The sequence below is a fragment of the Arthrobacter alpinus genome, assembly GCF_900105965.1.
Classification (GTDB): Bacteria; Actinomycetota; Actinomycetes; order Actinomycetales; family Micrococcaceae; genus Specibacter; species Specibacter alpinus.
Window position 1 is genome coordinate 1 of sequence record NZ_FNTV01000001.1, and the last position, 230,686, is coordinate 230,686.

At 60.8% G+C, this 230,686-nt stretch carries 196 protein-coding genes, 2 tRNA genes, 4 pseudogenes and 2 riboswitches (1 of these 204 cut by a window edge); of the genes and pseudogenes, 118 read left to right on the plus strand and 84 right to left on the minus strand.

The genetic code is table 11. The annotated features are described in order from the left end of the window. The coding region (locus BLV41_RS21920) for a hypothetical protein (protein ID WP_211481595.1) at positions 1–341 on the plus strand (341 nt) is incomplete at its 5' end. Further along, complete coding sequence (locus tag BLV41_RS00010; protein ID WP_074709437.1) at positions 338–649, plus strand: transcriptional regulator; 312 nt, start codon at positions 338–340, stop codon at positions 647–649. The genes BLV41_RS21920 and BLV41_RS00010, both read left to right, overlap by 4 nt. A 74-nt stretch (positions 650–723) precedes the next feature. Here the strand turns inward: BLV41_RS00010 and BLV41_RS00015 are convergent. Beyond that, positions 724–2,298, minus strand: a pseudogene (locus BLV41_RS00015) (aminopeptidase P family protein). A 74-nt stretch (positions 2,299–2,372) separates the two neighbouring features. Here BLV41_RS00015 and BLV41_RS00020 point away from each other — a divergent pair. From BLV41_RS00020 to BLV41_RS22260, 3 genes and pseudogenes are all read left to right on the plus strand, one after another. Continuing rightward, positions 2,373–3,245, plus strand: a pseudogene (locus BLV41_RS00020) (PHP domain-containing protein). A gap of 326 nt (positions 3,246–3,571) precedes the next feature. Further along, a pseudogene (locus BLV41_RS00025) lies at positions 3,572–5,262 on the plus strand (sodium:solute symporter family protein). 9 nt (positions 5,263–5,271) lie between these two features. After that, positions 5,272–5,403, plus strand: a complete 132-nt coding sequence (locus tag BLV41_RS22260) for a putative transporter small subunit (RefSeq protein WP_044578469.1) — start codon at positions 5,272–5,274, stop codon at positions 5,401–5,403. Positions 5,404–5,490: 87 nt separating this feature from the next. Here BLV41_RS22260 and BLV41_RS00030 read toward each other — a convergent pair whose 3' ends face one another. Next, positions 5,491–7,179, minus strand: a complete 1,689-nt coding sequence (locus BLV41_RS00030; protein WP_420836176.1) for a DEAD/DEAH box helicase — start codon at positions 7,177–7,179, stop codon at positions 5,491–5,493. A gap of 267 nt (positions 7,180–7,446) precedes the next feature. Beyond that, complete coding sequence (locus tag BLV41_RS00035; RefSeq protein WP_074709439.1) at positions 7,447–8,919, minus strand: RNB domain-containing ribonuclease; 1,473 nt, start codon at positions 8,917–8,919, stop codon at positions 7,447–7,449. Between the two features lie 64 nt (positions 8,920–8,983). Between BLV41_RS00035 and BLV41_RS00040 the strand changes: the two genes are divergently transcribed. After that, positions 8,984–9,688: a ferritin-like fold-containing protein gene (locus BLV41_RS00040; RefSeq protein WP_044578477.1), complete on the plus strand. Its 705-nt coding sequence runs from the start codon at positions 8,984–8,986 to the stop codon at positions 9,686–9,688. 103 nt (positions 9,689–9,791) lie between these two features. On the opposite strand, the gene BLV41_RS21345 is transcribed toward BLV41_RS00040, so the two are convergent. The 7 genes from BLV41_RS21345 to BLV41_RS00070 form a co-directional block, all read right to left on the minus strand. Beyond that, the gene (locus tag BLV41_RS21345) at positions 9,792–10,205 is read right to left on the minus strand and encodes a kinase (RefSeq protein WP_170835390.1); all 414 of its coding nucleotides are present in this window, start codon (positions 10,203–10,205) and stop codon (positions 9,792–9,794) included. Beyond that, on the minus strand, positions 10,142–10,291 hold the full coding sequence (locus BLV41_RS22970; RefSeq protein ID WP_139244161.1) for an AAA family ATPase: 150 nt from the start codon (positions 10,289–10,291) through the stop codon (positions 10,142–10,144). The genes BLV41_RS21345 and BLV41_RS22970 overlap by 64 nt, the downstream gene beginning before the upstream one ends. A gap of 86 nt (positions 10,292–10,377) precedes the next feature. Then, positions 10,378–10,761: a RidA family protein gene (locus BLV41_RS00050; RefSeq protein ID WP_074709441.1), complete on the minus strand. Its 384-nt coding sequence runs from the start codon at positions 10,759–10,761 to the stop codon at positions 10,378–10,380. A gap of 80 nt (positions 10,762–10,841) precedes the next feature. Then, entirely contained in the window at positions 10,842–11,606 is a 765-nt protein-coding gene (locus tag BLV41_RS00055; RefSeq protein ID WP_074709443.1) for an amino acid ABC transporter ATP-binding protein, read from the minus strand. Then, positions 11,603–12,535 (minus strand): amino acid ABC transporter permease, encoded by a 933-nt coding sequence (locus tag BLV41_RS00060; RefSeq protein WP_074709445.1) that lies wholly within the window; start codon positions 12,533–12,535, stop codon positions 11,603–11,605. Before BLV41_RS00060 ends, BLV41_RS00055 begins: the two co-directional genes overlap by 4 nt. A gap of 26 nt (positions 12,536–12,561) precedes the next feature. Next, entirely contained in the window at positions 12,562–13,473 is a 912-nt protein-coding gene (locus BLV41_RS00065; protein ID WP_074709447.1) for an ABC transporter substrate-binding protein, read from the minus strand. Then, positions 13,473–14,786: an alpha-hydroxy acid oxidase gene (locus BLV41_RS00070; protein WP_170835391.1), complete on the minus strand. Its 1,314-nt coding sequence runs from the start codon at positions 14,784–14,786 to the stop codon at positions 13,473–13,475. Before BLV41_RS00070 ends, BLV41_RS00065 begins: the two co-directional genes overlap by 1 nt. Positions 14,787–14,942: 156 nt before the next feature. On the opposite strand from BLV41_RS00070, the gene BLV41_RS00075 reads away from it, so the two are divergent. Then, complete coding sequence (locus BLV41_RS00075; RefSeq protein ID WP_074709449.1) at positions 14,943–16,589, plus strand: PucR family transcriptional regulator; 1,647 nt, start codon at positions 14,943–14,945, stop codon at positions 16,587–16,589. Between the two features lie 89 nt (positions 16,590–16,678). Next, complete coding sequence (locus BLV41_RS00080) at positions 16,679–18,097, plus strand: MFS transporter (RefSeq protein WP_074709451.1); 1,419 nt, start codon at positions 16,679–16,681, stop codon at positions 18,095–18,097. On the opposite strand, the gene BLV41_RS00085 is transcribed toward BLV41_RS00080, so the two are convergent. Continuing rightward, entirely contained in the window at positions 18,057–19,328 is a 1,272-nt protein-coding gene (locus BLV41_RS00085) for an MFS transporter (RefSeq protein ID WP_244516658.1), read from the minus strand. The genes BLV41_RS00080 and BLV41_RS00085 overlap by 41 nt on opposite strands. Positions 19,329–19,484: 156 nt before the next feature. Between BLV41_RS00085 and BLV41_RS00090 the strand changes: the two genes are divergently transcribed. Continuing rightward, the gene (locus BLV41_RS00090; RefSeq protein WP_074709453.1) at positions 19,485–20,468 is read left to right on the plus strand and encodes a LysR family transcriptional regulator; all 984 of its coding nucleotides are present in this window, start codon (positions 19,485–19,487) and stop codon (positions 20,466–20,468) included. Here BLV41_RS00090 and purU read toward each other — a convergent pair. Both purU and cycA read right to left on the minus strand, forming a co-directional pair. Beyond that, the gene (gene purU / locus BLV41_RS00095) at positions 20,465–21,370 is read right to left on the minus strand and encodes a formyltetrahydrofolate deformylase (protein WP_083360506.1); all 906 of its coding nucleotides are present in this window, start codon (positions 21,368–21,370) and stop codon (positions 20,465–20,467) included. The genes BLV41_RS00090 and purU overlap by 4 nt on opposite strands. After that, positions 21,367–22,845, minus strand: coding sequence for a D-serine/D-alanine/glycine transporter (gene cycA, locus BLV41_RS00100; RefSeq protein WP_074709455.1), 1,479 nt, complete (start codon positions 22,843–22,845; stop codon positions 21,367–21,369). The genes purU and cycA overlap by 4 nt, the downstream gene beginning before the upstream one ends. Before the next feature lie 155 nt (positions 22,846–23,000). Continuing rightward, positions 23,001–23,117, minus strand: a riboswitch (glycine riboswitch). A 200-nt stretch (positions 23,118–23,317) separates the two neighbouring features. Further along, positions 23,318–23,413: riboswitch (glycine riboswitch) on the plus strand. Positions 23,414–23,562: 149 nt separating this feature from the next. Between cycA and gcvP the strand changes: the two genes are divergently transcribed. From gcvP to BLV41_RS00140, 8 genes are all read left to right on the plus strand, one after another. After that, positions 23,563–26,442: an aminomethyl-transferring glycine dehydrogenase gene (gene gcvP / locus BLV41_RS00105; RefSeq protein ID WP_074709457.1), complete on the plus strand. Its 2,880-nt coding sequence runs from the start codon at positions 23,563–23,565 to the stop codon at positions 26,440–26,442. Positions 26,443–26,460: 18 nt separating this feature from the next. Next, the gene (gcvT, locus tag BLV41_RS00110) at positions 26,461–27,594 is read left to right on the plus strand and encodes a glycine cleavage system aminomethyltransferase GcvT (RefSeq protein ID WP_074709459.1); all 1,134 of its coding nucleotides are present in this window, start codon (positions 26,461–26,463) and stop codon (positions 27,592–27,594) included. Positions 27,595–27,827: 233 nt separating this feature from the next. Further along, complete coding sequence (gene gcvH, locus BLV41_RS00115) at positions 27,828–28,211, plus strand: glycine cleavage system protein GcvH (protein WP_074709461.1); 384 nt, start codon at positions 27,828–27,830, stop codon at positions 28,209–28,211. 29 nt (positions 28,212–28,240) lie between these two features. Continuing rightward, a complete protein-coding gene (gene glyA / locus BLV41_RS00120; protein WP_170835506.1) occupies positions 28,241–29,542 on the plus strand; it encodes a serine hydroxymethyltransferase in 1,302 nt (433 codons plus the stop codon). Between the two features lie 139 nt (positions 29,543–29,681). After that, complete coding sequence (locus BLV41_RS00125) at positions 29,682–31,079, plus strand: L-serine ammonia-lyase (RefSeq protein ID WP_074709463.1); 1,398 nt, start codon at positions 29,682–29,684, stop codon at positions 31,077–31,079. Positions 31,080–31,128: 49 nt separating this feature from the next. Continuing rightward, on the plus strand, positions 31,129–32,145 hold the full coding sequence (lipA, locus tag BLV41_RS00130) for a lipoyl synthase (RefSeq protein ID WP_074709465.1): 1,017 nt from the start codon (positions 31,129–31,131) through the stop codon (positions 32,143–32,145). A 2-nt stretch (positions 32,146–32,147) separates the two neighbouring features. After that, positions 32,148–32,981 (plus strand): methylenetetrahydrofolate reductase, encoded by an 834-nt coding sequence (locus BLV41_RS00135; protein WP_083360507.1) that lies wholly within the window; start codon positions 32,148–32,150, stop codon positions 32,979–32,981. 76 nt (positions 32,982–33,057) lie between these two features. Further along, on the plus strand, positions 33,058–33,453 hold the full coding sequence (locus BLV41_RS00140) for a LexA family protein (protein WP_074712992.1): 396 nt from the start codon (positions 33,058–33,060) through the stop codon (positions 33,451–33,453). A 30-nt stretch (positions 33,454–33,483) separates the two neighbouring features. On the opposite strand, the gene BLV41_RS00145 is transcribed toward BLV41_RS00140, so the two are convergent. Together BLV41_RS00145 and BLV41_RS00150 are read right to left on the minus strand one after the other, a co-directional pair. Further along, positions 33,484–33,924: a cytidine deaminase family protein gene (locus tag BLV41_RS00145; RefSeq protein WP_074709467.1), complete on the minus strand. Its 441-nt coding sequence runs from the start codon at positions 33,922–33,924 to the stop codon at positions 33,484–33,486. Positions 33,925–33,947: 23 nt separating this feature from the next. Then, positions 33,948–34,250: a helix-turn-helix domain-containing protein gene (locus tag BLV41_RS00150; protein WP_074709469.1), complete on the minus strand. Its 303-nt coding sequence runs from the start codon at positions 34,248–34,250 to the stop codon at positions 33,948–33,950. 67 nt (positions 34,251–34,317) lie between these two features. Between BLV41_RS00150 and map the strand changes: the two genes are divergently transcribed. Continuing rightward, positions 34,318–35,088 carry a type I methionyl aminopeptidase gene (map, locus tag BLV41_RS00155; protein WP_074709471.1) on the plus strand — a complete coding sequence of 257 codons (771 nt, stop codon included), beginning with the start codon at positions 34,318–34,320 and terminating at the stop codon, positions 35,086–35,088. A gap of 71 nt (positions 35,089–35,159) precedes the next feature. Here map and BLV41_RS00160 read toward each other — a convergent pair whose 3' ends face one another. After that, entirely contained in the window at positions 35,160–37,238 is a 2,079-nt protein-coding gene (locus BLV41_RS00160; protein WP_074709473.1) for an HNH endonuclease signature motif containing protein, read from the minus strand. Between the two features lie 186 nt (positions 37,239–37,424). After that, positions 37,425–38,006 (minus strand): nucleotidyltransferase family protein, encoded by a 582-nt coding sequence (locus BLV41_RS00165; RefSeq protein ID WP_083360508.1) that lies wholly within the window; start codon positions 38,004–38,006, stop codon positions 37,425–37,427. Between the two features lie 55 nt (positions 38,007–38,061). Here BLV41_RS00165 and BLV41_RS00170 point away from each other — a divergent pair, with 55 nt between their 5' ends. The 5 genes from BLV41_RS00170 to BLV41_RS00190 all read left to right on the plus strand — a co-directional run bounded on the left by BLV41_RS00170 (position 38,062) and on the right by BLV41_RS00190 (position 41,925). Further along, a complete protein-coding gene (locus BLV41_RS00170; RefSeq protein WP_074709475.1) occupies positions 38,062–38,508 on the plus strand; it encodes a GNAT family N-acetyltransferase in 447 nt (148 codons plus the stop codon). Between the two features lie 67 nt (positions 38,509–38,575). After that, positions 38,576–39,055 carry an NUDIX domain-containing protein gene (locus BLV41_RS00175; protein WP_074709477.1) on the plus strand — a complete coding sequence of 160 codons (480 nt, stop codon included), beginning with the start codon at positions 38,576–38,578 and terminating at the stop codon, positions 39,053–39,055. Next, positions 39,052–40,329 (plus strand): Y-family DNA polymerase, encoded by a 1,278-nt coding sequence (locus BLV41_RS00180; protein ID WP_074709479.1) that lies wholly within the window; start codon positions 39,052–39,054, stop codon positions 40,327–40,329. Before BLV41_RS00175 ends, BLV41_RS00180 begins: the two co-directional genes overlap by 4 nt. 35 nt (positions 40,330–40,364) lie before the next feature. After that, positions 40,365–40,781: a ribosomal maturation YjgA family protein gene (locus tag BLV41_RS00185; RefSeq protein WP_044574574.1), complete on the plus strand. Its 417-nt coding sequence runs from the start codon at positions 40,365–40,367 to the stop codon at positions 40,779–40,781. Positions 40,782–40,821: 40 nt separating this feature from the next. Then, positions 40,822–41,925, plus strand: a complete 1,104-nt coding sequence (locus BLV41_RS00190) for an FAD-dependent oxidoreductase (RefSeq protein ID WP_074709480.1) — start codon at positions 40,822–40,824, stop codon at positions 41,923–41,925. Here BLV41_RS00190 and BLV41_RS00195 read toward each other — a convergent pair. After that, positions 41,902–42,222, minus strand: a complete 321-nt coding sequence (locus tag BLV41_RS00195) for a hypothetical protein (RefSeq protein ID WP_074709482.1) — start codon at positions 42,220–42,222, stop codon at positions 41,902–41,904. The genes BLV41_RS00190 and BLV41_RS00195 overlap by 24 nt on opposite strands. Before the next feature lie 85 nt (positions 42,223–42,307). On the opposite strand from BLV41_RS00195, the gene BLV41_RS00200 reads away from it, so the two are divergent. Next, positions 42,308–43,297, plus strand: a complete 990-nt coding sequence (locus tag BLV41_RS00200; RefSeq protein WP_044574568.1) for an LLM class flavin-dependent oxidoreductase — start codon at positions 42,308–42,310, stop codon at positions 43,295–43,297. A gap of 9 nt (positions 43,298–43,306) precedes the next feature. Further along, positions 43,307–43,669 (plus strand): VOC family protein, encoded by a 363-nt coding sequence (locus tag BLV41_RS00205; protein ID WP_044574566.1) that lies wholly within the window; start codon positions 43,307–43,309, stop codon positions 43,667–43,669. Here BLV41_RS00205 and BLV41_RS00210 read toward each other — a convergent pair. Continuing rightward, a complete protein-coding gene (locus tag BLV41_RS00210; RefSeq protein ID WP_074709484.1) occupies positions 43,666–45,144 on the minus strand; it encodes an FUSC family protein in 1,479 nt (492 codons plus the stop codon). The genes BLV41_RS00205 and BLV41_RS00210 overlap by 4 nt on opposite strands. Positions 45,145–45,217: 73 nt before the next feature. On the opposite strand from BLV41_RS00210, the gene BLV41_RS00215 reads away from it, so the two are divergent. After that, positions 45,218–45,718, plus strand: a complete 501-nt coding sequence (locus tag BLV41_RS00215; protein WP_044574562.1) for a MarR family winged helix-turn-helix transcriptional regulator — start codon at positions 45,218–45,220, stop codon at positions 45,716–45,718. Here BLV41_RS00215 and BLV41_RS00220 read toward each other — a convergent pair. Further along, positions 45,715–46,644 (minus strand): NAD-dependent epimerase/dehydratase family protein, encoded by a 930-nt coding sequence (locus BLV41_RS00220; RefSeq protein WP_074709486.1) that lies wholly within the window; start codon positions 46,642–46,644, stop codon positions 45,715–45,717. The genes BLV41_RS00215 and BLV41_RS00220 overlap by 4 nt on opposite strands. A 133-nt stretch (positions 46,645–46,777) precedes the next feature. On the opposite strand from BLV41_RS00220, the gene BLV41_RS00225 reads away from it, so the two are divergent. Together BLV41_RS00225 and BLV41_RS00230 are read left to right on the plus strand one after the other, a co-directional pair. Beyond that, the gene (locus tag BLV41_RS00225) at positions 46,778–47,470 is read left to right on the plus strand and encodes a TetR/AcrR family transcriptional regulator (RefSeq protein ID WP_074709488.1); all 693 of its coding nucleotides are present in this window, start codon (positions 46,778–46,780) and stop codon (positions 47,468–47,470) included. A 72-nt stretch (positions 47,471–47,542) separates the two neighbouring features. After that, complete coding sequence (locus BLV41_RS00230; RefSeq protein ID WP_074712994.1) at positions 47,543–48,118, plus strand: DinB family protein; 576 nt, start codon at positions 47,543–47,545, stop codon at positions 48,116–48,118. Between the two features lie 16 nt (positions 48,119–48,134). Here the strand turns inward: BLV41_RS00230 and thiE are convergent, their stop codons facing one another. After that, positions 48,135–48,815 (minus strand): thiamine phosphate synthase, encoded by a 681-nt coding sequence (thiE, locus tag BLV41_RS00235; protein WP_074709490.1) that lies wholly within the window; start codon positions 48,813–48,815, stop codon positions 48,135–48,137. A gap of 135 nt (positions 48,816–48,950) precedes the next feature. Between thiE and thiO the strand changes: the two genes are divergently transcribed. The 4 genes from thiO (at position 48,951) to BLV41_RS00255 (ending at position 52,001) form a co-directional block, all read left to right on the plus strand. Further along, positions 48,951–50,219 (plus strand): glycine oxidase ThiO, encoded by a 1,269-nt coding sequence (gene thiO, locus BLV41_RS00240; protein ID WP_074712995.1) that lies wholly within the window; start codon positions 48,951–48,953, stop codon positions 50,217–50,219. Continuing rightward, positions 50,216–50,455 carry a sulfur carrier protein ThiS gene (thiS, locus tag BLV41_RS00245; RefSeq protein ID WP_044574553.1) on the plus strand — a complete coding sequence of 80 codons (240 nt, stop codon included), beginning with the start codon at positions 50,216–50,218 and terminating at the stop codon, positions 50,453–50,455. Before thiO ends, thiS begins: the two co-directional genes overlap by 4 nt. A 69-nt stretch (positions 50,456–50,524) precedes the next feature. Continuing rightward, the gene (locus tag BLV41_RS00250; RefSeq protein WP_074709492.1) at positions 50,525–51,325 is read left to right on the plus strand and encodes a thiazole synthase; all 801 of its coding nucleotides are present in this window, start codon (positions 50,525–50,527) and stop codon (positions 51,323–51,325) included. A 19-nt stretch (positions 51,326–51,344) separates the two neighbouring features. Beyond that, on the plus strand, positions 51,345–52,001 hold the full coding sequence (locus BLV41_RS00255; RefSeq protein ID WP_074709494.1) for a 4a-hydroxytetrahydrobiopterin dehydratase: 657 nt from the start codon (positions 51,345–51,347) through the stop codon (positions 51,999–52,001). A 67-nt stretch (positions 52,002–52,068) separates the two neighbouring features. Here the strand turns inward: BLV41_RS00255 and BLV41_RS00260 are convergent, their stop codons facing one another. The 6 genes from BLV41_RS00260 to BLV41_RS00285 all read right to left on the minus strand — a co-directional run bounded on the left by BLV41_RS00260 (position 52,069) and on the right by BLV41_RS00285 (position 56,031). Further along, positions 52,069–52,374: a hypothetical protein gene (locus BLV41_RS00260; protein ID WP_074709496.1), complete on the minus strand. Its 306-nt coding sequence runs from the start codon at positions 52,372–52,374 to the stop codon at positions 52,069–52,071. Positions 52,375–52,414: 40 nt separating this feature from the next. Then, positions 52,415–52,639 carry a DUF3107 domain-containing protein gene (locus BLV41_RS00265; RefSeq protein WP_044574544.1) on the minus strand — a complete coding sequence of 75 codons (225 nt, stop codon included), beginning with the start codon at positions 52,637–52,639 and terminating at the stop codon, positions 52,415–52,417. Positions 52,640–52,701: 62 nt separating this feature from the next. Further along, positions 52,702–53,340, minus strand: coding sequence for a TetR/AcrR family transcriptional regulator (locus BLV41_RS00270; protein ID WP_044574542.1), 639 nt, complete (start codon positions 53,338–53,340; stop codon positions 52,702–52,704). Between the two features lie 138 nt (positions 53,341–53,478). Next, on the minus strand, positions 53,479–54,282 hold the full coding sequence (locus BLV41_RS00275) for a MetQ/NlpA family ABC transporter substrate-binding protein (protein WP_074709498.1): 804 nt from the start codon (positions 54,280–54,282) through the stop codon (positions 53,479–53,481). A 70-nt stretch (positions 54,283–54,352) separates the two neighbouring features. Next, positions 54,353–55,054, minus strand: coding sequence for a methionine ABC transporter permease (locus BLV41_RS00280; RefSeq protein ID WP_074709500.1), 702 nt, complete (start codon positions 55,052–55,054; stop codon positions 54,353–54,355). Further along, positions 55,048–56,031: a methionine ABC transporter ATP-binding protein gene (locus BLV41_RS00285; RefSeq protein ID WP_074709502.1), complete on the minus strand. Its 984-nt coding sequence runs from the start codon at positions 56,029–56,031 to the stop codon at positions 55,048–55,050. The genes BLV41_RS00280 and BLV41_RS00285 overlap by 7 nt, the downstream gene beginning before the upstream one ends. 296 nt (positions 56,032–56,327) lie before the next feature. Between BLV41_RS00285 and moeB the strand changes: the two genes are divergently transcribed. Then, positions 56,328–57,515: a molybdopterin-synthase adenylyltransferase MoeB gene (moeB, locus tag BLV41_RS00290; RefSeq protein WP_074709504.1), complete on the plus strand. Its 1,188-nt coding sequence runs from the start codon at positions 56,328–56,330 to the stop codon at positions 57,513–57,515. 88 nt (positions 57,516–57,603) lie between these two features. Continuing rightward, positions 57,604–58,590 (plus strand): SDR family NAD(P)-dependent oxidoreductase, encoded by a 987-nt coding sequence (locus tag BLV41_RS00295; RefSeq protein ID WP_074709506.1) that lies wholly within the window; start codon positions 57,604–57,606, stop codon positions 58,588–58,590. A gap of 11 nt (positions 58,591–58,601) precedes the next feature. Here the strand turns inward: BLV41_RS00295 and BLV41_RS00300 are convergent, their stop codons facing one another. Continuing rightward, entirely contained in the window at positions 58,602–59,954 is a 1,353-nt protein-coding gene (locus BLV41_RS00300; protein WP_074709508.1) for a glutamyl-tRNA reductase, read from the minus strand. 163 nt (positions 59,955–60,117) lie between these two features. Here BLV41_RS00300 and hemE point away from each other — a divergent pair, with 163 nt between their 5' ends. From hemE to hemL, 8 genes are all read left to right on the plus strand, one after another. After that, entirely contained in the window at positions 60,118–61,173 is a 1,056-nt protein-coding gene (gene hemE, locus BLV41_RS00305) for a uroporphyrinogen decarboxylase (protein ID WP_074709510.1), read from the plus strand. Positions 61,174–61,224: 51 nt separating this feature from the next. Then, complete coding sequence (gene hemG, locus BLV41_RS00310; RefSeq protein WP_074709512.1) at positions 61,225–62,733, plus strand: protoporphyrinogen oxidase; 1,509 nt, start codon at positions 61,225–61,227, stop codon at positions 62,731–62,733. Positions 62,734–62,807: 74 nt separating this feature from the next. Then, positions 62,808–63,503: a hydrogen peroxide-dependent heme synthase gene (gene hemQ / locus BLV41_RS00315; RefSeq protein ID WP_074709514.1), complete on the plus strand. Its 696-nt coding sequence runs from the start codon at positions 62,808–62,810 to the stop codon at positions 63,501–63,503. After that, positions 63,500–64,669: a ferrochelatase gene (locus BLV41_RS00320; RefSeq protein ID WP_074709516.1), complete on the plus strand. Its 1,170-nt coding sequence runs from the start codon at positions 63,500–63,502 to the stop codon at positions 64,667–64,669. The genes hemQ and BLV41_RS00320 overlap by 4 nt, the downstream gene beginning before the upstream one ends. A 17-nt stretch (positions 64,670–64,686) precedes the next feature. Continuing rightward, a complete protein-coding gene (gene hemC, locus BLV41_RS00325; protein ID WP_074709518.1) occupies positions 64,687–65,670 on the plus strand; it encodes a hydroxymethylbilane synthase in 984 nt (327 codons plus the stop codon). Further along, the gene (locus BLV41_RS00330; RefSeq protein ID WP_074709520.1) at positions 65,667–66,635 is read left to right on the plus strand and encodes a uroporphyrinogen-III synthase; all 969 of its coding nucleotides are present in this window, start codon (positions 65,667–65,669) and stop codon (positions 66,633–66,635) included. Before hemC ends, BLV41_RS00330 begins: the two co-directional genes overlap by 4 nt. Positions 66,636–66,649: 14 nt before the next feature. Beyond that, complete coding sequence (gene hemB, locus BLV41_RS00335; RefSeq protein ID WP_074709522.1) at positions 66,650–67,630, plus strand: porphobilinogen synthase; 981 nt, start codon at positions 66,650–66,652, stop codon at positions 67,628–67,630. A 46-nt stretch (positions 67,631–67,676) separates the two neighbouring features. Beyond that, positions 67,677–68,978 (plus strand): glutamate-1-semialdehyde 2,1-aminomutase, encoded by a 1,302-nt coding sequence (hemL, locus tag BLV41_RS00340; protein WP_074709524.1) that lies wholly within the window; start codon positions 67,677–67,679, stop codon positions 68,976–68,978. 85 nt (positions 68,979–69,063) lie between these two features. Here the strand turns inward: hemL and BLV41_RS00345 are convergent, their stop codons facing one another. From BLV41_RS00345 to BLV41_RS00360, 4 genes are all read right to left on the minus strand, one after another. After that, positions 69,064–69,801 carry an amino acid ABC transporter ATP-binding protein gene (locus BLV41_RS00345; RefSeq protein ID WP_044574518.1) on the minus strand — a complete coding sequence of 246 codons (738 nt, stop codon included), beginning with the start codon at positions 69,799–69,801 and terminating at the stop codon, positions 69,064–69,066. Positions 69,802–69,803: 2 nt separating this feature from the next. Continuing rightward, positions 69,804–70,562: an amino acid ABC transporter permease gene (locus BLV41_RS00350; protein WP_425284249.1), complete on the minus strand. Its 759-nt coding sequence runs from the start codon at positions 70,560–70,562 to the stop codon at positions 69,804–69,806. 12 nt (positions 70,563–70,574) lie between these two features. After that, positions 70,575–71,507, minus strand: a complete 933-nt coding sequence (locus tag BLV41_RS00355) for an ABC transporter substrate-binding protein (RefSeq protein ID WP_044574516.1) — start codon at positions 71,505–71,507, stop codon at positions 70,575–70,577. A gap of 344 nt (positions 71,508–71,851) precedes the next feature. Continuing rightward, positions 71,852–72,538, minus strand: a complete 687-nt coding sequence (locus tag BLV41_RS00360) for a 3'-5' exonuclease (protein WP_074709526.1) — start codon at positions 72,536–72,538, stop codon at positions 71,852–71,854. A 77-nt stretch (positions 72,539–72,615) separates the two neighbouring features. On the opposite strand from BLV41_RS00360, the gene BLV41_RS00365 reads away from it, so the two are divergent. Genes BLV41_RS00365 through BLV41_RS00375 form a run of 3 tightly spaced genes read left to right on the plus strand, consistent with a single transcriptional unit; the run spans position 72,616 to position 79,840 of the window. Further along, positions 72,616–73,020, plus strand: coding sequence for an MGMT family protein (locus BLV41_RS00365; protein ID WP_074709528.1), 405 nt, complete (start codon positions 72,616–72,618; stop codon positions 73,018–73,020). Further along, positions 73,017–76,343 carry an ATP-dependent helicase gene (locus BLV41_RS00370; RefSeq protein ID WP_342028158.1) on the plus strand — a complete coding sequence of 1,109 codons (3,327 nt, stop codon included), beginning with the start codon at positions 73,017–73,019 and terminating at the stop codon, positions 76,341–76,343. Before BLV41_RS00365 ends, BLV41_RS00370 begins: the two co-directional genes overlap by 4 nt. Further along, positions 76,340–79,840, plus strand: a complete 3,501-nt coding sequence (locus BLV41_RS00375; protein WP_074709530.1) for an ATP-dependent helicase — start codon at positions 76,340–76,342, stop codon at positions 79,838–79,840. The genes BLV41_RS00370 and BLV41_RS00375 overlap by 4 nt, the downstream gene beginning before the upstream one ends. Before the next feature lie 70 nt (positions 79,841–79,910). On the opposite strand, the gene BLV41_RS00380 is transcribed toward BLV41_RS00375, so the two are convergent. Further along, a complete protein-coding gene (locus BLV41_RS00380; RefSeq protein ID WP_074709532.1) occupies positions 79,911–81,125 on the minus strand; it encodes a macrolide 2'-phosphotransferase in 1,215 nt (404 codons plus the stop codon). 186 nt (positions 81,126–81,311) lie between these two features. On the opposite strand from BLV41_RS00380, the gene nudC reads away from it, so the two are divergent. Together nudC and BLV41_RS00390 are read left to right on the plus strand one after the other, a co-directional pair. Further along, positions 81,312–82,289, plus strand: coding sequence for an NAD(+) diphosphatase (gene nudC, locus BLV41_RS00385; RefSeq protein ID WP_074709534.1), 978 nt, complete (start codon positions 81,312–81,314; stop codon positions 82,287–82,289). Beyond that, positions 82,286–84,433: an ATP-dependent DNA helicase UvrD2 gene (locus BLV41_RS00390; protein WP_244516661.1), complete on the plus strand. Its 2,148-nt coding sequence runs from the start codon at positions 82,286–82,288 to the stop codon at positions 84,431–84,433. The genes nudC and BLV41_RS00390 overlap by 4 nt, the downstream gene beginning before the upstream one ends. Here the strand turns inward: BLV41_RS00390 and BLV41_RS00395 are convergent. Then, positions 84,394–85,467 carry a TOMM precursor leader peptide-binding protein gene (locus BLV41_RS00395; RefSeq protein WP_170835392.1) on the minus strand — a complete coding sequence of 358 codons (1,074 nt, stop codon included), beginning with the start codon at positions 85,465–85,467 and terminating at the stop codon, positions 84,394–84,396. The genes BLV41_RS00390 and BLV41_RS00395 overlap by 40 nt on opposite strands. Before the next feature lie 142 nt (positions 85,468–85,609). Between BLV41_RS00395 and BLV41_RS00400 the strand changes: the two genes are divergently transcribed. Then, positions 85,610–86,257: a M48 metallopeptidase family protein gene (locus BLV41_RS00400; protein WP_083360510.1), complete on the plus strand. Its 648-nt coding sequence runs from the start codon at positions 85,610–85,612 to the stop codon at positions 86,255–86,257. Positions 86,258–86,380: 123 nt separating this feature from the next. Here the strand turns inward: BLV41_RS00400 and BLV41_RS00405 are convergent, their stop codons facing one another. Beyond that, positions 86,381–87,799, minus strand: a complete 1,419-nt coding sequence (locus BLV41_RS00405; RefSeq protein ID WP_074713000.1) for a zinc-dependent metalloprotease — start codon at positions 87,797–87,799, stop codon at positions 86,381–86,383. 273 nt (positions 87,800–88,072) lie between these two features. Here BLV41_RS00405 and BLV41_RS00410 point away from each other — a divergent pair, with 273 nt between their 5' ends. The 3 genes from BLV41_RS00410 to BLV41_RS00420 all read left to right on the plus strand — a co-directional run bounded on the left by BLV41_RS00410 (position 88,073) and on the right by BLV41_RS00420 (position 92,485). After that, positions 88,073–89,167 carry a YlbL family protein gene (locus BLV41_RS00410; RefSeq protein ID WP_074709538.1) on the plus strand — a complete coding sequence of 365 codons (1,095 nt, stop codon included), beginning with the start codon at positions 88,073–88,075 and terminating at the stop codon, positions 89,165–89,167. 166 nt (positions 89,168–89,333) lie between these two features. Then, positions 89,334–92,267: a UPF0182 family membrane protein gene (locus tag BLV41_RS00415; RefSeq protein WP_074709540.1), complete on the plus strand. Its 2,934-nt coding sequence runs from the start codon at positions 89,334–89,336 to the stop codon at positions 92,265–92,267. 144 nt (positions 92,268–92,411) lie between these two features. After that, a tRNA-Met gene (locus BLV41_RS00420) sits at positions 92,412–92,485 on the plus strand. A gap of 51 nt (positions 92,486–92,536) precedes the next feature. Here BLV41_RS00420 and BLV41_RS00425 read toward each other — a convergent pair. After that, positions 92,537–94,366: an SLC13 family permease gene (locus tag BLV41_RS00425; protein ID WP_074709542.1), complete on the minus strand. Its 1,830-nt coding sequence runs from the start codon at positions 94,364–94,366 to the stop codon at positions 92,537–92,539. Positions 94,367–94,561: 195 nt separating this feature from the next. Here BLV41_RS00425 and BLV41_RS00430 point away from each other — a divergent pair, with 195 nt between their 5' ends. The 4 genes from BLV41_RS00430 (at position 94,562) to cls (ending at position 99,685) form a co-directional block, all read left to right on the plus strand. Then, positions 94,562–94,939 carry an SHOCT domain-containing protein gene (locus tag BLV41_RS00430; RefSeq protein WP_074709543.1) on the plus strand — a complete coding sequence of 126 codons (378 nt, stop codon included), beginning with the start codon at positions 94,562–94,564 and terminating at the stop codon, positions 94,937–94,939. 89 nt (positions 94,940–95,028) lie between these two features. Beyond that, a complete protein-coding gene (locus BLV41_RS00435; RefSeq protein WP_074709545.1) occupies positions 95,029–96,582 on the plus strand; it encodes an AbgT family transporter in 1,554 nt (517 codons plus the stop codon). Positions 96,583–96,612: 30 nt separating this feature from the next. Next, a complete protein-coding gene (locus BLV41_RS00440) occupies positions 96,613–98,118 on the plus strand; it encodes a leucyl aminopeptidase (RefSeq protein ID WP_074709547.1) in 1,506 nt (501 codons plus the stop codon). A 100-nt stretch (positions 98,119–98,218) separates the two neighbouring features. Then, positions 98,219–99,685 (plus strand): cardiolipin synthase, encoded by a 1,467-nt coding sequence (cls, locus tag BLV41_RS00445; protein ID WP_074713001.1) that lies wholly within the window; start codon positions 98,219–98,221, stop codon positions 99,683–99,685. A 9-nt stretch (positions 99,686–99,694) separates the two neighbouring features. Here cls and BLV41_RS00450 read toward each other — a convergent pair whose 3' ends face one another. After that, positions 99,695–100,843 carry an AI-2E family transporter gene (locus BLV41_RS00450; protein ID WP_083360513.1) on the minus strand — a complete coding sequence of 383 codons (1,149 nt, stop codon included), beginning with the start codon at positions 100,841–100,843 and terminating at the stop codon, positions 99,695–99,697. A gap of 177 nt (positions 100,844–101,020) precedes the next feature. Here BLV41_RS00450 and BLV41_RS00455 point away from each other — a divergent pair, with 177 nt between their 5' ends. Genes BLV41_RS00455 through BLV41_RS00465 form a run of 3 tightly spaced genes read left to right on the plus strand, consistent with a single transcriptional unit; the run spans position 101,021 to position 105,271 of the window. Further along, positions 101,021–102,238 (plus strand): acetyl-CoA C-acetyltransferase, encoded by a 1,218-nt coding sequence (locus BLV41_RS00455; protein ID WP_074709549.1) that lies wholly within the window; start codon positions 101,021–101,023, stop codon positions 102,236–102,238. 4 nt (positions 102,239–102,242) lie between these two features. Beyond that, positions 102,243–104,408 carry a 3-hydroxyacyl-CoA dehydrogenase NAD-binding domain-containing protein gene (locus BLV41_RS00460; RefSeq protein ID WP_074709552.1) on the plus strand — a complete coding sequence of 722 codons (2,166 nt, stop codon included), beginning with the start codon at positions 102,243–102,245 and terminating at the stop codon, positions 104,406–104,408. Further along, the gene (locus tag BLV41_RS00465) at positions 104,408–105,271 is read left to right on the plus strand and encodes a crotonase/enoyl-CoA hydratase family protein (protein WP_074709554.1); all 864 of its coding nucleotides are present in this window, start codon (positions 104,408–104,410) and stop codon (positions 105,269–105,271) included. Before BLV41_RS00460 ends, BLV41_RS00465 begins: the two co-directional genes overlap by 1 nt. On the opposite strand, the gene BLV41_RS00470 is transcribed toward BLV41_RS00465, so the two are convergent. Further along, on the minus strand, positions 105,237–105,773 hold the full coding sequence (locus BLV41_RS00470) for a MarR family winged helix-turn-helix transcriptional regulator (RefSeq protein ID WP_074709556.1): 537 nt from the start codon (positions 105,771–105,773) through the stop codon (positions 105,237–105,239). The genes BLV41_RS00465 and BLV41_RS00470 overlap by 35 nt on opposite strands. Before the next feature lie 258 nt (positions 105,774–106,031). Here BLV41_RS00470 and BLV41_RS00475 point away from each other — a divergent pair, with 258 nt between their 5' ends. The 6 genes from BLV41_RS00475 (at position 106,032) to BLV41_RS00500 (ending at position 111,249) form a co-directional block, all read left to right on the plus strand. After that, positions 106,032–106,985 carry a cytochrome b/b6 domain-containing protein gene (locus BLV41_RS00475; RefSeq protein WP_074709558.1) on the plus strand — a complete coding sequence of 318 codons (954 nt, stop codon included), beginning with the start codon at positions 106,032–106,034 and terminating at the stop codon, positions 106,983–106,985. A gap of 115 nt (positions 106,986–107,100) precedes the next feature. Next, a complete protein-coding gene (locus BLV41_RS00480; RefSeq protein WP_074709561.1) occupies positions 107,101–108,237 on the plus strand; it encodes an acyl-CoA dehydrogenase family protein in 1,137 nt (378 codons plus the stop codon). 18 nt (positions 108,238–108,255) lie between these two features. Then, positions 108,256–109,305: an enoyl-CoA hydratase/isomerase family protein gene (locus tag BLV41_RS00485; RefSeq protein WP_074709564.1), complete on the plus strand. Its 1,050-nt coding sequence runs from the start codon at positions 108,256–108,258 to the stop codon at positions 109,303–109,305. Positions 109,306–109,353: 48 nt separating this feature from the next. Next, entirely contained in the window at positions 109,354–110,298 is a 945-nt protein-coding gene (gene mmsB, locus BLV41_RS00490; RefSeq protein ID WP_074709566.1) for a 3-hydroxyisobutyrate dehydrogenase, read from the plus strand. A gap of 18 nt (positions 110,299–110,316) precedes the next feature. Continuing rightward, positions 110,317–111,093: an enoyl-CoA hydratase gene (locus tag BLV41_RS00495; protein WP_074709569.1), complete on the plus strand. Its 777-nt coding sequence runs from the start codon at positions 110,317–110,319 to the stop codon at positions 111,091–111,093. An 82-nt stretch (positions 111,094–111,175) separates the two neighbouring features. Continuing rightward, positions 111,176–111,249 (plus strand) — tRNA-Met (locus BLV41_RS00500). Positions 111,250–111,310: 61 nt separating this feature from the next. Here BLV41_RS00500 and BLV41_RS00505 read toward each other — a convergent pair. The 8 genes from BLV41_RS00505 to BLV41_RS00540 form a co-directional block, all read right to left on the minus strand. Then, entirely contained in the window at positions 111,311–112,261 is a 951-nt protein-coding gene (locus BLV41_RS00505) for an alpha/beta hydrolase (protein ID WP_244516664.1), read from the minus strand. A 253-nt stretch (positions 112,262–112,514) separates the two neighbouring features. After that, positions 112,515–113,558, minus strand: a complete 1,044-nt coding sequence (locus tag BLV41_RS00510; RefSeq protein WP_074709574.1) for a sulfate/molybdate ABC transporter ATP-binding protein — start codon at positions 113,556–113,558, stop codon at positions 112,515–112,517. Beyond that, positions 113,555–114,418 carry an ABC transporter permease gene (locus tag BLV41_RS00515; protein ID WP_083360514.1) on the minus strand — a complete coding sequence of 288 codons (864 nt, stop codon included), beginning with the start codon at positions 114,416–114,418 and terminating at the stop codon, positions 113,555–113,557. The genes BLV41_RS00510 and BLV41_RS00515 overlap by 4 nt, the downstream gene beginning before the upstream one ends. Next, the gene (gene modA / locus BLV41_RS00520) at positions 114,396–115,205 is read right to left on the minus strand and encodes a molybdate ABC transporter substrate-binding protein (protein WP_074709577.1); all 810 of its coding nucleotides are present in this window, start codon (positions 115,203–115,205) and stop codon (positions 114,396–114,398) included. Before modA ends, BLV41_RS00515 begins: the two co-directional genes overlap by 23 nt. After that, entirely contained in the window at positions 115,202–115,612 is a 411-nt protein-coding gene (locus tag BLV41_RS00525) for a TOBE domain-containing protein (protein ID WP_074709580.1), read from the minus strand. The genes modA and BLV41_RS00525 overlap by 4 nt, the downstream gene beginning before the upstream one ends. 86 nt (positions 115,613–115,698) lie before the next feature. Then, positions 115,699–116,682: an NAD-dependent epimerase/dehydratase family protein gene (locus BLV41_RS00530; protein ID WP_074709583.1), complete on the minus strand. Its 984-nt coding sequence runs from the start codon at positions 116,680–116,682 to the stop codon at positions 115,699–115,701. Beyond that, positions 116,676–117,647, minus strand: coding sequence for an aldo/keto reductase (locus BLV41_RS00535; protein WP_074709585.1), 972 nt, complete (start codon positions 117,645–117,647; stop codon positions 116,676–116,678). Before BLV41_RS00535 ends, BLV41_RS00530 begins: the two co-directional genes overlap by 7 nt. Continuing rightward, on the minus strand, positions 117,644–118,519 hold the full coding sequence (locus BLV41_RS00540) for a helix-turn-helix transcriptional regulator (protein WP_074709588.1): 876 nt from the start codon (positions 118,517–118,519) through the stop codon (positions 117,644–117,646). The genes BLV41_RS00535 and BLV41_RS00540 overlap by 4 nt, the downstream gene beginning before the upstream one ends. Before the next feature lie 162 nt (positions 118,520–118,681). Between BLV41_RS00540 and BLV41_RS00545 the strand changes: the two genes are divergently transcribed. Next, positions 118,682–119,533: an aldo/keto reductase gene (locus BLV41_RS00545; RefSeq protein WP_074709590.1), complete on the plus strand. Its 852-nt coding sequence runs from the start codon at positions 118,682–118,684 to the stop codon at positions 119,531–119,533. A gap of 90 nt (positions 119,534–119,623) precedes the next feature. Here BLV41_RS00545 and BLV41_RS00550 read toward each other — a convergent pair whose 3' ends face one another. Next, positions 119,624–120,400, minus strand: coding sequence for a PspA/IM30 family protein (locus tag BLV41_RS00550; protein WP_044574456.1), 777 nt, complete (start codon positions 120,398–120,400; stop codon positions 119,624–119,626). Between the two features lie 140 nt (positions 120,401–120,540). Continuing rightward, a complete protein-coding gene (locus tag BLV41_RS00555; RefSeq protein ID WP_074709593.1) occupies positions 120,541–122,559 on the minus strand; it encodes a TPM domain-containing protein in 2,019 nt (672 codons plus the stop codon). Between the two features lie 256 nt (positions 122,560–122,815). Between BLV41_RS00555 and BLV41_RS00560 the strand changes: the two genes are divergently transcribed. Then, positions 122,816–124,486 carry a S1C family serine protease gene (locus BLV41_RS00560; protein ID WP_083360886.1) on the plus strand — a complete coding sequence of 557 codons (1,671 nt, stop codon included), beginning with the start codon at positions 122,816–122,818 and terminating at the stop codon, positions 124,484–124,486. A 126-nt stretch (positions 124,487–124,612) separates the two neighbouring features. Here the strand turns inward: BLV41_RS00560 and BLV41_RS00565 are convergent, their stop codons facing one another. Together BLV41_RS00565 and BLV41_RS00570 are read right to left on the minus strand one after the other, a co-directional pair. Next, the gene (locus BLV41_RS00565; RefSeq protein ID WP_244516666.1) at positions 124,613–125,953 is read right to left on the minus strand and encodes an ABC transporter permease family protein; all 1,341 of its coding nucleotides are present in this window, start codon (positions 125,951–125,953) and stop codon (positions 124,613–124,615) included. Continuing rightward, positions 125,950–126,756: an ABC transporter ATP-binding protein gene (locus BLV41_RS00570; protein WP_074709598.1), complete on the minus strand. Its 807-nt coding sequence runs from the start codon at positions 126,754–126,756 to the stop codon at positions 125,950–125,952. The genes BLV41_RS00565 and BLV41_RS00570 overlap by 4 nt, the downstream gene beginning before the upstream one ends. A 254-nt stretch (positions 126,757–127,010) precedes the next feature. On the opposite strand from BLV41_RS00570, the gene BLV41_RS00575 reads away from it, so the two are divergent. Continuing rightward, the gene (locus tag BLV41_RS00575) at positions 127,011–127,835 is read left to right on the plus strand and encodes an electron transfer flavoprotein subunit beta/FixA family protein (RefSeq protein ID WP_170835393.1); all 825 of its coding nucleotides are present in this window, start codon (positions 127,011–127,013) and stop codon (positions 127,833–127,835) included. Positions 127,836–127,845: 10 nt separating this feature from the next. After that, positions 127,846–128,814: an electron transfer flavoprotein subunit alpha/FixB family protein gene (locus tag BLV41_RS00580; protein WP_074709600.1), complete on the plus strand. Its 969-nt coding sequence runs from the start codon at positions 127,846–127,848 to the stop codon at positions 128,812–128,814. A 94-nt stretch (positions 128,815–128,908) separates the two neighbouring features. On the opposite strand, the gene BLV41_RS00585 is transcribed toward BLV41_RS00580, so the two are convergent. The 3 genes from BLV41_RS00585 to BLV41_RS00595 all read right to left on the minus strand — a co-directional run bounded on the left by BLV41_RS00585 (position 128,909) and on the right by BLV41_RS00595 (position 131,290). Beyond that, the gene (locus BLV41_RS00585; RefSeq protein ID WP_074709603.1) at positions 128,909–129,712 is read right to left on the minus strand and encodes a class I SAM-dependent methyltransferase; all 804 of its coding nucleotides are present in this window, start codon (positions 129,710–129,712) and stop codon (positions 128,909–128,911) included. A gap of 64 nt (positions 129,713–129,776) precedes the next feature. After that, entirely contained in the window at positions 129,777–130,250 is a 474-nt protein-coding gene (locus BLV41_RS00590) for a tRNA (cytidine(34)-2'-O)-methyltransferase (RefSeq protein WP_044575227.1), read from the minus strand. 77 nt (positions 130,251–130,327) lie between these two features. Beyond that, positions 130,328–131,290 (minus strand): J domain-containing protein, encoded by a 963-nt coding sequence (locus BLV41_RS00595; RefSeq protein ID WP_074709605.1) that lies wholly within the window; start codon positions 131,288–131,290, stop codon positions 130,328–130,330. A gap of 118 nt (positions 131,291–131,408) precedes the next feature. On the opposite strand from BLV41_RS00595, the gene BLV41_RS00600 reads away from it, so the two are divergent. After that, complete coding sequence (locus BLV41_RS00600; protein ID WP_074709608.1) at positions 131,409–132,362, plus strand: diacylglycerol kinase family protein; 954 nt, start codon at positions 131,409–131,411, stop codon at positions 132,360–132,362. 50 nt (positions 132,363–132,412) lie between these two features. Next, entirely contained in the window at positions 132,413–133,144 is a 732-nt protein-coding gene (locus tag BLV41_RS00605; RefSeq protein WP_139244162.1) for a hypothetical protein, read from the plus strand. On the opposite strand, the gene BLV41_RS00610 is transcribed toward BLV41_RS00605, so the two are convergent. The 4 genes from BLV41_RS00610 to folE form a co-directional block, all read right to left on the minus strand. Further along, complete coding sequence (locus BLV41_RS00610; RefSeq protein ID WP_083360515.1) at positions 133,141–133,914, minus strand: pyrimidine reductase family protein; 774 nt, start codon at positions 133,912–133,914, stop codon at positions 133,141–133,143. The two genes, BLV41_RS00605 and BLV41_RS00610, sit on opposite strands and share 4 nt — an antisense overlap. Positions 133,915–133,924: 10 nt before the next feature. Further along, positions 133,925–134,878 (minus strand): dihydropteroate synthase, encoded by a 954-nt coding sequence (folP, locus tag BLV41_RS00615; RefSeq protein ID WP_074709613.1) that lies wholly within the window; start codon positions 134,876–134,878, stop codon positions 133,925–133,927. 8 nt (positions 134,879–134,886) lie between these two features. Then, complete coding sequence (locus tag BLV41_RS00620) at positions 134,887–136,143, minus strand: NAD(P)/FAD-dependent oxidoreductase (RefSeq protein WP_244516669.1); 1,257 nt, start codon at positions 136,141–136,143, stop codon at positions 134,887–134,889. 98 nt (positions 136,144–136,241) lie between these two features. Next, positions 136,242–136,844 (minus strand): GTP cyclohydrolase I, encoded by a 603-nt coding sequence (gene folE, locus BLV41_RS00625; RefSeq protein ID WP_083360516.1) that lies wholly within the window; start codon positions 136,842–136,844, stop codon positions 136,242–136,244. A 211-nt stretch (positions 136,845–137,055) separates the two neighbouring features. On the opposite strand from folE, the gene BLV41_RS00630 reads away from it, so the two are divergent. Next, positions 137,056–137,667 carry a helix-turn-helix transcriptional regulator gene (locus BLV41_RS00630; RefSeq protein ID WP_244516671.1) on the plus strand — a complete coding sequence of 204 codons (612 nt, stop codon included), beginning with the start codon at positions 137,056–137,058 and terminating at the stop codon, positions 137,665–137,667. A 56-nt stretch (positions 137,668–137,723) separates the two neighbouring features. On the opposite strand, the gene BLV41_RS00635 is transcribed toward BLV41_RS00630, so the two are convergent. Further along, a complete protein-coding gene (locus BLV41_RS00635) occupies positions 137,724–139,223 on the minus strand; it encodes a S8 family serine peptidase (protein ID WP_044575210.1) in 1,500 nt (499 codons plus the stop codon). A 95-nt stretch (positions 139,224–139,318) separates the two neighbouring features. Here BLV41_RS00635 and BLV41_RS00640 point away from each other — a divergent pair, with 95 nt between their 5' ends. The 10 genes from BLV41_RS00640 to BLV41_RS00685 all read left to right on the plus strand — a co-directional run bounded on the left by BLV41_RS00640 (position 139,319) and on the right by BLV41_RS00685 (position 150,926). Further along, complete coding sequence (locus BLV41_RS00640; RefSeq protein ID WP_074709618.1) at positions 139,319–140,539, plus strand: cysteine desulfurase family protein; 1,221 nt, start codon at positions 139,319–139,321, stop codon at positions 140,537–140,539. Between the two features lie 125 nt (positions 140,540–140,664). Next, positions 140,665–141,804: a tRNA 2-thiouridine(34) synthase MnmA gene (gene mnmA, locus BLV41_RS00645; protein WP_074709621.1), complete on the plus strand. Its 1,140-nt coding sequence runs from the start codon at positions 140,665–140,667 to the stop codon at positions 141,802–141,804. 171 nt (positions 141,805–141,975) lie between these two features. Next, positions 141,976–142,593, plus strand: a complete 618-nt coding sequence (locus tag BLV41_RS00650; protein ID WP_074709623.1) for a TIGR03086 family metal-binding protein — start codon at positions 141,976–141,978, stop codon at positions 142,591–142,593. A gap of 165 nt (positions 142,594–142,758) precedes the next feature. Then, positions 142,759–144,393 (plus strand): ABC transporter substrate-binding protein, encoded by a 1,635-nt coding sequence (locus BLV41_RS00655; protein ID WP_074709626.1) that lies wholly within the window; start codon positions 142,759–142,761, stop codon positions 144,391–144,393. A gap of 132 nt (positions 144,394–144,525) precedes the next feature. Then, positions 144,526–145,617 (plus strand): ABC transporter permease, encoded by a 1,092-nt coding sequence (locus BLV41_RS00660; RefSeq protein WP_074709629.1) that lies wholly within the window; start codon positions 144,526–144,528, stop codon positions 145,615–145,617. 2 nt (positions 145,618–145,619) lie between these two features. Then, the gene (locus BLV41_RS00665) at positions 145,620–146,582 is read left to right on the plus strand and encodes an ABC transporter permease (RefSeq protein ID WP_074709630.1); all 963 of its coding nucleotides are present in this window, start codon (positions 145,620–145,622) and stop codon (positions 146,580–146,582) included. Continuing rightward, a complete protein-coding gene (locus BLV41_RS00670; RefSeq protein WP_074709632.1) occupies positions 146,579–148,297 on the plus strand; it encodes a dipeptide ABC transporter ATP-binding protein in 1,719 nt (572 codons plus the stop codon). Before BLV41_RS00665 ends, BLV41_RS00670 begins: the two co-directional genes overlap by 4 nt. A gap of 84 nt (positions 148,298–148,381) precedes the next feature. Then, positions 148,382–148,843: a chorismate mutase gene (locus BLV41_RS00675; RefSeq protein WP_083360517.1), complete on the plus strand. Its 462-nt coding sequence runs from the start codon at positions 148,382–148,384 to the stop codon at positions 148,841–148,843. Continuing rightward, on the plus strand, positions 148,840–149,958 hold the full coding sequence (locus BLV41_RS00680; protein WP_074709633.1) for a uroporphyrinogen decarboxylase/cobalamine-independent methonine synthase family protein: 1,119 nt from the start codon (positions 148,840–148,842) through the stop codon (positions 149,956–149,958). The genes BLV41_RS00675 and BLV41_RS00680 overlap by 4 nt, the downstream gene beginning before the upstream one ends. Positions 149,959–150,026: 68 nt before the next feature. Further along, positions 150,027–150,926, plus strand: a complete 900-nt coding sequence (locus BLV41_RS00685) for an SGNH/GDSL hydrolase family protein (protein WP_074709635.1) — start codon at positions 150,027–150,029, stop codon at positions 150,924–150,926. A 34-nt stretch (positions 150,927–150,960) separates the two neighbouring features. Here the strand turns inward: BLV41_RS00685 and BLV41_RS00690 are convergent, their stop codons facing one another. From BLV41_RS00690 to BLV41_RS00710, 5 genes are read right to left on the minus strand one after another with little or no spacing between them, the layout of a single operon-like run. Next, positions 150,961–152,253 carry a DUF58 domain-containing protein gene (locus tag BLV41_RS00690; protein WP_074709637.1) on the minus strand — a complete coding sequence of 431 codons (1,293 nt, stop codon included), beginning with the start codon at positions 152,251–152,253 and terminating at the stop codon, positions 150,961–150,963. Positions 152,254–152,287: 34 nt separating this feature from the next. Then, positions 152,288–153,286, minus strand: coding sequence for an AAA family ATPase (locus BLV41_RS00695; RefSeq protein WP_074713007.1), 999 nt, complete (start codon positions 153,284–153,286; stop codon positions 152,288–152,290). Between the two features lie 35 nt (positions 153,287–153,321). Next, the gene (locus tag BLV41_RS00700; RefSeq protein ID WP_074709638.1) at positions 153,322–154,578 is read right to left on the minus strand and encodes a DUF4350 domain-containing protein; all 1,257 of its coding nucleotides are present in this window, start codon (positions 154,576–154,578) and stop codon (positions 153,322–153,324) included. Beyond that, positions 154,575–155,285, minus strand: a complete 711-nt coding sequence (locus BLV41_RS00705) for a DUF4129 domain-containing protein (RefSeq protein ID WP_083360518.1) — start codon at positions 155,283–155,285, stop codon at positions 154,575–154,577. The genes BLV41_RS00700 and BLV41_RS00705 overlap by 4 nt, the downstream gene beginning before the upstream one ends. A gap of 11 nt (positions 155,286–155,296) precedes the next feature. Next, entirely contained in the window at positions 155,297–156,601 is a 1,305-nt protein-coding gene (locus tag BLV41_RS00710; RefSeq protein ID WP_139244163.1) for a DUF7847 domain-containing protein, read from the minus strand. Between the two features lie 285 nt (positions 156,602–156,886). Here BLV41_RS00710 and mtrA point away from each other — a divergent pair, with 285 nt between their 5' ends. From mtrA to secA, 7 genes are all read left to right on the plus strand, one after another. Continuing rightward, positions 156,887–157,561 carry an MtrAB system response regulator MtrA gene (mtrA, locus tag BLV41_RS00715; protein WP_044575184.1) on the plus strand — a complete coding sequence of 225 codons (675 nt, stop codon included), beginning with the start codon at positions 156,887–156,889 and terminating at the stop codon, positions 157,559–157,561. Between the two features lie 34 nt (positions 157,562–157,595). Next, positions 157,596–159,569, plus strand: a complete 1,974-nt coding sequence (gene mtrB, locus BLV41_RS00720) for an MtrAB system histidine kinase MtrB (RefSeq protein WP_074709641.1) — start codon at positions 157,596–157,598, stop codon at positions 159,567–159,569. Then, a complete protein-coding gene (locus tag BLV41_RS00725) occupies positions 159,566–161,326 on the plus strand; it encodes an LpqB family beta-propeller domain-containing protein (RefSeq protein WP_139244164.1) in 1,761 nt (586 codons plus the stop codon). The genes mtrB and BLV41_RS00725 overlap by 4 nt, the downstream gene beginning before the upstream one ends. Positions 161,327–161,415: 89 nt before the next feature. Beyond that, a complete protein-coding gene (locus BLV41_RS00730; protein WP_074709644.1) occupies positions 161,416–162,333 on the plus strand; it encodes a ComF family protein in 918 nt (305 codons plus the stop codon). A gap of 114 nt (positions 162,334–162,447) precedes the next feature. Next, a complete protein-coding gene (gene hpf, locus BLV41_RS00735) occupies positions 162,448–163,146 on the plus strand; it encodes a ribosome hibernation-promoting factor, HPF/YfiA family (protein WP_074709646.1) in 699 nt (232 codons plus the stop codon). Between the two features lie 87 nt (positions 163,147–163,233). After that, entirely contained in the window at positions 163,234–164,445 is a 1,212-nt protein-coding gene (locus BLV41_RS00740) for a winged helix-turn-helix domain-containing protein (RefSeq protein ID WP_074709649.1), read from the plus strand. A 121-nt stretch (positions 164,446–164,566) separates the two neighbouring features. Then, positions 164,567–167,347 (plus strand): preprotein translocase subunit SecA, encoded by a 2,781-nt coding sequence (gene secA, locus BLV41_RS00745; protein WP_074709651.1) that lies wholly within the window; start codon positions 164,567–164,569, stop codon positions 167,345–167,347. 116 nt (positions 167,348–167,463) lie between these two features. Here the strand turns inward: secA and BLV41_RS21350 are convergent, their stop codons facing one another. Both BLV41_RS21350 and BLV41_RS00755 read right to left on the minus strand, forming a co-directional pair. Beyond that, positions 167,464–168,033: an Rv3235 family protein gene (locus BLV41_RS21350; protein WP_083360519.1), complete on the minus strand. Its 570-nt coding sequence runs from the start codon at positions 168,031–168,033 to the stop codon at positions 167,464–167,466. Positions 168,034–168,116: 83 nt separating this feature from the next. Next, complete coding sequence (locus BLV41_RS00755) at positions 168,117–168,971, minus strand: LysM peptidoglycan-binding domain-containing protein (protein WP_074709654.1); 855 nt, start codon at positions 168,969–168,971, stop codon at positions 168,117–168,119. Positions 168,972–169,144: 173 nt separating this feature from the next. Between BLV41_RS00755 and BLV41_RS00760 the strand changes: the two genes are divergently transcribed. Then, positions 169,145–169,705 carry a hypothetical protein gene (locus BLV41_RS00760; protein WP_074709656.1) on the plus strand — a complete coding sequence of 187 codons (561 nt, stop codon included), beginning with the start codon at positions 169,145–169,147 and terminating at the stop codon, positions 169,703–169,705. A gap of 74 nt (positions 169,706–169,779) precedes the next feature. On the opposite strand, the gene BLV41_RS00765 is transcribed toward BLV41_RS00760, so the two are convergent. Further along, positions 169,780–170,001 (minus strand): helix-turn-helix domain-containing protein, encoded by a 222-nt coding sequence (locus BLV41_RS00765; protein WP_074709659.1) that lies wholly within the window; start codon positions 169,999–170,001, stop codon positions 169,780–169,782. Between the two features lie 196 nt (positions 170,002–170,197). Here BLV41_RS00765 and BLV41_RS00770 point away from each other — a divergent pair, with 196 nt between their 5' ends. From BLV41_RS00770 to BLV41_RS00785, 4 genes are all read left to right on the plus strand, one after another. After that, positions 170,198–170,839: an SAF domain-containing protein gene (locus BLV41_RS00770; protein WP_074709662.1), complete on the plus strand. Its 642-nt coding sequence runs from the start codon at positions 170,198–170,200 to the stop codon at positions 170,837–170,839. Continuing rightward, a complete protein-coding gene (locus tag BLV41_RS00775) occupies positions 170,815–172,461 on the plus strand; it encodes a nucleotide-binding protein (RefSeq protein ID WP_083360520.1) in 1,647 nt (548 codons plus the stop codon). The genes BLV41_RS00770 and BLV41_RS00775 overlap by 25 nt, the downstream gene beginning before the upstream one ends. Before the next feature lie 59 nt (positions 172,462–172,520). After that, entirely contained in the window at positions 172,521–177,395 is a 4,875-nt protein-coding gene (locus tag BLV41_RS00780) for an NAD-glutamate dehydrogenase (protein ID WP_074709667.1), read from the plus strand. 103 nt (positions 177,396–177,498) lie between these two features. Continuing rightward, on the plus strand, positions 177,499–178,977 hold the full coding sequence (locus BLV41_RS00785) for a sensor histidine kinase (RefSeq protein WP_044572682.1): 1,479 nt from the start codon (positions 177,499–177,501) through the stop codon (positions 178,975–178,977). Positions 178,978–179,055: 78 nt separating this feature from the next. On the opposite strand, the gene BLV41_RS00790 is transcribed toward BLV41_RS00785, so the two are convergent. Continuing rightward, positions 179,056–179,304, minus strand: a complete 249-nt coding sequence (locus tag BLV41_RS00790) for a WhiB family transcriptional regulator (RefSeq protein ID WP_038469266.1) — start codon at positions 179,302–179,304, stop codon at positions 179,056–179,058. 309 nt (positions 179,305–179,613) lie between these two features. Between BLV41_RS00790 and BLV41_RS00795 the strand changes: the two genes are divergently transcribed. Further along, the gene (locus BLV41_RS00795) at positions 179,614–180,045 is read left to right on the plus strand and encodes a hypothetical protein (RefSeq protein WP_083360521.1); all 432 of its coding nucleotides are present in this window, start codon (positions 179,614–179,616) and stop codon (positions 180,043–180,045) included. 59 nt (positions 180,046–180,104) lie between these two features. Here the strand turns inward: BLV41_RS00795 and BLV41_RS00800 are convergent, their stop codons facing one another. Together BLV41_RS00800 and BLV41_RS00805 are read right to left on the minus strand one after the other, a co-directional pair. Further along, entirely contained in the window at positions 180,105–182,114 is a 2,010-nt protein-coding gene (locus BLV41_RS00800) for a hypothetical protein (protein ID WP_074709670.1), read from the minus strand. Continuing rightward, on the minus strand, positions 182,089–184,149 hold the full coding sequence (locus BLV41_RS00805; protein WP_074709673.1) for an FtsK/SpoIIIE domain-containing protein: 2,061 nt from the start codon (positions 184,147–184,149) through the stop codon (positions 182,089–182,091). Before BLV41_RS00805 ends, BLV41_RS00800 begins: the two co-directional genes overlap by 26 nt. A gap of 472 nt (positions 184,150–184,621) precedes the next feature. On the opposite strand from BLV41_RS00805, the gene glf reads away from it, so the two are divergent. From glf to BLV41_RS00875, 14 genes are all read left to right on the plus strand, one after another. Further along, on the plus strand, positions 184,622–185,806 hold the full coding sequence (gene glf / locus BLV41_RS00810) for a UDP-galactopyranose mutase (protein ID WP_044572678.1): 1,185 nt from the start codon (positions 184,622–184,624) through the stop codon (positions 185,804–185,806). Between the two features lie 92 nt (positions 185,807–185,898). Continuing rightward, complete coding sequence (locus BLV41_RS00815; RefSeq protein WP_083360887.1) at positions 185,899–187,809, plus strand: glycosyltransferase; 1,911 nt, start codon at positions 185,899–185,901, stop codon at positions 187,807–187,809. A gap of 6 nt (positions 187,810–187,815) precedes the next feature. Next, positions 187,816–188,694, plus strand: coding sequence for an ABC transporter permease (locus BLV41_RS00820; protein WP_074709677.1), 879 nt, complete (start codon positions 187,816–187,818; stop codon positions 188,692–188,694). Position 188,695: 1 nt separating this feature from the next. Continuing rightward, entirely contained in the window at positions 188,696–189,424 is a 729-nt protein-coding gene (locus BLV41_RS00825; protein ID WP_044572671.1) for an ABC transporter ATP-binding protein, read from the plus strand. Further along, a complete protein-coding gene (locus tag BLV41_RS00830) occupies positions 189,421–191,499 on the plus strand; it encodes an acyltransferase family protein (RefSeq protein WP_074709679.1) in 2,079 nt (692 codons plus the stop codon). The genes BLV41_RS00825 and BLV41_RS00830 overlap by 4 nt, the downstream gene beginning before the upstream one ends. An 88-nt stretch (positions 191,500–191,587) precedes the next feature. Further along, positions 191,588–192,877, plus strand: a complete 1,290-nt coding sequence (locus tag BLV41_RS00835) for a nucleotide sugar dehydrogenase (protein ID WP_044572666.1) — start codon at positions 191,588–191,590, stop codon at positions 192,875–192,877. 7 nt (positions 192,878–192,884) lie between these two features. Continuing rightward, positions 192,885–193,988: a glycosyltransferase gene (locus BLV41_RS00840; protein ID WP_083360523.1), complete on the plus strand. Its 1,104-nt coding sequence runs from the start codon at positions 192,885–192,887 to the stop codon at positions 193,986–193,988. A gap of 64 nt (positions 193,989–194,052) precedes the next feature. After that, positions 194,053–194,649: an acyltransferase gene (locus BLV41_RS00845; protein ID WP_074709681.1), complete on the plus strand. Its 597-nt coding sequence runs from the start codon at positions 194,053–194,055 to the stop codon at positions 194,647–194,649. Beyond that, positions 194,646–195,737 carry a DegT/DnrJ/EryC1/StrS family aminotransferase gene (locus BLV41_RS00850; RefSeq protein WP_074709684.1) on the plus strand — a complete coding sequence of 364 codons (1,092 nt, stop codon included), beginning with the start codon at positions 194,646–194,648 and terminating at the stop codon, positions 195,735–195,737. Before BLV41_RS00845 ends, BLV41_RS00850 begins: the two co-directional genes overlap by 4 nt. Positions 195,738–195,739: 2 nt before the next feature. Beyond that, on the plus strand, positions 195,740–196,735 hold the full coding sequence (locus tag BLV41_RS00855; RefSeq protein WP_074709687.1) for a Gfo/Idh/MocA family protein: 996 nt from the start codon (positions 195,740–195,742) through the stop codon (positions 196,733–196,735). Continuing rightward, positions 196,732–197,901: a glycosyltransferase family 4 protein gene (locus tag BLV41_RS00860; protein ID WP_074709689.1), complete on the plus strand. Its 1,170-nt coding sequence runs from the start codon at positions 196,732–196,734 to the stop codon at positions 197,899–197,901. The genes BLV41_RS00855 and BLV41_RS00860 overlap by 4 nt, the downstream gene beginning before the upstream one ends. After that, positions 197,898–199,202 carry a lipopolysaccharide biosynthesis protein gene (locus tag BLV41_RS00865; protein WP_170835396.1) on the plus strand — a complete coding sequence of 435 codons (1,305 nt, stop codon included), beginning with the start codon at positions 197,898–197,900 and terminating at the stop codon, positions 199,200–199,202. Before BLV41_RS00860 ends, BLV41_RS00865 begins: the two co-directional genes overlap by 4 nt. A 63-nt stretch (positions 199,203–199,265) precedes the next feature. After that, complete coding sequence (locus BLV41_RS00870) at positions 199,266–200,363, plus strand: glycosyltransferase (protein ID WP_074709692.1); 1,098 nt, start codon at positions 199,266–199,268, stop codon at positions 200,361–200,363. A gap of 36 nt (positions 200,364–200,399) precedes the next feature. Then, on the plus strand, positions 200,400–201,950 hold the full coding sequence (locus tag BLV41_RS00875) for a hypothetical protein (RefSeq protein WP_074709695.1): 1,551 nt from the start codon (positions 200,400–200,402) through the stop codon (positions 201,948–201,950). A gap of 28 nt (positions 201,951–201,978) precedes the next feature. Here BLV41_RS00875 and BLV41_RS00880 read toward each other — a convergent pair whose 3' ends face one another. The 4 genes from BLV41_RS00880 to BLV41_RS00895 form a co-directional block, all read right to left on the minus strand. Then, on the minus strand, positions 201,979–202,338 hold the full coding sequence (locus BLV41_RS00880) for a DUF2304 domain-containing protein (RefSeq protein WP_074709697.1): 360 nt from the start codon (positions 202,336–202,338) through the stop codon (positions 201,979–201,981). Positions 202,339–202,342: 4 nt separating this feature from the next. Beyond that, positions 202,343–203,011, minus strand: coding sequence for a glycosyltransferase family 2 protein (locus BLV41_RS00885; RefSeq protein WP_074709700.1), 669 nt, complete (start codon positions 203,009–203,011; stop codon positions 202,343–202,345). Between the two features lie 62 nt (positions 203,012–203,073). Next, on the minus strand, positions 203,074–204,138 hold the full coding sequence (wecB, locus tag BLV41_RS00890) for a non-hydrolyzing UDP-N-acetylglucosamine 2-epimerase (RefSeq protein WP_074709702.1): 1,065 nt from the start codon (positions 204,136–204,138) through the stop codon (positions 203,074–203,076). Between the two features lie 9 nt (positions 204,139–204,147). Next, on the minus strand, positions 204,148–205,764 hold the full coding sequence (locus BLV41_RS00895) for a hypothetical protein (RefSeq protein ID WP_074709705.1): 1,617 nt from the start codon (positions 205,762–205,764) through the stop codon (positions 204,148–204,150). Positions 205,765–205,870: 106 nt separating this feature from the next. Between BLV41_RS00895 and BLV41_RS00900 the strand changes: the two genes are divergently transcribed. Continuing rightward, entirely contained in the window at positions 205,871–207,043 is a 1,173-nt protein-coding gene (locus tag BLV41_RS00900) for a glycosyltransferase (RefSeq protein WP_074709707.1), read from the plus strand. Here the strand turns inward: BLV41_RS00900 and BLV41_RS00905 are convergent. Both BLV41_RS00905 and rfbA read right to left on the minus strand, forming a co-directional pair. Next, positions 207,030–209,015 carry a DUF6541 family protein gene (locus BLV41_RS00905; RefSeq protein ID WP_074709710.1) on the minus strand — a complete coding sequence of 662 codons (1,986 nt, stop codon included), beginning with the start codon at positions 209,013–209,015 and terminating at the stop codon, positions 207,030–207,032. The two genes, BLV41_RS00900 and BLV41_RS00905, sit on opposite strands and share 14 nt — an antisense overlap. A 103-nt stretch (positions 209,016–209,118) precedes the next feature. Continuing rightward, positions 209,119–209,991 (minus strand): glucose-1-phosphate thymidylyltransferase RfbA, encoded by an 873-nt coding sequence (gene rfbA / locus BLV41_RS00910; RefSeq protein WP_044572630.1) that lies wholly within the window; start codon positions 209,989–209,991, stop codon positions 209,119–209,121. A gap of 159 nt (positions 209,992–210,150) precedes the next feature. Between rfbA and BLV41_RS00915 the strand changes: the two genes are divergently transcribed. Beyond that, positions 210,151–211,203: an acyltransferase family protein gene (locus BLV41_RS00915; RefSeq protein WP_074713013.1), complete on the plus strand. Its 1,053-nt coding sequence runs from the start codon at positions 210,151–210,153 to the stop codon at positions 211,201–211,203. A gap of 27 nt (positions 211,204–211,230) precedes the next feature. On the opposite strand, the gene BLV41_RS00920 is transcribed toward BLV41_RS00915, so the two are convergent. The 7 genes from BLV41_RS00920 to BLV41_RS00950 all read right to left on the minus strand — a co-directional run bounded on the left by BLV41_RS00920 (position 211,231) and on the right by BLV41_RS00950 (position 217,504). Then, on the minus strand, positions 211,231–212,133 hold the full coding sequence (locus BLV41_RS00920; RefSeq protein WP_044572704.1) for a glycosyltransferase: 903 nt from the start codon (positions 212,131–212,133) through the stop codon (positions 211,231–211,233). A 13-nt stretch (positions 212,134–212,146) separates the two neighbouring features. Then, positions 212,147–213,241, minus strand: a complete 1,095-nt coding sequence (locus BLV41_RS00925; RefSeq protein WP_244516673.1) for an NAD-dependent epimerase/dehydratase family protein — start codon at positions 213,239–213,241, stop codon at positions 212,147–212,149. A 22-nt stretch (positions 213,242–213,263) separates the two neighbouring features. After that, positions 213,264–214,151, minus strand: coding sequence for a glycosyltransferase family 2 protein (locus BLV41_RS00930; protein ID WP_074709712.1), 888 nt, complete (start codon positions 214,149–214,151; stop codon positions 213,264–213,266). Then, positions 214,151–214,528, minus strand: coding sequence for a DUF2304 domain-containing protein (locus BLV41_RS00935; RefSeq protein WP_044572625.1), 378 nt, complete (start codon positions 214,526–214,528; stop codon positions 214,151–214,153). The genes BLV41_RS00930 and BLV41_RS00935 overlap by 1 nt, the downstream gene beginning before the upstream one ends. 3 nt (positions 214,529–214,531) lie before the next feature. Then, positions 214,532–215,290: a glycosyltransferase family 2 protein gene (locus BLV41_RS00940; protein WP_044572622.1), complete on the minus strand. Its 759-nt coding sequence runs from the start codon at positions 215,288–215,290 to the stop codon at positions 214,532–214,534. A 62-nt stretch (positions 215,291–215,352) separates the two neighbouring features. After that, positions 215,353–216,300, minus strand: a complete 948-nt coding sequence (locus BLV41_RS00945; protein ID WP_074709715.1) for a glycosyltransferase — start codon at positions 216,298–216,300, stop codon at positions 215,353–215,355. Beyond that, positions 216,272–217,504, minus strand: a complete 1,233-nt coding sequence (locus tag BLV41_RS00950) for a polysaccharide biosynthesis protein (RefSeq protein ID WP_044572617.1) — start codon at positions 217,502–217,504, stop codon at positions 216,272–216,274. The genes BLV41_RS00945 and BLV41_RS00950 overlap by 29 nt, the downstream gene beginning before the upstream one ends. 199 nt (positions 217,505–217,703) lie before the next feature. On the opposite strand from BLV41_RS00950, the gene BLV41_RS00955 reads away from it, so the two are divergent. After that, complete coding sequence (locus BLV41_RS00955; protein ID WP_244516675.1) at positions 217,704–218,420, plus strand: glycosyltransferase; 717 nt, start codon at positions 217,704–217,706, stop codon at positions 218,418–218,420. A 16-nt stretch (positions 218,421–218,436) separates the two neighbouring features. Here BLV41_RS00955 and BLV41_RS00960 read toward each other — a convergent pair whose 3' ends face one another. Further along, positions 218,437–220,233 carry a GH25 family lysozyme gene (locus BLV41_RS00960; protein ID WP_074709720.1) on the minus strand — a complete coding sequence of 599 codons (1,797 nt, stop codon included), beginning with the start codon at positions 220,231–220,233 and terminating at the stop codon, positions 218,437–218,439. Between the two features lie 238 nt (positions 220,234–220,471). On the opposite strand from BLV41_RS00960, the gene rfbB reads away from it, so the two are divergent. From rfbB to galE, 3 genes are read left to right on the plus strand one after another with little or no spacing between them, the layout of a single operon-like run. Beyond that, positions 220,472–221,470, plus strand: coding sequence for a dTDP-glucose 4,6-dehydratase (rfbB, locus tag BLV41_RS00965; protein WP_074709722.1), 999 nt, complete (start codon positions 220,472–220,474; stop codon positions 221,468–221,470). Positions 221,471–221,472: 2 nt separating this feature from the next. Continuing rightward, positions 221,473–222,894, plus strand: a complete 1,422-nt coding sequence (locus BLV41_RS00970) for a sugar nucleotide-binding protein (RefSeq protein WP_074709725.1) — start codon at positions 221,473–221,475, stop codon at positions 222,892–222,894. 1 nt (position 222,895) lies between these two features. After that, positions 222,896–223,909: a UDP-glucose 4-epimerase GalE gene (gene galE, locus BLV41_RS00975; RefSeq protein ID WP_074709726.1), complete on the plus strand. Its 1,014-nt coding sequence runs from the start codon at positions 222,896–222,898 to the stop codon at positions 223,907–223,909. Positions 223,910–224,389: 480 nt separating this feature from the next. Here galE and BLV41_RS00985 read toward each other — a convergent pair whose 3' ends face one another. Further along, positions 224,390–225,316, minus strand: coding sequence for a CAP domain-containing protein (locus BLV41_RS00985; RefSeq protein ID WP_074709732.1), 927 nt, complete (start codon positions 225,314–225,316; stop codon positions 224,390–224,392). Positions 225,317–226,157: 841 nt separating this feature from the next. On the opposite strand from BLV41_RS00985, the gene BLV41_RS00995 reads away from it, so the two are divergent. From BLV41_RS00995 to BLV41_RS01010, 4 genes and pseudogenes are all read left to right on the plus strand, one after another. Further along, positions 226,158–228,254 (plus strand): acyltransferase family protein, encoded by a 2,097-nt coding sequence (locus BLV41_RS00995; RefSeq protein ID WP_244516677.1) that lies wholly within the window; start codon positions 226,158–226,160, stop codon positions 228,252–228,254. 117 nt (positions 228,255–228,371) lie between these two features. Further along, a pseudogene (locus BLV41_RS01000) lies at positions 228,372–228,779 on the plus strand (CpaF family protein); the annotation flags it as partial. A 50-nt stretch (positions 228,780–228,829) separates the two neighbouring features. Next, positions 228,830–230,443, plus strand: a complete 1,614-nt coding sequence (locus BLV41_RS01005) for a recombinase family protein (RefSeq protein WP_074709739.1) — start codon at positions 228,830–228,832, stop codon at positions 230,441–230,443. A 134-nt stretch (positions 230,444–230,577) separates the two neighbouring features. Then, positions 230,578–230,686 carry the 5' end (the start) of a hypothetical protein gene (locus tag BLV41_RS01010; protein WP_139244166.1) on the plus strand. The gene runs 482 nt beyond the window's last position, so the window shows 109 of its 591 coding nt (coding positions 1–109); its start codon is at positions 230,578–230,580; its stop codon lies off the right edge, out of view.

Consider the following 230,686-nt stretch of genomic DNA (forward strand, 5'->3'; position numbering starts at 1 on the left):
TGCTTGCCGCGGTGTTTGTTGTCGCCTACACAATCGGCGGCACCGTGATCATGATCGGTGTCGCCGTTGTGTATTTCCTGGGCATTGGCATCCTGATGGGGGCCTACAAGGAGAAGACTGGACTCTGGATCAATGGGCTAAAGGCGGGCAAGGCCAGCTGGTGGACGGTTCCCCTCGTGTTGCTCATGATCATTTGCATGATTGGTGCCTACTACTTTCATGCCGAGAAGGGGTTCCACTGGCCAGCATGGGTGGCCGGGGCCATCGTTTTTGTGGCCGTAAACGTCTTCGGGCGGCTCTTTGACGGCGCCTTGCGCACACAGCTGCGGACCGCCGAATGACGCCCGCCCTGAACGAGGTGATCCACGCGCCTAACAGGCTGCGCATCTGTGCTTTTCTCAGCAGTGTGGAACAGGCCGAATTTGGCGTTATTCGCGACATGCTTGGCGTGGCCGATTCGGTGGCCAGCAAACAGCTCAAGGCGCTCCAAGAGGCCGGCTATGTGAGACTCACCAAGCCCACGGGCAAGGGCCGCGTGAAGACGTGGGCGTCGCTGACCGCCGAGGGCCGGGCCGCCTATGAGGATCATGTCGCGGCGCTGAAGGCACTGATCGCCGGAGTCTCGACAGGCCGGACAACCGAAGAATAACAACGACGCCGGGTGGTCACCTTTGCTGACAAAGGTGACCACCCGGCGTCGTAGTTGATCGAGAGCCGAGAAAGCTAGCCGGCCAGGCCGGCCATCCAGGCCTCAACTTCTTCGGGCTTGCGCGGAAGGGCGGCGCTCAAGTTGACCGGGCCGGTGGCGGTGATGAGGATGTCGTCCTCGATGCGGACTCCGTGGCCGCGGAACTCGGCCGGAATGGCCAGATCCTCTTCCTTGAAGTACAGGCCGGGCTCAATGGTGAAGACCATGCCTTCGGTGATGATGCCATCGAGGTAGAGCTCGGCACGGGCCTGGGCGCAGTCGTGCACGTCCATGCCCAAGTGGTGGCTGGTGCCGTGCGGCATCCAGCGGCGGTGCTGCTGGCCCTCGGGCGAGAGCGCAACCTCGGCGGCAACTGCAGCAGGCCCCAAGCAGCCAGACGGTCTGCCAAAACCTCCATGGCTGCCGTGTGCACCTCGCGGAACTTGCGGCCCGGGACTGCCACGGCGAAGGCTGCATCGGCAGCATCCAGAACGGCCTGGTAGATCTTGCGTTGAACATCCGAGTACGTACCGTTGACGGGAATCGTGCGGGTGATGTCCGCGGTGTAGAGCGAATCAGCCTCAACGCCGGCATCAACGAGCAGCAGCTCGCCCTCGTTGACGGTTCCGGTGTTCCGGTTCCAGTGCAGCACGGTGGCATTGTTACCGCCGGCGGCGATGGTGTCATAGCCGAGCTCGTTGCCTTCTTCGCGCGGCGCGGGCAAAGAATGCGCCTTCAACCACGCGCTCTCCGCGCTGGTGGGCAACCGCGCGTGGCAGGGCCCTGACGATGTCCTCGAAGCCGTTCACGGTGGCCGCGACAGCAATCTTCATCTGCTCGATTTCCCAGGCGTCCTTGATCAGGCGCAGCTCGGAAAGCGCCTCGGCCAGCTTGCCGTCCAGATCATCCAATGCGCCGAAGTCCAGGGAATCCGGGTTCTTGGCCGTGTTGTAGCGGGCAGTGTCCACGAGAGCGTCGATGTTCTCGTCAACCTTGCGCACCAAGCGGATGGACGTGCCGCCCACGGACGTCTCGCCGACGTTCTTGGTGACGGCAACCTCAAGCTCGGTAACATCGGCCGTTGGCAGACCAAGCTGGGCCTGGAATTCGGCCAGGGTGGGGCGGCGGCCAATCCAGAACTCTCCGCTGCGGGCATCGGCGTAAAACGCCTTCGTGTCCCGGCCAGCCATGGGGCGGAAGTAGAGGGTGGCGCGGTGGTGGCCGCCGTCGTCCCCGGCACCCTCGGCAACGGGGTCCATGACCAGCACGGCGTCGGGCTCGTGGTCAACGCCCAGACCGGTCAGGTGCGCGAATGCGGAGTGCGGGCGGAAACGGTAGTCGCAGTCGTTGGAGCGGACCTTCAACGGGCCGGCGGGGATGACCAGGCGTTCGGTCTTGAACTGCTCGGAGATGGCACGACGGCGGCGGGCGGCATGGTCTGCCACCTCGGCACGGGCGGGGAGTTCAGTGGACGACGGCGCCCAGCTGGAAGCCATGAAGGAACGGAAGGCGTCAGAGTCGGGCCGCTGCGAACGGTTGTTCACACGCTCCTCGAGGGGCTGATCGCTTGAGTGGTCGGGGTGCGCGGAGGATTGCTCAGTCTGGTTCACCCCTTAAGTCTCCCACCGCTTGCGCCTTGGGACAAAGAAGCACACGGGATGCAGAAGCGACGTAGGCTTGGAACGTGAGAATCGATTTGCACGCCCACTCAAATATTTCCGACGGCACCCAGCGCCCTGCCGAGCTTGTCGCCGCCGCCGCAAAGGCCGCCTGGATGTGGTTGCGTTGACAGATCACGACACCACCGACGGCTGGGCCGAGGCCAGGGCAGCCGCGAAAGACCACGGCGTCGGCCTGATTCCGGGCATGGAAATCTCCTGCAAAACCTCACTGGGAATCAGTGTCCACCTGCTCTGCTACCTCCACGACCCCGCCAACCCGGCGCTGTTGGAGGAGATTACCAAGGCCAAGGTGGCCCGGCTGAGCCGTGCCGAACGCATGGTGGAACGCCTCGCTGAGGACTACCCGCTGAACTGGGACGACGTCAGCGCCATGTTGCCCCCGGAGCCACGGTGGGCCGCCCGCATATTGCTGATGCCTGGTAGCGGCGGGCATCGTGGGGACAGGAACGAGGCTTTCGCCAGCATCCTCACCTCCCATTCGCGCTATTTCGTCAGCCACTACGCGCCGGATCCGGTGCACGCCGTGGAATTGGTCCGTGCCGCCGGCGGCGTCCCGTGTTTGCGCACCCGCTGGCGTCGGCCAGGGGGCGTGTGGTTGCCCGGGGATTTTTCACGACATGATCGACGCCGGATTGCTCGGTTTGGAAGTGGAGCACCGGGACAATCCGCCCGAGGGTCGCGCGTGGCTGCGCAGGCTGGCGCAGGAAACCGGCCTCTTCATGACCGGGTCCTCGGACTATCACGGGGCCGGCAAGCCCAATTTGTTGGGCGAAAATCTCACAACGCCTGGGGCGCTGGACCGCATCCTGCCCAGGGGACAGGTTCCGCGCCGTTCCTGCATAACGGCGAAGTATGCACCATCAGTACCCTTGTGAGGGCATAGCGGCCATGTTCAATCACGGGCACTGTTACAGTCACAAGAGATGATTGGTTCGAAAGTGTGGCGAAAGTCCCCTTTTGAGCCGTTGTAATCCCGTTGCCGGCTGAACGTCAGCCGTTGATTTTCGGTAGTGAAGATAAGCCTTGAAAGCACTTCACTTTGGGCCGCCTGCGCAGAAATCTCTGCTTGCCTTGGCGGCTGGTCCCGGGCGGGAAGTGCGCCTGACAGGTCCTCACCGGATTACCTCATGCACCCTTATTTGGCGGCGCACGCTGATTGTTGGCGGAATGCCGGTGAATTCCGTCTATCGAAGGGACAAGAATGGTGCCGAATGGCGCAGGACTTCACCAACTGGGAAGTTGGACAGTAATTGGACTATTAGTGCTGTTTTACGGCGGCACACTGCTAATGACACTGTTCATTGGCCGCAAGAATGAAAACGCTGACGGCTACATGACCGCCGGCAACAAGGTCGGTTTTGGGATATCGGCCGGAAGCATGACCGCAACATGGATCTGGGCGTCGTCAATGTACGCCTCGGCCACCTCCGGCTACACGTACGGAATATCCGGGCCCATCCACTACGGTTTGTGGGGCGCGTTGATGATCTTGTTCATCTACCCGTTTGGCAAGCGAATCCGCGCCGTCGCCCCCAAGGCCCACACCTTGGCGGAGGTCATTTACGCCCGGCACGGCAAATCAAGCCAGTTGATGCTCGCCGGCTCGAACATTGTTGGATCGATGGTGAGCATCACCTCCAACTTCATCGCCGGTGGTGCGCTGATTGCGTTGCTGTCCCCGTTTAGCTTCACCCAAGGCATCCTGTTTCATCGGCGGCGGCATCCTGCTGTACTCGCTGTGGTCAGGGTTCAGGGCCTCCGTGCTCACCGACGCCGCGCAGGTCTTTGCCATGCTCGGGGCCGTGGTGATCATTATTCCGGTGGTTTTCTTTGCCGCCGGCGCCCCGACATGTTTGTCACGGGCGCTTCGAGGTTGACGCCGCAGCAGTCCAACTTCTTCTCCTCCGACGCGTTCATGAACCAGGGTGCACCGTACATCGCGGCCGTTCTGGCCTACGCCATCGGTAACCAGACCATTGCCCAGCGGCTCTTTGCCGTACGTGAAGACCTCATCAAGAAGACCTTCGTGACGGCCACGGTTGGCTATGGCGCCACCATTATTGGGATTGGCATGATGGGTGTCATGGCCCTGTACGCCGGTATTCTTCCGCTGGATGGAGACACCAACAACCTGATCCCGCAGATGGCCGCGACCTATCTCAGCCCGGTGCTGTTGGGGATCTTCCTGATCATGATCGTGGGTGCGCTGTCCTCCACGGCTGATTCAGACCTATCTGCCATGTCTTCAATCATGATGGCCGATGTCTACGGCCAGAACATCGCCAAGGAGGGCAAGGCGAACCCCAAGACCATGCTGTTCATTGGCCGCATCACCATGATTGTGGCCACCGGCGCCGGCCTGTATTTTGCCAGCGGACAGCTAAACATCCTTGACCTGCTGGTGTTTGTCGGAGCCTCTGGGGTGCCCTGGTGTTCCCCGTCATTGCCAGCTTCTACTGGGAAAAGATCACCAACAAGGCCTTCACCATCTCGGTGCTTGCCGCCCTCGCCTGCTTCATCCCTGTGCGGTTTGAGTGGATCTCCATGGGCGGCGCCACCGGAATCGTGGTGGATGTACTCTCCGTTGTCGGCATTGGCGTGGTCCTTGGCCTAATGGCCTTCGGGTTCTTTGGCCTCAAAACGGCCAAGATCGTGGCGGCCGTTGCCATGCTCGCGGCCGCACCATTCGCGATCGGCGTCCTGCACGATTACACGGTGCTCTCGGGCTCGCTCGTTGCCTACGCTGTCAGCACCCTGGTGTGTTACTTCATGTGCTTCCGCAACCAGGCGACCTTTGACTTCGACACCATCAAGGAGCGCATCGGCGACTTCGACAACCGGGAGGAAGCCAACCACAACACCCCCGGAACCCTTCTCGAGAAGAAAGCCTAGGCACTGTTCATGACCGTATTTTTTCTATCCCTCTATGTTCTGATCTGGCCGGTCATCGTTGCTGGCGTGCTCTACGTGCTGGGCAAAGCCTTCCTCCAGGAAATCCTGGACGCCCGGCGTGAAGGCCGACCGCTGATTTAGCGGCCACAACAAAAAAACTGCCCTGCCGGTTCGTCAAGAAGATTTCTTGATGAACCGGCAGGGCAGTTTGCGTGGTGCCGGTGAGTTCTACTCGCCGGACTCCTTGGCTACCGTCTCACCGTTGCGGCGGCGGGTGCGGGTCCGGCGTGCACGCGGTGCCGCGGCCTCGGCCGAGGCCGCCACAGGGGCACTGTTTTCGGCCGGCGCGGCACTTTCGGATGATGGACGACGGCGGCTCCGGCCGCCCTCGCGCTTCTCACCTGTGCTGCTGGCGGCACGGCTTCCGCCGTCACGGCCGGACTCCTCGCGGCGCTTCTCACCGTGGCGGGCACCGGTGTGGTTGCCACCGCGGTTGGCGTTGCGGTCGCCGCCACGAGAGGAGTCCTGCTTCGGGGCGTTGCGCTTACCGGTCTCGCCCAGATCCTCCAGCACTTCGGCGTCAATGCCTGCGTGCGTGCGCTTGTCGCGCGGCAGGCGGCCCTTGGTACCGGCCGGAATATCCAGATCCGTGTAGAGGTGAGGGGAGGAGGAATACGTCTCGATGGGCTCGGGAACGCTCAAACCCAGTGCCTTGTTGACGAGGGCCCAGCGAGGCATGTCATCCCAGTCAACGAAGGTCACGGCCGTGCCCTTGTTGCCTGCGCGGCCGGTACGGCCCACGCGGTGCAGGTAGATCTTCTCGTCTTCAACGCACTGGTAGTTGACCACGTGCGTGACATCATCGACGTCGATGCCGCGAGCGGCAACGTCGGTGGCCACCAGAACGTCAACCTTGTTGTTACGGAAGGCCCGCAGGGCCTGCTCGCGGGCACCCTGACCCAGATCGCCGTGAATGGCTGCCGCAGCAAATCCGCGGTCAACCAGCTCCTCGGCCACCTTGGCTGCGGTGCGCTTGGTCTTGGTGAAGATGATGGAACGGCCACGGTCCTTGGCCTGCAGGATCCGGGCCAAAACCTCGATCTTGTCCAGGTTGTGGGCACGGTAGATGAGCTGGCGGATGTCGCGCTTGGTCAAGCCCTCGTCGTCCGGGTCAGCGGCACGGATGTGCGTGGGCTGGGTCATGTAGCGCCGTGCCATGGCAACAACCGGGCCGGGCATGGTGGCCGAGAACAACAGTGTCTGGCGAACCGGAGGAGTGCCGGCAATCAACGTTTCAACGTCGGGCAGGAAGCCCAGATCCAGCATTTCGTCGGCCTCGTCGAGGATCACGATGCGTACGTGCTTGACGTTCAGGTGGCGCTGCTTGAGCAGATCGATCAGGCGGCCGGGCGTACCAACAATAAGTTCGACACCCTTTTGCAGGGCCTCGACCTGGGGCTCGTAGGCGCGGCCACCATAAATTGTGGCGATGCGGATGCCGCGGTGCTTGGAGGCGGTGGTGAGATCTCCGGCCACCTGCACGGCAAGCTCGCGGGTGGGCACAATCACCATGGCCTGGGGGGCGCCCGGGGCGGCAAGCTTTGCAAAGCCTTCGTCCTTGGGGGCCACAATGCGGTTCAATGCCGGGATGCCGAAACCGAGCGTCTTGCCCGTTCCGGTCTTGGCCTGGCCAATGATGTCGTGCCCGGTCAACGCGATGGGCAGGGTCATGGCCTGGATCGGGAAGGGGTGGAGGATGCCGGCCTCGGTCAGGGAGGAAACGATCTCGTGGTGCACGCCAAAGCTGGCGAACGTTTCCTTTTCTTCGTGCCGGGCAGGCTCGGTGCTGCTGAGGGATCCGTCAATTTCAACGATCTCGTTGCTGTCTTCTGCCTGCAGGAGTGAATCTGCTTCAATGCTCAAATGCTTACCATTCAATTCGTCTATACAAGGTGCCGTCAGCCGGGCTCAACGCTGGCGCTTGGAAGGCCTCACGGAACGCAGGTCGGCGGCACTATCTAGGGAAGCCGATCGCGGGCTAACAAAAACTTAGCCCTCCCTTTTGTCAGAACGACGGGTTTGGGAGGAGCTGAAAAGACGCGCGTTGGGGCGGGTTTGTTGAATCAATACTTTTTAATCAACGACCGGGCATCCATGTCTACCTCTTCAGTCTAGCCGCACACCCTAACTTTGCGCTGACGGCACGAACGTTACGCTGCGCTTGGCAATATCGACAGCGGTAAGCCGTACCCGAACCACGGTTCCCGGAGTCAGGTCACCTTCGCAGTAGGCGGTCACGGCAGGGACGCTGATCTGGATGGAACTGCGGGCGGTTGCGGACTTGGAATTGTGGCCGTTGCTGCGTGGCCCGGCAAGGACGACGGCGTCAAACTCGCCTCCCACCTGGTGGCTTAGCAAGGCCGCCTCAACAGTGTCGATCGCCGCCTTGTCCACCTTGCTGGCCAGCTGGTTTGAGGCACTCATGATCTCAGGCAGTTCTGCCAGTGCCTCAACGGCCCACACCGGAACCTCTTCCTGGGCGCACAAGGCGGCGCAGAGGGACAGTACGAACCGGTCGACGAGCCTGCGCAGGGGGGCGGTGGTGTGCGCGTAAGGCGCGGCAACCGCGGCCTGCATGATTTCTTGGGGAACCGTGCCGTTGAATGGGGTGTAACCGGCGCCCCTGAACAGGCTTGCCGCCGCGTGCATCAGGGCAAGTTGCTTGGGATCCTCGGTATTGAGACTACGCAGATATTCCCCATAGGCGATGTCCTTGGTCCACGGGGTTCCCAGGGCCACGGTTTGCAGCCTGTACGTGGCGATCGATTCTTCATCCGGGGTGGGCATGGTGCGAAGGATGCCCACCTTGCCTTCGATCATGATCGTGGCAGCGGCCATGCCGGTCAGAAGAGAGATCTGGGCATTCCATTCCTCGATGGGCAGGTTGGGGCGGAAACTCAGGACGTAGCGGCCGTCGACGAATTCCACTTCCTGGCCCGGCACGTTCAGGCTGGCGCCGCCCCGGGCTCGTTCCAGGGCGATGCGCTTCGTCCCAATCTCGGCCAACAGTGCCAAGGTGTCGGCGAAAGCGGCGGGCGCAGTCCCGGCGTCGTACATTTCCTGGGCTTGTTCGTAGCCAAGCTTGGCAACACTTTTCACTGTGGCGCGGCGGACCGTGGCGGTGGTCTGTGAACCGTCAGCGGCAAGATGGATCTGCCAGACGTAGGCCGAGCGGGGATCGTTGGCGAAGAGGCTGGCGGCGCCCTCACTCATTGGAGCGGGGTGGAGGGGAATGCGTTGGCCAGGCGTGTAGATGGTTTGGCCACGTCGACGGGTCTCGGCATCGAGCGGACCACCGGCGGGGACAAAGGAGGGGACATCGGCGATGGCGTAGTGGACAATGTAGCCGTCGTCGTTGCGCTCCAGATACATGGCCTGGTCGAGGTCCTGCGAGGTGGGCGGATCGATCGTGATGAAGGGCAGCGCCGTGAGATCGGGTGCGGGCAGCTGATGGGCCGCAATGACCCGGTCAACCTCCGCCAAGACGTCAGGGGAGAACTCGCCGGGCAACTTGAACTCCTCGCTCAGGGCGGCAAGGGCTTGGGCAAGGGACTGTTCTGCGGCGCTGCTTCTGACGCCAATGTGAGAGTACGGCACCGTTTCAGCGTAAACGAATCCTGCCCGGGAACAAGGGCGGCGCGGCACGGACTATTCTGGGGGTATGAGTATTTCAGCTTCCGACGCCGATGATTCCGTTTCCGCAGGGGAATTGAGCGCCCGCTACGACAACTTTGTGGTGGATCTGCTCGGCAGCATCGCTTACGGGGAGCTTTCCGCGTTTGAGCGTTTGGCAACCGACGCGCGCCACTCGCCGTCGCTGGCCGACAGGGCGGTGCTGGGAAAAATGGCCGTGGCGGAGTATGGCCATTACGAATCCATGTGTGCACGGCTCAACGCCATGGGCATGGATCCGGAACTGGCCATGGCACCCTACCAGCGCATGGTTGATGCCTTCCACGAGCGGACCCGCCCCGCTGATTGGCACGAATCGCTCATGAAGGCCTATGTGGTTGAGACGATCACTGAAGAGTTTTACGCTGCAATTGCCGAGCACCTGGATGAGCCCACCCGTGAGGCAATTGCCCAGGTCCGCACAAGTGACGAGCAGATTGAGGTGTTGACCTCGCTGCTGAGAACCATGCTGGCCGAGGACCCGCGGCTGTCCTCGCGCTTGGCGTTGTGGGGGCGGCGCATGGTGGGGGAGGCCCTGACCCAGGTGCAGCGTATCGGTGCCAAGCACAGCTTCCTCGTGGGGCTGCGCCCGGACGCCACACATGAGCAGGCTGCGGCAGAGGTATCGGCCATCCTGAGTGCGCTCACGCGAAACCACTCCAAGCGCATGAGCAAGCTGGGGCTGACGGCTTAGGCCCGACGTTTGTGCCGAAAACGGTGTCAACTCGCCAAACGCCCCACAAGATACGCCGTTCTGACGGGTTTGCCCCGTTTTCGCGGCGGGCCGCGACTACCGGCTACCGTGAGCCGTTGCGCACGTCGTTGAGGATGCGGGCCACCGTTTCGGCCAGCGACTCCTCCGCCGTGATCGGCCGCTCCTCGATTCCCGTCAATGGGTCCCAGCCGTGGTACCAGCCACGCATGGCCTTCTCGCCGAAATCGGCCTGCTTGTGGGCGCGGGTGGCATGCCGGCGAAGCGTTTCCTCGAGCGTGAGGTCATATGCGTAAAAGTGGCTGGCGCCGGCGTGGTTTTCTTGCAGCCTGCGGAAAGAGCCGCTGTATTTACTGGCGTTGAACATGCCATCGGCAATCACGCTCCTGCCGTGGTTCAGGGCCAGGGCAGCGGATTGTTCGATCAGCTCAACCGTCAGCGCCGAATAATTTCCACTTTCCCCAGGACGGTGCGGCGGAAATAATCCTGCTCTATCCACACACCGGACAACTCCTGTTGCAGGGCGCGGGCAACAGAGCTCTTCCCGGAGCCGGAATTGCCACGCACCACAATGAGCAGGGACATGCTTCCATCCAAGCACGTGTGGCCCCGCAGGCGCACCTGGGTGCATTACGGGGCCACATGCCAGTTAGCGAACGGTGTTGCAGGGATCAGGCTGGAATCACTGCTACGGCGTCAATCTCCACGAGGAAGTCACCCAGAAATGAGCCCACCGTGGTTCGCGCCGGGTAGGGTGCCTGAACAAATTCCTCGTAGGCGGCGTTGAATCCGGCAAAATCTCGTGCCGGATCCTGGAGGTGAACGGTTGCCTTGACCACGTGCGAGAAGTCCAAACCGTGAGCGGCGAGCACGGCCGCCAGGTTTTCCATGGCGGCCCGTGTCTGCTCGCCAATCGTTTCCCCCAGGGTCTCATCCGTGACGGGGTGGTGCGGTGTTTGGCCCGCGGTGTAGAGGAAACCGTTGGCGGCGATGGCCTGGGAGTATGGGCCTGCCGGAACCGGCGCCTTGTCAGTGATGATTTGTGTGCGGAGCATGGGGTTTTCCTTGATGTTCGACGGCGGTCGGGTGCGGCCGCGCTGTTGGGTGCGTCTGCCGGTGGTGGCAGGGAAGCGGATTACAAAACCTTGGAGAGGAATGCCTTGGTGCGCGCGTGCTTGGGTGAGCCAAGAACTTCTTCGGGCGGCCCGCTCTCCACCACCACGCCCATGTCCATGAAGATGACCTGGTCGGCCACCTGCCGGGCGAAGGCGAGCTCGTGGGTGACAACCACCATGGTCATGCCCTCTGCCGCGAGGTCCTTCATGACCTCCAGGACCTCTCCGACGTTCTCGGGGTCAAGGGCAGAGGTGGGCTCGTCAAAGAGCATGAGCTTGGGCTTCATGGCCAGGGCCCGGGCAATGGCGATGCGCTGCTGCTGGCCGCCGGAGAGGTCCTGCGGGTAGGAATGCCCCCGGTCGCCCAAGCCAACCCGGTCCAGCAGGACCTGGGCCTCGGTGATGACTTCCTTCTTGGGCCGGCCCAGGACGTGAACGGGAGCCTCGATGATGTTTTCCATGACCGTCATGTGCGGGAACAGATTGAAGCGCTGGAACACCATGCCCGCGGTCAGGCGGGACTTGGCGGTCTGGCTTTCCTTCTTTTCGTACAGGCGGCCGTTGCGTTCGGTGTAACCAACCAGCTGCTGATCCACGTAGAGACGGCCGGCGTCGATCTTCTCCAGGTGGTTGATGCAGCGCAGGAATGTGGTTTTGCCGGAGCCGGACGGGCCGATCAGGCAGGTCACCGTGCCTTGTTCAATTTTCAGGTCGATGCCCTTGAGGATTTCAATGGCCGCGAAGTTCTTGCGAACTCCCTGGGCCTCCACCATTGCTGTGCTCATGATGCTTTCCTTCTCTTGGGCCGGCGAACCAGGCGGGTTGCTGTGTCAAAGCCGCGACCGTAGCGCCGCTCAAGCTTGTTTTGGAAGTAGCTCAGTACGGTGGTCATGAGCAGGTACCAGAGGCTGGCCACAATGAGCAGCGGGATGGTCTGGTAGTTGAACGAGTAGATGATCTGGGCCGAGTACAGCAGGTCGGAGATGGCCAGGACGCTGACCAGGGAGGTGCCCTTGAGCATGGAGATGACCTGGTTGCCCGTGGGCGGCAGAACCACGCGCATGGCCTGCGGCAGGACAACACGCAGCATCAGCTTGCTGCGGTTCATGCCCAAGGCGCGGGCGGCGTCGTACTGGCCCTTGTCTACAGAGCTGATGCCGCTGCGGATGATCTCAGCCATGTAGGCGGCCTCGTTCAAAGCCAGGCCCAACAGGGCCGCACCGAGCGGGGAGATCAGGACGTTGGCCGAGCCGATGACCACGGAAGGTCCACCGAACGGCAAGCCCAACGCAATCACCGGGTACAGGGCTGCAACGTTGTACCAAAAAATCAACTGGACCAACAGGGGAGTGCCGCGGAAGAACCAGATGTAGGCACGGCTGAGCGTCCTCAGAATGGGGTTGCTGGACAGGCGCATGATCGCGAGCACCGTGCCGAGCAGGATGCCCACCGTCATGGAGACCACCGTCAGCATCAGCGTCAGCCCGGCGCCGCTCATGATCTCCGGGGAGAACAGGTAAGAGACGACGACGTCCCAGTGGTAGCGCTCATTGGTGGATACATCCAGGGCCGCGCTCGCGGCAACGAGGATCAGGACAATGGCGAGGGCGTTGCGGATGGGGTGGCGCAGGGGCACCACCGGGACAGAACCACCCGTTGCTGCTGGGGGAACGTGGTGCGAATCAGTGGATGAAAGCGTTGGTTGTTGCTGCATGGTGTTCACCTCCTATGGGGTGGAATCTATTGGGCGAAATTGACGCGGGGATCGGCGATGGCACTGCCATCCAGGCCGTACTTCTTCAGAACTAACTGGTAGGAATCGCTTTTGACGATGTCCACCATGGCGGTGGAGACCGCCTTGACCAACCCGGACTCGATGGGCAGGCCAACCCCGACCGGGGTGAAGTCGTATTGGGAGGAAATCTCGATGGCCGGGTTGGCCTTGGCGGCAAAGTCCAGGATGGGGGAGTCGGCCAGCACCGCGTCCAGGCGGCCGCTTGTCAGGGCGGAAATGGCCTGCCGGGTGTCTTGGAATTCGCTGTCCTGAATTGGCTCCTTGCCCTCCGCCAGGCATTTCTCGTTGGCGGCAGGCACGTTGGCGGTGAGCTGGTAGGAGCCGATCAACAGCCCCACCTTCTTCCCGCACAGGGCTGCTTCCTCCGTGATGGCCCCTGGGTTGCCAACGGGCACAGCAATCGAGTTGCCCATCTGCAGATAATCCACAAAGTCCAGAACCTTCATCCTGTTTTCGGTGGGTGTCATCGAGGCAACCGTCATGTCATAGCGGCCGGCTGCCATGCCGGGAATGATCGAATCAAAGTTGGTGACCTTGATGTCAACCTTTACCCCCAGGGCCTGGCCGATCAGCCGGGCGATGTCCGGGTTGCTGCCCGTCATCTCACGGGTGCCCTCCTTGTAAAACTGGGTGGGCGGTTCGTTGGTGGGGATGGCCACCGTGAGCACTTTGGCTGCCTTGATGGAATCCGGCAGTTGCGCCGCGGCGGCTTCATTGAATGCCATGGCGGGAATGTCTGTGCCCAGTTCCGCGATGCCGTCGCTGGCCGTCGAACTTCCACACGCTGTCAGGGAGAGCAGCAGGGCTGAGGAAAGTACGACGGCGGCTGCCTTGCGGACTGCGATTGGCGTGCCCATCAGGGGGTTCCCATGTCGGCCAGGGACAATTCCGGTTCCGGGGCGGCGGCAACCTGGTTTGATTCAGCGGGGCCGGGGACAAACAATTCTCTGCGGTGGCGGATGAGCTCGCGTCCGCCTTCCTTCAGCTCTGCCACGCTGGTGACACCCAGCAGGGCCATGGTTCGGTGCATTTCAGCCTTGAACAGCTTAAGTACATGGGCAACTCCTGCCTCGCCGGCGGCCGCGAGCCCGTACAAATAGGGGCGGCCAATGGCGCATGAATCGGCACCCAGGGCCAGGGCCTTGATGACGTCAGAGCCGCGGCGGATGCCACCGTCCACAATGATTTCCATGCGCCCGTCGACGGCCGCCACCATCTCCGGAAGTACGTCCATGGGGGAGGCCATGTGGTCCAGCTGGCGGCCACCGTGGTTGCTGGCCTGGATGGCGTCGAAGCCCATGCCTGCGGCAATGGCGGCATCCTTCGGGTTGACGCAGCCCTTGAGTATGATGGGGCCGTTCCAGCGGGCGCGGATTTCCGCCAGGTCGTTCCAGTCTGTGGGTTCGTAGGCGCCGGCCAGCAGCGTGCGCCACATGTCGGGGGTGCTGGTGAGCGGACCCGTCGGGACTTCTGCGTCAAGGTTGGGGAAGGCAATGGCGTCGCTGGTGATGAAGCCCAGTGCCCAGCGGGGGCGCAGAGCTCCTTCAAGCACGGTCTTGGGCTTGATGGACGGCGGTGCCGTGAAGCCGTTGCGGTAGTCGCGCTCGCGGTGTCCGATGTCGCGGCAGTCAATGTTGACGATGAGTGCCTCGTAGCCGGCGTTGGACACGCGGTCCAGGACTGCCTGGAGCAAGGCCGGATCATTGGTGGGCTCCATGTTGAACCAGCGGCGCAGCCCGGGGGTTGCCTCGGAAACGGCCTCCATGGTGGTGGTGCTCAGGTGTGCCAGGCCGTATGGAACGCCTGCGGCACGTGCTGCCCGGGCCGCGGCAATCTCGCCCTGCGGGTGGAAGAGGCGGGTGCCGCCGGTGGGGGAGAGCCAGAGCGGCATGGACGAGGGGCCGCCCAGGATGGTGGTTTTCAGGCTGAGGTTTTCCACGGAGCCCCACTTGGGCATGAAGGACCAGTCGTTGTAGGACTCGATGTTGCGGCGCATGGAGGCCTCGTCCTCGCCGCCGCCCTCGATGTAGTCAAGAATGCTCTTGGGCAGGGCCTTGGCCGCCAATTTCTGCATGTCCCCAACGCTGTAGCAGCGCCTGTTCAGGCGTTCGGCAGTTGATCTCGCCGGGCCTTGGACCGAAGCCAGTGCTGTGATGTCCTTGAATTTCATCTCTGATTCCTTTTGTTGCGCTGCAGCTTCCGGGTGGCCGGCTGCTACCGAGAGAATTAGTGTGTCCCGCCTCACTCAATGGTGACGTGGATCTCCTGTCTGCTATATGTGAAAATCTCCAACAGTTTTCGGAATCGGCTGTGATAACGTCCAAGCATGGACGTTGAGGATCAGAACCAGGGGCAACGCGGCACCCATGATGGAGCCGTTTCCCTTGCAGACTGCATCACCTTGATGCAGGCGGACCTGGTGCATGTCAATCCCAGCCCATCGACGTCAGGGCACCGCGTGGCAGGTGTTCTCATGTACGATCCCCTGGCTGAAATGACAACGGTTGCGGACAGCATCATCCTGGCGGTTGGGCTTAGCTGCGAATCGCCAGGCTTTCTCACACTGCTGGAGCGGGCAACCCGGGGGAATGCTGCGGCAGTGGTGGTTAAGGCTTACGGCGCATCCATGGGCCGGATGCGTGCCGCTGTCGAGCCTTTCGGGTTGGCCGTGTTGGTTGCACCGGATTCCGCTGAGTGGAGCAGGTTGGTCACCTTGGCGCGGGCCGCGGTGGGTGGGGCCGGAACAGACTCGGTCTCGGGCGTGCGGCTCGGTGACCTCTATGCCTTCGCCAATGCGGCGGCGTCCATCGCCAATGGCGCCGTCAGCATTGTCGATCCCCTTGGGCGCGTCCTTGGTTATTCCACCCTGCCGGGCCAACCCATTGACGAGCTTCGCCGGGTCACAACTCTTTCCCTTGAAGAGACCACGGCGCCAGCGTTCGACAAGGATTTCAAGACCGTCTACGACTCCGCCACAGCCATCCTCATCCCCGCCACGGATCAGGAGTTGGGCAGATTGGCGCTCGCCGTCCGCGCGGGGGACGAGCTGCTGGGTTCCATGTGGATCATTGATCCGGGGGCGGAGCGTCGCGGTGCTGCCCTTGCTGCCTTGGACAGGATGGCGGCGCTGGCTGGGCTGCACATGCTCCATGCGCGTGCCGCCCTCGACTTTGGCCAGCGCAGAAACGCCGATTTGATCAGGACGCTCCTGGATGACACCGCCCACGCCTCATTTGCGGCGGCCCAACTGGGCCTGGATGCGGCCAAGGGCTTTGCCGTTGCGGCATTTTCGATAGTCCGGCCCAAGACGGGAAACCTGGAATCGATACAGGAAATTCAGAAACTCCTGCATCTGGTCACCACAGTCTGCACGGTGCAGTTTGGCAGCAGCCACAGCGCCATGATTGATTCGGTGGTTTACGCGCTGCTGCCATGTGAGGGCAACACGCCACGATCGGTGCACAGGCGCGTGGTTGCCGACATTGGTGCGTATTCCCAGACCATCAGCAGCTACCCTTTGATTGCCGCGGTCGGTGGGATTGCCCTCGATGTTGAGGATCTCCCCGCCTCCAGGGCCCAGGCGTTGCAAACACTGAAATTACTTGTGAGTCGCCAACCCGTCAAGGGCGGCGCCAAATCTGCTGCCAGCCTGTATGAGGACCACCGGGTTCCGCTGAATCTGTTGCAGATCGGGGCATTCATTGATGAGCAGGACATGGCTGATGCTGATGACCTTGCCGCGCTGCAGGCCCACGACAACGAGCACCAGAGTGAGTATGTGGATACCCTGCGGGCCTATCTGGAATCCAATGGGAACATCTCCGCCATGGCCGCACGGCTTCATGTGCACAACAACACCGTCCGCTACCGACTCACCCGGCTGGCGGCAGACTTTGGGCTGGACCTGGACGATCCGCACAAGCGGCTGTGGCTGTGGCTGCGGCTGGTGACCATGGATCTTGCCAGCCGTTAAGCCCAACCCGGAAGCGGCATGTGACGGCATTGTTTCCTGGGCCGAGGGACGGATGTGGCGCGGCCACCGCGCGTGGCTAGGCTTGGCCGGTGATCTTTAAACGTGCGACGACGACCGGCAGCAGTTCTTTCAGCCGCGCCTTGGCGCTTTTGGTCGCCGGCACGTATTTCATGGAGATTCTTGATGGCACCATCATCGCCACGGCCGCGCCCGGCATTGCCGCAGATCTAAGCGTCCGTCCGGTCGATATCAACCTGGCCATGACCGCGTACCTGATCACGCTGGCGGTGGGCATCCCCATCAGCGGTTGGCTGGCCGAGCGATTTGGAGCCAGGAAAGTTTTTACGGTAGCCATTGCCGTCTTCACAATCGCGTCCTTGTTGTGTGCGCTCAGCCCAAACCTTGCTGTCCTGTGTGGTTCCCGTATGCTCCAAGGTCTTGGTGGAGCCATGATGGTCCCGGTGGGCAGGCTCGTGGTTTTGCGCGATGCCGACAGGAAAGAGTTCCTCGAAGCCATCGCCTACCTGACCTGGCCGGCCCTCATTGCGCCTGTTCTGGCCCCGGTCCTCGGTGGACTCTTGGTCACCTACGCCAGTTGGCACTGGATCTTCCTGATCAACGTGCCCCTTGGGATTCTCGCCTTCCTTGTGGCACTCAAGGTTGTGCCTGACATCCGTGCCCGCAGGGTCCCGCCACCGGATTGGGTTGGATTCATCCTGACAGGAGCAGCGCTGGCTGCGTTGGTGATCGGCATGGAACTGGTGGGTTCGGCACCCACGCCGTGGGTCGCCGTCGTTCTTTGGCTGGTACTCGCCATTGCCTGCACGGCCGGGGCCCTGTGGTGGTTCAAGCGCTCACGGCACCCGTTGCTGGATCTGAGGGCCCTGCGCATACAAACCTTCAGGGTGGGCAATGCCGGTGGTGGCATGTATCGGCTGATTATCAACGCCGTACCGTTCCTGTTGCCGTTGATGTTCATGCTGGGATTTGGCTGGAGTGCGTTTCAGGCGGGCCTGATGACCATGGCGGTGTTTGCCGGCAATGTCCTGATCAAGCCGGCCACGTCCCCGCTCATTAGGAGCCTCGGATTCCGGAATGTCCTGCTGGTAAGCAACATCGGCGGGGCTTTGGTGCTGATGGCCTGTGCATTCCTGGGCCCGCAGACACCTTTGGCTGTGATTGCCGTGGTGCTTTTTGTCAGCGGTGTGCTGCGTTCGATCGGATTCAGCGCCTACAACACCTTGCAGTTTGCGGATGTTCCCAAGGCTCGAATGGCTGGAGCCAACACCCTTTCCTCTACGATTTCCCAGATCGCCACCGGCCTGGGCATTGCCGTGGGTGCGCTGATTTTGCGAGCCGCGCAGACGCTGCTGGAGGGAACCGCTGTCACCGACGCCGTGGTGAGCTATCAGTGGACCTTTGCGGTGTTGGGCATCATCATGATCTATCCGGTGGTGGAGGCGTTGCTCATGCACCGAAGCGGCGGAGACCAGGTGCGGACTCGGTAGCTTTTCGCTCACCGGCATTGCGAGCCGGAAGCAGCACCATCGCGGCCACCGCGGCGAGGAACATCAACACGGCCAAAACAGCCACCATCGCGCTCCAGCCGCTGTGCTGAAACACCAGGCCGGAACTCCAGCCAACCACACTCGAGCCGGCGTAATAGCTGAGGTTGTACAGCGAGGAAGCCTGGGCCCGGCCCGTGGTGGCCAAGGCTCCTGTCCAGCCCGAGGCGATACTGTGCGCACCGAAGAAACCAGCCGTGAACAACACCAGGCCCACCAGGATCATGACCACGGGACTGGCCAGCGTCAGGGCCAGTCCCGTGACCATGGTTGCCGTACATGCCAACAGCACGGTGCGGCGGCCCCAGCGACTTGCAAGAGATGACACTGCTTTGGAAGAGATTGTTCCCGCGAGGTAGGCCAGAAAAAGCAAGGCCACAGCCGACGCCGGAAAAAGGTAGGGCGGTGCCTCCAGCCGGAAGCCGAGGTAGTTGTAGACGCTGACGAATGTCCCCATCAGCAGGAAGGCCTGTGCGTACAAGGCCAGCAATTTGGCGTTGCGCAGCTGGGGGATCAACTTGCCCAGAACGGCACCAAAACCTTCGGTCCGCGATGGAACAAAACCCCGCGGTTTGGGGGCCAACACAAGAAAACCGGCGGCCGCAGCGGCCGCGCAGAGCGACACTGCCAGGGTGCCCATGCGCCAGCCCGCAACGTCAGCGACAGGTCCGGCCAGCAGCCGCCCGAACAGGCCGCCCAAGGTGGTGCCGGCAACGTAGGCGCCCGCGGCAGCTGCTGCGTGGCGCGGGCTGACCTCTTCGGTCAGGTAAGCAATGGCAAGGGCCGGGATCCCGCCCAACGCGGCACCCTCCAGAACGCGCAATAGCAGCAGGACCTCAAAGGTTGGAGACAGGGGGACCAGCAGCCCCAAGATGGTTGCCAGAATGACGGCCAGCCCCATGGTCCGCACGCGCCCCCAGCGGTCCGCCACAAAAGACCAGGGCAGGACGGCAACGGCAAGGCCTACCGTGGCCGCCGAAATACTGAGGGACGTCTGCGCTGCTGTGACATCCAGATCGCGGGAAAGCAGGGGCAGGATGCCTTGGAGTGAATATAGCTGCGCAAACGTTGCCACGCCCGCACATGCCAAGGCGGCTAGGACTCTGCGGTAGCCGGAGGTCCCTTGGAGATGCCCGGCCCACGAAGTGTCCGGGGCAGGCCAATTCGCACTCACTCGTGTGAGTCCTATGCGGTTCATCGGGGGGTCCTGGTCCATGTCAATCACATATTCAACCGTAGAACTCACAAATCAATGCGTCTAATGCATTGAAATTGGTTCATTTATCCATTTTTGGATGACACGCGGGTGGTGCCCATGGTTCCATGAGGCATGGACAACGACAACCACGATCTGGCCAAACTACTGCCAGCCTTGCCCATGCTCGTTGAGCTGGGGGCCAGCCGTCATGTGACTGCCACGGCCGAGGCGCTGGGGATTCCGCAGTCCACCGTGAGCCGAACATTGGCTCGCGCGGCAGAAGTTGTGGGTACGCCACTGGTGCTGCGCAAAGGGAGAGGCGTTGAGCTGACGCCGGCTGCGCTTGCCCTGATCCCGCGGGCGGCAGAGGCCCTGGAGGCGATCCGCGAAGGATTGGCCCAAGCGCGGGAAGAATCCGGGCAACAGTTTGGCCGTATCCAGGTGGCTTTTCAGCACACCTTTGGAGAGGTTGCCCTGCCCATACTTATTCGCGCGTTTGCGCAAAACCATCCGGGCGTCACGTTCGACCTGCAACAGGGGAGCCGGGCTTTTTGCCTGGATCTATTGGCCACCGGATCTGCCGACCTGGCACTTGTGGCCCCGCCTCCTGCTCCGAGCAGGACAATAGGGTCCGAGGTGCTGTATTCGGAGCCGTTGAAGTTGGTGGTTTCCAGCGGGCACCAGCTGTTTGGTTCTAGCGGGGTAAGGCTCGACGCTGTTCGGGACGAGCCTTTCATCATGCTGGAACCCGGCTACGGCATGCACTCGATTGTTGAGTCCCTGTGCCAACGCGCGGGCTTCCGTCCACGGGTGGCCTTTCAAGGCCAGGACCTGCATACGGTTCGCGGACTCGTCTCAGCGGGCTTGGGCATTGCCGTGGCACCGCCGGAAAAGTTTGTTGCCCAGGCCGCGCCCGGTGGCGGCTTGGGGTGGTGCGAGGTGGAGATCATTTGGCCCAGCGCGCATCGGGACGTGGGACTTGTCTGGCGGAACCGTGCTGATACTTCAGCCCAGGCCACCCGATTCAGGGATATGGTCCTGGGCGAGGGGCGGGATCTGTTGGGTGCGTCCCAATCCAGCACTGGATTGGGACGCGACCAGCGGAGCGCTGGCTAGCGCAGGACTACAGTCCGGTTCCCTGACAGGATGATTCGGCCTTCGGCATGCCAACGCACGGCATTGGTGAGTGCCTTGCACTCTGCATCCTTGCCAACTGCAACGAGATCCGCAGGGCTGTACGTGTGGTCCACGTCGATGACTTGTTGGGCGATGATTGGGCCTTCGTCCAGTTCGGCATTGACGTAGTGGGCCGTTGCACCTACCGTCTTGACGCCACGATCGTAGGCCTGGTGGTACGGCTTGGCGCCCTTGAAGCTTGGCAGGAAGGAGTGATGGATGTTGATGGCCCGTCCGGATAGTACAGACGTAAGGTTGTCGCTGAGAACCTGCATGTAGCGTGCCAGAACAACCAGCTCAACCTGGTACTCCTCGACCAGTGCCAGCAACTCTGCTTCGGCGGCTGGCTTCGTTTCAGGCGTTACTGGGATGTGGTGGAACGGGATGCCGTGCCAATCAACCAGGTCCTTGTGGGTCTCGTGATTGGATACGACGGCAACAATTTCCACCGGCAATTCACCGGTTCGGGCGCGAAAAAGCAGATCGTTGAGGCAATGGCCAAATTTCGAGACCATGACCATGATGCGTTCCTTGCGGCCCTGCGGTTCAAGACGCCAATTCATGCCCCATTGCTGGGCCACCGGCCCGAATTCGTGCCGGAGGTCGTCAGGACTTGGCCCATCAGTTCCGGCTATGAAGTGAACTCTCATGAAGAAGTGCCGCACCTGCTGGTCACCAAATTGCTTGATGTCCACGATGTAGCATCCGTGGTTCAGCAGGTACTGCGCCACGGCGTGCACGATGCCCGGAGATTCGGTGCAATCAAGAGTGAGGATGAATGCCCCACCCTCCTGAGGATTCGCAGGAGCAATGTCCGACGGCGTCAGCGGACCGGTGCTCATTTTCCTGCCGAACTCTCAGCTCCGAGTTGGCTCTGCGCGTTGACTCGTTCAGATTCAAGGTCTTCCTTGAACTTCGCGTAGCGGGCCCGGTGACTGGGCGTCTTGCCGACGAGGTACCAAACCACCGCGAGGGCAATAAACCAGATGGGTGTCACCAGCAGGGCAATGAGCGTATCCACCTGAGTGGTCAGGGCCCACAAGACAAAGGCAAAGAAGGCGAAGACAACGTAGACCATGGGAATGCCGCCAGGCATTTTGAACTTCGAGGATTCATGCAGTTCGGGGCGGCGCCGGCGGAAGGCGAGGTAGCTGGCCAGAATGATGGACCAGACAAAGACGAAGCAGACGGCGGCCACGGTTGTGACCATTTCAAAGGCCTTGCTGACGTCCTCGCCAACGTACAGCAACACGATGCTGGAGAGGAGCAAAACGCAGGAGAGGAACAGCGCATTGTTGGGGACCTTGCGCTTGGACAACTTGGAAAACCGGAAAGGGGCATCGCCTTCCTGCGCCAGGCCGTAGACCATGCGGGAGGTGGAGTAGATGCCGGAGTTGGCTGAGGACATCGCGGACGTGAGGACCACAAGATTGATGATGGTGGCGGCCGCTCCGAGTCCCGCCATGGAGAACATGGCGATGAAGGGGCTTTGGCCTGCGGCGAACTGCGTCCAGGGAATGACCGACATCAGAATAACCAAGGCGCCTACATAGAAAAGCAGGACGCGGATGGGAATGGAGTTGATGGCCTTGGGCAGGTTCTTTTCCGGATCCTTGGCCTCGGCTGCTGTGGTTCCCACGAGCTCAATGCCCACGAAGGCAAAGACGGCGATCTGGAATCCGGCGACAAAGCCCATGAATTCATTGGGGAAGAGTCCGCCGTGGCTCCACAGGTTCGTGAAGCTGGCCGTTCCGGTTTCAGATTGGAAACGGCTGAAGATCATGAACAAGCCCACACCGATCAGGGCGACAATTGCAACGATCTTGATGAGGGCAAACCAAAATTCCGTTTCGCCAAAGGCCTTCACGGTGGTCAGGTTCAGGACCAGCAGAATTCCGATGGTGACTACCCCGGGGACCCACAGCGCGATCCCCGGCAAGAGCACCTCCGAGTAGGCTGCGATGGCGATGACATCGGCGATCCCGGTGATGACCCAGCAGAACCAATACGTCCAGCCGGTGAAGAACCCGGCCCAGGGACCCAGCAGGTCCGCGGCGAAGTCGCTAAAGGATTTGTAGTGGAGATTGCTCAGGAGCAGCTCTCCCATGGCCCGCATCACGAAGAACAGCATGAAGCCGATGATCATGTACACAAATATCACTGATGGTCCGGCTGCCGAGATGGTCTTTCCGGAGCCCATAAACAGTCCGGTTCCGATGGCGCCGCCGATGGCGATGAGCTGGATATGCCGGTTGCTCAGTTGCCGCTCAAGGTGGGGCTCGGCATCGGGTGTGGTGATGGATTGGTGGATCGTCAAAGGAAGGCCCTTCGTTTAGGTGGCAGGGTGCACCACGAAGATTTGCTTCCTCCCCACTCTGTCTTGGACCTGAGAGTTTCCGCGTTTCCTTAGCAATCAAGGGGACGCTTGCACCTTCGGTGAGCCCGGATGTTCGGGCTGCTTTCCAGAGTTGCCTCGCCACGGCGGTACATGGGCCTGAGAGATTCCCGGGGAGGGTTTGCTCCTTCGGCGCCCACTGGATGTCTGCGCTACACGCAGATGTACCGGCGGAACTCTCCCGCCGCGGATCATAGGCACTTCAACAACTATATTGGTGACGCGAGTCACAGATTATCCTGTGCCGTCACCGCGTGCAAGACGCGTCCGGCATGTGATGAAACTTCCCGCCGACGCGCTGCCTGGAGACGGTTCATCGAGTGGACATTGTTTGGCTGGCCGCCAGACGTCGTGTAATGTGTGCTTCGAATCACCCAAATTTTAATATGCCTTTTGAACCGTGGCGGGAGAGTCCTCCCAGCAATGTGGCGGCGCCGTAGGAGCAAATCCTCCCCAGGAATCTCTCAGGCCCCCGTACCGTCATGGCGAGGCAACTCTGGAAAGCAGTCCATAAATTGTGGGCTCACCGACGGTGCAAAGTGGCTGAATAATCCACGGAATCTCTCAGGTCCAAGACAGAGCGGGGAGGAACCCCACCCATGCCGTACCTCTTGGTCCGGCCGTATCTTGGAGTTCCTGATGACGATCTCGTCCCGCCCCACAGTGTTTGCAGACCGGCATATTGGTGCCCGCCAGCAGTCCCACATCGAGACCATGCTCAAGGCCATTGGCTATGACAGCGTCGATTCCCTCGTGGACACGGCCGTTCCTGATTCCATTCGCCAGGCCAAGCCCTTGGAACTGAAGTCCGCGCTGAGTGAAGTAGAGGTTCTTGCCGAACTTCGTGGCCTCGCCGCCAAGAACATCACGGCCGTGCAGCTGATCGGCCAGGGCTACTACAACACCGTGACCCCGCCGGTGATCATGCGCAACATCCTTGAGGCCCCGGCCTGGTACACGGCGTACACGCCCTACCAGCCCGAGATTTCCCAGGGCCGTCTCGAGGCGCTGTTGAACTTCCAGACCATGGTGAGCGACCTGACCGGTTTGCCCGTGGCAAACGCGTCACTGCTCGATGAAGCAACCGCCGTGGCCGAGGCTGTGCTGCTTATGCGTCGCGCCAACAAGTCCAAGACCGCTGCCAACGGCAAGACTGTTTTGGACGCAGACCTGCTGCCCCAGACCATCGCCATCGTCAAGGGCCGCGCTGAAGCGCTCGGCTTCGAGGTGGAAGTTGCCGATCTGGCCCAGGGACTGCCCGACGGCGACATCAACGGTGTGGTTCTCCAGCAGCCAGGTGTTTCAGGGCGCGTCTTCAACCACGCTCCCGTCATCGCAGAAGCCAAGGAACGCGGCGCGCTCGTCACGGTTGCCGCCGATCTGCTGGCACTGACCCTGATCACCCCTCCCGGTGAGCAGGGCGCGGACATCGCCGTCGGAACAGCGCAGCGCTTTGGTGTTCCCCTCTTCTTCGGCGGCCCGCACGCCGCCTACATGGCCGTCCGCAACGGCATGGAGCGTTCACTGCCCGGCCGAATTGTTGGTGTCTCCACCGACAACACCGGCCTGGCCGCATACCGTCTGGCCCTCCAGACCCGCGAGCAGCACATCCGCCGCGAGAAGGCCACCTCCAACATCTGCACGGCACAGGCACTGCTGGCGATTGTGGCCTCCATGTACGCCGTCTACCATGGCCCCTCAGGCTTGAAGGCCATCGCCGAAACGGTCAACGGCCACGCCCGCACCTTGGCAGCGGCACTGCAGGCCTCCGGCGTCGAGCTGGCACACACCTCCTTCTTTGACACCCTCACGGTCAAGGTTCCGGGACGCGCTAGCGCACTCGTGGCCTTGGCCGAAAAGGATGGCATCAACCTTCGCCCCATCGATGCTGACCATGTTGGCATCTCTGTGGATGAAACCACGACGGCGGACATCGTGGCTCGCGTCGCCGCCGTGTTTGGTGCCGCACCGGCCGGAGACGGCACGGATCAGGGCAGCGTTTCTGACTTCGCGCTGGCCGCAGACACCGTTCGTGGCTCGGATTTCCTGACTCACCCCGTGTTCAACACCCACCGCTCCGAAACCCAGATGCTGCGTTACATCCGACGCCTCAGTGACCGCGACCTGGCCCTTGATCGCACCATGATCCCGTTGGGCTCGTGCACCATGAAGCTCAACGCCACGGCCGAGATGGAAGCCATGTCCTGGCCGGGATTCGCCTCCATCCACCCGTTCGCACCGGATTCCCAGACCGAAGGCTGGCGTGAACTAATCGGTGCACTTGAAGCCGATCTGGCCGAGATCACCGGTTACGACCAGGTCTCCATCCAGCCCAACGCCGGCTCACAGGGCGAGCTCGCAGGCCTGCTGGCCATCCGCGGCTACCACCTCTCCCGTGGCGACGAGCAGCGCACCATCTGCCTCATTCCGCAGTCTGCCCACGGCACCAACGCCGCCTCGGCTGTGCTGGCCGGCATGAAGGTTGTTGTTGTGGCCACGGCTGCTGACGGCACCATCGATCACGCCGATTTGAACGCCAAGATTGAAATCCACAAGGATCAGCTCTCGGCCATCATGATCACCTACCCGTCCACGCACGGCGTGTACGACGCCGATGTGCGCGAGGTGTGCGATGCGATCCACGCAGCCGGCGGCCAGGTCTACGTTGACGGTGCCAACCTGAACGCCCTTGTGGGCCTTGCCCAGCCCGGAAAGTTCGGCGGCGACGTCAGCCACCTGAACCTGCACAAGACCTTCTGCATCCCGCACGGCGGTGGCGGCCCCGGCGTGGGCCCCGTTGCAGCCAAGGCCCACCTGGCACCCTTCATGCCCGGCGATGCCAACGCGGCCTCACACGATGGTGCCGGAATCCCGATCTCAGCCTCACGCTTCGGCTCGGCCGGCGTTCTGCCCATCTCCTACGCCTACGTCAAGCTCATGGGCGGCAAGGGACTTACCGAGGCCACGAAGTCGGCGCTGCTCGCGGCGAACTACATTGCCGCCCAGCTCAACGAGCACTTCCCGGTCCTCTACACGGGTGCCGGAGACCTGGTTGCGCATGAGTGCATCCTGGATCTGCGCGATCTCACCGCCAAGACCGGAGTCACGGCAGAAGACGTGGCCAAGCGCCTCATCGACTACGGTTTCCATGCTCCCACCCTGTCCTTCCCGGTGGCCGGCACCTTGATGGTTGAACCGACCGAGTCCGAGGATCTGGCTGAGATCAACCGCTTCATTGCCGCCATGATCAGCATCCGTGCGGAAATCGACCAGGTTGCCGAAGGCGCCTTCACATTGGTGGACAGCCCGCTGCGCAACGCTCCCCACACGGCAGCTGCCGTTGTGGATTCCAACTGGGACCGCGGCTACCCGCGTGAACAGGCAGTGTTCCCCGTGGACAACCTGCGCCAGGACAAGTACTTCCCGCCGGTTGGCCGCATCGATGGCGCCGCCGGTGACCGCAACCTGGTCTGCTCCTGCCCTCCTCTCGAAGACTTCGCCGAAGAATTCGCCAACTAACACCGCAAAGGAATTCCCATGACTGAGAACCACACAGCCCTTTACGGCGAGCACCAGAAGGCCGGCGCGTCATTCACCGACTTCGGTGGCTGGCAGATGCCATTGAAGTACTCCTCCGAGTTGGCTGAGCACCACGCGGTCCGCACCGCAGCTGGCCTCTTCGACCTCTCCCACATGGGTGAAGTTTGGGTGAGCGGCCCCGACGCCGCAGCCTTCCTTGACTACGCATTGGCTGGCAAGTTGTCAGCTGTGGCAGTGGGCAAGGCCAAGTACTCGCTCATCTGCAACGCAGACGGCGGCATCATTGACGACCTGATCTCTTACCGCCGCAGCGATGAGTTGTACCTGGTTGTACCCAACGCCGGCAATGCCGCGACTGTTGCTGGCCTGTTGGCCGAGCGTGCCGCAGGTTTTGACGTGCAGGTTCAGGACGTCTCCGCGCAGACATCGTTGATCGCCGTTCAGGGCCCCAACGCCGAAGCCATCCTGTTGACCCTGGTACCGGCCGATCAGCACTCACTCGTCACGGAGCTGAAGTACTACGCGGCCGTTGAGGTGGGCATCACCGTCGGCGGCACTGTGCAGGAACTGCTGCTGGCACGTACGGGTTACACCGGCGAAGACGGCTTCGAGATCTACCTCCCCAATGACGACGCCGCCGCCTTGTGGCAGGCGCTCCTGGCCAACGGCCAGGACCAGGGGCTGATCCCGGCAGGCTTGGCCTCCCGTGACTCGCTTCGCCTGGAAGCTGGCATGCCGTTGTACGGCAACGAGCTTTCCGTAGGCGGCCACGCGTACTCCGCAGGATTGGGCCCGGTGGTCTCCCTCGCCAAGGAAAGCGACTTCGTTGGCAAGGCTGCCTTGGCTGCCATCAAGGAAGCGGGCGACGGCGTCTCCACTGGCCGCAAGCTCGTTGGCCTCAAGGGTGCCGGCCGCCGTGCGGCCCGTGGCCACTACCCGGTGCTCAAGGATGGCGTCACGATTGGTGAAGTCACCTCGGGCCAGCCCAGCCCCACCCTCGGCTACCCCGTGGCCATGGCCTACGTTGACGTAGCTCACGCAGAAGTTGGAACCCAGCTCGACGTGGATCTGCGCGGCAAGGCAGAACCGTTCGAAGTTGTTGCACTGCCGTTCTACAAGCGCCAAAAGTAACACCTGCCTGGTCTGTCGCCGGGGTCGCACTTGTCGAGACCCCGGCAACGGACCGGCGCTTTCGCGAAGGCCGAACTCGTGACGCAGCGACGACGGAGCCGGTGTTTTCGAAGGCGACGTAAAGGAGGCCCCCAAGGCCGTCCGCGGCCGACGGGCCGGATGGTCGCCGAGGAAATTCCGGTCCGTCGGCGCACCCACCACATTTTTACCAGACGAATTGAAAGGTTTACCCCATGAGCAAAGTAGCTCCTGAACTGAAGTACTCCGCCGAACACGAGTGGATCGCGGCCGATGGTTCCGGTCCCTCCACGATCGGTGTCTCTGCTGTTGCAGCCGACGCCTTGGGCGACATTGTGTACGTTGACTTGCCCGAGGCCGGGTCCACCGTCACGGCAGGCGAAACGTGTGGCGAGATCGAATCCACCAAGTCCGTCTCCGACCTGTTTTCCCCGGTGACCGGCGTCGTCACCGAAGTAAACACCGCCGTCGTCGATGACCCTGCCGTGGTCAACGCAGACCCTTATGGAGCCGGCTGGCTCTTCAAGGTTGAAGTTGAGTCCGTTGGTCCGCTGCTCAGCGCTGAAGAGTACGCAGCTTCCAATGGTGGCGAGCTGTGAGCGGCGTAAGCTCCACCGCGGATTCCGCGGTGGACTTCCTTCAAGTGGTCTCGCCGAGCCTCGATGCCCAGCTTTCAGCATTGGATCCCGAAGTAGCCGTTGCGATTGACGCCGAACTGAATCGCCAGCGCACCGGCTTGGAAATGATTGCTTCGGAAAACCACACAGCGGCGGCCGTCATGGCTGCCCAGGGCTCGGTTTTGACCAACAAGTACGCAGAGGGTTACCCGGGCCGCCGATACTACGGCGGTTGCGAGCACGTCGACGTGATTGAGAAGTTGGCCATTGACCGGGTCAAGGCCCTGTTCGGCGCCGAGTACGCCAACGTTCAGCCGCACTCCGGTGCTCAGGCAAATGCCTCGGTCATGCACGCACTCATCAAGCCCGGCGATACCATCATGGGCCTGAACCTGGCCCATGGCGGACACCTGACGCACGGCATGAAGATCAACTTCTCCGGCAAGCTCTACAACGTGGTCCCGTACCAGGTTCGCGAAGATACGCACCAGGTTGATATGGCCGAAGTTGAGCGCCTGGCACTGGAACACAAACCGGCCTTGATCGTTGCCGGCTGGTCGGCCTACGCCCGCCAGCTCGACTTCGCCGAATTCCGCCGCATCGCCGACTTGGTGGGTGCCTACCTCATGGTGGACATGGCTCACTTCGCCGGACTCGTGGCCGCGGGCCTGCACCCCTCACCGGTGCAGCACGCCCACGTCACCACCTCCACCACGCACAAGACCCTGGCCGGTCCGCGCGGCGGCATCATCTTGAGCAACGACGAAGCCGTGGCCAAGAAGATCAACTCCGCTGTCTTCCCCGGACAGCAGGGTGGCCCGCTGGAGCACGTGATTGCCGGCAAGGCTGTGGCCTTCAAGATTGCCGCGTCACCGGAATTCAAGGAGCGTCAGGAACGAGTTCTGGCCGGTGCCCGGATTCTGGCCGAGCGCCTGATCCAGCCCGATGTCGCTGCCAAAGGAATCTCCGTGATTTCCGGCGGTACAGATGTGCACCTGGTGCTGGTTGACCTGCGCCATTGCGATCTCAACGGTCAGGAAGCAGAAGACCGCCTGGCCGCGATTGACATCACCGTCAACCGCAACGCCGTGCCGTTCGATCCCCGTCCGCCCATGGTGACCTCGGGGTTGCGCATTGGTACGCCGGCCTTGGCGACCCGCGGATTCGGCGAGGCTGCGTTTGTTGAAGTGGCAAACATCATTGCCGAGGCGCTCATCACGGACGCCGCAGCGGATCTCTCGGAATTGCGCGCACGCGTGCAGGCCCTCGCCGCTGCTCACCCGTTGTACCCGTCCGTAGGGAATCTTTCCTAGCGGTACAGTTGCTCACTGCGGTGGCCACCTTGGAGGGTGTCCATCGCAGTGACCGGCCATACTTGCACCGACGTGGTGCATGCGGCCCTCCGGCCGAATTCGCACCGGAGTAGTATTTGCACTTGAGTGAGGTACTCACATGTCTGTAGGCGTTTTTGACTTGTTTTCCGTGGGAATTGGCCCGTCCAGTTCCCATACTGTGGGGCCCATGAGGGCCGCCGCAGCCTTTGCACGTGAGCTTGCAGCGAAGGGCTTGCTCGAGAGCGTGGCAAGTGTTCGCGTCGACCTCTATGGCTCGCTGGCCGCCACCGGCCGGGGCCACGGCACCATGACCGCAGTGCTTCTGGGCCTTGAAGGGCGCGAGCCAGAACTGATTCTTCCCGCCGAGGTGGAATCCCGACTGGCCGCCTTTGCCACCGGAGAACCGCTGCTGCTGGGCGGCAGCGTTGCCCTTTCCTATGGTGCCGATGACATCATCTTGCACCCCCTGACCATTTTGCCCCGGCACACCAATGGTGTGAAGTTCAGTGTGGGCGATGAAGCTCAGACGCTGTTGCACGAGGCCACCTACTTCTCCGTTGGCGGCGGGTTCATCATTCGGGAGGGCGCCGTTGACGAGGCTGTGGCAGAGCTGGAATCCTCCAAGGCGCTCCTGCCGTACCCGTTCCGCACCGCTGCCGAATTGCTGGCACATTGCGAAACAACAGGCGGGAACTTCAGCGACGTCATGCTTGCCAACGAGCTTGTGGAGCGTAGCGAAGATGAGGTCCGTAGCGGTCTGCTGCACATTCGCGACGTCATGGAAGAGTGCAAGGATGCCTCTTTGACCCGTGAAGGTTTGCTGCCCGGTGGCTTAGGCGTCCGACGTCGGGCCCCAGGTTGGCATAAGCGCCTCCGTGAGGAGGATACCGACAGGGATCCAAAGTTCTGGCAGGAGTGGGTCAACCTCGTGGCGCTGGCCGTCAACGAGGAAAACGCGTCCGGCGGGCGCGTGGTTACTGCCCCCACCAACGGTGCGGCCGGCATCATCCCGGCCGTCATGTTCTACGCGACCCACTACACCGACGGCATGCGCAATGCGCCCAAGGAGGCCATTGACGCCGTCGTGGTTAAATTCCTGCTGGCTGCCGGCGCCGTCGGGGTGCTGTACAAGGAACAGGCTTCCATCTCCGGCGCCGAGGTTGGTTGCCAGGGCGAGGTTGGATCGGCGTCGTCCATGGCGGCGGCAGGCCTGGCCGAGGTCATGGGTGGCACACCGCAACAGGTGGAAAACGCCGCCGAGATTGCCATGGAACACAACTTGGGACTGACGTGCGATCCCATTGGCGGGTTGGTGCAGGTTCCATGCATCGAGCGCAATGCGATTGCTGCCGCGAAGGCCATCAACGCCGCGAAGATGGCTCTGTGGGGAGATGGCCAGCACCGCGTCTCTCTCGATGAAGTCATCATCACGATGCGTGAAACGGGACGCGACATGTCCTCCAAATACAAGGAAACAGCCATGGGCGGACTCGCCGTCAACGTGGTGGAATGCTAAATCCAACAGCAGTCGGCGCATCTTCCGTGCCGGGCGAAGGAGTTTTTTCATGACGTTGGCACCCGAGGGACGTAAGTTGCTGCGTATTGAGCAGCGTAATGCTGCTGTTCCGGTTGAGCGTAAGCCGGAGTGGATGAAGGCCAAGGTCGAGATGGGCCCGGAGTTCATCGCGATGAAGAACCTGGTCAAGGGCCAGGGCCTGCACACCGTGTGTGAAGAGGCCGGCTGCCCGAATATTTTTGAGTGCTGGGAAGACCGTGAGGCGACATTCCTCATCGGTGGCTCCGAATGCACGCGGCGCTGTGACTTCTGCCAGATCGACACGGGCAAGCCGTCCCCGATTGACCGGTTCGAGCCCACGAAGGTCGCCCGGTCCGTGGTGAAGATGAACCTGCGCTATGCCACGGTGACGGGGGTGGCCCGTGACGACCTGGCCGATGAGGGTGTCTGGTTGTACGCCGAGACGGTGCGGAAGATTCACGAACTGAACCCGAACACGGGGGTGGAGTTGTTGATCCCTGATTTCTCCGGCAAGCCCGAGCACATTACGGCGATCTGTGAGTCCAAGCCCGAGGTGTTCGCACACAATGTGGAGACGGTGCCAAGGATTTTCAAGCGGATCCGTCCCGCGTTCCGGTATGAGCGTTCCCTGGATGTGATTAGCCAGGGTCGTGATCATGGGATGGTGACGAAGTCCAACCTGATCCTGGGCATGGGTGAGACCCGGGAGGAAATCTCTCAGGCGCTGCAGGATCTCCATGACGCCGGGACGGATCTGATCACGATCACCCAGTACCTGCGTCCTTCCGAGCGGCACCTGCCGGTGGATCGTTGGGTGAAGCCGCAGGAATTCCTTGAGCTCTCGGCCGAGGCTGAGGAGATGGGGTTCCTGGGTGTCATGAGTGGGCCGTTGGTGCGTTCCTCCTACCGGGCGGGGCGTTTGTGGGCCACGGCCATGCGGAAAAAGGGTCGCGACATCCCCGAACACCTCGCGCACATCGCCGAAGGCATCGAAGATTCCGGTCATACCCGCCAGGAAGCCGCCTCCCTGATCGCAAGCCACTAGCCATGGCTGCGGGTTTCGGGGCAGATTCAGGCAGCGGTTTGGGCGATCCGGCAGAACAGCCGGCGCTGCCCTCGCGCGTGGAAATCATTCCAACCGCCGGCATCGTGGAATCGGTGGTTGCCCAGCTTCCCGCTGGCACAACCGTCACGGTGACGTGTTTGCCCAACCACGGGATTGAGCGAACCGTGGCGGCGTCGCTTGAACTTGCCGGTCACGGCTACAACGTTGTCCCGCACCTTGCCGCGCGGTCCATTGGATCGCGCGAACAGCTTGCATCCATTCTGCGTGATTGCCGCGCGGCAGGGATTGCTGAGGTGTTCGCCATTGGGGGCGACAAGGCGCAAGCAGCGGGCCCGTATGACTCGAGTGACGTACTGGTCCGTGACATCGCAGAATTAGGCAGTGGGAACTTTCGGATCGGGGTGGCCGGTTATCCCGAAGGGCACCCGAATATCAGTGACCAGCAGTTGCTGGACTCGTTGCGGGCCAAGGCAGACGTTGCAGACCGCATCGTGACCCAGATGTGTTTCTCTGCTGAGCTGATTGGCACGTACGCGGCCATGCTGCGGACCGAAGGAATTACGATTCCGGTTTGGGCTGGCGTTGCAGGATTCGTGCCGCGCACCAAGCTGATTTCCCTGGCCACCAAAATTGGTGTGGGAAGCTCCCTGCGTTTCATCAGCGGCAAGGGCGCCTTGGGATTGCGATTGATGGGTGGCACCCGCTACAACCCGGATGCGCTCGTGGCGGAATTAACCGCCCTGCCAACACCTCCGGCAGGCATCCACCTTTATAGCTTCAACAACGTGGGAAGCCACGCCCCGGTACCGGCCTGATCTGCGGGCAGGCTCGGGAGAGTGGTAAACTAAATTGTCTCGAATCTTTGTACTAGGCGGTGATGGTGTGTTTGGCATGGATCCGACTCCCAGAAGGCCGCCCGGCACGGAGGCCAGCGGTTTTCCTTCTCCTGCCCGTGACTACTTTGACGGCGGGATAGATCTCAATCGTCACCTGATCCGCGACCGCACCAGCACGTTCATCATGCGCGTTTCCGGAGACTCCATGGCAGGCGCCGGCATAGCTGACGGCGACGAAATTATTGTGGACCGGGCAGTGACTCCGCGCAACGGTTCGGTGGTGGTGGCCGTTGTCGAGGGTGAACTCCTCATCCGCCGCCTCTCCATGAACGACGGCGTGACTTCCTTGGCTACCCAACCCGCCAATGCCTCATCCCCGGCAATGCTGCAAGATGTTGTGGGTGAGGCTGCATTCTGGGGCGTCGTAACCCGGTGCCTGCACCACGTGTAAGCTCCACTTTTTCGCTAAGCGGGGATTGCTTTAGATTTGTTCCTCCTGGTAGCTGAACCCGAGCGGTAATAAGTCGCTCGCGAGTACACTCACGAGTCCTTCCGGGGCTGGCATAATCACGCGCATGGATGGAAAATAATCAGCGAATATTTGCCGGTCACGTCCGCAAGGGCTTTTCACGCCACGCCCATGATTGCCCACGGCCACGATGTGAGTTGGCTGGGTGGCGCCCGCGGCGCGCGCCGACCCGAGGGCGACTAGCTCCGCGCACGGGCCGCCGGTGAAATGAAATAGGTTCACGCCACTAAATGTCCGGCCGTCTACTGTTCGGACTGCAGCGCCCATCGTGTGAATGCCGTCTTCGCCCGGACCGGCATCCGTGGCGGCGTCAATTGTTGCCCGCGCAACCTTTATGAGGTCAAGCTCGTGGTCTGAGAGCGGGCGCGCGGAGGGCGGAAGATTAGTGGCCATGGTGAGAGCTTAGTAGTCCAAGTTCAGGAGGCGATGCGATCCACCTGCTGGATGGCGTTGGTTCTTCCTCCGGCCGCGCCCAGGGATGGGTTGATGGCGGCCCAGACTTCGTCAAGTGACAGCCCGAGCGCGGCGGCAATGGCCGCGATCGTGGAGAATGCGGGCGTGGCAATGCGGCCGGTTTCGATCTTGCGAAGTGTCTCGGGAGAAATTTCCGCGGCCACTGCCACATCCAAGATGGAGCGGTCCTTGCGTGCCCGGCGCAGGAGCGCGCCGAGTAGTTGTCCGCGTTCAAGCTCGGCGGCAGTGAGTGGAAGTCTGACCATGCGTCCAATTATAGTACCGGTATAGTATTACCGGTATAGTTATTGGTTTCTTGGAAGGGAACTGCAAATGATCGAGATTTTTAGTCCAACGGACCTCGAGCGGGCCAAGGCAAGCGGACGGTTCATCGCCACAACTCTCCAGAGCCTGCAAGACCGCGTCGAAGTCGGCACAAACTTGCTGGAGATTGATGAATGGACCAAGGAGATGATCTCCCAGGCGGGAGCTACGTCCTGCTACGTTGACTATGACCCTTCCTTTGGCGACGGACCCTTTGGGCACTACATCTGCACCTCCGTCAACGATGCCGTCTTGCATGGCATGCCGCATGACTATGCCCTCAAAAACGGTGACCTGCTCACCCTTGATCTGGCCGTCTCCCTCAACGGAATCGTGGCCGATGCGGCCATCAGCTTCACGGTTGGGGAATTGGCTGACCCGGCTGACGTGAAAATGATCGAAGCCACCCAGCGAGCCCTAGCAGCCGGTATTGCCGCGGCTCAACCTGGTGCGCGCATCGGAGACATCTCTCATGCCATCGGGTCCGTTCTGACTGCAGCCGGGTTCCCCGTCAATACTGATTTTGGTGGCCACGGCGTGGGAACAACCATGCATCAGGAGCCGCATATTTCCAACGCGGGCCGACCTGGTGAGGGATACAAGCTCCGCCCTGGCCTGCTGTTGGCCATTGAACCCTGGATCATGGCTGACACGGCCGAACTTGTCACTGACGCTGATGGCTGGACCCTTCGCAGCGTAACGGGAAGCCGCACCGCCCACACCGAACACACCATAGCCATTACGGATAAGGGGCCCGTCATCCTCACCACCGTGGACTGACGCCTCCCGACATGGATGCTCCTTGCTCGGGCTGCTTGGGCTCTTGAGCTCCGGGGCAGTGGGTCTGGTGTTTATGCTGGGTTGCTCTGGCCTAGGGAGGGGTTTTCGAGTGCGTGTTGGATGGCTTCTTGGATGAGGATTTCTTCCTCCTCGGCGTTGGCTGGGAAGAAGCCGGGTGGGGGTTCGGGCATGCCTGCCGGTCCCCAGCTGCCGTCGTCTTCTGGTGTGTCCAGTAGTTCTTGTTCCCAGTGGTGTTCAGATTGCTCTGCGAGCTTTTGTGCGAGCTTGGCGTCCATGCCCGTCTTGATCCACTTCGGGTAGGCGGGAGCTTGCTCGAGTTCCGGTTCCGGAGGGCAGTACCGTCCGGAGGGTGAGGTCCAGGAAACGCGGCCGTCTTCTGCGCGTCTGGGTGTCCAGCCGCGCAGGTGGAGATTGTTCCGTTCGGGTTCGTTGATGGATCGATACTGGCCGTCATGGTTTTTGTCGTCTTTGAAGTGCTTCATGTGGTGGTGGCGTTTGCAGAGATGTTCGAGGTTTGCTGGGGTGGTTTTCCCGCCTGCGTTGAAGGCTTGGATATGGTCGATCTCGGAGGTGGAGGCTTTCGCGTTGCAGCCGGGGAATTGGCAGTATTCATCCCTGATGCGCAGCATGGTCCGCATCGTTTTGGTGATCCGGTAGCAATCCATGCCCGCCTCGAGGGGTTTGTTGCTGATGGGATCGACCAGGAGCCGGTAGATGCTTGGCGCGGATTCACTCATTCTTCGGGCGATGTCCATGCTGATGGGTCCGGCGCCTTCCATCCACGCCGGCTCATTCGTAAGCCCCAATAGCGAGAATACGGGAATCAGCACGACAGGTAGTGCCTGTGGCAGCGGCGGATACTGGGTGTTGTGGCCGTTGTTGGGTTCCGCACCGGGGTCTGTTTCGGGTTCCTCACCGGGTGGTGCTTGAGACTGGGTGGGGAGAGCCGTGGGGAGGGGTTCGAGGCGGATGACGTCTAGTCCTGGATGCCACTGCGGATTGTTTCTGATGTCCGGTTCCCTGAACCCGGGGGAGGAGTAATCGGGGTCGTCAAAGACCGGAGTCACCCCTTGTTCTAGGGTGAAGGCGCCGTGATGCGGGTCGGGGAATTCTCCGACAGTGCAAGGATCGGGCTCCGTCGGTGCAAACCACGGATCCCCAGCATGAGCGCTGGCACCTGGATCAGCGACGTCGTCGATATTTGTCTCGGGGGCGGGGCGGTAGATGTGGTTCTCGCTCATGGTTTGGTTCAGGAGCAGGGCTGCGGCCACGTCTGCGCGTAGTTGGGTCAGTGTCCGGGTTTCGTGGGGGCCTTGAGCCGCGGTGGCGGTCAGGGTGCATTGGTCCCAGATCGCCTCGATCGCGGGGGAGGGTGCGTAGAGGCTGAGCCAGGACATGCCATCGGTGCTGTGAGTGATCCCGAGCCGGCGGTCGGTGTAGGCGTGGCGGGTGCGGGCGGGGATGGTTTCCGGGTGGGAGCGTTCCCGCAGGCGACGTGCTTTCTCACGAAAGCTCCGCAAGGTACTGCCCTCAGCCTTGCTTAGGAGTTGTTGCTCAAACCCGGCCACGGTTTCCGTGTCGAGGCCGGTGGCGCGCAGCAGCTCTGTTTCCTCGGCGATCACCACTGCGTAGTCCCAGCCAAGATCCCCAGCCCGCAGGGCCGTCATGGTTGCGGGGAGTTGGCGAACGAGAGTGCTGGCGTGCCCCATGAGCCTGCCGGCCGCACCTTCCGGGATGTGGAGGGTGATGGCGATTTCGGCACGGACCTGGTCCAGGGAGTGGGTGCGTTGCCAGGGATCCAGCGTCAGCAACTTCCCTTCGATCAGGGTGGTTGATTCCAGGCGGTCCACGAGCGTGATCAGCAGTGCCGCGCACTGGTTCTGATGCCGGTGCAGGGCCGCGACGGCGTGCAAGCACTGATCCATCAGGGACCGGACCCCATCCAACTGCGAATACGAGGCTGGCCCGGTTTCGCGGGGGGCCGGACGTGGGGGCAGTTCATGGAGGGCGTGGAGGCAGTGCTCGAGTGGCTCGACCCTGGGCAAGGGGAGCGCGGCAATCAGCTCCGCCACACTGGCTGTGGTGGATGAATCACCCCGAGGAACCGGGAAATCCGTTGAACTACCCATACCACAATTTTAGCAAGCATATTCTTGAAAAGCCATAGATTTGTCACCACTACTCGAATATATGTCTGGTAAATGCTTGGGGATGGGTTTCGGCAGCCTCAATCAACAGTGCTTGTTTGCGCCCTCGGTGGGGGTGTGGACTCCTGATGCCTCCGCTTGCCTATGCCGTGTCAGGAGGGCTAGCTACTATGTAGGCGGCCAGGGGAGGATCGTCAGGGAAGGCCAAACCTCAGCCCAGCGTTTGGTCTTCGCCTCGTAGACCTCTCGGGGCGCGAGTACCGGATTTGGCACCACTCGCAGTGCGAACAAATCATCAAAACCGTGTGGAGCGTAGGTCTGAAGGGTGCCTGCCGAATCAGAACTTACGGCAAAGCAGCACGTTGTGGCGGCGAAATGATCAATGGCATCGGCTGTGCTGCTAAAGGCGAGCGCTGGCACGCCAAAGTGCTCCTTATACCAAAGGTGAACTCTGGCCTCGTTGCGGACCTCCACGTCAACACCGAGATCGCCGAATAATTCCTTGGCCCGCAGAATGACGGCGTTCTCCGCTTCATAGGAAGTGTCTTCGTCGAAATAAAAGAGATCGTAATCCCGAATCCCAGCCTGCGGATCCTTGCCTTCAAGGACATTCCAAACTGTTTGAAATAGCGCCCCGGCGGTCAACCACCAATCCGAAACTCCCAGCCGCGGTGCCAACCGCAGTATCTCCCTATTGCTCGGGTTTTGATGGATGTAGCCCAGAAATAGCTGTTCGTCGCGGTTGGTCACGGCTCCATCCTGCCCCAATTTTGTGGTCACCGGGGTTAGCCGCTTGACTTGATGAATGAAGCCCCTCTTTTCGCTCCGATCCGCCACCGCCACTGATGCTCGGTGGATTGCTGAGCTTCGTGCCGTGGTGCTCAAGACTGACCTTGAGCGGCTGGGCCGGTACGACCCGATGCGCGTTCGTCAGCGTTTCCTTGACGGGTTCGATGCCGACCATACGCAGGTAATCATGGTCGACGGCGAAACGGCGGGCAGCATTGCCGTCCGGCCTGATCTGGGTAGCCAATGGATTGAGCACTTCTATCTGGATCCTGGGCAGCAGGGTAAGGGTCTTGGCGGAGCAGTGTTGACTCTGGTTATGAGGAATGCGGCAGACTCCCGGCCATTCCGCCTCAACGTTCTCACGGGAAGCCCCGCGCAGCGGTTGTATCTTCGCCATGGCTTTTCGGTTGAGTCGCAGGACGCGGTGGATGTCTTCATGGTTGCGGATGGCACTTGCCCTTGACCCCACATGTTTGGGAACATAGATTCGATAGTGGTCCGTTAATAAATGACCCGGCGAGGTGGCACGAATGAGTGAAAGAGTCGCCCTGATTCCGGCCAGCTACGTCATTTTTCGCCGCGGCGCCTCGGTCCTGCTCCAGCTACGCCAGGGGACGGGCTATATGGACGGGAACTGGGCAACGGCAGCCGCAGGTCATGTCGAAGCGAATGAATCGGCGGAGGCCGCAGCGCTGCGTGAAGCGCTGGAGGAGCTTGGTGTGCAGATCGCTGCCGAGGACCTGGTTCCACTCACCGCCATGCACCGCTTCCTGCCTCGAGGCCAGGCTATTGAACAACGTGTGGATTTCTTCTTCAGTACCGAACGGTGGTCCGGCAACCCACGCATCATGGAACCGCACAAGGCGGCGGATCTGCAATGGTTCCCGCTCGATGAGCTGCCTCCGCTGTTGGTGCCGCATGAGCGGTACGTTCTGGAACGCCTCGCCGCCGGCGTAGCGCCAATCATCAGCCTTGAAACATCAATGCCGGGAAGCTATGTGAACCCGTGAGCAACGCAAGGATCGCGCTGGTAGACGTCAACAACTTCTATGTCTCCTGCGAGCGGGTCTTTGACCCTAGGCTGGAAGGCCGTCCCGTCGTCGTACTTTCCAACAACGATGGCTGCGTCGTGGCCCGCTCGGCCGAAGCCAAGGATTTGGGCATCGCCACGGGCACTCCGTGGTTTCAGCTGCAATCGCAGGCCAAGGCATGGGGTTTGATCGCACGCTCAAGCAATTACGAGCTGTACGGGGACATGAGCGCCCGGGTGATGGAGGTTGTGGGCCGCCACGGCACGTGGCAGGAGGTGTATTCGATCGACGAATCCTTTGCGGGTCTGGTGGGGGAGCCTGCCCAGTTGGAGGCGGCCGGACGTGACATCCGGGCCGCCGTGATGACCCATGTGGGTATGCCCGTCTGTGTTGGCGTGGCCACAACCAAGACGCTGGCAAAATTCGCCAATAGGATCGCCAAGCAAAATCCCGCCTTGGGTGGTGTCTGTGCGCTCGAGGCCATGCCGGAAGCTCATGTTGCCGGGATTCAGGCACGCGTGCCAGCCTCCGGTCTCTGGGGCGTGGGCGGCAGGACGGCTACCAGGCTGAAGATGATGGGTATTGAAAGCATCGCCGATCTCAAGGCTGCCGATCCCGCGCTCATTCGCAAGAAGTTCTCCGTGGTGCTGCAGAGGACTGTCATGGAGCTCAACGGCATTGAATGCATTCCCCACATCGAGGAACGCGCCGATAAGCAACAAATCATGTTCTCCCGCAGCTTCTCCGCACCCGTCACCACAGTTGCTGAGATGGAACAGGTCATGACCGTCTACGCACAACGTGGCGCGGCCAAGCTTGGTGAGGAAGGGCTGCGGACCTCATCCATGACGGTAACGGCAGGAACCAGCCGCTTTGCAGGCGGGGAGGGAAGCTTCCCCGCCGCCACGATCCGCTTCGCCACGCCCACGCAGGACCCCATTGTGCTGGTCCGCGCAGCGGTGGCAGCCATGCGTCAGAGCGCAGTTGCCGGGGCATCGTACCTGCGCGCAGGCGTCATGTTCCACGGGCTCGAACCTGTCACCGGCCCGGCCATGCTGGACGTCTTTGGCGCCGGGGCGCCATCGCCAGATGTGGGCGGGGTGTTGGGCGATGTGCGCAACAAATTTGGGGCCATGGCGATCGGCATTGGAATTGGCGGCATGGCCGAGGCCCCGCAATGGTCCATGAAGCGTGAACATTCCTCACCGCGGTACACCACGGAATGGAAGGAGCTGCCCGTGGTGCGGGCTTAAGCGCCGCAAGACGCAGGCCCGCTAGACTCGAGCCCATGCCTTCAACCAAGATCCTCATGACCCGGCGCCCGGCACTCCTGCTGGCAGCAACAGTTGTTGTCATCCTTGGTCTGGCGATCCACTTCTTTGTTGCCGGAGACACTGCGAGCCTCGTGGCTGATGCCCTCTACACGGTGCTCGTGTACCTGGTCCTGGCCTTCATCCTGCCCAAAGCCGGGCGCCATTGGATGGCGATCGCAGCCTTTGCCGTCAGCGCACTGGTTGAGCTGGCCCAGTTGACGGGCATCCCGGAACAGCTGGCGGTGGGCTTCCCGCCGTCGCGCCTTGTCTTTGGCACAACGTTTTCCGCCTTGGATTTGGTGGCGTACGCCGTGGGGGCAGTGGCGGTCTACTTCGCCGATTCTGCCCTGTCACGCAACAGTGGCACGTGGCGTCGAACACAAACGGAATAGCGCGGATGCGCGGCCAGTTTGACCACTATAGGAGGCAAAGATGCTTGAAGTAGTGGTTATTGGTGCAGGACAGGCCGGACTTTCGGCAGCGTATTACCTTGCCCGCCAGGGGCTCGCCCCCGGCGTGGACTTTATTGTGCTGGATGCGAACCCTGCTCCCGGCGGGGCTTGGCTGCACCGTTGGTCCTCGCTGACATTGGGTGCCGCCCACGCCGTTCACGACCTCCCCGGCATGAAATTGCCACCGGCCGATCCCACTGAACCCGCGTCTGCGGTTGTGGGACGCTACTACGGCAGCTACGAAAAAACCTTTGATTTACCTATCCGCCGGCCGGTGAAGGTGCGCGCGGTTCGCCCGCTTGCCAGGCATCTCCCCGGAGACGACGCCGGTGTCCCCGCCGACACCTCCGGCCAACCGCTGGTGGTGGAAACTGACCAGGGCGATTTCACCACGCACATGGTCATTAACGCCACCGGGACCTGGGACAAGCCGCACTGGCCTCACTATCCCGGAGTTGAGACTTTTACCGGCCGCCAAGTACATACCCACGATTTTCGCGCGGTGGAGGAATTCGCCGGGCAACGGGTTTTGGTGGTGGGTGGCGGCACCTCGGCCGTGCAGTTCTTGTTGCAACTAGCGCAGGCAGGCGTTGAGACGGCCTGGTCCACGCGACGCCCGCCGGAGTTCACCACTCGCGAGTTCAATCCTGACTGGGGACGCGACGTTGAGGCCCGTGTTAACGAGCGCACGGCGGCCGGGCTGCCTCCGTTGAGCGTTGTGGGTGTTACCGGACTGCCGTTAACACAGCAGTACCAAAACGGCATCGACGCAGGCACGCTCGTGTCCCGCGGACCTCTCCTGCGGCTCACCGCTGACGGCGCAGTGTTTGAGGACGGTTCTTCTTTTGCCGCCGATTCGATCCTGTGGGCCACGGGTTTTCGGGCCGCCATGGATCATCTGGCACCGCTCAAGCTCCGAGAACCGGGCGGTGGAATCATCATGGACGGCGTAAAGGTTGCCCGCGAACCCCGTTTGATCTTGGTGGGGTACGGGGCGTCGGCCTCCACGCTCGGCGCCAATCGCGCAGGCCGGGCAGCAGCGCTGGCGGCCCTCGAGCGGCTAAGTGTTCCCGTCGGGGTTTGACGTGCGGATGACCACCTTGGTGGGGACGCCGTCGTTGTCCAACTCGAAACTAACGCCCTTGGGAAGATCGCCGGGGGAGGGGATGGGCGCGCGCTGGCGGGTTTGTTCCTCGCGATCCAGCTTCGCATTGGCCGCCTGAGGGTTGAACACGGCATCAAGGCCCGCGATGGCACCACCCATGGCACCCAAGTTTCCGTGCGCACCGGGTTTGGACATGCTGCGTTGGAACAAGGTAATCACCACAATGGCAGCCACGATCATGCCGACCATGATCAATGCCGTCCACAGCCATTCCATGTGACAAGTCTAAAGCCGCTGGGTGGAAATATCCCGGGGGACTTGGCGGTTGGCGCAAGAGAGACCACTTTGAAAGGCACCATTCATGACACTCCCTATTTCCATCCTTGACCTTGCCCACGTGGGCGAGGGCGGCATCGCCGAAAGCTTTCGGGCGTCCGTGGAACTGGCCCAGAAGGCTGAAGGGTGGGGCTACACGCGCATTTGGTTTGCCGAACACCACAACATGCCCTCAATTGCTTCCTCAGCCACGAGCGTGTTGATTGCGCATGTGGCAGCTCATACGAACTCGATCCGCCTCGGTGCCGGCGGCATCATGCTGCCCAACCACTCCCCGTTGCAGATTGCCGAGCAGTTTGGCACCTTGGCGACACTTCATCCCGGCCGCATCGATCTGGGCTTGGGCCGGGCCCCAGGCAGCGACCAAAACACCATGCGGGCATTGCGCCGGGACCCGACGGCGGCGGACACCTTCCCTTCCGACGTGCAGGAACTGCAGGCCTACTTTGACGGCGAAACCCGCATCTCAGGCGTCAACGCGTACCCGGGCAAGGACACCGAGGTGCCGCTGTACATCCTGGGATCCTCGCTGTTCGGCGCCCGCCTGGCCGCTGCCCTGGGCTTGCCGTACTCCTTCGCGTCCCACTTTGCCCCGCAGGCGCTTGAGGATGCCGTGCGCATCTACCGCCGCGAATTCAAGCCGTCGGCCGCGTTGGCACAGCCGTATGTGATTGCAGGGGTGAACGCGATTGTGGCTGACACCCAGGAAGAAGCCGAGAAGCTGGCGCTGGAGGCGCGACGACGCCGGGTAGTTTCCCTTGTGGGTCGCGGGCAGAGCTTCACCGAGGCAGAAATGGACCTGTTGCTGGATTCTCCGGCGGGCCACCAGGTGAACACCATGTTCCGCTATGCGGCCATTGGAACCCCGGCTGTGGCACGCACCTACTTGGAAGATTTTGCCAAGACGGCCGACGCCGATGAGCTCATCGTGGCCACGCAGGTCACCGACCGCACGGCATGGGTGCGCAGCTTTGAATTGCTGGCAGGGGTTATGGAACTGGCCCCGTCCGTGTAGCGTTCAGGCATGGCAATTGCGCGGTTACCCGGAGTGGTTATTGACTGTCCGAAACCAGCCGAGCTGGCGGACTTTTATGGTTCGTTGCTCGGCTGGGAGGCCACAGCGGAGGACGGTTGGGTTGAACTGCGCTCCGACGATGGCAGTAGTTGGCTGGCGTTCCAACAGGTGGATGCCGGCTATCAGGCGCCAGATTGGCCGGGTCAGAAGAAACCGCAACAGATGCATCTGGACTTTGTGGTTGACGACCTCGACGAAGGTGAGGCCGAGGCTCTGAGGCTTGGCGCCACGAAGCCGAAATTCCAGCCGGGGACATCATTTAGAGTCTTCCTGGATCCGGCTGGCCACCCGTTCTGCCTCTGCGAGTCCTAAGCCTCGTGAGATTCCTTGGGCAGGTGGTGGCGATCGGCCAGCGAGATGCTCAGGGCCGCAACCAACGTTCCGATCACGACGCCCACAAGAGTGTCGGCCACCCGGCTCAGCGCGGCGTCAGGGCCCAGGTGAGTTCCGAGTCCGGTCATGATCAGCGCCATGGGCGTCACGGCAATGGTGGTTAGCGTGTAGTTCTTCAGCACCAGCAGTTCGGCCAAAACCTGGAACAGGACCACCAGAGCTACCGATGGCCAGAATCCCAGCGAAAGGGACAACAGAACCACTGCCACGGCGGCACCAACTACGTTGCCCACCAAACGTTGAATGCTGCGTTGGACGGTGCTGGCATAGTTCAATCCCTGCAGGGCGGCAATGGCACCCATGGTTGCCCAGAGCGGATGCCCCAGGCCAAGAGCTACAGCGACCCAACCGGACAACGCGGCAGCAATGGCCATGCGCAGCGCCTGGTGAAAACTGCTCCGCGATGCGAATTCGCACCGAGCTGCTGCCCAGAAGGCCGGCGGCGTGGTTCCGCGGCTTGACGGTGGGTTTTCTCCCGCGGTGCTGGCGGCTCCCGTCTGCCGCAGTGAAACCTTCGGGATCCCTCGGACCTTGCGCAGTTCTAATTCATGCTGCGTCAGGAGGGTCAGCGCATCAGCATGTGATCCACTGCCGGGAACATCGAATAGTGCAAGCGTGGCTTCGGCGTCATCCAGCAAAAGGTGCAGATGGTCTGCGTCCTGATGGAGACGGCGCGAACGTGAGCTGTTTTCACGCAAGGAACCGGCACTCACCGTCACCGAGTCGCGCGCAGAGCGCAAGGCGGCGGCAGCGGCGGCCCGGCGAGGACCGGCGTCGTCCGTTCCCAGGCTGACAACGGCCGCGATACCGCGCGCAACTGCCAGCCGGGAGGGGGCCAACGGGACCCACACAACAGGTGCCATGGCGGCGAACCAGCCCACCACCACACCGATCGCCACTGCAATGATCGGCGGGGCCACGTCGGCAAAGGAATGTGCGTAACCCGAACCAGCGCCGGCTGCGAACACGAGGATCACGGCGCCGGGGCCGGAAATGCGGAAGGCCGTGAACACGTGCGATGCAAGGCCGGCCAGGAGCGAGAGGATCACGATTTGAAGTGCCATCGGGACTCCCGTGGCGCCCAGGAGCACCCCAATCGCCATGGCCACGATCATGCCCACGCCCACAATTCCCATCATGCGCCCGAGCCGGCGGTAGGGCTGGTAGCGACCAAAAGCGCTGGTCAACGCCCCAAGCGCTGCCATGCCGGCAAGCTGCGGCTGGCCCGCCAAGCCACCCGCAATCAGCACCAGTGTGGCCGCGATTCCCACCTTGATGGCCGTTGTGAAAATGGCATCGGCCGGGCGCATGGAGAAAGCGCCGCGCCATGTTGCTGGTGCGAGCGAGTGGGCCAGGGCGGTGCCAGTGTGGCGAAAACGGGCGTTGGAGGTCATTCACCCATCCTACAATCTATTTTACTAGTAAAATAGATCCGAAGCATGTGAGTGTGATCTCTAGACTGGTGGGATGACGGTGAAGGAAACGGACTTTGTGGACGGCGCGCGGCTTGGGTGGGAGCGATCACGCCCGGAGCTGGACGTCTCCAGTATTGAGGTGATGGCGCGAATTGGCCGTATCGGCGCCCTTGCGGCGCAGCGCGTGGGGCGTGAATTATTGCCCGCGGAGGTGACCCGTGCCGAATTCGATGTTCTCTGCACGCTGGCCCGCGGCGACGGCCCCATGAGGGCAAGCGAAGTCACGGCTGCAACCATGCTCAGCGGAGCATCCACAACGAAGAACGCCGAACGTTTGGTCAAGCGCGGGCTCATTGAACGCCTGCCCTGGGAAAATGACGGCCGGGTGGTCCTGATGCAGCTGACCGCTCAAGGTGAAGAGCTGATTGACCAGGAATTTCCGCGCATGTTGGCCGGCGATCGGCAGATGCTCGCCGGCCTGACCGAGCGCGAGCAGGCGCAGTTGGCGGCACTGCTGCGCAAGCTCGCACTCACGGTTGAGGCAGTCGACTAACCTTGGGTTCGCCACCACGCAATGGTGGCGCGGGCGGCCGATTCCAACGGGGTCGGGGACAGGCCCAGTAGTTTCTCGCTCGCCGTAGAGTCCATGACGAACGGGCCCTGAAACTGGTAGAGCATCTCAGTCATTTCCCGCATTTCCGAGGAAAAAATCCCCGCAGCCCTAACGATCCAACCAGGAACGGAGCTGACTCGCGGCGCTGGAACACCAGCTGCCGTGGCGAATGCGTCAGCAAGTTCACGCTGGCTCAGAGCCGACAACGTAGGCGCGTGCACGATCGAGTTCCAGGCCTCCGGAACCGTCGCTGCCTTGATCATTGCGGATGCCAAATCGGGGACGTAAGTGAATGAGTGCGGGCTCTCCGTACTGCCCATCACCTGAACACGCTTGCCGCCTAGAATCAGCGGCACCATGCGGTCGCCGGCGTGGGCCATACGTACTTGTGGGCCGAAGAAATCCGAGGCCACAACGCTAACGGTTTTCGTTGGGGACGCTGCCCGCGCGGCCAAAAGAGCCGTGCGGACGCCGCGTTTCCCTGTAGAAGCAAGGCGGGGGCTGCGTTCCGTCATGACGTTTTCCGGGGTGCTGTATGCGTAAAGACTTTCCGGGAAAACCACGACGGCGCCGGCCTCGCCCGCCGCTTTCATTACTGCGGCTTCCGCGCGAGGGAGCTCCCTCCGCCACGCCTCCGCGGCGTATTTGGAGCCATGGATGCAGTGAAATACGGCATCCGCACCCTCCATGGCTGTGTGCAGCTGTGCGGGATCTCCGACGTCGGCGCGTAGCCGCTCGATCAGCGGGTGTGCCGGGCCCGAACCGGACCGGGTCAGTAGGCGGACCTGATGCCCCTCGTTGGCGAGTTGGCTGGCGACGTTCCAGCCTACTGGGCCCGCGCCTGTGACTATCTTGATGGCATCCATGGGTTCTCTTTCTCGTGACGTGCTGCACTAGAGAGCAGTGCTCTCGAATAAAGAATGCCCGCTTATGGCAAGACTGTCAAGAGCACTGCTCACTTAAGTTGACGATGTTCTCGATTGCAGTGAAACTAGGGACATGACGCAAACACCGCGGGAACGGGCACGCCAGCAGACCATGGCTGACATTGTCAGTATTGGGCGCCGCCATTTGGAACGCCACGGTGCGGCCGGGCTGTCACTGCGGGCCGTGGCCCGTGACCTGGGTGTGGTTTCATCCGCCATTTACAGGTATGTCAAGAATCGTGATGACTTGCTGACCTTGCTGGTTGTGGACGGTTACAACGCGCTCGGGGATGCCGTGGATGAGGCGTTGGAGCGGACGCCGGCCGAAGACTTCGCGGCCCAGTTCAGGGCTGCAGCCCGGGCGGTTAGGGAATGGGCCTTGGCTGAGCCTGCCCGCTACGGACTACTTTTTGGTGCACCTGTGCCGGGTTACGAGGCACCTGCGGAGCAAACCACCGGGCCAGGCGTACGGGTTGTCACCCGGCTGGTGCTGATCTTGGAAGGGGCCCACGTGGCAGGGCAGCTAGCCGGTCGCGGTCGGCAGCTGGATCCGCGTCTGGCCAACGACTTCGCCGTGATTCGCGAAGAGATGGGGTTGACTATGGACGATCACGTCCTGGCGGCCGGTGTTTTACTCTGGTCAGCGCTTTTTGGTGCCGTCAATTTCGAAGTCTTCGGCCAGTATGGAGCATCGACATTCAGCAATCCAGCAGTCCTTTTTGAGTCTCATTTAGATGGTCTTGAAGCCATCGCGGGATTGCGGTAATTGAAGGTACGGTGGCATAGAGCTGGTGGGATTGCATGGCGTTTGTGGCCCTCATGGGGAATAGTGGCAGGCATGGATGACAAAGCCGTACTTCTGAATTACCTGCAGCTTCGCCGGGCAGATTTACTCTCAAAAATTGATGGCCTGAGCGACTACGATGCCCGCCGCCCGATGACGCCCACCGGGACCAGCCTCCTTGGCCTGCTCAAGCATGTTGCCAGCGTTCAGCTCGGCTACTTTGGCGAGGTCTTCGGCAGGCCCAGCGAGAAGAAATTGCCGTGGATTGACGACGATGCACCCCTCGATGCGGACATGTGGGCCGGAGCGAAGGAGAGTAGGGCGGACATCGTCGAACTCCACGAATTATCCGCCCGGCACAGTGATCAAACCATCGACATGTTGTCCCTCGATGCCAAGGGTGAGGTGCCCTGGTGGACGGGCGAGCGGCGCCATGTCACGCTTCATCAAATCTTGGTCCACATGTGCGTCGAAACGGCCAGGCATGCAGGGCACGCCGATATTCTCCGTGAACTCATCGACGGTGCCATTGGCAACGGTCCCAAGGACCCGAATGTCTCACACCGGACTGCCGAAGAGTGGGTCGCCTACAGGGCGGAATTGGAGGCGGTGGCCCGGACTTTTCGTTAGAAGGGCGTAAAAAAAGTTACCCGAGCGCGGGCAGGTGCGAGAGCAATTCCTGGGCTGCCGCCGTCGGATCTTGCGCCTCGGTGATTGCCCTCACCACCACAATCCTTGATGCCCCGGCCGCCACCACCTCATCCACGTTGCTCAAATCCACCCCACCAATGGCGAACCACGGCTTGGTGGTTCCAAGTGATGCAGCATGCTCAACGAGGGAAAGTCCGACGGCGTCCCGGCCCGGCTTGGTGGGTGTTGCCCACAGCGGGCCAACACAGAAATAATCGGCGTCGGGATCGGCGGCGGCTGCCGAAACCTGGGCGGGATCATGGCTGGAAAGACCCATGGACACGTTCGCTCCAACCAAGGAGCGCGCGGCTGGCAAGGGAAGGTCCTTTTGGCCTATGTGAAACACCGGAGCGCCACTCAATGAGGCAATGTCTGCCCTGTCATTGACGGCCCACAGCTTGCCGAACTCCTGCGCAACGGAGCGCAAAACGGCCAGTAATTCCAGCTCAGCGGCAGCCTCAAGAGACTTGTCGCGCAGCTGGATGATATCCACGCCGCCAGCGTAAGCGGCCCTGAGGAAATCGGCAAAATCGCCCTGCTTGGCGCGTGCATCAGTGCACAAATACAGCCTGGCGTTTTCCAATGAGGGGGTGGACGGTGTGGTCGATGCGTCATGGATGAGAGAAGTTGTGCTCATGTCTCATAGACTAGTGCAGTACCGCGGGAGCCAGTGAAGCTGGCTGAGAGGGCGCCGAATGCGCCGACCGATTGACGTCCTGCAAGGGCGTAATAACCTGATCCGGATCATGCCGGCGTAGGGAAGGAGAGCACTGTGGCACCCGTTGCGCGTGAAAATTTGACCACCGAGGTGGCCGTCATTGGTGGCGGCATCATTGGGCTCGGGATCGCCTGGGAAGCCCAACGTGCAGGCCATGCGGTCACCGTGATCGATCCCGCACCAGCGACCGGCGCCACCTTTGCCGCCGCCGGAATGTTGGCTCCAGTCAGCGAACTTCACTACCAGGAAGATGAGCTGCTGAAGCTGACACTCGCCTCAGCGGCCCGCTGGCCAGAGTTCGTGGCATCCTTGCCGAAGGCCGCCCATACCGGATTCAACACCTCGCCAACATTGGTCTTGGGCGGGGACCCTGGCGACCGCAAGGCGCTGGCCGATCTGCGCGATGTCCAGGCCAGTCACGGCTTGGAGGTGGCCCAGCTGACCATCCGCGAAGCCCGTGCGTTGGAGCCCATGGTTGGCCCACAGATTTCCTGCGCTTACAAAGTGGAACAGGATCATCAAGTTGATCCGCGCGCCATGGCCGAGGCACTTCGGGCGGCGTTGCTGTCGGCTGGCGGTGCTGCCGGCGGTGCTGCTGCCTCCGCGCCCGTTTTCATCGAGCAGTCCGCCACCGGGCTGTTGCATCGAGACCCCGGGGACACCCTGTCGCCGGTGACAGGCGTGCTGCTTGCCGATGGCAGCGAAGTCCACGCGCGGGAGGTCATCGTGGCCAACGCCTTGGGTGCAGCCAAACTCGGAGGGCTTCCCGAAGGGCTGAAGCTGCCGGTCCGTCCCGTGTACGGCGACATCCTGCGACTTCGCGTACCCGAGCACCTGCGCCCGCTCATTACTGCAACGATCCGCGGCATGGTGCGTGGCCTGCCGGTGTACATCGTCCCGCGCGAGGATGGCACCGTGGTGATCGGAGCCAGTAGCCGAGAAGACGGCAACCCGGGTGTCAGCGCAGGGGGAGTGCACCAGCTATTGCGTGATGCCCAGGTGCTGGTACCCGCCGTGGCGGAACTTGAACTGATGGAAATGACGGCTCGTGCCAGGCCCGGAACCCCGGACAACGCGCCGTTGCTGGGCAGGGTCGCGGGCACCCGCGGTAAAGACATCCCAGGGCTTATCATCGCCACGGGATTCTTCCGCCACGGCGTCCTGCTCACGCCCATCGCTGCCCACATCACCCGCCAGTTGCTGGGCAATATCACCGATCTGGCCTGGGAATGTTTCCGCCCGGACCGCTTCTCACCAGCCCTTCAGCCAACCCAGCCTTCCTCCCGGCCCGCCGCCGGTCAACCCGCGCAGGAGCACCCATGAACAGCATCAACATCAACGGAACAACGCAGCCACTTGCCGACGGAACCACGGTGGCAGACCTGGTCACGGCCATGACCGGCAAGTCCCTGCTGGCCAATGGCCAAGCTGTGGACGGCGGACGTTTGGGTGTTGCCGTGGCACGCAACTCTGACATTGTGCCGCGCAGCCAGTGGTCCGCAACATCGGTGCAGGCCAATGATCAGTTGGAGATTGTCACGGCGGTGCAGGGTGGCTGAACACCGCCCCAAAACACAAGAAAACGCTCCAACAACCACTCATTACTTCGCTGTGAAGGTGTCCAACTCATGACTGAAACAATCATTACCAACGACGCACTGGTTATTGACGGCGTGGCACTGGGCTCACGGCTCATCATGGGCACCGGAGGTGCGCCCAGTCTGTCCGGCTTGGGGGAGGCCCTCCTCGCCTCGGGCACCGAGCTGACCACTGTGGCGATGCGCCGATACTCGGTGGACAGCAACGGCGAATCCGGCACCAACTTGTTTCAGCTGCTGCTGGAAAACAACATTCGCGTCCTGCCCAACACGGCCGGCTGCTTCACGGCGCGCGAAGCCGTCATGACGGCGGAACTTGCCCGTGAGGCGTTGGAAACTGACTGGGTGAAGCTGGAAGTGGTCGCCGATGAGCACACCCTGCTGCCCGATGCCCTGGAGCTGGCGGACGCCACCGAGCAGCTGGTCAACCGCGGCTTCAAGGTCTTCGCCTACACCAATGACGATCCGGTTCTGGCGCTGCGCCTGGAACAGCTCGGTGCCGTGGCCGTCATGCCGCTGGGTGCGCCCATCGGAACGGGACTGGGCATCCTGAACCCGCACAACATTGAGCTCATCGTTTCTCGCGCAGGCGTCCCCGTGGTGCTCGACGCCGGAATTGGCACGGCCTCCGACGCCGCCCTGGCCATGGAGCTGGGCTGCGACGCCGTGCTGCTGGCCACCGCCGTCACCCGGGCCCAGAATCCGCTGGTCATGGCGCAGGCCTTCAAACACGCCGTGATCGGTGGCAGACTGGCAGCACAGGGCGGCCGCATTCCCAAGCGTGCCCATGCGTTGGCTTCCTCGGCCATGGCAGGCCGCCCCGACCTGTAACCAAAGCAAGGAGCCAGTCATGGCCGCGAAAGATGTCTTGACCCGTGAGCAGATCGACGCCGAGCTCGACGCTCTGCCGGGGTGGAGGCTCCGCTTGGGTGGGCTGGCGACGGTACTGAAGTGTCCGACGTCGGCCGCCGCACTTGAGCTGTTTGCCACCATCGGTGAGCTGGCGCAGAAAGCCAACCACCACCCGGATGTTGACTGGCGCTATGACACTCTGTTTGTGGCCCTGACCTCCCACGATGCGGGCTCCAAGGTGACGGCGCGTGATGCGGCACTGGCCAAGTCCATCTCGGCGGCCGCGCAAGACGGGGGTGCCGTGGCACAGCCACAGCGGCTCAGAAGCGTCGAAATTGCCTTGGATACCAATAATATGGCGGAGGTGGCGCCTGTGTGGGCGGCGGCCCTGGGCTTTGTCGCGGGGGCGCCCGATGAGTTGAAGGACCCCGCCGGCATGTTGCCGACGTTGTGGTTTCAAGAAACGCAGACGCCTAACGCCAACCGTTTCCACTTTGACATTCACGTGCCTGCCAGTGAGGCGCAAGAGGTGCTCGCCGCGATAGCAGAAGCCGGGGGCACCCTGGACCATTCCAATGCCCCACAATTTGTCATCGCAACCGATCCTCAAGGGAACCGGCTGTGCATCTGCACGGAAGAAGGCCGAGACGCTTAGAAACACTTAAATGGGTAGGCGCAGGACTCAATGTGAGTCCTGCGCCTACGTGTTTAAATGATGCGGTTTAGTGAATCTGCAAGATCGCGTTGGTCCGCGCCACATGCTGCTGGTGGCGGGTACGGCCCACAAAACCGGCCGTGGCCCAAGCCGCTGCACCGCCCACAACGATCGAGAGAATCCACGGGATCCATGCAGTGGCAGGATCATTGTCCAGTCCCACGGCCATGGTGACGATCCAAACCAACAGCGCTGCAGTCACCGCGGCACCTGCCGGCAACAAGGCGCCGAAGGTCTGGCGGTGCTTGTCCACGGCCCAGGAGAGGGCGCCGAGAGCGCCTGCAATCAGGGCAATAATGACCAATGCGACCATGAAATGGAACCGTCTCTCTCAGGGAAGTTTCTTGTGTTTTTTACAGGGCGGCGAAGCCGACGCTGCGAGCCTTCTCGCCGCCGAGTTCAACGTAACCCAGGGCAGTGCCGGGGATAATCACAACGCGGCCCTTTTCGTCCTTGAGGCTCAACGAGGTGCCCTTGGTTAGGGCCTCGGAGACCAAGGCGGCGACGTCGTCGGCCGTTTGATCGGATTCAAGGACAATTTCGCGGCCAATGTTCTGGATGCCGATCTTGATTTCCACAGTTGTCTCCTCGGTGCAAGTTACAAATAGATCTAAGTACAAACCACTTTAGGGGCAGGCGGTCAGGATTCCTTGGGGAAGCGGCTAATTCCGCGCCAAGCTAAACGATAGACAAGATCGCTGGCTACCTCGATGTCCAAATCACCGTTGGCCTCGAGCCAGTAGCGGGCACTGACCTGGGCCATGCCGGCCAAGGCGCGGCCCAAAAGGGTGGCCTCGACGGGGGGCAGTTTGGTGTCCTCGGCAATGACCTGGCCAATAGCGTCGGCATAGTTGGCGTTGAACTTTTCGAGCCGGGCGGCAACCTCGGTGTCGTTGACAAGGTCGGATTCAAAAACCAGCCGGTGGGCTTGGTCATCGTTGGCCATGAAGAGGAAGTAAGCCTTCATCGTGGCTTGGACGCGCAATTTGTTGTCAGTGGTGGAGTTCAAGGCGGCGACCAACATTGTGGTCAGCGCCTCCAAGTGACTGTCCAGGAGGGCAAGGTACAGCTCGCGCTTGCTGGGGAAGTGTTGGTACAACACGGGCTTGCTGACCTTGGCGGTCTCTGCAATCTCGTCCATGGCGGCGCCGTGGTAGCCGTGGTTGACGAACACTTCAAGCGCGGAGGCAAGAAGCTGGGCCCGGCGTTCGTCCCGGGGCATACGGGCAGGTGCCGTGCGTGCTGCGGGGCGCTCCTTGGCGGAAGGATCCAAACTCATGGTGGCAGCCTTTCTCGTAAGTTGCCCCGTGGTTGGCGCTGGGCTGGTGTGTGACATTCTACCCGCCAGTAGAGGGCAAACGGGGGATCGCTTCTTGAAGACGTCCCCCGTTGCCCACCCGTTGGCCGGAGCGTAAAACTAGGACGCGGGGATAACCAGACCCTTGAACTCGGCCTGGATGAAGTCCTTCATCTCCTGTGAGGTGAGCAGCTTGAAGAGCTTCTGCACGCGGGGATCATCCTTCATGTCCGCCCTTACGGCGAGCACGTTGTAGAAGGGGCTGTCTTCGCCCTCCACCAAGAGCTGCTTGTCCGAGCTCAGGCCTGCCGGCAGGGCGAACGCCAGGGTGACGATCGCTGCGTCCTTGTCGTTGAGGGCCTGCGGGAGGCTGGCGTTCTCAATCTCCGTGAACTTGAAGTTCTTGGGGTTGGCGGTGATGTCCTTGAGCGTAATGGGGTTTTCCTTGACCTCGATCAGACCCTTGGAGGCCAACAGCAGCAAGGCGCGGCCTTCATTGGTGGGGTCGTTGGGGACCGCGATGGACGCACCCTCAGGCAGCTCGCCAAGAGTGGCAATCTCGTTGGAGTAGAGGGCCATCGGGGGAAGATACACCTTGCCGACGCTGACCAGGTCCTTGCCGGTGGCCTTGTTGTAAGTCTCCATGAAGGTGGTGTTCTGGAAGAGATTGGCGTCGATGTCGCCGTCGCTGAGGGCAGCGTTGGGGGTGTTGTAGTCGCTGAATTCCTTGTAGTCGACCGTGAGCCCTTCCTTGGGGGCGAGCTCCTTGGAGACATGTTTGAGCATGTCGCCGGCCGGGACTGCCAGTGCCCCCACCTTGATCGTGTCGGCAGCGGACGAATCCGGGCCTGTACCGCAGGCAGTGAGCGCGAAGATGGCGGCTGCACCGACGGCGGCGGCCTTGAAAAGGGTGGAACGGATCATGGTGATTCTTTCGATAGAAGTGTCTGCAGGCGCGGATCGGTCCGCAGCGTGCGCAGTTGACGTGCGGAGCCTAGCGGTGCGAGAGACGCCGAGCAGCAAAGTTGCCAAGGGACTGGAACAGCTGGACAAACAAGATCAAGATGATGACAACGGCAAACATGTATTCCGGGCTGTAGCGCTGGTATCCATAACGGAAAGCGACATCTCCCAGACCGCCACCGCCCACGGCGCCAACCATGGCCGAATAACCAATGAGTCCCACGACTGTCGTGGACAGACCCAAAGCGAGGGCAGGAACCGCCTCAGCCACCATGACCTTGGCAAGGATCGTCCAGCGTGTTGCGCCCAACGATTCGGCGGCCTCGATGAGCCCAACAGGTACTTCACGGATACCGATCTCCACCAGCCGGGCGAAGAAGGGAATGCCGGCAACAGTCAACGGCACAATGGCTGCTGTGGGACCGATGAAGGATCCTACGAGCAGTCGCGTGAACGGAATCAGCAGGATCATCAAGATGATGAACGGGATGGATCGGCCTACATTCACCAGAAGATCAAGGACCCTGTTGATGACGATGCCAAGTGCGCGGCTGCCGAGGGGCTTGGCCAGGAGCCCGCCAGCTTCAGTGGTCACCAGGACCACACCGGCGGCAAGACCGAAGACGATGGTGAAAATCAGGCTGAAGCCAACTGTGTACAACGTTTCGCCAGCGCCCTGCAGGATGGTCTCGAAGAGATCGGACCAAAAGGACGGGTCATTGCGATCTAGCATCCGATTACCTCCACAAATAGTCCTTGACTGCGCAGATCAGCGATGGCCGCAGCGACAGTTTCTTGGGCACCGGGAAGTTCCAGCCGGGTTCTGCCCGTTTGACGCCCATGGATGGTTTCGATGGCGGCACCGAGGATGCCCACATCTATGCCATAAGTTCGGGCCAGCTGTGCGATGACGGGACGGTCCGCAGTGACACCGTTGAAGGTGATCTCAATGATCGTGTTGCCGTTTTTCGGGATCTCGCCAAGCGGGAACAGCGCCTGCCCCAGCAAGGACTTCTCGGTGGTCAGCAAGCCCTCGACCGAGCCCTGTTCCAGGATCCGGCCCTGGCTCATGACCGCGGCGGAATCGCAGATGCGCTTCACCACGTCCATCTCATGGGTGATCAGCATGACGGTCAAGCCCAATTCGCGGCTAAGCTTGCGGATGAGATCAAGGATCTGCTGAGTGGTCTCTGGATCCAAGGCGGAAGTCGCTTCATCGCTCAAGAGCACCGAGGGCTTGGAGGCAAGCGCGCGGGCTATGCCAACACGCTGCTTCTGTCCTCCGGAAAGCTGCGAGGGGTAGGCCGTGGCTTTGCCCTCCAGGCCAACGAGCTCAAGGATTTCCGCTACACGTTTGCGCCGTGCGGCACGGTCCATGCCGGTGATCTCCAGCGAGAGCTCCACATTGGACTGGACCGTCCTGCTGCTCAGCAAGTTAAAGTGCTGGAAAATCATGCCGATGTTGTGGCGGGCAGATCGCAGCCCCGCGCCGTGAAGGAGGCTGATGTCCTGGCCATCGACAGTGACAGTGCCGCTGTCTGGCCGTTCCAAGGAATTGATGGTCCTGATCAAGGTGCTCTTGCCGGCACCGCTTTGGCCTACGACGCCGAAAATCTCGCCCTTGGCGACGTTCAGGGAGACGTCGTCGAGTGCACGAACAGCATTTTCCCCCGAGCCGTAGCTCTTGCTGATCCGGTCAACTGAAATCATGTTGCTCCTGTCTCCGCTGATAATTCCGGCTTGTCCCTCTGACTCGCACAGGCCATGCGGACCGCATAAAATTCTCCCAAATGGTGGAGTTGAAGCAAAATTAGAACTATTGCAGGCTCAAGGCAGAAATGGCGGCACTTTGTTCATTCAAAGTTCCAGCAGCGTCGTGGTCCGGGCCACCACGGTCAGTAACGGCAGGACAATCATCACGGTGATGGTCGCCACCTGGAACTGAGACCTTCCTCACATGATTCGGTGGCTGGCCACTTGCGCGGGCACCCCCTAGATTTATAGTTATGGTTTCCTTGATCCAGCCTCTTCCCACCAAAAGCCCCTCCCTTCCACCGCTCGTTGAGCCCGGCCCGCCGCTGGCCAAGGAGGAATTGGAGCGTTATTCGCGCCACGCGCTGATCCCGGAAATTGGTCTGGATGGCCAGCGCCGACTGCGCAACTCGCGTGTTCTGGTCATTGGCGCAGGCGGGTTGGGATCGCCCGCCCTGCTGTACCTGGCGGCGGCTGGCGTTGGCACTTTGGGCATCGTCGACGACGACACCGTTGAGCTGAGCAATTTGCAGCGTCAGGTCATTCACGGCGTGGGTGACATTGGCCGGACCAAGCTGGAGTCCGCCCGCGATTCCATCCTTGAGCTGAACCCCGGCGTCAACGTGGTTCTGCATCCTCTTCGCCTGGATTCCAGCAACGCGCTGGACATTTTTGCCGACTATGACGTCATCTTGGATGGTGCCGACAACTTCGCCACCCGCTACCTTGTCAATGACGCCGCGGCGCTCCTCGGCAAGCCGTATGTGTGGGGTTCGATCCTGCGCTTTGACGGGCAGGTCAGTGTCTTCTGGGACAAGTTCGGCCCCAATTACCGTGATCTTTACCCCGAGCCGCCGGCCCCCGGAACCGTACCGTCCTGCGCCGAAGGAGGAGTTTTCGGCATGCTGTGCGCCTCGATTGGGGCCATGATGGTCACCGAGGCGGTCAAGCTCATCACCGGGATCGGGCAATCGTTGCTGGGCCGGCTCTTGATTTTCGACGCCCTCACAGCGCGTTGGCGTGAAATTCGCATCGCCAAGGATCCGCAGGCTCCGTCCATCACCGAGTTGGTGGACTATGAGATTTTCTGCGGCTTCAGCCCTGCCACCTCGGCCGCGGACAGGGACGATCTCATCTCAGCCGAGCAGCTCGCCGAACGCTTGGTTCGCCGAGAACGGGGCGAGGACAACTTCGTCTTGGTTGATGTGCGCGAACCTGTGGAATTCGAGATCGCCCGGATCCCAGGATCAGTATTGATCCCCTTGGCCGGGATCCGGGATGGTTCGGCCCTTGGGCAGGTGCCTCGCGGAGTGCCGCTGATCCTGCATTGCAAGGCAGGCACCCGCTCGGCCCAAGCGCTGGCGAGCCTGACCTCGCAAGGGTATGACGACGTCGTCCATCTTGACGGCGGAATCGATGCCTGGGCCAAGGCCGGGCACTGACGGCGACAAACACGGCATAGAGGAGTACATTGCGCACAAAGGGTTCTGCTTGCCCGCGAGCGGACCGCACCCATGGAAGAGGCGCATCATGAATCGCGTAAACCATCAGCCGACCTTGCAACAGCCCCTCGGGTCAGGGTTTGGCCACGACAGCACGGCGCTTTCCGTGGTCGAAGCCATGGACCTCACCGGTTGTGCGGCCATCGTGACAGGCGGATATTCAGGCCTCGGGCTGGAGACCGTCAGGGCGCTGGCAAGTGCTGGTGTGGCGGTGAGCGTTCCTGCCCGTCGTGCCGATCATGCCCGCGGGGTGCTGGCAGCAGCAGATCTAGGCAGTGTAGACGTCTTTGAACTGGATCTAGGTGATCAGGGCAGCGTCAAAGCGTTCGCTGCCAAATACTTGGATTCCGGGCGCAGGCTGGACATCTTGGTCAACAACGCCGCCATCATGGCCTGCCCCGAAACGCGGGTTGGCCCCGGGTGGGAGGCACAATTCGCCACTAATCATTTGGGTCACTTCACGCTCGCCAACGAGTTGTGGCCCATCCTTGCCGACGGCGGTGCACGCGTCGTGTCGCTGTCATCCACCGGCCACAAGCGTTCCGGCATTCACTTTGATGATCCCCAATTCACCAAGGGCTATGACAAATGGCAGGCCTACGGCCAAGCAAAGACCGCCAACAGCCTCTTCGCCGTAGAGCTTGATGCCCGGGGAGCCGAACATGGGGTGCGGGCCTTTGCCGTGAACCCCGGCGGCATCATGACCGGGCTGCAGCGCCATTTGACCAGAGATGAAATGGTGGCGGCCGGATGGATGAACAAGGCAGGAAAGCTGCGGGAAGGGTTCAAGACCCCGGAACAGGGAGCCGCAACGTCCGTCTGGACCGCAACGTCACCTCAACTCGACGGCAAGGGGGGTGTGTACTGCGAGGACTGCGATATTGCCCGTCCCACTGATCCGCAATCCGAGCTGGCCCGCTTTTCCGGAGTCGACGCACACGCCGTGGACGCCGAAGACGCCAAGCGATTGTGGGAGCTGTCGGCGGAGCTGACAGGGGTCAACGCCCTCGGCTGAGAGGTTTCGAACTAGACGGCGGTTTCGCCCTCGACGCGGCTCGTGATGGCCGTGCTGATGGTTTCGGGAGAGATTTTCAGGCCGTAGAGCACATCGAGGGCCGCGAGATAGCTTTCTGCATCGCCGGCTGCAGCGATTTCCTTGGCCCGGACGGTGGGGACGTGCAAGAGCTGTTTGACCATGCGCCGCATGGCGAATTCCACTTCATCGGCGGCCGCGGTGCAACCGTGCTGCTTACGGACCTTGGCAATTTCATCGTCAAGAACTGCCATCGTGTGACGGCGCAGCGCCACGATGGCGTGGTCCAGCGAACGGGAATTCTGAGACTGTTCAAAGGTCCGGGTGGCCTCCGCAACCATGGCCGAGGCCTCCGCCAATGTTGATTCCTGTTCGGCGGGGGCCGCCTGACGCACGGTCTCGAGCGTGAGCAGGTCTACGCCCGGAAGATCGGCGATATCTGGCGCAAAGTCATGGGTCAAGGCCAGGTCGATAGCGGTTAATTGCTGCGTGGAATCGCTGCGCATTTCGCCCAGGTCCGTGCTGGAAAGCTGGTGGTCCGAGCCGCTGCAGCCAACCAACAGCGAGGCCTTCGCCACCGCGGCGGGCAGGGCCTGATCATCCAAGGCGGTGCCACCACGGGAAGCAACAAATGTCTCGGCCCGGCCCGAGGAGGAATACACCGAAATGTCGGTACATCCGCGTTGGATCAGTTGAGCCATGGCGGCACCGGCATAGGCGCCCGTGCCAAAGAGGACAGCAGATTTACCAGCCAGAGGGCCGGAAACTGATGCGGCGTTGGCCGACTCGCCAACGGAAGAGGATGCGGCGTCTTGGAGGTCAGAAGCTAGATCCAGTGCCACGGAAACGATCGACATGCCACGGCGGCCAAGCGCCGTCTGTGCACCTACATCCTTGGCCGTCTTGGCTGCAGCCTGAAAGAGCCGGACCAACGGCGGGGAGGTCACGCCCTGTTCCTGGGCGGTGCTCAGCGCTCGGCGTACCTGCCCGGCAATCTCGCGTTCGCCCACGACCGCGGATTCCAGGCCCGTGCTGACAGCAAAAAGATGGCGGGGGACCGCATCCGAATGCAGGGTGTTCAATGCTTGGGAAACTTGTGGTTCGCTCAGTCCCGAGTGCTTGCTGACGGTCTCAATCAAGGAGCTGCGCGCAGCCTCAACATCTTCGTGGCTGCGGGCGTGGACATAGAGCTCAAAGCGGTTGCACGTTGCCAAAGTGACAAGACCGGCAACGGCGTTGTCCTTCTCGATGACGTCAGCACTGACAGCCGCGGCACCGGCACTTAGGCGGGCAACGGTTTCCAGATCAATGGATGAATGAGAGGCAACGAGCGAAAAGACGACCACAATTTCACAATGGTAGACCCCCAACCTGATGGTTTGCGGACAGGGAAGGCAAAAGCGTCACCAAGAATCTGTGATGCTGCTTACCCCCACCGCGCCGCCATGCCTTACTACGGTGACAGTTTGTGCACAAAAGAACCCCAGATTGGCTCTGTATGGTGGTGCCATGACACTGAGCCCCAGCCACCCCCTGATGGATGGCCGCACCGCCAATTCCCCCCTGATCACGGCCTACCGCGGTGGCACTCCCAGCCGCCGTCCCGTCTGGTTCATGCGCCAGGCAGGCCGTTCACTGCCTGAATACCGTGAGCTGCGGGTGGGCACCACCATGTTGGAGTCCTGCCTGAAGCCGGCCATGGCCGCCGAAATCACCCTTCAGCCGGTTCGCCGCCACGACGTTGACGCGGCCATTTTCTTCTCCGACATTGTTATTCCCCTCAAGCTGGCCGGTGTGGGCGTTGACATTGTTCCCGGGGTTGGCCCCGTCCTGGACAAGCCCATCCGCACGGCCGAGGACATTGCAAACCTGCCCGAGCTGACCGATGAGGCGCTGGATCCGATCCGTGAGGCTGTTGCCTTGACCGTTGCCGAACTGGGCAGCACCCCGCTGATCGGCTTCGCCGGCGCCCCGTTCACGGTGGCCGCCTACATGGTTGAAGGCAAGCCGTCGCGCGACCACCTGGGCCCGCGCACCATGATGCACGCGGAGCCGGAACTCTGGGCCGGGCTGATGAACTGGGCAGCCGACGCATCGGGCAAGTTCCTGCGCGCCCAGATCGAGGCCGGAGCCAGCGCCGCTCAGCTTTTCGATTCCTGGGCAGGTTCGCTGGGACTCGCCGACTACACCGAGCACGTTGCTCCGGCGTCGGCCAGGGCCTTGGACCATGTCCGCGATTTGGGTGTTCCCCTGATTCACTTTGGCACCGGAACCAGCGAACTTCTCCCCGCCATGTACGGCGTGGGCGTGGACGTCATGGGCGTCGATTACCGCCTGCCGCTGGACGAGGCCAACCGCCGCCTCGGTGGCACCGTGCCGCTGCAGGGCAACATTGATCCGGCCCTGCTCAACGCGCCCTGGGAGGTCCTTGAGGCGCATGTGCGCGCCGTCGTAGCAGCCGGAGCCGCGGCGCCCGGCCATGTGGTGAACTTGGGGCATGGAGTGCCGCCCGAAACGGATCCCGCCATCCTGACCCGCGTGGTGGAACTCATTCATTCCATCTAGAGCAATCCATTTAGCACCAGCGCAGCCCAGCACCAGCCGTAAGGGGACACCATGGAACACCGCAAACACGCAGCGAAGCAGCACAGCCATCCGCTCGCCCAACGTGCCGTGGTGGTTGGCGGCGGCGTCTCCGGGCTGCTGGCCGCCAAGGACCTCCAAGCCGCCGGTTTCCAGGTTGCCGTGTACGACGCCGCCTCCGCCTGGGGCGGCTGCGTGTCCCAGCACGAGGTGGCCGGGGTGGTGCTCGACGGCGGTGCGGAATCGTTCGCGACCCGCACCACCGCCGTCGCTGATTTGGCCGCGGAGCTGGGGCTCGCCGCCAAGATTGTGACGCCCAATCCCGCCGGCGCCTGGGTCTGGTTGCCGGATGGCCCCGTGCCGCTGCCGCGCACTGGTGTTTTGGGCATCCCCTCTGATCTCAACGCGCCCGAGGTCCGCGCGGCCCTGGGCGCCTCCGGTGTGCTGCGAGCGGCCCTGGACGCGAAGATGCCGGCCACGATCGGCACCACCGAGGCCGTGTCCAGCGTGGCCGAGCTGGTCCGCGCCCGCATGGGCAAGCGAGTCCTCGAACGGCTCGTGGCACCCGTGGTTGGCGGGGTGCACTCGGCGGATCCCGAGCTGCTTGATGTGGACATGGTGGCCCCGGGCCTGCGCGCGGGCATCCGCGAACATGGCTCGCTGGCCGCCGCCGTGGCAGCCCAACGAGCAGGTGGCAGCAAGCCCGGCTCGGCCGTTGGCGGTCTCATGGGCGGGATGCACACTCTTGTGACGGCGCTGGTGGAGCAACTGCTGGCTGCGGGAGTCCAAATGCATGCCGGATACCGGGTCAAGGCCATCTACCGCGACCCGGCAGAATCCGCCGGACCCGCCGAGCCTTTGTCCGCGCCCTGGAACGTCGAATGGGAGCATGGCACCGAACAGGGGAGCGATGCCGCTTCACTGCTGGTGGTAGCCACAGACGGCCCGACCGCGGTCAAGCTGTTGTCCACCGAGCTGCCCCAGCTAGTGCCCTTTGCTCCTGCCCCCGGACCAGACATCCGGCTTGTCACCTTGGTGGTGGACGTACCCGAACTCGATTCAGCACCGCGTGGGACAGGGGTGCTGGTGGCCCCCGGCGTGGAGGGCGTCAAGGCCAAGGCCCTCACACACGCAACGTCCAAGTGGGGCTGGCTGGCCGATTCCACAGGCCCTGGAACTCACGTCCTGCGGCTCTCCTACGGGCGTGCCGGCGTCAAGCGGTCAGATGCGGTGCGCCTCACCGCAGCCACGCCCACCGAGGAAGACCTGGTGCCCACCGCATTGGCTGATGCCTCCACCCTGCTGGGCATTGAGGTAACCGAGGCCGATCTCCTGGGCGCGGACATTGTCCGGTGGAAGGGAGCCTTGCCGTTTGCCGCCGTCGGACATCAGGCGAAGATGGCGCAGGTGCAGGCCTTGGCCGCCGCGGTGCCGGGGCTCGCACTGACCGGGGGCTGGCTGAGCGGCAACGGGCTCGCGGCCGTGGTGGCCGGGACCCGACGAACCATTGGCACGCTAGTCCAGGACATGGCCAAAGAGTGACATTGGGCACTTTCTACGCAATGTAGAGAACCTTGATTTAAGCTTTCGGGCCGCTGGGGTGCAAACTTGAAACCATGAGCCACACAAATGCAGAATCTGTCACTAAAACCCCGAGTGAGACCCCGTTCACGCTGTGGACAGTCTTCAAGCGGACCGGATCCTTCACCGGCGCGGATGCCGCCATTGCAGAGTTTGATGACCTGGTGGCCGCGCTGGCTGCACAAAGCATCACCCTGCGTGGAGCCTACGATGTCTCCGCCATGCGCAATGATGCGGACATCATGGTGTGGCTCGTCGGCGCCGATGCCGAAGGCCTGCAGCGCGCCGTGCGCTCCATCCGCCGCACCGAGCTGTTCGCCGCAACCGAGATCGCCTGGTCGGCCATGGGCGTGCACCGAGAAGCCGAGTTCGCAAAGTCCCACGCGCCCAGCTACATGGGCACCAACGAGCCCAAGGGCTGGGTCTGCGTCTACCCGTTCGTTCGCTCCTACGACTGGTACATCCTGCCCGCCGAGGACCGCTCCCGCATGCTGCGCGAACACGGCATGCTGGGCCGCGAATTCCCGCAGGTCCAGGCCAACACCGTCTCCGCCTTCGCGCTCGGTGACTGGGAATGGCTCCTGGGCCTGGAAGCTGACAACCTCATCGACCTCGTCGACATGATGCGCAGCCTGCGTTACTCCGACGCCCGCCTGCACGTGCGCGAAGAAGTGCCCTTCTACACAGGCCGCCGCGTTGCCAGTGCCGAGGTTGCCGAGGTTCTCCGATGAGCGCCCCGGTTTCCGCCCCGGCCCAGTACGACGCGATCCTGCTCGCCTCCTTTGGTGGTCCCGAGGGCCAGGACGATGTCATTCCCTTCCTGCGCAACGTGACCCGCGGTCGCGGCATCCCGGACGAGCGCCTCGAAGAGGTCAGCCACCACTACCGCAAAAATGGTGGCATCAGCCCCATCAACGCCCAGAACCGTGCCCTGAAGGCGGCCCTGGAGGCCGAGCTGGCCAGCCGCAACATCGCGCTGCCCGTACTATGGGGCAACCGCAACTGGGACCCGTACATCCCCGCCGTGCTGCAAGAGGCGTACGACGCCGGGCACCGCCGACTCTTGATGGTCACCACCAGCGCCTACTCCTCATACTCGAGCTGCCGCCAATACCGTGAGGACATTGGCATGGCCCTGACCGAGACCGGTTTGGATGGAAAACTGGCCGTGGACAAGGTGCGCCAGTACTTTGACCACCCCGGTTTTGTTGAGCCCTTCATCGAAGGAACGGCCGCATCCTTGGCGAAGGTCCGTGCCCAGCTGGCTGGGGCAGGGACTCCCGAGGCCCCGGTTCACGTCATGTTCGCCACGCACTCCATCCCCACCAGGGACGCCGAAGCCTCGGGCCACTCCGAGCTTGAACTGCGCGAATTCGCCGAAAATTCGGCCTACGTGGCACAGCACCTTGCTGCCGCAGAGGCCATCATGGCTGCCGTTGACCCCAACCAGGAATGGTCTCTGGTGTACCAGTCGCGTTCAGGTGCCCCGCATGTGCCGTGGCTGGAGCCCGACATCAACGATGCCCTGGCGGATCAGGCTGCTGCCGGCACCAAGGGTGTTGTTGTGGTTCCGCTGGGTTTTGTCAGCGACCACATGGAGGTCCGCTGGGATCTGGACACCGAAGCCGCCGAAACCTGCGCGGAACTGGGCCTGGCCTTTGACCGTTCACCCACCCCCGGCACGCATCAGAAGTTTGTCAGTGGACTCGTGGACTTGATCTGTGAACGCACCATTGAGAACCACATTGAAGAACGCCCCGCCATGACCAAGCTGGGTCCGTGGTTTGATGTGTGCAACCCAGGTTGCTGTGCCAACTTCCGTGGCGAAAAGCCCGTTATCTCTGAGGTTGGCAGCACCGTTGGCCTCGTCTCCGCATCCACCCAGGCTGGTTCTTAATTCCCATGGCTGACACAATGGCAAGCGTGAAAATTGGAACCCGCGGGAGCAAGCTGGCCCTGAGCCAGACCGGACAGATCACCGACAAGCTCAGTGCTGTTGGCGGCTTCACGGCTGAGATCATCCCCATTAAGACCGACGGCGATGTCCTCACCGGTCCGCTCTCCCAGATGGGCGGCACGGGCGTATTTGCCGCCGAATTGCGTGCTGCCGTTCTGGACGGCCGTGTTGACGTGGCCGTGCACTCGCTCAAGGATCTGCCCACCGCGGCCGTTCCAGGTCTGGCCCTGGGTGCCATCCCTGTGCGTGCCGATGCTCGGGATGCCCTGTGTGCTCGGGATGGCCTAAAGCTGACGGAGCTGCCCGAAGGCGCAACTGTTGGCACAGGCTCGCCGCGCCGTGCCGCGCAGCTTTTGGCGGCACGCCCGGACCTGACCGTCATCGATATCCGTGGCAACGTCGATACCCGCCTGGCCCGAGTGCCCGGCCTGCCGGGCAATGCGGCCGCCGAGGTTGTCCCCGGCAAGGTTGCAGATTTGGACGCCGTAGTTCTGGCCGCGTCCGGCCTGGGCCGCATCGGACGTCTGGACACCGTCTCCGAATTCCTCGACAGCGACGTCATGCTGCCAGCCCCCGGCCAGGGCGCGCTTGCCCTGGAATGCCGCACCGCCGACACCGACCTCACGACCGTCTTGGGACAGTCACTTTCTGCCATTGACGACCAAGACACTCGCCTGGCCGTCACCGCAGAGCGTGCCCTTCTGGCCCGCCTCGAGGCCGGCTGCAGTGCACCCGTGGGAGCCCTGGCCCACCGCAAGGGCTCCATGTTGTACCTGGAAACCGTTGTCTGCTCCTTGGACGGCACCCGTTCGATGCGCCTCAAAAAGGCTACTGACGGTCTCACCAGCGTGGGCGCCACCCTTCTGGGGATCGAGCTGGCCGAGGAACTCCTCGCCGGCGGTGCAGGAGACTTGGCAGATCTGGCCGGCTCCGCGAAATGACCGACCCCGCGGCGGTGGTCGCGCCCGATAAAGCCGCCAGCTCGCTGTCTGGCTTGCGCGTTGCCGTGACCCGCAGTGCTGACCGGGCCGGGGCTTTGGTTGAGGCCTTGGCTGCGGCCGGGGCTGAGCCGGTCTTGGTTCCCCTCATAGATTTTGAGGTTGGTGATCCGGAAGCCCTGGGTGCCGCGCTGCGCCGTTTGGCTGCGGGGGAGTACAGCTGGCTCGTGGTCAGTTCCATCACCACGGTGCGGGCCATGAAACAGTGGTGCGAAGCCGCTGGAACTACGCTGGCAGAGCTTATTCCGGCCACGACTTTTGTGGCGACAATCGGGCCCACCTCGGTTGCCGTCTTGGCGGCCGAAGGCATCAACGCTTCGCTGGCGCCGGTGGACATGCAATCGGCAGCCGGGCTCGTGGAGTTGTGGCCGGTCATGGCTCCGGCCGACGGCGGATCCACTCGAGTTCTCCTGCCTCAGTCAAACCTCGCCGAGCCCACCCTGGTGAACGGGCTCACCGACAAGGGCTGGGAACCCGAGATCGTCACGGCCTACAGGACTGTGGACTATCCGGCCGATCCGGTGAGGCGACTGACGGCCAAGCTGGAGTCGAAGGCTCCGGAGCGGGGATGGATTTCAGAGGTCGCCCTGCGACCGAAGAAATCTTACTGCCCGCGAGGAACCTCCGGCTCCAGCGTCCCTGAAGTACTCACCCCAGCCGAAGCGGCACAGGAGATCCAAACGGGGGCGATCAACGCCGTCGTACTTGCATCCGGGAGTGCAGCCCGCCGGGTGGCGGAAACCATGGCGCCGCTGCCTCCGAGCTGCCTTGTGGTGGCGATCGGGCAGCCAACCCGCGCTGAAGCCCAACGGCTGGGGATGCACGTGGCCGCCACAGCAGGACAACCAACGCCTGAGGGTATCGTGGCCGCATTGGCCCGGGCCCACAACAATTTACACAACCAGTAATTTAGGAAGTCATCATGAGTTTCCCCCAGCACCGCCCCCGCCGCCTGCGCAGCACCATTGCCATGCGCCGTCTGGTCAGCGAATACTCCGTAGCGCCTGCGGACTTGATCCTGCCGGTGTTCATCCGCGAAGACCTCACCGAGCCCAGGGCCATCACCTCCATGCCGGGCGTGGTGCAACACACGACTGCCTCGCTCATCGAGGCTGCGCGTGAGGCAGTGGCGCTGGGTTTGGGCGGCATCATGCTGTTCGGCATTCCGGCCGAGCGAGACGCAACAGGGACTGCCGGCATTGATCCTTTCGGTGTGCTGAACAAGGCGATCCGGGACGTACGCGCCGCAGTGGGCGATGACCTGGTCATCATGAGCGATCTCTGCCTGGACGAATTCACAGACCACGGGCACTGTGGTGTTTTGGACTCCGCCGGCCAAGTGGACAACGATGCCACCTTGGAAATTTACGCCAAGATGGCCGTGGCCCAGGCCGCCGCGGGTGCACACATTGTGGCGCCCTCCGGCATGATGGACGGGCAGGTGGCAGTGATTCGCGAGGCACTGGATTCCGCCGGGTTCACCACGGTGTCCGTGCTGGCTTATGCGGCCAAGTACGCTTCGGCGTTCTACGGCCCGTTCCGCGAAGCCGTTGACTCTCAGCTTGTGGGGGACCGCCGAACCTACCAGATGGATCCCGGCAACCGCCGCGAGGCGCTGGTTGAGGTGGAACTGGATCTCGCCGAGGGCGCCGACATCATCATGGTCAAGCCCGCAATGAGCTACCTGGACATCCTGGCAGACGTAGCAGCCATGAGCCCCGTGCCGGTTGCGGCCTACCAAATCTCCGGTGAATACGCCATGATCGAGGCAGCCGCAGCGAACGGTTGGATCAACCGCAGGGCGGCCATCGAGGAATCGGTCCTGAGCATCAAGCGGGCCGGCGCCACCATGATCCTCAGCTACTGGGCGGCCGAACTGGCCGGCTGGCTCCGCGAAAACTAAAACTCACTTCTTCCGTAATTCAGCTCCCTTTAGCCAAGGATTCTTCATGACCAGCTCGCAGGAACTTTTTGACCGCGCCAAGACCCTCATGCCCGGTGGGGTGAACTCGCCTGTGCGCGCCTTTGGCTCCGTGGGTGGAACACCGCGCTTCATGGTTAACGCCAAGGGCGCCTACCTCACCGACGCTGACGGCCGCGACTACGTTGACCTGGTGTGCTCCTGGGGCCCGGCCCTGTTGGGACACGCGCACCCGGATGTGTTGGCAGCCGTCCACGCGGCCGTTGACCACGGACTGAGCTTCGGCGCCTCCACCCCGGCCGAAAGCGAACTGGCCGCCTTGGTGCAGGGGCGGGTATCCGGCGTCGAACGCCTCCGCATGGTGTCCACCGGCACCGAGGCAACCATGACTGCCGTGCGCCTGGCCCGCGGTTTCATAGGCCGTGACTTGATCATCAAGTTCGCCGGCTGCTACCACGGACACCTGGATTCGCTGCTGGCCGCGGCCGGCTCCGGCCTGGCCACGCTGGCGCTGCCCGGGTCCGCTGGTGTCACTGCCGCCACCGCTGCCGAGACGCTGGTCCTGCCGTACAACGACCTCGCCGCCGTCGAAGCCGCCTTCGCCGCGCATGGGGACCGGATCGCCGCCGTCATCACCGAGGCCGCACCCGCCAACATGGGCGTCGTCACCCCGGGGGAGGGCTTCAACGCAGGGCTGTCCCGTATCACCTCAGCCAACGGCGCCCTGCTGATCCTGGACGAGGTCCTGACCGGATTCCGCGTTGGTGCGGCCGGCTACTGGGGCCTGACCGGCGAATCCGAAGGCTGGACCCCTGACCTGTTCACCTTCGGCAAGGTCATTGGTGGCGGACTTCCCACGGCGGCCCTCGGTGGCCGCGCGGACGTCATGGATTACCTGGCTCCCCTGGGCCCGGTCTACCAGGCGGGCACCTTGTCCGGAAACCCCGTGGCCATGGCCGCCGGCGTTGCCACGCTGGCTGCCGCCACCTCGGCCGTCTACGCCACGGTGGATGCACGCTCACTGGAGCTGTCCGCAGCCCTGTCAGGCGCATTGTCCGCGGAGGGTGTTGACCACTCCATCCAGCGCGCCGGCAGCCTGTTCTCTGTAGCGTTCGGCACCGCAGCCAACGGCGTTCACAACTACGACGACGCGCAGGCACAGGAAGTATTCCGCTACGCGCCGTTCTTCCACTCCATGCTGGACTCCGGTGTGTACCTGCCGCCGAGCGTCTTCGAAGCCTGGTTCCTCTCCGCAGCTCACGACGACGCAGCCATGAACCGCATCTTCGAGGCCCTGCCCGCCGCGGCGAAGGCTGCAGCTTCCGCCTAGTCTCACGCGAAAACGGGGCCAACCCGCGAGAACGGCGAAAGTACTCACCGTTCTCGCGGGTTGGCCCCGTTTTCGTGTTTTGATGCTAGAGCACGTCCGAGAGGAAGCCCTTCAAACGGTCAGTCTTCGGCTCGGTGAACAGCTGGTCCGGAGATCCGGTTTCCACCACAACACCGCCATCCATGAAAGTCACGGTGTCGGACACATTCCGGGAGAAGCCCATTTCGTGGGTCACAACCACCATGGTCATGCCGCCCTTGGCCAGATCGGTCATGAGCGCCAGGACGCCCTTCACCAACTCCGGGTCCAGGGCGCTCGTGGCCTCATCAAAGAACATGACCTCAGGCTCCATGGCCAGCGCGCGGGCAATCGCCACACGTTGCTGCTGCCCGCCGGAAAGATTCCCCGGACGAGCATCGGCCTTGTGCGACAGGCCCACAAGATCAAGCTGCTCGAGGGCCTTGGCGCGAGCCTGATCCTTGGGCAACTTCTTGATCTTGTGAAGGGCCAGGGACACATTGTCCAACACGGTTTTGTGTGGGAACAGGTTGAACTGCTGAAAAACCATTCCAATGCGACGCCGGAGCTCGTCCGGGTTGTCTTGCAAAACGGAGCGTCCATCGAGCTGGATGTCACCCTGATCTGGTTCGATCAGCCGGTTCATGACGCGCAGCAGGGTCGACTTTCCAGAACCCGAGGGGCCAATTACCGATGCCGTGGTGCCCTGGGGTACGTGGAGATCGATCCCGCGCAGCACCTTGTTGGCACCGAAGGCCAGATGAATATTGGTGGCTGTCAGGGAGCCTGAATTAAAGTCACTCATGTCTAAGCGCCCTTTCCAACGACGGCGGCGGCTTCGTCGGGTTCAATCTTCTGAGCCCGGCCTTCGCGCATGCGCTTGTCGATGTAGTTGACCAGATGGGTCAGCGGAATGGTCATGCACAGGTACAACAACCCGGCGGCGATCAAGGGAGACATATTTCCCGAGTTCGCGGCCGCATCGTTGCCCACGCGGTAGATTTCTCGCTGGCTGGAGAGCAGCCCCAACATGTAGATCAAGGACGAATCCTTGATGAGGTGGATCAGCTGGTTCACCAAGGCCGGCAGAACCCTGCGGATACCCTGCGGGATGACCACAAGCATCATGGCTGAGGTGTAGCTGAAGCCCAAGGCTCGGGATGCTTCCAGCTGTCCCTTGTCAACACTCTGAATGCCCGAACGGAAGATCTCACCCATGTAGGCGGCAGCCATCAAAGTCAGCGCGAAAATCCCCAACGGGAACGGGTTGGTGATACCCATGGACTGGCGCAAGATGGGCCCCAGCCCGATGCCGATGATCACGATGACCAAGATGGCGGGAAGCCCGCGGAGGATATCCGTATAAATCCGTGCCATCCACCGTAAAACGGGGTTTCGTGAGATGCCCATGATGGCCAGGACCAGGCCAAGGATGGATCCCAGAATGCCCGAGGAAATGGCGAGGATGAGCGTGTTGGGCAGGCCGACAGTGAGCATGCTGGGAATAACTTCCCCCATGGCCTGCCAGTCAAAGAATGTTTTAAGGAACTGCTCGAATGCATCCACGAATTGCTTGCCTTAGGAGATCTTGGCGGCCTTGGACCCGGGGGTCCAATCAGCGGGGGTTTCGCGCTCCGGGTACCATTCCTTGGTCAGCTTGGCCCAGGTGCCGTCGGTGATGACTGCGTCCAGCGCGGAGTTCAACGCATCGATCAGCGGCTTGTTCTCGGAGTTCACGGCATAAGCGGTGAAGTTCTGAGTGTTGACCACGGACTCTGCGATAACCGTGCCGTCGCCATCCTTGACCTGGCCGGTTGCCTGCTGTGAAGGAGCAACCCAGGCGTCAACCTGGCCGTTCTTCAAGTTGGCGTAGGCCGTGTTGTAGTCGGAGAAGCGAACCGGCTCGAGCTTGAGCGTGTTGGTGACGTAGTCATCCTGAACGGTGCCCTGAACAACGGCGATGCGGGTGTCGGCGCTCAAGTTGGCGAAGCCCTTGACAGCAGAGTCGGTCTTGGCCACAACGGCCATGTAACCGAAGTCGTAACCGTTGGTGAAACCAACGGTCTCACGGCGCTTGTCGGTCGTGGAGATCGAGGAGGATCCCACATCGAACTGCTTGTTCTGAACCTGGGACAGCAGGGCGGAGAAGTCGGTGGACTTGAATTCAACCTTCAGGCCCAGCTTCTCGCCCATGGCGCGCAGCAGTTCGTTGTCGTAACCGGTGAACTTGCCATCTTTGTCGATGTAGATGTTCGGCGGGGCATCGGAAAGAGTGCCGACCGTGATGGTGCCGGGCGTGATCAGGCCCAGGGCAGCCGTATCAATCTTGTCCAGCGCGGTGACGTCGGCGGTGGTGTACTTGTCCAGCGAGGTCTGGTCGCTGCCGGCAAGGGCATCCGTGGGGGTTTCGGAGCTGGTTGCATCCGTGCCGCCGCCGCAAGCTGCGAGGGAGAAGGCCAAGGCAACGGCGACCGGAACGGTCGTGAGCCACTTCAGGGCAGATTTCTTCATCAAACTTTCACTTTCATTGCAGGTGCCCAGCCCGAAGGACGGCTCGGGAGGGGAATAAGCGTGGCGTGGGAGCCGGGCTAAAGCTCACAGGAGCTTCTTAGCAGAACTCAACCAACAAAACTAAATTATGTCACCCGCACCAAAAATATGGCTGATATGAACTTATGCGTGCTTGATTCGGTGCTTTGCCAAAGAAGATGCGATCATGCGCCACGGGGCGCCTGCCCTGACTGAACGCAGGTATGCAGTCCCGCACGACTGACGTGCCACTAATTGTGCAATTGAAAGTGACTGATAATGTGATTTGAATCACAAGACTTCGATGCGGCCAGGCGTTGCGGGCCTTAGGGCAGGACCGGCCAGTCACCCTCAATAACAGCGGCGGGGTCCTTCATACGGCGCAAATACTGTTGGAAGTCTGCAGCCTGCTCACGGGCCCACCCCACCTGCGCGGCATGCAGATCGTTCAGGTCTACCCGCAGCACGCTGTATTTGGCGGCTAGGGCGTCTGCCAGGCGAAGAGTGGCCTCGGCATCCGCGGCCGAGGTGTGGGCGTCGTCGAGCTTGATGCCATACTCCTCGCACAGCGCCACGAGGGTGCGGCTTCCCTTGCGGAACTTGTCCACCTGCTTGTTGCAAATAAAAGGGTCGATCACCGGGGCGGCCGTGATCTGCGGCAGCTCGTGCCGGCGAGCCTCGTTGGCCAGAACGGTGAAGTCATAGCTGGCGTTGAAGGCGATCACGGGGATGTTGTTGGCGAACAAGGTGGCCAGGACGGCGCCTACCTCGGCCGTGACCTCATCGGCGGGCCGCCCGTTTTCGCGCGCATGCGCCGTGGAGACGCCGTGGATAGCCGAAGCTTCTTCCGGGATTTCAACGCCGGGATCGGCCAGCCACTCATAGCTTTCGGCAACGGCACCGGCATCATCAACCATCACGATCGACGCCGTGACGATCCGGGCCGTGCGCGGATCCTTGCCCGTTGTTTCCAGGTCAAATGCGGCACGGGGGTGCATGCTCCAGCTAGTCATTCCTCAACGCTACCTGCTGCCATGGACAAAGAAGTACCAGGAGCGTCCCGGACGCAATGGCCAACTACGCTTGAGGCATGCGTGAGCAGTATCTTGAAGCGGTTTTGGCGGTGGCGGACTTGATTCCGCCTGCACGGGTTCTCTCCTACGGAGACATTGCGGCCTTGTTGGAGAGCGGCGGTCCCCGGCAGGTGGGTGCCGTCATGGCCGCCCAGGGGAGCACCGCGCCTTGGTGGCGGGTGATTCGGGCCGGCGGCCAGGCACCCCAGGGGCACGAACGCCGGGCGCTGGAGCACTACCGCCAGGAGCAAACGGCACTGCGTGGGGATACGGCCGCCTCGTGGCGTGTGGATATGAAGGCTGCACGTTGGAATCCCACGGAAGCTGAATTTGACCTCATCGATGCAATTGCGGCCACGTTGCAGGAAGCGGACGACGCCGGATCCGAAATGTCAGTACCTCGTGATGGAATTCAGGCATGAGCATGCAAGCAGATCAGCCGAATCCAGAGCAGTCAGCGCAGCGGGGCAGGTTTGCCGTGCCCAGGCTTTCGCTCGTGCCGCCGGCTGACAGTGTCAGGAGTGCCCCGCAGCTCAGTGCCGACCAGCAGCGTGTGGTGGATCTTGCACCCGGCTCGGGCCCCATGCTGGTCTGGGGTGCGCCGGGCACCGGCAAGTCAACGGTACTGATCGAAGCAACAGTCAAGCGAATGGACCACCACGGCATTGACCCGGCCGGTGCGCTCCTGCTGGCTCCGTCGCGTCTTGCTGCCGCACGGCTTCGTGATGGCTTCAGTGCGCGGCTTACAAGAAGCCTGAGCACCTCCCCGGCACGAACCTGGTCGTCCTACGCCTTTGACTTGTTGCGCCGGGCCAAGGTTGAGGGGCGCATGCCACACCTTGACGGACCGCCTCGGCTCATGAGCGGCCCGGAACAGGACCTGATCATCAGGGATCTGCTGGTGGGGCACCGGATGGGGTTGGGCACCGACCCGCAGTGGCCAGCCGAATTGGCCGACGCCGTTGAAACCAGAGGCTTCCGCCATGAAATCCGCCAGCTCTTTGACCGCGTCATTGAATACGGACTTGCTCCGGCGGAACTGGCCGAGCTGGGGGTGGCCAATCAGCGCCCTGATTGGGTTGCGGCAGGATCGCTGTACCAGGAATACCGGGACGTGGTGGACTGGGGAAAGTCCGGCTCCTTTGACCCGGCAGGCATCATCACGGCGGCCACAACACTTTTGCAGCTGGACCCGGAGTTTCTGGCGCAGGAACGCAACAGGCTGACCCTGATTGTTGTTGATGACATCCAGGAGGCCAATAAGTCGGTGCACGAGCTCCTTCGCCTGGTGGGTCGCGGCAAGGATGTCCTCGTGGCGGCCTCGCCGGACACCGTGGTGCAGGGATTCCGTGGCGCCCGCCCGGATCTTGTGGCGTCACTGGCGGACAGTTTATCCACGCACGAGCGCCCCTTGCTTCAGTTTTCCTTGTCCACCTCGCACCGGATGGGCCAGCCCTTGGCTGCGGCGTGGCTAGGCGTTGCCGACCGGATCTTCCAGATCCGTGGCGGCCACAAGGCCAGGGAGCTTGCCTGGCCGGCAAGCCAAGGCGAGCTGGAGGCAACAGCCGGGGACCCGGCGTCGTCCGGCCACGACAACTCGTATGTGAGTGCGCATGTGGTGGCATCCGAGGTGCACGAGCTGCGTTTGGTGGCCGAGCGCATCCTGCACCTGCAGCACCTGGGCGGCTATGGCCTGAATGAGATGGCAGTGATTGTCCGTACCGGTTCCGCATTGGCCGCGTTGCAGCGGTATCTGAGCGCGCAGGGGATTGCCGTCAAGGTGCCCGTCGCAGAGAACCCAGTCCGCGATGAGGCCGCCGTGCGCCCCCTGCTTGAAGCCTTTGGCATTGCCCTGGCCCCGGAGAAGCTCGACGCCGAGGCTTGCGTTTCGCTGTTGACCTCCCGGTTGGGGCGCTCCACGGCGTTGCACCTGCGCCGTCTGCGCCAAGCGTTGCGCCAGCAGGAATTGCATGCAGGTGGCGGCCGGGCCAGCGACGAACTGCTCGTGGAAGCACTGTTGAAGCCCGAGAAGCTGGAACCACTCGGGTGGGAGGCCGCCAACGCACGCCGCATCGCGGCCATGCTGGGCGCGGGCCAGGCTGCCGTGGCCGAGCCCGGCGCCAATGCCGAGACCGTGTTGTGGGCGTTGTGGGATGCCTGCGACAGCTCCGGGACATGGGAGACGCAGGCGCTGCGCGGCGGGCCAACAGGTATTCGTGCAGACCGCGACCTCGATGCGGTTATGGCGTTGTTCCAGACTGCAGAGCGCTACGTTGACCAGCTGCCCGGCTCCAGCCCGCAACAGTTCTTGGACTACCTGATGAGCCAGGAACTGCCCATGGACACTCTGGCGGCCCGCGCCCAACGAACGGATGCCGTGGAGATCTTGACCCCGGCCAGTGCGGCTGGCAGGGAGTGGCCAATCGTGATTGTGGCAGGCTTGCAGGAGGGTGTCTGGCCCAACACTCGTTTGCGTGGGGAGCTGCTGGGAAGCCAGCTGCTGGTGGACGTCTTGGAAAACGGGGCGCAGGCGGCCCGGCAGATTGAACCGGCCGCCAGGCTGCGTGACATCAGGTATGACGAGCTGCGCAGTTTCGCCGCCGCCATTTCCCGCGCCAGTAAGATCCTCATCCTCACGGCTGCCGCCGGGCACGATCTGCAGCCCTCGCAATTCCTTGACCTGGCCGCTCCATTCGTCCCCGTCACAGACTCTGGTGGTGAGTCCCAATATCCAGTTCGTCCCGTGGAGCAGGTTCCGCGCCCCATGACGCTGCGCTCTTTGGTGGCGGAGCTGCGGCAGGAATCGGAAATGCATGCCGAACCCGAAGCGGCACGGATGCTTGCCGTATTGGCCGATCAACGCGTGCCCGGGGCCCATCCCGCCCAGTGGTGGGGCCTGCTGCCGTTGAGCACGGATGCAGCGATCGTGGCGCCGGGGGAGCCCGTGGTGGTCTCGCCGTCGAAAGTGGAAGAGGTGCTGAAATCTCCGCTGAACTGGTTCATCAAGGCAGCCGGTGGCGAAGCAACCACCGATTTTGCCCGCAGCCTGGGCACACTTATCCACGGGATCGCCCAGGACATACCCAACGGCGCAGGGCACGAATATCTGGCCGAGCTGGACAAGCGTTGGCCGTCCCTTGGGTTGCCCGAATCGTGGGAAACGGACGTTGATTACAAACGTGCCCAGGAGATGCTGGGCAAACTGGCCCAATACGTGATCGATGCCAGGCAACAGGGGCGCACCCTGGTGGGCGTGGAGGAGAACTTCACGGTTGATCTCGGTCAGCTTCCCGAGAACGGCCATGTGGTTCGCCTGCGGGGCCAGGTGGACAGGCTTGAGGCAGACGCCCAGGGAAACCTGATCGTCGTGGATATCAAGACCGGACGCACCAAGCCCACCAAGGAGCAGGTTGCCGAACACCCTCAGTTGGGCGCCTATCAGGTGGCAGTCAGTTCCGGCGGATTTGCGGAGCAGGCAGCCGCTGCAGGGCTGGCCGGCGCCGTTTCGGGCGGGGCCGCGCTGTTGCCGCTGGGGGACAACACCAAGACCGTGAAGACTCAGGATCAGGCAGCCATGGTTGCCGGCAGCGAGAACGACCCCACGCGCAAGGTCATGGAGGCCGCCCTGCTCATGGCGCAGGCCGTTTTCCCAGCCCGTCACGGAGCCGACTGGTCTGAACGCAACGGCTGCCCGCTACCCACCATCTGCCCGCTGTGCCCTGAAGGGAAACAAATCACCGAATGAGTACTTCTGACCTCCAGGGCACCAACGCGCCGGTTGATTTTCAGGCGGGGGCGCCCGAGCGCGCAGTCCTGAGCCCCTATGAACTAGCCGAGCTGTTGGAACAGCGCCCGCCCACCGAGGAACAGGCAGCCATCATCTGCTCGCCCTTGGAACCCCTGCTGGTTATTGCCGGAGCCGGATCAGGCAAGACCACCACCATGGCTGACCGCGTGGTGTGGCTCGTTGCGAACGGCTTGGTGCGCCCCGAGGAAATCCTTGGTGTCACGTTTACGCGCAAGGCAGCCGGTGAACTCGCCTCGAGGATCCGCGGGCAGTTGGCAAAACTTGGCACCCTTGCCCGGTCGGGGCTGGTGGATCTGGCTCCCGCCGCGGCCGCCCGGGACGCTCTTGAACCCAAGGTGTCCACCTACCATTCCTACGCCAGCGGCATCGTCACGGACTATGGCCTGCGCCTGGGCATTGAACGCGACGCCGTGGTGATGGGGGCAGCAGACGCGTGGCAGCTTGCCAGTGATGTTGTGGAAGCCCACGACGGCGCTCACGATCACTTCACGGCCGCCAAATCCACGCTCATCCAATCCGTGATGGACCTCGCCGGCGAATGTGCCGAACACCTGCAAGATCCCGATCAGGTCATGTCCACCATCGAGTCTTATCTGGCCAGTTTTGAGGCGCTTCCCTACATTGCCGAAACTGCCAAGCCGCGCACGGCAACTGTCAACAAGCAGCTGGATGTATTGAGAACGCGCGCCTCCGTGGTGGGGTTGGTGCAGAAGTACGCCGAGGCCAAGCGCCGCCGGAATGTGCTGGACTACGGTGACCTGGTGGCGTTGGCCGCCCGGATCGCTCGCGACGTCCCGCACGCCGCCGAGATGGAGCGGCAACGATTCAAGGTGGTGCTCCTGGATGAATTCCAAGACACCTCCCACGCCCAGCTGCAGCTCTTCGCCCAGCTCTACGGTGCCGGTCACCCCGTCACGGCCGTTGGTGATCCGCATCAATCCATCTACGGCTTCCGCGGAGCCTCGGCGGGCCAGCTCTTTAGGTTCCCGGAGATTTTCCTCAAGCCCGACGGCGGGTACGCGCCAACAGCCGAGCTCACCATCGCGTGGCGGAACTCCGCTCATATTTTGGCTGCCGCGAATGTGATGTCGGCCGAGTTGACCGCGGCCCAATCCCGCAAGGCCAATGCCAAATTGGCTGCCGGGTTGACGGAGGCGCAGCGCGCAGCGGCAGGGCCTCGCGTGGTGGTTTCGCCGCTGCGCGAAAAACCCAACGCACCTGACGGCGAGGTACTGCTGGCCCGCTACGAAACAGAATTGGCTGAGGCCGAAGCCATCGCTGCCGAAATCCTGGACCGCAAAGGCGATTTCACCCACCGCGGTGGCGCCCAGGGTGCCATGACAGTGGCGGTCTTGTGCCGGCGTCGCGCGCAATTTTCCCGGCTGCAGTCAGTCTTCGAGGCGCGCGGGATTCCCTATGAGATCGTGGGCCTGAGCGGGCTGCTGGGTACGCCGGAGATTGTTGATCTGGTGGCAACGCTGCGCGTTATTGCCGATCCCGGGCGCTCGGATGCGTTGATGCGCCTGTTGACGGGAGCCAGGTGGCGCATTGGCCCTGCGGATCTGATGGCGTTTGCCGATTGGGCCCGGCATTTGGCACGTCGTCGCGCCTGGGCTGCCAAGAACAGGGTGGACTTTGACGCTGCCGCACTCCGGCGTGAAAACATGCCCGAGGAGATCTCTGTGGCTGCCGCGGATGCTGCTGTCGTTACGGCCGATCTCGTTGATGCCTCATCGCTCATTGAGGCGCTGGATTATTTGAGTCCCGACTACTGGCCCGAGGCATGCCGCCCGCTCAGCGATGTTGCCCGCGGCCGGCTCCTGGCATTGCGGGACGAGTTGCGGGTTCTGCGCACCTTTGTGGGGGAGGACCTGTCCAACCTGCTCGGGGTTGTCGAGAGGACCATGCTCCTGGACATCGAACTGGCCGCGAAACCCGGCTCCAGCATCCATCACGCCCGGCGACACCTTGATGCCTTCTCCGACGCTGCCGCCACCTTCATGCAAGCTGCCCAACGCGTGGATCTGGACGCTTTCCTTGGCTGGCTGGAAACCGCCGAGTCAGAGGAAGGCGGGCTGGAGATGACGCCGGTTGAAAGCAACCCTGACGCCGTGGCCCTGCTGACAGTGCATGCATCCAAGGGGCTTGAGTGGGACGTGGTCTTTGTGCCCGGCATGAACGCCGGCGCGTTTCCCAGCGCCCGCGCTGACCGCTGGAGCACGGGTGCCAAATCGCTGCCCTGGCCCCTGCGCGGCGACAGCGACGACCTCCCTGTGTGGGATACCAACGTGCCGGATCTAAGGTCCTTGATGGAGAACGAGAAACTCTTTGCCGACGATGTCCTGCTCCACGCGGAGGAAGAGGAACGCCGCCTGGCTTACGTTGCCTTCACACGGGCCCGGGACTTCCTCATGTGCTCCACCACGGTGTGGGGCAGTGGGAAGAAGCCGCTCGTGCCCTCACCATTCCTTGACGAGTTACTCCCACTGACCGAAGGCGCACGTCAGTCCGCCGCCCGCGGACAGTGGAATGATGATCCCGAGGACGACGCCGTCAACCCGGTCAGTGCCGGCGCCGAGAGTGCGATCTGGCCCTATGATCCGCTCAACGGTCCGGACATTGAAGGCCGGGCCGGCATTGCGGCAAGGACGGGTCGCCGGGACAACGCCGAACGCTCGGCCGCCGCGGTCCGGGCCTCCCTTGTAACCCGAACGGACGCTGGCGGGCTCGAGACCTTGGCGGGCTCGCCCGAATTCCTCACCCGGAACCCTCAGTGGGGCAAGGAAGCGTCCGTGCTGTTGGCCCAGGACCAGCTTGAATCCGATCAGTTGCGGGTGGAACTGCCCCCGCATATCTCCGCCTCGCGTTTGGTGGCGCTGGGGGAGGACCCCGAAAAGGTCACTCGTGCCATGCGGCGCCCCGTACCCACCAAGCCAGGGATGGCAGCCCGCAAGGGAACGGCCTTCCACGCTTGGATCGAGGACTTCTTCGCCACCACGGGACAGCTCGACTTTGACGAGGAACCGGGCGCCGACTCCTACGTCGATGAGGCTTATGGGCTGGCCGATATGCAGGAAACGTTCAAAAACTCCGAATGGTCTACCCGGGTTCCAGCCGATCTTGAGGTTCCCATTGAAACCAGGGTGGCGGACGTGGTGGTGCGCGGGCGCATCGACGCCGTGTTCCGTGATGCCGACGGCGTGTGGGATCTCATCGACTGGAAAACCGGCAGGGTGCCCACCAAAGCCCAGCTGGCGGTGCGCGGCGTCCAGCTGGCCGTTTACAGGTTGGCGTGGTCACGCCTGAAGGGTGTGTCCCTGGATCAGGTGCGAGCAGCGTTTTACTACGTGGGTCAGGACAAGCTGATCCGGCCCGTCGACTTGGCCGGTCAGGAAGAGCTCGAAGCGATCGTCACGAGCGCGTATACGGGGTGAGAGAAATCAGCGGGGGCCAAGCCCCCGGTGGTCGAGCCTGTCGGGACCTTGCCACCGGCCAGCCGTCAGCTCAGTCCTTCTTGAGCGGGATGACCTTCATGGCACTGGTTTCGACGTTCTCGGCAAGGTTGTCATCTTCCTTGGCCGCTTCTTCGGCTACGTCTGCCTCGTCGTCGACTTCCTTGGGTTCAGCGGCATGCACAATCTTGATGGCTGCCGTCTCCTCGGAAACAGGCTCGTCGGAGTCTGGCGCCTCGGGCACGGGTGCAACGGAAACGGAGGAGCTCGTCGGGGCTTCGGCGGACTTGACGGGAGCCCCAGGTGCTGTCGGAACAACAGTCGGGACCACCGTGGCTTCAACGCTGATGGGCTGCCCGCCGTGCTCGAGAATGTCCGCTTCCAAGGTCTTGAGCATGGACTCGGCGTCTTCGACCATGCGGGCGCTGTCGGCGGCATAACCCTTCACGAGCCACTGGGCCAGCGCAAATTCGGCGCTGAGCGCTGCACGCCGGAGCAGGTGCGGGTCCGGAGTCTCATGGCGGGCGGCCGCATAGGCCTGCATCACTGTGTCAACAAAATCGGTGTCGTTGACGGCCACAAGCCAGGCAAAGTCATCGGCCGGGTCGCCAACGCGCAGATCCGTCCACCCGATGACGGCCGTGACCTTGTCATTCTCGATCAGAATATTGTCCTCGTGAAGATCGCCGTGGACAACGCAGGCGTTGAAACGCCAGAGAGTCACATCTTCCATGGCGTGTTCCCAACGGCGCAGCAGAGACGGCGGGATCTTGCCCGTGGTGGCCGACTGATCCAGTTCATTGAGCTTGCGCTGGCGGAACTCGTTGGCCGTGTAACTGGGCAGGTCAGAATTTGTGACAAGTTCCTGCGGCAGATCATGAATGGCGGCTATCGCGGCACCAATTTCCAACGCGAGTGCGGGCGTTCCAGAGGCGAGCCGCTCAACAGTTTGGGCCTTGCCGGTGATGTGCGAGTAAACAAAAGTAATGAGCTCGCCCTGGCGCACGGTTCCAGCCACGGACGGCAAAAGGAACGGCAGCTCGGCCCGGATTGCGGGGGAGAAGGCCCGCAAAACCTGGCGTTCGGTTTCGAGGCGAGTACTGGCCTCGGCATGGCGCGGCGACCGTACCCGCCACCGCCGGTTCTCCGCATCAACGAGCATGGCGGAGCAAAAATCGGCCGCATCATCTGGCTCTGGCGCAAACGCTGTGACATTAAGTCCGGGCACGGCGGCGCTGGCGATCGCGGCCAATTCGATTGCAGTCATTCGTCTCACCCCTCCACCGTAGAACGCTAATGGACCATCCCCCCGCCGTTGGGGCGGCGAGTCGCAAGAACTCATTGCGGCAGATCGGTAACAATTGCGCCGTGGCCCACGTTTTGCCGGAAGAAGTTGTCCACAATCACGCCCGCCCGAATGTAAAAATTCGTCCCCGATGCGTACGGTAGAAACATGACCATTCCCAGCCCGTCCCCCGAAACCCTGCTCGATCGCCAGTGCGAACAACGCAGCGAACCGGGGTATCTGGAGGCGGTGTTGAAATCCGCTGCCCGCCGCGTGGTGGTCTTCCACCGCGGCAAGGCCCTCATGGACGCAGGCTCGCTGGGCTACTTGGATCCCGCAGCGCTCCCGGCGGAGCCGCTGGCAGGGACCACACATGTCTACTTGGCCAAGGCTCTTGCCGGCCACGGCCTCCCCAACGGCACTGACCTTGTCCTGCAGGTTCTTCCGTACGACGCCGGAGACCTCGCCTGGGTGCCCACCGGCGCCGATTTTGCGGGGTACCGTGACGTCGCCAGCACCTTGAATGCCGGTGATGTTGAGGTGTTCATAGAAGCGCAGGCGGTGGCCAATTGGCACGCAACGCATGCTTTTTGCCCACGCTGCGGCGGCCCCACCGAGTCATTGTGCGCCGGCTGGATGCGCCGCTGCGACAAGGACGGCTCGGAACATTTCCCGCGCACGGACCCCGCCGTGATCGTGGCCATTGTGGGTCCTGATGACAAGATTTTGTTGGCCAACAACTTCGCATGGGAGCCCAACAAGTACTCCACAGTGGCCGGGTTTGTTGAAGCGGGGGAGAGCGGCGAGCGGGCCGCCGTGCGTGAGATCGCCGAAGAGGTTGGTGTTGTGCTGGACTCGCTGAGCTATGTGGGCTCCCAGGCATGGCCGTTCCCGCGCTCCCTGATGCTGGGGTTCATGGGTTACACGAAATCCAGCGCATCGACCCCCGACAACGTTGAAGTTAGGGCTACCCGCTGGTTTAGCCGCGAAGAGTTGCAGGCAGAAGTCCTCAACGGCAATGCCGGCATTCCGGGCAGGCTCTCCATTGCCCGCGAGCTCGTTGAGCGCTGGTATGGCGGGTGCATCAACGAACCCGGTGACGCGGTGGACGCCGCTGAACTTGTTGCCCCAGGTGCCACCTTATGAGTTTTGACCCACAGCAATCCGGACTGCCCGTCATGGATGAACGCACTGCGGAAGAACGCATCCTCGCCGGTCTCGATGACGAACAGCGCACAGTAGCAACCACACTCAACGGTCCACTGTGCGTCTTGGCTGGCGCCGGAACAGGCAAAACCCGAGCCATTACACACCGCATTGCCTATGGCGTCCACACCGGCGTGTACAACCCCAACCGCCTGTTGGCTGTGACCTTTACGGCACGCGCCGCAGCCGAGATGCGCACCCGTCTGCGGGATCTGGGCGTGGGCACCGTCCAGGCCCGCACCTTCCACGCGGCCGCCCTGCGGCAGCTGCAGTATTTCTGGCCGCACGCCGTCGGCGGTCAGCTCCCGGGCTTGCTCGATTACAAGGCACAGATCATTGCCGAGGCCGCCCGCCGTCTGCGTCTGCCCACCGATCGCGCCGCCATTCGTGATCTCGCCGCCGAAATCGAATGGGCCAAGGTGTCCATGCTGACGCCCGAGACGTACCTCCTCAAGGCCGAGGACCGCGGCGAACCCGGCGGTTTGGACAAGGTGGCCGTGGGTCGGTTGTTCCAGGCCTATGAGGACGTCAAAGCCGATCGAAACTTGATCGACTTTGAGGACGTCTTGCTCATCACGGTGGGCATCCTGCAGGAAGACCCGCGGGTAGCCGCCACCGTGCGCGACCAGTACCGGCATTTTGTGGTTGATGAGTACCAGGATGTTTCCCCGCTCCAGCAGCGCATGCTTGATTTATGGCTGGGCGGGCGTGATGAGCTGTGCGTTGTGGGCGATGCCAGCCAGACCATTTACTCCTTCACCGGGGCAACTCCGCGGCACCTGCTGGACTTCCCGAAACGTTTCCCCGAAGCGAATGTGGTGAAGCTGGTGCGGGACTACCGTTCCACGCCGCAGGTGGTTGGGCTCGCCAACTCCTTGCTGGGCAACCGGCGCAGTGGCGGCCTAACGGCCGATGCTCTCTGGTCAAAACCCTTGGAATTGGTGGCTCAACGACCTACCGGACCCAGCGCAGAGTTCCTTGAATGCAGCGACGATGAGGCCGAAGCCGCGGCGGTTGCAACCCGCATCAAGGCGCTCATTGGCAACGGCACCAAGGCCAGCGAAATCGCCGTGCTCTTTAGAACCAACGGGCAGTCCGAAGCCTATGAGCAGGCATTGACAGCCACTAATATTGGCTACCAGCTCCGCGGCGGTGAACGCTTCTTTGCCCGCAAGGAAGTTCGCGATGCCATGTTGCAATTGCGGGCAGCCTCCAGGGCGGCCGACGACGAGCCGCTGGGACAGCTGGTCCGCGCCGTACTGCACAACCTGGGGTACCAGGAATGGGCGCCCAAGACCGGTGGTGCTGTGCGCGAACGGTGGGAATCGCTCTCCGCCATTGTTGCCCTGGCCGATGAATTGGCGGTTTCCAGGAGCACCCCGGAGCACACATTCACAATCATTGACTTTGTCGCCGAACTTCAAGACCGGGCAACCGCCCAGCATGCGCCCACGGTTCAAGGCGTCACACTCGCGTCCCTGCACTCGGCCAAGGGTCTTGAATGGGATGCCGTGTTCCTGGTCGGGTTGAGCGAGGGGCTCATGCCCATTTCCTTCGCCGACACCCCCGAGACCGTGGATGAAGAACGCAGGCTGCTCTACGTGGGAATCACCCGAGCGCGCGAATTCTTGAATTTCTCCTGGTCCACCGCCCGCACGCCCGGTGGCCGCGCCAACCGCAGGCCGTCGCGGTTCCTTGACGGGCTCCGCCCCAATACTTCCGCCGGCGCACCGGCGGAGGCTCGACTTTCAGGCGCCCGGAAGTCCCGCAAGCCCGTTGGCCCCTCCGTCTGCAGGGTCTGCAGAAAGATCCTCAATACGGGAGCCGAACGCAAGGTTGGCCGTTGCCCCGACTGCCCGCCCGGCTACGATGAGGCTGTTTTTGAGCAGCTTCGCGAATGGCGGCTGGGGGAGTCCACGAGCGCCTCGGTGCCGGCTTTTGTTGTCTTTACCGATGCAACACTCATGGCCATTGCAGAGGCTGCCCCGCAGGATCTTGACGAACTCGCGGCCCTGCCCGGAGTGGGCCCGTCCAAGCTGGAACGCTACGGAGAAGCCGTCTTGGATATTGTGGCGAACGGCTGATTTTGCCATTGGCAGCCACATCCCGGATGCGTGGTGAATTCCTGCCGCGTCCACCGGCCATTTTCGGGGTGGAAGGTCATGACTGCCGAGTAGGACCCCGGCTGGTTGACGGCGTCCAGAAACAAGAGGGCGTGCGTTGCTGCCATGCCCGCCAGTGTTGTTGCCAAGGCAATGTTTTCCAACAACCCTGGGTGCCGGCCCGGCATGACCGGAGAGACCTGCCCGTCCTGCCACGCGGTGGTGGCCACTCCACGGTGATGATCCACGCACTCGGCACATGCCGTTTCACCCGGGATGACGAGGGGACCCAGCATTCCGTCTTGTTCCCGAATGACCACAAAAAGGTGCGGCCGTTCCGCAGCAACAAAGCGGGCAACGGTGTTGGCCGCGACAACGTCGTGGCCCGTCACGATTGCCAGGTCAAGGCAACGAAGATCTGGGCCGCCCTGTCCGCCGTCGTGCAAGATGTGAGCATTGCAGCCCGGATCGATGCGCAAGAGCCGACGCCGGACGGCCACCGAACGGGCAAGGCCTAGATCGCTGAGCTTGAATGAGCCCGGCCCCACATCACTGGGGCATACCGGGCGATCATCTTCAAGCAGCATTGTCCCCACCCCTGCGCCCACCAGGACACCGGCCAGGGCTGAACCGGTGCGCCCCAACCCCACCAGATGAACCACGGCGTGCTCGCGGCGGTTCATGAGGGTTTTGCAGGGTTGCTGGTGGAGGCCCAGAAGCGAAGCATGCTCAGGCAGAAGCCGCTCGGCACGGAATCCTTCGGCATGTAATTCCGCATCACTAAAGAGATGACTGGCAAGTGCGGCGCACAACTCGTGGGCCCGCGGCGCCTCCACCCCCAGTTCTTCGGCGCGTTTGAACACCAAGGAATCGGTGATTCCTTGGCGAAGCGCGTCCAGGAAGGCCACTTCACAGCCCTGCAGGCCTGCAAGGACCATTCCCCCGGGGCCAAGCCCAATCTGGACAGTGTCAGCGCCGAGGCGAACCATCCGAAGCCCCGGATTGATGGTGGTCATGACGCCCTCCTGCAACTTCAAGCCTTCATGGTTTTTAGTTTCTGTTCCGATCTTGGCACTTAAGGCCCGAGCGCGTGCGAAGTTATCCACAGCCCGCCCCGGAGGATTCGAAACCGTGACGATGAGGTTGTACCGTCGAAGCATGGCAGCACGAACAGCACCGCGTCCTAAAACCATCGGCCGGGGAACGCCCGGGCCCCCGGGGGACTCCGTCTCCGTCCACACGCTCAGCAACGGGGAAGCGGTTGTTGTCCGGCGAACCACCCGGCGCAAAAGTGGGTTGTCCGCCTTTTGGGAAAACGGACAGGCCGTGATCGCCGTGCCGGCACGTTTGAGCCTTGAGGACGAAGGATACTGGGTGCCGCTCATGGTGGCCAAGCTCGAGCAGAAAGCCCGGGCAAACAAGGGCCGTCGCCAGCTTCCCGCCAGCAATGCCGCGCTCATGGAACGGGCCACGTTCTTGTCTGCGAAGTTTCTGGGGTCCCGGGCCGTTCCTGAATCGGTGCGCTGGGTCACCAATCAAAACACCCGATGGGGGTCAGCCACGCCGGCTCGCAAATCCATCAGGATCTCCCACCATGTCCAGGGCATGCCCGAATGGGTGCTAGACTACGTCCTCCTGCACGAGCTGTCCCACCTGATCCACCCAGACCACAGCCCCGCGTTCTGGGCCGAGATGGATGGATACCCGCAGTTGGAACGGGCCAAGGCGTTTCTGGAGGGGGCCGCTTTTGCCGCCGCCCGGGACTTCAGCGGCGCCAATGATGCTGACGACATCGATTCGGAGTAGGCAACAGCAGGAGCCTATGGGCCAAGGAAAACGGCGGCCGGTTCTCCTAAGCGCGGTGGTGGACCACCTGCACTGGAGAAAACCGGCCGCCGGGGCGTGAATCGTTAGGCGTGAAACGTGGGATTACTTCGAGGTGTTTTCGGGCCCGCCGTCATCCGGTGCGCCGTCGGTCTCGTCCTTCGAAGCGTCGTCTTCGGCAGCGAAGTCCTCAAAGCCGCCGTCGAGCAACTTTGCCAGGGCCGCGTCAACGTCCGATTCGGAGGCGTCCTCGGCGCTGCGTCGGGCGCTGAAGCCTGCGGCATCGTCGAGATCGGCAGAGGTGGGCAGGAGGTCCGGGTGGGCCCAGATGGCGTCACGTTCGGCAATGCCGCGCTGCTCCTTCAAGGACGCCCAGAGGGCTGCGGCCTCGCGAAGCCTGCGGGGGCGTAATTCCAAGCCAACAAGCGAACCAAATGCGTGCTCGGCGGGTCCGCCCGTGGCCCGACGGCGTCGGATGGTTTCGCGGATGGCTCCGGCGGAGGGCAGGTTCGCTGCCGCCGCAAAGCTGATCTCGTCAACCCAGCCTTCAACAAGGGCCAGGGCCGTTTCAAGCTTCGCCAGGGCCGCGTCTTGTTCGGGCGTGCGGGCGGGCATAAAGACGCCCTCGGACAGCGCAGCCTGCATGGCCTCGGGGTTGGAAGGATCCAGATTGTGGGCCAGGTCCTCGATCCGCGACATGTCGATGTGGATGCCGCGAGCATACGATTCGATGGCCCCGAGGAGGTGACCGCGCAACCACGGAACCTGCACAAAGAGGCGCGCGTGGGCGGCCTCGCGCAGGGCCAGGAACAACCGGATTTCCTCTTCGGGAACCTCAAGCCCCTCACCGAATTCCTTGATGTTCGTGGGCAATAGCGCCATCTGAAGATCGGCCAGCGGGATACCGATGTCGGTGGAACCAACAACTTCCTTGGCCAAGGCGCCAACGGCCTGACCCAGCTGGAGGCCAAAGAGCGCCCCACCCATGTTGGTCATCATGTTGGCGGCATCGCCCACCATGTTCTTCATTTCTTCGGGCAACTGCTCATTCATGGCCTTGGAGATGGCAAAGGCGATGCTGTTCGCGACCGGCTCCGTCAAGCGCTGCCACGTGCCCAGGGTTTCCTCAACCCATTCGGCGCGCGACCAGGCCCGGCCAATGATGGCGGTCGGGGCAAGATCGGTGAACGGATCCAACCACATTTCGGCCAAACGCAGGGCCTCATCGATGGTCTGCTGCTGTGCCGGGGACACGGAAGGGTCATCCCCGGCCGCAGCCTTGCGGGCGGCATCCCGGGCCAGCTCCCAGTTCACCGGTGTGTCCGAGGAACCACTCATCATGGCCTGAACCTGGGAAAACATTTGCGCCAGCACGTTGGGGTCCGAAGGCAGTCCGGCAGCCTTGGCCAGTTCTGCAGGGTCAAAACCTTCCATGCCCTGGCCACCCAAAAGGTTTGCAAGCATTTCCTGCAGCGGGTCCTTGGGGGTGTCGTCGTCGTCGTTATTGGCTGGTGTGGATGACATGATGGCCCGTTCCTTGGCGTTGACGCTGAATGACTTCACGTTACCGCCGTCGTTGTGACTTGTCGCCCCATGGGTGCCCACTGTTCGCTACAGGCAAAGGGAGCCGCAACCGCGCCGCACCGATGGAGGGAAACTGCCCAGATTCAGTGTCAACTCCCAGCACTGGCTCACGCGCCGCACACAATCACAGCGTAGGCTTAGGGTCCGGTGCCCGTTTTTAAGCGGAAGCACCGGACAGGCCCGGGAATACGGAAAACTGGAGAGGTCACAGCGTTGAGCCACGAGATTGTTAAGACGGCGGAACAATCAGGCACCGTTCGTGACCGCAGAATCACCATGATGATGGTGTCCGGGGTGATCGCCGTGATTTTGGCCGTGGCTGCCGTGACGCTCCCGGTTCCCTATGTTGTTGAATCTCCGGGACCTGCTATCAATACCATTGGCAAATTCAACGGGCATCCCATCATTACCGTCTCCGGCCACGAGAGTTTCCCTGCCACCGAGGGCAGCTTGGATCTCACCACGGTGCATCTCAGCGGTGGTTTGCCTGACAGCCAAATTAACTTTTTTGAGGCATTCACCTCCTGGCTCACGCCGTCCCACACGGTTTACCCTGCCGAGATGATTTACGCACCGGGGGTGAGCCAGGAAGCCGTCAATAGTGAGAACTCGGCTGCCATGACCGGATCGCAGGAGAACGCCACTGCTGCCGCGTTGAAAGCCTTGGGGATCGGTTTCGAGTCGAACCTTGCCGTGGCTTCAATTCCCGAAGATGGGGCTGCTGCCGGAATTCTTAAGCCCGACGACGTGCTTCTCACAGTTGCCGCCAAACCGGTGACAGACCTGTCGGTGATCCAAACGGTCCTGGCCGAAGGCAAAGGCGCCGCCTTGGATGTTGAGGTCCTGCGTGACGGGGCCCAAAAGACTCTGACGTTGACACCGCGGCTGGGCAGCGAAGGAAAGTATCTGCTGGGGGTCTCCCTGCAAAACACCTTCAAGTTCCCCTTTGACGTGAAAATTTCCCTCGAGAATATTGGCGGTCCCAGTGCTGGGATGATCTTTGCCCTGGGCATCATGGACAACCTCACCGAAGGTGAACTCACGGGAGGCAAGGCGTTCGCCGGGACCGGAACCATTGACCCCGAGGGAAGCGTCGGTGCCATCGGCGGCATCGCCCAGAAGATGATCGGCGCACGCGAGAACGGCGCCGACTACTTCCTGGCACCCGGCGCGAACTGTGCGGACGTTGTGGACCACATCCCCAAGGGTTTGCAGGTCATCAAGGTGGACACCCTGACCGAGGCCTACGACGCCGTATCCCTGATTGGTTCGGGTAAAGACGGCTCGGCCCTACCCACCTGCAGGTAACAATTGAGCATCACACGGAACTTTGGCCGCGAACCGTTCGTGGCACCAATATAGAAGTAACCGGCATGATCTGTTCATGCCCCAGTTGAGTAAGAGGTAGAGAGTGACATCCCGACCATCCCCGTCGCCAAGCAGGCCGGTAAGACCTAAACGCCGAAGCGCACTAATGCCCACCATCATTGTGGTGGCCGCATTGGTGGTGGCCATACTGATCTTCTCAGGGGCCTATACCGAACTGTTGTGGTTCAACCAGGTGGGCTTCACTGAAGTCTTCTGGACCGAGCGCATCGCCAAGTTGCTGATTTTCTTGGCGGCATTTTTGATCATGGCGGCGGGAGTTTACTTCTCCATCCGTGTGGCCTACAAGGCCCGCCCCGTCTACGCTCCCGACAGCGCCCGCGAAGACAACCTCAATCGCTACCAGATGCAGCTTGAGCCAGTGCGTCGCGTGGTCATGATCGGAATTCCGATTGTCTTTGGTCTCTTTGCCGGGACCGCTGCCATGGCCCAGTGGGAAAAGGTCATGCTCTTCCTCTACCGTGTCCCCTTTGGTTCCACGGACCCGCAATTCGGCCTTGACCTGAGCTTCTACACCAACACCCTGCCATTTTTGGGCTTCCTGGCGGGCATGCTCATCAGTGCCACGGTGATCGCCTTCATTGCCGGACTGCTCACGCATTACCTCTACGGCGCCATCCGCCTGACCGAACGGGGCATCTTCGCCTCGCGTGCGGCGCAGATTCATATTTCCGTATTGGCCGGCTTCTTCCTGCTGCTGCTCGCTGCAAACTTTTGGCTCGGCCAGTTTGCCACCTTGCAGGACAACACCGGCTACCGTGCCGGTGCTATGTTCACCGATGTCCACGCAGTGATTCCCACCAAGGCGATCTTGGCTGTGGCCGCCCTCATCGTGGCCATCTTGTTCATCGTCGCCGCCTTCATTGGCAAGTGGAAGCTTCCGCTGATCGGTACAGGCATGCTCATTGTCACGGCAATCGTGGCCGGCGGCATCTACCCCTGGGCCATCCAACAATGGCAGGTCAAGCCGTCCGAAGGTGACGTGGAGCTGCCCTATATTGCGCGGAACATTGACATGACCCGGGACGCCTACGGCCTGACCGACATGGAAGTCACCCCGTACAACGCAAGCACGACGGCGACTGCCGGCGCACTGCGCCAAGACGCCGACACCGCCGCGAACATTCGCCTTCTGGACCCGAACCTGATGTCCTCAACGTTTGCCCAGCTGGAACAGTACCGTCCGTACTACAAGTTCCCCAAAACCCTCAACGTTGACCGTTACACGATCGATGGCAAGGTCCAGGATGCTGTGATCGCCGTGCGTGAGCTCAATCCCGACGGCATCAGTTCCACCCAGCAGAGCTGGTACAACCAGCACCTGGTCTACACCCACGGCTATGGTGTGGTGGCCGCCTACGGCAACACCGTCACATCAGACGGCAAACCCAAATTCATGCAGTCCGGCGTGCCTTCCACGGGCGAGTTGGGCACTGATACCAGCTATCAGCCACGGATCTACTTTGGGCAGTCGACCACTGACTACTCGGTTGTTGGCGCACCCGAGGGAACCGCTCCCATTGAGCTTGATCGGCCGCAGGGCAACACCCCGGAAAGCACCGCTGACAACCCGGCCGATGAGTCACTGACTACTTTTGGTGGTGATGCTGGTCCGAATGTCGGCAACTGGTTCAACCGCCTGATGTACGCCCTGAAGTTCCAGTCAACTGACTTGTTGCTGACCAACGGCGTCAATGAAAGCTCACAGATCCTTTACGATCGCACCCCGGCGGAACGTGTTGCCAAGGTTGCCCCGTACCTGACCCTCGATGGCAACCCCTACCCGGCCATTGTTGACGGCAAGGTCAAGTGGATCGTTGATGGTTACACCACCAGCTCCAACTACCCGTACTCCCAGCAGCAGCAGCTTCAGGAAGCCACCACGGATTCCCTGACAGCCGCTGGAGGGGTCGGTGTGATGCCCAATGCTTCGGTCAACTACATCCGCAACTCGGTCAAGGCCACGGTTGATGCCTATGACGGTTCGGTTGACTTGTACGCGTGGGATGCCGAAGATCCCATCTTGAAGGCGTGGCAAAAGGTGTTCCCCACCAGCATCAAGCCGTTTGCGGAAATGTCTGGGGATCTGATGTCTCACGTTCGCTACCCTGAAGACCTTTTCAAGGTTCAGCGTGAGCTGTTGGGCCGCTACCACGTAACGGACCCCACAAACTTCTTCAAGAACACCTTGGCGTGGAGCGTCCCCGAGGACCCCACCTCCACTACAAAGGACAAGCAGCCGCCTTACTACTTGTCTCTGAAGATGCCGGGCCAGGACAAAACGGCGTTCTCGCTCACCACTTCCTTCATTCCCCAGGAAGTTACCGGCACCGATTCCAGGAACATCCTCTACGGTTTCATGGCGGCCAACGGTGATGCCGGCAATGTCAAGGGCGTCAAGAGTGCCGACTACGGAAAACTGCAGCTTCTGGAGTTGCCAGATGCCACCCAGGTCCCAGGGCCGGGCCAGGTCCAGAACAAGTTCCAGTCCGATCCGACGGTCTCGGAACAGCTCAACGTGCTCAAGTTGGGCCAGACAGATGTCATCAACGGCAACCTGCTGACCCTGCCCATGGGCGGCGGCATGCTCTACGTGCAGCCTGTTTACGTCAAGTCCACAGGTTCCACCTCATACCCCACCCTGCAGCGTGTGCTCGTGGCCTTCGGCGACAAGATCGGATACGCGGCTACGTTGAACGAGGCACTTGATCTGCTGTTCGACGGGGACTCCGGAGCAGCCGCCGGAGATGTTGACGTGACGAAGGAACCGGGTACCGGCGGCACCTCTACGGGCGGCACCGGAGGCACCACCAGCACCAACCCGGCGCTTGCCAAGGCACTCAATGACGCCAGCGCTGCCATTAAGGAGGGCCAAGCCGCCCTGGCCAAGGGCGACTTCACAGCCTATGGTGCAGCCCAGAAGAAGCTGGAGGCGGCCATCGCGGCAGCCGTTACAGCTGAGGGAGCGGCGCCGGCAACTCCGGCACCCACCGCGACACCGACGCCGAGCGCGGCACCCTAGCGCCGACGTCGTACATGGATAGTCGTACATAGGCGAAGGAGGGGCCCAGCCAACCGGCTGGGCCCCTCCTTTTTGCTAGGAGATGAACGTCACGTGCCCTCAGTTTGGCCCTGCGGTGAATGGACGGTAAAGTAATAATCACATCGCGGGGTGGAGCAGTTCGGTAGCTCGCCGGGCTCATAACCCGGAGGTCACAGGTTCAAATCCTGTCCCCGCAACGATAAAGAAAATCCTCGGTCTTCGGACCGGGGATTTTCTGCATTCTGACCCTAAAAGGGCCAGATCACGGGCACCAGGAACACGCCAACGGCTAGATACAGGACCATGACTACGCCGCCAAACTTCCAGTAATCGCCGAATTTGTACCCGGCCGGGCGCATGATCATCATGTTGGCCGGGGTGGCAATGGGCGTCAACAGTGCCGCCGCAGAGGCCACGCTGACGCACATCAGCACTGTCAGGGGTGACAGGCCTGCCTCTGTGGCTATGGACAGCGCGATCGGAATGATGATCAAGGCCGTCGCCGTGTTGCTGATGAGCTGGCCCAACACGGCCGTGACAAGGAAGATTCCGAACAACAGCAGGTACCTACTTCCGCCGCCGGCCAGGGTGATGATGCCGTCGGCCAGCATTTGCGCCGTTCCGGTCTTGGTGATGGCGGCCGACAAGGGAATCATGCCAGCCACCAGAATCAACGTCTGCCACGCCATGGAGCGGTGCGCCTGCCCCATCGTGACCACGCGGCACAGGACCATCGCCATGGCCGCCAGGAGTGCGGCCACGGCTGCAGGAACAACGTTGGTTGTCATCAGGACCACCATGGCCAGCAGGACCGTCAACGCAGGAACTGCGCCAGGCCCCAGTGGCACGGTCTGGCGGCGGATGGCATCGGGGGAGTCAACCAGGAGGACGTTTTGGTCCAGCGTGTGTTTGTCCAGGGCCTGCCAGCTGCCTTGGAGCAGGAGGGTGTCGCCAGCCTTGATGCGGGCGCCTGGACCAACCGTGTCCGCTGCGCGGCTGGTGGGAGCTTGCCCGGCCCGTTGGTGGGCCAACACCACAAGCGCGCCGCTCGCGGTGACCATGCCCGGGTAAATGTCTGTGCCGATGAGGTTTGACCGTGGCGCCACCAACACCTCGGCAACGCCAAAACTCTTGCTGACCAAGCCACAGGCAACTGAGCCGGTGCGGGTGGCTTCCACCACCATGTCGTGCTCTTTGGCAAAGGCGGAAATTGCCAGGGGTGCTCCACGCACCACGAGGAAGTTCCCAGATTCGAGTGTTTCCGTCGCCAGAGGCCTCCCATCTGCATCCTGGACTGTGAGCAGATGGACCTCCCCCCGGACGCCTGGCAGCACCCCGGCAATGGGTTCACCTGCATGGGGGCTGTCCGCAGGAACATGAAGCCTTAGAAGTTCATGTTCTTCCGGCCAATAATGGCCCAAGATGACGCGGGGGTGATCGCTAAGGTCTTTGGGTGTGCTGTCCGGCTGGCGGCGCGGCAACAGCTTTGGCCCCACGTAGATGGCGGCCACCATGGTTCCGGCCAGCAACGGAAGCCCCACCAAGGCAAATTCGAAGAAACCGATGCCGCGTCCGGTGGCCTCAAGAGCCGCTTCAAGGATCAAGATGTTCACGGGGGAGCCCGTCAGCACCAGCAGCGAACCGGCATGGGCGGCAAAGGCCATCGGCATCAGCAGCTGCCCGGGTTCCCGGCCAAGCCGAACGGCGAGGACGACCACCATGGGCAGCAGTGCGGCGACGGCCCCATTGACGCTGATGATTGCTGTGAGAAGAGCGGTAAAGGCCATGATGAGCGCGATGAGTCTCGTGCGGCTGTCGCCGGCAAATCTCACCAGCAGCCCGCCCATCCACGTGGTTATTCCGGCCGCATCGATAGCTTCTGCCACAACAAAGAGTGCGGCAATGAGGATGACAGTTTGTGAACCAAAGCCTGAAAAAGTTTCATTGACATCAATTATTCCGGTGGTAAAAAGTAGCAGGGCAACACCAAGGGCCACTATTTCAACGGGAATCTTGTTCCAGACAAATATGACAATCGTAATTGTCAGAATAAGCAGCATTACGGCGATATCGCTCATAACCACAGGCTAATGAACATGGGGCCGCAGGGCAATTGAGAAACCAGGGAACATGTTGGCCGATTGGACATGTAAAAAAGTATTCAATTGTTGTGATTGTGCTGCTAGTCTGGCAGCAGAATCGCTGCAGCCGCATGGTTTCACTGCCCTGAGCTGATTCATTCGTGCCTTTTGGCCTACAAATTGGGGTTACACATGCAGTTCTTTGAAGTCTTCTGGTCTATTACCGTGGCGTTCCTTTTTCTGGCCTATCTCATCCTGCTGTTTCAGATCGTCGGAGACATCTTCCGCGATTCCAGCTTGTCCGGGGTATTCAAGGCAATATGGATCTTTTTCCTGTTGGTCACGCCATACATTTCGGCACTGATCTACATCATTGTTCGCGGAAATGGCATGACCGAACGCGCTGTGAAGGCAGCGAACGCGGCACAGCAACAGGGTGAAGAGTACCTGCGGCGCGTGGCGGGGGCTCATAGCCCCGTGGAGCAGATTCAGGCTGCCAAGTCACTCTTGGACGCAGGCACCATCACCGATGCCGAATTCGCACAGCTCAAGGCCAAGGCTCTGGCTTGATGGGCCCGGCAACTCGTCCTTTGTCCTAAAGCGTTTTGTTCCAGCGTTTGTCTTGACGGCAACGCAGTCACGAATGGGGTGCACAGATCATGGCAAGCAAAGAATCGGCACTTAAGCCACAGAAGAGATCAGTCCTGGAGAAATTTCTGACAGGCGTGGAGGTCGTGGGGGACAAGGTCCCGCACCCCGCAGTCATTTTCTTGATTCTCATCGGCCTGGTCATGGTCTTGTCCGTGATTTTCTCCGTTGTTGGTGCCAGTGCCACTTTCCAAAGCGCCAACATTGTCACGGGGGAAATCGAGGACGTCACCACCAACGTACGCAGCCTCCTGGACGCTGATGGCATCAGGTTCCTCTTTACCTCCATGGTCAACAACTTCACGAACTTTGGTGTGGTTGGCGTGATTTTGGTGGCCATGCTCGGTGTAGGCCTGGCCGAAGAAGCCGGCTTGATTTCCGCGTTGATTCGCAAGCTGGTCTTGGTGACGCACCCGAGCATGATCACCTTTGTGATTGTGCTTCTGGGCGTCATCTCCAGCATCGCCACTGACGCCGGATACATGGTGTTGATTCCGCTCGGTGCTGCCATCTACCACTCGCTGGGTAGGCATCCACTGGCAGGACTGGCCGCGGCGTTCTCTGGTGTTGCCGCAGGTTTTGGCGTGAATGTTTTGATCACACCCTTGGATGGCATGCTGACCGAGGTCACGAATGAGGCCATCCACATGATGGATCCGGCCAGAAACCTGGATGTCACCGCCAACCTGTTCTTCAGTATCGCGTCCACCATTTTAGTGACGATCGTCTGCACCGTTCTGACAGATAAGTTTGTGGAGCCTCGCCTCGGCGCCTATGAGGGCCCGTCTGCCGGTCACGAGGACGGTGTTATTAGCCCGGCGGAAAAGAAAGGCCTGCGATGGGCCATGTTTACCGCGCTGGGGATCGCCGCCGTCGTGCTCATCTTGTCGCTGCCGTCGTGGGGGCCGCTGCGCAACCCGGACACCGGCTCACTCATTGTGGCCGCGCCGTTGCTGGACAGCATCATCTTCCTCGTCATGATCGTGTTCCTTGGCTGCGGCATCGCCTACGGCCTCGGTGCCGGCACCATCAAAAACAGCATGGACATCATCAACCCGATCGTGAAGACGTTCGCCAATCTGGCCGGGCTGATTTTCCTGCTGCTGGTCATTGCCCAGTTCATCGCCTATTTTGCGTACACGAATCTTGCCACCGTTGGTGCCGTGGGCATGGCCGACTGGTTGGAAACATCCGGCTTTGGTCCGGTCCCGCTGCTGATCGGCTTCGTGATCGTTGCCTTGATCATCGACATCTTGATGCCCGGCGGCCTGCCCGCCTGGGCCATCCTGGCACCGATTTTCGTGCCGTTGTTCATGCGGCTGGGCATTGAACCTGAAGCGGTGTTGGCCGCCTACCGTGTGGGCGATTCGCCCATGAACATCGTCACTCCGCTGATGCCGTACTTTGCCATGATCGTGGTCTTCGCCCAGAAGTACCGCCCCAAGTCCGGAGTGGGCACCATTGTGGCCATGATGCTGCCTTACACCGTGGTCCTGATCGTGGTGTGGACCGCGTTCCTGGTGCTTTGGTTTGTCACCGGCATCCCGTGGGGTCCTGCCTCTTAACCGCATTCTTTTTGAAAGGGACTTTAGTTCATGGCACATTCACCCATTAAATTGATTCCGGCCGCCTACGATCCGGCCCCGTCCCTTCACCTTGATCCGCAAGTCGCGGCAGCCGCAGCCCTCTCTGGCGCGGCAACCGCCGTCGGCTATTTCGTGTCGGTGGACGGAGAAATTCCTGCGGAACTGGACCTGGGCCGCGAGGCTCTTGCTGCGGCCGGCTTCACCGGAGCCGCTGGTCAGGCCGTTTATCTTCCCCGTGAAGGTTCGACGGCGGTTGTCGCCGTGGGTGCCGGAAACGGCACGACCCGATCGGTGGACGAGGTGCGGGATGCGGCTGCCGCCTTCGCCCGCGCCGCTGCACGCCACACTGCGCTGGCACTGGTGTTGCCCACCGGCCACGGCGCCGATGGAGCACTAGCGGCACAGGCGGCCGTGGAAGGTGCGTTGTTGGCGCGCTACCGGTTCAGCACCTTGAAGAACGATCCTGCGGACCTTGCCATTGAAAGCCTTGAGATCATCGGGGCAGGAGCGGGCGCCGAGGCAGGGGCAGAACGGGGCAAGGTGCTGGCGCGTTCGGCCGCACTGGCCCGGGATCTCGCCAACAATCCGCCCGGGCATTTGACGGCCGCTGAGTATGCAGAATTTGCGTCCGAGCATGGCCCGGCTTTTGGGCTCAGTGTGGAGACCTTTGATAAGGCTGCGCTCATTGAGATGGGCTGCGGCGGTCTGCTTGGGGTTAACGCGGGCAGCGACGAAGAACCCCGGCTCATTGTGCTCCGCTACACGCCGGAGGGAGACCCCACGGCGCATGTGGCACTCGTGGGCAAAGGCATCATGTACGATTCCGGCGGCATCAGCCTCAAGCCCTCGGACCCCATGCACCTTGCCATGAAAATGGACATGGCAGGCTCAGCCGCGGTGCTTTCGGCCATGACAGGGCTGCAAGATCTGGGCGCAACGGCCCAGGTCAGCGCCTGGCTGGTATGCACCGACAACATGCCCTCCGGGACGGCCACCAAGCTTGGAGATGTCCTGACGGCCCGCAATGGAACCACTGTAGAAGTCAAGAACACCGACGCCGAGGGCCGTCTCGTCATGATGGATGCGCTGTGCCTTGCAATGGAGGAAAATCCTGATGCCATCGTGGATGTGGCCACGCTGACCGGGGCCGCCATGGCTGCGCTAGGTACTTTGGTGGGTGCCGTGATCGGCAACGACCAGCCTCTGATTGAGCAGGTCAAGGCTGCCGGTGCGCTTTCGGGTGAATCCATTTGGCAGCTGCCACTGGAGTCCAGGTACCGCAAACAGCTGGACTCGGACATTGCCGACATCTCCAACATGGGAGGGCCTGCGGCCGGTGCCATCACTGCCGCGCTGTTCCTGTCCGAGTTCGTCAAGGGAACACCGTGGGCGCATCTGGACATCGCCGGAACCATGAAGAGTGACAGCGATGATTCTTGGCGCCCGCGCGGTGCCACAGGCTACGGAACCCGGTTGCTGAGCGAATTTCTCGTGGACTATGCCACCCAGTCCTAAGGGCGGGGCCTAAACTAGCAAGCAACAAGGTGGGCAACGGCGGACTCCTTCGGGGCCGCCGTTGCCCATGTCCTATTTGGGGGAGATTATTCTATTGAGCATCCGTCACTGGTTGAGCGACGCAGGCAATTTGGCCTGGATCTTCTTGGCCCTGCACATCATCCTTGGCGCCATCGCCGTGGCCTACATTTCGGCACGGCGCCGCCCGGCCACCGCCATTGCGTGGATGCTGACCATTATTTTTGTCCCGTACGTGGGTCTCGTCGCGTTCTTGTTGGTGGGCTTCTCCCGCCTTCCCAAGGCTCGGCGGGATAAACAAAAATTCGTCAATGAACTCATCCTCGACCGCACGGAGGGCTTCGACCAGCTCAGCCACAGGGATGAATGGCCACAAGGCCTGGCCGGACTCGTTACCCTCAACAGCACCCTCGGTGCCTTGCCCATGGTGGGAGGCAACGACGTCGAACTTCTCCCGGACTACCACGGCTCCATTGCGGCGATGGCCCAGGCCATCGATGAGGCGCGCGATTACGTCCACGTTGAGTTTTATATCCTGGTGGCCGATCAGGTCACGGAGCCTTTCTTCGCTGCGCTGGAGCGGGCCGTGGCACGCGGGGTCAGCGTACGAGTGCTCAGCGATCATCTGGCATCCCTCATGAACCCGGGGAGGAAGGCAACGTTGGCCAGGCTGGCGGCGATCGGCGCCGATTACCACGCCATGCTGCCGCTGCGGCCGTGGAAAGGCCACTGGCAACGCGTGGATCTGCGCAACCACCGCAAGCTGATGGTGGTCGATGGCCAGGTGGGCTTCAGCGGCTCGCAGAACCTGGTCCATGAAAGCTACAACAAGAAGAAGAACATTGCCCGCGGTTTGCGGTGGCATGAACTCATGATGCGCATCCATGGGCCCGCCGTCAGGGAGCTCGACGCCGTTTTCGTCACCGATTGGTACAGCGAAACCGAGGATCTGCTGGTCCTGGACACCTCAGCTGTGGTGTTGGACCCGGCCCCGCACCGTGTGGATGTGCAGGTGGTGCCGAGCGGCCCGAGCTTTGAAAATGACAACAACCTCAAATTGTTCGTTGCCATGATTCACCAGGCCACCGAGCGGGTCAGTATTACAAGCCCTTACTTTGTGCCCGAGGATTCCATCCTGCTGGCCATGATCACGGCCGCCGGGCGGGGCCTTTCCGTGGAGCTGTTTGTCTCGGAAATTGGGGACCAGGCAATGGTTTACCACGCGCAGCGCTCCTACTATGAGGCGCTGCTGCGGGCCGGGGTGAAGATCTACTTGTACAAGGCGCCGGAGGTCCTGCACGCCAAACACTTCAGCATCGATGCCGATGTTGCGGTGGTTGGATCCTCCAACATGGATGTGCGATCGTTCTCGCTCAACATGGAAATCTCGGTCCTGATTCATAGCGGATCCTTTGTGGATCAGCTGCGCGCCATCGAGGACGGCTACCGGGCCAACAGCCGTGAACTGGAGCTGGCCGACTGGATCAAGCGTCCCGTCATGGAAAAGTTCTGGGACAGCGCAGCAAGGCTGACCTCCAACCTCCAATAGCGGCGCCTGTCAGGGCCTGGGCTGCGCAGCCTTGGGTTTTGCTGCCTTTGCTGCCGCGCGCTGCTCAGCCAGCATTTTCTTGGCGTCATTCACGTCGCCAATGAACGGGCGCAGCCAGGCAGCTTGCGGGTGGGAATCTACCAGGATTGCCCTGGCAAACAAGGACAGCGGCACGGCCATCAGAGCCCCGAGTGGTCCCAGCAGGGCCGACCAGAAAATGACTGACAGGAAGGTCAGGGTCATGTTCAGGTTCACCGAGCCGGAGACGAACTTGGGCTGAATGATGGACTGAATCAGGGAGTTGATGACGCCGTAGAAAGCGACGACGGCGATAAAGGTGGGCAGGCCGCCTGCCAGCAGGGCCATGATGGCGGCGGGGACCAGTGAGATCCAGAACCCAATGAACGGGATGAAGCCGCACACAAAAGACAACAAGGCCCACAACCCCGCACCTGGCACACCCAGAACGAGCAGCAGCCCAAGATTTAGCGCTGCCACGATGGCACCAAAAACGGTTGTCATGACCATAAAGGAACGGGACAGTTTGGCGAAGTTGGTCAGCGCGTCAACGACCGGCGCCCGTTTTTTCTGCACCACGGCAAGAATCGTGGGGTAGTAGGTGGCATCGACGCTCATAAACATCAACAGCAGCAAGAGGAACACAGTCCCGGAACCAATATTCATGGCACTGCCCAGCAAGCCATAGGCCGTGTCCAGAAGAACCCTTAAGTCCACCGCCTCAACAATGGCTCGGACCTGATCGTCGCCGATCCCCAAGGAGTCGTGCAAGAAGACTCTCAGATCGTTGCCAAGCAAAGTTATTTGCGGGGCAAATTGCGGCAGGAGCAGTGTGAGCTGTACGGCAGATACCCACACGGAGGCCACAAGGGCAGCAATCACGGCATAGAGGGCCACAATCGTGGACATGGTAGCCAACACCGCCGGCACGCCGCGGGCGATGAGCCGTTGCTTCAGGGGATAGACACAAATAGTCAGGATCAACGCCAAGAAGACCGGGCCCACAATGGAGGAAATCCGGCTGAGTCCAAAGAGGACAATGACAGCCGCGGCCAAACTGACAAGCACCTTGGTTCCGGAGGACTCTGAGGCCGAATTGCTGCCAGAATCCGGCGCCTCCGATTGCTTTGACACGCTCATAAACAGTCCGTTTCAGTGCTGCCACGAAATGCCCCAATGGCATTGAAAGCATCTTATCGGGCTGCTGGCGAAATGAAAGGGACGGACTTCTTTCCAATGGCAGCCTCGCGTGTGCACTCTATTGACACGGTGTCAATAAATCTGAACGATGGGCGGTAGGCCAATGGAAGGAATCACGTGAGTGAACAGCCCGAAGCATTCATCTACGACGCCATCCGCACCCCTCGCGGCCGCGGTAAAAAAGGCTCATTGCACGGCACCAAGCCCATCGACCTGGTGGTGGGCCTGATCGACGCCCTGCGCGAACGCCACCCGGGACTTGATGAAACGCTCATCGATGACTTGATCCTCGGCGTTGTCTCACCCGTGGGCGACCAAGGCGCCGTCATTGCGCGTACCGCCGTGCTGGCCGCGGGCCTGCCTGACACCGTGGGTGGGGTGCAGCTCAACCGCTTCTGTGCCTCAGGCCTGGAAGCCGTCAATGTGGCGGCCCAGAAGGTGCGCTCGGGCTGGGACCAGCTGGTCATCGCCGGAGGCGTCGAATCCATGTCACGCGTGCCCATCGGCTCCGACGGCGGCGCCTGGGCGATGGACCCGGCCACCAACTACGACACCTACTTTGTCCCGCAGGGCGTGGGCGCGGACCTCATAGCCACCATGGAGGGCTTCAGCCGGGAAGACGTGGACGTTTACGCCGTGCGCTCGCAGCAGCTGGCGGCCCGGGCCTGGGCTGAGGGCCGCTTCGCCAACTCCGTCATTCCCGTGAAGGACCAGAACGGGCTGGTGGTCCTGGCCGTCGACGAGCACATGCGCCCCGAATCCACAGCCGCGTCGCAGGCAACCCTGCGCCCGGCCTTCGCCGCGATGGGCGGGGCCGGCGGCTTTGACGCTGTGGCGCTGCAAAAATTCCACGCCGTGGAGACTATCGACCACGTCCACACCGCAGCGAACTCCTCGGGAATTGTCGACGGCGCAGCCCTGGTCTTGGTGGGCAGCGCCGCGGTGGGTGCCCAGCTGGGGTTGACACCGCGGGCCAGGATTGTTGCCACGGCCACCTCCGGTGCCGACCCCACCATCATGCTCACCGGCCCCACCCCGGCCACGGAAAAACTGTTGCGGACCGCTGGCCTCACTGTCGATGACATCGACCTGTTTGAAATCAACGAGGCCTTCGCCTCCGTGGTCCTGAAGTACCAAAAGGACCTGGGCATCCCGGAGGAAAAACTGAACGTGAACGGCGGCGCCATTGCCATGGGCCACCCCCTCGGCGCCACGGGAGCAATGATCCTGGGCACCGTGCTGGACGAGCTGGAACGAACAGGCAAAAGGCGGGCCGTGGTCACGCTGTGCATTGGCGGCGGCATGGGCGTGGCAACGTTGATCGAGAGGGTCTAAAAGCATGAGCCAGACAAACACCATCCGCTGGGAGCAGGACGCCGACGGCGTGGTCATCCTGACCTTCGATGACCCGACGCAGTCGGCCAACACCATGAACAGCGACTACGTTGCCTCCATGCAGGCCGCCGTGGATCGCCTCGTGGCAGAAAAGGACACCGTCACCGGCGTTGTCCTTGCCTCAGCCAAGAAGACGTTCTTCGCCGGTGGCGAGTTAAAGGACCTGATCGCTGCCACCCCGGCGGACAGCCAAAGGATCTTTGACCTTGGCCAGCAGGTCAAGGCCCAGTTGCGCACCTTGGAAACCCTGGGCAAGCCGGTTGTCGCCGCCATCAACGGTGCGGCACTGGGCGGCGGACTGGAAATTGCCCTGGCCGCGAACCATCGCATCGCTGCGGACACGCGCGGCTCCGTCATTGGCCTGCCCGAGGTCACTTTGGGACTGCTGCCCGGCGGTGGCGGCATTGTGCGCACGGTCCGGCTCATGGGCATTGCCGACGCCACCATGAAGGTGCTGCTGCAGGGCCAAAAGTACAAGCCCCGCAAGGCCCTGGAGGTGGGACTGGTCCACGAAGTGGTCGACACCGTAGAGGAACTCATCCCCGCCGCGAAGGCCTGGATCGCCGCCAACCCGGAGGCCGTGCAGCCCTGGGATGTGCCCGGGTACAGGATCCCCGGAGGCACACCCAGCACCCCCGCCTTCGCGGCGAACCTGCCGGCGTTCCCGGCGAATCTCCGCAAGCAGCTCAAGGGCGCCAACTACCCGGCCCCGCGCGCCATCCTGGCCGCCGCCGTGGAGAGCACCCAGGTGGATTTCGACACCGCCCTGGAAATTGAGTCGCGGTACTTCGTGGAGATGGTCACCGGTCCTGTGTCCACCAACATGATCAAGGCGTTCTTCTTCGACATGGGTCACATCAGTGCCGGCGGCAGCCGCCCGGCGGGCTTCGAGAAGTACACGGCCAAGAAGGTGGCTGTGTTGGGCGCCGGCATGATGGGTGCCGGGATTGCCTATGTGTGCGCCCGCGGCGGCATGGATGTGGTCCTGAAGGACATTTCCCTCGAGGCCGCCGAGCGCGGCAAGGCCTATTCGAGGACGCTTACGGACAAGGCTGTGGCACGGGGGCAGCAGACCCAGGAGGCGGCCGATGCGCTGCTGGCCCAGATCACCCCCACCGCCGATGCCGCGGACGTGGCGGGCGCGGACCTCGTGATCGAGGCCGTGTTTGAGAACGTGGCGGTCAAGCAGGCCGCGTTTGCAGAGATCCAGGACCTCGTGGACGGGGGCGCCGTACTCGGTTCCAACACCTCAACCCTGCCCATCACCACGCTCGCCGAAGGTGTACGGGAACAAGAGAACTTCATCGGCCTGCACTTCTTCTCTCCCGTGGACAAGATGCCGCTGCTGGAAATCATCGCCGGGGCCAACACCTCAGATGAAACGCTGGCACGGGCCTTCGATATTGCGCAACAGATCAAGAAGACCCCAATCGTGGTCAACGACTCCCGCGGCTTCTTCACCTCTCGCGTGATCGGCACGTTCATCAACGAGGCCATCGCCATGCTGGGCGAGGGCATCGCGGCGCCGAGCATCGAGCAGGCGGGCCTGCAGGCCGGCTACCCGGCCGCACCGCTGCAACTGGCCGATGAGTTGAATTTGGCGCTGCTCTCCAAGATCCAGAAGGAGACCAAGGCCGGGCTGGAGGCCGACGGCGGCGTTCAACGGTACCGCCACCACCCCGGCTACGACCTGGTGGACACCATGCTGGACACGTTTGGGCGCAAGGGAAAGCTGGCCGGCGCCGGCTTCTACAACTACGCCGACGGTCACCGCACGGGCCTATGGGAGGGCTTGGCCGAAAACTATGGCGGCACCGCGGAAATCCCCTTTGCGGACATGAAGGAGCGCATGCTCTTCGCCGAGTCCCTGGAGACGGTTCGGTGCCTCGATGAGGGCGTGCTGCGCAGCGTTGAGGACGCAAATATTGGCTCCATCCTGGGCATCGGCTTCCCCGCATGGACCGGCGGCGTGCTTCAGTACATCAACGGGTACCACGGCGGCCCGGCAGGTTTCGTGGCCAGGGCCCGTGAGTTGGCGGCCAGTTACGGCGAACACTTCCTGCCGCCGGCATCACTGGTGGCCAAGGCCAAGAAGGGCGAAAAGTACTGATGGGTCCGGCGGACACGGTCTTCAGCCATCCCTGGACGGCCTTCGCTGTGGAAGAGGCCCCCACGCCGGGTGTCGCCGTCGTCCGCCTGACCGGGCCGGGACGCGGGAACATGATGGGGCTCGCGTTCTGGGCTGAGCTCCCGCAGCTCTTTGCCGCGCTCGATGCCGACGCCAGCGTACGCGCCGTGGTTCTGGCCGGCACCGGCAACAATTTCAGCACGGGCCTGGACGTGGCCGAGGTCTTGGGTTCATGGCTGGAACGCTTGGGGCCGGGCTCTCGCGCTCAAGCGGCACAACGCACGGAATTACTCAGTGTCATCAAGTCTCTGCAGGACGGGGTTACGGCCGTAGCCACCTGCCAGAAACCCGTCATTGCCGCCGTCCATGGCTGGTGCATCGGCGGCGGCGTTGACCTGATCAGCGGTGCAGACGTGCGCCTGGCAAGTGCTGACGCCAAATTCAGCATCCGCGAGGTGCGGCTGGCCATCGTGGCGGATGTCGGCAGCTTGCAGCGCCTGCGCGGGATTGTCGGCGAGGGGCACCTGCGCGAGCTGGCGCTGACAGGCAAAGACATTTCTGCGCAGCGTGCCGAGAGGATCGGCCTGATTAATGAGGTGCTGGAGGATCCGGCATCGCTCATGGCGGCAGCGCTGGCGATGGCGGCGGAGATGGCCGCAAATTCGCCGTTGGCCGTGGCCGGCACCAAGGCTGTGCTCAACGAGGGCCGCGAGGAGGACATCGCGCGTGGCTTGCGTCATGTGGCGCTGTGGAACTCCTCGTTTCTGCACAGCGAGGACTTGCTTGAGGCCGTGGCCGCGATGGGTGTGACTAAAGCGGCTCGGGGTACTCCACCGGGTCGGTGAAATCGCCGGAATCGCGACGGAAGCGGGCCAAAATCTGAGTCATGAAGCGCAAATCGGAGGCCGGCATGCCAGGGGTGGCAAACACCTCGGCGTTCAGTACAGTGGTGGCTTCCTCGGCGAGCCGGCGTCCGGCGTCTGTCAAGACCACCAGGGTTGCCCGCCTGTCTGTTGGGTGGGCCTCTCGGCGTACCATGGCATCTTTTTCCAGCCGATCCACCACACTCGTTACAGATGTGGGATGGACCTGGAGGCGCGCGCTGGCACTTGCCATCGGCAGGGCTCCGTCGCGCGTGAAGGACAAAAGCCGCAGAAGTTCCAACCGGGCGTAGGAGAGGCCCAAGGGCTTGAGTGCGGCATCAACCCGGCTGTACATGAGTTGGTGGGCTCGCATGACGGAGGAAAAGGCGGCCATGCCGTCGGCGGCATCGGCCCAACCGTGGGCAATCCACTGGCGCTTGGCCTCGGCAATGGGGTCCATGGGCAGCGGGGTTGCAGGTGCCATGGTGGTCCTTTCCGAACGAGTGGAGCATTGTGGCGTGCCCGCCGTGAAGAAAATTCGCGGCTCCCCAATAATTTACTTTGGATACCTAGTAAATACTAGTGGGGCCTAGTATTCTTCAGATGAAGCCAAAGGGCGCCACGTGTTACACCACGAGTAGTCTCATATATCGGTACCTTGTGCAGAGACTGAGACAATGGATGCCACGTACAGCAGTATCTGCAGCGCAAGAAAAGTGCTCCCGAAAGAGGATTGTTAATCATGTCGACCCCCACGAACAAGCAGGCCGCCGGCATCGCCGCTCGGTGGAAGGCCTTTGGCCTGCCCGCCAAAATCATCAGCACCGCGGTAACACTGGTGCTGATCTTGTTGGTCTTGGTGCTGGCCGCGCGCGGGTTGAGCAGCCTCGATGGTGTGAAATCGTTCCTGGCCACCTACCCGGGCCACTCCGATCTGCCCGACGGCGCGCCCGTGGGACTTCCGGCCTGGCTGGGCTGGCAGCACTTCATCAACATGTTCCTGATCCTGCTGATCATCCGCTCGGGCTGGCAGGTGCGTACCACCAAACGGCCCGCCGCCCATTGGATCCGCAACAACAAGGGCGTCATCAAGACCAAAAACGCACCCACCAAGATCAGCCTGGACCTGTGGTTTCACCTGACCTTGGATGCCTTGTGGGTCCTCAACGGCACTATTTTCATCGTGGTTCTCTTTGCCACCGGCCAGTGGATGCGCATTGTGCCCACCAGCTGGGACGTGTTCCCCAACGCCATCTCCGCCGGGCTGCAGTACCTCTCGCTGAACTGGCCCACCGACAACGGCTGGGTTAACTACAACGGCCTGCAACTGCTCACGTACTTCATTACGGTCTTCATTGCGGCCCCGCTGGCCATCATCACCGGCCTGCGCATGTCCGGCGCCTGGCCCAAGAATGCCAAGACCCTGAACAAGATCTACCCCATCACCGTGGCCCGGGCCGTCCACTTCCCAGTCATGCTTTACTTTGTGCTGTTCATTGTGGTGCACGTGACGCTGGTTCTGGCCACCGGTGCCCTGCGCAACCTCAACCACATGTATACCTCCAGCGACGTGGTCAATTGGTGGGGCTTTGGCATCTTTGCCTGCTCCCTAGTTGTCATGGCGGCAGCCTGGTTCCTGGCACAACCTCTATTCCTTCGCCCCGTCGCATCCCTGATGGGCAAGGTCACCAAGTAGTACGACGGCGGGACCGCCCACACAGCAATCCCGCCACACCCCCGGCGGCCAAGCCCCCACAACGGGCACGGCAGCAACATTCCACACCGCAATGACGCGGCACAAGGAGGCACCCATGAACGATCTCACGGCCGACCAAGAAGCCATGGTGGAGATGGTGCGCGATTTCGCCGCCAACGAGCTGGCCCCGCACACAGCGCTTTGGGATGAGGAAAAATTCTTCCCCGTGGACGTGTTGGCACAGGCCGGGGCGCTGGGCATGGGCGGGATATATGTGGGGGAGGAGTATGGCGGCTCGGCACTGAGCCGGAGCGACGCCGTCCTGATCTTTGAAGAGCTGGCCGCCGTGGACCCCACGATCGCCGCCTATATTTCCATCCACAACATGGTGGCGTGGATGATCGACGCGTTCGGCAATGACGAGCAGCGCGCCGCCTGGCTGCCGGGCATTACGGCCATGACAGAGCTGACCAGCTATTGCCTCTCCGAGCCCGGCGTTGGCTCCGACGCCGCAGCCATCACCATGCGCGCCGTCCGCGACGGCGACGACTACATCCTCAACGGGACCAAACAGTTCATCTCCGGGGCCGGCTCATCCGCCTGGTACCTGGTCATGGTGCGCACGGCCGACTTGGGCGGCCGGGGGATCACCGCCGTCGTGGTTCCGGCCGGCACGCCAGGCCTCAGCTTCGGGGCGAACGAGAAGAAAATGGGATGGAGGGCGCAGCCCACACGCCAGGTCGTTTTCGACAACGTGCGGATCCCGGTGGGAAACCGGCTTGGCGAGGAAGGCGACGGGTTCGGCATCGCGATGAAGGGCCTCAACGGCGGGCGGGTCAACATCGGGGCCTGCTCGCTGGGCGGCGGCCGGGCCGCGCTGGAGAAGTCCATCGCTTACCTGAAGGAGCGTCAGGCGTTCGGAGGCCCGCTCATTGACAAGCAGCACCTGCTCTTTGAAATCGCGGCCATGGACACCGATCTGGAGGTCTCCCGGACCATGTTGATGCGTGCGGCCCGGGCACTGGACACGGGAGCCCCTGATGCCGTGAAGCTGTGCGCCATGGCCAAGCTCGTGGCCACGGACGCCGGGTACCAGGTGGCCAATCAGGCGCTGCAGCTGCACGGCGGCTACGGCTATCTCAGCGAGTACGGTTTGGAGAAGCTGGTCCGCGATCTGCGAGTGCATCAAATACTTGAAGGCAGCAATGAAATCATGCGTTTGATCATTGGCCGTCTGGCCGTGGAGGGCTGAACCGTGGAGGATGGGTACATGGAGCACACTGAGGTTCTCGTGGAGCGGAGCGGCCAACTGGGCCATCTCATCCTGAACCGGCCCAAAGCCATGAACGCGCTCAACCACGCCATGGTTTTGGCCATGATGCGGGCGCTGGATGAGTGGGAAAAGGACGACGGCGTTGCAACAGTCCTCATCTCCGGTGCCGGTGAGCGGGGCTTATGCGCCGGCGGTGACATCGTCTCGATCTACCACGACGCCCGCACAGGAGGGAACGGCTCCGAACAGTTTTGGCGCGACGAATACCACCTCAACGCCCGGATCCGCCGCTACCCCAAGCCCATAGTCACGCTCATGGACGGTGTGGTCCTCGGCGGCGGAGTGGGTATTTCCGCACACGCCTCGCACCGGATCGTGACCGAACGCTCCCGGATCGGCATGCCGGAAACGGGCATAGGATTTGTGCCGGATGTGGGCGGCACCTTCCTGCTTTCGCACGCACCCGGCGAAATGGGCACGCATGCCGCACTGACCGGTTCCATGGTCAGCGGCGCCGATGCCATCGCCATGGGGCTGGCCAGCCACTTTGTCGATTCGACCCTTCTGCCCACGCTGGTAGCCGAGCTGGCCGAGCGGGGCGCGGATGCCGTCGTCGGCCGTTACGGGCAGGTGCCCCCGGAATCTGCCCTGGTCCAGGCACGCTGGTGGATTGACGATTGCTATTGCGCGGACGACGTCGGGACCATCCTGGAGCGGCTGGCTCGCGTGGGTGACCCCGCGGCCCAGGCGGCGGCGGAGACCATTGCGGCGAAGTCGCCCACTGCCGTGACAGTGACTTTTGCGGCCCTGCGGCGGGCTCGGGTGCTCGCCACATTGGAGGAGGCACTCGACCAGGAATTCCGGGTTTCTGTGCGGGCACTGAGGTGGCCCGATTTTGCCGAGGGCATCCGGGCGCAGTTGGTGGATAAGGACCGCAACCCGCAGTGGCAGCCGGCCTCCCTGGCCGAGGTTTCGCAGGAACTCGTGGCGAACACATTTGCAATGGTTGGGGACCGGGAATTGGGCCTGAGCCGAGCCGAAGTTTGATTTTCTCGTAGTTGATTTTCATGGTGGTGCACTTGGGTCGCGAAGGGAATGAGCAGCATGAGCAGTGAAGTCTTGGGTGTTGAATCAAGGATTGCCTTTATTGGGCTGGGGCACATGGGCGGGCCCATGGCGGCGAACCTTGTGGCGGCCGGATATCCCGTCACGGGCTTTGACGTGGTGCCCGCAGCACTCGATGCGGCTGCCGCCGCAGGGGTAGAGGTGGCCGAGTCCGCCGCCGCTGCAGCGCGGGGAGCAGATGTCATCATCACCATGTTGCCAGCCGGGAAACACGTCTTTGCCGCTTTTGAGGGAGACGGCCCCGGCGGCGGTCTGCTGGCCGCGGCCAAGCCGGGGGCGTTGTTTTTGGAGTGCTCCACGATCTCGGTCGAAGACGCGCGGGCAGCACACCAGATGGTCGTGGCGAGCGGTCACCGTGGCCTCGATGCGCCGGTTTCGGGCGGGGTGGTGGGGGCTGAGGCCGGCACCCTGACATTCATGGTGGGCGGATCCGAGGAAGATTTCGCCTCGGGTGCCGCCATCTTTGAGGTCATGGGCAAACGTATTGTGCACTGTGGCGGGCCAGGCGCCGGACAAGCGGCCAAGGTCTGCAACAACATGATCCTTGGCGTGTCCATGATCGCCGTCAGTGAGGCCTTTGTGCTCGGCGAAAAGCTCGGCCTGACGCACCAGGCCCTGTATGACGTGGCAGCCAACGCCTCCGGGCAATGCTGGTCGCTGACCACCAACTGCCCCGTGCCCGGCCCCGTTCCCACGAGCCCTGCCAACCGTGAATACCAGCCCGGATTCGCCGGCGCCCTCATGGCCAAGGACCTGGGGCTGGCCGTTGAGGCGCTCAATGCCACGGGTGTGGACGCCGTCATGGGCCGCACCGCCGAGGAAATCTATCGAGAATTCGCCCTAGGCGGCGGTGCCGGCACCGACTTCTCCGGCATCATCAACACCATCCGGCATGCTTCGCACCGGACCGACTGAACCGAACGGAACCCTTCCATGACGCAGTACTCCTTGATCCTGACCGAACAACGCGGCCGGGTGGCCCTGATAACGCTCAACCGCCCCGAGTCCCTGAATGCCTTGAGCGATGCCATGGGACGGGAAATTCTGGCCGCCGCGCAGGCGTTCGACGCCGACGCCGGCATTGGTGCCATCGTCATCACTGGCTCCTCCCGTGCCTTTGCTGCCGGAGCCGATATCAAGGAGATGGCGGACAAATCCTCGGTGGATATGTACCGTGCCAACTGGTTCTCCGCCTGGGATGAGCTGGCCAGGGTTCGCACGCCCATGATTGCGGCCGTCGCGGGCCACGCATTGGGGGGTGGCTGTGAATTGGCCATGATCGCCGACTTCATCATCGCCGCCGACAACGCCAAGTTCGGCCAACCCGAGATCAAGCTCGGAGTCATCCCCGGCATGGGCGGTTCACAGCGGCTGACTCGGGCCATCGGCAAGGCCAAGGCCATGGAAATGGTACTGACGGGCCGGGTCATGGGCGCCGTGGAGGCGGAGCAGGCAGGGCTCGTGGCCCGAGTGGTTCCCGTGGACTCGTTGCTCGAGGATGCCCTCGCTACGGCTGCGACGATCGCATCCATGTCCAAGCCCGTGGCCATGATTGCCAAGGAAGCCGTCAACGCCGCCTTTGAAACCACCTTGGCCGAGGGAGTCCGCATGGAACGCCGCTCCATCTTTGCCTGCTTCGCCACCGAGGATCAAAAGGAAGGCATGGCCGCCTTCACCCAGAAGCGCCCCGCCGAGTTCAAGCACCGGTAAATCTGCGCCGGCGCCTGTCATCTGGCCCAGGGCCCTCTCGAGTTGGTGATTCGGCCAAACACATGTACTGTTGAGGACGCAACGCGGGGTGGAGCAGTTCGGTAGCTCGCCGGGCTCATAACCCGGAGGTCACAGGTTCAAATCCTGTCCCCGCAACTATGATGAGGAAAACCCTCGGCCTGATGGCCGGGGGTTTTCCGTTTCCCAATAATAAAAGTTACGTTCGGTTCTGATTTACCGAAGCCATGAAGCGGGTGAAGTTCTCGGCAATTTCCGGGGACTTGGTGTGATGCAGATAATGAGTGGCATCCAATTGAATGAGTTCACCCGTATCCACGCTGGCCACCTGCTCCTCATGCAGGGGCAGCCATCCCTCGACATCGGTATTCTCACGCTGGACAAACTCAAGTACCGGAAGATCACGCGGGAATGACTGAGATCGGCTGGAAGTGAAATTGGAGGCGAAATGTTCCATCTCATCTGAATAGGTGGAAGACATGGAGTTTTTCAGCGACAAGAGCTTCATCTGTTCTTTCATGTCATCGTCATAGGGCAGTCCAGCATAGGGATCCCCAGCCATCGACATCAGTACCCGGGTCAGGCCCAGAGTCTTGGCTGTTTTCATGGCGGCAATCGGAAGGGCATCATCCATGCCCGGCTGGGTTGGGACGCTGCTGTCTATGCCGACGAAGGCTGTTAGCTCGCCTCGAAACCGGTTCGCGTAGTCAAGGGCGTAGATGCCAGCGATCGAATGGCCCATGAGCGCGTATCGATCAATGCCCAGGCTTGCCAGGGCGGAATGGACCTCCGTGTTGATGTTTTGGGCAGTCCTCGGCTTCTCTGTTTCATCGCTGAGGCCATAGCCAAAGGGTTCTACCACCACCACCCTGTAGTGCGGCGCCAGTTCTGCAATGAGGGGTGCGAAATCAAGTGCCGGTGCGGCGGTGCCGAACCCTGGCAGCAGCACCACGGTTTCCGCGGCGTCTCCCTGAATGAGGACATTCATCTGCTTGCCATCGACAGTGACTCGCTGCCCGTAGCTTTCAATCCTGCCGGCCTCGGATTTGCTGGCACTGGCATTGACGATAGTGGTGGTTGCCAAGGCAACTGCCACCACGGCCACGAAAACGGCGATCACCTTGAGGAGAATTCTTAGAAACTTTCTCACGCTTATCCATCTGTAGATTATTTGTGGGATATGCCGACGCATAAATAATAGTTTTGAGCACTATTTCCCGTTGGCGCTAATTTCTGGCACGAAAATAACATCACAATAAACCGTGATTCTTTTGAGCTATTCCAAATATATTTACGCACAGATGGACTTCGTAATGCCAGCGAGAAAGGAGAAATCATCACATCGGATGATCGCTTTTTCGTTTCCCTCGTCCAAGAGAGGTATCTTTTGGATTCCCGAACCTTTATGCCGGGTAGAGGATTGTTTCTGCCGCCTTGACCACGAAGAAAACCTCGGATCCGGGCAACAATGCGAGCTCGGCAATGGCTGCGGGGGAGAGATCGGCGGCCAGCGCTCCGGCACGGACCCGGATATGCCCGCCGTGAGGCTCCAATTCGCTGATGGTGACCTTGAAGCAATTGCGGGGGCTTCCCGCAGGAGGCGCAAGGAAAACAGACACGGCCGACGGCGGGAATGCGGCTAGCCCGGCCATCTCGGCTGCCACACCGACCGGGCGGCCGGTGACCTGAACGCCGTCGGACATTGCCAACGTGGAACCGGAGATTGTTCCGGACAAGACGTTGAGCCCGGCGAGGGATGCGGCGAAGGAGCTGCGTGGATGGGCCAACACGGTTGCGGTGGGGCCGGATTCCACAATGCGCCCGCCGTCCATGACAACGATGCGTTCCGCGAGCATGAGGGCGTCCAGGACGTCGTGCGTGACAATGATGGCCCGGCGGCCGGCCAGGGCACGTTTGAGCAGGCTGCGCAGGAACGGGGCGCTGTTGACGTCGAGCGCGGCCATGGGCTCATCAAGGAGGAGCAATTGGGGATCGGTGGCGAGCGCGCGGGCGAGCGCCACACGTTGCCCCTGGCCGCCGGAAAGCTGTGCAGGCAGCCTGTTGGAAAGCTCCAACGCGTCCACCTCGCCCAGCCAGTGACTTGCGATGTTGCGGCTTTCTCGCCGGCTGGCGCCTTGGCTCCGGGGACCAAAGGCCACGTTGTCCAGCACGTTTAGGTGCGGGAAGAGTAAGGGCTCTTGAGCCAAGACACCTACGCCGCGTTCATGGGGTGCCAACCAAACATTGCCCGGGGAAAGCCGGAACAGGGTGTGCGCGTCGAGGGTGGCACTGCCGGAACTGGGCTTCACGAGGCCCGCAAGCATCTGGATCACCGAGGACTTTCCGGCCCCGTTGGGGCCCATAATTGCGATGGTTTCCCCGGGGTTGACGGTTAATGCCACGTCCACATTGCGGGCAGCCATCACGGCCTCTAGGTTAAGTGTCACGCGCCCGGAACCTCCTTCGAAACCAGCGCCCGTATCGGTGACCGGGGCGTCCTGTAGGCCACGCCCACCACCACGAGTGCTACGGCAATCAGCAAAAAGGACAGGGCCACAGCTGCATCAGGATCGCTCTCGCGCTGCAGGTAAATTTCCAAAGGTAAGGTTCGCGTGACGCCTTGGAGGCTGCCGGCAAAAGTCAAGGTGGCGCCAAATTCACCCAGACTCCGGGCAAAGGCCAGAACGGCTCCGGTCACCAGTCCCGGAAACACCAGCGGAAGTGTGATGCGGCGCAACACCGTGGAGGGGCGGGCGCCCAAGGTCGCGGCAACGGCCTCATACTTGTCTCCGGCCGTGCGCAGTGACCCCTCAAGGCTCAGCACCAGAAACGGCAGCGCCACGAAGGCCTGTGCCATGACCACGGCAGTCGTGGAAAACGCGATGTCGATTCCAATCAGATGCAAGGACCCGCCCAGCAGGCCCTCCCGGCCAAAGGTATAGAGCAGGGCCAAGCCGCCCACCACAGGTGGAACCACCAGCGGCAGCAGGACAAGTGCGCGCAGAAGACCTTGGCCGGGAAAATGTGCCCTGGCCAACGCCAAAGCCAGTGGCACACCAAAAATGATGCACAGTGCCGTGCTGGCTATTGCGGTTTTGAGGCTTAGTGCCAGAGCATCCACTGAAGAATCCGAGGCGATCAGTGGCCAGAACTGGGTCCAATTGACCCTAGCCACCATGCCGAAAAGTGGGAGCAAAATGAACAGCCCGCCCACCGCGGCGAACAGGAAAACCCAACGGGGGACCGCACGGTACTGCCACGGTTCCGCACCGGCCCCACGACCCTTAGGGCGCACCAAACCCAGCATCCTGCAGCACCTTTTGGCCCTCCTGGGCCGTCACCAAAGAGATGAACGCCGCAGCGATTTCGGGATTCTTGGAACCCTTGACTGCGGCAATGGGGTACTCATTGATCGTAGGCTGGGCAAGACCGAGCGGGATGGTCTTGACCTTGTCCCCGGCAGACTTTGCGTCAGTGACATAGACCAGACCGGCATCGGCCTCGCCTGAAGTGACCTTGCCGAGCACTCCGGTGACGGACAGCTCTTCACTGACGGGGGTGAGCATCAGCCCCGCCGTGGCGGCGTCGGCTTTGGCCGCAGCGCCGCAGGGAACCTGCGCCGCGCAAATGACCAGTTTGACCCCCGGCTTGGCGACGTCGGCAAAAGCTGTGATGTTTGCCGGATTGCTGGGCGGGACCGCCAAGGTCAAAACGTTGGTTGCAAAGTCCACAGGGGCCTCGGACGTCAGCTTGGCGTCGCTGAGCTTCGTCATGTTCTTTGTGTCGGCTGAGGCAAACACGTCGGCGGGGGCGCCTTGGGTTATTTGGGTGACAAGGGTCGATGAGCCGTCAAAACTCAACGAGACCTTCACCTGCGGATGGGCAGCCTCGAATTGGGTGGCCAATTCCGTGAACGTTTGTTTGAGTGACGCGGCGGCGAACACTGTCAATGTTCCGGATAGTTCCGGTACGGACGTGCTTGCCGAGCCGGCAGCTGATGCTGGCCCGCCATCGGGGCTTGAGCAGGAAGCCATCGATGCCGCCAACACGGTGGCGGCGGCCAGCGTGGAGACTTTCTTGAACGAGAGTTTCATGAGTCCTTCCCACTGTTCGGTACTTCAATGATCACGTTCGTGGACTTGACCACGGCCGTGGCAACCGAGCCGGGCTCCAGCTTCAAATCTCGCACCGCCTCACTGCTCATGAGTGAGACGACGCGGAAGGGGCCGCATTGCAGTTCCACCTGGGCCATGACCTTGTCCATGATCACGTTGGTCACGAGACCAACAAAGCGGTTCCGCGCGGAACTGCCCACTCGCGTGGGGTCCTGGGGCAGCGAGGACTGCGACTTGGCCAGGGCCGCCAGTTCAATCCCGTCGATGACCAGCTTGCCCTGCTTGTCTTTTTGGCCTTGGAGGGTGCCGTTATCCAGCCACCGCCTGACGGTATCGTCACTGACGCCGAGAAAACGGGCCGCCTCGGAAACGCGAATGAGTGTCATACCGGCAGTCTATATCCTCATATGCGGAAGATAATATGTTACGTGGCCGCAAATACTAGTTCGAAGAAGGTATTGGCGGCCAGTACCTACAGTTCAGCCAACCGTTGAGAAAAAGCCATGTGCTCCGAATTCACCACGCAGGATTCAGGATGGCGATCGTGCCACGCAAGAGTTTCTACGATGGCGTCCGAGAAACGGATCCGAGTGCCAAAGGATGGCACCAGGGACTTGATTCGGGTGTTGTCGAAGATCGCGGGGTGGGATTTGTCGCCAAGCAGTCCCGGACCGAAATCCGGGGCAACCGCAGCAATGCGATCGCTGGCCACATGCACCAGCATCGGATCGGTGACACCCGCCGCTGCCGCCACGTGACGGTACACGGAATCCCAGGACAGGACGTCGTCGGAGGTGATCGTGAAGGCCTCACCCGCCACGGGGAGTCCGAACAACCCCACGAAACCAACAGCGAAATCGACTGCGTGCGTCAGGGTCCACGGTGTGGTGCCATCCCCATGCACCACCACCGGCAGGCCTTCGCGCATGCGGTGCACATCGGTCCAGCCAAAAAGCAGCGGCAACCGTGTGTGGTCGTAGGTGGAGGAGGGCCGGACCACCATGACGGGGAAGCCCTCGTCTCGGTAAGCGGCCGTAAAGACTTCCTCACAGGAGATCTTGTCCTGCGAGTACTTCCAAAACGGGTTGCGCAACGGCGTGGACTCTGTGATGGGCAACCGGGCAGGCGGCTTCTGATAGGCCGAGGCGGTGCTGATGAACACGTACTGCCTGGTCCTGTCGCGGAACAGATCCACAGCTGCCCGGGCCTGATCCGGTGCAAAGGTTATGAAGTCGGCAACAACATCAAAGGTCCGTGCACCCAAGGCCGCGGCCACGGCTGCGGTGTCCCTGATATCGGCAATGACAAGCTCGACGCCGGACGGTACCGGACGCACCGAGCTCGCCGCACGATTGAGCACAGTGACGGTGAACCCCAAGGCCACGGCCCGGGCCACGGCTGCTGTGCTGATGATGCCTGTGCCACCAATGAACAGGACCCTGGGGCCCATCACCATGCGTAGTCCTCAGGTGCTGTCTTGGGGCCGGGGAAGATCTTATCGAGTGTGGCCAGCGCTTCAGCGTCAAGGGAAACCTCGAGCGCTCGCAGCCCGGCATCGAGCTGGGCTGCGGTGCGCGGTCCAATGATGGGTGCGGTGACGGCAGGCTGGTGCAACAACCACGCCAGCGCCACGTCTGCCGGAGCATGGCCCAGGTCTGCCGCGAACGCCTCAAAGGCGGCAATCGCGTCATGGGAGGCGGCCAGCGCCTCGGCGGCACGGCCCTCAACCCGGCGGACGCCGTCGTTCTGCTTTTGCAAAACCCCGCCCAGCAGGCCTCCGTGCAGGGGCGACCATGGCAGCAGTCCCAGGCCGTAATGTTGGGCGGCCGGAATGACCTCACGTTCCACGCTGCGCTCCATCAAGTTGTAGATGGACTGTTCGCTGACCAGGCCCATGCTGGGGCGGCGCGCGGCGGATTCCTGTGCGGAGGCGATATGCCATCCGGCAAAGTTGGAGCTGCCCGCGTAGAGGATCTTGCCCTGCGCGACAGCAACATCCACTGCCTGCCAAATCTCATCCCACGGCGTGTTCCGGTCAACATGGTGGAATTGGTACAGATCAATGTAGTCCGTTTGCAGCCTCTTCAGGCTCGCGTCCAGGGATCGGCGGATGTTTAGTGCCGACAACTTGGAATCGTTGGGCCAGTTCGTCATGTTGCCGTACACCTTGGTGGCCAGCACCGTCCGCTCCCTCCGCCCTCCGCCCTGGGCATTCCACCGGCCGATGATCTCCTCGGTCCAGCCGCGACGGTCATTGCCGCCGTAGGCGTTGGCGGTGTCAAAAAAGTTCAGCCCTGCCTCGTGAGCCTGGTCCATGATCTGGTGCGCGTGGGCTTCCTCCGTGTGGGGACCAAAGTTCATGGTGCCAAGGCACAAGGTGGAAACGGACAGGCCGCTACGGCCCAATTGCGTGTACTTCATGGCGATGTGATTCCTTTGGATGGGTTGGATACCGGTGAGTTTTCGGGACTGCCGGCCCAAGCTGAGAGAAGCTTGAGCGCATCCTGAGAGGGTGAACCGTTCTTTGCCGTGTAGATGCGCAGATGTTGGTCAGGATCGTCGGGGAGCAGCAGATGCTCAAAGTCGAGCGCCAGGTCACCAACCACGCTGTGACGCAGCGCCAGCGTGCCCGATGCCTTCCGGGCCACGGTGTGCCGCGCCCACCACTGGCGAAAATCCTCGCTATTGACGGCTAGTTCGCCCACCAGCGCCGTTGCCGCAGGATCGCCCGGGTGCCGGCCAATGTCTGCACGCAAGGTGGCCACGGCATCGCTTGCTGCGCTGTGCCAATCGCGAAATAGGACGCGCGCAGCAGGATCAAGCATGATCCAGCGTGTGTAGTTTCTTTGTTCTCGGGCCATGGCCGGGAAGTCAGCAAAGAGCAGGCTGGCCATGCGGTTACAGGCCAGGACATCGGTCCGCCTGCCCAGTACGACGGCGGGCACCTCGCCCACCGCTTCGAGGAGCTGCCGCATGGAAGCACGCACGCGCTGCACGGACGGCGGGTTGTTGACTTTGCCGCCGCAGTTTTCCAGCAGGGCGAACATATGCGCAGATTCGGAGTCGTTGAGTTCAAGTGCGCGGGCCACCGAGCTCAGGACCTGGCGAGAGGGCGCAATGTTACGGCCCTGCTCCAAGCGTGTGTAGTAATCGGTGGAGACGCCCGCCAGCCTGGCGACCTCTTCGCGGCGCAACCCCGGAACTCGCCGGGTTGTCAGCGCTGCCGCGGGATCCGGCTGCAACCGGGCTCTCATGGCCGAAAGGAAACTGCCGAATTCTATGCTCTGACCCATGCCTTCATTCTGCCCCGGAGAGGGGCAGTCTCCTAGTGTCTGGGTAGGTCTGCCAAGCCTAGGATCAATCAGCACACCCCGAGTGTGCTTTTGCAAGGACGTGGCGCCTAGGCTGGTGGGAAGCGCCGTTTACGGCGGAGGCAATGAAAGGAATGAATCTCCATGACTGATTCGAGTACCCCGGCAGTGGTTGTTCCGGAGCTGACCTTAAACAATGGCGTCACCATCCCGCAGCTGGGATTTGGGGTCTTCCAGATTCCGCCGGAAGAAACTCGGGTGGCCGTTGGGCAGGCCTTGGCTGCGGGCTACCGTCATATCGATACGGCTGCGGCTTACCGTAACGAATCCGGCGTGGGTGCGGCCATTGCCGAATCCGGGCTGCCCCGTGAGGACCTTTTCATCACCACCAAACTTCGCAACGGTGAGCAGAGCAGCCCCCGCGCGGCTTTCGAGGCCAGCCGCAAGGCGCTGGGCATTGACTGGATTGACTTGTACCTGATCCACTGGCCGGTCCCATCTCTTGGCCTGTTCACTCAGGCATGGAAGGAACTTGAATCCCTGTACGCCCAGGGTCTGGTGCGCGCCATTGGTGTCTCCAACTTCCTGCCGGATCACTTGGATGAACTGTTGGCCACCTCCACGGTGGTTCCTGCCGTGAACCAGATCGAAGCCCATCCCACCTTCCAACAGCGCGCGTTGGCACAGAAATCCCGCAACCATGGGATTGCCGTGCAGGCGTACAGCCCGCTGGGCCAGGGCAAGGACTTGGACGGTGGAGTCCTGACCGAGCTGGCGCAGGTCCACGGTGCCACACCAGCCCAGATCGTTCTGGCCTGGCACCTGGGGCTGGGAAACATTGTCATCCCGAAGACCGTGACGCCCGCGCGCATGGCCGAAAACTTGGCGGCGGCTCGAATTCAGCTCAGCGACGCCGAGCTGGCACTGGTCTCCGAACTGGAAACGGGTGAACGCATTGGCGCCGATCCCGCCGTCGCGGCTTTTACCCAGATGTAGAAATCCAGAAAGCGAGCGCCAAATAGTTCAGGGTGTGTCACCACGAAAGTGGTGACACACCCTGAACTATTTGGTGGTTCTATTTTCTATTTACAGCTTGTCAAAGTCTGCTTCATCCACGCTCGCCGGAGCCGTGATGGCTGCTGGGGCCGGGGTGCCGCCCGACTTCAAGGCCGCAAGACGTGCCTCAACCTCGGTCTGCTCGCCCAGATCCTCAAGGGAGTTGAACTGGGCGTCAAGGCTGGAGGCGGCAAGTTCATTCTGCCCGCGCACCTTGGCTTCTTCGCGACGGATCTTCTCTTCGAAACGGCTGACCTCGCTCGTGGGGTCCATGATGTCGATGCTCTTGAGTGCATCGTGAACCTGAGTCTGCGCAGCAGCCGTCTTGGAGCGGGCGATCAGTTCATTGCGCTTGTTGGCCAGCTCGTTGAGCTTGCCTTCCATCTGGCCCAGGCCGGTCTTGAGCTTCTCCACAACATCGTTCTGGGCGGCGATGTTGGGCTCGGCGGCGCGAGCCTCGTTCTCTGCCGTAATCTGACGCTGCAGGGCCACCTTGGCGAGGTTGTCAAACTTCTGCGCATCGGCGGCGTCGCCGGCAGCGCGGAATTCATCGGCCTTGCGGCTCGCAGCAAGTGCCTTTGAACCCCAATCCTGGGACGCCTTGATGTCCTCGTTGTAGTCATCCTCGAGCATGCGGAGGTTGCCAATGGTTTGGGCCACAGCGCCCTGCGCCTCGGTGATGTTGGCCTTGTAGTCACGAACCATCTGGTCAAGCATCTTCTGCGGGTCCTCGGCCTGATCCAACAACGCATTGATGTTGGCCTTGGCCAACTGTGCGATCCGGCCGAAAATTGACTGCTTTGCCATTCTTTTCCCCTTATATTTGCTGGTTTGAATCAAATGAAAATGTGAAAATGTCTACCGAAGCCGTCCTTGTAAAACGAGTCTAGAGGAAGCACCCCTATTCCTGGCCCAAGACCAAAAGACTTCACACAACGAGGGCCGGGCTAGAAATTGCCGCCGCTTCCACCGAAGCCGCCACCACCGTCTCCACCACCGCCTCCGCCTCCGCCAAATCCGCCTCCGCCGAAGCCGCCGCCACCACCGCCTCCGGAGAGCAGGCCGCCAATGATGCCGCCAAGGATGGCCCCGCCCATGCCTCCACCCATGGAACCACCACCGCCGCCATACCCGCCGCCGCGACCGCCGCGCCCACCAAAGCTGTCAACATCATTTTGGGCATATTGAATGGCTTGCTGGGCCAGTTGTTGGGCTTGTTGTGCGTAGGCCAGGGCGTTGCTGGGATCGGAATCAGCGATGGACCGGGCGTAGTCAAAGTTGCGCTCCGCCTCGGACAAGCGCGTCCGGGCTTCGGAGCCCACACCACCGCGCCGTGCCGTAATGAAATCCTGGGCAGTGGCGATGGTTGCTTGCGCCCCGGCAAGAGCCTGCTGCAAGGACGCCTGCGCCCGCAGCGCCTGCTGCTGCTGATCACGGATACCTGTCAGCAATTCATCAAGCTGGCTGTGTGCCTGTTGAACGGCAGCAAGCTGTGCCACCGGATCGGGCTTGCCAGCGGCGTTCATCCTGACGTCATTGAGGGCAGCTTCGGCAGCCTGAACCGTCGGGGCGTAGCGGGCAAACTGGGCCGAGGCCACCATCTGTTTTGCCTGCTCCAAGTCAGCCACAGCGGCCGGAAGAGCCGACTGCAAGGTGGCAGCGGCGTCGCGCATTGCCGCTTCAATCTTGGAGATTGCCTCAAGCAACACTGTCGATTGCAGCAAGCTTTCCTGCGCGGCATGGACAGCAACCGCCGCGCCAGCGGTATCGGCGGCGGCAAGTTTCGCGTCTGCCTCGGCCGCTGCCGTGGTGACAAACTCCAAACGTTCCTTGGCCTGGGCCACGTTGTCGCGCACTGGCGCTACAGCCGCTTCGGAGAACTGGGAGGTCAGGGCAATAAGTTGTTGTTCGGCGTTTGTCACGGCAGCGCCTGCCTGACTGGCCTCGGTGCGGATGGTCGCAAGGACCTGTGGGGCTGTCCGTTCCAGCTCACGCAGATCATCAAACGCAGCCTTCTGGGCATCCAGTGCGGCGTTGGCATCTTCGCTGCGCTTAATGATTTCTCCCAGCCAGGTGCGCTGTTCCTCCAGGGTGTCTGGAATTTCATCATCGAGTTGCTGCTGCAATTTGAAGGACTCACTCAGGTGCTTCTTGGCATCATCCAAAGCCTCTTGGAATGGCTTCACGGCCGCATCGCCGTACGAAGCCTGCGCAAAACCAATCTCGTGCTCGCTGCTCTTGATCGCGTCATCGGCGGCGATCAACAGCGAGCCGGCCTTGGCCCGCAGCTCAGGTACGCTCATTCCGGCGTTGGGATCCAGCGGCTTTCCATCGGCACCGTAACCCTTGGCTGTGGCCTCGGCAGCTTTTTTCTTGCGCTTGTTGCGTAGATACAGGGCAGTTCCTGCGCCACCAACCACGACGGCGCCACCAACTCCCAGCGCCACGAACCCACCCGTGGGGTTCGGCACGGTGCCACTGCCTCCGCCGGCGGCGTCGCCCAGGGCGGCGGCGGCATCAATGGCGGCCTGGGCCCACTCTTTTTGAGCCAGCCGGGGCTTGATGGCGTTGGTCTGAATGCTCTGGTTCTTGGTTTCAGGGATCTTGTCCTGATCCGCCAAGAGCGCGTACTTACGGTCCTGAACGGCAACCACCAGCAGGGCGTCGTTGGCCCCCAGCTGCTTTTTCGTTGCCACCTGTTGGCCCCATTCGACCTCCGGCTCGCCGTCGAAGGAATCCACATAGACCACAAAGAACGTCAGGCCGTGGTCCTGACCCAGTTTGTCGATGGCCGCTTGGACCTCAGCCTCACGGCTTCCAAGGACGTTGGCATTGTCGATGATGTAGGTACCACCGGGAATCGTCACAGGTGGTTCAGCTTGTGCAGCTCCGGCCGGGCCCACCAGCAGGGCAAGCAGGGCAAGGCCTGCAAAGAATGGGGAAAAACGCTTCAACCGTGCAAACATCGCTCACCTTTGACTGTGGGACCACTGTGAAGATCGGCCTGAGTACCTCAAACGATACTATGGCCGTGATTGAATGGCGTGGGCGATTTTCCGCTGTACGAATAACCCCGCAACCGGATCCCGTCAGCGATAATGAAAGCTGGGAGAGGTTCACAGCTACCTTCCAGCGAACGCTCGTCAAGGCACCAGCCAGGCTCGAGAAGATGGAACTCAGAAAAAGTATTCATCACATGAGATTTCAATGAAGGGAAAGCTGATGACCGAGAACCATGGTGACGACACCACCCGCATCAACCAGCACGCTGCGAACACCCCCGAAGCACCCGAGACCGCAGCTGTTCCGGAGACCGCGGCGGTTCCCGAGGCTCCCGTTACTCCTGAGGCAACAGCGCAACAGGACAGTGCCCCCGAGACTTCTGATGTGAACGCTTCTGCGCCGCAGCCATGGCAGTCAAGCACCCCGCCGCTTCCTCCCGTGGAAGTTCAGGGAGCAGCAACTCAGGCTGTACCAACTCAGGCCGTTCCAACACCCGCCTATGGCGCACACCGCTATGGTGCCCCCGCTGCGGACGGGGCACCCACAACTGCTCCGTCCAACCCCACCGAGCCCATCCCATCTCCCACGGGGGCAACCCACACGGGCCACGCAGGTCCGGGGTACCCGGCGTCGAACGCGTATCCGCACACCTTGGCGCCGGCAGTCACCGCCCCGCCCAAGGAGCGCAAGAAGGTGGGCATGGGATTGTTCGCCGGAAGCGTCTTGGCCGCAGCACTCGTAGGCGGTTTGGTTGCCGGCGGATCCATGTTCCTGGTGGACCAGCAGGGCAACGGCTCGGCTTCGGATGGCAGCCAGCAGAGTGCACCTTTGGTCGTCAACAACACCAACAGCGTCAACGCCGTCACGGCCGCAGCAGCCAAGGCCATGCCCTCCGTCGTGACCATTTCGGCCACGAGCGGCAGCTCCGGCGGCACGGGATCGGGCATCATCTTGAACTCGGATGGCTACATCCTGACCAACACGCACGTTGTGACGCTCGACGGCGCGGCCGCTCACGCAACGATCGAGGTGCAGACCAGCGACAACAAGGTTTATGCGGGAACAATCGTGGGCACCGACCCGCTTTCGGACCTGGCAGTTGTCAAGATCGACGCCCCAAACCTGGTGGCAGCCACACTCGGTGAATCCGGCAAGATCAACGTGGGCGATACCGTGATCGCCATTGGTTCCCCGTTGGGCTTGAACGGAACCGTCACCGACGGCATTGTCTCCACGCTCAACCGCACCATTCAGGTAGCGTCCTCGGCAGTTCCGGAGGACTCCAGTGATCAGTCCCAAACCCCTGACGACAGCGGCAACGGCTTCCGTTTCTCGCCTCCAGGTGGAGGTACGGATACCCCCGCGGCACAGGGGACCGTCAATCTGAATGTGATTCAGACCGACGCTGCCATCAACCCCGGAAACTCCGGCGGTGCGCTGGTCAATGCCAATGGTGAAATCATCGGCGTCAACGTGGCCATTGCCTCAACCGGCAGTTCGTCAGGTTCCAGCAGCCAAAGCGGCAACATTGGCGTTGGCTTCTCCATCCCGATGGATCACGCCAAGCGGGTTGCTGAGGAAATCATCAAGAATGGCGTTGCCAGCCACGGACAGCTTGGTGTTTCTGTTGGCGGAACCAGCTCCACAGGTTCCAGCAGCACCTTCTCCACTGGTGCCACAGTTGCCTCGGTAACTTCGGGCAGTGCTGCGGACAAGGCAGGCCTGAAGAAGGGCGACGTCATTACGAAACTCGGCAGCCGGAGCATTAGCGACCCCGCCGATCTGACGGCCGCCGTTCGGGAACAGGCCGGCGGAGCCACCGTACCGGTCACCTTTACCCGCAGCGGCAAGGAACAGTCGGTAGACGTCACACTGGATACCATGAAGTAAATTCCGCTGCTGGCCGGCCACCCGGTCATATTTTGGAAGCACGAAGCCCCATCCGTTGCCACCAGGGCGGCCGGATGGGGCTTCTTCTGTGTAACCGTTCCTGGCCGTGAGGAGCCCCAAGTGTCTTTAGGCCTCGCGGAGAGCAGCACTGAGCACCGGTCCGGAGGCGGCCAAGCCGGTCCAAACCAGTGCGATGCCGCCGGCAAGTACGCCGGCAATCACGAGCAAGGACAAGGGCGCAAAGATCATCGCCAGGCCCGTTAGGGGAAACAAGAGGATGCCGGCCAGGCCCGCGGAACCGATCGTGACAACAAGTACGGGCCACATCACGGCCCGCTTGCGTGCGGCCTCCATGACGGAGCGAGGCATGCCGAGCCGGTCCAGGCTCACATACAGCTCACGACGGTCAAGGATGGCGGCGGCCTGATTCACGCCCGCGCTGGAAGCCACGAGCAGGAATGACGCCACCACGGTAATTAGCACACCCGTGCGCATATCGTTGAAGAGGGATTCATCTGCGGTGTTTTGGGCTTCTCCGGCGGAGTTCAGCAGAGCAAGTCCCGTGCCTGCAACCACGGCTATGAAACTTGTCATCGACAAGGAGCTGACCTGTCGCCATGCGGCCTTGGGGGACTCCAAAATGGTTCGGGCCGCCAGCAGCTTCGTGGGGGTTTGGGCCTTGCGCAGCCCTCGGCCCGCCAGCCACTTCAAGACATAGGGGCCCATGAGGTTCAACACGGCCAGGCCGCCCGCAAAGCTGGCGCACAGGATCACGATCATGATGGCTGCAGATCCGCTGGCGGTAAGGCCTGTCATCAGGGCATAAAGCACCGCGGCGGCGCCGATCCCGAGGACTACGCGAAGCCAGTGTACGGTGGGTGCCTTTTGCCGTGTACGAACCCCCAAGGGTGAGAGCACCACAAGGCGTAGGCCAAGGGCGGCGCTGACGGCAGCCAACAGCACCAAGGCGGCCGCGGCAATTACGAGGACGCCAACCGGAAGCCACAAGGTTGCCAGCCCCAGGGCCTGGCCCTGAAACTCAATCAATGCCACGGCGGGCAGGGCAGCAGCGTAGATGACGATTCCAGCGATCACACCCGTGATCGCCACGAGCGTGGATTCAACAACAGTCAAGACAGATACCAGGGCAGGAGTGCCACCCAGCAGCCGTAGCGTGGACAGCCGCTCGTCACGACGCCGAGCCGAGAGTCTTGCCGCGGATCCGCCCAGGGTCAGCATGGGCAGGACCATGAGCGATACCGCAAACGCCGCCAACATTTGATAGGTCCCCGTGATCCCCGAGTCGTCCTGTGATGCGGCATCCGTGAAGAAGCTCATGGCGCCGGCCAGCACGATCAACATCAGGGCCGTCACCATGGCAAAAGCTACGGCAGGCAGCACAATGACAGCTTTGCTTCCCGGTGCCGGCCGGGACATCATCCAAAGGATGGAAAACGTGGATTTCACGGTCGGCCCATCCATTCCTGGCCCATCGAAGGATGGGCGGCCAGCGGGCTGGCGGGATGCTGCATGTAGGTGGTTCCCAGGGGCACAGTTGGCTGGCCGAAGGGGATGACTGCCGCGGCACCTGCCTGGGACGACGGTGCTTGGGACAATACGCCGTCGGCCATGGTCAGTGTACGACTGCAGCGGGAAGCAACAGTTGGATCGTGAGTCACCAGGACCAGCGTGTTGCCGCGCCCTGCAGTGGCGTTCAGGAGAGCGCTCATAACCTCGGCGGAGGTCGTGGAATCGAGGGCTCCGGTGGGTTCATCGGCGAACACTATGCGTGCGCCAGTTACCTGGGAGCGGGCAATGGCGACGCGCTGGGCTTGGCCGCCGGAAAGCTCACCAATGCGGCGGTTCTCCATACCGGCGAGGCCGAGTTGGGCAAGCCAAGCCGCTGATTGCGCTTCTGCGTCCCGGCGCGAGACACCGTTAAGCATCAGTGCCAGAGCCACGTTCTCGATGGCCGTCAGCTCGGGAATCAACAACCCTGATTGGAACACAAAGCCAAAGGCCTCACGGCGCAGCTTGGAACGTGAGGTCTCGTTGAGCGCCGTCACATCGGTGCCGGCGTAATTCACACTGCCGGAATCGGGGGTGGTGATCCCGGCCAAGACGTGCAGGAGAGTAGTTTTACCTGATCCGGAGGCGCCCATGATGGCCACGGACTCGCCGGGGTGGATATCTAGATCCACGTTGTTCAAGGCGATGCCCGCACCGTAGCGCTTGGACAGGGAGCGTGCGCTCAGAAGTGATGAAGTCATAGTTCTACTATGCCGTTGTGACCAGAGTGGAAACATCGGGCTACAGGCTGAAAGTGGGGAAGAGGCGTCCACCCGGGGGAGGAGAGAATCATGGCCCGCATTGCCGCAGAGCCTGCCCGTGTTCGCTTGGAGTAAAGAATGGTCCCGGGAAATTTCAGCGACGGCCGCAACGAACTAAGCTGTTGGGGTAGGCCAAGGGCGAACCAGCGGCGCCCGCCCCGACAAGGGGAAGGACGCCGCTCAACCATCCGTCCATGACACAAAGGACAGCAGTGGAAAACTCAGCACTGAACGTTGTCGTACTGGTCAAATATGTGCCAGACGCACAATTTGACCGACACCTCACAGGTGATGCTCGCACGCTCGATCGCAGCGAGAGCATCCTTTCCGAACTCGATGAATACGCGCTGGAAGCAGCGCTGGCATTGACCGACGCCCGCGGCGGCGCCAAAGCCGGCAACACCGTCACGGCGTTGACGCTGGGCCCGGCCGCTGCGGCAGCAGCGGTCAAGAAGTCGCTGCAGATCGGTGCCACTCAGGGCCTGCACGTCACGGATGACGCGCTCGCCGGCTCCGACGCCTCCGCAACCTCGCTGGCCCTGGCCGCGGCCATCAAGACCCTGGGACCGGTTGATCTGGTTATCACCGGCATGGCCTCCACCGATGGTGAAACCTCCATCATCCCGGCGCAGCTGGCAGCCCGGCTGGGCCTGGCCCAGATCACCTTCGCCTCATCCCTTGAACTGGATGGCACCACCGTGACGGCTCGCCGCGACGGCGATGATTTCTCCGAGGAAATCCAGGCCTCGCTGCCCGCACTTGTGTCGGTGACCGATCAAGCCAATGATCCTCGCTACCCGAACTTCAAGGGCATCCTGGCCGCGAAGAAGAAAAAGGTGACCACGGTGTCCCTGGCGGACCTTGGCTTGGCGTCCACCGCCGTCGGCCATGCCGGATCCCTGACGCAGGTGACCGCGGCGGCCGAGCGCCCCGCCCGCACCGCCGGCACCATCATCACCGATTCCGGCGATGCCGGCATCCAGCTCGTAGACTTCCTGGCCGCGCAGAAACTGATCTGAGGAACCATTCATGACTTCAATTGTTGTATACATTGATCAGCTCGATGCGCCCGGCAAGCTTTCCGCCACCACGCATCAGCTGCTGACCCTGGCCCGCAGCGCCGGGGAGCCCGTGGCCGTTGTGGCTGGCGGCGTCGGCGCCGAGATCCTCGCCGAACTTGGCACTTATGGCGTGACTCGTGTGCTGCACTCCGAACAGTCCGAACTGGGCGAGTACCTCGTTGCGCCCAAGGCCGATCTCGTGGCGCAGGCCGCGGCCGCCGTGTCCGCCAGCGCTGTTTTGGTGGACAACGGCGCAGCCGGCAAGGAAATAGCCGCCCGGGTGGGCGTCACACTGAATGCGGGAGTCATCACGGACGCCGTTTCGGTGACATACGACGCCGGCACCCTGGTGGCGCACAAATCCGTTCTCGCGGGCTCTTACACGGTGGAGGCGCACGCGACGTCAGCTGTTGCCGTCATCAGCGTGAAGTCCCACAGTGTGGAAGCTGCCGTCGCCGAGTCGGCCACGAACCCCACTGTTGAAGCCGTAGAGGTGGCGTTTTCCCCGGCCAGCCTGGGCGCCCGCATCATCTCCCGCACACCGCGTGCGGCCTCTGGCCGTCCGGAACTTGACGATGCGCGCATTGTGGTGGCCGGCGGCCGCGGCGTTGACGGCGATTTCACCCCGATCGAAGAGCTCGCGGACGTGTTGGGTGCTGCCGTTGGCGCATCCCGTGCGGCAACCGATGCCGGCTGGATCTCGCATGCGTCACAGGTAGGCCAGACGGGCAAGAAGGTTTCCCCGCAGCTCTACATCTCCGTGGGTATTTCCGGTGCCATCCAGCAAAAGGCAGGCATGCAGACCTCCAAGCTCATCGTGGCGGTCAACAAGGATGCCGAATCGCCCATCTTCGAGATTGCCGACTTTGGGATCGTGGGAGACCTGTTCCAGGTACTGCCGCAGGCCGTGGAAGAAATCAAGAAGCGCCGGGCGTAGCTTCCGATTCAAAAATGCCGCCGCTCCTGCTTATCGCCGCCGTTGTACGGGCGGCAATAAGCAGGAGCGGCGGCATTTTTCGTTGACTGAAGCTTTAGCTTGAAACTGTCCCTGTGGCGATCATGGCGTCTGAGTTCATCTCGACGTGCGGGCCCACCGACTTGATGAACTCGCGGCGGACCCGGGCGATGGCGTCGGGGTCGCGGGGGAGCAGCGTTCGCCACCCGCTGCCCATGACCAGGTTCCATGCCATGGCGTCATCCACTGCCAAGGTGAGCGGATGCGTGGCCACCGAGACGTTTTCCAGTCCACGGGCCTTGAGCCAGATGGTCAAGGAGTCAACCGTTGCCACGCGTGACATGTTTAGGTTGGGCAGCGGAACCACACCGGCCAGCCGGGGACGTTCCTTGACAGCTGCTTCAAGAATGCGCCCGGCGAAGGGTTCCAGCGCTCCTTCGATCCAGGTACTGGCGACAAAGCGGCCGCCGGGGCGCAGCATGGAGGTTAGGTGCTCAACGCCGGCTTCCATGTCTGCGAAGAAGAACATGCTGTAGGAACACAGCACGGCGTCGAAGGTGCGGTGTCCGCGCCACTGCGTGACATCAGCCTCCGTCAAGGTAGTGTTCAGGATGCCCCGATCGGCCAGGTTCGCCGCAGCGATGCGCAGCAGGCCGGTGGACAGATCCACACCGTCGACAGTCCCTTCCGGGCCTACCGCCAGGGACGCCGGAATCGTGGCAGCACCGGTTCCGCAGCATGCGTCCAGTACTTTCTCGCCAGGCAGCAGCCCGGCGGCTGCAACAACGTCGCGGCCCATGGGGTCCCAGAGCTTTTCCGACCACGCCTCAAATTGCAGCGCTCCGTCAGTGAACGCCAAACCAGGATCGCGAGCGGACATGCATACCTCCAGTAGATGAAAAAGTTTCCGGGTGAACTCTGCGTTGGTTCGCCCCCGGAGAGTGTTAAGCCTGGATTTGTGCCCCGGCAAAACCGTTTTGACGCCATGCCTCGAAGACGGCGATCGAGGCCGCATTGGCCAAATTAAGGGACCGCAGGGCGGGCAGCATGGGGAGCCGGACGCGGGCTGTGACGTGGGGATCTTGTTTGACTTCGAGGGGCAGGCCGTCGGATTCGCGGCCAAACATGAGCACGTCACCGGGTTGGTAGGAGATGTCCGTGTAGTTGCTTTCACCGTCGGAGGTAAAGGCAAAGACCCGTTCGGGGGCCAGGACTGCCCAAGCGTCCTCGAGGGTTTTGTGCACGGTCACCACGGCCAGATCGTGATAGTCCAAACCGGCCCGGCGCAACTTGGCGTCGGAGAAGTCAAAGCCAAGAGGTTCCACGAGGTGGAGTTCGGCCCCGGTGATGGCGGCCAAGCGGATGGCGTTGCCGGTATTGCCGGGGATTTCAGGGGTCATAAATAGGATGCGGAACACGTCTTTTATCCTACGCCAGCCATTAAGGCACGGTGACCGGACATGCTGGTCTGCCTTGCCCGGAACAGGGCAAGCTGTTAGTACATGCCGCCCAGGAGCCGGTCAAGGACATTCAGGTCAACCACGTTGGGTGAGGGGCCGGACGCCAGAAATTGCTTGGCTTCACGAACAAAACGGGCGGCGTTGGCCACGTTGACGGTGCTGGATCCGTCCGGTTCGGTTCCGCGGGCGTAGTCGATCACGGGTTCAAAGGGGTTGCCGGTGCTGCTGTGGACGCAAACCCAGGCCGTCACATTGCACTCAGGGAACAGGTCTTGCAACGCCCGGGCAGCGGGGATGAGCTGCGGGGGAGCGGCAACCCTGGTTCCGTGGACCAGGACGCTGCCGTCCCAGCGGAACGCGCCGTCGGGAACCAACATGGATCCGATGATCGCAATCCTGTAGCCGGACACCAGCACGTGGTCCATGTAGCCGGTGCCGTGAGGTGCTGTGAGGCCGTTGATGAGCCGGGCAGCTGGAATGCTCGGCAGAACTTGCTGCATGATCAGCTGCGCGGTCCGGGCCTCACGGGCAAGCCTGGAGGCAGCACCAAAGAGTCCGCGCTTGCGCGGTGCGCCGTGGACCGGTTGTGCCGCAGTGGGCCGGGGCATGATCGGGGCTTCACCGGCCGCGAGGTCTTCGTAGGCGGGGAAATAGACGGCGGGATCGCCAGCTGGGCGCCGTTCTTCGGGGGCGCGACGCGTGGTGAAGGCATCAAAGTCATCCGGAGTGCCATATCCCCGAGGGGCGCTGGCAGGACCAGGTGCGCCGGCGCGACGCTCCCTGCCCACGGAACCATAAGAGCGGTCATAGGCTTGCCTGCGCGCAGGATCGGCCAAGACCTCATAGGCTTCGGTGATTTGGCGGAAGAGTGCGGGGTCCCCACCCCTGTCGGGGTGCGTGATCCTCGCGGCCTTGCGGTACGCGATTTTCACCTCGCGTTCGGAGGCTGTGCGGGCAAGTCCCAGGACTTGGTAATGAGTGAGGTGTTTCTCGCCCACAAGGGACCTTTCGCTAGCCAGGCTGTGCAGGAATTCATTCTAGCGGCCGCAACTGACTGTTTTATCTGAGCGGAAATCCCCCAGCGAAGGCGCCCGCGCTGTCATACTTTCACTTGCCATGAACACGATCCCGCGCACTTCCATCGAACCCGCAGCAGGCACAGCACTGTCCATTGCCGTGGCCATCAATCCGCGTGCGGCCTTTGGCGGAAAAGGTGCCTCCTCGCCCACGCGGACCGGGGATATGGTGGTGGCGCGCCTGCGTGAAGCCGGACATCACATCAGCGAGCTGCGCCGCGGCGATTACCTCGCCCTAAAACGAGCGGTCGACGCCGAGATCGCCGCAGGTGCCCAGGCCCTGGTCGTTGTGGGTGGGGACGGCATGGTCCACCTCGGGGTCAACGCCGTGGCCCACAAGAACGTCCCCCTGGGCATCATCCCGGCAGGCACCGGCAACGACGCCGCCCGCGGACTGGGCCTTGAGCTGAACAACCCGGGCGCCGCCGTCGAGCATTTCCTAAGGTGCTGCCACGGCGGGCCCCGCATCCTGGATCTAGGCCGGATTGATCGAGCAGGACAGGAGCCGGTTTGGTTCATGGGCGCGCTCTCGGCCGGCTTCGATGCCCTGGTCAACGAGCGCGCCAACACGTGGCGTTGGCCGCGCGGACCCATGCGCTACAACCTGGCGATCCTGCGCGAACTGGCCGTTTTGAGGCCGCTGAACTATTCGCTGGTGGTGGATGGCCAGGCCGGCAAGCAGCAGGCCGTACTGATTTCCATCTCCAACGGCACCTCCATAGGTGGTGGCATGTTGATCACCCCGAAGGCCAAATACGACGACGGCCTGCTGGATATGTTTGTTGTCTCCCCCGTGTCGCGGACCAGGTTCCTGCGAATTTACCCGCTGGTCTTCTCCGGACGGCACGCCGGCCGCCCGGAGGTCAGGATTAGGCAGGTGTCTGAGGTCATCATTGACGCGCCCGGACTCATTGCGTACGCGGACGGCGAGCGAATCGGGCCACTACCGGCGACCGTCGCGGCGGATCCAGGTGCGGCACTGCTGTGGGGTTAGTGTTGCGCTGCTGTGGCAGGATGCTCGCGCGGATCGGTAGAGTGGATCGTGTGAATCAACACAGGGGGTCCAAGGGGCCGGCAGCCGTCGTGGCGCTGACCGTTTCATTGGCCATCTCTTTGACTGGTTCCCTGACGGGCTGCAGTATTTCCGTTCCTTCTCCCACCGCGCCAACGGCCGAGAATTCTGCCCCAGCGACCACCTACGCGCCGCCCACTGTTGTGGCCGGCCATGACGCCGCCAAGGTGGCCGCCGCACCCATGACCTTTGAAGCAGGGAACACCTTGTCCGCTGGCGTGGCCGTCGGGTTTAGCGATGTCCTGGGCCAACCATCGCAGGATTATTCAACAACGCCGGCACCCGCGGAGTGGACGCTGGTCAAAGACAAGGTGGCCGGCCAGACGCAGTACAAGAATGCTGCGGGCTGCCAGGTTGCCTATTGGACCACCGTCAATCAGGGACCGCTCATCACGGCCGGAGATGACAAGGCCTCCACCGTGAAGTTGATGAAGTATCTGATTCCCTCAGTGATCGCCGAGTCTCTGGGTGAAGCCAAGTTGCCGTGGGTGGCGGAGGCAGGAAAACCGGGGCCCGGCATCACCTTCCTTGGGTTCTCCACAAAGGCTGGCAAGGATGTCATGGCCAGCACCGTGTGGGGGCGCATGCTCGGAACGGCCAATACCTCTTTGCTGGTGAGCTTGGCGTGCCCCACCGATGAATTGCTTGCCGCAACGACGCCGGCGGTCATGGCGAAATTGTCGGTCGCACCGCCGTCGAGCTAGCCGACAGGGCGCACGTAGCGCAGGAACAGCATGGACTCGGCTTTGAGGATTCTCGTCAGTTCCATGGTGCTGGTGGCAGCTGAGGTTTCGGGGCCGTGGGCGATTCTGCCAGCCCGGCCGCTGACGAGGAGCGGTGAGACAGTGAGATTTAGTTCGTCGACTTTTCCGGCGGCCGCAAAGGTGCCCAGCAAAGTGGGGCCGCCCTCGGAATGGATGCGCTGATAGTTCCGTGCGGCCAGGACTGAAATGACCAGCTCCGGGTCCAGCACGTCAGTGCCGACCGTGATGATTTCGGCGACCTCGGCGAGCGCCGCAACGTGATCCGGTTCGGAAGCGGTGAGTGCCGACTCCAGGGTCAGGATCAGTGGCCGGACGGGGGCCTGGGTAAACACCTCGAGCGCCGGGTCAAGATTGAGCGAGCCCGAGACGATAGCTACGGGTGGATGTGCGGCCAACCAGTTCTCAAGGCGCCATTGCTGTGCCGCCGCACTCAGGAGTTCTCCGCCGTAGCCTTCGGCCCTGATCGTTGCAGCGCCCACAAGGATGACGTCGGCGCTTTGGCGAAGCAGGGAGAACACGCGCAGGTCCCACGCGTTGCCCAACTTTCCCGATAGTCCGTCCAAGGTGGCCGCACCGTCAAGGCTGGAGATGAAGTCAAAGCTCACCCAGGGACGCCCGGCCATGCGGTGTTCAGAGGGGGGTGCCAGTAGTTCCTGGTCCAGGTCGGCACCGGACAACAGGGCGGGGCGGGGGAAAAGTCTCTCGATCATGGTGTGGTCCTTAACCGTTGCTGCGGTTCGGGTGGGCGGGCTCGTTAAGATCTCCCATGTTGTGTTTGAGATAGGCCGGTTCCCGCCAGCCCAGGGTTGTCTCGGTCATGCGAATGGCAGAGTTGGCCGAGGCGATATTGTGCATGCGCAGGATCCGGGCACCGCCCAGAATGCAGATCACCCCGGTGGCCAGCGAACCTTCAAGCCGCTCATGCTTGGCTTGGTTGAGGGATTCGCCAATGAAGTCCTTGTTGGACACAGCCGCCAGGGCGGGGAAGCCCAGGCCGGCAATCTCGTTGAAGCGACGGGTGATCTCCAAGGTGTGCAGGGTGTTCTTGTTGAGGTCATGGCCAGGATCGATGATGATCTTCTCGGCTGGCACACCCAGGGAGATGGCGAGGTTCACCTTCTCGGCCAGGAACGCGGCAACCTCGGTGACAACGTCGTCGTAGTGCGGCCGTGGGTAGACCGTTCGGGGCTTGGCCAGCGAGTGGGTGATGACCAGATGCGCGCCATGCTCCGCCACCACGGAGGCGATCTCCGGATTTGCCAATCCTGTGGTGTCGTTGATTACGTGGGCGCCTGCTGCGATGCTGCGGGCCGCAACCTCTGGGAGGAACGTGTCCACCGAGATGATCACATCGCTGGCGGCCGCCACGGCAGCGATGACCGGCACCACCCGGTCACTTTCCTCGTCAGCGCTCAGCGCGGGCCCGGGCGCAAACGGCACCCCGCCAATATCAACCCAATCGGCACCGTCCTTCACGGCCGCAAGCGAAGCCGAGACCGCAGCATCAAGGGCAAAGGTGGCTCCGCCGTCATAGAAGGAATCCGGTGTGCGGTTAATAATGGCCATGAGCGCCACCTGACGGCTGAAGTCGATGGTGCGTGGCCCAAACTGGTGGACCGGGTGAATCAGTGGCGGCGCATAGAACGGGGAAGTAACTGCGGGGGAAGTCCTCATACCCACCATCAAATAGCCTCGAGAGGGGTTTGCGGGTCAGCCAGCTTATGCGTGTCGATGATTCGCTGGGAGGAGATCAGCTCCTTGATGGCGTCCTGGACATCCCAGATATTTACATTCATGCCCGCTACCAGACGGCCATCCAGCAGCCAGAATGCGATGAATTCACGCTTTTCGAGGCTGCCACGAATAACCAGCTGGGCATCCTTGGTCAAGGCGCCGAAACCGGAATATTCCATGCCCAGATCAAACTGGTCGGTGTAAAAATACGGGATGTCATCGAGGACGGCATCCTGACCCAGCATTGACCGCGCAGCAACCTTACCGCCGGCAATCGCGTTGGCCCAGTGCTCCGAACGCGCCAAGGCGCCGGTGATCGGATGCATCGCATTGGCCACGTCGCCAGCGGCAAACACATCCGGCTCGGACGTTTGCAGCCCCGCCGTGACCTCGATGCCATTGTTGATCGTAAGCCCAGCCCCTTGAGCCAGGGCGATATTGGGCACCACGCCCACGGCCACAATGACAATATCGGCCGGCAGGCTCACACCTGTGGTCGTGAGTACGTGCGTCACAGCGCCGTTGCCGCCCTGGATTTCCGCGGCGCTCGCCGGGAGGAGAAACGTCACGCCCGCCTCCTTGTGCCGGTCCATGAAAACTGTGCCCAGCGTGGTTCCAATCGCGGCGGACAAGGGCACATCTTCCAGACCCAGCAAGGTCACGTGGTTACCCAATTCGGTGGCCGTGGCAGCGATTTCCATGCCAATCCAGCCCGAGCCAATCATGACAACGTGGTGGCCACCACCGGCAAGCTTCAATTTCAACGCCACGCTGTCGGCCTTGGTGCGGAAAGTGCAGACACCGTCAAGGTCGACGCCGGACAGCGGAATTCGGCGCGGCGCAGCACCTGTGGCGATGAGTGCCTTGGCATACGGGAGGGTGGTCCCGTTGTCGAGGGTGACGGTGTGCCCCGTCGGATCCAGGGCTGTTGCGGCCACGCCCGTCAAGAGCGTGACGTTATTCTCGTCGTACCAGTGGGCAAGGAGGGGCAGAAGAGCCTCGTCATCCTCCTTGCCTGCCAGAAATCCCTTGGACAGCGGCGGGCGCTGGTATGGAACCTCAGCTTCCGCCGCGACGATCGTGACGGCTCCGCCATACCCTTGCTTTCGCAGGGCTTCGGCCGCGGTGGCGGCAGTGAGCCCGCCACCAATAATGACCATGCCAGCGGCTGGGGAAGTGGCGGGAGTGTTGAGTGAGGCATTCATGATCGAAACTCTTTCCGGTGGAAAATTGTGTCTCTGTTTATGAACTTGTGGCTGGACTGGCCGGCCGTCTCCGCAGGCTGTGCCCTGGCGCAGACGTGTCAGTGCGGGAACTGCTCACGCAAGGGGCCGGCGTCAGACAGCAGACCGGTAAAGACCGAGGTGCGGGTCAATGTCCCGGCCGTCTGAACGCCTCGCAGCGACATGCACATGTGCTCGGCCTCCATGACGACACCAACGCCGCGTGGGGACAGGGTGTCCTCGAGCCAGTTCGCGAGTTGCTGCGTAAGCCGTTCCTGAACCTGCAGATCGCGGGCGAACAATTCCACGCCGCGGGCCAGCTTGGACAGGCCAAAGAGTCGCTCGCCGGGCAAATAGCCCACATGGGCCACGCCACGGAACGGCAGCAGGTGGTGCTGGCAGAGGGAATTGAAAGGGATGTCCTTGACCAACACCAGGCCCTGATAACCGTCGTCGTTGGGGAAAGTGGTCCACGACGTCTCACGCGGGGTGAGCATCTGGGCATAGGCGGCTGCCACGCGTCGGGGAGTGTCACGCAAATGCGGATCGTTGTCATCGCGGCCCAGCGCTCGAAGCAGCTCAGCGACGGCTGCCTGCGCGCGGGGGAGATCAATCGGGGAATCCCCGGTTAGCGGATCCTCGAAGTCGAGCAGCTCCGGCGGTGGTGCACTGGAGATAGACATGGTCGCACCTTTCTAAAGCTTGTATTATTGACTTTAGAAGCGCAGACTCAAAGCGTCAAGCACGGACGAAACAATTCTCCGCATGAAGCGCCGATGCAGAGAGGACTAGGTCAACAGCCATGAAACAGCCATCCCCCAGCCGCCGAACGGGCCTGGCGCAAGGCTCGACGACGGCCAGTGCCTGAGTGCCGTGGCGTCCCTGGGTGATCCGGTGCGTAAGCGATTGTTTGAGTTGGTGCGTCTCTCGGACCATGCACTGAGCCGAGATGACTGCGCCCAAGAGCTTGACCTGCCCAAGAGCACGGTCCGAGTCCACCTTGACCGCTTGGTGCACGAACAGCTTTTGCTGGTGGAGTTTCGCAAGGTCGGGGAGCGAACAGGCCCCGGCTCCGGCCGTCCCACCAAGTTGTATACCGCCGCGCGCCATGAGGTCGGTGCCTCCGTGCCGCCGAGACACTACGACCTGGTCGCGCAATTGCTTGCGGCTGCCGTTCACCGCTCAATTGACGGACCGGTGGGCATTGAGCAAGCCTTGGCGGAGGTGGCCCGTGATGAAGGCAGGCGTCTGGGGGAGCAGTCCGGGAGCATTCACGAGCTCCTAGTCAGTACCGGCTACGATCCCCAACCTGATGGTGAGGGCGGCACCGTCATGGCCAACTGCCCCTTCCACAGGCTCTCGCTGGAGCATGCGGGTGTGGTGTGTTCACTCAACGGGGCGCTGCTTCGTGGCGCCCTTGACGGATGTGGCGATTCACGCCATGACCTCGCACCGGATCCCGAAGTTTCCCACTGCTGTGCCCGGCTGATTCAAAAGGAACTTTAAGCAGTTCCGGCGGCCACCGTGAGAGGTGACCGCCGGAAATAGTGGGAACTGAAGACTTAGAGGACTGCCTGCAAGGCGTCCACAATGCCCTCACCGTAGTAGCTGTTGTTACGCACGGAACCGGTGCATTCGGAGCCGGTGGGTGTCGCCGAAGGCATGCACACGTGATCCTCGGATTGCTTGCGCAGCTCGGAGATCAACTGATTGGGCTTCCACCCTGGGTGTGCGGACTTCATCAGGGCCAGCACGCCGGCAACCTGTGGTGAAGCCATTGAGGTGCCGCTGAGCAGACCGTAGGTGTTGTTCGGCAGCGTGGACAGGATGCGGGATCCGGGCGCCGCTACGTCAATCACGTTCAGGCCGCGGTTGGAGAAGGAGGAGAGCTTTCCGGCTTGATCCGTGGAAGCCACGGTCACCACGCCTTCCATCTCGGTGGGAATGTCCTTGCAACCATTGTTGATCTGGCGCTCAATACCGGCCACGTCGTTCGGGCTGACGTTATCGGTGGTCTTGTTAGCCAGGTCGTAAGAGGCATTTCCGGCAGCGGCCGCGTGAACAACGCCCTGCTTTGTTGACCACTTCACGGCACGCTCAACGGCGTCGAGGACTGCCTTCTGATCGGGCTGATCGCCGCACCAGAACTGCATGGGGTCAATGTAGTAGCTGTTGTTGGTGACATCCATGCCCTTCATGCCCGCCCACATGAAGCCGCAGATGGCGTATTCCGGATAGATCGAACCGGCGTCGTTGACCACCTTCACCGAAGCCATCCGCGCGTTGGGTGCCACGCCGACAATGCCAACACCGTTGCGGGCCGCGCCGATGATCCCGGCGACATGGGTTCCATGGGATGACGTGGTGGGGAACCAGCCTGTGGGCGAGGTGTCCGGCCGTCCGGCATCGGTGCAGTTGACCGAGTTGGCAACGTCAATATTGGCCGCAAGGTCCGGGTGGTTCGGATCGATGCCGCTGTCCAAAACGCCAACCAGGACATCGGGTGAACCGTCTGTGATTTGGTGCGCCTGGTCTGACTTGATCTGAACCTGGCTCCACTGCTCGCCTTCGCGCGGATCTGCTGCAGCGCCGTCGAACGTGGCGTCTCCGTAGAGCAGATCGGTGTTGGCAAGTTGCTTGCTGCGCAGGGCCGGGGCCTTCTGCCACGGGGTGGCAATGCCGTCGGGGGTACCCTCGGCCACGGTGATGGTGCGGGTTGCGCCCACCGACTCCACGGCTGATTTTCCGAACTTCAGGACGTCCTTGCGGAAGTTGGCTCGATCCGATTGAACAATGACCACACCGATCTCGGGCCATTGCTGGACCGCGACGCCGCCGGCTGCCTCAACGGCCTTCACCGCGTCCTTGGTCTTGTTGGCGTTGGCGGCCTTTGCGTTGACCACGTAGCTCATAAGTTGGCCGTCTGCTGCGGGAAATTCAACGGGTGTGGACTGGTTGGCCGGCGGCGCGGCCATGGCGCTGCCGCCGATCAATGTGGTTGCAGCCAGGGCCACTGCGCACAGGGCAGCAGCCGTGGTGCGGCGGAAAAATGCTTTGTGCATGGGTTAATCCCCCCGGGATCATTGTGTGATGTGGGACACCCCGATCCTGCCATTGAGGGCAGATGTTGACAAGCTCGATGCCGTAGAATTGAGCTGTGCCCGTGTATCTAGATCACGCGGCGACCACGCCTATTTCGGCCCCGGCCCTCGCCGCACTCACCTCCGTTATTGCCCATAGCGGCAATCCGTCGTCCCTGCATGGTGCCGGCCGCCGTGCCCGTGCCACGGTGGAAGCTTCGCGCGAGACGTTGGCGCAGGCCGCTGGCGCCCACCCCACCGAGGTCATATTCACCTCCGGCGGAACCGAGGCGGACAACCTTGCCGTCAAGGGCCTTTTTTGGTCCCGCAATGCCGCCGATCCTGCACGTACCCGTATCTTGGTCTCCAGTGTGGAGCATGCGGCGGTGCAGGACACCGTCGAATGGCTGGATAAGCACGAGGGCGCCGAGGCGATCTGGCTGCCCGTCGACGCCGCCGGAATCCTTGACCTGGCCGCACTGGAAAATGAATTGGCCGACGGCGGAGCCGACTCGGTCGCACTTCTCACCTGCATGTGGGCCAACAACGAAGTCGGAACTGTCCAGCCCATCGCCGAGATCGTGACCCTTGCGAGCCGTTATGGCATCCCCGTCCACTCCGACGCCGTCCAGGCCTTCGGCTCCATCCCAGTGAACTTCAAGGAATCCGGTCTGGCTGCGATGTCCATCAGCGGGCACAAGATCGGCGGACCTGTTGGCGTTGGGGCGCTGCTACTGGGCCGCGCCGTGAAGCTAACGCCGGTGCAGCACGGAGGCGGGCAGGAACGCTCTGTTCGCTCCGGCACCTTGGACACCGCCGGCATTGCAGCCTTCGCAGCAGCCGCCCAAGACGTCACCAGCAACCTTGCCTCGGAGCATGCCAGAATTTCCGGGCTCCGTGACGCCATCATCGCCGCAGTTCGCGAATTGGTTCCCGAAGCCGTCCTCCGCGGCGTCGACCCGGCCGGCAACCCGGACGGTCGTCTTCCTGGCAACGCCCATTTCACCTTCCCCGGCTGCGAGGGAGATTCCCTCCTGTTCTTGCTGGACATGGCTGGCATTGAATCCTCCACAGGTTCCGCTTGCACCGCCGGAGTGCCCCGCCCTTCCCACGTCCTCTTGGCCATGGGACTGGACGAAGACACGGCACGTGGCGCACAACGCTTTAGTTTGGGGCATACATCCAGCGAGAAAGACGTTGAAGCCTTTGTGGCCGCGTTGCCGCAAGCACACGCGCGCGCAAAAGCAGCTGGCATGGCCGGGCATCAATCGTCCATCCAAACCGCGAGCACACAGTAGTTTCGGTCCGGGGGTGCCAGAGCCTCCGCCTGACAGGGACCCCCGCTTCGCGGACGCCCGAAGCCGCTGCCGTTGCGGTTGGCAACGCACGACTTGATTTTTTTGTTTCAACTGAAAGGTACGTAATGCGAGTATTGGCCGCAATGAGTGGTGGAGTTGACTCTGCCGTCGCCGCAGCCCGCGCGGTGGATGCCGGGCACGACGTCGTCGGCGTTCACCTGGCGCTCTCCCGCATGCCCGGAACCCTGCGCACCGGCAGCCGTGGCTGTTGCACCGTGGAGGATTCCAATGACGCGTGGCGAGCCTGCGATCTGCTTGGCATTCCGTACTACGTGTGGGACTTCTCCGAACGGTTCAAGGAGGATGTGGTCCAGGACTTCATCGACGAATACGCCGCGGGACGCACACCCAATCCGTGCATGCGCTGCAATGAGCGGATCAAGTTTGCGGCCCTGCTGGAGAAGGCCATCGCCCTGGGCTTCGACGCCGTCTGCACGGGCCACTATGCCAAGGTCATCACCGACACCGACGGCAACCCGGAGCTGCACCGCGCCGCTGACTGGGCCAAGGACCAGAGCTACGTGTTGGGTGTGTTGACCCATGAGCAGCTCAAGCACTCCATGTTCCCGCTGGCCGACACGCCGTCCAAGGCTGAGGTTCGCGCCGAGGCGGAAGCCCGCGGCCTGTCGGTGGCCAAGAAGCCCGACAGCCACGACATCTGCTTCATTCCCGACGGTGACACGGCGGGTTGGTTGGCCGAGAAGATTGAGATGACCGACGGCGAGATCGTCGACGAAAGCGGCGCACGCGTTGGCGGGCATACGGGCTCCAACCAGTTCACGGTGGGCCAGCGCCGCGGCCTGAAGCTCGGCACCCCGGCAGCCGACGGCAAGCCACGCTTTGTGTTGGAGATTCGCCCCAAGGAAAACAAGGTCATCGTCGGCCCGCACGCACTGTTGGCCATCGACGAGATCAAGGGCATCAAGGTCTCTTGGGCCGGGTTGCCCATCGCCGAGGTCGCCACCGGTGCCGAGTTCGACTGCTACGCCCAGGTCCGTGCGCACGGCGACCCCGTCCCGGCACGCGCATATGTCACGGAGGCAACGGACGACGGTGTTTCCCGCCAGCTCCTCAATGTCACCTTGGTGGAGCCGCTGCGCGGCGTGGCGCCCGGACAGACCATCGTCTTGTACCAGGGATCCCGCGTACTCGGGCAGGCAACGATCGACACGGCACGTTCCCTGGCACGCCCCGAACTCCCGTAACTAGACGCCGCACCACCTTCTGGGCTTGTTGTAAACGCCCCGGCGCAAAGGTGGTGCGGCGTTTGTGTTTTTTGGCCCGAAGGCGGTGCGGTCAAGACACATCAGCGCAGCGCTTGTGGGGCAGGCGTAAACTTCCAGTACAGGTGACTTGGCTCACGGAAGGTTTACATCATGCCCCCGCACACAATTCCCAATCCACTCCAATTTCTCGGCAATGCACTTAATCAGTGCTCTGAAGTTATTAGCTCCATTGCTGCAAGCCAGGCAACCTGGCCAACCCCTTGTGCAGATTGGAGCGTTCAAGACCTCCTGCATCACCTGGTGGTCCAGGATTTGCATAACTACACCGTGATGGCCCGCGGTCACCATATTGACCCGATGGCATCGACGGCAACAGTGGGTGCGGACTGGTCAACGCGATTCAGCGATGGTGCAGCCCTGCTGATGCGAGCCTGGTCAACCGCTGATCTCAGTGCCCAGGTTGCCCTGCCTGGTGGGGGGGAGGCGCCACTGCGCAGCCGCATCGGTCTGCAAATCGCCGAGTTCACCGTTCACTCATGGGACTTGGCCAAAGCTACCGGTGTGCCCGTCATCTTGGATCCGGTGCTGGCCGATCAATCACTGGCATGGTCCCAGCGCATGATGAAACCCGAATATCGAGGTCTTGATCGCGGCATTGGCCCGGAGGTTCAGGTGCCCCTCGCCTCGGACGCCTACACCAAGCTCGCCGGGTGGTTTGGGCGCAATCCGCATTTCCAGCCTGGACCGCGTGCGGCATCACTTAGATAATTGGCGGGTGCGTCGTGTACCCGTTGGTAACCTTCTGGTTGCAACTTGGCGATTGATGCAGGCCGGTGCGTGGAAGTCTGATAGATATTGACTATCAGGCGCGTGTTTTGGATCACAACATGGTGTGTTTTCCACTACATGCAACGCACAAGAGAAAGTTTGCTGATGGCTAAGAATATGTTTGGGTTCAAGTCGGTTATTGCCCTCGCGGGCGTCTCCGTCTTGGCCATGACCGCATGCACGGGCCCCGCAGGCGACGGCGGTACCGAAAGCGGTGGCGCCACAGGCGCACCGGTTGTTGTTGGTACGACCGACAAGACCACCTTTCTGGATCCGGCTGGTTCCTACGACAACGGTTCCTTCATGGTCATGAACCAGATCTACCCGTTTGTGCTGAACTCAGCACCGGGCAGCGCCGATCCCAAGCCGGACATTGCCGAGTCGGCCGAGTTCACTTCACCCACCGAATACACGGTCAAGCTCAAGGCCGGATTGAAGTGGGCCAACGGCACGGAACTCGATTCCAAGGACGTGAAATTCTCTTTCGATCGTCAGCTCAAGATCAACGACCCCAAGGGCCCGGCCTCACTCTTGGGCAACCTGGCCAGCGTTGAGGCCCCCGATGCCACCACTGTGGTCTTCAAGCTCAAGGTTGGCAACGACCAGACATTCCTGCAGGTACTGACAAGCCCGGCAGGGCCCATCGTTGACGATTCGGTTTTCAGCGCCGATGCCGTCACCACGGATGAAGACATTGTCGCGGGAAAATCCTTCGCAGGACAGTTCACGATTGATTCGTTCAAGAAGAACGAGCTCATCTCCTTCAAGAAATACCCGGATTACAAGGGCCTGTTGGGTGCGCCCAAGTCGGATTCTGTCACCATCAAGTACTACGCAGATTCCAACAACCTGAAACTGGACGTTCAGAAGGGCAACATCGACGTCGCATGGCGCAGCCTGACCGCAACTGACATCGACAGCCTCAAGTCCGACAAGAACGTCAAGGTAGATGTGGGACCCGGTGGCGAGATCCGCTACATTGTCTTCAACTTCGACACCATGCCGTTTGGCACCAAGACCGAAAACGCTGACGCAGCCAAGTCGCTGGCAGTACGCCAGGCAATGGCGAACTCCATTGACCGGGCCAAGATTGCAGACCAGGTCTACAAGGGCACCTATCTGCCGCTGTACTCGCCGGTCCCCGCCGGATTCACCGGAGCCATTGAGCCGCTGAAGGCCGAATACGGTGACGGCAATGGCGCACCAGATGTTGCCAAGGCAACCAAGGCGCTGGCCGATGCCGGTGTGGAAACACCCGTAACCCTTGACCTGCAGTACAATCCGGATCACTACGGCTCCTCTTCAGGTGATGAGTATGCCGCAATCAAGGCACAACTGGAAGCAACCAAGCTGTTCAAGGTGAACCTGCAGTCCACCGAATGGGTTTCCTACTCGGATCAGCGTGTCAAGGATGTGTACCCCATGTACCAGTTGGGTTGGTTCCCCGACTACTCCGATGCCGATAACTACCTGACACCGTTCTTCAGCAAGAACAACTTCCTGAGCAACCACTACGACAACCCCGATGTCCAAAAGATGATCACCGACCAGGTGACCACAACAGACGCTGCGGCCCGTACCAAGTTGCTCGAAGAGATTCAGACGGCCGAAGCCAAGGACCTCTCCACCCTGCCGTTGCTGCAGGGAGCCCAGGTTGCTGTTTCCAGCGTCAGTGTCAAAGGCACGGCGGACACCCTGGATGCATCGTTCAAGTTCCGTTTGGGCGTTTTGTCCAAGTAATGCCGCCCGGCACTACATCAGGACATACACGGAATCTGGCAAAAAGGCGGGGCTTTCTTCCAAAGGATGCCCCGCCTTTTTGCACGGTCCCAAGACGCACCCAAGAGAATGCAACAAGAGAAATAGGCGCACATGACCGCATTGATTGACCTGCCGGTGGAAGACCCCGCCGCTCGGGTGCCCAAACGCAAGAACAAGTCCGGCGGCAGCCTGGGCAAATACCTTGCCATCCGCTTTGTTTTGATTTTCCCCACGATCTTCATCCTCGTCACCATGGTGTTCTTCCTGATGCGGCTCACCGGCGATCCCATTTCGGCGGCGCTAGGGGACAGGCTCCCGCCCGACCAACTGGCCATCCGAGTTCACGAGGCCGGCTATGACAGGCCACTTTTCGTCCAGTATCTGGAGTACCTCGGCCAAATTGCCACCGGCAATTTTGGGCGCACCATCTCCGACAATCTCTTGATCTCGGACATGCTGGCCAGCTACGGCACTGCCACTTTGGAACTGGCAATCAACTCCCTGGTTGTGGCCCTGGCGATCGGAATCCCGGTGGGCATGTTGGCCGCTTACAAGCGGGACAAGTGGCAAGATGCCATCTCCCGCGTACTTGCCATTGCCTTTTACGCAACACCCGTGTTTTTTGCCGGGCTGCTGCTGAAGCTGGTTTTCGCTGTCTGGTTGGGCTGGTTGCCCGTGGCCGGACGCGCCTACATCACCACCGAAATCGCCATGACGCAACTCGAGGCGCCCACCGGAATCTACTGGCTGGATGCGTTGCGCAGTGGCAATATGAACGCTTTTTGGGACGTTGTCCAACACTCGATTCTGCCCGCTGTAGCCCTCGGTCTGCTCACCGCCGGGATCTTCCTGCGCCTGGTCCGCACCAATGTGATTGGCACACTGAGCAAGGACTATGTTGAGGCCGGGCGTTCACGCGGTGTCAGCGAATACCGCCTCCTGACCAAGCATGCCTACAAGCCGGCGTTGATTCCCATCATCACTGTCATGGGCCTGCAGATCGCGCTATTGCTCGGTGGCGCCGTCCTGACCGAGACAACCTTTGAATGGAAAGGGCTCGGATTCCAGCTGGCTCACTACCTGACTGCGCGTGACTTTGTTGCTGTGCAAGGCATCGTGGCATTGCTCGCCGTTATTGTGGCCTTCACCAACTTCATAGTTGATGTCATCGCAGCACTGATCGACCCGAGGGTGAGGTACTAACCATGGAGACGAAGAAGTCGCTGTTTAGCCGCCTGCCCATCGTTTCCCAGCTCAAGAAAAGCATGGGACTCCAACGCGGAATGCTCGTGGCCGGCATCGTCATGACCCTGATTTTCCTGTTGACCGCAGCCCTTGCCCCGTTGCTTGCGCCCTACAGCGCAAGCGAACGCTTCGATGCAACTCAGGCACCGCCGTCGTCCGACCACCTCTGGGGAACCACAGCGGGAGGTTACGATGTCTTCTCCCGCACCATCTGGGGCGCCCAAACCGCGTTCTTGGTGATTGTGGTGGCCGTGGCCCTCTCAATCTTCCTTGGCGTCATCCTTGGCTTGCTCTCCGGATACATTGGAGGGTGGCTCGACCGGATCCTGGTGGTCGTGGCCGATGCCATCTACGCCTTTCCCACGTTGTTGTTGGCAATGGTGATGTCCATTGCCATCAGCCAGGGACGCTCCGACATGTGGTCGGGTATCTTCTCCGCGGCGATCTCCATCACCGTCGTATTCATCCCGCAGTACTTCCGCGTGATCCGGGCCGAAACCATCCGCCTGAAGGCTGAACCATTTGTGGAATCGGCCATTGTGGTGGGTGCCTCGAGCGTGCGGATCATGGCCAGGCACATCTACAAGAATGCCACTCGTACGCTGCCCCTGATCTTCACACTCAATGCCTCCGAGGCCATCTTGACGTTGGCGGGCCTGGGATTCCTGGGCTTTGGCATTGAGCCATCATCGGCCGCTGAATGGGGTTACGACCTCAACCATGCACAGTCCGATGCCACCTCCGGAATTTGGTGGACGGGTGTGTTCCCTGGTGCTGCGATCGTGCTCACGGTGCTGGGCCTGACCCTTTTGGGCGAATCCATGAATGACCTCAACGATCCGCGGCTTCGCGGGCGCAAACGGGTGCAGAAAAAGGCCCGCAAAAACAACGGCAAGAACAAGAAGGAGTTGGTGGACGCATGAGCCACTCCACAGAAAACAAGGGCACCGCACCCAAGGGTGAGGCCATGCCTCGGCCGGTCCTTGACATTGCAGACTTGAAAATAACGTTTGCGACCGATCAAGGGGATGTCGAGGCCGTCAAGGATGTCTCCTTTGCCGTAGCACCGGGCGAGATCGTGGCCATCGTGGGCGAGTCCGGCTCTGGCAAAACCGTCACGGCCAAGGCCATTTTGGGGTTGTTGCCGGAGACTGCACAGAGCAGTGGCGCCGTGGTGATCAGCGGCAACAACGTCATCACTGTCAGCCCGCGCCAGCTGCGCCAGATTCGTGGCCGGGATGTGGCCATGGTGTTCCAAGAGCCATCCACCGCGTTGAATCCTGTCTATACGGTGGGTTGGCAGATCGCCGAGGGGCTGCGTGCCCACCGGCCCGAAGGCAAGCGCGTGGGCAGGAAGGAAGCACGCAAGCTGGCCATCGAGGCGCTGGCCAAGGTGGGCATCCCGGATCCTGAAAAACGGGTTGACTACTACCCCCACCAGTTCTCCGGTGGACAGAAACAACGTGTTGTCATCGCCGCAGCCCTGGCCCTGAACCCGGGCCTGATTGTGGCCGATGAACCCACCACTGCCCTTGACGTCACAGTGCAGGCCGAGATCCTGGAACTGCTGCGGGACCTGCGCGATCGCTACGGCACCTCGATTGTACTGATCACGCACAACATGGGGGTCGTGGCCGACCTCGCTGACCGCGTAGTTGTCATGTTTGCCGGTGACGTGGTGGAGGAAGCCACCGCCGAGGTGCTCTTTGCGGCGCCGAAGCAGGACTACACGAAGAAGTTGTTGGCCGCAGTGCCGCACCTGGGCCGCAATTCGGCCTCGGCTGGTTTCACTGGGCGTGCATTCCAGGACAAGGAAGTTCTTGTCCGGGCCACGGATCTTGAAATTGAGTACCCTGGCCGCTTGGGCAGCCCGGCTTTCAAGGCCGTGGACAAGGTCTCCTTCACCATTGGTGCCGGTGAGGTGTTTGGGTTGGTGGGTGAATCGGGTTCGGGCAAAACCACCATTGGCCGTGCCATCGCGGGGCTGAACCGTACAACGGGTGGTTCCTTGAACGTGCTGGGGTACGAGATGCTCAACTACAAGGAGCGCACCTTCCGGCCCCTGCGCAAGGACATTGGCTTCGTGTTCCAGGATCCCGCGGCTTCCTTCAATCCGCACCTGACCATTGGCGAGTGTGTGGCCGAGCCCCTGCTCATCCATACGGATTTGTCGAGGGCGGCGGTCATTAAAAAGGTGGAGGATCTGCTGGAATCGGTGCAGCTGCCGCGTGCCTATGCAAAGCGGTTCCCGCATGAGCTCTCGGGCGGGCAACGCCAGCGCGCCTCCCTTGCCCGGGGTCTGGCGCTGGATCCCAAGCTCCTTATCGCGGATGAACCTACCTCGGCCCTTGACGTCTCAGTTCAGGCCAAGGTGCTTGAACTCTTCCGAGAGATCCAGACCGAGCTTGGCTTCGCAGCCCTGTTCATCAGCCACGATCTGGCCGTCGTGGACATTTTGGCACAGTGGGTTGGGGTGCTTTACAAGGGAAAAATGGTGGAGCAGGGCATTGGCAACGAGATCATGGGCAATCCGAAGGACGCCTACACCCAGCGCCTGATCGCCTCGCTGCCTGTGCCCAACCCTGCCGAGCAGGCGCAGCGGCGGGCCGCCCACCAAGCCTTGATTGCGGCAAAGTAGGCAAAAGTTAAGAGCAGCGCACTTGGGCGGTGCCCGGCGTGGACAGGAGTTTTGTCCGCCCCGTGCACCGCCTAAACTGTCCCTATGACCGAACCGAGCCAAACGCAGCATTTGTCCATCGAAGACTTTGATCCGGCCGCCAGTTCCCTCTCTGGTTCAGTAGATCCGGCCGTCATGGCCGAGCTCCTGTCCATCCGCTCAAGCATCGACAACTTCGATGCGACGCTTGTTTATCTGTTGGCCGAACGGTTCAAGGCAACCCAGCGCGTGGGTATCCTCAAGGCCAAGCACCAGCTGCCGCCGGGTGACCCCAACCGCGAGAAGGCACAGATTCAGCGCCTTCGTGCCCTCGCCGAATCGGCCAACCTGGACCCTGCATTCGCGGAAAAGTTCCTGAACTTCATCATCAGCGAGGTCATTCACCACCACCAAGCTATTTCGGAGAGCCACTCTGCCGTGGCGGCCACGGGCGTGGTTCCCGTGGTGAGCCTTGATGGTCAGGGCTTTGTGGCTCAAACGGACGACGGCGGCACCCAGACCAAGTGAGCGCCTCACCCAACGTTTCTCCCCAACAAGTCACCGTTACCTCCCTTGGGGCTTGGCCAGGCACTGATCCTGTCGAGGCGGCCAAGGTTTCCCTGGGCCTGTTGACCAGTCCCCATCTGCCGTGTCTGGCGGAGCTCCCCGCCCGCGGGGTTGGCTCGGATGCCGTGGGCCGCACCGCCTCACTGCTTCTTGAACTCCCCGTTGACGTTCAACCGTATGGTTGGCGGTTTGTTGACCGGTCCGGTCACGACCACCGCCGGGCCGTTTCGGCGCTGTCCACAGACGTCAACGTTCTTGCCGACGTTGCCGGTGCCGGTGACATCACTCCGGCCGAGTTGAAAGTTCAGGTCATGGGGCCCGTGTCTCTCGCGGCGGCCATTCACCTTCACTACGGTGAGCGTGCCTTGCGAGATCACGGAGCCCGCCGCGACATCGCCCAATCTTTGGCGGCCGGACTGGCCGTGCACGCGCAGAAGGTGCAGGCGGCAGTGCCTGGTTCGGCCCTCATCTTGCAGATTGATGAACCAAGCGCAGCCCCAGCCCTCGCTGGCACCATTCCCACGGCGTCCGGTTACCGAACCTTGCGATCCATCCCGGCCTCGGAACTGCGCACTACATGGAGCACGCTGGTGGCGGCGGCCCGCGAAGCCGGCTTCGCCCAAATTGCGATCAACCTGGCCCCGGCCGAATCCCTTGGTGCGTCCGCGTCCGTGACCGGCGGGCCTGGATCCGACGACGTGAAGTCTGCCGAGGCTAGGGCGTGGCGCAAGGCCTTGGAAACCGCGCTTGAATCCGGCGTCGACGCGGTGGCTCTTCCGCTGAACGAGCTGGATACGGGGCATTGGGAAATGCTGGCCAGCGCCATTGAGTCCGGCCTTGGCGTGTGGGCTGGTACGGTACCGGGGCGCAGCGGGGCAGTGCCGCCGTCGTACTCCATTTTGGCGGAACGAATCATGCGTCCTTGGCGTGGTTTGGGGCTGGGTGAAACCTTGTTGAACCAGCTGCGGATCACTCCCGAGACATCACTTGCCGGGGTATCGCCCCAGGAGGCGCGGACGGTTCTGAATCGCGCCCTCGAGGTGGCCGAAAGATTGAGCGAGATTCGTTACCTTTAGTTGGCCTGTGATTAATTCTCGCACCCTATGATTGCCTTCTAACGGTCTGAACAAGGGGGATCTGGGGCATGGTTCGAGGCAGTATTTTACGGGTGCTTGTGACGGTTGCGGCGATTTCTGTTGGCGTGGTGGGCATGGGACCGAGTGGGGCACTGCCGCGAACGGGCGGGATCTCCATTGCGGATGCGGCGCCAGAAGCCACTCCCACAGCCTCGGCTGCCCCCACCATTGCCGACCGCAATGCCGTGCCCGACGGCGGCCGGGCCCAGGCTGGGGACCCCAAGGACGAGGTCACCACGATTTGGGACCTTCCTGCCGGCTCGCTGATCTTGAACCCGGTGTCTGGGCGGCAGGAAGTCATCGACCCCGAGATTGCCCGCTCTGCCGTGCTGATTGGCGATTCGCAGTCCGCTGGCGCCCTTGGCGTCAAGCCGGCCGACACGTGGGTGGAACGGGGCTTGTCCGCACGCGGCTACAAGGTGCAGTTCATGGGAGCAGGGGGTATCGGGTTCACGGCCACCACGTCCTGGGCCAGCAACTACCCGGACTCGCTGGAGAGCGGCAAAATGATCCTTCCGTACGGCAACCCCGCGCTCGTAGTAGTCCAAGGTGGAGGTAACGACGCCTCAGCAGGTGCCAGTGATGCGGCGATCCTCTCCAATGCCGAGAGGCTGCTGCGTGCGTTGAAGGCCAGCTACCCGGAGTCAAAATTCTTATTCATTGGCACGCTCGCCCGCGGCAATCATGCCGGCGGACGGCGCACCGAGGTGGATACTTTGCTGGCCGGATTTGCCCAACGCAATGGCGTCCCCTTCGTTAGCGCTGGAGACTGGCTGACCCGGTACGGCATGACCAACAAGATGGCCGACGGCGTTCACCTCACTGCCAGCGGCCACAAGGAACTCTCCCAGGTCCTCGCCTCGGAACTGAAGGCGCTCGGCTTGCAGGGGCCCAACCTGACCCGTTGAGCCATGGCGAGAGCACGCCTGCCCGCGGCGGGTCTTAGAGGCGTCCGGCTGCTTTGAGCCTGATATACATGTCAGCAAGTTGTGGGGGGAGTTCCAGCGGCGCAGCGTCAACCACTTCCACCCCCTTTTGCTTGAGGATGGCTGTAATGGCGGCCCGGCGATTGAGAGCGTGTTCGGCGGCCGCCGCTCGGTACACCGATGTGGTGGAGCTGCGGTCCAACCGGGCTTGATCGACGGCGGGATCGCGTACGGCCGCCACGACCACAACATGCTTCTGTGCCAGGTTCGTTGCCAAGGGGATCAACCCTTCCTCGGCCGCGCCTGCATCGAGGGAAGTTACCAAAACCACTAGCGCACGGTGCGCCGTGACGGAGCGGATCTGCCCGGACACGGCTTGGGTGTTGAGCTCGATCAGTTCAGGTTGAAGTGGCGCGAGTGCCTGCACCATGGCGTTGAGCATATTGCCCTTGCCGGTGGAGGAAACCTTGGCTCGGACCCGGCGGTCATAGGCGATCAAGCTAACTCGGTCACCTCCACGTTCGGCTAGCACCGCCAGTAACAAGGAGGCTTCAATCCCGGAGTCCAGTGCGGTTTCGTCGTCAATGCGGGAGGCCGAGGTGCGTGAGGAATCCAGGACAATGACTACACGACGGTCGCGTTCGGGACGCCACGTGCGCACCACAACATCGCGCCGTCGAGCCGTGGCGCGCCAGTCAATGGAGCGGACGTCGTCGCCGCGAACATAGTCGCGCAAGGAATCGAATTCCGTGCCGGCTCCACGGATCTGCACGGCAGCCCGGCCGTCGAGTTCACGCAATTTGCGCAGCTTGGAAGGGAGATGACGCTTGGAATGGAACGGTGGCAGGACCCGCAGCGTGCCGGGGGAGGCAATGCTGCTTTGCCGGGCCACCATGCCGAGAGGGCCAAAGGATCTGATCGTGACATGGTGTGTCAGGAGGTCCCCGCGCCGCGTCGGTGCCAGCCCAATCGTCAGCGCAGCCCGTTCGCCGGGGCGAATGGACACCGCTTGCAGGGCGTTCGCCGCGCCGGCCGAGGGCTGCCACCCATCCCTGATCCTTCCTCGCAGGGGCCGGCGGGATTCATTGGCAAGATGCAGCACCGCCGAACTAGCCTCACCCAGACGGACCCCGGTCGGGAGCGTGCGGCGCACGGCAACCGTCCGTGGCGAGGCGGCCAGAACCAAATCAAAGACTGTGGCGAGGACCAGCACGCCGAGTGCCAGCAGCCACGTCAGGGCTCCGGGCAGGGCAATGATGGGCACCAGCGCCGCCAGTGCCAAATAAAAGAACCTGCCCGAAATTGCCATAGTTTTGTGCGTCCGTTGTCGAAAAATCGGTGAATCAGCGGGGAACCGGCACAGTGGCCAAGATGGATTGGAGAATGCCGTCCACGGCAACTCCGTCCATCTCGGCCTCGGGCCGCAGGGCAACCCTGTGCCGCAGCGTTGGCAATGCCAATGCCTTGATGTCATCAGGAGTGACGAAGGTGCGTCCCGAGAGCCAGGCATAGGCACGGGCGGACTTCAGGATGGCCGTGGCACCGCGAGGTGAGACACCCAGCTGGAACGATGGCGCCGTGCGGGTTGCGCGGACAAGGTCTACAACGTAGGCCAGAATTTCTCCAGCCACGGCTACTTGCGCAACTTCCATGCGGGCTTGGGCGAGCTCGGTGGCGCCGGCCACGGGTCGTACCCCAGCCGCGTGCAGATCCTGCGGATCAAAGCCCAGGCTGTGCCGGCGGATGACCTCAATCTCTTCATCGCGGCTGGGCAGGTCCATGGTGAGTTTGAGGAGGAAACGGTCAAGTTGAGCCTCGGGAAGCGGGTAGGTGCCTTCGTATTCCACGGGGTTTTGGGTTGCGGCCACCATGAAGGGAGCTGGCAGCCGGCGCGAAACCCCGTCCACCGAAACCTGGTGTTCCTCCATTGCCTCCAGCAGGGAAGCCTGGGTTTTCGGCGGGGTTCGATTGATCTCGTCGGCCAACAGAATGTTGGTGAAGACGGGCCCTTCGCGGAAGGTGAATTCCCGGGTGCTGGAATCGTAGATCAATGAGCCCGTAACATCGCCGGGCATCAGGTCCGGGGTGAACTGTACGCGCTTGGTGTCAAGGCTAAGAGCCGTTGACAGGGCCCGAACCAGGAGCGTTTTTGCCACGCCGGGGACACCTTCCAGGAGGACGTGCCCACCCGCCAAGAGGGCAATGAGCAGCCCCGTGACGGTTGCCTCCTGGCCCACAACGGCCTTGGCTACTTCGCCCCGCACAGCGAACAAGGCCCGCGCCGAAGGGCTGGCCGCCGGGTGCTGAGAGTGGCTTTGAACGTCGACAGCTGCTTCACGCATGGGGGTCGACGTCTCGAATTCTGGGTGGGGCAGGCTCATCGCTGTGCCACTTCTTCCTCTAGGGCCGTGAGTGCAACGGCCATGGACAACATTTCTTGTTCGGTGCGCGGCTCTGGGCCGAGCAGTAAATCATGCACGTGCAGTTGGCTGCGCCCCGTTGCGGCAGCCGTGGCGTCCACCACCGCTGCCGGATCGGCCGTAACTCCCAGCCTCAGGGCGTGCGCCAAACGGGTCAAGGTGGCGCGCCGCAAGGTGTGCGATGCAGTGCCCACGGCCCGCGCATCCTGATACAACCTGGCTCGTCCCGTCAAAGTTTCCGAAGCCCTGACGATGACCGGCAGCGGCTCGGTGACCAACGGCCCGTTGCGCCTTCCCTTCCACAGCATGCCAAGCACGGCCGTCAATAACAGCCACGACGACGCCGGGAAAATCCAGTCAGGCGTCAATTCGGCCAGTGACGGGGCCTTCTCGGCCACGGGAATATCCTTCACCGAGACCGTGTACCACAGCAGATTTGGTTTGCCGCCCAGCAGCCTGAAGACGAGGGCCGCATTGCCGCCATTGGCTAAATTCTGATTAATGACGACGCCGGGATTTCCTAAGGCGGCGACCTCGCCAGTGCTATTGAAGGCAAGCTGTCCAGCGGTGCCAGAACCCGCGATGAAGCAGGTTTGGGCGCCCTTGTACAGATTGATGGGAAGGCTCACCGGGGCCAGCGCACCGAGAGCGGGGGACCCGCCGTCGAGCGTCCCGGCAGCGGCGGCATCCAGGTTGGCGCACCCTGCCGCAACGGACTCTGTTGCTTTGACGGTTCCGGCACTGGCCAGCTCAGGGCTGAGCCTGACGGCCGTCAGGGGAGCGGGGGAAATGGCAACCAAGCTGCCCCTGGCATCCTGGACGGTACCGGAGAGTTCGGCCGCCTGATCGGGTGAGAGCAGGTTGTGGGGATCGTAAAACAATACGGTGCTGGTACCGATGCCGTTGGCCGTGACGGCTTCGGTGGTACTTGCCAGTGAATCCGTTGCCGTGACGTTCACACCTTGTTGACGCAGCACCTCGGCCGCCGCCCGGGCCCCGACGGGAGCCGGATTCGTGATGGAAAGCGTGCCCGTGGACTGGTTGCCGGCATTAGCCAGAATCAACCCAAGGATCGAGAGGACCACAAAGACGGCTAAGCAGATGAGCCAAAATCGGCCTTTTCGCAACACCCGGCCGACTCGTTGCGAGGTGCTGGCCTGATCAGCACGAAAGACGGGGGCCTGCGGTGTTGGCGGGGAGGATGCGGTGGTCACGACTGCACCGCCAGTGAGTCAGCTGCGTAGCGGGGCTTGCTCGCTGCGACGGCTTGATCCGTGGCCATGAGGTGGCCATACATGGCTGGGGTTGGCGGTGCATGTCCATAGCGGACGGCATTGAAGATTTCGGCACTGTGGTGCAGCGCTTCACCGTGGGCCGGAAATGCTCGCTCAAGTTCTACAGCGATTTCCATGGCCGTTCTGCCTACCGCAGGCAGGCTCACATCGCGTTCCTCGGCGGCGCGAACCATGGCGCGGAACTGCTCGCTGACGGCCGTGTGGAAGTCTCCCGACGCGGCGGCGGCCCTGGCCATGGCACGGTGTTGTTCGGCCGAAAGCATGAGCCCACCTTCGAAGACGTTCTCGGGCGTGGCGCTCCTGCGGTTGAGCCGGGGCCGGATGATGACGATGATCGCCGCAATGGCCAGGAGCACCACGCCAACGGCAATGGCTAGGGCAATATTGCCGTTGGGGGCGCTGACGTTGTTGAAGAGTTCATCAAGGGCACTTTTGATCAGGGCACCAATCTGCTCCGCAAGCCCCGGCTTGGCATCCTGGTAGACCTTGTTGGCCAGCTCTTCCTGGGCCCATTGCCTGGCTTCGTCTGCACCAGGGACAACCGGGACATCGAAAGACAGGCTCACAGAAGTGTTGGCGATGAGTCGGCCAGGCAGGGTTGCCAGGATGATCAGCGGAGACGCCATGGAATTCCGGCCTACTGCCCGTAGTTTCCGGGCTGCTGGGCGGCGGGAACAGGGGAGCCGGGGATTCCGCCGTCGTCCTTGCCCGTCTCTGATTCCTTGAGCAAGGCGATGTCGAAGCCGTCGCGGCGCATTCGCAGGTCCACATAGATCAGGGACATGACACCTGTCTGGAAGGCCAACGTGACGGCTCCAACCAATGCCCCGATCAGGCTGGCAATGCCCTGAGCAATGAAGACCGCGTTGGCCATTTGTGCGGGATCAGGCTCGGTGCCAAACATGAGCGGCACCAGGAAACTGGCCAGCATGCTCACGGGTGTCGTGATGACCGAGCCAATGACGCCGGCAATGATGGCGGCCAACATGGAGATACCGAAGGTCCGCCACCAGTTGTTGCGGGTCAGGATCCAGGATCGCTTGATGCCGGTGATCGGACCAACGTTTTCCACCACAATTGCGGCCGGGGCCAGCAGCACCTTCGTGCCAATCCAGATGGCCACAGCCACGAAGGGCAGGCTGATCAAGAGCGAAAGCGCGATGGCGCCGAGCGCGTTTCCACCACTTGCGAACGCGTCCATGCCCACAATCAGTGCCACCACAATGAGGATGTATAAAGCCATGGTGACGAAGACGACGCCAGCATACAAGAGGGCTAGCAACAGCAGGGCGCCAATGCGCGGCCTCACCAGACGCCACATCTGGCCGAACGATGTCTTGCGATTCAACACTGCCCGGAGCACCGGAATGACCAGGGCGCCCTGAAGGATCATCTGGATCACGACGGCGAGGATGCTGGTCAGCAAAAGTGACACCGAGCCGGACACGAGCCCGCCACTGAGGGAATCCAAGATTTCCGAATCCGGGGTCACGCTGGGGTCCATCGTGAGGAGATCGCCGAAGGCTTGGCCAAAAAATAGGTACATGACCACCAAAGTGACGGCCGTGGTGGCCAGCTGGAAGATCAGCGCAGAACCAAACATGGCCTTGCCGTTACGCCGTGCCGCTTGAAAGGCGCCGTCAAGAATTTCGCCCAGTCCCAGCGGCCGCAAGGGAATCACCCCCGGTTTAGGCGGGGCCACGTAGTTGTTGAAGCCGGGCTGGCCATATTGTGGGGCGGGGTAGCCGGGCTGCGGGTATTGCTGGCCCGGGAGCTGTTGTCCGAACTGCGGAGCGGGGTAGCCGGGCTGCGCGTACTGCCCCCACTGCGGCGGCTGCTGCGGTGGTAGGGGTGCGGCGTAAGGAGGCTGCGGCGCCGGCGGGGCAGGGGAGTCCTCGCCTTGTGGATCAACTGGTGGTTGCTGCGGTCCCTGCGTCATCATGCTCCCCTGAAATTGTCCCCCGGAAAGACGTTCGCGTCACGAACGTCGGGTGGTCCGTCCATCAAAGGTACTTACTTCGTGGCCCGGATCCGTTGCAAAGTTGTTTGCCTACTCCAAACCCTATCGGGAAGAAGCACTTTTGCCGCGTGGCAATCCGGCATTGCGGAAAGTTTTGCATCAAGGATGCAAGCCATTGGCGCCGGAATTGCAAGGAAAAACAAGACAAGGACCGTTCCTTGGAGCGTCGATGGGGACATTGTGCAGCTAATAGGCAAATATAGAACCATGAAGGCACGCATTTTAGTTGTTGACGATGACGAGGCACTGGCCGAGATGATCGGCATCGTGCTCCGCAATGACGGGTTCGATCCCGTTTTTTGTGGTGACGGAGCTAAGGCATTCGAGGTTTTTCAAGCCAACAAGCCGGACCTGGTCCTGCTTGATCTCATGCTGCCCGGAATGGACGGCATTGAGATTTGCCGCCTGATCCGTGCCGAGTCCGATGTTCCCATCGTGATGCTGACGGCCAAGTCGGACACCTCTGACGTTGTTCGTGGGCTCGAATCCGGTGCCGACGACTACGTTGCCAAGCCCTTCAAGCCTGCCGAGCTCGTGGCCCGTGTCCGGGCCCGTTTGCGTCCGGGCGACGTCAAGCCGCCGGAAACCCTGGTCATCGGTGAGATCACCATCGATGTTGCCGGACATTCCATTCGCCGCGCCGGTGAGAAGATCTCCCTGACACCCCTCGAGTTTGACCTCCTGGTGGCGTTGGCCCGCAAGCCATGGCAGGTATTTTCCCGCGAACTGCTGCTGGAGCAGGTGTGGGGCTACCGCCACGCCGCCGACACTCGGCTGGTCAACGTCCACGTCCAGCGCCTTCGCTCCAAGATTGAACGCGATCCCGAGGCTCCCGAAGTAGTTTTGACCGTTCGCGGCGTCGGCTACAAGGCTGGGTCATAGCCCCGGCCAGCGGCCCGGTGGCGGTGAATGTTCCATGAGCCAGGACCCTTCAACCAAGGACGACGGCGTCAGCAACCCTCCCGCTGACACCCCGGGTGACACTGAAACCCCGGCAGGCGCCGGGGGAGTGCAGGATGCTGCCGCGGATCTGGCACCCACCGAACCCCCTCCAGCCCACAACATCGCGGAGCTGGCCCTCGCCAAAGCTGGACAGGCGTTGGCAGCGGCGGGGCGTACGATCCTTCGTCTGGCCGGCACGTTTCGCCGATCCTGGTCCAGACGTTGGCGCACCTCGCTCCAATTCCGCACGGTTGTCACCACTCTCTTGATTGCGTCGGTGGCGGTGGTGGGTGTTGGTGGATATCTGGCCGGCCAAATCTCCAACGGATTGTTCAAGGAACGGCTCATTCAAGCCCAACATGAATCCGCGCGTGGTGCCACCCAGGTTCAGGAGAGTTTCTCCAACGCAAGCGTGAGCGACCAGCCGCGAGTTTCAACGTACGTGCGCGACACGCTGAAACTGCTCGAAGTTGGCGGCACGGATGACAACCGCAAGTACTTGATGCTCATCATTCCGGGCCAAAACAGCAGGCTTGCCGTCAGCTCATCAGATTCTGGCGGTGTCACCTCCGCCATCATTCCCGATGAATTGCGTGAAGCTGTTCAAGGTGATGCGGACGGCCAGTTCTGGCAGTCGATCGCTTTGCCCACGGGCAGTGAAGGTGTCCATCCGGCAGTTGTTGTGGGCAGCCAGGTGGAATTGCTCAACACCAACTACGAGCTCTACATGATCTATGACCTCAACGGGGCCCAGACCACCCTGAACTATATCCAGTCGGTACTGTGGCTGGTCGGTGGCATCCTGCTGATTCTGATCGGTGTCATCATTTGGTACGTCACCCGGACCGTTGTGAACCCTGTGAGCCAGGCGGCGGCCGTGTCGGAGAAACTAGCCGCCGGTGAGCTCGAGGAACGCATGGTTGTCAGCGGCGAGGACGAGATGGCAAGGCTTGCCACCTCGTTCAATAAGATGGCCACCTCCCTGCAGGACCAAATTACGGCGTTGGCATCGCTGTCCGAGATGCAGCAGCGCTTTGTCTCGGACGTCTCCCACGAACTGCGGACCCCGCTAACAACTGTGCGCATGGCGGCAGAGGTCCTCTTTGACGCCCGCGATGACTTTGACCCCATCAACAAGCGCTCCTCCGAGCTGCTCTTCCACCAGGTTGAACGCTTTGAGCTGCTCCTGGCCGACCTTCTGGAAATCTCACGCTTCGACGCCGGAGTGGCTGACCTGGATGCAGAATCACTGGATATCTTCTCCGTGATCCATTCCGTGATCGACGGAGCCCTGCCCGTGGCGGAGGCCAATTCCTCCGAGTTGTCGGTTGTCACACGCCTGCGGAACCACAAATGCGTAGTGGAAATGGACTCCCGGCGTGTGGACCGAATTTTGCGCAACCTGGTCCTGAACGCCCTTGAACACAGCGAAGGAAAACCGGTAAAAATCTTTGTCTCGGCTGACGACACAGCTGTTGCGGTCGCCGTTCGAGACTACGGAGTTGGCATGTCGCCTTCGTCCCTGGAACACGTTTTCTTTCGCTTCTGGCGCGCAGATACAGCACGTGCCCGGACCACGGGCGGCAGTGGGTTGGGGCTCTCGATCGCCATGGAGGACGCCAAGCTGCATGACGGCTGGCTTGAGGCGTGGGGCAGCCCCGGCGAGGGCTCGTGCTTCCGTTTGACCCTGCCAAGGCGTCAGGGAATAGTTTTGGACCATTCCCCGGTTCCACTTCCACCAGATGGTGGACATGCCGGCAGCTCAGCGTCGCTATCCACCGGGCCTGTCATGACGAATACCGGCTCCATAGGTGTTGTGGGGGCCTTGGGCGGACTGAAGGGTTCGGCCATGGTGGAATCCACTGGCGGCCCATCGAAGAAGGCCATCGAAAGCAAGGCCACCGAGAATAGTTCTGAGGGCACTAGTACGGAGAAGGTGGAACGGTGAGCAGTCCTGTGAGGACAAGGCATCCGCGTCGTCTCGCACAGGGCGTGCGGCGGAACTGGGCGGTCCTCGCCGCGGTGATGGCCGCCGTCGTTCTTTTGGCGATTTCAGGCTGTGCCGTCATCCCGACACACGGCTCCGTGGGTAAGAGCGATCCGCTGACTCCACGCAACAATGAGGTCAATGTTGGTTTCCAGCAATTCGCACCCGTGGCCGGGTCCTCGCCGGAGAACATTATTCGTGGATTCATCGATTCGGGCACGGGCCTCAGCGATGACTTTCAGTATGCGCGGCAGTATCTAACACCAGGGCTGGCGCAGTCGTGGGCCCCAGACAAACGCACCCTGGTCTACAAGGACACCTTCTCGGTGGTGCCCGGACGTGAAAAGGATACTTTTGTCCTCAAGTTCAGCGTGGTCTCCAGCGTAGACGCCACGGGCGTTTTGACACCGGCCAAGGACTCAGCCACTGAAAGCGTTGCCGTGAAGATGGTTCAGGTAGATGGTGAGTGGCGCATCTCTGAAACGCCCGACGGCGTCATCCTCACCGAAGCAACCTTCCAGACGCTTTTCAGCCCCTTCTCCCTCTACTTTTACGATCCCACCTTCACCTACGGTGTGCCGGATGTACGTTGGTTGGCTGGCCGGTCATCGCGCACGGCCACGGCCATTGTGAAGGCGATGTTGGCCGGGCCCGCGCCTTACTTGCAAGGCGCTGTCGTGAGCGCTTTCCCGAACGGCATCGCCTTGGAACGAGATTCGGTTCCCGTCAATGAAGGGGGTGTGGCGAAGGTGGGGTTAACGGCCCAAGCCTTGTTGGAGACCAGCGTCAAACAACGCAGGCAAATGCAGGCGCAACTGCTCGTGACACTGCAAAAGAGCCTCAATACGGTGACGGAAGTACAATTCCTGGCTGATGACCGTGAGGTGGACATGGGAGGACCGGCCGATTCCATCCCGCCCATTACGATCGACAACACTGTCCCGTCCACGCAAGTTGCCTTGGCTAAAAATGAGCTGGTCACCTTTGATGGCAGCAAAATCTCGGCCATAGCAGGCATGCCCTCAGTTGCAGATTTACTTCCGTCGGTTCCGGCGATTTCTTATTCTGGCAACGTCTTCGCCTTCCGCTCGGGAGCTGGCAACCAAATCTATTCGGTACGGCCCGAGCAGGTACCGGTTCTAGCCATTTCAGGTGTGGGATTGACCCCGCCGTCCTTTGCCCCTAACGGCTGGTTGTGGTCGGCGGCTGGCGACGGCTCCGGCATGATTATCGCCGTCAACCCGGACGACGGTGGCGCCATGGGCAAACCGGTGGTGATGAGCGTTCCGTGGCTGGTCGGGCAGGAAGTGACCTCCCTGCGAATCTCCCGCGACGGCTCACGGGCACTGGTGGTATCGCACGCCAACGGAGTGACATTGGTCAGTGTCACCGGCATCTTGAAAACCGCGGATACACCTAAGGAGCTCACAGTGCCGCTAAGCCTGAGCCACTCTGGCTCGCCGGTTCTTGGGCTGTGGGTGGGCGAGTCCAGTGTTGCCGTCACTGCCACCTCGGCCACGGAGAACGTGAGCATCGAAATTCTGGATTTGGCGCTCGAACCAGTGGGGTTGGAGGCCCTGCCCGGGATCGAATGGATCAGTGCCAGCACCGGGCTGCGCAACGTCCACGCACAAACCGCAACTCAGTACTATTCGAATACTTCATCATCATGGGAAGTAGTCGCCAAGGATCTGAGACAGGCTTCCTTCGCGGGCTAGTTCCTCCACAGGATTAGCCAAGCATCACGCAGTGCCCAGCTACCCGGGAGGCACTGGTGAGCGTCGCCGGTTAAAGCCAAGATGAACTCATGGACACTCATTTTGGGGACGCGCAGCAAGCGGCATCGCCGCAGCGGCGCCACAGGGCTCAAGCAAAGGCCCGCGGGTTGCGGCTTTGGAACTGGGGTGAGGCTGCCTGGCGCGACTTCATGAATCTCCTCCTGCCGGCAGATTGCGCGGTGTGCGGCAAGGAAGACCACGCCATCTGCCCGGAATGCTCCGCCGTGCTGCGTCGGCAAACACGGTATCCCTTTCGAGCCGAAGGTGCAGCCGATGCCTTGGTAGGAGTATTGGGGCAGACCCACCTGCCTGTCGTGGCTGCAGGAAACTATCGAGACGCCCTCTCGGCGAGCCTGCTGGCCTACAAGAATCACGGCCGCACCGAGCTGAAAGCACAACTGTGCCGTTGCCTGGCCCGGGCCATGAGCGCAGCCATGGAGCTGGCGCCAATCCCGCCCAACGAGCCGGTTTTGCTAGTACCTGTTCCCAGCACGGGCAGTGGCTGGCGTAGGCGCGGTTATGACCCTGTGGCCATGATGTTGCGGGCACTGACTCGTGAGGGCCGGGCGCCGGCTGGAATGACGATCACGCCGATGCTTTCCATCCGCGCCAAGCTGCCGTGGCATAGGCGTCATCAGAAGGGCCTGGGGAGGGAAGCGCGGCGGAAAAACGTTCGTAACACAATGCGAATCAGAGTAAATTACCTCCGTACTTTTCGGCCATCAGCGAACCCCGCCGGGCGTCTTGTTGTGCTGGTTGACGACGTCCTCACCACCGGGTCCACCCTTCGTGAAGCCGCAAAAACACTGGAAGAATCGGGGTTTACAGTGTGTGCCGCAGTGGTTCTGGCGGCCACTCGGGCACCCGATCGCGGACACGAAAAAGTTGTCGCGGAAGGACTCGCCGAAAATTATTTCCCGCAAAAGATGAATAAAGCGATGCAGTGAACTAACGTGAGTAAACGGGTACCTCTAGTAAGAGGAAACCACCCGTCGGCGGTCAGGAATACTGCACCATTTGTTAGCCGGCCGCCGTGTCACCGAAGATATTTGGAGGGCACCATGGAGTTCATGATCACGGGTCGCAACTTGAGCGTTTCGGACCGATTCCGCGAATACGCTGGCGAAAAGCTCACGAAGATCGAACAGCTGGCCAACAAGGTTCAGCGTGTTGATGTGAAGGTTTCCAAGGAGAGCAAGGCTCGCACAGCAGACACTCCGCTCACGGTTGAGCTGACGGTTCTGGGCCGGGGTCCGGTGATCCGCGCTGAGGCTGCCGCCGCGGACAAGTTTGCCGCATTTGATCTGGCCTACGGGAAGCTGCTCGAACGGCTCCGGAGGGCAAAGGACAAGAAGAAGGTCCACCACGGCCGGCATGCACCAGTCGCCGTCAACGCCGCAACGGGTTCACTGCCCACGGTGAGCAGCACTGAGCCGATCTACGCGCAGAGCACTCCTGAGGCCCCGGCTGAGGAAAAGTCGCCATACGACATCGAGAATGACATCCCCGCCGGCGATTCACCAGTGTTGATCCGTCACAAGGTGTTCCCGGCCACCGCGTTGTCCCTGGATGACGCCGTGGACAACATGGAGATGGTGGGGCACGATTTCTACCTCTTTATCGATTCAGCCACCGGCATTCCCTCTGTGGTTTACCGCCGCAAGGGCTGGACATATGGTGTGATCTCCCTCAACGAGAATGCAGATGTTGCCGAGGAAATCTCAGCCTACCGTTCGGCAGATGAGCCCGCCCGCGTCTAAGGCGCGCTCGGCTATAAAACGCTATGAAGCATTGAGATAAACGAGACGCCGTAAAAAGCAGTAAAAACTAGTCAAGGGAACTACGCAATGAATGCACGGCTGAGCCTGCACCAGGCACGCCGCATTGCACTCAATTCCCAAGGGCTGGCGAAAGTCCGGTCCACGGAACCCGTCACAGCACGGGCCGTGGGCCGGACTTTTGCGCAACTGCAATTAGTTCAGATTGACTCGGTCAACATCATTTCCCGAAGTCACTTCCTGCCCTTCTTTGCACGGCTGGGAAACTATGACCGAACGATTCTGTCAACCATGGCCGGAACGGCACCGCGAAAAATGATGGAGTACTGGGCCCACGAGGCCAGCTTCATTCGCCCCGTTCACTTCCACGACCTTAGGGTCTGGCAAAGTCGCACGTGGGTGGGGTCGGACAGACTCGAAGCTACCCTTCGAGAAGATCTTGAGACGCAGATCCTGGAATTGCTTGCCAGCAGCCGGCCCTTGACAGCCCGTGAAGTCAAGGCCCGCATTGGGCATGAGGAACACAACAACAAGGACGAGTGGGGCTGGAACTGGAGCGCAGTCAAACGAACCCTCGAGGGGCTCTTTGAAAAGGGCATTGTTGGCGCAGCCTCACGCAACGATCAATTTGAACGCAAGTATTCCCTGGTGGAGAAGGTCCTTCCACCAGGGGTTCGGATCGATGTCGATGACAACCCGAATAAAGAAGAGGCCATGGAACGGCTTATCGAGGCCTCAGCGCTTGCCCATGGCATCGGAACGGTGCGTTGTTTTGCTGACTATTTCCGTATGCCCGTGCGCGAGAGTGCAGCAGCCGTAGCCAAGCTGGTCAACAGGGGCGTACTCAACCCTGTTGCGGTCACCGGCTGGACAGGGGAAGCGTATGTCCACAACAAGGCAGCAGTCCCGCGGCACGCTCATGGCAGGGCCCTGCTGAGCCCCTTTGATTCGCTCGTTTTTGAACGGCGGCGGCTGGAGCAGCTCTTTGATTTTCACTACCGCCTGGAAATTTATACGCCCGCCGAGAAGCGCAAATACGGATATTACGTGCTTCCTTTTCTGCTGGGCGAGAACATCGTGGCTCGAGTGGATTTGAAAGCGGATCGGCAGGCGGGCAAGCTATTGGTGCGCGGCGCCTACCGTGAGCCCGATGCGCCCTCGCACACCGCCGTCGAACTCGCCGGGGAACTGGCGCTTATGGCGCAATGGCTGGGGCTGGGGGACGTGGTCGTACAGGCCAACGGCGACCTGGCGCCTGAGCTGGCCTCGGCATTGGGGTAGTGAAATCAAGCCCGGGCAACACGTACTCAGAACAAACACAGGGAACTGGCGGGAAGCGCCGTGTCTTCTCCCGTAGACTGAACACGCCACTTTTAGGCAGCAATAGATTGGGAGCAATTTCGTGCCATCACTTCTTGAGCGGGTCCTTCGCACAGGCGATCGCAAGACGCTTAAACGACTCAATGTCCTTGCCGATGCTATCGACTCATTGGAGGACTCTTTTCAGACCTTCACGGACGCCGAACTGCGTGAAGAAACGGACAAGCTCAAAGCCCGCCACGCCGATGGTGAGACCTTGGACGATCTCCTCCCGGAGGCGTTTGCCGCAGTTCGCGAAGCATCCTCGCGTACCCTGGGCCTGCGTCACTTCCGTGTCCAGCTCATGGGCGGCGCCGCCTTGCACTTGGGCAACATTGCTGAAATGAAGACGGGTGAAGGTAAGACCCTGGTGGCCACGGCTCCGGCTTACCTGAACTCGCTGACCGGCAAGGGTGTTCACATCGTTACTGTGAACGACTACTTGGCGCAGTACCAGTCCGATCTTATGGGCCGCGTATTCCGCTTCCTGGGCCAGAGCAGCGGCTGCATCATTTCCAATCAGGACCCGTCCGTGCGTCGTGCCCAGTACGCCTCCGACATCACCTACGGCACGAACAACGAATTTGGCTTCGACTACTTGCGCGACAACATGGCGTGGAGCAAGGACGAGCTGGTTCAGCGCGGACACAACTTTGCCATCGTCGATGAAGTTGACTCGATCCTCATCGATGAAGCCCGTACCCCATTGATTATTTCCGGCCCGGCTTCCGGGGATGCCAACCGCTGGTACGGCGAGTTCGCCAAGGTGGTTCTGCGCCTCAACAACGACGAAGACTACGAGGTCGATGAGAAGAAGCGCACCGTAGGTGTCCTGGAAGAGGGTATTGAAAAGGTTGAGGACTACCTCGGGATCTCCAACCTGTACGAGTCCGCCAATACTCCGCTGATCGGTTTCTTGAACAACGCCATCAAGGCCAAGGAACTGTTCAAGCGCGACAAGGACTACGTCATCATGGACGGCGAAGTTCTCATTGTTGACGAGCACACCGGACGTATTCTTGCCGGCCGCCGCTACAACGAAGGCATGCACCAGGCCATCGAAGCCAAGGAAGGTGTTGAGATCAAGGCCGAGAACCAGACCTTGGCCACGGTGACCTTGCAGAACTACTTCCGCCTGTACGAGAAGCTCTCGGGCATGACCGGTACCGCGGAGACCGAAGCCAGCGAATTCATGGGAACTTATTCCCTCGGTGTTGTTCCCATCCCCACGAACAAGCCCATGCTCCGTGTTGACCAGTCTGACCTGGTCTACAAGAACGAGGTGGTCAAGTTCGACGCCGTCGTTGCCGACATTGCCGAACGCCACGAGACCGGTCAGCCGGTTCTGGTGGGTACAACGAGCGTTGAGAAGAGCGAGTACCTCTCCAAGAAGTTGGCCGAGGCAGGCGTCAAGCACGAAGTTTTGAACGCTAAGAACCACGCCCGTGAAGCCGCCATCGTGGCCCAAGCCGGTCGCCGCGGCGCCGTCACGGTTGCTACCAACATGGCCGGCCGTGGAACTGACATCATGCTCGGCGGCAATGCCGAGTTCAATGCCGTGGCAGCCTTGACCGCGCGTGGACTTGATCCGGTAGACACCCCTGAAGAGTACGAGGCCGCATGGCATGAAGCTTTTGAGGAAGCCAAGCTGGCTGTCAAGGATGAGCACGAGGCCGTTCTGGAGGCCGGTGGCCTGTACGTGTTGGGTACCGAACGCCATGAATCCCGCCGCATTGACAACCAGCTCCGTGGCCGCTCCGGCCGTCAGGGTGACCCGGGCGAATCCCGCTTCTACCTGTCGCTGACGGATGATCTGATGCGTTTGTTCAACTCCGGTGCCGCAGAGCGCCTCATGTCACGCTCAGCGATGCCCGACGATGTTGCCTTGGAATCCAAACTGGTCTCCAAGGCTATTGCCTCGGCACAGGGACAGGTTGAGGGCCGCAACGCTGAACAGCGCAAGAATGTTTTGAAGTACGACGACGTCCTGAACCGTCAGCGCGAAGCCATCTATGGCGACCGCCGGCACATCCTTGAAGGCGACGATCTTCATGAGAAGGTCCAGCACTTCCTCGAGGACACCGTCAATGAGATTATTGACGCCGCTGTCAGCAACGGAAATACGGGGGAGTGGGACTTCTCAACGCTCTGGAACAACCTGCGCACCATCTACCCGGTCACCGTGACGGTTGACGAAATCGCCGAGGAAGTTGGCGGAGAGGGCCGCATCACCGCCGAAACGCTCAAGACTGAGCTGCTCTCCGATGCCAAGGTTGCTTACCAGGAACGCGAAGCCGCGCTCGGGTCTTCAACGATGCGTGAACTTGAACGCCGCGTTGTCCTCTCCGTGGTGGGTCGCAAATGGCAGGAGCACCTCTACGAGATGGACTACCTCAAGGAAGGCATCGGCCTGCGCGCCATGGCCCAGCGAGATCCCCTCGTTGAATACCAGCGTGAAGGCTACGAGATGTTCCAGGCCATGATGGCCGGCATCCGCGAGGAAAGCGTGGGCTTCCTGTTCAACCTTGAAGTTCAGGTGGAGAACGCGCCGGAGACTGCTGTTGGTGTCGTCGCCGACGCGCCGTCGGCTCTCATGGACCGGGTGTCCAAAGATGCTGGGACCGCCGACGAACATGCCGATCATGACCATGCTCCGCGCATCACTGCGCCCGGGCTGGAAGCTCCTGCCAAGCCGGCGCAGCTGCAGTTCACTGCTCCTGACGCGCAGGGGCAAGCCGAAACTCACGTAGAACGACGCAGCAACAGCGACGGCCTACCGCCGTCGGCCAAGCGTCCTGCCAACAAGAAGAAGAAAAAACGCTAAGCTCACGCTTACTTAGCTGCGGGCAGCATAAAAACGCCGTTGTTTGTTCAGATATGCCAAGGCATGTCGGAACAAACAACGGCATTTTTACGCCCGGATTGATTCAAGCTTTTCGCCTACCCAATCTGCAGGGCCGTGACTTTCCACAGGCCCTTGTTCAGTTCGAATCGCATGGCGATGGCCCTGAAACGTGTCTTGTCAGCAATGACGACTGAGGTTTCAAAGATTCCCGGAGCCACGGCGCTGCAATGGACCGAATGAACCACGGGTTGGTGATGCAGCGTCCTCAGATTCCCGTTGGTTTCAGGGCTGTGACGCCTCTTCTCGGCCTTGCAGGCATCGGCATGTAAGCGCGCCCGTGTGGTCAATGCACTCATGCATACGCTGTCCAGCCAACGCGAGAGCTGCTGAACTGACCTGACCCCACTGAGAACTTCCAGCGCAGCCTGAGCGATCTTTGAGGACATGGCGGCCACCACTTCTCGCTCAGCGGCCTCCGGGTGGAGGTACGGGACACCTCCGGGGGTTTGTGCGCCCTGCCGCGTTGAGCGCTCCTCCCTGCTGGGCATCTTAACTACGGTAGCCCCGGTTTGCTCCGTGTCTTCGGTACCCTCAATGCGGCGTGGAACGGAGCGGACCACCAAAAGAGGTGGACGAAACTGTTCAGACATGGCTGCTGTGCTCATGGTGTGCTCCTTCGCACTGGGTCACCTGGTGGAGGGGCACTTGAGTGCCCGGATTCTGGAATTGATGGATAGAAACTCTTCAACTACGGCCCGGTGGGGGCATGCAGCACCTGGCCCGGGAGTATGAAATTCGGATCGGGCCCTATGGTCTCGCGGTTTGCCTGATACCAGCGCGGCCAGGCGAGGGCCACATCAACGTCGCTGGAGAATGGGCCAAGTGAGGCAGCAACTATGTTCCATAGGTTGTCTCCGCTTTTGACCACCACGTCGGTTTCGGCATCGCCTGCTTGGGAGTCTTTACGCGGAGTATTTGCGGGTGCACTCTCCTGCGCTACGGCCTGCTCCGCCGGAGTTGTTCGCACGGGTGGACGCACCAACACACCTGGATCCGTAGCGACACTCCGTGGTATCCACGCAGGCTCAACGGCTTCCGGCGCTTCCGGCGGAAGAACATTCTGGCCGCCAATGCCTTGGCCGCTGCCCTGACTGGTATCACCTTGTTCTGGTGGCGCGGAAGCATTCGGCACGGCTGGCGCCGTTGACACGGTGCCCGGGTGCCAGCTTGGATCCGTCCCGGCCGACGGCGCGGCCTGTGCCAGCTGTGCAGCTATCAGGTTTATCCCCAACACTGCGATAACAATCCTGCGCATGAACGCCGGAGAACATGATCCCGTGAACGCGGCAACCCTTGCCGCACCTAGCTGTTGAGCTACAGCGGAAATCAAGGCACAAGAAATGGCCAGAATCCACCAGCACAGCAGGGCAATTCCCGCGCCGGCACTTCCCACGCCCATCAATTCCGGCAGATCCATTGGTTGCGCAGCTTCGATGCTGGACCAGCGGAGCCTCAGGAGTGAAACTCCGCTGAAGACGAGCGATCCGCCGAGCAGCAAGATTGCCCCTGTCATCGCAAGGTCCGCGAAATTTTGCCGTTTCACCGAGATCTCCTTTGAACTCGTTTGGCACTCTTTGGCATCTTTAAAATGCATAGAACTTATTTTGAACCCATCAATGCTCTTGTGTCCATAGCTCGGGGAAGATTGTGGACAACGGAGCACGGCGCAGTGCTGGATGTGTTGACGCGATGCCCTCAGGGGTTTAACGTGGCGCCATGCGATGGGAGCTGCTTTTTGGGGATCTTGAAACCCAACTGCATGCCGCAACGCAGCAGGATTTGGAACAGCGCATCAATGAACTTGCCCGGGTTGAATTGGCTCAGGCCACGTTTGCGGAGGTCTTGCGAGGTTCCTTGGATCGGCAACTTTCGGTCATCATGTGCAACGGAAGCGCCTTCCATGGCGAGGTGCAACGGGTGGAGCACCACTGGATGTTATTGGGCGAGGGCAGCCGTTCGGCACTCATACCGTTGGCCAAAATTCTGCGTGTGCAAGGTACCGGCACGCAGCGGGTTGGCGTGTCGTCGAAGATCCCGTACACCTTGCAGGCCGCACTTCGGGTGCTGGCGCGCAACAGGTCCGCCGTTGTTTTGGGCCTGGAAGGGAACCAGCCGGCAACACTGCGCGGAGTGCTGGATCAAGTAGGTGCAGATTATCTGCAGATGATGCAAATGGCCGATGGCGTGGGCCGGGATCGCGGCAACACGCAGGGAATCGTTGTGGTTCCATTGGCGGGGGTGGTCTCGATAGCATCAGCCTCAGACAATGAATTCTGACGCTGGGGCCGAGACTGCGTACCTGGGAATCGGGGTTGTCGGAACCGGCGCAGCCTCCAGGATCCTCGCAGGGGCTAGTTGCGTGGCTCGGCGTTCTCTGCTGAAAGCAGCATGGCGCGGGCGGCCGCATGGCGGTCATCGATGAACTGCTCAAATTTCGTGGCGTCCACGCGCCACTGTCCACGGCCACCAATTTGGAATGCAGGCAATTCGCCGCTGTGCACCAGTGCGTAGCATGCGGCAGCGGAGATCTGCAGCTGTTCGGCAACATCGGCCAGAGTAAGGAATCGAGGCATGCAACCATTATCGCCTCTTTTGATCGTGGTTGGCGAGGTTCGCAGTTGTTATCCACAGAATTCAGGTCATTTTTGTGGAGGGGGTTTCGTGGAGCCCGGATCGACGGTAGAAATGGTACACGGAAGCAATTCTCGTCACGTTCACTCGATGCCGGTCGGCTCCATGTGGTGGCGAGTTCCCTGAGGGGGAGGAACTATGGCTGTGGATGAATATGCACCGGCGCCTCGAATGCGCAAGCCATCATGGAAGGACCCGCGGCTGCTCATCGGCATCCTTATGGTTCTGGCCTCGGCAGCGGGTGTAGTGGCTCTTGTGGGAAGCGCAGGGAAGACTGTGCCAATGTATGCGGCGAAGAATGCCCTGGTGGTTGGACAGAAAATTACACCGGAATCCTTCACGGTTGTTCAGGTGCAACTTGGCGAGGTAGGCGGCAAGTACATGGATCCGGCGGAAGTGCTGGGGGATAACTCAGTGGCCGTCCGAATGGTGCCCAAAGGCGAGTTGGTGTCTCGCTCGAGCATTGGGCAAACGGACGCCCTGGATCGCAAACCTGTTTCCGTCAAGGTGGACGAGCCGCTACCGAAGGAAGTTCTCGTTGGTACCTACGTTGATGTGTGGGTTGCCTTGCCCGATGAACGCAATGGTTTTCAGGCTCCCGTGCTAATGCTCCCCGGTGCCGAAGTTGCAGCTCTCAATGTTGCCAATTCCTCCCTGGGATCGGGCAAGAACACACAACTCATGGTCCTGGTTTCTGACACGCAGATGCCAAAATTCCTTGGCGCTGTCGCCAATCAGGCCAAAGTCTCCGTTGTATGGAATCCAGGGGCGATCCCGTGACCACGTTGACGGTTGTTTCGGTGGGCGATACGCCGCTGAACGTCATTGACCAACTTGCCCGTACCCACGGCAACATACAAGTTGTGCGGCGCTGCCCGGAATTATCGGAACTTCTTGCAGCCTGTCAGAGCGGCTTGGCCCAGGTTGCTGTCGTTTCTGCGTTCGGCGCGGAGCTGACTGCCACGCTCATAGATCGCCTCACTGCTGTGGGCGTCATTGTGGTGGCCATTGCGGGATCACCCGAGGAAGCCCAACGCCTCCGGAGCGCCGGGGCCACGACCGTCCCCGAGCACGTCACCGCGGAGGGCCTCGGTGAGGTGATCCGCGCGGCGGTAGCCGGACGGCGACACACGGGATCCGGAGGGTATTCTGTTCCCGCCACATACAACCGCGCCGCCCACGACTCGGCCGCCGCGTACGAGGGCGAACCGGCCGCAAGAGACGATGCCAGCGCGGTCACCGGCGCGGAGGCAAACTCTCTTGACCCACCCCACCTGTCGGCCGCACCCACGCCCAGTTTGTCCGAGGAACGCTGGGAACCAAACGAATCCGGAGAATCGGAGCCGTTCAAGTCAGGTGGCGACGGACAGAAGATCACGCGCCAGCGACTCAAAGGAACTTCGCCATCCGGCCCGCTGCCCGGTTTGGGGATCCGGACCAAAATCGCAGCTCGACTACGTCTTCCAGGCAGTCATGTTCGGCAACGGATTCCAGCCAAGGCAGCTACAGGCCGGACCGTCGAGCCGCCCATCGGCGGTGCCGGCAGAGGCGCCGTTGTGGCGATCTGGGGCCCCATCGGATCGCCCGGACGAACCACTGTAGCCATCAACCTTGCGGCCGAACAAGCAGCTGCAGGCCGCAAGGTCATGCTGATCGACGCGGATACCTACGGTGCCAGCGTTGCCGCCGCCTTGGGATTACTGGATGAGGCGGCCTCCTTTGCGCAGGCGTGCAGGGCGGCTGATCAGGGAGGGCTCGGTCCTGTGCACTTGGCCAAGACGGCAACGCAGGTGGTCTTTGATGGGGGTACGTTTTCGCTGTTGACCGGTTTGACGAGGGCTGACCGTTGGCCCGAACTACGGGCAGCCGCCGTTGAACGTGTTATCGATGCAGCGCGTGAACTTGTGGATCTGGTGATTGTGGATTGTGGGTTTGCGCTGGAAAACGATGAAGAGCTCAGCTACGACACCGTGGCACCACGGCGGAACGCGGCCACGTTGGCGGCACTTGGGCGCGCGGACTTGGTGTACGCAGTAGGAAATAGTGACCCTCTTGGTATTCCGCGCCTCATCCGGGGACTGGACGAGTTGGGTCGCGCCTGCCCCGGGAGGAGCGTTCTCGTGGTGGTGAACAAGGTGCGGCGGAAGGCGGTGGGTGGAGCCCCAGAGCGGGCTCTGATACAGGCATGGGAACGGTTTGGGCCGGCGGAAACCATCAGCCATTTCCTGCCTTGGGATCCGGAATTGACAGACAAAGCCATGCTCGAAGGGCGGCTTCTGCGTGAGCTTTCTCCGGACGCCCCACTTAGCTTGGCGATCCGCGCCATGAGTTGTGCAGGTGACCAGCAAAATCCAACAATCCCTGTAACAAAAGCCACAACAAGGGTTGATGTTCGGGGTTAGGCTCAGGTGTACTGCTCGCAATGAAGCGAACTTTTTCTCTTGACGGAGGCGTTATTTTCATGTCATCGAACTCACCCAGCCACGAATCGGCCTTGGACCAAGCCAAGTTTGGTGGCGAGGGGTTCCTTGCGGACTATTTTGTGCAACTCTCCCAGGAAGACGCGGCACTTTACGACTCGGATATCCTGAACGCACGGGCCTACTCGCACCAGTTGCTGGCTATGACCCGAACTCCGGGCCAGGCCAACATGGAAATCCTAGACGAACCCGACGCCAGCATGGTTTACATCATCACCGATGACATGCCGTTTTTGGTTGACTCTGTCAGTGCGGAGTTGGTCCGACAAAACCAAGGAATCCATCTCGTCACCCACCCTGTTTTCGTCGTTTCCAGGGACAAGGCAAGCAACCGACTGACCCGGGTGACCAGGGTTCCCTCTCATGCAGGCGTGGCAAGTGGTGATACTTCGGCGATGCCGAACATTGCCCATCTCCTGGGCGACGGCGACAATGCATCCTTCCTGGAATCATGGATTGCCATTGAAATTACCAAGATCGGCGATGAGGCCAAGGCAGAACTCCTGGCCGGGCTGGACCGAGTTCTGAGCAACGTCCGCGCTGCGGTTGAGGACTGGCCGGCCATGCGGGAGAAGGCTTTGAGCCGGGCGGAAATTCTGGCAACTGTCCTTTCCGGGGAGTCTCTCGTTGACCTTCGCGAGGCAGAAGATCTGCTGCACTGGATGGAGGCCGACAACTTCACCTTCCTCGGCTACCGTGAGTACGACCTCGACAAGCGCGACGGCGAAGACGTCCTGGTCAACCGTGAAGGCAGCGGTTTGGGTATTCTCCGTGACGGCTCCAGCCACCCAACGGTGCAGCACCTCACTGTCACTGGACAACGCAAGGCACGTGAAAAGCGCGTTCTGGTCATCACCAAGGCCAACTCCCGTTCCACCGTTCACAGAGGCGCCTACCTGGACTATATCGGGGTCAAGTCCTTTGATTCCCAGGGCAATGTCAACGGCGAACAGCGTTTCATCGGCCTGTTTTCTTCGGCCGTCTACACAGGTTCGGTCCGCAATATTCCGGTGGTGCGGGAAAAGGTGAACGAGGTACTTCGGCACTTTGGCTTCCCTCCCAATTCACATTCGGGCAAGGATCTTTTTGCCGTCCTGGAGACGTACCCGCGCGATGAGTTGTTTCAGATCGAGGTCTCGGATCTGATCGAGATTGCCTCCGGCATCTTGCGCTTGGCCGAAAGGCGTCGTACCCGGTTGTTCCTGCGGCCAGATATTTATGGCAGGTTCATGTCCGCGCTGGTTTACATACCGCGAGATCGGTACACCACCGCCGTGCGTCACCGCATCGAGGAAGAGCTCATGCGAACCTTCGACGGCGTCTCGATCGACTTTGAGGCGCGCATGAGTGAATCGGCCCTGGCTAGGTTGTTCTTCCGCATCCGGCTGTCCAAAAATCACTCCTTGCCAGCCGATCTGCAGGTAGCGGAACTGGAAGAGCGCCTGGTACGGGCGGCGCGATCGTGGCCCGAAGGCATTGCTCAGGTGCTCCGGGATTCTCAGTCTCAGGATCATGCAGAAATCCTTGTGGCCAAATGGTCGGAGGCCTTTCCTGCAAGTTACCGGGTCGACTTTGAAGTTGAAGACGCGCTGGCGGATATTGCCCGTTTTGAGGACTTTGACGACAAGTACAAGACTGCGACAGCTGACGGAAAGACTCCCGGACAGTGCGCGCCAGGCATGCATGTTTACGTGCCCGCCGGGCACGGGATGGAGTTGGAGGAGGACGCACGAGTCAAGCTCTACATGGCCCACCCGAAGAGCTTGACGCAGATTTTGCCGTTCTTCCACAACCTTGGGTTGGAAGTCATCGATGAACGTCCCTTCGAAATTGAAACTGCTGACAAGCGTGACTTCTTCCTTTACGATCTTGGCCTGAAATACCCCGCTGGCGTGGATCCGCTGGCCACCGCCGGGCTTTTGGCTGAGGCGTTTGGCGCTGCGATCACGGGACTGAGCGAATCTGACAACTTTGACCGCTTGGTCTTGACAGAGGGCATGGCATGGCGCCAGATTGTCATTCTGCGTGCCTACGCCAAGTACATGCGCCAGATGGGCAACACAAACTCTTTCGGCTTCATTGCCAACACCTTGCTGCAGAACGTTGCGGTCACGCGAGGCCTCGTTGAGCTGTTTGAGGCTCGCTTTGACCCGTCGGTTGGCGATTCTGCACGCCCCGCACTCTTGGCGGATGTTCAGCTGAGACTCAATGAGGCGCTGGAAAACGTCCCAACCCTGGACGCCGACCGAATTTTGCGTACCTTCGCGAATCTGGTGGATTCAACGTTGCGAACCAACCATTACCGCGGCCGCGAATTCCTCAGCCTGAAGCTGAACCCGGCCGGAATCGTGGGCCTGCCGGCACCGGTCCCAATGTTTGAAATTTGGGTCTACTCTCCGTGTGTTGAGGGCACGCATCTGCGGTTTGGCAAGGTTGCTCGCGGCGGTCTTCGGTGGTCGGACCGACGCGAAGACTTCCGCACGGAAGTGCTTGGACTAGTCAAGGCACAAACGGTCAAGAATGCAGTGATTGTTCCAACCGGAGCCAAGGGCGGGTTCTTCCCCAAGGCACTTCCGAACCCCGCCGTTGACCGCGGCGCCTGGATGGCCGAGGGGCAGGCGAGTTACAAGACGTTCATCAGGGGACTGCTGGATGTCACGGACAACCTCGTTGCCACCCCCGATGGTGAGGTGGTGGTGCCACCGGAAAATGTGGTGCGGCACGATGCTGATGACACATACCTTGTGGTTGCTGCAGATAAGGGGACGGCGTCCTTCTCCGACACTGCCAATGCGATCTCGGCCGAGTATGGCTTCTGGTTGGGCGATGCTTTCGCGTCCGGCGGTTCGGTGGGGTATGACCACAAGGTCATGGGCATTACCGCTCGCGGCGCGTGGGAGTCCGTGAAGCGCCACTTTAGCGAGTTCGACGTCGACACGCAGACGCAGGAGTTCACGGCGGTTGGTGTGGGGGACATGTCCGGGGACGTGTTCGGCAATGGCCTGCTGAGGACCCGTCACGTGCGGCTGGTTGCGGCCTTCGACCACCGGGATATTTTCCTTGACCCGAACCCGGTTGCCGGCCCGGCATTTGACGAGCGGCAGCGGTTGTATGATCTGCCGCGTTCGTCCTGGCAGGACTACAACCAGGACCTCATTAGCCGCGGTGGTGGCGTTTTTTCGCGATCATTGAAGTCGATTCCGATCTCTCCCGAAGTGGGATTGGCGTTGGGGCTGCCCGAGGGCACCGTGAAGCTCAGCCCGCCGGAACTGCTCAAGGCTGTGCTGCTGGCGCCGACGGATCTGTTGTACAACGGCGGTATTGGCACCTACATCAAGGCGCGCTCGGAAAGTAACCTCGCGGTAGGGGACAAGGCCAACGATTCCATCCGCGTCGACGGCGCCGACCTGCGCGTGAAGGTTATTGGCGAGGGTGGAAACCTGGGAATGACTCAGCGCGGACGCGTGGAAGCCGCGCTTAACGGTGTCATTGTGAACACCGATGCCATCGATAATTCTGCCGGCGTGGACTGTTCAGACCACGAGGTCAACATCAAGATCTTTGTTGACCGCATGGTGGCCGCAGGCAAGCTGGACGCCGGTGAACGAACCGAATTTTTGATGTCCATGACCGATGAAATCGGGCACCTGGTTCTAGAGGACAACATTGAGCAGAACATTCTCCTGCTCAATGACCGGCAGCACGTGGTGGAGTGGACTCCCAGCCATGAACGATTCATGGATTGGTTGGAAGAACATGCCGATCTGAACCGTGAACTTGAAGCGCTCCCCAGCAACACTGAACTGCAGGAACGTGTGGCTGCAGGCCAAGGGCTCACATCCCCGGAACTATCCGTTCTGCTGGCCTACGCCAAGATGGAATTGGCCAAGGTTCTCAGCAGTAGTGATTTGGCCAGCGACCCCTGGTTCAAGGCAACACTGCGGAGCTACTTCCCGGCAGCCGTCGCCCAGCGCTTTGACGAAGAGCTCGACACACATCCGCTGCGCAAGGAGATCATTGCAACGGTCGTAGCCAATGACATGGTTAACCTGGGCGGAATCACCTTTGCCTTCAGGGCCATGGAGGAGTCTTCGGCAAGCGAGGTCACCATTGCCAAGGCATTCATAGCACTGCACGAGATCTTCGATTTCGCATCCATGCGGTCGGCACTGCGAGAACTGCCGCCGTCGTTCCCCACCGAACAGTGGTGCCAGGTACACCTGGATATGCGTCGACTGTTGGACCGCGCCGTACGGTGGCTTGTCAATGAAGGCATCGGCAACCAGAGCGTTGAAGACGTCATCAACCGCTTCAAGCCGGTTGTGAGTACATTGGGCACTCGCATGGGTGATTTCTTCCAGGGCGTCGATGTGGCTCGCGTTGCCACGTGGTACAGCCGGGCCACGGCCTTCAATATGCCGTTGACGCTGGGACACCGCTGGGCCGAGATGTATGAAACATACCCGCTCCTGGACATCGCCGTGGTTAGCGAATCACTGAAAGAGACGCAAAGTGATGTGGCAAGCGTGTACTACGCGCTATACGACCGCTACGGAGTAGATGCACTTCTTGAACGCATCACGGCGTTGCCCCGCAACGACCGGTGGCAGGCCCTGGCACGGGCTGCGCTGCGCGACGACCTCTACGCGACCACGGCGGACATGACTCGCAATGTCATGGACAGCACCGAAGCAGGCGGCGATCCAATGGATCGGATCATGGCGTGGGAGCTGGCGAACCAGGAGCAGCTCACACGCGCTGTCAAGATGTTTGCCGAGGTCAATGAGCTTGAACGAGACGACATGGCCTCTTTGTCGGTAGCATTGAGGCTCTTGCGTTCAATCGTGCGGCGTTAAAGCGTTACGGCAATTGTGCGGTTGCGGCATAAAAGCTGCAACTATTGTGGTTGGTGCCTGCCGAGGTTCGGCGGGCACCGCCACCCATCTTTTAAGGAGCCCCATGGCAATCTTTGGCGACATGATTCGGGAACGGTCAGGATTGGGCCCGGGCGACGCCGAATGGCTGCACCTGCTGGTGGGGGATTGGCAGATGATCGCTGATCTTTCCTTTGCTGACCTGGTCCTATGGTTCCCCACCGCCGAGGATGACGGCTTCGTGGCCATCGCGCACGTGCGTCCGTCCACGTCCCACACCATGTTCCATGCGGATTTTGTGGGGGAGCGGATCCAGCCCGAACTTGAGCCGCTTGTGGAGATGGCTTGGAAGAGCCAGAACATTGAGCGTTCGCATGAAACCAAGATCTGGAACACGGACATGGCTATGCGGGTTGAAGCCATTCCCATGGTTCGCAACGGGGCCACGCTGGCCGTCATCACCACTCATATGGATCTCTCCAGTTCACGGATGCCCTCGCGGCTGGAGCTGACCTACCGTCAGTGTGCCTTTGACTTGTTGAAAATGGGCACCTTGGGGCTCTGGCCTGACTTTGCTTCCCCCACAGGGTCGCGCCGTGGTGCACCCCGTGTTGGCGACGGGCTGTTGCGGTTGGACGTTGACGGGATCGTTCAGTACGCCAGTCCAAACGGTGTCTCCGCGTTCCGGCGCCTGGGCGACGGCGAGTCTCTGGAAGGCCGCTCGCTGGCCGAGCTCACTACGCGGCTCCTCAAGGATCGCCGCATGGTGGATGAATCACTGCCCCTGGTGGTGACCGGCCGGATGCCGTGGCGCACCGAAATTGAATCACGGGGCGTTAGCTTGTCGCTGCGCGCCATCCCGTTGCGCGACAGCACCGAGCGATTTGGCGCGTTGGTTCTTTGCCGCGATGTGTCTGAGCTCCGTCGCCGGGAACAAGAACTGGTCACCAAGGATGCAACCATTCGCGAGATCCACCACCGTGTGAAGAACAACCTTCAAACGGTAGCGGCGTTGCTTCGGATGCAATCGCGCCGAATGCACAGTGAGGAAGGCAAGCTCGGGCTCGAGCAGGCCATGCGCCGTGTGGCAACGATTGCCTTGGTTCACGAAACACTGTCCCAGGGCCTGGCCCAGAATGTTGACTTCGATGAGTTGATTGACCGGCAATTCCGTCTTTCGGCCGAGGTGGCTTCCCCCTCGCAGCGGGTACGCACAGAAAAGGAAGGTGCCTTTGAAGAGTTGCCCAGCGACTTCGCAACCCCACTGGCCCTGGTGATTAACGAATTGGTGACCAACGCCGTCGAGCATGGTTTGCAGGATCGTGAGGGAACAGTTTGGCTGACAGCCAACCGGTTCAAGACTGCCGCCGGCGATGACGCGTTGACTGTTCGGATCGCTGACGACGGCGTGGGGCTGCCCGAGGGTCACATTGCCGAAGGATTGGGATTGCAGATTGTGCGGACGCTAGTCACGAGTGAATTGGGCGGCACGATTGATTGGTCACCACGGGAGGGCGGCGGCACAGTGGTGGAGTTGCAGATGACGCTGATCAGCCGGAATTAGCCCCTCATGGTTAGACAACAAAGGTCTCAACAAACTCGGCAATCGAGATTGTTGAGACCTTTGTGAATCAGGAGCTGATTAGCTGGCGCGGCGGGCGCGAGCTGCACGGCGCTTCATGGCGCGGCGCTCGTCTTCGCTCAAGCCACCCCAGACGCCTGCATCCTGTCCTGATTCGATGGCCCACTTCAAGCAGGTATCGATCACGGGGCAGCGACGGCAAACGCTCTTCGCTTCCTCGATTTGCAGAAGGGCAGGGCCGGTGTTTCCCACAGGGAAGAACAATTCCGGGTCCTTATCAAGGCAGGCTGCGCGACTACGCCAGTCCATGCTGATCACTCACTCCTTAGTAAAACAAATGACATCTTGTGAAATTTTTCACTTTGTGCCACATAAGAAAAGGCCCTGTTTGGGCCCCTTTTGGTCATTGAGTTAAGCGTGTCATGTTAACTCTGTGTAAACAAGGGGTAAGGATGGAATTATTAGCGTATAACCATGAGCGATACATCACAATGGTTCGCTGCCATATGACTGCTATGCAGCAATTTCCGATAGGGTGCTGATGTGCACAAGGAACCCGATAACTCCACTGATACGCCCCAGCCTAAGAAACCCCATCCAGTCGCCGAAGGGGTCGACGTGACCGTTACGTTGGATGCGTTGCGCCGGCCACTTGGGGTCTATGTTGTCTCGGGCGTTGTTGGTCTTGAGGCACTTGCCTTAGGAATCGTGGCGGTGTGGGCCATCGTCTCGGCCGTTGCCGCGCCGATGTTTTCGGCTGCCAGCGGGATCTTCCTTATCATCCTCATTGCCGCTTTGGCAGCTGGTCTGGCGGCAGTGGCCATCAATGTGTTCAAGGGCATGCGCTGGACGCGATCGGCGGCCTTTGTTTGGCAATTGCTCATGGTGGCGTTGGCCGTTCCTGCTTTGCTTGAGGGCAACGTCCTGTTGGGTCTGGTGATGCTCCTCCCTGCAGTGGCGGCAGCCTACTATCTCTTCACCCCCACAGTTGTGGCATATTCGCAGCGAACCGGCAGTGATAGTGGCGGTACAGGAACAGCAGTGCTGTAGTTCAGTCTTTCGTTCTGCCACGGAGGTTCCCTTCATGGCGGCACGTTGGTTCCCTTCACCTAGATTGGGCACCTTTCCGTCTGGTAGGCCTCGGTCAAAGGGAATTGAAACCACACACGGCTGCCGCGGTTAAGCAGAACACCACGTCCCGGCGGCTCCGCGCCCATCGTGTCCAAGCGCACCCCGAAGAGGTCGGCGTCGGCTGGGCGTTGTGGCGCCAGGACAATGCCTTGCTGTGCCGCCCGGAGCCCCCACTCAAGAGGGAGTGTTGACAGGCCCGGTCCGGGGTACGGGAATGCGGCCACAAGAACTGCTCCCGAAGCCAGCGCTCGAGTTGCTCTGTCCAACACAGGGTCCGGTGCCGCTGTCGCATCGTCAAGGTAAACAATTTGAGCCGGCTCGCCTTCACCCGAGGCCAACTCGTGGCCGTTTAGTATTTCCATTGCCTGAAGGAAACAAGATTTCCCGGATCCAGGTAGCCCAACGACGGGCAGAACAGTTCCTGCGGTGACGGCGATTCTTACTAATTGTTCTCCGTCACCACCAAGGCCCACAAGAAGTGACGGCGGCCTGTTGCGGCCCGGCGCGGCGCTTGTCTCTGGGATTTGACCGGTGGACCGATGTGGGCCGCACTTCATGAAATCTTGGAGTTGGGCCATGCTGAGGCTGCGTGCCAATGGTCTGACCCTGAGGACGCCTTCGGCGCGGCTTCCTGCCATGGTGGGGTTAGCCGTTACGGCCAGGTCCAGCCTTCCGAGTTGTGCAACGTGCATGGCCCCTGAGTCTTCTTGACGTGACAGGGATTGGCGTGGCGCACTCTGAAGCGACTGGTGCTGTCCAGATGCGAGCTGGGTATCGATGGGCCCGGCAATGGCCGCCCGCCCTGGGACGGGGGTGAAGTGGGGTAGACGCGGCCAGAGCATGGTGGATTCGCTGCTGCTGCCGTGGGTGAGATAGATCCTGTTGGGAATGGAGGCCAAAAAGGGAGCTGTGATCAGTTCCCGCGCTCCTGAGATCATCACAGCAAGGTTCTCCTTGCCGAATCTGATCAGCTCAGCGACGGCATCCTCTGCATCGTGCCACGGACTCGAGCGAAAAGCCGTTGCCCAACGGCCCCAATCGGAAATGCCCAAGACAAAGCTGCGGTCAGGGTGAGACCGGACGGTCTCAGCCAGTCTTTGGACCAGGTGGGCGGCAGGCCGCAGATCCTCTGGCGTTATGTAGGCACCCGCGAATTCGCTGGCGGAGCTGATCTTCAGGGACCCATCCCCGTCCAGGAGATAGAGCAGTCTAGTGCCCAAGCTGGTCGACTCGGAGTTGGCTGAAAGCAGCTGCCACGCCAGCAAGGCCATGGCGTTGGCGGTTTCTGATGGAGTTCCGAACAGGGCGATATGGGAGTGGGTCCCGGGGTTCCACCGAAGCGGCCGCAGGCATTGTTCTTGGGGGACATCCACCGTGCCCAACCTCACCTCACCCGCGGCATTCCCACCAGCTTCCCCATTCACGGACGTGTTACCGAGGAGTTCTCCCTCTGCAGGCAGCTCAGGCGCCACAACGGCTGGAGCACTCGGCGACAGGCCGCATGATGCAGCGTCGCGCCAACTCTGGATGAGGAGGTTCGCGACCGCAGTGGCATCGCTTTCAAGGAAATCCTTCAGCACATCCGCACTCAGTTCGCCGGTCAATCGTTCCGTAGTGAGCTCGACAGTGGGCACCACCTCCTCAGCTTTAGGCGGTAATCGCAACGTAGCGCTTTGGAACTCTTCAGGAGGCGATCCAGCCCTACTGAAAAAGGCGCGGCCAGGCGTACCAACGCTGATGTTTTCGGCAACGCCAGTGCCGATGACGTCCGTTGAATCGAAGGCGGACTGCACTCGCAAACAGATGGAGCTCGTGACGTTGGCCCGGATATCGGCGTTCACGGCCCCTTGCGGACGTTGGGTGGCCAGAACCAGATGGATTCCTAGGGACCGGCCCACCGCAGCGATGCGCATCAACTCGGCCATGGCATCGGGAAACTGATCCACCAAGACCCTGAATTCGTCAACGACAATGATGAGGTGGGTCATCGAATGACAGCCGGGTGAAGGCCCAGAAGGACCGATCATCTTTCGGAATGCCTGGCTGTCCGTGGCCTCCACGCTGGCCAGAGCGCTCTCGCGGCGTCGGATCTCCGCTCGTAGGGAGGTCAGAGTTCGATCCATGCCGTGCCCGCCGAGATCGGTGATAAGCGAGGTGGTGTGGGGCAATTTGGCCCAGGACGCCCAGTCCCGCACCACCCTTGAAGTCGATGAGCACAAATTGGAGATCGGCGGGGGAGTGCGCAGCGGCGAGACTGCCCACAAGCGTGCGCAGGATCTCTGACTTGCCGGAGCCTGTGGTTCCTCCAATGAGGAGGTGTGGCCCATCTCGCAAGAAATCAAACATGACAGGACCAGTGGCCGACACTCCCAATTGAACCGGACGCAGTGGTCCTCGGGTGTTTTGGTGCCACTCGTGCACTATGGCGGATATGGAACTTTTTTCCGGCAGGGGAAGCGTGTTGAAGTGCATGGTGCGGGCAGGAGCGGCTTCTGAGGAGGTGCTGACGCTGCTTTGCAATGCCCGACGGCGGGCATAGTCGTCAAACACGGAGGCAGGGACACCATCAGGAACAAAGCCCAGCCCGTTGAAGGTTCCGAGTATCTGATTCCCTGCGGCCCACAGCGTTACCATCGTCGTTGCAGTTCCGCCAGGGGTGTTCGTAGCGTCAATGACCCCGTTGGCCGCAGACGTGCCTGCCCTCATTGATCCTGACGGATTGGTGGCGAGGGGAACGGATTCGTTGCTGCTACTCTCTGGCGGATTTGGGCGTCGCAGCGAGAAATGAATGGCCCGAAGGCCGGGCAGGGAAGCCGCGAGGCTGGATACGGGCTCGTTGACGGCCACGAGTACGACGCCGGGGGTGGTGTCATCGGCTCTCTGTAGATGTTGTGCGATGGTACTCGAGGCTGCTGCTGCCGACGATACCAATACTGTGTGGGGCAGAAATCTTGCCGCCAAGGGTATGGCGTCCGCGGGCCCCAGCAAAACTACAGGAACGCGAGCAGCGTCCAGCTGCATGAGAACAAAGTGGAGCAAGGCAAGGACGGGCGTGGACGGACCACTGATGGTGGTGGGCACACATCCCAACAAACTTGCCAGGGGCAGTGATGGCAACGCCGGGGGGATGAACGATGCATCATCTGGCGCAACGGAAAGAGCCGCAGCTTGTGTCCCCGTGCCCAGACGTATGGCGAGGCCGGATGAGGGTCGCGCTGCCACAGGATGCCAACTCGGTGGATTGTCCGCGTTGGAGCGTGTCGCGAGCAGCAATGATGCCGCATCGGGAAAGGTTGACGCTCGCCGTTGCCAGTCGTGGCCTACCGCGGCAGAGACAGCAGCACGGAATGCCTTCCTCCGCTTCGAACCGCCCACCAGGGGTATGAGCACAGTCACGGCGCCCATGGCGGAAAACGCAAGGAACATCCACGAGCCCGTGAGCAACGCCAGCCCAACCCCCAATACCAAGGGCAATGTCCCAGCGATGATCATGGCCATGCGGTTGCGCACGGAGCCGGAATCACACTTAACCATCAGAGGCTCCAACGCTGCAGGATCAAGGAGACCCATCGTGCCGTCGGGACGACGAACTGCCTGTACCAAACCGGCAACCGGCAGCCGGAGGTCCAAGACAGTGGATCCGCAGTGAATCTCTTCCCCCACCACAAGAACTTTTGTGCCCTTGAATGGTTCGGCGTCCGCCGATGGGGAATTCTCCGCATGGCGAACCCTAAAACCGGTGGATCCTTGTGCCTGAGCCAGGGTGATGTGTTGGGAGCCAACACACAAAGTGCCGTGGAGTCTGGAAAGGGCTGGGTCGGGAACCCTAATGCTGCATCTCCCTCGCCCAAGGATGTAGTTGCCACGGTGCAGGGCAAACACAGTGCCGGCCCCCGGCCCCGCACTAATGCACAAGAAGGCAGCGATGCCCTCGGGAAAACCAAGGGCATTGCTTCCAGAGGGGGCGGCTTCGGGCTGTTCCCCATCCCGTTTGCCGGATGGGGAAATGTCCGGCCTCGCCACGAGAACCGCTCCATTGATCAGAGGTGCTGTACCCGCTTGTAAGTGGTCGAGTCTTTCGCCGCCGACAAAAAAGCAGCAGTCCGCCCAGCGCTCAGCCAAGACATGGTGAAGTGAGCGTCCAGAACAGGCAGAAGCTTGCGCTCCGGAGTTCCACATAATAGAGAGCTCCGTAGGCGGAAAAGGCTCAACACCAATCCCGGGCACTACCGTTATCTCTAATAACATGGCACCTCCTGCCCCCGACTTCTAGCTATTTCACGAGCCTAGGCGCGCCGAGGAAGCTGGTGAGTGCCGGCGTCGTACTTTGTGGGAAAGCAGCTAGGCAGGCAGCAGTGTGGAGGAACGTTTAGGCCGAAAGGCTGTGAGGGCGGCCACGTGGGAACTTGCCATCGATAACGTTCAGGTAACCTAAGGATGTAAACCATGGCATTTTTGTGCCCGCTTATCGCTACCAAGCACCGCAGGAGAGTTTGTGAACGCTGACCTAGTTGTCGTCGGTTCGGGTTTCTTTGGCCTAACCATTGCAGAACGTGCCGCCACCGAATTGGGCCTGAAGGTGGCCGTCATTGATCGCCGCCACCACATCGGCGGCAACGCCTACAGCGAGAACGAGGCACAGACGGGCATCGAGGTGCACCGTTACGGGGCGCACCTGTTCCACACCTCAAATGAGCGTGTCTGGGAGTATGTGAACCGCTTTACAAAGTTCACCAATTACCAGCACAAGGTGTACACCGCCCACAAGGGTGAGGTGTACCAAATGCCCATCAACCTGGGTACCATCAACCAGTTCTTCCGTTCAGCCATGGGCCCGGCTGAGGCGCGTGCGCTGATCCAGGAGCAGGCGGGCGAGCTCGCCGGCACCGATCCGGCCAACCTGAATGACAAGGGTATCCAGCTCATTGGCCGCCCCCTGTACGAGGCTTTCATCAAGCACTACACGGGCAAGCAGTGGCAGACGGATCCCAAGGACCTGCCGGCCGAGATCATCTCCCGGCTGCCTGTCCGCTACAACTACGACAACCGTTACTTCAACGACACCCACGAGGGTCTGCCGGTTGACGGTTACACCGCCTGGATCGAGCGCATGGCGGACCACCCCAACATCGAAGTTGTCTTGAACACGGACTTCTTTGACGACGGCGAGTACTCCCGCAAGGCCGTCACCGGCCAGGTTCCGGTTATTTACACCGGCGCCGTGGACCGTTACTTTGACTACGCCGAGGGCGACCTGTCCTGGCGCACCATCGATCTGGAGCAGGAAGTGCTGCCGATCGAGGATTACCAGGGCTGCGCCGTCATGAACTACCCGGATGAAGAGCAGAAGTTTACGCGCATCCACGAGTTCCGCCACTTCCACCCGGAGCGCGAATACACCAAGGACGCCACGGTCATCATGCGCGAGTTCTCGCGCTTCGCCGAGAAGGGCGACGAGCCGTACTACCCCGTCAACACCAGCGATGACCGCAGCAAGCTGCTGGCCTACCGCGACCTGGCTCGCGGCGAGAACAACGTACTCTTCGGCGGCCGCCTCGGCACCTACAAGTACCTTGACATGCACATGGCCATCGGTTCTGCGCTGAACATGTACGACAACAAGATCAAGCCGCACTTCACCGGCGGTGCGAAGCTGCAAAGCGGAGGAGTTGACGCGTGAGCGTAACTGAGAATTTGGAAAGCACGACGGCGGCACCTGATGCACTGCAGTGGCGAACCCTCCAACGAGTGATCCTGCCGAAGCAGAGCCAAATGGACACGGCTCCGCTGTACATGGACACAGGCAGCGCCACAGGTGTGCAGCTGCCGACGATTGGCGGAGGACGCACAGACACTCCAGCCCAACGCCTGAGCGGGCCTTCGAAGGAAGTCCACGTTGAGGATTTCTTGTCTCGTTACTCAACGGCTGTGCGCCCTGGAGAACGAGTCTCATTCGGCACGTACTTCAATGCGTTCCCTGCCAGCTACTGGCGTCGCTGGACAACCGTTGACAGTGTTCGCCTGTCAGTGGAGACATCCGGCACGGGCTCAGTCATTGTGTACAAGTCCAACGCGCGAGGAGCTTTGCAACGCGTCGATTCGGTGCGGGTAGATGGCGATGCGGTCAGTAACTTTGACCTGACGCTGAAGCCCTTTGGTGACGGTGGATGGTACTGGTTCGATCTTGTTGCGGGATCATCACCGGTAGTGATGAGGTCCGCGGAGTGGCAGTCTGAAGGCGAAGCCAAGACGCCCGGTGCCATCACCCTTGAAATCACCACGCTGAACAAGACAGATTTCTGCATTAATAACTTGCGCCTGCTCGCCGAGAACCCTCAGGCGTTGGAACATGTCAAAGAACTAATCTTGGTGGATCAGGGAACCCAGAAGGTAGCCGACGCCGACGGATTTGATGAAGTTGCGAAAGCACTCGCGGGAAAACTGCGCATCATTGACCAAGACAACCTTGGTGGTTCTGGCGGATTTGCCCGCGGAATGTACGAAGCCGTGGAAAACGGCAGCGACTACGCACTCCTGATGGATGACGACGTGGTGGTGGAACCCGAAAGCATCATTCGCTTGTTGACCTTCGCTGACCTGTGCAAGACGCCAACAATCGTTGGTGGGCACATGTTCGACCTGTACAACCGCACGGTCCTGCACACCTTTGGCGAGATTGTGAACCCTTACTCGTTCCAGCCGGACCTGCCCAGCGACGAGATGACACTGGGACACGATTTCCTCAGTTCCAACCTGCGTCAAACCGGTTGGCTGCACCGCCGCGCCGATGTTGACTACAACGGGTGGTGGATGTGCATGATTCCCACCAAAATCATCCGTGAAATCGGCCTGTCACTTCCTGTTTTCATCAAGTGGGACGATGCCGAGTATGGCTTGCGCGCCAAGGCTGCAGGATACCCGACAGTTTCCATGCCGGGTGCTGCCGTTTGGCACGTCTCCTGGATCGACAAGGATGACCTCGTAGGTTGGCAGGCCTACTTCCATGCACGGAATCGCTTTATCGCAGCATTGATCCACAGCCCTTACGAGTTTGGCGGCAAGGTCGTTCGCCAGTCCTACTCGTACGACGTCAAGCATCTGGTGTCGATGCAGTACGGCACGGCACAAGGCCGCATTATGGCCCTGCGCGACTTGCTTGCCGGCCCGGACCAGCTCCACGGCCTGTTGCCGAGCAAACTACCTGAGATTCGTTCCATGATGAATGAATACTCAGACTCGCAGTTCTCCTCGGATCCCGATTCCTATCCCGCCCCGAAGATGGACAAGCCCCCGAAACATGGCCATGGTGTCCGCCCGCCGTCCTATGTTGGGTTGCTGCCCTGGGCTGCTAAGACAGTTGTCCGCCAGCTTTCCTCGCCGGTGGCTGACTCCAGCAAGGATAGGCCGCAGGCCAACGTTGCACACCAGGACAACCGCTGGTGGCGCATGTCACAGTTTGATTCGGCTGTGGTTTCCAATGCCGAGGGTACCGGTGCGTCTTGGTACAAGCGGGATCCCAAGCAACTGCGCAGGATGATGGCCGAAAGCGCCCAGCTCCATGCGGCACTGTTGAAGGACTGGCAAAAGCTCAGCATCCAATACAAAAAAGCACTGACAGAAATTACATCCATTGCAGCCTGGGAAAAGACTTTCGCGGCGCACAGTGAGCAGATCGAGAAATAACCCCAGATGACGCAAACGAACAGTGAGCTGGTCCGCCCCGGAGTTAGCGGCGGACTGGCAGACGTGGTGCGGGCTCGGTTCCTGTTAAGGCTTTTGGTCCGCAAGGAACTGAAAGTCCGTTATCGCGGATCTGTTTTGGGCTTGTTGTGGTCCTATGTAAAGCCCGGAGTTCAGTTCGTGGTTTTCTACGTAGCACTTGGCGTTTTCCTTGGTCTGGAACAAAGCCCGACGAACAGGGGTGGGCTGCCTAACTACGCCATTTACCTGTTTTCCGGCATTGTCCTCATCAACTTTTTCACCGAGGCCCTGGGAAATGCATCCAGGTCGATTGTTGGAAATGGTGGGTTGATTAAGAAGATCTATTTGCCCCGACAACTTTTTCCGGTCGCATCCGTATGGGTTTCGGCAGTGCATTTCTTCCCGCAACTAGTCATTTTGCTTGCTGCCTGTTTGTTCAGTGGCTGGCACCCGTCACTTCTTCAGTTGGCGGCTGCTGTGGCCGGCTTCATCATTGTGGCTCTTTTGGCCACGGGTCTGGGGCTGCTGTTCGGGGCGGCGAACGTTTATTTCCGTGATTCGGAGAACTTTGTCGACATGCTTTTGATGATCGCAACGTGGGCGTCCCCAGTCATGTACGCGTGGACAATGGTGCACGACAAACTTGGCGAAGCCTGGTTTACCGTCTACCAGCTAAACCCGATCACTATTGCTGTTGAAACTTTCCACTTTGCTTTCTGGCTCCCGACGACTGACGGTAGTGCCGGTATTCCGCCAAACTTGCTTTCCCTGTGGGTTCCGGTGGCACTAATTATTTCGGCAGGGATCCTGTTGTGGGGTCAGCTGACCTTCCGCAGGCTTGAAGGCCGATTCGCGCAGGAGCTTTAAGATGACTACGGCAATAGAAGTAAAAGGTATCAACAAGCAGTTCGTCTTGCGCCATTCACGTTCCATCAAGGAAGCCTTTGTTTGGTTGATCAAGGGCCGTAAAGGTGATCTGTCGGAGAAGTTTCATGCGCTCAAAGCGGTGGATCTTGACGTGAAACAAGGCGAGACCGTGGCGCTGCTGGGATTCAATGGTTCCGGAAAGTCGACCCTTCTCAAGCACATCTCCGGTGTCATGATCCCAGACAGTGGCACAGTGCGTACGCGTGGCCGTGTCGCAGGCTTGATCGAGGTTGGTGCGGGCTTCCATCAGGACCTCTCCGGACGAGACAATGTGTACCTCAACGGTGCCATTTTGGGTATGACCGAGGACCAGATCAACGAGCGCTTTCAGTCAATTGTTGATTTCGCCGAAATTGGCCAGTTCATCGATACCGAGGTGAAGTTCTATTCCTCGGGAATGTACCTGCGGCTGGCGTTTTCAGTGGCGGTTCACACAGATCCCGAAGTGTTCTTGGTTGACGAGATTCTTGCCGTTGGAGATGAACCGTTCCAGAAGAAATGCATCGCAAAAATTCAGGAATTGGCGGCGGAAGGGAAGACTCTGGTAGTAGTAAGTCACGACTTGGACCTGGTCTCGCGTATTTGTGCCCGAGGCGTCTTGTTGGATCACGGCGAAGTTAGATTTGATGGGCCAATCCATGATGCCGTCGCTAAGATGCGCGGCGAGTGAGCCAGCAGGCCACACCGGTAGTGCACAACCAGCGCCTGGACATCCAAGGGCTGAGGACTTTGGCTGTCGGACTGGTCATCGCCTACCACCTGTACCCCGGGAAGCTGCCAGGCGGATTCGTCGGCGTTGACATCTTTCTGGTCATCTCCGGTTTTCTGATCGTGGGATCGCTGGTCCGTGAACTGGCGAAAACCGGAACGGTGGGCCTTGGCTCCTTCTATGCCCGACGCATCCGCCGCCTGCTGCCGGCAAGTACCGTAGTACTGCTTGCCGTTGTTGCAGCGACAATCGTCGTTTTGCCCCAGGGCCGCTGGCAGGAAGTTGCCCGTGATGTGGTGGCCTCTGCCCTGCAAATTCAAAACTGGAATCAGGCCTTCGGATCTGCCAGCTATGAATCTGCAGGTGCCCTGGTCTCACCTGTCCAGCATTTCTGGTCGTTGGCGGTGGAGGAGCAGTTCTATCTGGTTATTCCCCTGTTGCTGGTGCTGGCCGTTGCAGGAGGGCGTTGGCTAAAGCTGGGGGCTAGGACGGCGAGTCTCTGGTTCTTGGTTGTGCTGTCCATCGCGTCGCTCATTCACTCCGTGGTCTTCTCCCTTCAGAGTCATGACATCGCCTATTTCGCCACAACCACCAGAATGTGGGAGCTGGGCCTAGGCGGAATCCTTGCACTGGTGCTGCCCGCGATCACGCTCAGTCCCATCCTCCGTTTTGTTGCAGGATGGTCAGGTGTGGCCATGATTCTTGTGAGTGCCATCGTTTTTCAGACCACAATGGCTTTTCCTGGCTTTATTGCCCTTGTGCCGGTTGTGGGCACCATCTTGATCATTGTTGCCGGTTCGCCGTCAGGCTCACGCCGGCCGGCGGGACGTCTGGGGCTGTCACATTGCCTCAGCTTGCGACCCGTCACCTATTTGGGTGACATCTCCTATTCGTTGTATCTGTGGCACTGGCCCGTCATTGTGTTCTACATCTTGATACAAGGACATGAACCGGGCCTTGCCGGCGGCGCTGTGATACTGGCCCTAAGTCTTTTGTTGGCGTCGCTGTCCTACCACCAGATTGAGCAGCGTTTCAGGTCTGCCAAGCCAGCGCCCCCGAGAGCACGGAGTTGGTCCCGCCCAACTGCCCGCAATCGCTCGGCATACGCCCTTGCAAGTGGCTTGGTCATCGTCAGCTGTGTTGCTGCTGCGGGGCCCTGGGCCGTCGTTCAAATCAAATCGCTTCAGGCCTCTGCCGCTGAGGGGTCACCAGACTACCCGGGCGCCATGGCCTTCGACCGGGAACAGCCGGCACACGTGCCAGATGGGCTTCCCATCAGCCCTGATCCTGCCGTGGCCGGCAAGGACGTCCCACTGACGTTCATGGACGGCTGCGGCAGCTACGACCCAGGCAAGTTCACCGACGCGCAGTGTTGGTACGGCAACCCGGCCGGAGACAAGAGAATTGTCCTTGTCGGTGACTCGCACGCCGGCCAATACATAGACCCGCTTGCCTCAATTGCAAACAAACACCGATGGCAGGTTCGAGCCCTGGTGCGCAATGGCTGCCCATTTTCGGCGGCACCCCCGGCAAGCGCCACCACCACCTACACAAATTGTTCAGACCAAAACAAGGTCACGCTCAAGAAAATCCTTGCCATGAAGCCTGAAAGGGTTGTTGTCGCGGGAATGGCGCCGGAGGGCTACCGGAAAGCCCTTGAATGGGGATGGCCCAGCGATTCTGCGTTGGTTGACGGTTACGTCGAGATGCTCAGGCCCATGATGGACGCAGGCATCCAGGTGAGCGTCGTGGCAGACACGCCGTACCCGGCAGTGTCTGTGCCTGACTGTGTGGCGAAAAAGGGGCCCTCCTCGGATGACTGCCAGACACGAAGAAATCCCACCGTTGACCCGCTGCGGGCTGCGGCCGAAAAAGTTGGATCAGTTCAAGTGATCGATTTCAACGGGTACCTCTGCAGGAACGACGCCTGTCCACCGGTGATCGGAAACGTCCTGGTTTTCAGGGACAACCACTTGACCACAACATTTGCAAAGACCCTTGAGACGCCGTTACAGGCCGCACTGCACCTGGATTAGCAGTCGCCGGAACAGCGAATGGACTTGTGAATCCGCCTTGGACGCTGTTGCCAGCGGATCAGCAACATAAAGAGATTAGGCTAAACACGTGAAGATCGCAGTTATTGCACTCGGCAAGATCGGCCTGCCACTGGCTGTCCAATTTGCTTCAAAGGGCCACGAAGTGGTTGGCGTCGACGTCAACAAGGCCGTCGTGGACCTGGTGAATGCGGGAACGGAGCCGTTCCCGGGAGAGTCCCATTTGCAGGAAAAGCTCTCCGAACTGGTACCTGCAGGCAAATTACGTGCGACGACGGACTACGCCGACGCTGTGCCCGGCGCTGACGCCGTGGTCCTGGTGGTGCCGCTGTTCGTGGACAAGGACGCCAACCCGGACTTCGGGTGGATGGACACGGCAACTGCCGAACTCGCCGCCCACCTGACCCCCAACACACTCGTTGCCTACGAAACCACTTTGCCTGTTGGCACCACCCGCACCCGCTGGAAGCCGGCATTGGAAGCAGGCTCCGGGCTGGTTGAAGGTAAGGACTTCCATCTGGTCTTCTCACCGGAGCGGGTGCTGACCGGTCGTGTGTTTGAAGATTTGCGCAAGTACCCCAAGCTGGTGGGTGGCCTTTCCGCGGCTGGCGCCGCCAAGGCCGTTGAATTCTACGAGGCTGTGCTGGACTTTGACGAGCGGCCAGATCTGCTGCGCGGCAACGGCGTTTGGGACCTTGGCTCAGCCGAGGCGTCCGAGCTGGCCAAGCTCGCGGAAACCACGTACCGAGACGTCAACATCGGCCTAGCCAACCAATTTGCAAGGTTCGCAGCCAAGACAGGCATTGATATTTATCAAGTCATCGATGCGTCCAACTCCCAGCCATACAGCCACATCCACCAGCCCGGCATTGCCGTTGGTGGGCACTGCATCCCCGTCTACCCTCGCCTGTACCTCTGGAATGACCCGGAGGCAACAGTGGTTCGTGCAGCTCGGGCAGCAAACGCCGACATGCCCGATTACACCATTGGCCTGTTGGAGGGTGCCTACGGTGATTTGACTGGGGCACGCGTGGTTGTCCTTGGCGCGGCCTACCGTGGAGGTGTGAAGGAGACAGCCTTCTCCGGCGTGTTCGACGCGGTGGAGTCCATCAACCGTCGCGGCGGGACTGCGATGGTTCATGACCCCATGTACACGGATGCTGAGCTAACCAAGCTCGGTTTCCTTCCCTACCACTTGGGTGAAGAAGTTGACGCGGCCGTTGTGCAGGCAGACCATGCCGAATATCGCGAACTGGCACCGGCAGATTTGCCCGGCGTGAAGGCATTTATCGATGGCCGGCGAGTCAGCTCAGTCGAGAAGTGGGACGGCGTCACCTACCGTGTCATTGGCAGGGCGTAACTAGAACGTGCGTGTTCTCGTCCTCACCACCTGGTTTCCGGACACTGGGAACCAAGCCACGGCGCCCTTCAATCTCAAACATGTTCAGGCCATTGCACGTGGTCATGATGTGCGCGTGGTTCACGTTCGTCTGGGTGGCACAGGTGCCGTTGTTTTAGAGAACTATGGCGGTGTCCCCGTCACCCGGATTCCACTGTCCCCCCTCAGGCCCTTGGGGTATCCCGCTTTGGCGCGCCACGTATGGGCGGCGTTGAAAGAGGCAGACGTGCTGCACACCATGGCTTTCACTTCTGCCGTCATTGCAGCCCCTCTCCACGCATTCAGGCGGACACCCTGGGTGCACACGGAACACTGGAGCGGAATGGCCAATCCCGCCAGCGTCTCCAAGGTGTGGGTAGCGTTTTCCTGGCTGAGATATGTCCTGAAACTGCCCAATGCGGTTACTGCCGTGAGTACCGCCCAAGCCCGGCAACTTGGCCGGTTTGCGCGAGGTGGGCGGGTGGACGTGATTCCCAATGTGGTTGCAGTGAGCAAGGAAACCGCCGGCCGGACGGGGCCGGCAGAAGGTGCCACGCGATTGATAAGTGTGGGCGGGCTCGTTGCCGGCAAACGACCGATACTGGCTGTCCAGACACTGGCGCTTCTTCGCAAGGACGGAATTGACGCTTCGTTGACCTGGGTGGGCGACGGACCGCTCCGGGCAAACATGATGGCGGCTGCGGCTGCGGCCGGTGTTGCTGACCATTTATCTGTGACAGGGCTGGTAGAGCCTCAGCGGGTGCAGCAGGAACTCCGCAAGGCAGACGTCTTTTTTTTGCCCACGAGACATGAAACGTTTTGTGTCGCCGCCGCCGAGGCTGTTGCGGCAGGTCTGCCCGCAGTCGTTACCGACCTGTCGGCTGTCAGGGATTTTCTGACTGAGGAGAACAGTGTTCTGGTCGCCGGTGACGGTGCACAGGACTTTGCCTCCGGCGTCGAACTGGCGCTGCGGAGGTTTGTTGATGTGTCTGGGGACACCATCGCCGGCACCATCCCGCCTGCGTTCACGCCACTTCTGGTTATGGAAGAATTCACTAGAGCCTATGCCCGCGCGGGGGCGTCTTCACCGTGACCGGAATAGTGGAAAACCAGCCCGTAAAAGATGGATCCAGTGCGCAGCGAGAGGAAAGCACCGCATGATTTATGTAGCACCCAACGCGGATGTAGCCGAGCAGGCCAGTCTCGGCGAGGGCACAAAGGTGTGGCATCTCGCCCAGGTCCGTGAGGACGCCGTGCTTGGCGAGAACTGCATTGTAGGCAGGGGAGCGTATGTGGGTCCGGGCGTGAACATAGGTAAAAACACCAAGATCCAAAACTACGCCCTGGTCTATGAACCTGCAGTGTTGGGCAAGGGCGTGTTCATCGGACCCGCGGTGGTCCTCACCAATGACACCTATCCCCGTTCCGTGAGTCCTGACGGAACGTTGAAAAGCGCTCACGACTGGACTCCGGTTGGCGTCACGATTGAGGACGGAGCATCCATCGGTGCCCGCGCAGTCTGTGTAGCCCCACTGACCATTGGCCGGTGGGCAACCATCGCTGCCGGTTCCGTAGTAACCCGCGACGTCCCCGCCTTCGCCTTGATGGCAGGCGTTCCGGCGCGGAGGCTGGGCTGGGTGGGCAAGGCCGGCTTCCCCCTGAAAGCCGAAGGCTGTTTCTGGGTGTGCCCGGAAACCGGTGCCAAGTATGTTGAAGATCTAAACTCCCTGAAAGAGGCTGAGGACAGCGCATGAGCCAGGACTTTATTCCGGCAGCAAAACCCATCATTGGTGACCAAGAGCGTGCAGCCGTTGATGCTGTTATGGCCTCAGGCATGTTGGCACAGGGCCAGCAGGTCGCCAGCTTTGAAAGTGAGTTCTCAGATGTCCTCCTCGACGGGCGTGCAAGCGTTGCCGTCAACTCGGGCACTTCAGGCTTGCACCTTGGGCTGCTGGCCTGTGGCATTGGTGTCGGGGATGAAGTCATTGTTCCGTCATTCACCTTTGCCGCAACAGGCAACGCGGTTGCACTCACTGGGGCCACCCCGGTGTTTGCAGACATCGAACTGGACTATTATGCCCTGGACGTGGCCCATGTTGAGTCCCTGATAACGGACAAGACCAAGGGCATCATGCCCGTGCACCTGTACGGCCACCCTTTCGCTGCCGAGGCATTCGCCGCCTTGGCCAACAAACACGGCATTGACCTGTATGAGGACGCCGCCCAAGCCCACGGTGCTGCCTTAAACGGCAAAAAAGTGGGCACCTTCGGCAAGTTCGGCATGTTCAGCCTGTACCCCACGAAGAACATGACCTCTGGAGAGGGTGGCATGGTTTCGACGTCGGACGCCGCTGTTGAGCGAAACCTGCGCTTGCTGCGCAACCAAGGCATGGAAACCCAGTACCAAAACGAGCTTGTGGGTTTCAACAACCGCATGACTGACCTGCATGCCACCATCGGCAGGGTCCAGCTGACCAAGGTGATGGGCTGGACCAGGCAACGCCAAGACAATGCTGCGTTCCTGAGCGCAAACCTTGAGGGTGTGGGAACGCCCAGGGTTGCCCAGGGAGCCGAGCACGTCTACCACCAATACACCATTCGTGTCCCGCAAGGCCGCGACGAGATGCACGCGCGTCTTCGGTCTGAATTCAATATTGGTTCCGGCGTGTACTACCCGGTACCCAACCACCGGCTGCCTTCCTTCAACCGCACGGAAGACCTGCCCAACACGGAGATCGCGGCCAAGGAAGTCCTATCCCTGCCTGTTCATCCTTCATTGACCCAGGACGACCTTGAACGCATAGTCACGGCCGTGAACACTATTGTGAAGGCGGGTGCCTGATCATGGCCAATCTCCGTGTAGGACTCATCGGGCTGGGTATGATGGGCCGCCACCATGCACGCGTCATTCGTGAAGTGGAAGGCTTGGACTTGGTCGCCGTCGCTGATGCCCACGGCGATCCCCACAGTGTGGCAAGAGACCTGCCCGTCCTTGGCAGCGTCCAGGAGCTCATCGCAGCCGGCATAGACATGGCTGTTGCCGCTGTTCCCACAGGCATGCATGAGGAAGTTGGCTTGGCGCTGGCCGAGGCTGGAATCCATACGCTGGTCGAGAAGCCGATCGCTGCCAACGCAGCGGCTGGCCGCCGACTCGTGGAAGCCTTTGCCGCAAAGGGGCTCATAGGCGCGGTAGGTCATATTGAGCGTTTCAACCCCGCATTGCAGTCGCTGCGCCAGCGTATTGCCGACGGCGATCTTGGTGAGGTCTACCAGATCGCAACTCGCAGGCAGGGTCCCTTCCCCTCACGAATTGCCGACGTCGGTGTGGTCAAGGATCTGGGTACGCACGACATCGACCTGACGGCATGGTTGGCGCAGAGTCGCTACGAATCCGTGTTTGCCCAGACCTCGGCGCGTAGCGGACGGCCGGACGAGGACATGGTGTCCGTCACCGGAAAGTTGGCCAACGGCGTCATCACCAACCACCTGGTCAACTGGTTGTCTCCCATGAAGGAACGCCTGACAATTGTCATTGGCGAAAAAGGTGCTTTCGTGGCCAACACGGTCACGGCAGACCTCACATTCTATGAGAACGGCACTGTCGCGACGGAATGGGACTCCATTGGAGCATTCCGAGGGGTTTCAGAAGGCAATGTCACCAGGTTGGCAATCGCCAAGCCCGAACCGTTGCGCACGGAACTTGAAGCTTTCCGCGATGCAGTCCTCGGGCTGCGCCAAGACGTCGTGACAATGGCCCAGGGGCAAGACACCTTGATGGTGGCGGAGGCAGTGCTGAAATCTGCCCGCACATCGCAGGTCGAAAGGATCCTGGACTGGTGAGACAACAAAAACCGCTTCGAGTTGTTGTGGCCACAAGGCTTTTTGCGCCCGAAGTCGGGGCGGCGGCCTTTCGTCTAAAAGCCCTCGTCGACGGCCTTGTTGAGCAAGGTGCCGAGGTCAAGGTCTTGACAACCAAGCTTCCTGCAGGAGGCCCTGTTTTCAAGCCGTCATACAGACTCAGCCGATGGCCCGTTCTTCGCGATCCCGGCGGGTATGTCCGGGGGTATGTCCAGTATCTGAGCTTTGACGTGCCAGTATTTTTCCGTTTGCTGCTGACCCGCGCCGACGTTGTTGTCTCGGAGCCGCCGCCCACCACTGGGGTGGCCGTAGCGTTGTCCTCAGCGTTGCGTCGCCGGCCTTTTGTTTACTACGCAGCAGATGTCTGGAGCGAGGCAATGTCTGCCATGGAGGTGCCAGCCGTCGTTAAAAAGGTCATGGGCACCGTGGAAGGAGCTGTGCTCCGACGGGCGACCAATGTCCTAGCCGTCTCGGACCCGGTGGCTGTGCAAGTGGCCAAATTCAAGGTGCCCGCAAAGCGAATCCGCGTTGTGGGCAATGGTGTGGACACGGCTGTCTTTGGTCCAAAAGGTGACTGCGCTGCCGCTGCAAATCCTTACTTTGTCTACACCGGTACCATGAGCGAGTGGCAGGGGGCCGGCATTTTCATAGAAGCCCTTCGTGAGGTTCGCAGCAAATTCCCGGATGCGCAGATCCGATTCTTTGGGCAGGGTACCGACGAAGACCAGCTCAAGACCTTGGCCGAGCGGCTGGCGCCGGGGGCTGTCCATTTTGGTGGGGTCGTGCCGCCAGCGGAGGCTGCCGCCTGGATCCGTGGTGCTGCCGGAGCCTTGGTCAGTATCAAGCCGGGCCAGGGCTATGACTTTGCCAAGCCCACGAAGATCTACGCAGCTGCCGGCTGTGGCACCCCGGTCATCTTTGCCGGACAAGGGGACGGAGCAGCACTTGTGACAGAGAACGCGCTTGGCATTGCTGCAGCTTACTCGGTGACAGAAGTTGCGAAGGCTATGGGCGCGCTCCTGGCGGCACCGGACAGTGACGGTGAACGTAGGAGCAACTGGGTCATTAAACACGCCTCGTTGCAAGCCTCCGGACGATTGGCGGCCGCCGAAGTCCTGCGAACGGCTCGGGTGTCCACGAACTCGTGAGCGGAATCGATGGTGGGCGGGTTGCTCGGTGGCGCAGAAGCGAGTTCCTGCGCCACATACTCACGCTCCTGAGTGGCACGGCTGCGGCACAGCTATTAATGCTGGCACTGACGCCGGTACTGTCGAGGCTCTACTCGCCGGAGGCCTACGGACTGTTCTCGTTGTATTCATCACTGGTGGCCACCGTCACCGTGGTGGCAGCCCTGCGCTACGACATGGCCATCATGCTGCCCAAGCACGATGCAGATGCAAAGGTCCTCAAGCGGGGAGTGACCCGCCTGATCGTTGCCATCAGTATTGCGGCAACCCTCGTGTGCGGGATCGCCTCCCCGCTGATTGCCGACGCGATGGGTAAGCCTGCGCTGGCTCCATGGCTGTGGCTTGTGGGACTGAGCATATTCACACTTGCCGAGATTTCAGCCCTGACTTACTGGTTGAATCGGCGTAGCGACTACAAGGCCATCGGCATCAACAGGGTCCTTCAAAGCGGCGGAACAGCCCTAGCCCAGCTGGCACTCGCGCTGGGGAAGTTCGGGGGAGTTGGCGGCCTCATCGGCGGCACCCTGGTTGGTCAAGGCGCTGCGCTTTTGACGCTGCGCCACAAGGGCCGTGATGTGACCCAAGGTCTTGAGGAGTCCAACGAGAGCATCACCTCACTGTTCAGCCGCTATCGGAAGATGCCGTTGCTTAACGGTCCGAATGCACTTGTGGACGCCATCCGAACCAACGGCATCAACTTGATGATCGGCATTGCGTATTCGGGCTCCACGTTGGGTCAGTTTTACATGGCGTGGAAACTCTTGGAAGTACCCCTGGGCCTGATCAATGGAGCAATTTCTCAGGTCTTCTTCCAACGGCTTGCGGTCATGGAACGCGGATCAATGTTTGCATTCGCCAAGTCCTCAGTGTTTCGATCGGCGTTGCTGGGAGTGGTCCCGTTTGCGCTGATTTTTTGCTTGTCGCCCTGGGCCTTCCCAGTGTTCCTCGGAGCAGAGTGGGCCGATGCTGGACACATCGCCAGGGCGCTTGTGCCGTGGCTCTTCATGAGTCTGATAACGTCTCCGATCTCCACCATATTTGTTGTCACGGAGACGCAGCACCTCATGCTTATCCATGCCTTGGTGTACACAGCCGTGCCCCTATCGCTGCTGTACTTTCTCGAAGGAGACATCGTGGCGAATCTTTCAATTGTTTCACTGGCCATGGCTGCCATTCTCGTGGCATTCACGGTCATGGCCCTTTGGGTAGGCCACCGTTTTGACCGTGGCGTCGGTTCGAAACCTGCCGCCCCAGGTGTCTAACAATCCAGGTGCCGCCCTCAGGCTGTTGTGAAGCACTGCCACTATTTTCAGAAAGTTCATTCCATGGCCAGCATGATTTATCACGTACCGTATCCGTTGAATCCCAACGCCAAGACGGGAAGCGGGCTGCGCCCTATACGCATGCTGGAGGCATTCAGAGCACTCGGCTACGATGTTGAACTCGTCTCCGGTGAATCTGGAGAGCGACGTGCCCTGATCAAAGCCCTGAAGCGGCGCATCGTGGCAGGGGATCGTTTTGATTTCCTGTATTCGGAGAGCCACACCATGCCCACAGCACTGACGGATGTCGACCATCTGCCGCGGCACCCATTCATGGATGTTGCGTTCCTGCGGTTCGCCCGCAAGAACGGCATCAGGGTTGGTTTGTTTTACCGGGATGTGTATTGGCGCTTTCCCGAGTACAAGGAACGGCTGAACCCACTGGTCCACACCGCCACCCGGGCTCTCTACAACTTGGACCTCCTGGCTTACAAATTCGCCGTGGACAAGCTATATCTGCCGTCGCTGGGCATGGGCAAATTTGTTCCGCACGTCCCCGCCCAGCGGCACGCCGCACTGCCTCCGGGCGGGGAGATTGTCGACGTGCCTGCGACGCCCAAGCACGGCATTCACCTGTTTTACGTCGGAGGGGTTGGTGGCTACTACAACATGCAAGACTGTGTCCGCGCCGTCGCTGCGTCCAAGAATTCCTACCTGACCATTTGCACCAGGGAAGAGGAATGGGAGCAGAACCTGGACAGCTATCGGGAACTGCTCAATGATCGCATCCAGGTTGTCCACAAGAACGGCGCAGATCTCATACCGTACTACGAGCAGGCGAATATCTGCATGCTCTTCATTGAACCGAGCATCTACCGTTCCTTTGCCGCGCCGATCAAGTTTGCCGAGTACATTGGATTTGGCAAGCCTGTCATAGTCAACAACGGAACCAATGTTGCACAGTTTGTGGCCAGCAAAGGCAACGGTTGGGCCGTCCCGTTCGATTCTTCTTCGCTGACACAGCTGTTGGATGAGCTTTCCGAGCACCCGGAGAAGATTGCCCAGGTGACAGAGACAGCACTTGGCCTGCGCAAGGACAATACGTGGCTGGCCCGCGCCAGCCAAGTGGCCGCAGAGCTCACCGCCGCCGCCCAACGGTAGCTGTGGCTCCTTCCACCTTGAAACGCAGGGAGTAAAGTGCCCATCCACCATTTCGGTGTCCGGTCCTTGCCGGCGCTCCTCATTGGCGCCTTGGGCGTCGTGGCGTTCCTGACCCGGTTGCTCCCGTTGCTTGAATCGGCCACCCTTGGCGGGTTCAGGGGGTACGACGACGGCGTCCACTATGCAGCTGGTGTACACCTCCTGGCGGGGTCATTGCCATACCGGGACTATGTTTTGGTGCACCCGCCGGGCATCGCCTTGCTAATGCTGCCGTTTGCGCTGGTTGGCCAGTTTGCCGGTGATTCTGCGGGTGTTTCCGCGGCCAGAGTGTTCTTTGTCCTGATCGGAACCTTGAACACCGTGCTGATCGGCATCCTCCTGAAGCGATGGGGGTATCAGGCAATCATTGCCGGGGCTGGCCTGTATGCGGTGGGGTCGATTGCCACCATTGCCGAACGCTCCATCATGCTTTCGCCGGTCCTGGGTGCGTGTGTCTTGGCTGCCTTGGTGGCGTTGAGAGGATGCGGCCGCGAACCTCGCCGGGCCGTGACGGTTGCGGCCGTTTTTCTGGGCTTGGCCTTGTGTTTCAAGTTGTGGGCCGTCCTGCCGATCCTGGTCATAGGCGTCACGGTGTCTGTGCGTTTTGGGCCTAGGTTGCTGCTCCGCTTCATTGCGGTGGGCGCGGCGGCGTGCGCCCTCGTCATGGGACCGTTTTTCATGCTTGCCCCCAGGGCAATGTTCACCGATGTGGTCCTGGTACAGGTCGCACGCACGGATGGGGCCGCCAAGGGCCTGGCGCACCGGCTGAGCGACTTGGTTGGCTTGGACGCTGCTCCAGGTACAGTGTTCCTGATCGCCGGCTTCGGTGTTCTGTGCATAGCTGCCACAGCTGTTGCAGGGCTATCCGGACGACGCCGGAAACCTCAAGAATGGGGAGAGGAGTTCTGGTGGGCGGTGCTTGCCACAGTGATTGTCTGTGCGCTGCTGGCCTCAGCCAGCTTCTTTGACCACTACCCAAATTTTGCTGCACCGTACTTGGCCCTGTGCCTCGGAGTGTCAGGGGGCGCCGGAGCCGCCGTCATTTCTCGCCGCCAAACATCAAATGCGGGTCATCCCAGGCGGAAATTCTCGGTTCCGGAAATGGTGGCAACGGTGCTCAGTGTGGTGCTGTTGTTCCCGGTCGGGGCGCGGGGCCTGGTTTTGGAGCCGAAACCCTTACCGGAGGTGGGTGGGGCCAATTTGGCAGCTGCCGCGGCGCCGCATGACTGTGTGTTTTTCAGCTATGCGTACATGGGAATCATGAGTGATTCGTTGTCCCGTTCCATGGAGCATGGTTGTGGTTCCATCGTCGATGTTTTCGGTGCCAAAATGGTCCAGGATCTGCCGTCGAACGGGGCAGGACGTTCCCTGCCCGCGGGCGGGACCGTGCAGGAGATGCAGGTGGATCAGCTGAACAACGCCAAGGCGGCAGTGGTTGGCGCACCCCATGCCTACTATGGGCTTACTACCGGGGCCATTGACACATTGCTAACTCAGTTTGTCTTGTCAGCCAGCTCAGGCAATTTTCAGGTGTGGGTCAGACGGTAAATGCTACACCGTCGCCAAGGGACCGCAGCTATGATTCGTTCCGCTTGCCCAGCCACGGCTTCTCGGCCTCTTCAAGGGCTGCATGCCGGGAGAGTTGGGTGATTGATTTTTCCAGTTGCCTGAATCGGTGGTTATTGGTGGCCACGAAAATCAGAAAACTCACAATCAGGGCATAGAGGACCAAATCTGTTCCACGCCCGATGCCCAATAGTTGGGCGAGTCTGGTGAGGGCTACGGGAAAGAAGACCGAAAACGCCGCCACACAGGCGAAGAGAACCAACATCATCCGCCGGATGGCCAGATTGCGTGCGTTGGAACCGCCGCGCATCAGCGCCACAGAAACTGTGATGACAGCAAGGACAAGGGCTATCTGAACGATGATCTGCATGGTGTTACCTAAAAAGAAGGTCCGCGAGGATGTTTACCGAATTGAGCAGTGACTGGCCCTTGGCTTTGGAATAGTCAGTGTAGATAATCTTCACGGGATGTTCCACCCAGCGTGGTTTGATATCGGACAATTGATGAATCAGTTCCGAAGCATGTGCCATGCGGTTTTGGGTCAAGTTAATCTTTGCTGCCGTCCCTGAGTCAAAAGCACGCAAGCCATTGTGGGCGTCTGTGAGTGCCATGCCCGTGGCCATTCGTGATTGGAGCGCAGCCACTCTCAGTACCAGTCGCTTCAGGGCTGAGACCTGGGTGCGGTCGTCCAGGAACCTTGATCCCAAGACTACGTCGGCTTCCCCGGACCGGATTCGGGAAACCATGTCCCTGGCATCCGACACTTGGTGCTGCCCGTCGGCGTCGAAGGTGACAATCTCGGTGGTTGCTGGATCGAGGAGCGCATACTGCAAGCCCGTTTGCAGGGCCGCACCCTGTCCGAGGTTCACGGGGTGTTCCACCACCACGGCGCCTGCTGCACGGGCAATGGCAGGGGATCCGTCCGTGCTGCCGTCGTCAATGCAAACAATATTGCTGAATTCGGAATGAAGCCCCTTGATGACGTCGGCGACTACAGTTGCCTCGTTGTACATCGGGATTACAATCCAAGTTCGACTCACCATTCAAGTATCCCACGGATAGATTCACGTCTCAGACGTGGACAAGCCGCACTGATGCCGTTAGGTCAGGCGCCAAATGCGTCCAAGAGGGCCGTAACGGTGCGTCCTGCCGCCTGACCATCGCCGTAGGGTGTGGCATCGGTCGCTGCAGGAGCGGGCCGCTGGACGGTGCTGGCCAAGCGTGTCAGATCGTCGCTGACCAAGGCATTCCAGCCGAGTGCAACAGTTTCAACCCATTCGGTCTCCGGGCGGATGGTGGTGCACGGTACGCGCAGCAGGAATGCTTCCTTTTGCAGGCCGCCCGAGTCGGTGACAACGCCGGCAGAGTTTTGGGTCGCATTGATGAGTTGCGGGTAGGCGAGCGGAGGGCTGAGAACGATGCCTCCACGGCTGAGGTTGATGCCGTGTGCCTCGGCCAGTCCGCGCAGCCGTGGGTGCGCCAGAAGGAGCACGGGTTTGTCCAGGGAAGCCAGCTCTTCGATGATCGCTTCCAGGCGGGCGGGGGAATCAGTATTGTCCGGACGGTGGATGGTGGCAACATAGTATTCACCGCGGACCATCCCTGGGGGGAGATCCGCAACGGAATCGCGGAGGGAGTCCCGCACCTTGTAAAGGACGTCCGTCATTACATCGCCCACAAGCACTGATCGGGAGGCGAGGCCCTCGTTTGCCAGATGCTCCATGGCCACTTGGGTGGGGGCCAGCAGCAGGTCCGCGCTGTGGTCCGTCAGGACACGGTTGTGTTCCTCAGGCATCCGGCGGTTAAAGGAACGCAAGCCAGCCTCCAAATGGGCCACGGGCACATGAAGTTTGGTTGCCGCAATGGCCGCAGCCAGAGTGGAATTGGTATCCCCGTAAACCAAGACGCAATCCGGTGCGGAACTTTCAATAATCTCTTCCAACCCGGCCAGCATGGCACCGGTTTGTGCTCCGTGCTTGCCGGAACCCACACCGAGGTTGAAATCCGGGGCGGGAATGCCCAGATCCTGGAAGAAAACATCGCTCATGAGCTCGTCATAGTGCTGTCCGGTGTGCGCGATCAGGTGTTCTGCCCTTCCACGCATGGCCGTGGCGATGGGGGCAAGCTTGATGAATTGGGGACGCGCGCCAACAACACTGAGAATTCGCATGATTCCAGCTTAGTGAAAAGAATCAGCCGGAGTGAAAAGCCGGCAGTGGCTGTTCCAGGTATCGGTGAGGAATTCATCCGCATAGGCGCCAAGAAGATTTCCACCGCTGCGGGTGAATTTGAAGAGTTCGGCGGGGGTCATGCCTTGGACAAACCAGTTGAATCCCATGGGGTGGTTTTGGATGGCCCGTGCAGTGATCAACCGCTCCACTGGACGCAGCAGCCCCAAGGTTCCCAGCAGGCGCCTAACCGTTTCCCGGGTGCTTTGGGGGACGTCATTGGGGGCAAACGTTCCAATGTCCTGACCGGTCGAGGAGGAATAGCGCCGGTTGACATAGCCTTCATACCAGCGACGGTTGCGTGTGATGGTGGGGTGTAAGTCGCCCCACGCCAGATAAACTTCCCTGTCCAACATCGGCAGGGCCCAGTCGTAGCCAAAGAACTCATAGTTTCGCACCGAGTTGTTGATGTACTTCGTTTGGCGTTCCCGGAGGTTCCAGTGCTCTAAGGCCGTCAGCCTTGATTCCACTGTCCCGTCATAATTGATCTCGTCGAGAAAGTCATCGAGGATTTCTTGCAGGCGTTGGTTTTTGTGAGCGGAGCTATTGTCGGGTTGCAGGGTGTAGTGGTGGGCCAGAATCAATTCCTTGATGTCTGATCTAGAGACGTGTTCTGCCTCGAGGACGGACTCATCATGCATATTGCCAACAATGGTGTGACCCGGAAGGAAAATGGCATCGTCGTCAATTAAGCCTTCTTCCTTGAGCCAACGGACCGCATACCAGTCTTGGATGTGGGGCAGTGAGGCGCCGGCATGGGTGAACTTGATGAAGTCTGCGGTCTCGGCGGTGTCCCAGACACTGCGGATTGTTGCTTCCTCGTAGCGGCAGAAAAGCCATTTTTGGCCCAGTGCCGCGGCCACTTGCTCACTGATCAGCACCTCGCGCGTTTTGCCCGTGCCGTAGGTGAAGTTCACAACATTCTCATAGCCGGCATCCTTGAGATAGACACTCAGCAGCCTTGAGTCCAGCCCGCCGCTGAGGGGGACAACCAGTTGGCGCCCATTGGCGTGGGCCAGAAGCCGTGACATGGTGATGTCCAACGCTGCGGTGAAGTGTGCATCAACGGCGGCGGTTTCTTCAAGGTGCAGGGAAGAATACGCCATTTGGCGGTAAAAATTCTGGGAAATGCCACTCGTGGCATCAATGGCCACCACCTCGCCAGCTTGAACTTGATGCACACCAGCATAGAGGGTATTGGTTCCTGCCACGCAGGCCCCATGCCGGAATTCAACCCGGGAATCGTAGTCAGCGTCATAGCCAGAATCCGGCCCGGCCAGGACAGCTACGTCGTCGGAAATACGCACTACAGTGTCCGCAACCGAGTAGAAGAGCGGGAAACTGCGGATTGGGTCTTCAATGAGGAGCGTTTGTTCAGAGCCCACAACCACTGCCGCAAAGTGGCCGGCAACCATCCGCAGGCCTTCTGCGAGGGATCCGCCGTCGTTCACCAGGTGGGAAAGCTGGTCGTCACAGGACTTGTCGCCTATTACCCAGAGGGTTGTCGAATCTGAGATGGCATGGGAGCGCCACTGGCTGCGGGTAAGAATGGGGGACTCGAAAGGCATTCCGCTATTCTCTCACCACCACGCATGCTCCGGTGCAGCTGGTGCGGCCTGCCCCCCGCGTAGAATGTCACAGACCGACGCCAACAGAATAAGGGCACCACAGGAAATGCACGTACTTTTCGTACCGTCTTGGTACCCAGCTGACGCGACTGACTTTTCAGGCAGTTTCTTCATTGAGCAGGCCCAAGCCTTGGCCATGGCGGGCCACGACGTGGGCGTTATCAGTGTCAAGGGCGTCCCCGTCTATTCACCAGCGCAACTTCGCGGCCGCACTCCTGGCATCCGCCTCAGTGTTGAATCGGAGATCCGAACGTATCGGATGGACAAGGTGTTGCCCTTTCCCAAAGTGCCCGGCGGCAACGAACGGGTTCTCCTGCATGCCTGGCGGGTCCTTCTCACCCGCTACATCAGTGAGAACGGCCGGCCGGATGTCCTGCATGCCCATGCGATGTTTCCGGCGGGGGTTGTGACACATGCGCTCTCCGATGAGTTCAAGATCCCCTTTGTTGTCACCGAACACAGGCCGTCATCGATGGACAGGCTCAACCAAAAATGGAATGGCGTGAACGGGCGCAGGGCTGCTCTCGCTGCGTCGGCCCTCGTCGCCGTCGCCCGAGGCTTTGCAGCAGAACTCAACGATGCCTACAACATTGGCCAGGACAAGTGGCAATACGTTCCGGGTCTTCTGAGCCCACAATTCCAAGACATCCCCACCCGTCAAATCCCTGACGGTCCGTTCATCTTTGGCCACGTTTCGCATCTGGATCCGGGCAAGCGAGTTGACATGTTGATCGAAGCCTTCGCCGAGCAATTCCACAACGTCGACGGAGTTCGGTTAAGGATTGCCGGGGATTCAATCCACAAAGCCGAGTTGGAAACTTTGGCTGGTTCACGGGGCGTTGGAGACAAAGTGGACTTTGTCGGCGCAGTTCAACGCAAAGACATTGTGGCGGAGTTCAGCTCTGCCCACGTATTCGTGCTAGCCAGTGTTGCCGAGGCCTTCGGGACAGTGCTCTGGGAGGCCATGGCCTGCGGCCTTCCTGTTGTGTCAACAGCAACCTGGGCGGGCAAGAACGCGGTGGGGGAGGCCAATGGTCTACTGTCTGCCATCGACAATCGCGAAGAACTTGGTCAGGCCCTGGTGACCATCCGCGAGAACTTTAATTCCTATGTTCCCGAGGATATTCGCGCCATTTGTGTGGACCACTGTGGCCGAGAAGCTTTTACCTCTCAGTATGAAATGCTCTACACGAATGCGGTTCAGGCTAGCAGGCGATGAGCCGGTAAAGCTTGGCTTCGCCGACTTGGGTAACCAGTTCGACGGCGGGAGAGTCCGGCAAGTTTTCCAGCCCGGGGAAGCTGTGCCGGTCGCCGTGGACTTCCCGTGCGCCAAAGTCCAAGATATAGCGGACTCCCGTGGCTTCGACGGCCGGGCACACTTCCGGGTTTGTCTCCGCATCGCGCAGGTTATTGTTGATGATCTCAACATTCCTCGGATATGTGCTGAGCGTGTGCATCGACGTTGTCCGGCGGTCTCCCAGTGCGTAGGCCATCGCGGCGCCCGTCCAAGGACTCGCGGCAATGACTTCGTTGGGACCCACAATATCGTCAAGTTTGTTGATGAGAGCCAACTCGTCGGTCGAGACCAAGGCCGATTCGGCGTTCTCTGCGTAATTGTGACTGGCACCGGCCACGGCAACCTTCATGGGGGTGCCCTGCATGGGAATTGTCAGCAGGACAATGACAAGAATTCCAGCTGCAGTCAGGAAGGTGGCCTTGGTTCCTCGCTGCGGAGCGGATTCACTCACACGTTTTGACATTTGTTGGTCCAGGATGCGGCGGATTCCTTGCCAAAGCCAACCGAATCCCAGCGCGGCAAGCGGGAGCGCGGTGATGGGCAGGATTGCCGCCAAACGGTAGCTGTCGTTGTACCAAACTCCAGTAATCACGTTGCGCCAATATCCCCGTTCAACGCCTGCAACGGTGATGAACAAGACGGCCGTGACAGCGAAGCAGCAAAGCAGCCAAGCGTGGCTGCGGGTCCTGATGGCGGCGTAGATCCCAATCAGCATCAGCGCACTCAGCACCCATGCGGCCGGGCGGCCCATCGCGGAGTTAGTGATGATTTCACCAACCGCTCCAGCTGGGAGCTTTGTGGGGCCCCAAAATGCGGCTTCGGCGGGCGGGCGAACAACCTTCCACAAGAGGACCACGAAAGCCATCGCGGCCAGCAGGCCCAACGTGACTGCCGCAGTTTCCTTAGGCCGCTTGCGCCACAGACCTGAGCCAACGTAGCGGCGACAGTAGGACGCAACAGCGACTGGAATGCTCAAAGCCACAAGTGTCATCGCACCATTGGGATGGGCGATGGCAATGGCAATGGCGGCAACAGGTGCCACCGCGTATCGTGCCAGCGGGTGCCAGTGTGACTCGGTGCCGACTCCGAAAAACACGGCTACGGCTGCCAGTCCCAGCGGAATCATGGCGATGGCCAGGAAATTCGGGTACAGCACGCCGAAGTCCAACAGAAGGATGGGGAAGGAGGAAAAGCAGGATGCGAGAATACCCGAGAAACCTACAATCCATGGCTTGTCTCCGACGATCGTCCGAGTAAGAACCATGCACCCCAATGTCCAGACCAGAGCCGCAACAACAATGTTGAAGACATTGACCGAAGCGGCCAGTGGGGCCCCTGTCAGCTGCACTGCCAGGGCCACGACACCGTGCCAGGCGGCAGGATAGAAATAAGGGGGGTTGTCCCCGTTGGTCATGCTGGTCAGCGTTAGCGAGGAAGCGTCGCCGGTGTCGAGCACATAGCGGACAGCATTGAGATGGAAGACATTGTCAAATGTCTGGGAGATGTTCTCCGGCTCGCTAAACACCCGGACCAGTTGCCAGGCTATGAGCAGGGCACCAGCGGCAAGTCCCACGAATTGTCCGGCACCTGCAGGTGTCACATGAAAACGCCATGGCTCGGTGTCAATGCCAAAACGTTTGTCAAGGGCCCGCCGAATGAACCAGGCAACACCAGATGCCAAGAGAGCAACAACCAACAGCGGCAGGACCGTCCAAGCAATGCCAGCCTTGCCGCAAACGATGGCCGTTATCGCTGACATGGATACTGTGAGCACCGGTGCGGCAGCCCAAATTGACAGGCCCCGAAGACCCAGCGCCGTCGCCAAGATTCCTCCGGGTACGAGGAGGAGGGCGACGCACGCCACGGCCAAAGGAAGGGTTGCTGCCCAGCTCATTCATGTTCCATTCGGGGATGCTAAGTGGTGACCAGGCAGATAGTTGTGCCGCCAGGGAGATGCGGACATAGTTCATGCCCAAGATCATGCTTCCGCCGGTCGGCTAGTTGACGCCGGAGTCCAGCAAGCCCAACAGGTAGGTACCGTAGCCGCTCTTCACCAGAGGCTCGGCGCGTTGGCGCAGCTCATCATCACTGAGGAAGCCCTGACGCCAAGAGACCTCTTCGGGAGCACCGATTTTCAGGTCCTGCCGATTCTCGACCGTACGCACAAAGTTGGAAGCATCGTTGAGGTCACTGAACGTACCGGTGTCCAGCCACGCAGTGCCGCGGGGCAAGATCTCGACCTGCAGTTTCCCACGCTCAAGGTAGGTCTTGTTCACATCGGTGATTTCCAATTCACCTCGGGGCGAGGGCTTGAGGTTGCGTGCGATTTCGATGACGTCATTGTCGTAGAAATACAGGCCGGGGACCGCATAGTTGCTCTTGGGTTTTGCTGGCTTCTCCTCGAGGGACAAGGCCTTGCCTTGCGCGTCGAATTCGACAACACCGTACGACTTTGCGTCACGAACCCAGTATCCAAAGACGGCCCCGCCGTCGATATTTGCGTGGCGGCGCAATTGCGAGCCCATACCCGGACCGTAGAAAATGTTGTCACCCAGAACCAAGGCAACAGTGTCATTGCCAATATGGTCAGCTCCGAGGACGAATGCCTGGGCCAAACCGTCAGGGGATGGCTGCTGAACGTAGCTGAGGTTTACGCCAAACTGTGAGCCATCGCCGAGGAGTCGCTGAAATTGTTCGGCATCGTGGGGAGTGGTGACAATGAGGATGTCCCTGATCCCTGCAAGTATGAGTGTTGACAAGGGGTAGTAGATCATCGGCTTGTCATAGACGGGCACCAGCTGTTTGCTGATGCCGAGAGTGATTGGGTGAAGCCGTGAACCGGTACCGCCGGCCAAGATTATTCCTCGCATTGGATAATCCTCCCGTACCTCGACCGTGAGGGCAAACCGGAGCGGTGACTTTTGGGCCGCCACCGTAGTCGTTTCTGACTGCTATAGAATGACCTAATGCTCAATCCTGAAATGAACGGGACAACCTTGACCGGGAAACCTTCACAACGTCCGTACGTCATGCCTGTTCTCCGATTTGGCAAAGCATTGGATCCTCGCAACAACAGTTTGAATTTCATTCGGCTCATCTTGGCGCTTATGGTACTTTTTGCACATAGTTTCCACATTGTGGGTGCGGGCAATGGGCCAGGGTTTAGGGGTGAAAATCTTGGGGGTTGGGCGGTTGCCGGGTTCTTTGGTATCAGCGGATACCTGATAACGGGGAGTCGGTTCAACAACCGTCTGGGGACTTATCTAATTCACCGTGTGGCGAGGATCATCCCAGCATTTTTGGTCTGCCTAGTTGTCATGGCTGCGGTCTTTGCTCCTATTGCCTACTTTCTGCAGCATGCGTCGCTGCACGGATTCTTCCAGACCCCCACGACACCGTTGAACTCCATCTTCGCCAACATGTTCCTCAAAATAAACAGCTATGACATCGCGGGAACGCCAGCAGGAGTGCCCTACCCGGGAGCCTGGAATGGATCACTTTGGACGCTATATTTTGAGTTTCTCTGCTACTTGCTTGTGGCAGTCCTGGGCACTTTTGCGTTCGTCAAGAAGACTCCCTGGCCCATGTTGGCAGCCTTCCTTCTCAGTGTTGCTGTTTGGGCGAATATTGATCGACTAAATCCTTATATGCAGGGAAATCTTGACTTCAACCTGCTGGCCCGGTTGGCACCATTTTTCTTGGGCGGCGCCGTCGTGAAGGTGCTCTCGAAAAGGGTCGGACTGAGCTGGCAGGGAGCTGCGGTTGCACTGGTAATTTCTGCCGCCATGGTCTTTGGCTTCGACGGCTTCGGCAACCAGCTGGCTGCGCCGTTCCTCGCTTACACCATTTTGTGGGTTTCCACCTGGCTCCCCAGCCCCAAGATTGTCATGAACAACGACGTCTCCTATGGTGCCTACATTTATGCATTCCCCGTCCAACAACTGCTGGCCGTATTCGGCGCCTACCACTGGGGAGTGTGGTGGTTCACTCTCGCTGCGCTCGTTGCGACGATGCCCCTGGCCATCGCCAGCTGGCTGGCGGTTGAGCAGCCCGTCATGCGACTAGCGCGTCGCAGAGTCTAACTGGCGAGGAGCCGACTTCTTTCGACTTTAGGACGCCACTCGAGGCCCGGAAACACCTCTAAGGCCGTCTCGCACACCCGCCATGGCCGAGGTCAATCGAGGTCCGCGGTCAGGTGCCAGCGTCGTTACGATGGCGAGGTGCCGATAGTCGGCCAAGATTCCCTTGAGCGCCCAGCCCGGTTGGGATCGCCAGTATCGGCGAACCAGCAAAAGTCGGTTGCGGAAGATGTAGTAATACCGGTAACTTGCGGCAGTTCGAACCGGCAGGTTTCTTCCAAGGACTGAGATCTTGATTCCGAAAATCGACGCCGGAACCATGGCACCCAGTGCGTGGTCAAGTGTCGCATCAGAGGCCACGATTGATTCTTGGGCGTCCAGTCGCGCACGCAAATAGTACTCGGTGTCCACACCGTCAATAAAGAGCTCGTCCATCAGCAATCCGAGAGAATCAAGGACCTCGACAGGTATCAGCAAGCCTGACTGTATGGGTTCACCGCCCAAGACGGTGCCGTCGATATTTCCGCGACGCCGTGTCGGGATGCCGCTGATGTTTCCAGGTGCCACCATGGCCACTCGAATTGATTTCGCCATGGCGGACTCGTAGGCCGCCAACAGTTTGCTTGTATAGCCAGGCTCCAAGCGTGAATCCTGGTCCATGGTCATGATGAATCGGGGGTTGCTTGGGTGCGCTCGTGCGGCGCGGATGCCTGCGTTTAGGGCGCTGGCAATGCCACTGTTGCGTCTCATCCTCACAACAGTGGCACCCAAGTTCTCCAACCGACCCAAGATCTCACTCGTATCCTGGGGACTTCCGTCGTCGACTGCAACCACGTGCCCGACCTGTTCAATGAGAGCAGCACAATTACTCACGGCTTCGTCGTTCGGGTTGTAGAGGGAGATGACGGCCGTGACCGGACTTTTAATTTGCATGCGGGCAGTGGTGTTAGGCCGGCTGGACGTCGGGCTGGGCGTCAATCCAATTCGCCAACAGATCAATACCTTGGGCCAGGTTGTAACGCGGAGTCCAGCCTAAAACGCGTTCCGCATCGGTTACATCGGCCCAGGCATGGCGAACGTCCCCCTGACGGTATTGTCCGGTGACGTGGGGTGCCGGTGCCTTGTAGTGCTTAGCGATCAACTCAGCCGCCGTTCCGATGGTCTGGAACTCGCCCGATCCGATATCCATGGGCTCGTCTTGGACGGAGGAGGACAACGCACCTGCGACGATTGCAGAGGCAACATCGTCGATCAAAATGAAGTCGCGGCGAACATCACCATCTTCGTAAAGGGGAATGGACTTTCCGCCCATGGCCATCCGGCAGAAGAGGCTCATGATTCCGGTGTACGGATTAATCAACGATTGTCCCGGACCGTACACGTTTTGCAGGCGCAAGATGACTGTCTCAACACCGAAGGACTTTGCCCATGCCTGGATGATGTTTTCTTGGGCGAGCTTGGTACCGCCGTAGACACTTACCGGTGCCGGGAACGTGCTGGCAGCCTTCATGGCGAGAGGTTTGGCGTCTGGGAAGTCCCATTGCTGGGCGTCGAGGGTGGCACTGGTGCGCTGGCCCGGGTAGAACATGCTGCCATCGTTTTGGACCCAAGCGCCCTCTCCGTAGACAGCGCGGCTTGACGAAAGGACGATTCGACGCGGCAGTTTGCCATGCCGACTCAAGCCATCAAGCAACTGGGTGGTCCCGACCACGTTTACATGGGCGTGGCGAGTCGACTCGTTCAGTGACTGGGCCGTGCCCGTTTCAGCCGCAAGGTGGATAACGACGTCGGGGGTGACGGTTGCGAGCACGGTATCCCAGGTTTGTGCCTCGGCAACGTCGCCAATGATGAGCTCTACGCCTGCTGCTAATTCTGCGGGCCGTTGGCCGCTGGCATGAATCTGCGGGTGCAGGTTATCGACAACGACAACGCGGTCAAAGGCCTCGACAAGGGCAGCCGAAATGGCGCACCCAATGAAACCTGCCCCGCCTGTAACGAGTACGGTTCCACGATTGTCGCTGGAAGTGGGTGTGATAGTCACAATAGACCTTTCGAAAGGGGTGTTAGTTGCCGAAGGCGTGGCGAACGAGCGCTTTAACGGCGACGGAATGGCGAGTACGTATGGCCTTGGGAAGCAAGGCCAAGGCGTGCGCTCTGGACGTTAGGCGAAGTTTTGCTGCGCGGTCAGTTTTGGCCCAGCCCAATTCGCGGGCTTGGCTGGCGGCGAATTGGAAATAGTCCCGTTCTCCGGCAAAACGTGAACCATCGACCAGTTTCGTGGACGACGCGCTTTCTGAGTGGCGTCGGTAGGAGAAGCACACGGCCGGATCGACCAGGAGCTGCGCTCCCAAATAAACCATGTCCATCGTCAGAGCCACATCCTGAATGATGGGGTAGCCATCTCGGAAATCAACCTGCCGCATCTTGTCAGTGCGGAACGCCAATGAAGGCCAATAGAGCCAAACGCCATGCATGAGATTGGTAGCAAGGGCTTCACCTGACAATAGTTGACGCCCGCGGCTGCGGGGTCGAATGAGCTGCTGCTTGACAGTATCGACAAGTGTCTTGACCTGATGCCCATTTTCGTCAATGACGTTTACACCCGGTTGAATGATGGTTGCATCCGGGAACTGAGCATGACCGCTGAGAATGGTTGAGACGTAGTTGGGCAGCATGAGGTCATCGCAGCCCAAAATAACCATCATTTCCTGCTTGGCAAGGCCCACGCAGGTGCGATAGTTTGCCGTGATTCCCTCGTTAACGTCCTTACGGATGTATTCAATCCTTGGATGCGCCAAAGACTTGATGTAGTCCTCGATGCTCCGGTCCGGATAGGCGTCGTCAACAATGGTCAGTACCCAGTCGTCGCTGTCCTGTGCAAGTACGCTTTCGACCGTTGCGACCATGTAGGCGGGATCCCCCCAGTAGGGGATGAAGATATCCAATGGCATTAGTCGCTATCACTTTCTTGTGACTTGGTACTGTTCGGGAGATTTGAAAGGCGTTCGATTTGGGTCCGAAGAATCGCGACTTCTTCGGCCAGGGTTCGAGTCTCATCCTCGACGCCGGACAGTTCCCATGACAGGTGAAGGCAGACGCCCAAGAGAAGCAGGATACTCAGGATGAACAACAAGTTTGACGGCAATTGGACGCCGACAAGATCAGATGCCACATTCAGCAAGTGCGGGAACGCTGCAAGAACAACAGTAAGGGCGCCAACGAAAAGCCAAAGAGTTGCGTATTTTTCCCGCAGTTTCTTTCGTCTTAACATCTCCAAGACAAGGGCCACTATGGCGATTGCCAGCAGAAGGGCTGCAAGATTTGTCATGGACTACTCTCCAGCCATGGCTTTGGTGCTTGGCTGATTAGAAGGAACAACGGATCGCCTCCGGGTAAAGGCAAAGAGGAGGGCGAAAACAGATCGCCCCAAGTAGATGGCAGCCTTCGCTGGGTTATGACTTGGTGTCCCACCCTGGCGTGGGCGCATCTCGACGGGTACTTGGGTTACTGTGCATCCAGAACGCAAGGCAACGACCAACGAATCAATTGTGTCTCCCAAGTATTCGGCAGGATAGTGGTCTAAATACTGACTGATGGCTCGGTCATTACCTGCTCGGAAACCACTGGTGACATCAGTCAGTCTCGTTTTAGCTACTGAGGAGATTACTTTCGCCAGCACCAGCATGGCCCACTTGCGGGGCCCGCTAACCGTATAGTCGCCTCTATCGGCAAAGCGCGCACCGATGGAAATGTCAGCATGCTGAAGGCCCGCGAGGACTTCTGCAATATTTCGAGGATCATGTTGGCCATCGGCGTCAACTTGAATGACTTGGGAATAGCCGAAGCGGCGAGCATATTTGAAGCCTGCCCGCATTGCCCCGCCCACACCCAAATTGTAGGGAAGATTCAATACGGTGGCACCTGCCGCGGCAGAAACTGCGGCTGTCTTGTCTGTTGATCCGTCATTAACTACCAGCACGTCGTAGTTCGGATCTGTCGCCAAAACTTCTGACACCGTGTTGGCGACAGCCTCTTCTTCGTTCCAGGCGGGCATAATGACGAGCACGCGCTGGGTGGGCAAGGAATTCATAACATCCAAACTATATCAAGTGGACAATGATCAGATTTTTCGCCGAATTGGTAGGCGCAGATCTAGCTCAAGCGTTTCTCCAAGGGCTGTGGGATACGTCCGGACTTTCCCGTGAATCCGTCACGCAATCCTGCGATGGCAGCCGTGAGGAGTTTCACCCGGTTCGGGCTGAACAGAAAGCGAAGGAGGTGTGCCTTGGCCTCTTCGACCAAACGCCTGCCAACCCATCCCGGGTTGCTGCGTAGGTACCTTTTCGTCAGGGCAGTTCCGTTACGGCAAATATAGTAGACGCGGCTGGGGGAATGGTAGTTGAAACCGATGTCCCGACCCAGAACTCGTACCTTGCGCCCGAAAAGTTGGGCTTGGCCGCGCTCACCCAGATCGTGTTCAATAGTGCAGCCAGGGCCGATGATCGTGGCTAATCCTGCATCACGGCATCGCATGGTGAAATCAGAATCAACGCCGTCTATAAAGAAGTCAGCCGCAAATCTGCCCACAGTGCTAATGGTCTGCCGTGGAATGAAAAAACCGGATTGCATGGGGTCGAAGGCTTGGCAGAAGCCATCCACGTTCTTCCACAGCGGGCTTGCATGTCCGCTGTAGCTGGCGGCGCATACGAAGCCGACGGAGACGCCAGCTACAGCTGCTTCCTTCAACGTTTGGTGAGCGCGGCGGACGTAGTCGTCAACCAGGACCGAATCCTGGTCCAAGGTTATGAAGTAGTCGGGATGGAATGACTTCTCAGCAAGCATTACACCGGCATTCAGAGCTGCACCAATACCTTGGTTGGAGCCTTGGTGGATTACATGCGCTCCTGCTTTCTCCAGCTCCGCAAATATCTGGGTCGAAGAGGCGGGAGAGCCGTCGTCGACGACCACAATGTGATTGATCTGCCGAGACAAAGCCACGACGGTGTGGACTAGTGTGGCCGCTGGTTTGAATGCGGCTATCACTGCAGCTGTTGTGAACTGGGAATTGATGTCAGCCAATGTCGCGTGAGCTACTTTCATGGTTGAGGAAACGCAAAGCGGGAATCAGAAGTGTTAGGAAGAGCAGCACCTCGCTGAGGGCCATGCCCATGGCAACCCCCACGACGTTACCGTTTGTACCTGAGATCAGCATGAAAGCCACTCCGAGCACGGCGGAAACGAGTGTCCAGCGCAGGACCAATGCCTTCTTGCCAGCAGGAATGAGGATATTGCGGATGAAGGGTGTGCTGGCCGACAAGAAAGCAAAGGAAACGCCATAGTAAAAGCAGAGTTCGGTTGTGGCCTGAATTTGCCCGGCGAAAAGCAAGCTACTGGCGAAAGGCCCAAATGCCGTCAGGAAGGCGGCGCCCACGACGCCTAATACGGCGTGTGACCAGATAGCTACCAAATGCCGTCGCCGTTGCTGGCTGACACCGGGTTCTATGGTCCAGCTTTGGAAGGCGTTGCCTAGAGCTACAACGGTGAAAATCCCAAACCGGTAAAGGGTATCTGCCGTGGCCAAGGCGCCGGATGCGACAGCCGGGGTGGTCGCAGTTGCTATTGGGGTGGGCGTGGATGCATAAGCGTTGGCAGCGACGTTAATACCTGCGGTGTGCCCCTGTTCCCTGATGTCGACGAACGTCTGGAGGATGTTACGGGGAAGCCAGCTGCCCTTGAGGGAGAGCTTTCGGTGAAAGAAGACCAGCGCTGCCACGGTGGCTACGGCGAGCACCAGCGTGTAGTTCCACAACTGGTGGGTGACCATGAGTAGGGGTACAGAAACGACCGTTGCGAGAAAACGGGGAATCGTGTCAAAAAAAGCCAACAGTTTCGGCTGGCCCATGCCGATGCAGAACCAAGCCGGCGACATGCCAGCCAACAAGGAGGCCACCGCCATGCTGACGGCATCGAACCGGAAGTCAGGCGCCGCCACCCATGCAGTGATGATGCAAGCAACAGGCAAAACAAAGACCATCAAAACGAGTCTTGTCCTCAAACTCGTGAGGTAGATGGCGCCACGGTCGCGAGCATTCTCCGCGCGTGCGATTGCTACCGGACCTTCAATATTCCAGCCCCACATCAATACGGTGGCGCCAAAGGTGCCGATGGCCTGTCCGGAGATGACGCTTGAGATTCCGCTGGCACCCACAAAAGACGAGATGACGGGAAGAAGGAGCAGGGGGGTGACCAGGGACAACAGGGGAAAGAAAGTAAATCCCGAAAGTCGCAGTAGTACGGTTTTCATGAATGCGAAGGATTCCTTGCGACAGATGGGTGGTTCATTCAATCTTACTGGAGGAGGTCGCTGGCCCGAATCATCTAGACTTGCCGGTGGTGGTCGTCAATAGCTTTCACGGCCCAGACCATAGCTTCGAAAGTGAAGAGTGAACAGCATGCCGATTGACCCGTCACCCTTGCCAGTGGCTATCCGCGCTAGTGTCTGTATGGCTACTTATCGAGGGGTTCGTTACGTCGCTGAGCAACTTGAGTCCATCCTGGCTCAGTTGGCGGACAATGACGAAGTCGTGATCGTTGACGATGCCTCTGGCGATGCCACGGTAGAAATCGTCAAGGCCTTGGATGACCCAAGGGTGCGGATTATCGAAGTAACCACGAACCAGGGATATGTCCGATCCTTTGAGCAAGCCGTACTGGCGAGCACCGGTAAATTCATATTCCTTGCCGACCAGGATGATGTCTGGATCCCCGGACGGCTCGAACTTATGTTGACGGCGCTACAGAGCAGTTCTGTCGTGGCTTCGAACTTTGCTGTCTTGGGAGGGGGCTCGCGTGGCAATGTTCCCGAACTAAAGTCGGGCGACTCCAACCACCACCTCCGCAACATCTTCGGTATCGTAGTCGGCTACCGCCCCTACTATGGTTGCGGCATGGCCATGACTCGGCAGCAAGCTGAAATTTTTGCGCCCGTTCCCCCGTATCTCAGAGAGTCTCACGACTTGTGGCTTGCGTTGTGTGGCAACGTGGCCAAATCCATGGTTCACCTCGACGAACCGACACTTCTGCGACGGCTACATGATGAGAACGTCACCCCGCGTGGATGGCGCTCACTGAGCGCCATCCTGAGAGCACGAATTATGATCGTGCGAGCATTCGCCGAGGCAGTTCGTCGAACCAAAAATGCCAGCAAGCGGTTACTCTAGTCCGGAATGCAGTCTCCTAGAATCGCACCGAATCGACGGACAGTTTCTGTAAATCGTTCGTGAGCTGCCACGTGCCGTCCCGAACTATGCCTACAGTTGTCTTGCCGTCACCATTCCAATCTCCTGTGGTCGGGCGGTCCGTGCCGATGCCGTAACGGAAGACGTAGTTGACCGGCGGTTGCAACTGGCTGTCTGTCAACCAGAACGTGCCATTGCGCCACACCCCGAAGGTGTCCCATCTGTCACCATTCCAGTCTCCAACGACAGGCGTGTCGGTACCCACCCCAAAATAAGCCGAAACATCCACCTTGGGACTGCGTGCTTGGGAATTGGTGACTTGCCAACTTCCGTTTCTAAAGATACCAATGGTCGTCTTCCGGTCCCCGTTCCAGTCGCCTGTAATGGGGGTATCCGTCCCAACACCAAAGTATTGGACAAGATCCACTGACAACCTGCTGAGGTTGTTGGTCAATTGCCAAACGCCGGACCTTACGATTCCGATGGTCGCCGTGCCGTCACCATCCCAGTCACCAACGACAGGTTTGTCGCCCGGTGCGCCAAAGTAGAAACACCGACGGGTATTTGCAGGCATCTCCAAACACCATTGCGAGTCCTTGAACCATCCGACGTATGTCTTACCGTCTCCGCCCCACTTGCCGCTGATGACAGTTGCGCCTGGTACGAGTCCTATTACAGGCTTCTTCGTTCCACTGGCAAGCTCACGGAGATCGTCCATGGTGCCATTAAAAACGTTCTGGTCGCCGGGAAAGGTCGCTGGTATTGTCTGTGCCGGGTTTGCGTAGTCGTTCGCATACTGCCAAATGGTGTACTTCGGCCACTGTCCTGGCATCCAGGGGCTGGATGCGTAATACGCGGCGATCCACAGTGGATTGGAGTTGGCAAACGCGTTGCTGCTGCCAAAACACTCCTGCCAGAAGTAGTAGCTTGAGTAGATCACGGGGTCTCGACCAGTTGATGCCTTGATTGTGCTCGTGAAGTCTTTGACCCAATTGACCAGCGCCGCCGGGGCCATCCCATAACACTTGTTGGTTTTGTCCGTCGAGACATAGGGATTGTCCTCAATGTCCAAAGCCGGAGGTAGGGTTTTTCCGTCTCCAGACCACCCTCCACCTGATTCAAGCATGACTTTTGCCTGAGAGGAGCCGCTGGATAGGTTGGGCCGCGCAAAGTGGTAGCCGCCGCGCAGCAAGCCGACATTTGCGGCACCGTTATATTGCTGCGTGAAATAGTCGTTGAGCGTCCAGGGGCCTTCGGAAGTCTTGATGTACGCGAACCGGGCGCCGGAATTCTTCACGGCGGTCCAGTTGACGTTTTTCTGCCAGCCACTGACATCAAGGCCCAAGGGCTTGCCTTCTGTACCCGTAGGTTGATCACCTACCGTTGGTTCGCTAGAGGCTGACAACGGTTGTGCCAGTTTTGTGGCACTTTTGGGTGCCAGTTGGCCAGCTTGGCCCATGACGGCTCCACCATCGGTGGGACGCTGCGGTGCATCCGGAGAAGTAGTAGCAGGGCCTGCGACTTGGTCCAGCCCGGTTGCATCTTTCTGCGGTTCAGTGGTTGGAGTATTAGTGAGCGAATTTGGGGTTGAAGGTACCACCTCAGCACCGGTTGTGGCTGGCACTTCAATTGGAGCGACCGTGGAAGGCTCGGTGGGAGCAATCGTGGCCTCTGCGACAGGTGAAGCGCTGTCGCCAACTGGTGTGGCAAGAGCTGGCGAGACGCCGATGCCGCCGATGGCGCTGGAGGCCATCGCCAAGGACGCCAGCAAAGCAGCCAATTTATTGGTTTTCATGATTTCCTCGGACGGGGATTTGGACGGATGCCGGATGCCGGATGCCGGATGCCGGACGTCGACACGGAAGAGTCGGATCGGGAGCGGTGGACGCCATGCAGTAGCCCAACGTTGCGCTACGCTCTAATGTTGCCAATGATACTCACGATAATGCAGTGACTGGTGAGAAAACTTGTTTGGAGGCCCTCCAAGCTTCGTGTTTTCCTGATGAACTGGTGTATTCCCGTATGCTGGAACTATGCGAAATCTTCTTGTGACCGGTGGTGCCGGGTTCATTGGCTCCAATTTTGTCCACTATGTTCTTGAAAATACTGATCTGCATGTCACGGTGCTGGACAAGCTTACTTATGCCGGTAATTTGGCGTCCCTTGACGGTCTTCCTGCGGATCGTTTCACCTTCGTGCAGGGTGATATTTGCGATGCCGGCCTGGTCGACACACTGGTAGCGGGCGTTGATGCTGTGGTGCATTACGCGGCGGAGTCGCATAATGACAACTCGCTGCATGATCCCCGCCCGTTCCTGGATACCAACATCATTGGCACGTACACGCTGATCGAGGCCGCTCGGAAGCACAGCAAGCGTTTCCACCACATCTCCACCGATGAGGTCTATGGCGATTTGGAACTTGATGATCCCCAGCGGTTCACCGAGGAAACCCCGTATGCGCCCTCGAGCCCGTATTCCTCCACGAAGGCCGGCTCCGATCTGCTCGTGCGTGCCTGGGTGCGTTCCTTTGGGCTGCAGGCCACCATCAGCAACTGCTCCAACAACTACGGCCCGTACCAGCACGTGGAAAAGTTCATTCCCCGCCAGATCACGAATGTGATCGACGGGATCCGTCCCAAGCTCTACGGCAAGGGCGAGAACGTGCGTGACTGGATCCATGCCAATGACCACTCTTCGGCGGTGCTGGCGATCCTGGAAAAGGGACGCATCGGTGAGACGTATTTGATCGGTGCTGACGGGGAGAAGAACAACAAGGACGTTGTTGAGCTGATTCTTACTCACATGGGCCAGGCAGCGGACGCCTACGACCACGTGATCGACCGTCCGGGGCATGACCTGCGGTACGCGATCGAATCCAAGAAGCTGCGCACCGAGCTGGGCTGGGAGCCCTCCTTCGCAAACTTTGATGCTGGCATCGAGGACACCATCACGTGGTACCGGGACAACGAGTCATGGTGGCGCCCGCAGAAGGCCGCCACTGAAGCCAAGTACAAGGAACAGGGCCAGTAAGAATGACTTTTGAGTTCTCCAAGACACTGACCGCCACCGCCACCACGATTCCCGGGGTTGTCCTCTATGACCTTCCCGTGCATGGGGACAACAGGGGATGGTTCAAGGAAAACTGGCAGCGCGAGAAGATGATGGCCCTGGGCCTGCCGGACTTCTCCCCGGTGCAGAACAACATTTCCTTCAACGAGACAGCCGGCACGACCCGCGGGATCCACGCCGAACCGTGGGACAAATTCATCTCCGTCGCCACGGGTAAGATCTTCGGTGCCTGGGTTGACCTGCGAGAAGGGGAGTCGTTCGGTGCCGTCTTCACCGCGGAACTGGACCCCTCACAAGCGATCTTCATTCCCCGCGGGGTCGGCAATGCCTTCCAAACACTCGAAGATGACACGGCCTACACGTACCTGGTCAACGACCACTGGTCAGCCGACGCCCAGGGCCAGTACACCTTCTTGAACCTGGCCGATGAGACCGCCGCCATTGAATGGCCCATCCCGTTGGAGCAGGCCGAGCTCTCCGACAAGGACAAGGCCCACCCCCGCCTGGCCGATGTCACCCCGATGCCTGCCAAGAAGATTCTTGTAGTGGGTGCCGACGGACAACTCGGCAAGGCGTTGCGTGCTGCCTACGACGGCGATACCAGGGTGGAGTTTGCCGCCAGGGCTGACTTCGACCTGAGCTCCGAGGCGTCCTACAACACCCGGAACTGGAAGAGCTACTCCACGATCATCAACGCCGCCGCGTACACGGCCGTGGACACCGCTGAAACACCCGAGGGGCGTCAATCGGCGTGGGCTATCAACGTCACAGCCGTCGCGAGCCTGGCAAAGGTCGCTACACGCCACGGAATCACCCTCGTGCACGTCTCTAGTGACTATGTCTTCGACGGCACCGCACAAAGCCATGACGAACACGAAGCCCTGACACCCCTGGGTGTTTACGGTCAGTCCAAGGCCGCCGGAGACGCCATCGTCTCAACAGTGCCCCGGCACTACATTGTGCGTACCAGTTGGGTCATCGGCGAAGGCAGCAACTTCGTGCGCACCATGGCCTCCCTCGCCGCCCGCGGGATCGCCCCCAGCGTCGTTAACGATCAGATCGGGCGGTTGAGCTTCACCGAAGACATCGCCGGCGGCATCAAACACCTCTTGGAAACAGAAACCGACTACGGTGTCTACAACCTCAGCAACGACGGCGACCCCCAGTCCTGGGCCGACATTGCCGCCGACGTGTACGAACTCACCGGCCACAACCGCGATTCCGTCACGGGCATCAGCACAGCCGAATACTTCAACGGCAAGACCGCCGCGCCCCGCCCACTTCAAAGCACCCTGAACCTAAGCAAAATCAAAGCCACAGGGTACGTGCCGGAAACGGCCAAGCAACGACTGGCCGACTACCTAGATGAAGGTGCGAACGCATAAAATGAAAGTTTTGGTAACCGGCGGAGCCGGCTATATCGGATCACACACAGTCCTTTGCTTGCTTGAGGCAGGGCATAGCGTTGTTGTGATGGACAATTTGGCAAATTCCTCCGTTGAATCTCTACGCAGGGTGGAGGAGCTGACCGGAAAACATCCGGAGTTCATTGAACTGGACTTGCTTGATGTCCAGGGAGTTGACTCGTTGTTTGCCACATCTGGCTTTGACGCGGTGATTCATTTTGCTGGGCTCAAGGCGGTAGGGGAGTCGGTTGCGGAGCCGCTACGGTACTACCAAAACAATATTGTGGGAACCCTGAATTTGCTCGCCTCCATGGACAAACACGGGGTGCGGACCTTGGTGTTCAGCTCTTCGGCCACCGTATATGGTGCGAGCGAAGAAGTGCCGCTGGTTGAAAAGATGCCGTTGGACGCCACAAATCCTTATGGACGAACCAAAGAACAGATCGAAGACATCCTGTCCGATCTTGGGGCAGCCGACCCCACTTGGCGTGTGGCGCTGCTGCGGTACTTCAACCCTGTCGGTGCCCACGAATCGGGCCGGATTGGCGAAGACCCCACTGGAGTTCCCAACAACTTGCTGCCATTTGTGGCCCAGGTCGCTGTGGGGCGTCGCGAAAAGGTCATGGTTTTCGGCAATGATTACCCGACACCTGACGGAACCGGTGTGCGTGATTACATTCACGTCATGGATCTCGCAGCAGGCCACCTGGCCGCTCTGGACTACCTTCCTAGTCATCAGGGAGTGTTCCGCTGGAATCTCGGATCTGGAAATGGGTCTTCCGTGCTGGAGGTCATTCAGGCCTTTGGCGATGCCGCAGGAAAACCTGTCCCGTTTGAATTTGCGCCCCGGCGTCCGGGGGACACTGCCGTCAGCTACGCTGACCCCTCTGCGGCATTGGCAGACCTTGGGTGGTCGGCACACCGGAACTTGATGCAGATGTGTGAGGACCACTGGCGCTGGCAGTTTAATAACCCCCAAGGCTACAGCCAATAAGTTTCAATCGTGGCCGACTCTCACTCGTGACGGTGAGGGTCGGCCTTTTTGTTGGGCGAATAGTGGGCGTCAGGATCGTGGCAGGGGTTCTTGCGGATGCCGCTGGTCCAATTCTTTTCCGCAAATTCATCTCAGCATCGAGCACCTAATTTTTTCGAGGAGCCCAACACGTGACCCATGCCTGTAGATTACGCCGGCGGGATTTACGCTGGACCTTGAAGGAGCTGGCCGACCCGGGTGTGCGCGTGGAGCTCGTGAATAAAGGATTGACCTTCGACAGGTCCCATACCTTCAGCCGTTAGCAGGAAGGCATTGCCCTGGCTAAACACCGCGGCGTTGAGCGGTCGTTGAACGACGAACAGGCGTCCGCTGTTTTTCAGCGTGCGTAGGGAGGTGCTATACCCGGTCATTCGGGAGGAAACACGGGAAAAGCCTTTTATCTGTTCCGACTCCCAGCACCTATCCGGTTGCCGTGGTGGGCTAGTAAGCGTTCACGACACGGATTTCCACGGCCTCAATTCGCAGGCTCTGACCAACGGTACCTGCAACCTCACCGTCGTTGACCCATGGCATCCACCCGATGTTTTGAACATGGACGCGGTATCTGAATTTGATGTTGGGCATGGTCGATTTCACTTGGATGGCTTCCATCCTCTTACTCTTACCAACGGTGCCAATAGTGGGTGAATTAGTACTCTGCCATGGCATCCACCCCTCGTCTTGGACGTGAGCGCGTGCGAGCTGTCCTGATCCGGCAAGGTTGAGCGCTTCCAGCCGCATGCTTCGGCCAATGGTGCCAGCTACGGCGCCATTGGCCACCATGTATTGCCAGCCCACGTTTTGAACGTGGCCTGCGTAGGCATAATCAGTGGGAGGCGTTGGCCATTCCGGCACGGTCGGTTGGAGGATTCTACTGGATGCATAACCGGCGATGTTGGCGACGACCACAGTCATCGATCCGTATTCGTACTTGGTTGTCCTTACCTGTCCGATGCCCATGTCGGTGGCTCGTGGATTTAGCAGAGCTGCCCGGTGTGACGGCGAGGCCATCCACCAGTCAACAATCTGCTGTGCGTTGTTGTTGATGCCAATAATTTCGGAGTACATGTCCGGCCCCTTGGGGAGAATGGACAGACCGGAGTCGGAGCGATGGATCGTTGCCATGTTGAGCTTGCCGGCATTAATACGGTTGTTGATCTCCTTTGCCCACGCCTGAGATCCTTGGGAGATGGCCTCGTTGAAGAACACGGGTCGTGCACCGTTTTCGGCCCTGTACACATTGGTTATTTCCATCACTTTGGCGATGAAGGGGTCTTTCGGCGTAGCTGCTGTCGATGAAGAACTCCCTACTACCAGCAGGGAGGCGGCTAATATTGCTGTTGATAGCAACGAAATGGTCTTGTGCATCGGTGAACTTTCATTGGGGAACATTGGTTGAAGTCAATCATGCGCCATTTTTCACCAACGGGCTGTCGGGCACTCGAAAGAGCGGGCCCCGAAAAGACCCGCCGCGGCAACTTGGTGGGACATTCAGCCGCCGAGGCGGTCAAGCTTCCGGGCAAACAAAGCGTCTCGCTGGAGAGCAGTTGACGCGGGTCCATCAGATTTTGAGACTTTGCATATCCCATAAGCGGCGTCGGCTAGCTAAGATTGACGGTTCCTGTTCCACAACCAGTCACTAGAAGTAAGCGTCAAGAAATACTCTGTTTTCGGATTAGGGACACTTATATGTGCGGAGAAGTGAGTCGTTGTAGACCACTCTCGAACGGGTCACCCATGCGCCTTCAACACGTCTATTTGCTGCTTCTTCTGGACGGTCATCGATGCTGAACGTTCCGAGGATCGTCCCACCGCAAAGATGGTTGAAAGAACGTTGTCCACGCGCAACTGACGGTTTTGGACTGAGCCAATTCCGGCGTCTGGGGCTACCTTGAATGTTTCAAGCCAGCCTGACTGTGCGCTACTTGAATTCTTGAGAGTCCGGGGAATCACACGCAAACTGCTTGCCATTCCGGGCGGTTCCAATCCGACGCGCCCGGAGCTGGACAAGGGTTTGGAACTACTGGGCGAAGTCCGTAACGGAAGATCTGGGCGGCGATCCCTACACGGCGTTGATCGTGGCCAAGAGCCTGCACTCGAGGCTGAAGTGCACGAGTACACAGTCACCCGGGTAAACTCAGCTGGGGGATTCGAATGGCGTTCGCATCTGAGCGTCACCTATTTTGAGGTGTTATCTAGAATGTCGATTGTGGCTGGAGACCAATCCAGGAACCGAAGCCGGCGCCGCGCGGCGCCGGTACCGAACCTTCCCAAGCGGAGTGATCAACGCAAATTCTTGCCTGAAGTCCAGGGCTTGCGGGCCGTGGCCGTCCTGATGGTGGTGGCCTATCACGTATGGTTTGGGCGAATTTCCGGCGGTGTGGATGTCTTTCTACTTATTTCATCGTTCCTCCTGACGGGGCAGTTCACCCGCAAGCTGGAAAATGGCCGGGCATTGGAACTGTTCAAGTACTGGGCGCACCTGTTTAAACGGCTGCTGCCCTTGATTGCAGTCACCCTTCTTTTGACATTGCTTGGCACATATTTGTTTCTGCCTGAGACGCGTTGGACAGGCACACTCGGGCAAACTTGGGCTTCACTTTTTTACTATCAAAACTGGTTCCTGGCGGCCGAGTCCGTGGACTACTATGCAACCGACCACAGTGCCGCAAGCCCCCTGCAGCACTTTTGGTCGCTCTCCATTCAGGGACAGATTTTTATCCTCTGGCCCTTGATTTTTGCGGTGGGTGCAATGATTGCTCGCGCCGGAAAGCTCAGGATTCGTGCTGTGCTGTTGTACCTCTTCGGAGCCGTGTTTGCCGTGTCGTTGGTCTTCTCAATCATCACGACGAATACAAATCAGGCGTTTGCGTACTTTGATACACGGACCCGGCTGTGGGAGTTTGCCTTGGGTTCGATGCTTGCATTGATCCTGCCGTATTTGGATTTTAAACGATCTACCCGAATTGTCTTTGGTTGGCTAGGCGTTGTTGCCATGCTTACCTGCGGCATGATCCTGCAGGTGGGACAACAATTCCCGGGTTATATGGCTTTGTGGCCAACGTTGGCAGCGGCGTTTGTCATCGTTGCAGGGTTCACCGACAGCAAGTTCGGTGCCGACAGGTTCTTAAGTTGGAAGCCTTTGGTCAGGCTTGGCGACAGCTCATATGCCCTATATCTGTTTCACTGGCCCTTGCTGGTGTTTTTCCTTGTGGACACGGGGCGTGACCATGCTGGTGCAGTGGCCGGCACAGTTATCATCGCGATCTCATTGGTGGCGGCGTTTCTTGCAACAAAGTTCATTGACACCCCCATCCGTCGGAGCAAGTGGATTGAGCAGAAGCGGCGCAGAGCCATCCTGACGATCGCTGTCTGTATTGCGTTAGTCGCCGCGCCGCTCAGTGTGTGGCAACTGCGGATACACGCGGATGAGCTGGCCCTTCAAGCTCAAGATGAGGCCGCGCAATCCGAAGTCTTCAGGAACTATCCGGGTGCCTTGGCCCTGCAACCAGGCTTTGTGGATGCAGCCGACCCTGATCTGCCATTGCGGCCCGCCCTTACCGCGTTGGATAAGCAATGGGTGACTTTTGGCAAGGCATGTGAAGGATCGCTGGCTCCAGCAGACGGAACGCTGACAGACAATTGTGTGCAAACTGAACTCACCCAGAAGCCGAAAAAGACAATAGTGGTGGTGGGGGATTCCCATGCGCAGCAGTTGTCGGGTGCACTGAATGAAGTGGCCCGGAAGAACAACTGGCAAGTGGTGGCACTGCTGCTCGGGGGCTGTGATTTTGGGGCCGAGAACGTCTCGTCAGGCCGTGGCGAAGAATGTGTCGACTTCAATAAATCTGCGCTCGATTATGTGCTCAAGCTCAAACCGGATGCTGTCCTCACCCTGGCAACGAAGTCGGTCGCGGACTCTCCGGAAGAACATGTGCCGGCCGGTTATGAATCTGCGGTCCGGTCCATTGCAAGTGAAGGAATTGATGTCCTGGGCGTCCGTGACAACCCACGTTTTGTGGCCAACATGGCATCCTGCGTGGCGCAATCGAGTTCGGAAGACTGTGCCGTCCAACAGGCGAGCCACCTGGCGGCAAGCAACCCGGCTGAATCATTGAACCAGATCGACGGCGCCCACATGATCGACCTTACGGACCAACTCTGCAAGGACGGAGTCTGCAGTCCGGTCGTGGGAAATGTGCTGGTCTATTTGGATCAAAATCACCTTACATGGGACTTTGCCAAAACTATGGCACCTGCTCTCGGCGAACGAATTGCAGCAGCAACCGGGTGGGATGTGAAATAGGCCGTTTGGCCCAAAGTTATCCACAGTTCCCATTTGCCCCTAGCGGTCATCTGATCTGAGCGGCTAGGCTCCTGACCACAGAGTTGGGGACACCGCAAAGGGGCGGAGGTGGTCTGATTGGATGCGCTGGCATTAGTTGAAGATGAAGTTCGGGAACTCATCCGTCGCAAGGGGCTTGACCCACTGAGGCAGGGACCCGAAATGCGTGCACTGATAGAGGCCGCCGTCAATGACTACGGTGAGCGGTCTCTGCTTGGCGCGGTTCCGGCTCTAACTCATGGTGAAGACATCAAGCGAGCCGTGTTCAATGCCGTCGCCGGTTTCGGTGAATTGCAGCCGTTCCTCGACGATCCTGACATTGAAGAAATCTGGTTGAATGCGCCGGATCAAGTCTTTGTTGCCAGGCATGGGCAATCAGAACTGACAAGCGTCTGCTTCACGTTCCAGCAGGTCCGGGACTTGGTGGAAAGAATGCTGAAGAGCTCGGGGCGCCGCCTCGATCTGAGCAGCCCCTTTGTGGACGCGAAGGATAACTTATCCATGGGTAAGGACTGAATATCACTTAGAGTAGCTAAATGACCTCCTCACAGGCCCACAGCCCCGGCGACCCCGTAGCAATCTACCTGCGCATCAGTAGCGACCGTACGGGGGACGGGGAGGGCGTAGCGAGGCAGTTAGTGGACTGTGAGCGTCTGGCTAAGCAGCGTGGACTGAATGTCATCAAAGTGATCCGAGAGAACGACGTTTCCGCTTACAACGGGAAACGCCGTAAGGGCTTTGAGGTCCTCAAGCTCATGATCGAAGAGGGCAAGATTATGGGCGTAGTCGCCTACGACAGTGATCGAATTTACAGAGCGGTCAGCGACTTGGAAGCGCTACTAAAGATCATTGAAGAGCATGCGGTCACGGGGTTCACTATGTACTCTGTGACCGCAGGGAAAATTGACTTCAACACTCCGCAAGGGAGGATGACGGCTCGCCTGTTCGCCACTGTCGCCCAGTACGAGGTGGACCATAAAGCGCAGCGGCAGGTCAGTGCCCATGAGGCGATCTTTGCTAGGGGTGGATGGAGCGGCGGACGCCTGCCATTGGGGTATCAACTAGGTGAGCGTGTCGGTGAGATCGAGCCTGATCCCGTTAGTGCTCCGGTCATTCAGCACATCGCCGCCGAGATGATCACGGGACGGATGACTATTACTGCCGCGACGAAGTATCTCCGAGAGAATACTCGGCACAAATTTACCAAGCCAGTAGCCCTTAAAGGTGCTCTGCGGGGTCCCACGCTGTATGGCCTGCGCGAGTACATCCCAGCCAAGGTGAGGCGTAAAAACGAAAAAGCCAAGACTCCAATCAAGGTGCCGGGGACCCTTAAAAAGGCTGCGTGGGAGCCGATTCTGGATACTGATGATCGAGCTAAGCTCATGATTATTCTCAAGGAGATTCCGAGGGGCAGGCCATTGAGTCGGAGCTTGCTGGCTGGACTGATGCAGTGTGGTCTTTGTGGCACGCTGATGGGGTACTCGAAGACGACTTATAAGTGCAATTTTAGTACCGGTGGCTGTGCCAAAATCTCAGTGTCCACTACAGGCGTCGAGAAGCACGTAATGGCCGAGGTGAACAAATTTTTGGCAGTCCACAGCAGCCCGTTGAATGGTATCCAGTACGCCGGAAAACCCCCTGTATCCGCCCCCACACGCAGAGATGTCGCCTCGGAGCTGACTGCCATTGCTGAAAAGCGCAAGCAGTACATGAGCCTCGAAGCGGAGGGTCTGTTCGGGAATGACGGAGGTGTCGAACTAAGGCGACTGCTAAAGCAGCTCAAGGCCCAAGAAGAAGAAATCAATTTTTTGGTGGTTGGTGAGATCAACGCAGAGATCAAGGCTGAGCGAGAAGCCGAAGCACATAGAGTCTGGGCATCAATTGCCAAAGATCAGTCACAAGAAGCCCTAGCCATGAAAAATCAGACGATTCGGAATGTCACCTCCAGCATCAAGGTGATGCCTAGCGCAAAAGGCACAAGCTCGGGTCCGAAATTTGAAGGCAGTCGCGTAAAAATTACATTCGGGCAAATTGTTGAAGAGGAAGACTTCGTGGTCGATCAAAGGCTTGTTGATCTGAATACGCCAAGCGATGAAAATTTTCTGCAAATGGCCCGAGACAACGCCGAGCGACATGGGTCGAAGTACTAACAGGCACTGCACCACTTAGGATGACCTCGGGAGATTCCCACCATAGTAGTAATAGTAGTAGGGGTAACAACGTGCAGCCGACGTGGTTTGACTGGATGGTATGGGCGACAACAATGGGGGCGATTGTTGTACCCGTGTGGATCACTATCGTTCTATGGCAGCGAGACCGCCGTAAGGCTGAGTACCGGGAGCAGGAGCGCGCCCTGCGTGACCTTGTGCGGCAACTGGACGACTTGGAGGGTG

Excerpts from the sequence above, each read along its gene's own strand:
- BLV41_RS00395 (WP_170835392.1), bottom strand. The coding sequence starts at position 85,467 with ATGACCACCATCAATCCGGGGCTTCGGATGGTTCGCCTCGGCGCTGAC.
- hemE (WP_074709510.1), top strand. The coding sequence starts at position 60,118 with ATGACACTGAGCCCCAGCCACCCCCTGATGGATGGCCGCACCGCCAAT.
- thiE (WP_074709490.1), bottom strand. The coding sequence starts at position 48,815 with ATGAGCACAACTTCTCTCATCCATGACGCATCGACCACACCGTCCACC.
- BLV41_RS00415 (WP_074709540.1), top strand. The coding sequence starts at position 89,334 with ATGCCCACCATCATTGTGGTGGCCGCATTGGTGGTGGCCATACTGATC.
- BLV41_RS00465 (WP_074709554.1), top strand. The coding sequence starts at position 104,408 with ATGGGTCCGGCGGACACGGTCTTCAGCCATCCCTGGACGGCCTTCGCT.
- BLV41_RS00885 (WP_074709700.1), bottom strand. The coding sequence starts at position 203,011 with ATGGTGAGTCGAACTTGGATTGTAATCCCGATGTACAACGAGGCAACT.
- BLV41_RS00855 (WP_074709687.1), top strand. The coding sequence starts at position 195,740 with ATGGCCAATCTCCGTGTAGGACTCATCGGGCTGGGTATGATGGGCCGC.
- folP (WP_074709613.1), bottom strand. The coding sequence starts at position 134,878 with ATGAGGACTTCCCCCGCAGTTACTTCCCCGTTCTATGCGCCGCCACTG.
- BLV41_RS00775 (WP_083360520.1), top strand. The coding sequence starts at position 170,815 with ATGGAATCCAGGGGCGATCCCGTGACCACGTTGACGGTTGTTTCGGTG.
- BLV41_RS00655 (WP_074709626.1), top strand. The coding sequence starts at position 142,759 with ATGGCTAAGAATATGTTTGGGTTCAAGTCGGTTATTGCCCTCGCGGGC.
- BLV41_RS00845 (WP_074709681.1), top strand. The coding sequence starts at position 194,053 with ATGATTTATGTAGCACCCAACGCGGATGTAGCCGAGCAGGCCAGTCTC.
- BLV41_RS00585 (WP_074709603.1), bottom strand. The coding sequence starts at position 129,712 with ATGTCCGCTCGCGATCCTGGTTTGGCGTTCACTGACGGAGCGCTGCAA.
- BLV41_RS00170 (WP_074709475.1), top strand. The coding sequence starts at position 38,062 with ATGAAGCCCCTCTTTTCGCTCCGATCCGCCACCGCCACTGATGCTCGG.
- BLV41_RS00370 (WP_342028158.1), top strand. The coding sequence starts at position 73,017 with ATGAGCATGCAAGCAGATCAGCCGAATCCAGAGCAGTCAGCGCAGCGG.
- BLV41_RS00485 (WP_074709564.1), top strand. The coding sequence starts at position 108,256 with ATGGAGCACACTGAGGTTCTCGTGGAGCGGAGCGGCCAACTGGGCCAT.
- BLV41_RS00930 (WP_074709712.1), bottom strand. The coding sequence starts at position 214,151 with ATGCCATTGGATATCTTCATCCCCTACTGGGGGGATCCCGCCTACATG.
- BLV41_RS00685 (WP_074709635.1), top strand. The coding sequence starts at position 150,027 with ATGGTTCGAGGCAGTATTTTACGGGTGCTTGTGACGGTTGCGGCGATT.
- BLV41_RS00225 (WP_074709488.1), top strand. The coding sequence starts at position 46,778 with ATGACGCAAACACCGCGGGAACGGGCACGCCAGCAGACCATGGCTGAC.
- modA (WP_074709577.1), bottom strand. The coding sequence starts at position 115,205 with ATGAAACTCTCGTTCAAGAAAGTCTCCACGCTGGCCGCCGCCACCGTG.
- mmsB (WP_074709566.1), top strand. The coding sequence starts at position 109,354 with ATGAGCAGCATGAGCAGTGAAGTCTTGGGTGTTGAATCAAGGATTGCC.
- rfbA (WP_044572630.1), bottom strand. The coding sequence starts at position 209,991 with ATGCGAGGAATAATCTTGGCCGGCGGTACCGGTTCACGGCTTCACCCA.
- BLV41_RS00125 (WP_074709463.1), top strand. The coding sequence starts at position 29,682 with ATGTCTGTAGGCGTTTTTGACTTGTTTTCCGTGGGAATTGGCCCGTCC.
- BLV41_RS00610 (WP_083360515.1), bottom strand. The coding sequence starts at position 133,914 with ATGATCGAGAGACTTTTCCCCCGCCCCGCCCTGTTGTCCGGTGCCGAC.
- folE (WP_083360516.1), bottom strand. The coding sequence starts at position 136,844 with ATGTCTATCTCCAGTGCACCACCGCCGGAGCTGCTCGACTTCGAGGAT.
- BLV41_RS00195 (WP_074709482.1), bottom strand. The coding sequence starts at position 42,222 with ATGGAATGGCTGTGGACGGCATTGATCATGGTCGGCATGATCGTGGCT.
- BLV41_RS00255 (WP_074709494.1), top strand. The coding sequence starts at position 51,345 with ATGGCCGCGAAAGATGTCTTGACCCGTGAGCAGATCGACGCCGAGCTC.
- hemQ (WP_074709514.1), top strand. The coding sequence starts at position 62,808 with ATGAGCCACACAAATGCAGAATCTGTCACTAAAACCCCGAGTGAGACC.
- lipA (WP_074709465.1), top strand. The coding sequence starts at position 31,129 with ATGACGTTGGCACCCGAGGGACGTAAGTTGCTGCGTATTGAGCAGCGT.
- BLV41_RS00200 (WP_044574568.1), top strand. The coding sequence starts at position 42,308 with ATGACACTCCCTATTTCCATCCTTGACCTTGCCCACGTGGGCGAGGGC.
- BLV41_RS00055 (WP_074709443.1), bottom strand. The coding sequence starts at position 11,606 with ATGAGCACAGCAATGGTGGAGGCCCAGGGAGTTCGCAAGAACTTCGCG.
- BLV41_RS00355 (WP_044574516.1), bottom strand. The coding sequence starts at position 71,507 with ATGAAGAAATCTGCCCTGAAGTGGCTCACGACCGTTCCGGTCGCCGTT.
- hemL (WP_074709524.1), top strand. The coding sequence starts at position 67,677 with ATGACCAGCTCGCAGGAACTTTTTGACCGCGCCAAGACCCTCATGCCC.
- BLV41_RS00620 (WP_244516669.1), bottom strand. The coding sequence starts at position 136,143 with ATGAATGCCTCACTCAACACTCCCGCCACTTCCCCAGCCGCTGGCATG.
- BLV41_RS00970 (WP_074709725.1), top strand. The coding sequence starts at position 221,473 with ATGACTTTTGAGTTCTCCAAGACACTGACCGCCACCGCCACCACGATT.
- BLV41_RS00140 (WP_074712992.1), top strand. The coding sequence starts at position 33,058 with ATGGATCCGACTCCCAGAAGGCCGCCCGGCACGGAGGCCAGCGGTTTT.
- BLV41_RS00985 (WP_074709732.1), bottom strand. The coding sequence starts at position 225,316 with ATGCACAAGACCATTTCGTTGCTATCAACAGCAATATTAGCCGCCTCC.
- BLV41_RS00205 (WP_044574566.1), top strand. The coding sequence starts at position 43,307 with ATGGCAATTGCGCGGTTACCCGGAGTGGTTATTGACTGTCCGAAACCA.
- nudC (WP_074709534.1), top strand. The coding sequence starts at position 81,312 with ATGACCATTCCCAGCCCGTCCCCCGAAACCCTGCTCGATCGCCAGTGC.
- BLV41_RS00280 (WP_074709500.1), bottom strand. The coding sequence starts at position 55,054 with ATGCTAGATCGCAATGACCCGTCCTTTTGGTCCGATCTCTTCGAGACC.
- BLV41_RS00405 (WP_074713000.1), bottom strand. The coding sequence starts at position 87,799 with ATGTCATCCACACCAGCCAATAACGACGACGACGACACCCCCAAGGAC.
- BLV41_RS00275 (WP_074709498.1), bottom strand. The coding sequence starts at position 54,282 with ATGATCCGTTCCACCCTTTTCAAGGCCGCCGCCGTCGGTGCAGCCGCC.
- BLV41_RS00295 (WP_074709506.1), top strand. The coding sequence starts at position 57,604 with ATGAATCGCGTAAACCATCAGCCGACCTTGCAACAGCCCCTCGGGTCA.
- BLV41_RS00940 (WP_044572622.1), bottom strand. The coding sequence starts at position 215,290 with ATGAATTCCTTGCCCACCCAGCGCGTGCTCGTCATTATGCCCGCCTGG.
- BLV41_RS00665 (WP_074709630.1), top strand. The coding sequence starts at position 145,620 with ATGGAGACGAAGAAGTCGCTGTTTAGCCGCCTGCCCATCGTTTCCCAG.
- BLV41_RS00650 (WP_074709623.1), top strand. The coding sequence starts at position 141,976 with ATGCCCCCGCACACAATTCCCAATCCACTCCAATTTCTCGGCAATGCA.
- BLV41_RS00330 (WP_074709520.1), top strand. The coding sequence starts at position 65,667 with ATGACCGACCCCGCGGCGGTGGTCGCGCCCGATAAAGCCGCCAGCTCG.
- BLV41_RS00695 (WP_074713007.1), bottom strand. The coding sequence starts at position 153,286 with ATGCGTGAAGCAGCTGTCGACGTTCAAAGCCACTCTCAGCACCCGGCG.
- BLV41_RS00525 (WP_074709580.1), bottom strand. The coding sequence starts at position 115,612 with ATGACACTCATTCGCGTTTCCGAGGCGGCCCGTTTTCTCGGCGTCAGT.
- BLV41_RS00190 (WP_074709480.1), top strand. The coding sequence starts at position 40,822 with ATGCTTGAAGTAGTGGTTATTGGTGCAGGACAGGCCGGACTTTCGGCA.
- BLV41_RS00160 (WP_074709473.1), bottom strand. The coding sequence starts at position 37,238 with ATGGGTAGTTCAACGGATTTCCCGGTTCCTCGGGGTGATTCATCCACC.
- BLV41_RS00905 (WP_074709710.1), bottom strand. The coding sequence starts at position 209,015 with ATGAGCTGGGCAGCAACCCTTCCTTTGGCCGTGGCGTGCGTCGCCCTC.
- BLV41_RS00270 (WP_044574542.1), bottom strand. The coding sequence starts at position 53,340 with ATGAGTTTGGATCCTTCCGCCAAGGAGCGCCCCGCAGCACGCACGGCA.
- moeB (WP_074709504.1), top strand. The coding sequence starts at position 56,328 with ATGGTTTCCTTGATCCAGCCTCTTCCCACCAAAAGCCCCTCCCTTCCA.
- BLV41_RS00915 (WP_074713013.1), top strand. The coding sequence starts at position 210,151 with ATGCCTGTTCTCCGATTTGGCAAAGCATTGGATCCTCGCAACAACAGT.
- galE (WP_074709726.1), top strand. The coding sequence starts at position 222,896 with ATGAAAGTTTTGGTAACCGGCGGAGCCGGCTATATCGGATCACACACA.
- BLV41_RS00575 (WP_170835393.1), top strand. The coding sequence starts at position 127,011 with ATGACACAAAGGACAGCAGTGGAAAACTCAGCACTGAACGTTGTCGTA.
- BLV41_RS00880 (WP_074709697.1), bottom strand. The coding sequence starts at position 202,338 with ATGCAGATCATCGTTCAGATAGCCCTTGTCCTTGCTGTCATCACAGTT.
- BLV41_RS00425 (WP_074709542.1), bottom strand. The coding sequence starts at position 94,366 with ATGAGCGATATCGCCGTAATGCTGCTTATTCTGACAATTACGATTGTC.
- BLV41_RS00730 (WP_074709644.1), top strand. The coding sequence starts at position 161,416 with ATGGACACTCATTTTGGGGACGCGCAGCAAGCGGCATCGCCGCAGCGG.
- BLV41_RS00705 (WP_083360518.1), bottom strand. The coding sequence starts at position 155,285 with ATGGCGTCTCCGCTGATCATCCTGGCAACCCTGCCTGGCCGACTCATC.
- map (WP_074709471.1), top strand. The coding sequence starts at position 34,318 with ATGATCGAGATTTTTAGTCCAACGGACCTCGAGCGGGCCAAGGCAAGC.
- BLV41_RS00900 (WP_074709707.1), top strand. The coding sequence starts at position 205,871 with ATGCACGTACTTTTCGTACCGTCTTGGTACCCAGCTGACGCGACTGAC.
- BLV41_RS00950 (WP_044572617.1), bottom strand. The coding sequence starts at position 217,504 with ATGAAAACCGTACTACTGCGACTTTCGGGATTTACTTTCTTTCCCCTG.
- gcvT (WP_074709459.1), top strand. The coding sequence starts at position 26,461 with ATGACTGAGAACCACACAGCCCTTTACGGCGAGCACCAGAAGGCCGGC.
- BLV41_RS00895 (WP_074709705.1), bottom strand. The coding sequence starts at position 205,764 with ATGCCTTTCGAGTCCCCCATTCTTACCCGCAGCCAGTGGCGCTCCCAT.
- BLV41_RS00870 (WP_074709692.1), top strand. The coding sequence starts at position 199,266 with ATGGCCAGCATGATTTATCACGTACCGTATCCGTTGAATCCCAACGCC.
- BLV41_RS00365 (WP_074709528.1), top strand. The coding sequence starts at position 72,616 with ATGCGTGAGCAGTATCTTGAAGCGGTTTTGGCGGTGGCGGACTTGATT.
- BLV41_RS00260 (WP_074709496.1), bottom strand. The coding sequence starts at position 52,374 with ATGGTCGCATTGGTCATTATTGCCCTGATTGCAGGCGCTCTCGGCGCC.
- BLV41_RS00790 (WP_038469266.1), bottom strand. The coding sequence starts at position 179,304 with ATGGACTGGCGTAGTCGCGCAGCCTGCCTTGATAAGGACCCGGAATTG.
- BLV41_RS00800 (WP_074709670.1), bottom strand. The coding sequence starts at position 182,114 with ATGACCCACCTCATCATTGTCGTTGACGAATTCAGGGTCTTGGTGGAT.
- BLV41_RS00600 (WP_074709608.1), top strand. The coding sequence starts at position 131,409 with ATGAACACGATCCCGCGCACTTCCATCGAACCCGCAGCAGGCACAGCA.
- BLV41_RS00215 (WP_044574562.1), top strand. The coding sequence starts at position 45,218 with ATGACGGTGAAGGAAACGGACTTTGTGGACGGCGCGCGGCTTGGGTGG.
- BLV41_RS01005 (WP_074709739.1), top strand. The coding sequence starts at position 228,830 with ATGACCTCCTCACAGGCCCACAGCCCCGGCGACCCCGTAGCAATCTAC.
- BLV41_RS00480 (WP_074709561.1), top strand. The coding sequence starts at position 107,101 with ATGAACGATCTCACGGCCGACCAAGAAGCCATGGTGGAGATGGTGCGC.
- hemB (WP_074709522.1), top strand. The coding sequence starts at position 66,650 with ATGAGTTTCCCCCAGCACCGCCCCCGCCGCCTGCGCAGCACCATTGCC.
- BLV41_RS00185 (WP_044574574.1), top strand. The coding sequence starts at position 40,365 with ATGCCTTCAACCAAGATCCTCATGACCCGGCGCCCGGCACTCCTGCTG.
- thiS (WP_044574553.1), top strand. The coding sequence starts at position 50,216 with ATGAACAGCATCAACATCAACGGAACAACGCAGCCACTTGCCGACGGA.
- BLV41_RS00400 (WP_083360510.1), top strand. The coding sequence starts at position 85,610 with ATGGCAGCACGAACAGCACCGCGTCCTAAAACCATCGGCCGGGGAACG.
- BLV41_RS00450 (WP_083360513.1), bottom strand. The coding sequence starts at position 100,843 with ATGAGCGTGTCAAAGCAATCGGAGGCGCCGGATTCTGGCAGCAATTCG.
- BLV41_RS00660 (WP_074709629.1), top strand. The coding sequence starts at position 144,526 with ATGACCGCATTGATTGACCTGCCGGTGGAAGACCCCGCCGCTCGGGTG.
- BLV41_RS00440 (WP_074709547.1), top strand. The coding sequence starts at position 96,613 with ATGGCACATTCACCCATTAAATTGATTCCGGCCGCCTACGATCCGGCC.
- BLV41_RS00320 (WP_074709516.1), top strand. The coding sequence starts at position 63,500 with ATGAGCGCCCCGGTTTCCGCCCCGGCCCAGTACGACGCGATCCTGCTC.
- BLV41_RS00540 (WP_074709588.1), bottom strand. The coding sequence starts at position 118,519 with ATGGGTCAGAGCATAGAATTCGGCAGTTTCCTTTCGGCCATGAGAGCC.
- BLV41_RS00690 (WP_074709637.1), bottom strand. The coding sequence starts at position 152,253 with ATGGCAATTTCGGGCAGGTTCTTTTATTTGGCACTGGCGGCGCTGGTG.
- BLV41_RS00675 (WP_083360517.1), top strand. The coding sequence starts at position 148,382 with ATGACCGAACCGAGCCAAACGCAGCATTTGTCCATCGAAGACTTTGAT.
- BLV41_RS00060 (WP_074709445.1), bottom strand. The coding sequence starts at position 12,535 with ATGCAGCAACAACCAACGCTTTCATCCACTGATTCGCACCACGTTCCC.
- hemC (WP_074709518.1), top strand. The coding sequence starts at position 64,687 with ATGGCAAGCGTGAAAATTGGAACCCGCGGGAGCAAGCTGGCCCTGAGC.
- BLV41_RS00070 (WP_170835391.1), bottom strand. The coding sequence starts at position 14,786 with ATGAAATTCAAGGACATCACAGCACTGGCTTCGGTCCAAGGCCCGGCG.
- BLV41_RS00220 (WP_074709486.1), bottom strand. The coding sequence starts at position 46,644 with ATGGATGCCATCAAGATAGTCACAGGCGCGGGCCCAGTAGGCTGGAAC.
- BLV41_RS00670 (WP_074709632.1), top strand. The coding sequence starts at position 146,579 with ATGAGCCACTCCACAGAAAACAAGGGCACCGCACCCAAGGGTGAGGCC.
- BLV41_RS00815 (WP_083360887.1), top strand. The coding sequence starts at position 185,899 with ATGGACACGGCTCCGCTGTACATGGACACAGGCAGCGCCACAGGTGTG.
- BLV41_RS00010 (WP_074709437.1), top strand. The coding sequence starts at position 338 with ATGACGCCCGCCCTGAACGAGGTGATCCACGCGCCTAACAGGCTGCGC.
- BLV41_RS00040 (WP_044578477.1), top strand. The coding sequence starts at position 8,984 with ATGAGTATTTCAGCTTCCGACGCCGATGATTCCGTTTCCGCAGGGGAA.
- BLV41_RS00210 (WP_074709484.1), bottom strand. The coding sequence starts at position 45,144 with ATGACCTCCAACGCCCGTTTTCGCCACACTGGCACCGCCCTGGCCCAC.
- BLV41_RS00175 (WP_074709477.1), top strand. The coding sequence starts at position 38,576 with ATGAGTGAAAGAGTCGCCCTGATTCCGGCCAGCTACGTCATTTTTCGC.
- BLV41_RS22970 (WP_139244161.1), bottom strand. The coding sequence starts at position 10,291 with ATGTCCCTGCTCATTGTGGTGCGTGGCAATTCCGGCTCCGGGAAGAGC.
- mnmA (WP_074709621.1), top strand. The coding sequence starts at position 140,665 with ATGCGAGTATTGGCCGCAATGAGTGGTGGAGTTGACTCTGCCGTCGCC.
- BLV41_RS00065 (WP_074709447.1), bottom strand. The coding sequence starts at position 13,473 with ATGGGCACGCCAATCGCAGTCCGCAAGGCAGCCGCCGTCGTACTTTCC.
- rfbB (WP_074709722.1), top strand. The coding sequence starts at position 220,472 with ATGCGAAATCTTCTTGTGACCGGTGGTGCCGGGTTCATTGGCTCCAAT.
- BLV41_RS00785 (WP_044572682.1), top strand. The coding sequence starts at position 177,499 with ATGGCAATCTTTGGCGACATGATTCGGGAACGGTCAGGATTGGGCCCG.
- BLV41_RS00435 (WP_074709545.1), top strand. The coding sequence starts at position 95,029 with ATGGCAAGCAAAGAATCGGCACTTAAGCCACAGAAGAGATCAGTCCTG.
- BLV41_RS00090 (WP_074709453.1), top strand. The coding sequence starts at position 19,485 with ATGGACAACGACAACCACGATCTGGCCAAACTACTGCCAGCCTTGCCC.
- BLV41_RS00050 (WP_074709441.1), bottom strand. The coding sequence starts at position 10,761 with ATGCTCCGCACACAAATCATCACTGACAAGGCGCCGGTTCCGGCAGGC.
- BLV41_RS00375 (WP_074709530.1), top strand. The coding sequence starts at position 76,340 with ATGAGTACTTCTGACCTCCAGGGCACCAACGCGCCGGTTGATTTTCAG.
- BLV41_RS00955 (WP_244516675.1), top strand. The coding sequence starts at position 217,704 with ATGGCTACTTATCGAGGGGTTCGTTACGTCGCTGAGCAACTTGAGTCC.
- BLV41_RS00935 (WP_044572625.1), bottom strand. The coding sequence starts at position 214,528 with ATGACAAATCTTGCAGCCCTTCTGCTGGCAATCGCCATAGTGGCCCTT.
- BLV41_RS00825 (WP_044572671.1), top strand. The coding sequence starts at position 188,696 with ATGACTACGGCAATAGAAGTAAAAGGTATCAACAAGCAGTTCGTCTTG.
- BLV41_RS00150 (WP_074709469.1), bottom strand. The coding sequence starts at position 34,250 with ATGGTCAGACTTCCACTCACTGCCGCCGAGCTTGAACGCGGACAACTA.
- BLV41_RS00250 (WP_074709492.1), top strand. The coding sequence starts at position 50,525 with ATGACTGAAACAATCATTACCAACGACGCACTGGTTATTGACGGCGTG.
- BLV41_RS00135 (WP_083360507.1), top strand. The coding sequence starts at position 32,148 with ATGGCTGCGGGTTTCGGGGCAGATTCAGGCAGCGGTTTGGGCGATCCG.
- BLV41_RS00360 (WP_074709526.1), bottom strand. The coding sequence starts at position 72,538 with ATGACTAGCTGGAGCATGCACCCCCGTGCCGCATTTGACCTGGAAACA.
- BLV41_RS00535 (WP_074709585.1), bottom strand. The coding sequence starts at position 117,647 with ATGAAGTACACGCAATTGGGCCGTAGCGGCCTGTCCGTTTCCACCTTG.
- BLV41_RS00345 (WP_044574518.1), bottom strand. The coding sequence starts at position 69,801 with ATGAGTGACTTTAATTCAGGCTCCCTGACAGCCACCAATATTCATCTG.
- BLV41_RS00495 (WP_074709569.1), top strand. The coding sequence starts at position 110,317 with ATGACGCAGTACTCCTTGATCCTGACCGAACAACGCGGCCGGGTGGCC.
- BLV41_RS00635 (WP_044575210.1), bottom strand. The coding sequence starts at position 139,223 with ATGCACAAAGCATTTTTCCGCCGCACCACGGCTGCTGCCCTGTGCGCA.
- BLV41_RS00580 (WP_074709600.1), top strand. The coding sequence starts at position 127,846 with ATGACTTCAATTGTTGTATACATTGATCAGCTCGATGCGCCCGGCAAG.
- BLV41_RS00430 (WP_074709543.1), top strand. The coding sequence starts at position 94,562 with ATGCAGTTCTTTGAAGTCTTCTGGTCTATTACCGTGGCGTTCCTTTTT.
- purU (WP_083360506.1), bottom strand. The coding sequence starts at position 21,370 with ATGAGCACCGGTCCGCTGACGCCGTCGGACATTGCTCCTGCGAATCCT.
- BLV41_RS00285 (WP_074709502.1), bottom strand. The coding sequence starts at position 56,031 with ATGATTTCAGTTGACCGGATCAGCAAGAGCTACGGCTCGGGGGAAAAT.
- BLV41_RS00920 (WP_044572704.1), bottom strand. The coding sequence starts at position 212,133 with ATGCAAATTAAAAGTCCGGTCACGGCCGTCATCTCCCTCTACAACCCG.
- BLV41_RS00765 (WP_074709659.1), bottom strand. The coding sequence starts at position 170,001 with ATGCCTCGATTCCTTACTCTGGCCGATGTTGCCGAACAGCTGCAGATC.
- BLV41_RS00515 (WP_083360514.1), bottom strand. The coding sequence starts at position 114,418 with ATGCTGGGTTTGGTGCGCCCTAAGGGTCGTGGGGCCGGTGCGGAACCG.
- BLV41_RS00570 (WP_074709598.1), bottom strand. The coding sequence starts at position 126,756 with ATGACTTCATCACTTCTGAGCGCACGCTCCCTGTCCAAGCGCTACGGT.
- mtrA (WP_044575184.1), top strand. The coding sequence starts at position 156,887 with ATGAAGGCACGCATTTTAGTTGTTGACGATGACGAGGCACTGGCCGAG.
- BLV41_RS00770 (WP_074709662.1), top strand. The coding sequence starts at position 170,198 with ATGGCTGTGGATGAATATGCACCGGCGCCTCGAATGCGCAAGCCATCA.
- wecB (WP_074709702.1), bottom strand. The coding sequence starts at position 204,138 with ATGCGAATTCTCAGTGTTGTTGGCGCGCGTCCCCAATTCATCAAGCTT.
- BLV41_RS00475 (WP_074709558.1), top strand. The coding sequence starts at position 106,032 with ATGTCGACCCCCACGAACAAGCAGGCCGCCGGCATCGCCGCTCGGTGG.
- BLV41_RS00740 (WP_074709649.1), top strand. The coding sequence starts at position 163,234 with ATGAATGCACGGCTGAGCCTGCACCAGGCACGCCGCATTGCACTCAAT.
- BLV41_RS00710 (WP_139244163.1), bottom strand. The coding sequence starts at position 156,601 with ATGATGACGCAGGGACCGCAGCAACCACCAGTTGATCCACAAGGCGAG.
- BLV41_RS22260 (WP_044578469.1), top strand. The coding sequence starts at position 5,272 with ATGACCGTATTTTTTCTATCCCTCTATGTTCTGATCTGGCCGGTCATC.
- BLV41_RS00530 (WP_074709583.1), bottom strand. The coding sequence starts at position 116,682 with ATGGTGATGGGCCCCAGGGTCCTGTTCATTGGTGGCACAGGCATCATC.
- BLV41_RS00075 (WP_074709449.1), top strand. The coding sequence starts at position 14,943 with ATGGACGTTGAGGATCAGAACCAGGGGCAACGCGGCACCCATGATGGA.
- BLV41_RS00460 (WP_074709552.1), top strand. The coding sequence starts at position 102,243 with ATGAGCCAGACAAACACCATCCGCTGGGAGCAGGACGCCGACGGCGTG.
- BLV41_RS00470 (WP_074709556.1), bottom strand. The coding sequence starts at position 105,773 with ATGGCACCTGCAACCCCGCTGCCCATGGACCCCATTGCCGAGGCCAAG.
- BLV41_RS00380 (WP_074709532.1), bottom strand. The coding sequence starts at position 81,125 with ATGACTGCAATCGAATTGGCCGCGATCGCCAGCGCCGCCGTGCCCGGA.
- hemG (WP_074709512.1), top strand. The coding sequence starts at position 61,225 with ATGGAACACCGCAAACACGCAGCGAAGCAGCACAGCCATCCGCTCGCC.
- BLV41_RS21350 (WP_083360519.1), bottom strand. The coding sequence starts at position 168,033 with ATGAGCACAGCAGCCATGTCTGAACAGTTTCGTCCACCTCTTTTGGTG.
- BLV41_RS00230 (WP_074712994.1), top strand. The coding sequence starts at position 47,543 with ATGGATGACAAAGCCGTACTTCTGAATTACCTGCAGCTTCGCCGGGCA.
- BLV41_RS00945 (WP_074709715.1), bottom strand. The coding sequence starts at position 216,300 with ATGAAAGTAGCTCACGCGACATTGGCTGACATCAATTCCCAGTTCACA.
- mtrB (WP_074709641.1), top strand. The coding sequence starts at position 157,596 with ATGAGCCAGGACCCTTCAACCAAGGACGACGGCGTCAGCAACCCTCCC.
- BLV41_RS00555 (WP_074709593.1), bottom strand. The coding sequence starts at position 122,559 with ATGTTTGCACGGTTGAAGCGTTTTTCCCCATTCTTTGCAGGCCTTGCC.
- BLV41_RS00390 (WP_244516661.1), top strand. The coding sequence starts at position 82,286 with ATGAGTTTTGACCCACAGCAATCCGGACTGCCCGTCATGGATGAACGC.
- BLV41_RS00820 (WP_074709677.1), top strand. The coding sequence starts at position 187,816 with ATGACGCAAACGAACAGTGAGCTGGTCCGCCCCGGAGTTAGCGGCGGA.
- BLV41_RS00780 (WP_074709667.1), top strand. The coding sequence starts at position 172,521 with ATGTCATCGAACTCACCCAGCCACGAATCGGCCTTGGACCAAGCCAAG.
- BLV41_RS00760 (WP_074709656.1), top strand. The coding sequence starts at position 169,145 with ATGCGATGGGAGCTGCTTTTTGGGGATCTTGAAACCCAACTGCATGCC.
- gcvP (WP_074709457.1), top strand. The coding sequence starts at position 23,563 with ATGACGATCTCGTCCCGCCCCACAGTGTTTGCAGACCGGCATATTGGT.
- BLV41_RS00145 (WP_074709467.1), bottom strand. The coding sequence starts at position 33,924 with ATGGCCACTAATCTTCCGCCCTCCGCGCGCCCGCTCTCAGACCACGAG.
- BLV41_RS00545 (WP_074709590.1), top strand. The coding sequence starts at position 118,682 with ATGACTGATTCGAGTACCCCGGCAGTGGTTGTTCCGGAGCTGACCTTA.
- gcvH (WP_074709461.1), top strand. The coding sequence starts at position 27,828 with ATGAGCAAAGTAGCTCCTGAACTGAAGTACTCCGCCGAACACGAGTGG.
- hpf (WP_074709646.1), top strand. The coding sequence starts at position 162,448 with ATGGAGTTCATGATCACGGGTCGCAACTTGAGCGTTTCGGACCGATTC.
- BLV41_RS00550 (WP_044574456.1), bottom strand. The coding sequence starts at position 120,400 with ATGGCAAAGCAGTCAATTTTCGGCCGGATCGCACAGTTGGCCAAGGCC.
- BLV41_RS00850 (WP_074709684.1), top strand. The coding sequence starts at position 194,646 with ATGAGCCAGGACTTTATTCCGGCAGCAAAACCCATCATTGGTGACCAA.
- BLV41_RS00960 (WP_074709720.1), bottom strand. The coding sequence starts at position 220,233 with ATGAAAACCAATAAATTGGCTGCTTTGCTGGCGTCCTTGGCGATGGCC.
- BLV41_RS00560 (WP_083360886.1), top strand. The coding sequence starts at position 122,816 with ATGACCGAGAACCATGGTGACGACACCACCCGCATCAACCAGCACGCT.